Origin of the sequence: Thalassospira lucentensis MCCC 1A00383 = DSM 14000, assembly GCF_000421265.1 — a bacterium.
GTDB lineage: Bacteria > Pseudomonadota > Alphaproteobacteria > Rhodospirillales > Thalassospiraceae > Thalassospira > Thalassospira lucentensis.
In genome coordinates this window covers 57,672-288,357 of sequence record NZ_ATWN01000002.1, presented here as the reverse complement: position 1 = coordinate 288,357, position 230,686 = coordinate 57,672, and the positions used below count along the sequence as shown (strand labels likewise).

Genomic DNA, 230,686 nt, shown 5'->3' with positions numbered 1-230,686 from the left:
CAGCCGACAGCATATCGGCAAATCCAGCAGGCAGCTATAAAGGGCGCAGGCCCAAAGCGTAAAGACTTTTCCACCAAAAAACGCGCAGTCCTTTGGCGGAAACATCTTATAGCCATGCCATGTGAGGATTTCGAAAGTGTGTTTAAGCCCGGCTGGGCACCATGACCACGGCTTCGCCTGCGATCACGCAGCGATCCCCGACATAGCAATTGGTTTCAAGGATGGCGCGTTTTTTGGCTGCAATGATTTCGCGGACCTCGACCTTGGCCGTCACCGTATCGCCAATGCGTACCGGTGCCTTGAATTGCAGGCTTTGTGAAAGATAAATCGTTCCCGGACCGGGCAATCTGGTGCCAAGCACCGTGGAAATGAAACCGGCCGACAGCATACCGTGCGCAATACGCCCTTCGAACATGGTGGTTTCGGCGTATTCCTGATTAAGGTGAACCGGGTTGGTATCACCAGACATTCCAGCAAACATGACGATATCAGTTTCCGTTACCGTCTTGCCATAACTCGCGGACTGGCCCACCTCCAGATCTTCGAGATACAGCCCTTCCAGTCCGTTCATTTCTTTCATATCGTCAGTTTCCTTGCCTGTCACAGTCGGTATCGACCTTACGCTTTGCGCGCTTGTGGTTAATTTTGCATCGCAATATTTTGTAACTTTATTGCGCAAGTTCAAGATTGGGCAATGCCTATTTCGTCGAACATGCTGTTGGATGTATATTGCAATTGATAAAAAAGACGACACATCAAGGGCTTGGTAATTCGGATACAGGTCTTTATGCCTTCATAAAAATCACCGTGGCAGACTGACCCTATTTCAAGGAAACGCACGCTTATGAATTCGACCAGCGCAGATATCTATGAGATTGCCATGGGCCGCTGGAGCCGCCGTTTGTCGCGCAGCTTCCTTGATTTTGTCGCCGCGCCATCGTGTGGTTCCCTGATTGATGTCGGCTGTGGCACGGGCAGTTTGACGTTGGCTGCAGCCACCCGTTACCCCAAGGCAAACATCGTCGGCATCGACCTGATGACCGATTATCTGACCGAGGCGCTGCGCAATACCGCGACCAATGTCCGGTTTGAAACCGGCGATGCATCGGCCCTTCCGTTTGCCGATGACAGTTTTGACACGGCCTTTTCGCAATTGCTGTTGAACGATCTGGATGGTCCGGCCGGTGCAGTTGGGGAAATGGTCCGCGTCACCCGCGCCAAAGGCCGGATTGCCGCCACAGTATGGGACCGCGCGGGCGGGCTGACCTTTATCCGTTTGTTTCTTGATGCGGCCGCCATTCTGGTCGATGGACCCGGAGAAGACCTGCGCAAAAAGGTTTTTGATGTGCCCTATCAGAACGAGGATGCATTATTTGATCTGTGGGCAGACGCCGGACTTCATGATGTTGATACGACAACCATTGCGGTACGCATGGACTTTCTGGATTTTGATGATTACTGGCAGTCTCTTTTGGGCGCACACAGCCTGATCCGGGAATTTTTCGCCAACCTGTCGCCCGAACTTGCCCATGATGTGCAACAGGCAACGATGCGGGCTTTCCTTGGCGGCAAAGCCGATGGTCGGCGGTCTTTGGTGGCATCGGCCCTTGCTGTGCGCGGGATTGTGCCATCTTGACCAGTATCCTCATACGTATGAGGATACTATATCATGGCTGGCGGAACGGAAGCCACAGCACCCCAAGCAAACTTTGGCTTTTGGTATCACGAAATTCATCCAAACCAATCTGCATGTCATGATCATTGGTCTTTGTATGATCAATGTAACTGACAAACAGGCGATCCCACACTGACAGGATATTTCCATAGTTGCTGTTGGTTTCGGTCATCACGCTGGAATGATGAACCCGGTGCATATCAGGGGTGACAATTAGCGCCCGCAGGACACGATCAAATGGTGCGGGAAAATGGACATTGCCATGATTAAACAGGGCAAAGCCACTGAGCATGCTTTCATAGACAACCACCGCCCACGGATCGGCCCCGATCAATAAAACGAAGAACGATTTATAACCTGCCGATGCAATGATTTCGAGGGGGTGGAACCGTACGGCGGTTGAAACATCAAATTCAACATCGCAATGATGCACCCGATGAAACCGCCAGAACAGCGGGACAATATGGGTCAAACGGTGTTGCCAATAGACCGCACAATCAAGAACCACAATCGCGATCAGTCCTGCAAGAAAGGGCGGAACCCCGACCAGATTAAACACGCCCAAGCCGTTTTGCCCGGCCCAGATGGCGGTCGCAATCATCGCCGCCCCGACCGTAAAGCGGGTTACGGCCGCACTGATCAGCAACAAACCAAAATTGGTCAGCCACCGTACTGGCCGACGCACAGCTTCACGGGGACGATAAGGCGCAACGGCTTCCCACAGGGCCATGACGGCCAATATGGTGGCAAAGATGCCGAGCCGAAGCAATCCGTTCTGATCCATGCGTCCCACTGCCTTAAACTGTGCTGGAAACCTGACTGGCGTTCCCTAGCATTACAGTGTGATCATCCAAAAGGATCGATCAACTGTGTCACCTTGAATTGATAGCGGATAATCACACGTACAAACAATATCTTGCTGGTCGCGACGCGATCACCATTATGTTAGATAATAAGCGTTTCGTAATGCACCATATATTTAATCCGCTCGACCGAGCACCAAGGAGGGCCTGCATGCCAAACTCAACAGGACGTTTTCGGACACTTATGCTGTGTGTGTTCGCAACCCTGTCATTTGGTGGCATTGCCCACGCAGATGGTCCGCCGTTTGATTTACCCGTCGACTGCCTGAATGGCGAATGCGAGATCGTGCATTATGTCGATCATGATGCAGGCCCGGAAATTCGCGATTATGCGTGTGGTACGACAACCTATAACGGCCACCGCGGGACAGATTTTGCCATCCCGGATGAAGCCACCATGCTATCGGGTGTCGCGGTACGTGCGATTGCAGACGGCACCGTCACAGCCCTTCGCGAAGGGGTCGAGGACATTGATTCCGGTCGTCTGGATAAAGACAACCTTGAGGGCATCGAATGTGGCAATGGCATCCTGATTGACCATGCCAACGGCTGGCAAAGCCAATATTGCCATTTACGCCGTGGATCGGTCGCGGTGAAAAACGGTGACACGGTCAGTCGTGGGCAAGCGATCGCCCAAATCGGCATGTCCGGTCAGGCAACCTTTGCGCATCTGCATTTCAACCTGCGCAAAGACAAACAACTCGTTGATCCGTTCAGCGGCACCGTTATGGGCGCAAGTTCGACCAGTGACTGCACAGCCGAAAACGCAGTTCTTTGGTCGTCAACAGCGCGCCAACAAATGACTTACAATGATGTCACGCTGTATGGTCATGGTTTCTCAATGGCGCGGCCCAATGCATCGGATTTGAAACGGGGATACGGTAAGGAGCTTGAATTACCGCGTTCAGCCCCGGCTTTGTATTTTTGGGCATATCTGATTGGTGCCAATAATGGCGACGTCATCCGCCTTAGCCTGCAAAGTCCGAATGGCAAAGGTGGGCATCGCGATTTTACAATCGATCTGCCCAATGATCAGGGACCACGCGCAAAATGGTTCTTTATCAATATGGATCGCCCAGGCAACTTATGGCCTGCGGGATCCTATCACGGCGAAGTCACCTTTACCCGCCCGGGACAGGCACCGAAAACGATTGGCGTAACCGACATTACACTTCGTTAGGCGGTAGGGTCAGGACCTATCGATTGAGGCAACAAACGCCCGTCGTCGCAAGACGCGCCGCAAGGTGCGGCGGGAATGCACACGAATGTTTTATAAAGTTACATCCGGTTTGCCGTTTCTTACGTAGTGCAATAAAATGAGCTTGGTTGCGAGCGTCTTTGGGTAAAATAGAACTGCCGCACGATAAAGTGCAAAAACAACCCCATATTAAATCAGAAGCGGCAGTTGTGCAGAACCTTCGGGCTTCACAAAACAAATACGTTTGCTTTGCACCCGGGTTCAGAAATAAAATCATGCGCGTAAATTCGCTTACCACCTGGAAATAAAAGATATTTCCGAATTGATCGGCATGTAAATGTACAGAATATATGATTGCCTTACAACGCAACACGACATCGTTCTGGTGTTGGTTGCTGTTTTACTGGGGCTTGGTGGCATTCATACTGCCTTCAATCTGTATGCACGCGCCTGTATCGGACGTCTTCGCCAAAGGATCGCCTGGCTGTTCCTGACCGGTGTTGTGACTGGCAGTGCAATCTGGGCAACGCATTTCATTGCGATGCTCGCCTATGATCCGATTGTGCCCGTTGGCTACGATCCGGTTTTAACCGCGGTTTCGCTGGTGATTGCCATTGCCGCGACCAGTGTTGGCTTTGCGATTGCATCGTTCCGTGGCCCGCATCCGGTTTTGTCACGGGTGGTCGGCGGCTTGGTCGTCGGGCTTGGTATTTCGGCCATGCATTTCACCGGCATGTCGGCAATGAGCGTTCCGGGTATGATCAGCTGGCACATGGATATCGTGATTGCAGCCATTCTGTTGGGTGCTGTGTTTGGCATGATATCACTTTGGCTGGCCGGGTCGGCGCGCACTGCACGCGAGATGCTTTGGGGCAAGACCAACCTGACGATTGCCGTTGCCACCATGCATTTCAGTGCCATGGGGGCCTTGATCATTACGCCTGACCCGACAATGCGGGTGCCGGCACAGTTGATATCAAGCGAATATCTGTCTGTTGGTGTGGCCGTTATTGTCACAATCCTGATTGCCATCGGCTTTATCACCGCCATGGTCGACCGCCAACTGCGTGCTCATGTCAGCAACCGGATGCGTATTTTGGGTGACTCAGCCATCGAAGCACTTGTCCTGACCCAGGATGGTCGGGTGATTGAAACCAACGAGAGCTTTTTGCGGCTGGTAAATGCCAAGCAGGACGAGGTCAATGACAGCGAATTCCTGTCGCACTGGCTGACCGAGGTGCCGCAAGATTTTCGCAGTGGAAGCATCAGCTACGTTGAAACATCCCTTCGCACACGCGATCAGGTCGATGTTCCGGTTGAAGTCATACGCCGTGAAATCCCGGCCGATGATTTTTCCGACAACACGGTGATTTTTGGCCTGCGTGACCTGCGCGAACGTCATGCCGCAGAGAAGCATATCCGGTTCCTTGCAGAGCACGACTCACTCACACAACTTTTAAACCGTACAACCTTTAACGATCGTATTGCCGAAGCAATCATTGAAGCCGACGAGACCGGCGTGCCGATGACGGTGATGTGTCTTGATCTTGATCATTTCAAGGAACTCAATGACAGCTTTGGTCACATCGCAGGCGATCATGCGCTACGTGAACTGGGCGAACGGCTGAGCAAGCTTAACTCAGACAATATTACAATCGCACGGGTTGGCGGTGATGAATTCGTCATATTGCTTCATCATCAAAACCGACCCGACGTGGCACTTGCATCGGCAAATGCGCGCGCGGTTGCGCAAGACATTCTTGATTGCATCGCCATCCCGATCTTTATCAACAACAACCACCGGGCAAAACTGTCTGGCAGCATTGGCATTGCGCATTATCCATCCGATGGCGAGGATGCCGAGTCGATCCTGTTCCATGCCGACCTTGCCATGTATCGGGTCAAGCAGTCGGGCGGCAATGATACGGTATTTTATTCGTCGGAAATGGACGAGGAATACCGCTTCAAGCGTCAACTATCATCCAATCTGCGTCAGGCAATGGAAAACGATACGCTGGAAGTCCATTACCAGCCGCAATGCCACGCAGACAGTCATGAAATCATGGCATTTGAAGCCCTCTTGCGCTGGAACGATCCGCAAATGGGCAACATACCGCCCAGTCGTTTTATACCGGTCGCCGAAGAAACCGGTTTGATCAATCAGGTCGGCGAATGGGTTCTGCGCAAGGCATGTCAGGAAGCCGCCAGTTGGCGAAAACCGCTTGGCATTGGCGTCAACCTCTCGGCTGTTCAATTGCAGGACCTTGAACTTCCAAACATCGTTCGCAGAATTGTTGAACAAAGCGGTCTTGATCCGAAACGTCTTGAACTTGAAGTTACCGAGACAGCACTTATTCACAACCCGGCCAGATCAATGAAGATCCTGTCCGAGATCAAGAAACTTGGTGTCCGCATCGCAATGGACGATTTTGGGACGGGGTATTCATCGCTGGCGACGTTGCAAAACTTCCCGGTCGACCGGATCAAAATTGATCAGTCCTTTATCGCCAAACTGATCGGCAATGATCAGGCAGTTGCGATTGTGCGTGCGGTGATAAACCTGAGCCATGATCTTAACCTTTCTGTCATTGCAGAAGGCGTTGAAACTGATGATCAGGCAAGGTTCCTGACCGATAACGACTGCAATGAGGTTCAAGGGTACAAATACGGCTACCCCCGCCCGATCAACGAGTATTGGCATGTTGTCCATCCGAACAGCAACGATCAGGATATCGCAGCCGATCTGGCGAAACGCGCGAATCGGGTCTCCGGATCCGAGGCGCGTTAAACCATTTACCCGAAACTGTCGTCGCCTGATTTGGACAACACCCCATTTGTGACAAAAACAGCAGGAAAAAAGCGACCTTTTCCATCAGGTTGAAAGTTTTTTGACGTTTTTTGAGTCAGAGCCCTTGTATCGCGCCCTTTTGCCTGCCTATATTCGTTCTGTACCCTGAGGTACCCCGAAGCTACCTGTCAGAAGACGGAGTGACTATGATGAACAAGCGTAAAGCCGTTGCTATTGCCATTGCCCGCGAACAGCAGATTGCCCGTTCGATGGAAATCCTGTTTGCAGGAACCATTGTGGCCATTATCGCATCGCTACTGATCTTTTGATCGAATTCCCGCGTTCATCTTTTCCCGGTTAGCAATTTTGAACCGTGCGGTTCTGAAAATAAATGACTGCAAATTAGCTTCATGACCGATCACCGTATTTTCGTTGCCATCATTACGCGAATTATCAGCCCGGCAGTCTGAGGACGCCGGGACGTTCCTGTTCGCCTATTTGATACAATGAAAACATGTGTGCATCGTCATGACCAATCATGCTTATGCTGCGCTTGATCTAACTGCGCAGCCCAAGAAATCCGTCTATTGCTATTCTGTCCACGCCGCGGCCGAACCGGACGTCATGCCCCGCGTATTGGAACTGTTTGCCAAACGCAACCTGACACCGACCAGCTGGCATTCAACCGTTGCCAGCACCAATAGTGGTTACGACGAACTGCAAATCGACATTCAGGTTCAGCAGCTTGAATCCAAAGTGGCCGAGCATATCGCGCGCTGCCTGCGTCAAATCGTGCATGTAAATACGGTACTGACGTCGGAAAAAGGGTATTCAAATTCGGCGCTGAGCGCATAGGGCTGCCTGCCTCACCGCATCAAACCAGCGCCGTGCCGTAAAGAAAATGGTGCATGTTTCAAAGCCAATGAACTAGGGTGTCCGGGTCGTGGCACTGTCTTGATCATCTTGATCACAAGGCAGTGCGCCCCAACCGACGGAGTGCCCTTTGTCCTACCTTGACCATATCAAAGCCTGCAACAATGCCAACCTGTCACGCTATGCGCGCTTTCGCATTGGCAATGCACCACTTGGTGCCGTCCGGTCCGATTTTGCCAATGCGCTGATCGGGCTTGGCGGTGACTTCGTGCGCGATGAAAATGGTGAGTTTGGTTTTGCCCGTCATATTCAGACGCCAGCACAACGCAACGACACCTTGCATAGAGCAACGGTTCAGCTTTGCGGCACTGGCCATATAAGGCACCTGCACGGCGAAAGGTTTGACGTTCGGGCCTCTCTGTCAGAAGCGCCACTCTGTCAGCTGGACCGTTTTGCCATGCCCCATTTCGGGTTTCGATCCTGGGGTGTGCATATGAACGGTTATGTCCGAAAATCCGATGGTCTTCACATGTGGATTGCCAAAAGGTCACAAGACAAACCAACCTACCCCGGAATGCTCGACAATATGGTGGCTGGTGGACAGCCCGCAGGACTTGGCTTTCGTGAAAATATGATCAAGGAATGCGCTGAAGAAGCCGACATTCCGTCCTCACTTGCCGATGGCCTTCAGGCGGTCGGTACGGTTTCATATCTGTATGAGACTGATGAGGGCCTTAAGCCGGATGTCATGGTCAATTATGATTTGGAACTGCCCGAGACATTTGAACCAAGATGTGCCGATGGCGAGGTGGAGCGATTTGACCTTCTGCCAGTTGCCGAGGTGGCTGAGATTGTTCGTAGCGGGTTTGACTTTAAATTCAACTGTGCGCTGGTCATCATCGACTTTCTGATCCGGCACGGCTACCTCACCGCAGATAACGAACCAGATTACGGTGACCTGATCACGGGTCTTCATCGCGATATCAATCGCTAGAACCTGTTGTCTGTCGGGTCAATGAGGGTGCTGCGAAAGCAGACTACTGGCGGGTGTTTGGCCCGCCCAGCAATGCGCCAACGGCCATAACCGTCAGTTTAGCGCGCAGGTCTGGATCAAGTTTATCAAGATCAACCTGCTTTTTGCGCAAGGCTGACACGGCTTCTGCGATCAGTTCTTCGCGCCGCGCGTCTGCTTTGGTCGGCATTTTGCTTTTCTTTTTGCCCAGTTTGACGTCGGCGGCGTCCAATGCCTTGAGGATTGCCGCATGCGGCGCGTCGGCCTGCTCGGTCAAGGTTTCCGCCAAAGCAAGAGCACGGGCTTCTTCAAGCGACATGCCGTCTTCCTGATGCGCCATGGCGCGGTCTTCAATACGGCGCGCCTGTCGGGCATTGGTCGCCATCTGTTCGGCGGCTGCCGCATCACGGACTTCGAGGGATTGCGCTTTGTTGTAGGCGTTAATGGCCTCCCGGCCACTTTTGCCTACAAAGACGCGCATTAGCGTTTCCTTGAGCAATCCCATCAATACGTCCTTTGATTAAACATCCCGCTTCCGGGGGCAACTATAATGCACCCAAAAGGGTTTCGAAATCATTGCCTGTTTCATATTAGAAGATTAGACAGCACTTTAAATATGTTGTGCAACACGTCCTTCTTCAACGGCCAAAATATATTCAATCAAAGCTTCGCAGTCGGTGGTTTTGAGATGGTCAAGATCACACAGGAAATCGACATTGCTTTTCGCCGGGTCATCCGGGTTGCCGACAATGCCAAATTTCACATATTCCGCATCAAGTGCATCCAGCGACGAGATGATGTCTGCGACACTGACACGGTCATCAGCCGCCATCGAGGTTCTGATCAGGACGAGCATATCCGCATCACAATCAATGACCTGACGTGCAATGGATTGCGCATCTGAATGTGCGGGTGCGACGTCGACGTCAAAGCCACCATCGGCAAACAGGGTCGCGACCTTTTTATGATGACGTTCCTCATGCGAAGATGCTGTCGCCAACAGAAGTCGTGGATGACGGCCTTCCATTTCAGCGAATTTCGCCAAGCTTGTCGCGAGTTGGGAAGAAGTCATGGTACCTCGCTTTACGTAACCGGCAGCGGCACAGAATGCATGCTCGGTAAAGATAGTATCCTTATCAAAGGCCGGGCTTGCAAGCACCGTGGTCAAGAACGCATCGAAAGACGCATTCAAAACAAAGATCGCTTAGCCACCAAATGCGCCAAGCGCCCCAAGTGGACTGATGCCAATGACATATCGGTGGGCGATGAGCAGGCAGGCATAAATCATCACCCCCAAACCAATTTCACCCAGACCAATCGCACCATGAAGTATTGCACGCGGGGCAAACCGCCGAGTCCCGGCCAAAATCTCAGATATTTCGGCCTTTGACATCTCTTTCATGCGGATTTTTTCCATTCTGGCAAAACCGACCAGAGCAAAAACAGCACTTCCGCCAAAGAATATTACCGCGACCAGATCCCCATTGGGCAGCACATGTCCAAGCCCCCACAAGAATGCCCCAAGCAACAACGGATGCCGACAAAATGCGTTAATCCCGGGGCGATTTGGATCAAAACCATTTTTTCGCCCGATCGACAATGGACAGGGTTGAAGAATGGCCGCGGCCCACAAAATACATGCAGGCAACATCAGGCACAGCGCGACATAGACCTGCCATGGGGCAAACGACCAAAGGGGTATAAAATCAGCGACAAGAACTTCGTGAATGACCCATATCAGCAACACTAGCGAAAGCACTGAGAAGCAAAAAACATAGGCCCGTCGCCCCATCCATCCGACGATCTGATTTCGCATCAGACCGGGGATGATGTGGCCCGCCAAGAACACCACAACAGATATGAAAAACCAGATCAAATGACGATCTCCCCTTTACATTACGGCACCAACATGCAAATTGCGCTGTTCGCGCATCTTGGTCGTGGTGCGAATCTCCATGACACTTGCGTTGCGCGATATTAGTAGATACGTCTGTATCCCTGTTTGACATCGGACAATAAGCATCTGTCATCGGTAACATACCGTCGGGCAGACAACGGAACACGGAATATACTCGAAATGAGCTGGACGCCGGAAAAGATTGAATTGCTGACTTCGCTCTGGAATCAGGGCTGGACCACGGCACGCATCGGTGAAGAACTGGGCGTTGGCAAGAATGCTGTGGTTGGCAAGGCACACCGCCTGGGACTGCCCAAGCGCCCCTCCCCGATCCAGCGCCGCGCGGAAGAAGCCGAACAGAAAAAGGCTCCTGCGCCGAAACAGCAGAGCAAAGGCATCTCTATCTATGATCTCGGGCCGGGCATGTGCCGCTGGCCGTTTGGTGATCCGGATACGGATGATTTTTATTTCTGCGGTAAGAAAAACATTCCGACCAAACCTTATTGCGACGAACATTGCGCGCAGGCCTATTTGAACGGCAAAAACCCACGTGAAGACAATCCGCCTTCGCAGCAGGGCGGTCCGAACAGAGGCCCACAGCGCCCCGGTGCAAAGAAATAAGCTGATCGGCTTAGAACGACCTCCAGAATTCAAAAAGCCGCCCGGCACATCCGGGCGGCTTTTTTTAGTTTCATATTCTGAACCGGAACACACCAAGCATCGCGCAAGGCGGGTCCGGCCAGACATCAATCATTATTTGGTTTGCAGGACATATTTGGCAAAACCGTCCTTATCTTCACCAATAAAACTGATGTCGTCAGGGGCATTGACCGCCGATGATGCCTTTGGACTGGTGACGAACGTCACCTCGGACGCATCCCCAATCGGGGCAAAGCTCCAGTTACCATCAGCTTTCGGATCAATTGTCTTTTCCGATAGAATATAGTTGCCCAGAACGGTGCGGTTTTCATCGGGTGCCTCGACAATGACGGTCGATCCATCCAGCCCCGGGAAATTGCCACCACCGCCCGCGCGATAGTTGTTGGTCGCGACAACAAACTGCTGATCAGCGCTCACCGGCTTACCCTCAAATGCCAGATTGACGATGCGGTGACTGTCGGCATTCACCACCTCGCCCGCCTTGTTGTAGCGGACTGGTTTGGTAACATCGATCTGATAGGTCACCCCGTCAATCACGTCATAATTGTACGTTGGGAAATCCGGGTTAATAAGCGGCTGTTCTTCGCTACTATTAGGATCAATCTGATTGAACTGGCCGGCCGACATTTCCAGCCATTCGCGAACTTGATCGCCATTCAGCAGTACCGCACGGACTGTGTTGGGATAGATATAAAGGTCCGCAACGTTCTTAAGCGCGATTTTGCCTTCTGCAATATCGGTAAAGTAATCCGGGCCGCCACGACCACCGGCCTTGAACGGGGCCCCGGCTGACAGGATTGGAATGCCATCATATTCCGAACCGTTCAGTAGTTTTTCCAGATACCATTTCTGGGCATTGGTCACGATCTGGATCGACGGATCATCGGCCACCAAGGCAAAGAAGCTGTTGATAGGGGCAGCGGTCGTCCCGACACCTTCGCGCATATAGGCAATGGTGGCTTCGTGTTCTTCTTTTACTGCTGCGACCACATCGGGGTCGGCTTCGACAAGCGGGGTAACTTCACGACCTTCGCGCTGATAAATCGGGCGGGCTTCCGACAGGCTGTCGACCACGCTCCATGTGCCGTCATCTGACACATTCAGTTGCAGGTCAATCACGCCAAGGTGACTGCCCCAAAAGCCCGGCATGACGGCTGCAACACCATTAATCGTGCCCTTGGCAAGATCGACACCTTTGACATCGGCAAAGTCTTCTGAGGGGAACACCGTGTGGGCGTGGCCAAACAGGATGGCATCAATGCCTTCAACTTCGGACAGGTAATAGGTGGCGTTTTCTTCCATGCCATGGCGTTCCATGGTCGAAAAGCCGGAATGGGGCACCGCAATAACGATGTCCGCCCCCTTGGCACGCATTTCCGGCACGTATTTCTTTGCCATATCGACGATATCTTTGGAAATCACCTTACCGGCGAGGTTGACCTTGTCCCATTGCATGACTTGCGGCGGAACGAACCCAATCACACCAACTTTTGCCTTATGGGTTTTACCGTTGTCATCAACGAATTCGCGGTCCAGCAAGACATAAGGCTCGAAATACGGCTTATCGTTTTCTGCATTATCATCGCCGTCATCGACAAATATATTGGCACTGACATAGGGGAAATCGGCACCGGCGAGTGACGTGGCAAGGAAGTCGAGACCATAGTTAAACTCATGATTGCCAATATTGGCGGCGTCATACCCCAGAAGGTTCATTGCCTTATAGACCGGGTGTACTTCACCTTTTTTCAGGCCGCGTTCCTTGGCCATATAATCGCCCAGCGGGTTACCCTGAATAAGGTCGCCATTATCAACAAGGACCATGTTCTCGGCTTCGCCGCGTGCGGTTTTGAGCAATGTCGCGACCTTGGCCAGCCCGACTGTGTCAGACGCCCCATCACGGTAATAATCATAATTGACCAGATGCGTATGAATGTCGGTGGTTTCCAGAATGCGAAGCGAGACCGAACTGTCCGCCAAAGCCGTACCGCTGGCGAGTGCCAGCGACAGCCCGACGAGTACCGCCCCTGTGTTACGAATGTGCGCCATGTGTCTTTTCCCTGTTCACGTACTTAATCACGAAACATTATTCCCGTTCAGATGGTCAACATTTTGAAGATTTTGCGAAAAAGATGCGGCAAACACAAACAGAAACGCCTGCGTCATTGCGCAGGCGTTTCTAAAGTCACGTCAATCGACAGTTTAAAGCCTTCTGATCAGGCCGGATGCAGTTGCGCCGATTTATACCCCCGCACCACTTCATTTCCCGGTTCCGGGTCATGCGGCACGTTAAGGGCAAGGACCAGTGACACAGCCGCCATCGCAGCCCCCGCAAGGAAGACCGCACTTGGTGACAACAGCCAAATCAGGCCAAAGGCCGCGGGAATAAACACCGCAGCAATATGGTTGATCGTAAAGCTGACACCTGCAGTCGATGAGATATCAGCCGGATCGGCGATCTTCTGGAAATAGGTTTTGATCGCAATCGCCATCGCAAAGAACAGATGGTCAATCACATAAAGCCCACCGGCGATCTTGTCGTTCTCGACAAAGGCATAGGAGATAAAGACGATGAACAAACCGACATATTCAAACGTAAGTGCCCGTCTCTCACCCCATTTGGCAATCAGTTTTCCAATTTTTGGTGCCAGCACCATGTTGATCGCATGGTTGAAAAGGAACAACAGCGTGATGGTCGCGGCGTCATAGCCGAATTTCTCAACCATCAGGAAACCGGCAAAGACAGTAAATATCTGACGCCGCGCGCCGCTCATGAAGGTCAGGGCGTAATACAGCCAATAGCGTTTTCGCAGGATCAGCTTTTTGGTTTGCGGATGGGCATCGGAGAATTTGGGGAAAGCCCCCCAGACAAACAGGGCGGCAAGAACGGTCAGCGCACCACCCAGCAGATAGACATAGCGATACTCGACATTGAACACTTCAAGCATCACCCAGACGATGCCAAACATCACCAGCGACGACACGGACTTGGCTGAAAGCTGCCGGCCCATCACCATCGCAGTGCGTTCCTTTTTCACCCATTGCAGGGATAAGGCCTGCTGCATGGTTTCAAAGTAATGGAAGCCAATCGACATCAGGACCGTGGTGCAATACAGCCCGATCACTGTCGGGAAATAACCCGAAATCGCCACCCCGATCCCCAACACCAACAATGAAAGCAAGGCAAAGGTCTGTTCACGTAAAATCAGCAGAACAAATATCGCGCTAAAAGCCATAAAGCCGGGAATTTCCCGCAAAGACTGCAAAATTCCGATTTCACGTCCGGTAAAATCGGCCATCTCGACCGAAAAATTATTTAAAAGTGCCATCCAGGTTGAAAAGGACAGCGGCATGGCCGCAGCCATTACAATCAAAAGAACTTCGGGGTTGCGCCAGCCCTTATAGACCGGGCCACCGACATCACCATTTGCCACTTCACCGAGCGGGGCGGCGTGATTACTGGCTTCTGGTATGATTTGTTTGGACATTTTGTCTCCCCAGACAGGGCCGCGTTGGTGGCGGGTCCTTTGTCACAACAATGGTTGATTTGGAATGAGACCAAGTTAAACCTGTCGAGATCGTCTGTCTTACGATAATCTGCCAATATATACCGCAAATCAGACAGTTTTATTTGGACGAATGTCATGCCCCACATCATGAACACGTTTGAAGGCCGCCCCATTCATCACAACAACCGTCCCCGGCCAAAAGAATTGCCGCGTGCGGTCTATGTCCGGGTCAGTGACATGCCTGCGGGCTATCACGTTGCCGCCCATAGTCATGACTGGAACCAGCTACTGTACGCCATTGAAGGAACCATGACCGTCCTGACAGAGGCCGGCATGTGGATCGTTCCACCACAGCGGGCTGTCTGGGTGCCTCCCCATACCGATCATGCAGTAACCTGCAGCGGATTAACCCGTGCACGCCACCTTTATATCGGACGCGATGTTTCGGTGAACCTACCCAACCGATGCATGGTTCTTGACGTCAGCCCGCTGTTGCGTGAACTGATCCGTGCGGCGACCGAAATCCCGATTGAGTATGACGAAGACGGCGAAGAAGGGCGTCTGATCCGTGTTTTGCTCGATCAACTAAAGGCCCCGGATCAGGACAATTTGTATTTGCCTGCCCCCAAAGACCCCCGACTTTCAAGGATATGTGAACATCTGCAAGGGGATCCTGCAGACAACCGCACACTTAATGACTGGGCAAAGGTTTGTGGCGCGTCAAGCCGCACACTTGCCCGGCTGTTTCAACGTGAAACCGGCATGCCGTTTCGTGAGTGGCGGCAAAAGTTAAGGCTGCTGTATGCGTTGGAACGGCTGGCCAATGAACGGCCGGTCACAGAAGTTGCCCTTGATTTGGGATATGAAAACACGTCGGCCTTCATTGCCATGTTCCGCAAGGCAACGGGCAAAACACCCGGTGGCTATTTCCGATAAGCCGTTTGATACCAGCCCAAGGGACAAGAAGACCCGATGCCGGGTGCAGCACAGATCACAAAAAAGACCGCCGATCAGACAAAGTCACCTTCGTCTTTTCGGCGGCGCAATGATTGATCAAAGATCAACTATTTGGTCCGGACACTTTGGGTTTTGTAAAATGCCCCATCCGGATAGCCGTTAATTCGGTTTGTAATAATGCGGGCCGGGTGGGATCACATTATCCGTGCTGTCGTCTTTGTGTTCATACACACCGTTCAACCTCGGTTTCCCGGCAGGCTTTCGACGGCTTTCAGCACACATATTATGCATTTCGATCATGGCATCCGATGACCAGCCGCTGTTGTTTGTCAGCGGTCGCTTGGGCGAAAGCTTTTCCGATGTTCGATGCTGAATGGTTTTGGGATCTCGGTGCTTGGCTTCAAGCCCAGAATTTACTGAAATCAATCGTTCAAGGGCGGGCATGATATCGACAATGGACTTTAGGACCGCAACACTGTCGCCAATCGCACGGATCATTGCTGTGGCGTTTTCAGCGTTGGAATTGTCGAAGTAGGTCGAATCTTCCGCCTCTTGTGCGGAAAACAAGGTGCGCTTGGCTGCTGCAGTCAAACGCATCGAAATGAGATCTTTCCAAACCTCATGGTTTGGTTCCCCATGCCGACGGCCTGGGTCTAGATGGCAGTTTTCACCCAAATACCGCCCGGGGTCTGTGTGATAGACCTCTCCTTTGCGGCGTGCTGGGTGTAATTCGAATGAATTCATCTTCTCCCCCGGAGAAATATGACGGCTCTACCTGATCGCTCGAAGCGGATTGTGCTTTCGAGATTCTATTTTAGTTTTGTCTAGACGGGGATATCACACATTGCGTGAAACCAATGCGCAGAGCGTCCAAAACATTTTACATAATGTCCAGAAAAAGCCCGCTAACCCTTGCCATCCGCGCGTTACAGAAACACGGACCAATACTTTGGTGTAGAAATTGAAGAATTTACTATACTAAAGTATTTTAAAATATATAATTAATTGAATATATAAATATACGGTATGCGAAGTTCGATCTGACCCGTGGCTCGAACCTCAAAGCGCAAGACAAAAACAGTAAGAAATACAAGCACCTAAAATAAGAGACTCCCTCACAAGTAGTACGAAAACTGTTTCCCTGGCTCTTCGGGCTGACAACCAGCGTCGGCCTGCAGCACGTGGTCCTTGGCTCGGACATCATGGTCTATTCCGAGAGACATTGTACCGCACAACGTTGCATTACCATTTTCTCAGCATTCTAATTAACACTTTTAATGTGCCTATACATAAGTGATTTTGCACTAATAGTTAATTTAGATTATTTTACATTAGTGGATAGGCAAGTAAGCCTGACCCAATCCACATTTTAAATAATGCATCATCTGATGCGTGCCATGTAGGCCATTTGGGGAAGATAACAATGCAATCGGAACAGGCGTCAGCTGGTTGTTCCAGCTCTTTTTTTACGGTAGATAACCTTCCAATACATGAACGCTATGGCGTTTGGAAGGACTCAATCAATTGTCTTTTTGGGGTCGAAGCCGATAAAACGGTTCGCGACGAAAACTTTACGTCAAGTATTGAGTCACATCTTTTCGGCTCATTGATGTTGATGGATGTGAAATCGCGGCAACAAAGTTTTGAGCGTGCCTATAGTCAGATTGCTGGCAACGGTATGGACCACTATGGCGTTGGCCTGTACACCAACGGTACGGTTCATTGCGAAACCGGCAAGGGCGGCACGGAAATAAAACGTAATGGGCTTATTGTCTATGACCTGACACAACCATTTATAGCCCAGACAAGTGATTTGCAGACCTTAACACTGGTCATGCCACGTCCCCTTGTTGAAGAATTACTTCATCAACCGAACGATCACTGCATACGGTTTCTTGATCCAGGCGACCCGATGGTCCGAATGCTGCGTGATCAATTGATCTCATTGCACAAAAATGTCCGCACTCTCACTCATCAACAGTCAAGTACTGTCGAGAAAATATTCGCCTTGATGTTCGCAAACTGCATCAACACGGCAACCGGCCTCACCCGTGAAACAAGCCATCAGCGAAACGGCATCATGAACATGGTCCGCATGCGCCGTTACTTTCGCGACAATCTTGGCTCACCGGATCTGAACCCACGTCAGGCGGCACATGATCTTGGAGTCTCTCGGTCCAAGCTGTACAATTACTTTGCGCCTTATGGCGGTGTTTACAATTACATTCGCGACATGCGGTTACGTCAGGCAATATCGCTGTTGAACGATCCTTTAAGGGCGCGTTCTTCGATCTATGACATTGCTTTGGAGTGCGGCTTTTCCAGCGACGCCAGTTTTATCCGGGCATTCCGTGAAAAGTACGACACGACACCGGGCGAAGTCCGCAATGGGGCTGTGGTTAGCGAACGCCAAACAACAAACACCAATGACCTTGTCGACAAACGCTATGAAAGCTGGCTTTACGGGCTGACCTAATGGCAAAACGCCCAACCGACGTGGTACGGTTGGGCGTCCTTTTCAGGCTTTCGTTAGACGATCAGGGATATCTGTGGGTTACCGCCCAAAGCGTCATATCGCGCGCGGGATGAATGCCCACGACCGCCATAATTTCAATATTCTCGGCCTCGAACATCCTTATCATATGAAGGCCATGATACGGATTGGGCACAAGAATAATATCCCCAAGACCAAGGTATTGCGTAATCGCCTGATCAAGGTTTGCAAGGTTTTGTTCAATAATCACTACTGGACGCTGGTGAGGTCGCTGTCTACGCGCGATGACATCATCGCCGCTACAGCACGTCGCACTTAACATCATCAAAGGCCTTTCCCTACCTGGTTTTCGACCTGCACCATGGCCCGATGACATTTCATCGTATCTGGCAACGGCACCCTTTCTGATGAGCACAACTTTGAAGCAATCTGGCAATGTCACTATGCCGTTTGTCCATATCTATGCACCAAGCGTCCAGATATTTGCCGTAACCCCGAGAAACCTCGGCACCTGCGACCAAGTCGCAAATTTTCTTCAGCCCAGATATGAGAATTTGTCATTCATGCAAACCTGACGGGTTCCGGTATTGATAACGGAAGCATGTCGGAGGTTAGCAGGAATGAATACATTTTGGTCCGGTGTTGGCTTGCGGTTAGGGGCAACCGGCCTGTTTGCGATTATGAGCCTTTTTGTCCGGCTGGCGTCCTTTGAGGCACCGGTGGGCCAAATCATGTTTTGGCGAAGCTCCGTCGCGCTGATCCCGATTGTGATGTACTTGATGTGGCGGCGCCAGTTCCCGCGTGGACTTCGCACCGCGCGCCCGATGGGGCATCTTAAACGCAGCACATTTGGCGTCGTGTCGATGTTCTTTTCGTTCCTGTCTTTGGCCTATCTACCGCTTGCTCTTGCAACAGCACTTGGCTTTTTGGCACCGCTTCTGGTTTTACCGATTGCCATGGTCATGCTGCGGGAGAAGCCCGGCATTGCCGTGTTTACCGCCACCTTCGCCGGGTTTGGCGGCGTGTTCCTGATGCTGTGGCCGACACTTTCAACACCGGGGATCGATACTGGTGTTCTGCTCGGCATTGGGGCTGGGCTTGCCATGGCCGTCACCACCGCCTTTGCCAAGGTTCAGATCAAGGCCCTGACCAGCACAGAATCAGCTGGCACCATCGCGTTTTATTTTGCTGTGATCTGCTCGCTGGGTGGGTTGCTGACCCTGCCGTTTGGCTGGGCTGATCCATCCTTCAAAGTTCTGGCCTGCCTGATCGGAGCGGGGCTGACCGGTGGACTTGCCCATATTTTCATGACCGAAGCCTTGGCACGCGCCCCCGCATCGACACTGGCCGCGTTCGAATATACCGCGATGATCTGGGCACTGTTGCTAGATGTTACCGTGTTTGGCCTACTGCCTGCACCGGTCAGCTTGGTTGGGGCTTTCCTGATCGTGCTTGCCGCCGCGATTGTGATGTTTGGTGACAGAATAGGTGTTCCCATTCCAAAACCGGACAGCACAACGGCACCAGCCAAACAGGCGGAATAACACACCCCGGACGTCACATGTTGTCAGGCCCTGCGTTCCTGCAATTTCGTTATGGAATGCAACGCAAGGTTGGTCGGGGTCGCAATGCCAAATTCGCAGCCTTTGCGCACGATATAACCATTGAGATAGTCGATCTCTGTTGGCTTGCCGCGTGCCAAATCCTGTGCGGTCGATGAAAACTGCGCGGGCATGGTTTCGACAATCTTTTCAATTGCCCCCCAAACGTCACCCGGAATGGTAACGCCGCAGGCCGCCGCAACCGCAAGGCATTCATCCACCGCGTTGCGTATTACATCCCAAATACCGTCCTGCTTCACCAGTTCACCGTACGGGGTCTGGGTAATTGCAGACAATGCGTTATAGGCACAATTCAGGATCATTTTGGCCCACAATGCACCATCGGCATTTTCGGAAATTTCGACGGGAATGCGCGCCGGACGCAATGTATCTGCGACCACCTGACTTTGCGATGACATGCCAATGACGAGTTCACCGCGACCATGGTGTTTCACATGGCCAGCACCGCCCATGCTGGTTGCGACATACACCACCACAGGGATAACCGGCTGACCAAGAACCTGACCAAGGCGCTCAGCGTTATCAACACCGTTTTGCAGGCTCAGGATAATGGTGTCCTTGCCAATAAACGGTTTGATCTGCTGACCCGCATCTTCCGTATCCGTCGACTTTACACACAACAAAATCAGTTCGGCCCCGGCGACGGACGACGCCTCCGTACTACCGGTCACGGCGACATATTCCTGCGATGCTCCGAGGTCGAGAAGCAATCCATCACGGTTCATTACCTCAACATGGGTGGGACGTCCGATCAAGGTCACATCATGCCCGGCACGCGCCAGCATGGCACCGTAATAACACCCGACAGCACCTGCGCCCATAACTGCAATCTTCATGCGATTTTTGCTCCAAACTTATTTGTATCTTGGTCCATGTCACGCACACAGTTGCCCCGTGGCCAGATTACCCAACCAACATCATCCTTGTCATTTTGCCGCAAGGTTCAAGTCGTTATGACGTCTTACTGTTGATTTGCACGTGATTTGCCGTCCAACCACCGGGCCAGACTTCGGCATCGCCACCGCGCAACGCACGGACAAGGCCAACCGGGATGTCCTTGGCGATCAGCATTTCACCATCGCCGCCATCATCAAATGTTGGTTCGGTCTGGGCAAAAATACCCGTGTGGCCAAGCTGTGGCTCGCACGGGGTAAAGACCGAACAGCCGGAATAATTTGTCGGGTTCTGCGTTGTATTGATTGCCGTCCCCGTCGTGCCACATGCCCCAATCACGGTCATCAATTCAACCGCACGGGCTTTGGCACAGCCAAACACACGGTGATAGCCCGACGGGGTCATTGTCATCGAGGGCACCAAAAGAAGATCAATATCAAGCGGGGCGAGCAAACACGAAAGAGCAGGCATTTCAATATCAAGGCAGATCAGAACTGCTACGTTCAAACCCCGCCATTTAAAAACACCAAATTCCTTACCCGGTGTAAGGTTCCAATCATCGGGTTCCTGCTCACCGGGAGTTAGGGAAAGTTTATCCTGAATGATTGCATCGCCTTCTGGCGTAAAGATCATCGCACTGTTTGTTTGCCCCTTGGCCGCGTCCGCCGGATCAAGATGCCAGGGCATGCTTCCGGCGACTAACAGCATGTCATGCTTTTTTGACAGCCAGGCGGCATGTTCACGTGCGGCAGGTGCCTGATCTGCCATCCAGGAAATTTCCTGATTGGGCTGAAGACCTTCTGGCTTAAAGGCCATCCATTGTTCACTGTCATATTCAGGCATGACAAAAACCTTCGCCCCTTGTTTGGCGGCCTTCGCCATTTGTCCATCAACATGATCGGCCCAATCGGCCATGCTGTTGATCGGTTTCCCAAGGTTGGTGGCCCAAAGAGCAATCGTAACGTAATCAGGGAAAGAAGCGGGCGACGTCATGACATGGTCTTTCCTGTCGAATGGGGCGATAGTGGCTAAAATCATGAAAAAATGTTTCGGCCCGACAGCACATGCACCGGGCCGAAACAATCAGGTTTTAACAATCATGATCAGCTTTTGAGCTTGGTCCAAACGCGGTTACGCAGATCACGCGCCTTGACCGAGCAGTTCTGCCCCGGGATCAAAAGATCGGCATATTCTTCGGGCATATTCACCGCAGGATCATCATTCATGGACGGATCCATAAACGCGCCACTTCCTTTGATCGAATTCATATAACCGGCATAGTTAGATGCCTCAGCCGCATTTTCCGGCTTCATCATCCAGTTCAGGAAGGTTTTGGCATTTTCGAGGTTCGGCGCCCCGGTCGGAACAACGAAGTGATCCGACCAATATGTCAGGCCTTCTTTCGGATACACAAAGACGGCTTCTGGAATGGTTTCCTTGGTCCGGTGTGCGGCACCGTTCCATTGCATATGCATGGAAACTTCACGCGCCGACATCCGATCAATCGTACCTTCGGAGCTATACACCGCGATGTAAGGTTTCTGCTTTAACAGAACGTCGAGGACTTTTTGCGCCTCAGCCGGGTCTTCTGTGCATTTTTCCACACCGGCGTAGTAGGATGCTGCATTAAACATCTCGACTTCGTCATTTAGCGCGCCGATCTTGCCGCGGAATTCTTCACGTGGTTCAAAGAACTCTTTCCAGCTGCGTTCCATTTCAGCATCGGTTGCCGATGCGTCATAGGTAAAGCCGGTTGTCCCCCAAAGATAGGTCGCGGAGTATTTACGATCAGGATCGTATTTCATGGTGTCGTGTGGCTTGGCGACATTTTTGAAATTCTCAAAGTCTTTGGCATCAATCTCGGTTGCCAAACCTTCCTTGATCATCACATCGACCATGTAGTCGGACGCAACGGCAATGTCATAACCCGATGCGCCTGCCTGAAGCTTTGCCAGCATGGTTTCGTTGGAATCATAGACATCCAGCGTGACCTTAATACCGGTTTCCTTTTCGAACTTTTCCATCAGTTCCGGTGGAAAATAGTTCGACCAGTTATAGAAGAACAGTTCACCATCTGCTTTTGCCGACCCAACGGACAACAAGGCAAGGGCAGATGCTCCTAAAATTACGGAACGAAATTTCATCGTAAGTCTCCCTGTTATGGACGGTCATTTATTGTTTTATGCGTTCGGCCCGCCCAGAAACCGAACACCTGAAAAGTAAGTGTTAGTAGCGAATGCGATCTATCAGGAATGACACGCTGACAAAGATTATCGACACCAGCAACATCATCGCCGAAATGGCGTTGACCTCTGGCGTAATGCCAATGCGGATCATGCCAAAGATATAGATCGGAAGCGTGGTCGCCCCCGCCCCGCCGACGAAGTATGAAATCACAAAATCATCCAACGAGATGATAAAGGACAACATCGCACCAGACAAAATACCAGGCCACAACAACGGCAAGGTCACACGACGGAACGCCTTCCATTCATTGGCATAAAGATCATTTGCGGCCTCAGTCAAAGACGGGTCCATGCCCTCAAGCCGGGCTCTGATCGGCAAATAGGCAAACGGGATGCAAAATACCGTATGGGCAATAATGATGGTCAAAAGGCCAAGCTTGATCCCGATGGCAACAAAGAACAGCAAGGTTGCAATCGCGGTGACAACTTCGGGGACCAGCAACGGCAAAGCCAACATGGCCGATACACCGGTTTCCCCGCGAAACCGTCCGCGTGACATCCCCATTGCAGCAAGAGTTGCGGCAATTGTGGCAATGACAGTTGCGGAAACCGCCACGACCAGCGAGTTTTGTGCGGCACGTAACATGTCATCATTAGACAATGCCACAACATACCAATCAGTGGTAAAGCCCGTCCAGATGGTGGCCAGTCTGTTTTCGTTAAAGGACAGCGCAATCAGGATCACAATTGGCAGGTACAAATAGGCAAAGAATAGCATTGCCGTCGACGTGATCCCGCGAAAACGCCATAGCGGGTTGGAGGCATCGACCTTCATATCTTTTCCTCCGGCAATGATTTGAATTTCAGCGAATAGGCCAACATGGAAATCAAAACCAGCGCCAGCAAGACAAAGCCTAGCCCAGCGCCAAACGGCCAGTTACGCGCCGCGCCAAACTGACTGCCAATCAGGTTGGCAATCATCATGAACTTGCCCCCGCCCAGAAGTTCCGGCGTGACATAGGCACCAAGGCACGGAATGAAAACAAGGATACAACCCGCCGCAATGCCCGGTGCAGCAAGCGGCAAAATCACACGTTTCATGGCACGTCGTTTATCGGCACCAAGATCAAATGCGGCCTCAACCAACCTGTGATCAAGCTTTTCAAGGCTGGCATAAATTGGCAAGACCATGAACGGCAAATAGGTATAGGTCAGGCCGATGGAGACGGCATAGGGCGTATAGAGGATATCAAGCCCGCCGGTTTCAATCCCGGCCCAGTTCAGAACTCCATCAATCAGACCGCCATTGCGCAGCAACAGCATCCACGCATAGTTCCGAACCAGAATGTTGGTCCAGAACGGGATCGTCACCAGAAAGATCAGAAAATTGCGCCGCCCCTGCGACTGCATGGAAATGTAAAATGCCGTTGGAAAACCAAGCAACAGCGCAAAGACCATGGTCATGGCCGACAGACCAAAGGAACGGACAAAGATTTGGATATAATCGGTGTTCAGCACCAGATTATCCATAAGGTCACGTTCAAAGAGGAAATTGACATAGGCGTCAACCGAGAACGCCCCCCAATTGACCCCGCCGTAATCGCCGCGCTCCAGGACCGAGACATAGGCCATCTGCATCAACGGAAGGGCCATAAAGAAAGCGATATAAACGACAGCCGGTGCGATCAGCCAAAATCGTTTACTGCGAAACATATTACCCATGATCAATCCACCAAAACACGGATTGCTTCGGCGGGCATCACAACACCGACACGGTCGCCTTTGCCAAACTGTGCATTTGCCCCATCACCATTTTGCATGCGGACCGTCACCGGCCCCTGACCATCCAGATCAACGCGATAGGTGGTATCAGTTCCGAAATAGGTCACAAACGTCACCGTCCCGGTAAGCTGGTTACCGTTGGTGGCTTTTGCGTCTGTGATGCTGAGGCGCTCTGGGCGGATCGAAACGTTCACATCCTTGAGCTTGTCGGACTTAACATCTTGCGCCAGATTGATCACCTGACCTTCACCAAAGCTGATTGCGTGCCCGCCATTTGGCCCGTCAACCAAATCCCCCCGCAGGAAGTTGCTATCCCCGATAAAGTCAGCAACAAAGCGGTGGGTCGGTTGTTCGTAAATTTCACGCGGCGCGCCAACCTGCAAGATTTTACCAGACTGCATCACCGCGATGCGATCGGACATCGCAAGTGCTTCTTCCTGATCGTGGGTGACGAAGACAAAGGTAATGCCGGTTTCGGTTTGCAGACGTTTGAGTTCGATCTGCATTTCCTTACGCAATTTCAGATCAAGGGCCGAAAGCGGCTCATCAAGAAGCAACACTTTTGGTGCGGGGGCAAGGGCGCGCGCAAGGGCGATACGTTGCTGCTGCCCACCGGAGAGTTGGCTGGGCGAACGATCACCGTATTGGGCAAGTTGCACCAACTCCAACATTTCATCGGCCCGCGCATTTGCGTCAGCACGCGATATCGACTTCATTTCAAGGCCAAAGGTAATGTTCTGACGCACCGTCAAATGCGGGAAAAGCGCATAGGATTGAAACACCGTATTGATCGGGCGCTTGAATGGCGGCAAATCGTTTAACGCCTGCCCCTCGAGCAAAATCTGCCCGGCACTTGCCTGTTCAAACCCGCCGATCAGCCGCAGCAAAGTCGTTTTTCCACAGCCTGATGGGCCCAGCATTGTGAAGAATTCATTTTGAAAGATATCAACCGATACGTCGTCAAGGGCGGTAACCTTATCGGCTCCCGCGCCAAAGGTTTTACTGACCGACTGAGCAGAAATCACAACCTCTGACATGCACATCCCCGATTTGTATTTTTTAAAAGGATATAAAATATTCAGATAGTTGCAATTCACCTTGAGCAAAAACACGTAAAATTCAAGAAGTTCCGCAACATCCACGCACAATCTTTGATCAGAAAGGCTTTGGTTGCGTTAAATCAAGGGTTTTTAAAATTTTGTGCATCGCACAAATCGCCCATTTCCCATCTTTTCGACGTAAACCAATACGTACTTAAACCGAAACAGCCCTTCACAAGGGCCAATCAGATAATTCCGGCGCTGCGAAGTTTTTCGATTTGCTCGTCACTTAGATCGGCAACCTTACGCAGGATTTCATCACTATGTTGCCCCAACATCGGTGCGGCTGTTTCACCGGAAATTGGCGTTTTGGAAAACTTGATTGGATTTGCAACCGTTGGAACTTTACCAGCTACCGGGTGATCAAGATAGCGGATCATGCCGCGATGCTGAACTTGCGGGTTATCAAACACGCGGTCCAGCGTGTTAATTGGTCCGCACGGGACATTGGCCTTTTCAAGCACCGCAATCCATTCATCGGTGGTTTTGGTGACCATGGCCCGACGGATCATCGGCACCAGCGTTTCACGGTTTGCCACGCGCGATCGGTTGGTCGCATACCGCGTGTCAGCAGGAAGATCATTCAAGCCCGCCACTTCGCAGAAACTTTTAAACTGGCTGTCATTGCCCACCGCCAAAATCAAATAGCCATCAGCAGACGGAAACGCTTCATAGGGCACAATATTGGGATGGGCATTGCCAAGGCGGCCGGGTGCAACGCCGGTTGTCAGATAGTTCATCGCCTGATTGGCAAGCACAGCCGTCTGGACATCCAGCAATGCCAAATCGATATGCTGACCTTCACCCGTCGCATCACGATGGCGGAGCGCTGACAAAATACCGATGGTGGCGTAAAGGCCGGTAAAGATATCGGCCACCGCAACCCCGACTTTCATCGGTTGCCCGCCAGGAGCCTCATCCGGGGCACCGGTAATGCTCATCAACCCGCCCATACCCTGGATCATGAAATCATATCCCGGACGATCTTTATACGGCCCGTCCTGACCAAATCCGGTAATCGAGCAATAGACCAGCTTGGAATTTATTTTTGCGAGTGATGCGTAATCAAGGCCGTATTTCTCAAGCCCGCCAACCTTGAAGTTTTCCAGAACCACATCACTTTGCGCCGCAAGATTGCGGACAATCTCCTGACCTTCGGGCTTGGTAATATCGACCGTTAGTGACTTTTTGCCACGGTTTGCCGTCAGGTAATAGGCTGCTTCGGTGGTATCGTTTCCGGCTTTGTCCTTTGCAAAGGGCGGGCCCCAGCCACGGGTGTCATCCCCGGAACCGGGACGTTCGATCTTGATGACCTCGGCCCCCAGATCGGCAAGCGTCTGACTGGCCCAAGGTCCTGCCAGCACACGAGAAAGGTCGAGCACACGAATGCCAGAAAGCGCGCCTGTCATCTACTTATCCCGGAAATATCAAAAACAGAAAATACGATCAGGACTCAAAACGGGCGGAAGCTTAACGCAACCGCCCGCCGAGACCTTAACTTAGCCTTCGGACGAGAACGCCTGAATACCGGTCTGAGCACGGCCAAGGATCAGAGCATGAATATCATGCGTCCCCTCGTAGGTATTCACAGCCTCAAGGTTCATCGCGTGACGAATAACATGATATTCATCGGCGATACCGTTACCGCCGTGCATATCCCGCGACACACGGGCAATATCAAGAGCCTTGCCACAATTGTTACGCTTCATCAGCGAGATTGATTCAGGTGCCGCCGTCCCAGCATCGAGCATACGACCCAACTGCAAAGCCCCCTGAAGGCCCAGCGTGATTTCGGTCTGCATGTTCGCCAGTTTCAGCTGGATCAGCTGGTTTGCAGCCAATGGACGACCGAACTGTTTGCGGTCCAGCGTGTATTGACGTGCAGCATGCCAGCAGAATTCAGCTGCCCCCATGGCACCCCATGCAATACCGTAACGTGCCTTATTCAGACAACCAAACGGACCGCCAAGGCCCTTAACATTCGGCAGCATGTTTTCTTCGGGCACAAAGACATTGTCCATAACGATCTCACCCGTGATTGAGGCACGCAGCGAAAACTTGCCTTCGATCTTAGGTGCCGACAGGCCCTTCATACCTTTTTCAAGGATAAAGCCGCGAATGACACCGTCGTCATCTTTGCCCCAAACGACGAATACATCGGCGATCGGGCTGTTGGTGATCCACATTTTCGCACCCGACAGGGTAAAGCCACCATCGGCCTTGCGGGCACGGGTTTTCATACCACCCGGATCGGAACCGTGATCAGGCTCGGTCAGACCAAAACAGCCAACCCATTCGCCGGTTGCCAGTTTCGGAAGATATTTTTTGCGCTGTTCTTCGCTGCCATAGGCAAAGATCGGATGCATCACAAGCGAGCTTTGTACCGACATTGCCGACCGATAACCCGAGTCCACACGCTCAACTTCGCGCGCCACCAGACCATAGGCCACATGGTTGACACCCGGCCCGCCGTATTCTTCGGGGATCGTCGGGCCAAGCAGGCCAAGCTCGCCCATTTCGGTCATGATTTCGCGGTGGAAAATCTCGTGGCGGTTGGCTTCGAGAACACGGGTCTGAAGGTTTTCCTGACAATATGCGCGCGCCGCGTCGCGGATCATGCGCTCTTCTTCGCTCAACTGATCTTCAAGCAGGAGCGGATCTTCCCAGTGAAAAGGTGCGCGGCTGGCCATATGCCTGATCCTCTTATGAAATTAATGAAAACAAAACAGGGGTAACGTCATAGAAGGGCGAGACGACATTACCCCTGAAAGCTTATCGCTTATGGGGGTAAGCTAGGAATTGGCAGATCAAGTTGCAAATGATAAAAGTGATTTAGTTTATGCATAAAACTCATGAACTAGGTTAATCATATTAAAAACAGGACTAAATCGTGAGCCGTCGCATCCCCAGCCTGAAGGCCCTAAGCTGTTTTGAGCAAACAGCGCGTTTTGGCAGTGCATCGCGCGCAGCAGAAGAACTCTATCTGACGCAAAGTGCGATCAGTCGACAGATACAGGGACTTGAAGACTGGCTTGGCTGCAAACTGTTTAACCGTGAAAAGCAGCGACTTGTCCTGACCCCTGAGGGCGAAAACTATCTGCAATCCATCCGCCCGGCCCTTGATCACCTTGAAAGTGCAACATTGACGTTGCTGTCGGGCGGATCGGAAAGCGGTGTTTTGACCGTTGCCGCCCCACCAACATTTGGCTCGCGCTGTCTGATCCCTTTGCTACCAGCCTTCCGCGCCCAATTCCCCGATATCGTGATCAATTTCATTTCACGCATCGGCATGCCCGATTTTGACCGCGAACAAATCGACATCGCCGTTCTGTTTGGCGACAGTCAATGGTCCGGGCTAGATGCCCATATTTTGCACGGCGAGGAAATGGTACCAATCTGTGGACCACAACTGACCAGCAAGCTTGATCATACGCCAACCACCGATGATTTACGCCACTTCCCCCTGCTTCATATCGCAACCCGACCACGCGGCTGGGCTGATTGGCTTGCGGCAAGCGGGTTTAACGATATTGATGGGGAAAACGGGCCGAAGTTCGAGCATTTCACCATGGCCATGCAGGCGGCAGCAGCCGGTCTGGGCGTTGCACTCCTCCCGACATTTGCCATTGAAGACGAGCTCAAGAACGGCCGGATTATTGCCCCGTTCGGCCCGCCACAGGCAAGCCCGTTTCATTATTATGCGACCAGTCCCGCAAGCCGATCACGCCTTCCAAAAATTCGCGCGTTCATGGGGTGGCTGGATCAGCTTGAAGTCACAGCAAAACTCAAGCCTTAAGATCCAAAGTTCCAGCCATCACCCACATTCAAGATATCCGAAAACGGGTTCCTTAACCTGCCTTCTGCCCTTGAAGCGCGCGCAAGGCTGACATGCCGCGTCGACGTAAAACATCGGCATCTTCAGGGCCATCGACGATTTCAAGCAAACGTACCGTCGCCATAAGGTTTCGCTGGGCAACCGGGATTTCTTCCGGGGCCAGGCGGCCCATGCTGTCAACGCCTGCACGACCGATCTGATTGAGCTTTTTCTTAAGTTCTACGACCGCTTTGGCTGCCGAGCTTTGTGCGGCAAGCACATCGGAAATACGTGCTGTTTCGGCAATGGCTTCTGCCGATTTCTCAGCCGCCAGAACCTTCTCATCATCAAAATCCTGAGCAAAGATTGGCCGCGCCAATCCTTTTGCGCCAGAGCCCGGTCCTTGACGCATTTCAAGTTTTGGCAAGGCATCAATCACACGCTCGGGTGTTGCGCCAAACATTGTATTTGCCAACGCCTTTGACACGCGCCGACGCGTTTCAAGCAGCTTTTCCCCCCAGCGACCGTCCTTGCGGATTTTAAATTCTCGGGTGATGCGTGTAAATTCAGATGCATACCAACGTGCGAGCGACAGAATATGCGCCTCGTCCTTACCGGTGCCGACACCTTCTTCAATCTCGGTCACGGTTTCTGCCAACAGATCAATGATCAAGTCGCCGGTTTCCGCAAGATTGGTTTTTTCGATGGTACGGTCATCTGCCTTGTTTGACAGAACACGGATCAGCTTGAATAATTCACTTGGTCGCAGAAGCCGGGCCAGCACCGCAAGCAGGAACATAGGCTCCAGCCCCGGTTTGGCTTCGGAAATTTCAACAAACCGGTCTCGCAACCAGGAAACATCATTGGGATCAAGGGCACGTATCGGTGCGGACGGGAACCGGTCTCGAACTTGCGCGATCTCTTCGCCAACATTCAAAATCTGCCCCATCTCGATCAGGGCCTTAAGATGAAGGCGTGACCCAAGCCGGGTTGCAAGGGCACGTTCCTGCTTTACGCCGTTATGAGACGCTTCGACCTCATCTTCGATGCAACGTGCGCCCAGCTTCCAAAGCGTTCTTTCGGCAGCGGCAAGTTTATCAGCATTGCGCGCGGCGGCCGCGACCTCGATATCGCGCATCGCCTTTTGGAATTCGGGTCCGGCGGCACTGCTGACAAAGTTCCAGATCGGCATTAACGACGATCGGCTGATGCGAATGCTTTTGTCACTTGGCATTGCCGACGTCAAAAGATCTTCGATCGGGTCACAAAACTGGCGCATCGGTGTGGGATAACGTTCCGGTTTGAGAGACGCCAGACGCGGACGCAGGATTTGCAGAATCGTCTCATGCGGAAGGGGAAGCTTCGGATCAACACGGTCGCTTTCGATCGCACGGGTAAACCGGGCGATTTCAGAACCGCTGAGGGATTCAAACAATTGACCGAGCTGCGAAGCACCGAGTTTTCCGGCCTCTTCAATCTTCATGCAGACTGTCTCCTGAAGCGTTCGAGACGATCCACCATATCCGCATCAATTTCACCACTACCCAATTTACGCAATTCACCAGCCCACAACATCTGGTTCACGCGGACATCAATCCAGAATGGCTGTTCTTCAACTGAGATTTCATCGATTGGAAGAACCGGTGTGAAACTTGCGACCTCTTCGATGATTTCGCGTTGGCGCACACGGTCATTTACCGGGCGCTTTTGCCAAAGATCGATCAGTTCTTGCCAGCCATCAAGCAACCACCAAAGATGATCAATCATTTTCGCGATATCATTCTTGGCACGCTCCCAATTGGTCAGGACCTTGCCAAGTTCATTGTTCCACCCATCAACCTGACTGATCAGCTTCATCGCGTGGTCACAGGTTGCCTTGGTCGCGCTACTGATCCGCCCTGCCATAAATCGGAAATCAGCCTGTTCAGAATTGGACCATTCCTCAACATCTAATGCAAACTTTTTAAGATCCCTGACCAGAACACGCAACGGCCCCTGACACCCATCAAGTGCCAACCCGACCGGTGCCGACATTTTGCTCCACTCGCCAAGACTGTCGATGATAGTGTCATTAGCAACCTTGTGCTCCGAGGAAAAACGGTTCAGCGCTTTGCGGGCACGTATCTGCCCTTCCATCGTCAGCAGCTCTTCACGCTTCATGTCCTGAACGGCAGCACCACCGAGCTGAAGCAAGGCCTGATGCAAAACGGCAAGCTGGCCAAGTTCACGAGATGATTTTTCTTCCTGTCCGCGCGCATTGTTCACCCGCGCCAGTTCGATACCACCAACGCCGGTAATCGCAACAGCACGTGCCTGTTCAAGAACCGTGTTCGGGCGTAATGTTTCAAGTTCCAGCAGACGGTCAAACAACATCCTGTCATGAACCGAAAGATCAAAGACTTCACGCAGGGTATCAAGGGGCAACTCATATGTCCCGAGCCCGCCGGCAAGACCTGGCAAATTGACCATGGCGCGTCCACCCTTGCCCTCAGCCACGCGCGCATATCGCAGGCTTTTGCTGGTGAACGGTGTGCGTGCGCCGCGCGAAAGAAAACTTTGCGGCAGACATGCCAACGGATGTTCTGATGCCTGTGGCGCATCAGGAGTTTTATGACTTACGGATTGGACAATCTTCTGTTTGGTCATTATCGGCTTTGGTCAACCTGTTCCGGTAACAATAATTCTTGAGCCGCTTGCACGTTTTGCGAAACCACAACGACCATCTATCGGAACGTCTGGTGTTTGGACTATTTTGACACCATAGGGCCTGTGTCTTGATCAAATCATAAGTTACCGCGACAAGCTGACAAAATCATTAACGTTTTGGCCACCGCCGCGCTCAAATCTCGCGGCGATGACATTGCCACTGCCCAATGATCCCGATCAAGAGTTTATAGCGTTTCCTGAGCTTTTTCCCAAGTTTTCACATAAGCTTTCCATTCAGCACCATCGGGAATCGTTTCATCGACATTCAGGAAAGCTAGACTGTCGATCATAACCGCCACTTCGTCCGTTTCCACCGGGGCTTCTATCATTTTTTCCTGATAGGAACATGGATGCGGGCCATGCGGGAAACCGCTGGGGTGGAAGGTTGCCATACCGGCCTTGATGTCACCGCGACTGAAAAACTCGCCGCGATGGTAAAACACGAACTCATCAACATCCTCGTTGGAATGATAAAATGGTACGCGCAGCATGCCCGATTGCCCCTCACCAACCTTGGGCACAAAGGTGCTAACCGACATATTGCTGGTGACAAACGTGCAATGAGCGGCAGGCGGAACCTTTTGCCCGGGTGCCCGACGTTGCGCCAAATCACGCCAGTTCAGCTTCACAACACATAAATCCCCTTCCCAGCCTGCGGCATCAAGCGGGTTATAGGGATATGTCAGTGTTGAAATCGCCCCACGGCGTTTGATATGGATTTCCCAAAAAGCATCATCTTGCTGGGCGCGAAACGCATCATCAATACTGGGTAAGGTGAAGCGCATCGGATCCACAGAAACGCCGCCGGGCACATTGTTTGGGTCCGGCAGACCAAATGCATCTCCCGTTGCTTCTATCATCATAAATTCGCAAGTGCCTTCTGGCTCAACCCGCCATGCCGTTCCACGAGGCAACAGGATATAATCCCCATCGCGATAGGACAGATGTCCGTAATCACAAAACAGTTCCCCAGCGCCTTCGTGTACGAACAAAAGCATATCACCGTCAGCGTTGCGTGCTAACGCATGCATTCTGCTATCGGTTTTCCAGTACCGAACTTCCATCGCATCATTAAACAACACACGCCGCGCCTGAAGCGGGCACGCAGGCCCCGCGGCGAGCTTACCAAGCGTAAAGGCACGTGGGCGCAATGGCCCTTCAAAAGTCGACCAACCCGCAGGTGGATGCTTGTGGTAAATTTGGGCGGATGGTCCCCGAAAACCGGATCGGCCAACTTCTCGCTGATACAGTTTTTGTCCAGAGCCACCATCCGGTGTTGAAATGCAGTTTCCTTCGCTATTTGGAAGTCTGATCCAGTTCTTCACGATACCCTCCCGACCGATATGCAATGGCGGCCCTGTTTGGCGGTTTTATGCGTGCCGCACCTATTACGGATATGTGAAGAATGGACCTTATTTTCAAGCCGAGCAAAGTTTTATCCCCGCACACTCATAAGGTGTAGAGATTGCCGCCTCCCCTTACCTAAACACAAACCCATGTTTCGCGAGCCCGCAATGTGCCGACTTTAATGTGCTTTATGGGGACATATAGAAGAGAAAATAAGCATTTGGCGCGCCCGGCGGGATTCGAACCCACGGCCCCCAGATTAGGAATCTGGTGCTCTATCCTGCTGAGCTACGGGCGCACTGCACAAAGGCAGCCTTGACTTAGCAGCAAATGAAAGTGTGATCAATCAGCAGCTTTCCTGATTACGAGGCATCAGACTGTGTCGATTTCACTTGATCATTGCTCAGCGCAATAAAGTCATAAAATCAACGAGCTGTGACAGTATCAAAAAAATAACCGATTTGCCCTTCGATACCCTGTGACGTAACCCTATAATCGGGCTGGCCACATCATACACTTAGGCAAACCGGTCAAAGATGAATGTTTGATCGCTAAAAGCGACTATTCAAAAATGCGTTCAATCGGGAACGAATAGGTCAGAGACAGAATTTCTGTACCCGGATTTTCATCACCGATACTCGCATTCGAGATGTGCGAGATGCCAAGGCTCAGACGTTCGTGGCTGTCAAAGCGGAAACCAAGCTCAAGACCAGAGCGAAACTCGATCCAATGACCAAGGTCTTCACCGTTCCCCTGATGATATGCCCCGACAGAGGTATAGACACTCGAGACGAAGTGATCCCCCCAGAGCACATCAACAGCCAAACCACCATATCCGTGAACCGCACCTTCGGAGGTTACCATCACGCCGCCAATCGGGCGCGTCACATCAAACATTGCGTGCTGGGCGCGGTAATCAAGACGAAACTCGGCAGCTTCTTCATCCTGAGTGATATCGACCATACCGGTCGAGAACTCAAGCAGCCCCGAATCGTTGTTATTACCCAAAATCTGCTGCGCGTGCGCAGTACCCAAAAAACCAAAAAAGACGCAAACTGCAAGCAGTTTCCCCAAGCCCAGCTTCATCAATCAAGTCCCCATCAGATCAATCAATAAGATATTCTAGCCAAGGATTTACCAGACACAATCAAACATTGGAACGAAAATCCTATTTTCCCGCAAACCGAGAACCATCAAATCTGTCGGTTGCCCGAACCAGTTCATGGACAATCCCGGGTTCGCTTGCTGCATGACCAGCATCATCAACCACAAACATCTCGGCCCCGGGCCAAGCCGCATGCAATGAAAATGCTGAGGTCGGCGGACAAACAACGTCATAGCGCCCCTGCACAATGATCGCAGGCAAATGCGAAATGCGTCCTATATTGCGCAAAAGCTGATCTGGCTCAAAAAAGCCCCGATTTACAAAATAATGATGTTCAAGTTTTGCCAAGGCCAATGCGATCTGATCACCCTCGAAATCTTCGACCAAGCCATCATCGGGCAAAAGGGTACAGCAGGTTGCCTCGAATGCAGACCAGACTCGGGCTGCTTCAATTGCGATATCTTCGCCTTCTTTGCCTGCAAAAATATCGTCATAGCGATCAAGTAATTTCTGCCAACCCGGATTTTTCTGGAATCCAGCAATCTCGATAAATTTACGCTCTGCTTCCGGGAAGAAACGCCCCATGCCGTCCATAAACCAGGCAATTTCCGTTTCCCGGCACAGAAAAATCCCACGCAAAACGAACCCAAGAACATTTTCGGGATGGGACTGCCCATATGCCAGCGCCAATGTAGATCCCCATGACCCGCCAAACACCAGCCAACGGTCAATGCCACGATCTTCGCGCAGGGCTTCAATATCCCCAATCAAATGATCTGTGGTGTTGTTTTCAAGACGGCCAAACGGTTTTGATTTCCCGGAACCACGCTGATCAAACAAAATCACCCGGTATCTGGCAGGGTCAAAAAAGCGGCGGCTCTTGGCCGAAATCCCCCCCCCTGGTCCACCGTGCAGGAAAACAACCGGAATGCCGTCCGGATTACCTACTTCCTCCCAGTAGATTTCATGACCATCATCACGGGCAAGCCAGTCGGTTGCGTGGGGAGTAACGTCTGGATAAAGCACGTGGGGACCTCATTCATTGAGTTTGGTAAATGCCAGAAATTAGCTTTCTCATGATTTTGGCGATCAAAACAAGCACCTATTGTGCCTCAACACACAACCAATTGATGTTTCGAAGTGCAATATAAGGACCACCGCGGTTTTCTATGACACCTCGAACCCGAACTTTCCGACCGATCCAATCATCAAGAGCTTCTTTAGTGCCGACCAATACATCACGAAGATCAGAACCAATCGCGATGGTGAAGTCACGTCGCCAGTCCTGCCCGAAATTGAGGTAGCTGCGCCATTCCTGATGCTCGACACTGACAAGAACAGCATCAACCACGACAAACCGGCCAATCGCATCTTTTACATCCGCAAGGTTTGACCGCCCCCACAAGGTTTTGTCAGAGGCACCGGCAACGACATAAGGAGGCTCATCCATCGCATCATCACGCCACATACCCAGCCCATTGGAAATGGCGGCATCTTCTGCTGCAATCAATCGGCCCATATCATCGGAAGTTTCAGGCATCAGCAACGCCAACCCCTTTGACAACAGCGTTTCCTGCCAGATCAGAAACGAGTTTGGAGAACCACTGCGAATGCGGACAGGAAGACGATCAAGGTAATCTGCCTTTGCTGTTATCTTGGCAATTCCGACCGGTTCCTGACTGGCTTTTTTCAGCCAACTCAATGCAGCGGCCTCGAACTGCGGTACAAACGCAATATCAGATAATCGAAGCGGTTGTTTTGCAAAATCAGGCGCAAAAAGCTGGTCAACCGCAACAGGAGGCAACAACTGATACGTACTCCACGACAATGACCTGTCCCAGATAGCCATACTGTCAGCACCATCAGAATTTACCCCGGCACCACAGCGCCAGTCGCTTGATTGAGCCCTCCCGACTGGCATCAAAGAAACAAGTAAAACCAAGATCACTGTGAAAACGCGCACCACCTTGGCCGTAAAATTTCCCAATTTCACCACGTAGGATAAAGACTGCGAATGTGTTGATCGGTTCTGCAACACGCGTTACCAATTCTCATGAAATTCTGTCTGGCGTTTGGTTCAAACTTACGCGGCAAAGCGACAAGAGGAAAGACATCAATGGGTTGGCTGCATTCCATACACAAACGACACGTGGCGGCATTGTTTGCGGCGGCTACTCTTACGGTTGGCCTTGCCGGGTGTTCGACCAATCGTGCAACCGGCGAAGACAGCTTTACCGCCTTTATGTCGCCGGACGAAGAACGCAAGATCGGGGCACAAGAACACCCGAAAATGGTCAAGGAATTTGGCGGGAAATACGATGAGAAAGACCTGCCAGCCTATGTCACTAAAATCGGTGAGAAACTGGTCGCCGTGTCAGAAACGCCCGATGAGAAGTTTACATTCACAGTTCTTGATTCCCCTGTCATCAACGCCTTTGCGCTTCCGGGCGGATATGTCTACATCACGCGCGGACTTACCGCACTTGCCTCAAACGAGGCAGAACTTGCTGGCGTTCTTGCCCATGAAATCGGCCATGTGGTGGCCCGCCATTCAGCTCAGCGATATAGCCGCGGCATGATTACCCAGATTTTGGCTGGGGGGCTTTCGGTTGCCATCGGCAATGGCGCTGGGGAGATTATTGGCACCGGTGCGAACGCTTATTTGAAATCCTTCTCGCGTGAGCATGAACTGGAAGCCGACATGCTGGGTGTGCGCTATATCACGCGAGCCGGATACGATCCCGATGCCATGGCAACCTTCCTTGAAAAGCTGCGCGCGCATTCGCGCCTTCAGGCTGTGCTTGCGGGACGCTCACCCGATGATGTTGATCAGTTTGATTTCATGGCGACACACCCGCGCACACTTGACCGCATCCAACAAGCCCATGCGCAGGCCAATGTCACTCCGGTCGCCAACCCGGAACTTGGCACCGTGCGATATATGACTGCCATTGATGGCATCCTGTATGGCGATGGCCCGGACCAGGGTTATATTCATGGTCCAGAATTCGTTCATGTTCCGCTTAATTTCCGGTTTGAAGTTCCCGATGATTTTTCCATGATCAATCAGCCAACGGCCGTGGTCGCGCGCGACAAACAAGGGGCGCAAATCGTCTTTGAAGGAGCACCCCAAGCGCGAGACATGCGCCTCGATAATTATCTTAAAAGCGCATTTTCAAAACAGATAACACTTCAGAATATCGAAATGCTTGATATTAACGGTCAGGAAGCCGCGACCGGAAGTGCTGATGTTTCACTAAGCTCTGGCGCTGCGCGGTTGCGCGTGGTCGTTATCCGGCATGAAGACTCGACCTATCAGTTCTTGTTCATCATGCCTTTGGACAAGGCAGACTCATATAACGTCGCATTACGCCGCACGACATACAGCTTCCGTCCATTGACCCCTCAGGAACAACAGGTCAACACGCCGCTTCGCATTAAAGTGCGGGCAGCAAATCCGGAATATACCTTGCAGACGTTTATTGATGACATGCAGGTTGACCGCGAACCCGCCGCAACATTTGCGACCATTAACGGCCTGGCCGCAGGCGAGGCCCCTGCCCCCAATGCATTGGTCAAAGTCGTCAGGCATTAACAATGCGAAGACCATCAACAAACAAAACATCAAAAGGCAGCATAATCACATGCTGCCTTTTTCGTATTCCAATGACCGTCCCGACCAACCGGCGGCAAGGCCAAGGTATTTAAATGCTTTCGATGCGATCAGAAACTTTACCCTGACCATCAAGGGCCAGAGCCATAAGCGACCCACCACGACCCGCACCATGGTCAAGTGACAGGGTGAATTCACGTTCAATCAATCCGGTTTGGCTGCCTGATGCACCACGCACAATACGCGCACAATCGTAGTACCGGTCGGTGATGCTTTCGAACATCGACCCACCCCACCAGAACGTATCGGTCTGTCCGGTCAAGGGACGCGATCCGTCAAGGCCCGCGTGGACAAAGATCAGCCGACCGTCTGTGGTATAGGCCGCATGCTTAAGATCGGCCAAAAGAGCACTGTGACCGCTGTGACGACGCAGCGCATCGGCAAATTGTGAGGTCCATTGCGAAATAGCGTGCGCGCCTTGACGCATAATCGACTGCACATTGACCGGGTCAAAACCATAGGCCCGGATCGTACCAGCAACACCGCGCGTCAACATCCAGTCAAAAACTTCACCTGGGTTAGGAGCAAACTGGATTTGTTGCAACTTGGTGACCATTTCTTCTGATGCACCACGCAGAAAAACGATGTCAGCGATATCAATGCCGTCAATCGCAATAAAGTAGCGACGAAACAACAGAAGCTCGTTGATGGTGGCGATGACAGTTTCACCCGATCCATCGCCCCAGTAATTGCCAAGATAGACCAGCCGGTCGCCCGGGGTGATGCGCGGGGCAAGCTTTTGATGAACTGCCCGCAACGCGTCATGATCACCATTGATCGCGCCGACAACCCAGATTCTTTCTGCCGGCTTAATCGGCGCCAGAACTGCACTCATCGCTGTAACCTGCCTAAAACAAAAACAAAACCGGCCCCGAGGATATCAAGGATACCTTGTGGGCCGGTTTTTATAAATAGGTGTGTAAGGAGACGTCTGCAATCAGGCAGCTTTGTACAAAAGCTTTTCAAGCTTGCCAGATGCCTTGTCCTTATCGATTTTTTCAATCGCAGCCAGTTCGTCAACGAGGCGCTCAAAGGCTGCTTCGTAAATCTGACGTTCAGAGAACGACTGTTCCGGCTGGGTTGCGCTGCGATGAAGATCGCGCACGACTTCTGCGATGGAAACAGGGTCGCCTGAATTGATTTTTGCTTCGTATTCCTGTGCACGGCGCGACCACATGGTGCGTTTTACGCGTGCACGCCCCTTAAGGGTAATCAGTGCGGAGTCCATCTGCTTTTTAGAGGAAAGCTTACGGAGACCCGAGTTGCCCACCTTATTAACCGGCACACGCAAAGTCATGCGGCTGGATTCAAAGGTAATTACATAAAGGCGCAATTCCTGACCCGCGATTTCCTGAGTTTCCAGGCCGTCGACACAGCCAACACCGTGCGCGGGGTAAACAACGTAATCGCCAACAGTAAAGGGCAACTTATCCGACATCAAGCATCCTTCCGGCCGTATGAGACCTGGTCATTCAACTGTAACACTATAGACCCAGTGACGCGAAGAGCTGCACACGACCAAGCTTTTGGCAAAGTCGCGGTTTCAGACAGGGGATATTAAACGGGGATCCGGTAAATTCGGAACGAGCCTGTCGAGCCCTTAAACGCGAGTTGGAGACAATAACACAAAGAGCCGGTGTTTCACAGAATTTTTCCGTGTCACCAGCTCAATGCAGCCATGCAAAGGGCCAAATACCAACACTGGCCTGACCCAAATATGGTTTAATTCTTGATGGTTATGCGACCTGATCAGTCACCTTTACCAGGTGCTTCACTGAGCATTTCGGTTTTACCCGTTTTGCCATTCCACTCGTCCGCATCAGCCGGCGCATCCCCTTTACGGGTAATGTTCGGCCAGACTTCGGCGAATTTCCGGTTGATTTCCAACCAGTTATCCAAGTTCGGTTCCGTATCAGGAATAATAGCCTCTGCGGGGCATTCCGGCTCACAGACACCGCAATCAATGCATTCGTCAGGATGAATAACCAAAAAGTTATCACCTTCATAGAAGCAATCGACGGGGCAAACCTCGACGCAGTCCTGATACTTACACTTGATGCAGTTTTCCGTCACCACATAGGTCATGGTGTAACTCCGTACAGGTTGCTGGACCAGATTGCGGCTGCACCCGCGCTTGGCCTTGTTCTCTCTCGGGCATTGGGTTATCACGCACGGCCTTTGTGTGCAACTCCATTAAAACCCCATTTTTTTGCGTAGTATTGCCAGTTTGATGCAGTGCAGAAACATCGGCCAGCAAGATATAGGATATTTACCTTCGAAATTCTGCGCAGACCATACAGATTTCTTTGCTCTTTTCCAGTTCTTAGGGCCTTGGGACAATTGCTTTTAACAACACAACGCCATAGTGTGCTTTTAACTGATTGGGAAAAGTGAATATTTGGGGTTCGGGGTGTCTAACGAAAACCTTGATCAGCAACAACTTAAGTGGCTGGATCGCCTGTCTGTAAAACAGGCACGCATTGCGGTCGCCATTACCCTGCTTATTGGCCTGCTGCTCAGTGCTATTCAAATCACCCTTGATCTTCGCGAAGAACAAACCCTGATTGACCGTACTGTTAATCAGGTCCTTGCGACCTTGCGCGAATCCGCGACACAGGCGGCGTACGGTCTTGATGAAAATCTGGCCTCGCGCGTTATTGCCGGCTTGTTTGAATATGAGCCGGTCTATGAAGCGGTCTTGCGCGACAATTTCGATAATGTCCTTGCCCGCCATTCGGAGCCACCAAGCAGTTCCAGCCGTTCCCTGCTGACCAGACTAATGTTTGGTGACAATCAGGAATATGATGTTCGCCTTGAAACAGGTCCGACCAGAGAACTGGTCGGATATTTAAGTGTTCAAATCGATACCAATCTGATTGCCGAGGGTTTTATCAATCGTGCGACGCGCATCCTGGCATCAGGCATTTTACGAAATCTGCTTTTGGGGCTGGTATTGGTTGCGTTTTTCTATGCGACACTGACCAAACCGCTTTTGCGCATTTCGGCCACACTGCGCAAGATTAACCCGCAACATCCCGATCCCCAGAGCATCGTCGTCCCGGCCAAACATGACCGCGATGAGCTCGGTATGATTTTGCATACCACGCGCAATCTGATCGACAGCATTTCGACAAACCTTACCAAGCTGCGCCTTACCGAACAGCAAGTCCGAGACCGTGAATCGCAACTTAACGCCATTGTTCAGAATGTTGCTGACGGGATTCTGACAATCTCACCGACAGGTCGTATCGTTGAATACAATGCTGCCATCCGGCCCCTACTAGGGTTGATGCGTGATGAAACACCCCAAGGACGAACCTTGCAGGAATTTATCGCCCCGCGATCAATTCCGACACTTGAACACACCCTTGAAGAACTCGCCGCATATGATCCGAGCGTTGAGATAACAGAAAAACGCATCATCTTACCCATCATCCGGATAGACCAACGCGAAATTGACGTTTCTTTTGCCTTCCGACCGATCCCTGATGCGGCAACCCCGCTCATTACAGCCGTTCTAAACGACATTACCGTGCGCAAGCGCTATGAAGAGCAGCTGGTTTATATGGCCAACCACGACACGCTGACCAACCTGCCGAACCGCAGCATGCTTGAACACAGCCTGACAAATGCACTGGCGGTACACCAAGATGACAAAGACCGACGCCACGGCGCAACCGCAGTTGTCTTTATCGACCTTGATCGTTTCAAGGTGATCAATGACAGCTTGGGACATCATGTCGGGGACCTATTGCTCAAGGCTGTGGCGCTACGACTGCAAAAAGTCATTGGCCGTCAGGAAATAGTCGGGCGTCTTGGCGGGGATGAGTTCCTGATCATTATTCCCGATCTAAAGGAAATGCAGGATGCCGCCAATTTGTCGCAGGCTGTACTTGACGCACTGACACCAGCCTTCGATATCAAGGGACGCATTCTGTTTGTCACCCCATCCATTGGCATTGCGCTTTATCCATCCGATGGTGAAGATTTCCCAACATTGATGCGCAACGCCGATACTGCGATGTATAGCGCGAAATCAGGAGGTGGCGGCACCTATCACTTCTTTACCAAGACCATGAACGAAAGTGCGATGGCGCGTCTTGTGATCGAAAATGATCTCCGGGAAGCCCTCGCAAAAAATCAATTTGAACTGCATTACCAGCCCAAGGTCGACCTTAAAACCGACCAGATTTGCGGGCTTGAAGCACTTATCCGCTGGAAACATCCGGGGCGGGGCTATATCTCGCCGATGCAGTTCATCCCGGTGGCAGAAGAAACCGGACTGATCGGCAAGATCGGGGAGTGGGTTTTCGAGGAAGTCTGCCGTCAGATCGGGGAGTGGGGCGCCGCGAATGTCCCGCCGGTTCCGATTGCGATCAATGTGTCACCACGACAATTGATGGAAGGCCGGATCACGCAAACCATTGCGCGTATTCTTGAACAAACCAATACACCTGCTGCACGCATCGTGCTTGAAGTTACCGAAACCGTGATGATGCAGGAAATCAAGAAATCGGCTACAATCCTTGAAGAACTGCGCCACCTTGGGCTGCAAATCGCGGTTGATGACTTTGGCACGGGCTATTCATCCTTGGCGTATCTTAAACGCCTGCCGATCAACTCCATCAAGATTGACCGGTCGTTTGTCCGCGACATCACAGTCGATAGCGATGATGCCGCGATCACGCGCGCGATTATCATCATGGGCCACAATCTTGGCCTGCAGGTGGTTGCCGAAGGTGTTGAAACCATAGAACAAATGGACTTCCTGCGCGACAGCGGATGTGACGAAGTTCAGGGCTTCCTGATTGCGACACCGCTGCCTGCACATGAGGCTGTTCACCATATTATACGCCTGTCTGCCAAGGCCGATATTGAACCATAAGTAGCTAATGCGACCGAACAAGCGCAGCCTGCGCACCACATTCAACCGTCTGGTTACCCGAGAAGTAAAATGGCCCCACAAAAATCCGTCCTGCTCATAGATGACAGCAAATTCGCCCGGCTTCTGGTCAAGGCATTCATATCCAGCAATTTTGCGGGGTGGGAAATTAACGAAGCCGAAGATGCGGCAAAGGCCTTGGGGATGGTCGCGGAGAAATCCTACGATTATCTCCTTGTAGATTTTAATATGCCCGGCATGAATGGCCTTGAGCTTTGCGAGAAGTTGCGCGCGCAGTTCCCCGATACCGTGATTGCACTTCTGACGGCCAATATTCAAAAAGAAATCCAGAACAAGGCCGAAAGCATCGGCGTTGATTTTCTGGCAAAGCCACCGACCGAAGAAAAAATTCGTGACTACATCGCGTCCAAGGAAGCAGGTCGATGATTGATCTGACAGAACTTGAACATGATACCATCAGTGAACTGATCAACATCGGTGTTGGTCGGGCCGCATCATCCTTGTCCGAGATGGTCGAACAACCGGTTGAACTAACCGTTCCGCGCATCACTTTCGTCGAACGGTTTTCTGATACCGACCTTGCCAAGGCGCCAACTGAAATTGTTTCTGCCGTCAGTCAGACATTCGACGGGCCCTTTAAAGGCGAGGCCATGCTGGTCTTTCCCGAAGAACGCAGTCTGGAACTGGTACGCAGCCTTTTGAAAGTCGACGTTCCGCTTGAGGCCTTGACCGATCTTGAGCAAGAAGCCCTGATGGAAGTTGGCAATATCATTTTGAATGCCTGCCTTGGCAGCATTTCAAATGTGCTTGGTGAACCGATAAATTGCTCGATGCCATCATTTCGCAAACGCGAAAGTCGGTCGTTGCTGGATCAAGATGGCGCAAGTAGCCAAACTGGCAAAAAACCCGTTTTGATGATCTTGCATGTGCAATTCATGCTGCGTCAAAATGACATTGATGGATATGTCCTGTTTGTTATGGATCTTGATTCAATCCAGATGCTAAGGGAACTGGTCCGTCGTTTTCTGGCCAATTCACTTGGTTAACCGGGTCGAGGTGAATGAAAAAAACGACGTCAACATCGTTGGACTACAGAACGCTGTCGGGCAGTCTCGATAGATCAGACAATGCCGCCGAACTTTATAGCGCGTTGCTTGATACGGCAGACACCGGTTCGCTTGCGATTTCGCAGGATGGCGCGATTTGCCATTGGAACAAATGGATGCAAAACCGATCTGATCTGGCACCGCATCAAGTTCTTGGCAAACAGCTTATCGACGTTTTTCCTGAAACCCGATTGGGTCGGGTCAGTCAGGCGATTGAAGACTGCCTGAAATTTGGCATGCCCGCCGTTATCTCCCCATCGCTTAATCAAGGTGCCCTGCCGTTAAAGCCCCTGCCGCAATTTGCCGCAAGCTTTGATCGCATGGAGCAATCAATCCGCATCCATCCAATCAAGACTAGCAGCAATGGCACGCTGTGTTCGTTGACCATTCGCGATGTTACTCTTGCCGTTCAACGCGACCGACTACTTCGTCAGCAGGCTGCCGAATTGGCTGACCTTGTTACCCAAACCCGACGCAGCGAAGGCCGGACCCGGGCGATTTTGCAAAATACCATTGATGCCATTTTGGTGGCGTCAGATGATGGCAATATTGAACCCCTAAACGCACGTGCGCAGGAACTTTGCGGGCCCGAAGGCGACCCGGAACTACGCAACATCATTCGCTTTCTTTTGCCTGACAGCGAACACATCACCCCATCACCACCACCAAAGGATCGACTTTTGACTGACCTTGGAACCGGGGTGATCGAGGTTCTCGCCTGCACGTCGAGCGGGCGCAACATACCTCTGGAAGTCGCGATCAGTCATTTTTCCGCTGATGAACGCTATCACTACATTATTACTCTGCGCGATATTTCCCAACGCAAACGCCATGAGATGGAAATTCAGCGCACCATGGCTGAACTAGAACGTTCCAACAGCGAACTTGAACAGTTTGCCTATGCCGCGTCCCATGACTTGCAAGAACCACTGCGCATGGTGTCAAGCTATACCCAGCTCATCGCCCGACGGTATGAAGGCCAGCTTGACGATACAGCCGATGAATTCATTCATTATGCTGTTGATGGCACCCAACGCATGCAGCGCATGATTGACGACCTTCTGACCCTGTCGCGTGTTGGACGTCATGGGAAACCGTTCCACGCGGTTTCTTTACATGCCCTGTTTGATGCGCTTGTAACCAACTTCAAACGTGCCGGATCCGCCCCCGAAGGCAATATCATCCGCGAAGGAACCCTTCCCACCATCACCGGCGATGCAAGCCAGCTACTGCTGCTGTTCCAGAACCTGGTATCCAATGGCCTGAAATACAGTGACCCCGAAGATGGCAAGGTACGGGTATTCGCCAAGGAAACTCTGAACAACTACCGCATTTTTGTTGCCGATAACGGGATCGGAATTGAAGAGCAATATCACGAAACTATTTTTGAGGTTTTCAAACGCCTGCATGGCTATGGTGATTATGCCGGGACAGGAATTGGCCTGGCGATTTGCAAAAAGATCGTCGACCGGCACGGTGGATCGCTGGTCGTCACCAGCACGCCGGGCGAAGGCAGCACATTTTGCGTCGAGTTTCCAAAAGAATTGCCGATTGTCGTCACACAGGAAAGCATGTAGCTTTCAGTTTACGTAAGCGTAAACCTCAACAGCATTGAGCCCCCATGAGCGACAGCTACTCCATTACTGATCTTGCCCGCGAGTTTGACGTAACCACGCGGACCATCCGTTTTTACGAAGATCAGGAACTGATCGAGCCCGAACGTCAGGGACAAACCCGCATTTACAGCCAGCGTGACCGGGTGCGTTTGCGCCTGATCATGCGCGGCAAGCGGCTTGGTTTCTCATTAAAGGAAATACGTGATCTTCTTGATCTCTATGATGGCGACCGCAGCGAAATCACCCAATTGACCATCCTTGTGTCCAAAATCAACGAACGCCGTGATGCACTTCGCACACAGCGTGAGGACATTGACGCAACGCTTGATGAGCTTGATAAACTTGAAGAATCCTGTCAGGGCGAACTCAGCCGAAAGAAGACCGGCTAAGATCAAACACCCCAGATTGATCGGCTTTACGGATTGCCCGCCGTTGGATTTGTAACTTTCACAAGCTGGGGTTCTGATGGCCGCGACAGGATAAACAAACTGACCGGAACAGCGACCAGCACCTGAACCATCACGACCCAACGGCTTTCGACAAAAATCAGCGACACCGCAATCACAACAAAGAATGCCAACATCGCCATACATTTGGCCCGCCGACTGATGACACCATGATTGTTCCAATCACGAATTGGGCCGCCAAACCGGGGATGATTGCAAATCCAGTCGTGCAGCCTTGGCGATCCCTTGGCAAAAAGCCAAGCGGCCAACAACATAAACGGCGTCGTTGGTAAAAGCGGTAGGAAAATACCCACAACGCCCAATCCAATTGCAAGCCAGCCAAGACCAATATAAATATGCGAAAAGCGCACCGTCGATTTCCTGTTTACAGCTCGTCACGCCCCTGACAGGCTAGATCCACGTCAATGTAGGCGCAGTAATTGCGAAATTCAATTAATAGCCGACTACTACACTCAGTTATGTTAACCGCCCCGGTTACGCCCTGAAAATCTTTTACGGTTACCCATGCTTGAGATCGAAAAAGGCCTTTATCTGGATGAACGCCATCTGAATTTTCAGTTCGTGCGCGCATCGGGCCCCGGCGGACAAAACGTCAACAAGGTATCGAGTGCAGTTCACATGCGCGTGCGCATTGATGACCTGACCGAACTTCCTTTGCGCGTACGCAACCGCCTGCGTGAACTTGCTGGAAGCAAACTGACCAACGATGGCGAGATCATCTTTGACGCCCAGCGTCACCGCACACAGGAGCGTAACAAACAGGATGCGATAGAACGGCTTCTCGCCCTGTTGCGCAAAGCCGCCGAGCGCAAGAAATATCGCGTAAAAACACGTCCCAGCGTATCGGCAAAACGCAAACGCACTGATAACAAGAAAAAGCGCGGCGAAACAAAAAAAATGCGCCAGACTCCATCATATTGATGAACACGCCTGCTCTGCAAAGTTCGATCCACAATTAACTTAAGGGACTGTGCCGCACCCAGTCTTCCATCAGTGCCGCAATCTCGACCGTATCAAGTTCACTGGCCGCCAAGCTCTGCCAGGTTGAGAACTGTAAGCTGTGGCGAACAACGGCCCGGCAAAGGTCATTGCCGCTCCGTGCCGCAGGAAGATGACGCATGATGTCATCTTGGATAAGGGCAAGATGTTTGTCGGCAGGGCGTAATGCGTTGTCCAGATCCTCAAGCTTTCCACGATCTGACAGCAGGCCCGCCCATACATTGCTGGTTTCGCTGTAATAATAATACAGCATGCTCAAAATTGCGATGGGCCAGTCTTGCGGGTTAACGCGGTCGCGCCAGTCTGCCGGATCAGGCATCGGGCTGCTTTCAAACCACGCCTTTAGCGCGCCTGCCATCAAATCAGCTTCCTTGGGAAAGTGGCGATAGACTGTAAGGCGCTGCACAGATGCTTTGGTTGCAACCGCACTGATAGTTGTTGCGGCAGGACCAACCGAACCATAAAGCAACAAGGCCGCATCAATGATCTTTTGATGGGTATCTTGTTCCTTATCTGCGCGTTTGGTCTTGGTGTATGTCCGCGTCGCCATGATGCCCCCAGCGTGTATGCATGTCCGCCAGACCCCAAATCCGGCACAGAAAGCAAAAAGGTAACATGCCTTCACTTTTTCAATGAACGGTTTTGCTTACCGGGCATCGAGGATGCCCAAACAACTCACTTTATTTGCCAACAGGCGATCATCATCCATATAAAGGTCCATCGTATTAAAAGGACTGCCCGATGACGATTGACTGGAATCATATTGCCAATGCCCCCCTGCCCGAAAATTGCGGTTGGCGCGGGACATATCGGGTCCGCTATTCCGAGATTGGCGACAATGGCAAAGTCATGCTCCCTGCCCTTGCCGACTACATGCAAGATGCGGCGGGCTGGGGTGCCCGGATACTAAAACTGGCCTATGACGACACGATTGATCAGGGGATCGCATGGGTATTGGCGCGCATGGTCATCCATATCCGCGACTATCCCGGCAATGGCGAAGACATCACGGTTGAAACATGGCCATCAGGTGTATCGCGCCGGGTTGCCACCCGTGATTTTCGTCTTACCAATGCCAAAGGTGATGTGATTGGTGTCGCGCAAAGTTTCTGGGTGATGTTTGATTTGCGTGAACGCCGTGCTGCACAATGGCCCGACTGGATTTCCGACCGCCTGCCGAACCCGCCCGGCCCAAAATTGATTGATGCGCCGCTGCGCGCTCCCTTTACCACAGATTCGCTTTCCCCTTGCGACACCATCAAGGCACGTCCGTCGGACCTTGATCTGTATGGGCACGTCAATAATGTGCGGTTGATGCAGTGGGTTCTGGGGATCGCCGGACAAAACAGTCGACCGGACTTTCATCCCGAAAGCCTCGACATTCAGTTTCGAACCGAATGCCGCGTGCATGAACGGGTTGAAATCAGACATTGCGATGGATTTGCCGCCATTACCCGCGACGAAGACGGCACCGATTTGGTTCGTGCCCAAATCACGCCGCGTAATCGCATCGCACTGGCTTAGGAACGATCCGGATAGCCATCAGTGACGGCCATACTCTTAACGACCGTCCATCATTGCATCGAACAAATTGGCAATCGGTTTGAAACTGCGGCGATGGTGCGGGGTTGGCCCAACATCACCAAGACCTGCCATATGCTTTTTCACCCCGTAACCTGCATTGCCTTCCCAGCCAAAAAACGGATAGCGCACAGCAAGGCGCGCCATGGCACGGTCACGCACCACCTTGGCAACAATCGACGCCGCCGCAATCGAAAGCGATTTACTGTCGCCCTTAACCACGGTTTCAACCGCACAAGGCAACCCCGGGTCACGATTACCATCAACCAGTGCCTGATCGGGAAGGGCTGATAAATGGGTAACTGCGCGGCGCATCGCAACATAGGTTGCCTGCAAGATATTAATCTGGTCAATCTCCCGCACAGAGGCGGCACCGATGCCAACCTCGGCACAGCTCATGATGATGTCATGAAGGCGATCACGCTTTTTGACTGACAGCTTTTTGGAATCATTAAGTTCGTTCAAAAGAACAGCGGGCAACCGGTCATCACGTGGCAGGATAACCGCGGCGGCAACAACCGGTCCGGCCAGTGGCCCCCGACCAACTTCGTCAATCCCGGCAATGCGCCCGCAATACTGATCTTCAATGGAAAAATCAGGCATGATGATAAAGGCTCCCTCTTGCCTTTTGTCTAGCAGTCACGGCTCTGTCAGACAACTGATCACGCATCAGACCGTTGTGGGTTTTCGATCACATACACATCATATCGATCCGGTTTTGATCGGCACGTCATCCCGATTTTACGGGCAACACCAATGGACCCATGATTACGTTGATCAATCCCGGCCACAATACGCGGCAAGTTTAGCGTTTCAAACGCGTGTGGCACCAGTGCAAGGGCCGCCTCAGACGCAAAGCCGTTTCCCCAATAATCGGGATGCAGCCGCCACCCGATTTCAACATCCGGCCCAACGCCATCCTCGGGGATTAAAAGTACCCAGCCTATAAAGGTGTTTGGTGCAGATTTGGCAAAGACCGACCAGTATCCCAACCCGTCACTATAGTGCGCATTGATCCGGGTTCGGACAAACGCTCTGTGTTCGCCGTCCTCATCCCAAGGCCCGGGAATGAAATCGACAACACCGGGCGCCTTGTCCATGACAATACAGTCGTCAAAATCATCCATGGTTCGGGGACGTAAAATCAGGCGGTTGGTCTCAAAAATCATGGCGGATGTTCCACGCAATACTGTCATGGGGGTATCCTAACAAAAACGGCACCGAATGACGGTGCCGTTCTTTAAAATACGTCAGAAAGTCAGAAGCCGGAAAAATCAGTTTTCCTTTTCCTGATATTCCTCGCTGGGATCGTAGCCTTCAGGCCCGACCGGATCAAAAGTCGCCCAACCTTCATTCTGCTTACTGGGTGGCAAATCCGAATGTGGATCAACATTCAACAGCATGTAAGCCTTGGCAATCAGATTGGCTGTGATCGGGGCTGTCAGGAAGATGAACAGCGTGATCAGCAATTCATGAATGGTGAAATGCCCACGTTCAACCCAGAAATACAGCATAGAGGCAATCAAAACGCCCCCGACGCCAACGGTACTGGCCTTGGTCGGCGCATGCAGGCGCGGCAACAAATCACGCAGCTTGAGCATACCGAATGACCCGACCAGCAGGAACAATCCACCAATCACAATCAGAAGCGAGATAATGAGTTCGACGATAAATGGCATCACAACGCTCCCTTATTCGATGATGTCGCCACGCAAGATGAACTTGCAGTAGGCCACGGTTGAAACAAACCCGAACATGGCGAACAAAAGCGCGCCTTCGAAATACATCGCCGTGCCTTTTGCGATGCCATACATCACCAGAAGGGCAATGGCGTTAATCGCCATGGTATCGACCGCCAAAATGCGGTCTGCCGTTGTCGGCCCCATGGTCAGACGCCATAAATTCATCAGCAATGCCAATGACACACAGACGAAGCCGAAATTCAGTGCATATTCGATCATTCGAAAATCTCCTTCAGGCGGCGTTCGTAGCGGTCCTTGATCTCATCAATCACACCCTGTGCATCCGGGGCATGAAGACAATGCACCAGAAGGCTTTTGGCATCGGCACTCAGATCAATTGTGACCGTACCCGGCGTCATGGTGATGGTGCCAGCCAGTGTGGTGATTGCCTCGGGCGATGTCAGTTCTAACGGCACGACAACGCATTTTGTTTCAAGGCTTTCGGTTTTGCGAAACAGGATCAGCCCGGCGACAACCACATTGGCCACCAGAATATCCCATAGAACCACAAGACCATATTCACAGATCGCATACGCGTTGCGAATTTTCGGCCGGGCAGGCCAGAAACTTGCGGTGATCAAGGGGATAATCACCGCAAGGATTGCACCGAAAACAACAGCACCTGCCGAAACTTCGTTCGCCAGAAGCACCCAGACGACCAGCAAAGCCAGCGATAGCAGCGGGTGGGGAAGATAACGTTTCATCATCATGATCCTTTCAACACCACTTACTGGCCAAACTGCGCAAGGGCACCATCGCCCAGCACTGCTCGAATATATTGCGACGTATCAAATATCTGATCAGCAGTCCCGTTGAGGTAATGACTGATCGGACCGGCGAACACTGTTAAGGCAACCAAGCCACCAAGCATACCGCATGCAGAAATGATTGGCAGAACCGGCCATTTGGCACCTTCGACAACGATCTCGCCGTCAAGCGATGAACTTTTCCAGAACAGCACACTGCCTGCACGGCCAAAACCGATAATGCACATCAAAGACGTCACCAGAATAACCGACCAAATCCAGACCATGGCATCACTGTCGCGCGAAGCGTCGAGGATCTGTAATTTACCGATAAACCCGCTCAGCGGCGGCATACCGGCCATGCCAATCGCCCCGATAAAGAACAGAACGGCAAGGAACCCGGACTGATGGAAAACCGGGGCTGTGTTGAGACTGTCGCCAAACTGGCCCCGTCGGGACACGACAAGATCAGCAATCAGGAACAGGGCCGCGGCCGAAAACGTCGAATGCAGCAAATAGTAAAGGCCTGCTGAAATGCTTTCAGGGGTGAACAGCCCAATCGCTGTCAAAAGCGTCCCCATCGAGCCGATCACCGCAAAGGCAATCAGGTTGTTGAGGCGTTTTGCAGCCAAAACACCGATCATGCCAACGGCAATGGTAATCAGGGCGGCCGGCAGGATATAGGGTTGTGCGAGCCATGCCATATCACCGGCAGTGTCGCCAAAAGCCAGCGAATAGACACGCAGCACCGAATAGGCCCCGACCTTGGTCATGATCGCAAACAGGGCCGCGACCGGTGCAGGCGCATTGGCGTAGGTTCCCGGAAGCCAGAAATGGATCGGGACCATTGCCGCCTTCACACAGAAAACAAGCAATAGAACCAACGCCCCGGCGCGCAGCAACGCCGCATCTCCGGGTGCTATGTTTGCAACCTGAATGGCCAAGTCTGCCATATTCAGCGTTCCGGTCACCGAATAGATCATCCCAACCCCAACCAGGAACAAGGCTGATCCGGTCAGATTGACGACAACATATTGCATGCCTGCCTTAAGACGGTCGGCCCCAGCACCATGAAGCATAAGCCCATAAGACGCGATCAGCAGAACCTCAAAGAAGACAAAGAGGTTAAACAAGTCCCCCGTCAGGAACGCACCATTCACCCCCATCAGCTGGAACTGGAAAAGAGCATGGAAATGCTTGCCGCGCTGATCCCATTCACTTGAGGCAAACAGGACAACGCCAAGCCCCAGAAGCGATGTCAGGAAAATCATCATCGCCGACAACCGGTCCAGAACCAGCACAATCCCGAAGGGTGCTGGCCAATCGGACAGGGCATACATTTCCGGGCCATTGCCATTGGCGAAAATCAACAGCGACAAGGTCACTGCGACAAGTGCCACGGTTGCCGTTATCGAAAATACGCGCTGCAACAAAATATCGTGACGAACCGCCAAAACAATCAGGGCGGCCATCACAGCGGGCAGTACTATGGGAATAACAATCCAGTCACCCATCAGTTTTTATCTCCTGCTTCGGATGGCTCGCCAACCGGTTGACCGTCAACATGATCATTCCCGATTTCAAGAAAGGTCCGGATCGACAGCACAACGATCAATGCCGTCATCCCAAACGAAATCACAATCGCCGTTAGCACAAGTGCCTGTGGCAATGGATCGGTGTATTCCGTCACACCTTCACGCAGGATCGGCGGCATATTGATGGTAAGCCGTCCCATGGCGAACAGAAATACGTTCACCGCATAGGACAGAAGCGCCAAACCAATCACCACCGGGAACGTCCGCCCACGCAGCAAAAGATATGTTCCGCACGTTGTCAGAAGCCCAATACTGCTTGCTACAAGAAATTCCATATCAGGCCTCCTTCTCTGGCGTTGCTATCCGAACAGATGGATCGTGATCCATCGGATCAAGATTGACATCGATATGTTCTGCCATGCGTTCGACCTGTGACAGTTTGGCAAGAGCCAGCATCACCGCCCCAACCACCGTCAGGAACACACCAAGGTCAAAGCCCATGGCAGATGCCAGTTCAAATTCACCAACAATCGGCAGATGAACATGGACAAACCCACTGGTCAGGAACGGCAAGCCCGCGACCCAGGCCGAAGCCCCGGTAATCGCTGCTGCAATAACCCCCAAACCAATCATGCCGTGGTAATTGACTTTCATGCGGTTCTGGGTCCAGCCAAAGCCCGACGCCATATACTGCATGACCAAAGCGACCGAAACGACCAACCCGGCAATGAAGCCACCGCCCGGTTCGTTGTGACCGCGCAGGAAGATGTAAACACCGACCATCAGCGACAAGGGCAACATCACACGCGTCGCGACCACCATCATCATCGGATGGCGATCCGCCGACCGGCGATTGCTGACGACCCAGTTTGCCAGACGTTTAGCCGCTTCGCCCTGGGTCACGGTTTCGATCAAGGCAAAGATCGAAAGGGCCGCAATGCCCAGCACAATGATTTCACCAAAGGTATCAAACCCACGGAAGTCGACGAGGATGACGTTCACAACGTTTGTCCCGCCACCTTCGATCTTTGAGTTGGCCAGATGATAGGCCGAGATCGAGTTTGGCAGGTCACGCGTCATGATCGCCCAGATGGCCCCGCCAATGCCAAGGCCTGCCGCAATCGAAACCACCCCGTCACGCAATTTGCGCCCCGGAAGGCTTTCCTTTGGCGTTTCCTTTGGCAGGATATTAAGGGCCAGCAACATCAGGATAACAGTCACCACCTCAACCGAGATTTGCGTCAAGGCAAGATCAGGTGCCGACAGATAGATAAAGCCAAGCGAGACAATCAGACCAATCACACCGACCAATAACAAACTTAGAAGCCGGTTATGATGCATCACCACCGCAGCAATACTGGTTACAACCAGCAACACCCAGCCAATCGCCGCCGCAGGTGAAACATCCAGCAATTCCCGCGTGCCCGCAGTATGGTCCGGCTCGGCATAAAATCCAGAAACCCCGATCGCAACGGACGCAACAATCATCACCGAAAGGTAACGCTGCAACGATCCATTGTGCAGATTGTCCGAGATAACCCGACTTAGAGCGACAAGCTTGGCAATCGCACAATCAAACATCGCCTTGGCATCAGGCCGTGACAGGTTTGCGGTCGCCGAAATCAACGCCCCGTGGCGCATCAGCAACAGCGCACCAACAACAATCGCGATGACGCTCATGCCAAGGGCTGGTGTCAGCCCATGCCAAAGTGCCAGATGATACTCCGGCAGTTCCCCACCGATAACCGCACTGGACGTCGCAGCAACCAGCGGCCCGGCAATCACCGCCGGGAACAAGCCGATCAAAACCACCAGAACCGTCAGCAATGCAGGCGGGCCCCACATGCCAAAGGGTGGATCATGTGGATGATGCGGCAAGTTCTCATCGCGTGGCTTGCCCATCCAGACGTGGAAGATAAAGCGGAAGGAGTACGCCACCGAGAAGATTGCCCCAACGGTGGCCAGAAGCGGCACGACCCAGCCCTGATCCAGCCACATGGTGTGCCATGCTTCTTCGAGCATCATTTCCTTGGACAGGAACCCGTTAAGCGGAATAATCCCGGCCATTGATGCCGCCGAGATAATGCCAATCGTCCCGGCAATCGGCATCAGGTTGAGCAACCCACCCAGACGACGAATATCGCGGGTTCCGGTTTCATGATCGATAATCCCGGCGGTCATGAACAGGGCCGCCTTAAACGTTGCATGGTTGATGATATGAAACACACCAGCCACAGCGGCAATCGGCGTTCCAAACCCAAGCAGCATGGTAATAAGACCAAGGTGGCTGACCGTCGAATAGGCCAGAAGTCCCTTTAGGTCATGTTTGAAAATCGCAATCCATGCGCCGAGCACCATGGTTACAAGACCAGCGGTTGCAACGATATAGAACCATTCCGGTGTCCCCGACAAAACCGGCCACATGCGGGCCATCAGGAAGATACCGGCCTTCACCATGGTTGCCGAATGCAAATAGGCCGAAACTGGCGTTGGCGCGGCCATCGCATGGGGCAGCCAGAAATGGAACGGGAATTGAGCCGATTTGGTAAAGCACCCCAGCAGGATCAAAACCAGTGCCGGAACATACATCGGGGACGCTTGAATTAAATCTGCGTTCTGAAGGATCACGGTCAAATCATAGGACCCGACAATATCACCCAGAATCAACATCCCGGCAATCATTGCAAGCCCGCCTGCCCCGGTAACGGCCAGGGCCATACGCGCGCCCTGACGCCCTTCGGGCAGATGCTTCCAGTACCCGATCAGCAAGAACGACGACAGCGACGTCAGTTCCCAGAAAACCAGCAACAGCAGGATATTGTCCGACAGGACAATCCCGACCATAGCCCCCTGGAACAACAACAGGAACGCATAGAAGCGCCCCATCGGGTCGTCCTTGGACAGATAGAACCGCGCATAGATAATGATCAGTAACCCGATCCCAAGGATCAGGGTCGCAAAAAGCAAGCCCAGCCCATCAAGGAAGAAGGTCACATTCAGGCCCAGTTCCGGAAGCCAGCTATAACTGACCTGAAACACCTCGCCTGAAATCACGGCAGGTGCCTTTGCCATCAGCAAAATCAGGGCCAGCAGTGTGATAGAACCAGTCGCAGTCGCGCATGCGTTGCGCCCGGCCCTGATCATTATGGCGGGCAGTACCGCCCCAATGAAGGGAAGCAAAACAATGAGGGTGAGACTCATGAAAGACCCTTATTTTTGGAAGTCGCCGTATCGCCCCCAACGCGAGACAGCAAGAAAATCCCGCAGAAGGTAATATTTGTACAGAAAATGGTCAAGAAAACCCAACCCTTACCGTTTTTTACTTTCGGCCTGTCAAGTGATACCGATCACCAAAAAGTACAACCCTGACGTCGAAATACTTAACGTTTACCACCTGCAAGACGAATTGCCTCGGGCATCTGGCGCAAACGCACCATTGCAATAGTGCCCAAAACCGGCCCGATCGACAGCATGGCAAATGCTCCCCACCATCCAAAATGATCCGCGACAACCGGCACAAGATGGATCGACACAAGGGCAATGAGAAAACCAATCGCATTTTGTAAGGTCAGAGCCGTGCCGACCTGATGGGGATCAGCCAGTTCGATCACACAGGATGAGAACTGGGCAGAATCCGCAACCACTGAAATGCCCCAGATGATACAAACGGCAAGCAGGATCGCAAAAGGCGCGCTGCCGAAAGTCCCGACAACAAGCGCACATGCCCCACTGACGATCATTGCGGCAATGGTAACGGTGGTGCGTCCGATGCGGTCGGCGAAATACCCCCCGGCAAGGGATCCGAATGCACCCACCCCGACAATGGCAAATGTTGACAAAGCCGACCACACCCCGGGATTTTCAATCAAACGATCCGAAAAACTTCCATACAGGAACAAACCGATCCAGCCCCACATGGCATAAAGCTCCCACATGTGGCCGAAATAGCCATAACAGGCATGCCGCAGCGGTTTGTTGGCCCAGATTTGACCGACCATGCGCGGATCAAAGCGCGGTGATTTTCCCGGTGTCCCACCCAGTTGGACAAACAGAACCGCAATCCCCGCGACATAGGCCGACACACTGGCAGCAACAATCACCAGCCGCCAATCAAGCGGGACGGCCACGGAAAACAGATGCGGCAAGGCCGACCCCATGGTCAGCGCCCCAACCAGCAGCCCAACCAGAAATCCGGTATCCCCACGCGCCCATGTCGCGACCATTTTCATGCCAATCGGGTAAATTCCGGCCATGCAGACACCGGTAACCAGACGCAGGACAATGACCAAAACCCCGTCAACCGGAACCGTCAGGATCAGGATATTGGCCGTTGCGGCAATGATTGCCGATACGGCCCAGAACCGACGCGGTTCAATCCGGTCGGCCAGACCAAAAACCGCACTGGTAACCGTCCCCAAAACAAAGCCGAGCACAACCGAACTGGTAAAAAGGGACGACTGGACAGCACCAAGATCAAACTCTGCGCGCAACTGCGGCAGAACCGCCGTTGCCGAAAACCAAAGAGCAAGCGCCATCAACTGACACACCGTAATCATTGAAACGGCAAAGCTTTTTCCCGTGCGTGCCATGCCTTCTCCGACCGATTTGTACGCGTTCGGGCCATAATACACAGAAGGCCAAGAATGACTATCTTGGAACTGTTTGGGGTTTCAACCGTTCAGAAATACTAGGAAATGCAACCTTGCAATAGAACCGGAGCGCCCTATGCCCCTCCTGGATCAATATGCAAACGGTGTCATCACCGCCATTGGCTTCTTCTGGAACGCATTATGGGCCTTTGTCCTTGGTTACGCCATTAGTGCCGCCATTCAGGTTTTCGTCCCCAAGAAACGTCTGACCAACCAGATGGGAGATGCCAATCTTCGAAGTGTGTCTCTTGCGGGCCTGTTTGGTGCGGTTTCAAGTTCGTGCTCATTCGCAGCCCTTTCGGCAGCTCGGTCACTTTTCCAAAAAGGCGCGCATTTTATTGCCACCGTCGCATTCATGTTTGCATCAACCAATCTGGTGATTGAGCTTGGCGTTCTGATTTTCCTGTTTTTGGGGTGGGAATACCTTGCCGCCGAACTTGTCGGTGGCATTCTGATGATTGCCATCTCCGCCCTTTTGATCCGCTTGACGTACCCTGAGAAATTAATCAATGCGGCCAAAAAGCATGCCGACGATGCAGGCAATCAAGACGAAGAAGATTTTGACTGGAAAAAACGCATTAAGTCACTCAAGGGCTGGCAACAGGTTGGCACCCGGTTTGCCATGGAATGGCAGATGGTCTGGCGCGAAATCCTGATCGGTTTCACGATTGCGGGCTTTATTGCCGTATTCGTCCCAAATCAGGTTTGGCAAACATTGTTTATGGCCGACGCTGCTTCGGGTGATCAGGCAAATATGCCGTTTCTGGTCGTTCTGGAAAATGCCCTGATTGCTCCATTTGTCGCCGCAGCTACCTTTATCGGATCCATGGGCAACATCCCGCTTGCAACTGTACTGAGTGCCGGGGGTGTCAGTTTTGCCGGTATTATGGGCTTTATATACTCTGACCTGATGGTACCACCGCTGGTGAAGGTCAACGCACGCTACTATGGCTGGAAAGCAGCGCTTTATATCGCTGCGATCATGTATGCCAGTATCGTCGTAACCGCCCTGACCCTGCATTATGCCTATGCCGTGATTGGCATTATCCCCGAAGGCAGTCGCGACATCGCCGAGGTTAGCGCCTTTGGCATCAACTATACCTTTTTCCTCAACATTGCGGCATTCGCCTTGGGTGGTTTGTTGCTGTGGTTAAGGTATCGCGACCAACATGCAGCGTCTGAGACATCAGACCATAATGATCATGAGCACGGCCATCATTCGGGTCATCAGCATCACGACCATGGAAGCTCATCCCTATGGTCGTTTAAGAACATGCTGATTTTGGCCGTCCTGATTGCGCTGGCTGGCGGGTTGATCATTAAGGCCGCCTTAACCCTCTGAAAAAAAAGATGCCGCTGGTCGAAACCGGGCGGCATCAAGGTTCCCGAGCGGGAATGAAATAATATTTCAATGAGTTAGTTAACTTACTTATTAAAGCACCCGTTTATCGTCGATGACCTTACCATCATTGGGAAGGCTGCCGGTAGCAGCGCCTTCAACAATCCCGCGCAGCTTGCACACGCTGGCAAGAGTTTCACCAATGGCATCGATGTGACTGGCATCCGCGCCTTCACACAACAGGGTCATGACGTCATTATCGCTTTCACGCGTCACAACAAGGCGCGCCTTGCCAATTGCGTCATGGCGTTTGATGATTTCGGCAATTTGTTGCGGGTGAACAAACATGCCTTTGACCTTGGTCGTCTGATCGGCACGGCCCATCCATCCCTTAATCCGGTCATTGGTGCGGCCACATGGGCTTTGTCCCGCTGCAATCGCCGACAGATCGCCGGTTGCAAAGCGGATCAACGGATAATCCATGTTCAGCGACGTCACGACAACTTCACCAACGTCACCCTCGGCCACCGGATCGCCAGTGCCCGGACGGACGATTTCAAGAATGATGTCTTCGGCAACGATCATGCCGTCCTTGGCGTCACTTTCGTACGCAATCAAACCAAGGTCTGCACTGGCGTAACATTGCAACATCGCGATTCCGCGATCAGCAAACCAGTCGCGTAACGTTTCGGGCAATGCTTCGCCCGACACCAGTGCGCGCTTGATCGACGAAATGTCCGCCCCGAGCTCCTCAGCCTTTTCGATCAGGATTTTCAAAAACGACGGCGTGCCGCAATAGCCCGTCGGTTTCAAATCACTTATGGCCTTGACCTGAGCTTCGCTTTGCCCAACCCCAGCGGGGATCACAACACAACCACATGCGCGTGCACCACTGTCAAAGATGAAGCCACCCGGCGTCAGATGATAGGACAGGCAATTATGAACGATATCGCCCGGACGGAACCCGGCGGCAAAAAATGCGCGCCCCATACGCCACCAATCATCACCTTTGCCCTGTGGATCATAAATCGGCCCCGGGCTTTGGAAAATACGCGCAAGCGCTGGAACCGGCGTCGCAGTCAATCCGGCAAAAGGCGGTTCTTTCGCATGAGCATCGATCAAATCGGATTTGCGCGTGACCGGTAATGATGCCAGAGCCTCGCGGCTGGTGATGGCTTTTGGATCAACATCAACAAGAACCCGGCCAAACCCCACAGACTGCGATTTTGCATGGTGAATGATTCGCGGCAATGCTGCCATCAACCCGACTTCGCGATCAGCAGGTTTGCGCGTTTCTCTTCCGTCGTAAAAGGTCTTTAGCATTTTGCCCGTCTTTCATCCAATTTCGTCAACCATCATGATATGGTTGTTATAGCCAACGTTTGCGCCGTTTATATGACTTGATGTTCTTAAAGCTTTTGCGGTCTTCCGACCCACCGCCAAGATAGAACTCCTTAACGTCTTCATTATTGAGAAGTTCGTCACGTGTGCCATCAAGCACTACCTTGCCGCTTTCCATGATGTAGCCGTAATCGGCGACTTTCAGCGCAAAGTTGGCGTTCTGTTCAACGATCAACATAGTAATGCCTTGATCGCGATTGATCTTTTCGATAATTCCAAACACTTCCTTGACCAGAAGCGGTGACAAACCCATCGATGGTTCATCAAGCAGGATCATTTTCGGCCGTGCCATCAAGGACCGACCAATTGCGAGCATTTGCTGCTCACCACCCGAAAGATATCCGGCAAGACCAGTGCGTTCTCTCAGGCGCGGGAAGTAGTCAAAAACCATCTCGATGTCATCTTTGACCCCCTTGTCCTTGCGGGTATAGGCCCCAAGTCGCAGGTTTTCGATACAGGTCATATCTTCAATAATACGGCGACCTTCCATCACCTGAAATAGGCCGGACCGCACGATATCTTCGGGATTGCCATTGGCGATCTGTTTTCCCATGAAATTGATATCGCCACGGGTCACTTCGCCGTCTTCGGTTTTCAGCAAGCCCGAGATCGCCTTGAGTGTCGTCGATTTCCCCGCTCCGTTCGGACCGAGAAGGGTAACAATTTTGCCTTGCGGAACCTCGAGAGATACCCCGCGCAGGACAAGGATCACCTCGTCATAAACAACTTCGATATTGTTGACCGATAGCATCGGTTCGGCATTTTCGATTTTACGGGCGGGCTCTGCCATGGTGTCCCCTTCGATCACATCCGTGTTTCGTTCCCATGTATCGGGGACGGAGCATAAAGCCCGTCCCCGATCACCACGGGAGACATTCGTCTTCAGACCAACTCAGACGTAGGCCTTAGTAACCAAGCCAATCGTCACGGCGCGGCAAGGTCACAGTGGTCAGCTTCTCAACAGACGCTTCGCCACCTTTTGCCGAACCTTTATAGATATTAACGGTGTTGATGCCACGATGGTCTTCGGCGGTCCAGGTTGCTTCCATGCAAACGCCTTCAAGACCTTTTGGCACCCACATCTCGCGGGCATACATGCCTGCCTTGATGTTTTCACCGGTGATGCCGCCATTTGCCTTTGCCCATTCCATAGCTTCTTTCATGTAATAAGCAGAGCAAATGCCACGGATGTAATGGTGGGTGCGGAATTCCTCGCCCGAGTTGTCGGACATTTTCGAAATTTCGCGCACCAAATCCATCCCCGGAACACCTTCGTCGCTCCAGAAGCTGGTCATCGCCGGGAAAATGTAGTTATCAACATCCCCAATGGTTTTGAGCGTTTCGTAATCGCCTGCCCAGATATTGGCGAGCCATTTCGGGGTCGCGCCAACCGTGTCACAGGATTTCACCAGCGACACAACCGATGGGCCGAGGTTACCGAGATAGCCATAGTTGGTGCCAGCTTCCTTAAGCGTCAGGCACTGCGCTTTGAAATCGCCCGGCTTCATCGATACAACAATTGGCGACGTAACTTCAAAACCAAGTTCGGTTGCATATTCCGCACAGGCTTCTTTTGGTGCGTTCGGGTACGGATGGTTGTCCCCGATGTGCGAGAAGATTGGCTTGCCGCTGTTGCCCGATGACTTCCAGTCTTCGGCAGCCCACTGAACCATTGCACGGCAGGCATCGGAATAGGATGCACCGTAGAAGAAGTTATAAGGTGCCGGCTTGGCCGTTTTCGGGTTTTTCGCAGTCGGATCGGTCAGATGGCCTGAGTAGGACGCGGAATAAACCGGCACCTTATCCTTGGCGACAAAGCTGATCAGGGCTTCGGTATCACCCGTTCCCCAGCCTTGCATTGCAACCATGTCGTTACGTGAAAGCCATTTCTTATAGTTCGCAATCGCCTGCGGAACTTTATAAGCGTAATCAATAGATTCTGAATCCAGAACCGTGCCATCAATCCCACCATGGGTATTGATGTAGGACAGCGCGTCACGGACACCATCAGCATAAAACTTGCCGATAAAACCGGTCGGGCCGGTAATATCCATCAAATGACCAACAAACACCATATCGTCATCTGCCTTGGCTGCCGCCATCGACAAGCTGGTCGCAACCATCGCGGTTGCAGCAATCAATCGTTTCATCACGACGTCTCCCTTGGACGTTTTATTAAACAAAGTAGCCTCCCGGTCTTCACCGATTTTGATCCCGTTTCTTTTTTGGTTTTTAGCGAAACGGGCTTCGGCGGTATTTATCAGTACGAGAAGGGATAAAGCTTCCAGTACGCCCTGATCTGTTGCCAGCGATGGGCAAGCCCATCCGGCTCAAAGATCAGGAAAAGGATAATGGCCAGACCGATCGCCATCTCCTTGATATAAGCCAGCCCGTCGGTCACATCCGTCGAACTTGCCCAGTCGAAAACACTGAGTGCGCTGACACCGCTTTCCATCACTTCGGGCAACAACACCATAAAGACAGTGCCCATAAGCGTCCCCTTTACCGAGCCAAGACCACCGATAATGATCATGCCTAGGAACTGGATCGACAGCAGGATGGTGAAACCCTCGGCTGAGACAAAGCCAAGATAATGGCCATACATTGCCCCACCGATCCCGGCATAAAACGATGAAATCGCAAAACTCATCAGACGATATTTCGTCAGATTGATGCCCATGATTTCAGCAGACAGGTAATGGTCACGCACAGCCACAAACGCGCGGCCATCACGGGTCCGCATCAGGTTGGTGCCCAGAAGATACATCACCACCAAGAAGAACAAGCAGACGTAGAAGAAGCTGAAATCATCATAGATTTCATAACCAAACACATTCACCGGATTGGCCGCCGCCCCATAGGATCCACCGGTAAACCAGTTCGCACGGGCAAAGAAATCTTCGAGGATGAACTGGGCGGCAAGGGTGGCAATCGCCAGATACAGCCCCTTGATCCGCGCAGCAGGAAGACCAAACAGCAAACCAACCGCAGCCGTCATCAAACCGGCCAGCGGGATCGACAACAACACCGGAATGCCCGTGGTGTTATTGATCCAGGCCGACGCAAATGCCCCAAAGCCAAAGAATGCCGCGTGCCCCAATGAAATCTGGCCGGTGAAACCCACCAGAATATTCAGCCCCAATGCGGCAATGGCAAAATAGGAAATCTGAATGAACAAGTTGACGTAATAGCCATCCAGAACAAACGGGATCAGGGCCACGGCTATGATGCCAAGAATGGCGGCATTGCGCACAACAGTTGTATCAAAAATGCGGGTATCTTGCCGATATGTCGTTCGGAAATCACCGCAGGGACGCATCGAAAATCCAGCCATCGTTTATTTCCTCGTCCCTTAGATACGTTCGATATCTTTGGTGCCAAACAGGCCATAAGGCTTGATGCACAAAATTATGATCAACACATAGAACGGTGCGATCGAGAACAGGTTGCCCCAATGCAGGTACTGGCCATCGACAAACTCGGCCGTATTTTCAAGCAAACCAATAATCACCCCGCCAACAATCGCGCCGACAATCGAATCAAGTCCGCCCAGAATAACCGCCGGGAACACCTTGATCCCGATCACTGACAATGCCGATGACACACCATTGACCATCCCGATCACGATCCCGGCAACCCCAGATACAAGGGCGGAAATCGCCCATGACATGGCAAATACGGTTTTGACAGAAATCCCCAGACTTTGGGCAACCTGCTGATCAAACGCGGTGGCGCGCATCGCAAGGCCAAGCTTGGAATACTTAAAGAACCAATAGAACCCGGCCATGATGAACAATGAGATCACAAAGCTCATGATATAGGCCGTCTCGATCTGCATCCCGAGCACGTTCAAAGAACGGGTTTCAAACACCTGCGGATAGGTCGCGGTGGTTGCCCCGAATATCCATTTGGTTGCCGCCTGGAAAAAGATCGAAAGCCCGATGGTCACCATAATCACGGAAATGATCGGTTCGCCAATCATCGGGCGCAGCACAACCATCTGCAGAACAATGCCAAACACCATCATGAACAGCAGTGTAAACAGGAACCCCATCCAGAACGGCATGTGCATCTCGACAAGGAAGGCGTAACAAACCCACGCCCCGATCAAAAGGAACTCACCTTGGGCGAAATTGACGATCTGGGTCGATTTATAGATCAGCACGAAGCACATGGCGACGACGCCATACAGTGTCCCGACGATCAACCCATTCAGCAAAAGCTGGAACAGAAGTTCGAAATTCATGTTGCCATCCCTGTAATGGCGGCCCCGGTGCCTTTGGCGCGGAACCACAGTTTATTGGCGGCCTATTCGGCCGCTTTCGGGGCCATCTGTGCGGCCTTGTTTTCATCAAGATCGATCACCCGGACACTCGTCTGAATGCGAGTTTTTGACCCGTCCTGGAAGGTGATCATGGTGTCAATATCAACCTTGTCATTTCCGGCGTACACCGCGTCGATGATGTCGGCGTATTTCTCGGCAACGACACTGCGGCGCACCTTGCGGGTCCGGGTCAGTTCGCCGTCATCAGCATCAAGTTCCTTGTACAATAGCAAGAACCGCTTGATGCGCTGTGCTTCGGGCAAGGTTTCATTCACCTGACGCACTTCATCGACAATCATGTCGTAGACCTGCGGCTGGGCCGAAAGGTTGGTGTAGTTGGTAAAGGCAATGCCGCGCTGCTCGGCCCATTTGGCCATGATCGAATAGCGGATACAGATCATCGTCGACAGGAACGGCAGGTCCTTGCCCAGGATCACCGCCTCGGCAATAAACGGCGAGAATTTCAGTTTGTTTTCAATAAACTGCGGCGAGTACCGCACCCCGGTCGAGGTTTCCGCCAGATCCTTCATCCGGTCGATCACCACAAGGTGCTTGTTGGCGTCCTTGAAGTATCCGGCATCCCCGGTATGCATCCAGCCATCCCTGACATCCTCGTCATAGGCAGCCTGATTTTTATAGTAGCTGGTGAACATGCCCGATGTCCGGGCAACGATTTCGCCAACTCCGTTTTCATCGGTATTGATGACTTTGATTTCGGAATTATCAAAGGCAACACCGACCGTATCAAAATCAATGTCACCGGGCTGATGAATGGTATAGGCGCCGCACAGCTCGGTCTGACCATAAAGCTGGCGCAGCGGAACACCCATCGCGTGAAAGAACTTAAAGGTTTCCGGCCCAATCGCCGCACCACCGGTGGCGGCTGAGCGCAAATTGGTAAAGCCCAATCGGTCTTTCAGCGCACTCATCAGAATGATGTCAGCCAGTTTGGAATGACCACCATTGTCCAAGGCCGTGCGCGCCAGCGCCATGCCAACATCGTACATTTTCTGCTTGAACGGTGTTGAGTCCATCATGCGCGCCCGCACGTCAGCGGCAATGGTTTCCCAAACACGTGGCGCAAGCAGGACAAAATTCGGACCAATCTCACGCAGGTCCTCCATCATGGTTTCCTGCTCTTCGACGAAATTGACGATCTGACGGCTGATCAGCGACTGACCAACAACATAGACCTGCTCCATAATCCACGGCAGCGGAAGAACCGAAACATAGTCGTCACCGGGATATTTCGGATCGGCCCGCAGATATGCCGCACAATGATCAAGGAAATCGCCGGAGTTCAACATCGCCATTTTCGGCTTGGACGTCGTCCCTGAAGTGGTGCAAAGGATCGCGCATTCATCGCCGCGGGTATCGACAACCATCTTATCATATAAACCGGGGTCTTGCGCTTCGAGCGCGCGCCCCATTTCATAGAGATTTTCAACATCCAAAAGACGTGGATCGTCATATTTGCGCATGCCACGCGGGTCGCAATAGACAATATGATCAACTGTTGGGATGTCATCGCCAAGCTCAATCAGCTTGTCACATTGCTCTTCGTCTTCGGCAATCAGGATCCGCGCACCGGAATAGGTAATCAGGTAAGCGACTTCTTCATGCAGGCTGTCCTGATAAAGGCCTACAGACATGCCACGCAACGCGTGAGCTGAAATCTCGGCCCATACCCATTCGGGTCGGTTTTCACCGATAATACCAACAACGTCGCCCTGCCCAATGCCAAGAGCCCGCATGCCAAGTGTCATCCATTTGACGCGGTCGTTGTAATCTTTCCAGGTGAACTCCTGCCAGATGCCGAATTCTTTTTCGCGCATGGCAACGTCGCTGCCCCAGTTGCGCGCGTTATAGGCCAGCACCTTTGGAAAGGTATCCATTGCCTGGACATCTGCATAATCGGGAATATTGCTGCTCATGCTCAGGCCACCTGCTCGTCTTCGTCTGTGTCATCGTCTTCTTCGCCGAGATAGGCTTTCTTGACGTGCTTGTTGGCCATCACTTCGTCGGGTTCGCCTTCGGCAATCTTGCGACCAAAATCAAGAACCATCACGCGGTTGGAGATATCCATCACCACCCCCATGTCGTGTTCGATCATCACCACCGTCATCCCCCATTCTTCGTTGAGGTCGATGATGAAGCGTGCCATGTCCTCTTTTTCTTCGAGGTTCATGCCCGCCATCGGTTCATCCAAAAGGATCAAATCCGGGCGAAGAGCCACCGCACGTGCGAGCTCGACACGCTTGCGCAACCCATATGACAGGGTGCCAGCCGTGGCTTTTCGGATATGGGAAATCTCAAGAAAATCGATCACGTCTTCACAGAAGCGTCGATGTTCGAGCTCTTCTTTCTGGGCACCCCCCAACCAATACAGTGGGCCGTTCATGAAGTTGTTCTTCAGAAGGTGGTGCCGCCCGACCATGATATTATCAAGAACATTCATATGCCCAAAAAGAGCAAGGTTCTGGAAGGTTCGACCAATGCCAAGTTCGGCGCGATCATTTGGCTTAAGCCCGGTGACATCCTGCCCGTTAAAGGATACGGACCCTGTGGTCGGTGCATATCGCCCCGACACACAGTTAAGCATCGACGTCTTACCCGCACCATTTGGGCCGATAATTGAAAAAAGCTCGCCTGGCTGCACGGAAAAGCTGACATCACTCAGCGCACGCACACCGCCAAACACAAGCGACACGTCGCTAATCTGCAAAATGGGACCTTGTGACGTCATAACGTCGCTTACCCTCCCTGACTTGGGCCGCAAATTCCGCAGAACCGCATTTCCGGTTCATGTCGGTAAATATTGCTAACCGCTTTTCAGTTTCCCTGATGATGTGTCGGATTTTTATGTGACCCTTACCTTACGGAAACCGGGCCTGACACATTTAATAAGCATTTAAGTACCAATTTCAGCATATTGCGTCAATGCAATGATCCACAAGGGATTGAACCTTTTCTACAAATTCGCACCGCACAATTTAATTGCGTGTCGCATAGATGATCTTTCTACCCTTGATTACGTAACGTTATCTCAACGCTACTCGCTCCCGATGGGCCGAAAAATCACTGCAGTGCAAAAAATCTTCCCCATCGTGCAGCGCACAATTTTAGGGCGCATGTCGGGATAAAAGCTGCCGCAAGTCGATTACGTGAAAGATAATCCCCTTCCCGATTCGCATCGTTAAGCTGTGCGTCCGCCTCGTCGGTCTGGTCAAAAACCCGGCTTGAGATCGCGTCGCGATGACAAGGCCCGAGGGTAAAGTGAGCAGATAGACTCGAAGCCTCCTCATTCCACCATTGAAAGGCGAATGACCACCTCACATATCGACTATAGGTTTTTGAATACTTGTTGTGCTTTGCCAATATGCTGCGATCAGGGCGTTTTCCCGAATACCCCTTTTCCGGGTCTGGACTTTCATGGGGATTTGTGGTGTAACGCCGTTGCACATACATATGTAGCCGTGACCCGCGTCACGAGATACAGATAGCCCACCGCTCGGCGCACCGACGGTCGGGGTGTCTTGTCACGACAAGCCCTTTTAACCACCTTGAGGAGGGTCTGATGTCCATTTGTGGCAAAGACAACCTGAATACGCGCCGCACGCTTAAAGTCGGGGATAAGTCCTTCGACTATTACAGCCTGAAAGCTGCTTCCGAAAAATTCGGCGACGTTTCCAAACTTCCGTTCACGCTGAAGGTCGTTCTTGAGAACCTTCTGCGCTACGAAGACGATTTCACGGTTAAAACCGACGATGTCAAAGCTGTTGTCGACTGGCTGAAAGCCCGCAAAAGCAGCCATGAGATCAACTACCGCCCAGCCCGCGTCCTGATGCAGGACTTCACGGGTGTTCCGGCTGTTGTTGACCTTGCTGCGATGCGCGATGCCGTTGTCAACATGGGCGGCGACGCCCAGAAGGTGAACCCGCTTTCACCGGTTGACCTCGTCATTGACCACTCGGTCATGATCGATTTCTTTGGTACCGACGACGCGCTCGACAAAAACATGGAAGTCGAGTTCGAACGTAACGGCGAACGTTATGGCTTCCTGCGTTGGGGCCAGAATGCCTTCAACAACTTCCGCATCGTCCCACCCGGAGCAGGCATCTGCCACCAAGTGAACGTTGAGCATCTTGCCAAGGTCGTCTGGACCGGCGAAGACGCAGACGGCAAAACCGTTGCTTATCCTGATACACTGGTTGGCACAGACTCACACACCACCATGGTTAACGGCCTTGCCGTTCTGGGTTGGGGTGTTGGCGGCCTTGAAGCCGAAGCCGCGATGCTCGGTCAGCCGATCTCGATGCTGATCCCGGAAGTTGTCGGCTTTAAGCTGACCGGTTCCATGAAAGAAGGCATCACCGCAACTGACCTTGTTCTGCGTGTCGTTCAGATGCTGCGTGAAAAAGGCGTTGTAGGCAAATTCGTCGAGTTCTATGGCGATGCGCTGGCAAACATGAGCCTGCCGGACCGTGCGACCATTGGTAACATGGCTCCGGAATATGGTGCGACTTGTGGTTTCTTCCCGATCGATGACGAAACGCTGAACTACATGCGTTCGACCGGCCGTGACGAAGACCAGATTGCACTGGTTGAAGCATATGCCAAAGAACAGGGCATGTGGGGCGACCCGGCACATGAAGCTGAATACACCGCAACGCTTGAACTTGACATTTCAACTGTCGAGCCGGCCCTTTCAGGTCCAAAGCGTCCGCAGGATCGTGTTCTGCTCAAAGATGCCGTGACGAGCTTCAAAGATACCTTTGCCGACATGGCGCCGGGTGTTGATGCCGACCGCTCCGTTCCGGTTTCGAATGAAAACTTCGACATGAAAGACGGTAACGTCGTTATCGCTGCGATCACGTCCTGCACCAACACCTCGAACCCGAGTGTTTTGATTGCAGCTGGTCTTCTGGCGAAAAAAGCTGTCGAACTTGGCCTGACCAGCAAACCTTGGGTAAAAACCTCGCTCGCACCGGGCTCGCTGGTTGTTGCCGACTACCTCGAAAAAGCAGGCCTTCAGGATTATCTTGATCAACTTGGCTTTAACGTTGCTGGTTTTGGCTGCACCACCTGTATTGGTAACTCCGGTCCGCTTTCCGCACCGATTGCCGGTGCGATTGAAGACAAGGACATGCTGGTAACCGCAGTTCTGTCTGGCAACCGTAACTTCGAAGGCCGCATCAGCCCGCACGTCAAGGCAAACTACCTTGCCTCACCGCCGCTGGTTGTTGCCTATGCCCTTGCTGGTAACCTGAAGATCGATCTGAACAACGATCCGCTGGGCACCGACAAAAATGGCAAAGACGTCTATATGAAAGACATCTGGCCAACCAACAAAGAGATCGCAGACACCATTGCAACCTCGATCTCGGCTTCGATGTACAAAGATCGTTATGACAACATCTTTGCCGGTCCGAAGCCTTGGCAGGCAATCGAAGTCACCGAAGGCGAAACCTTCCTCTGGGACAACAATTCCACCTATGTCCAGAACCCGCCTTACTTCGTCAACATGGCGAAAGAACCGGGTGACTTTGCCGAAGTACACGGCGCACGTCCGCTCCTGATCCTCGGCGACTCTGTCACCACCGACCACATTTCTCCGGCCGGTTCGATCAAGGAAGAAAGCCCTGCAGGTGAATACCTCAAGGACAATGGCGTTGCCGTTCGCGACTTCAACTCTTACGGCGCACGTCGTGGTAACCACGAAGTCATGATGCGCGGCACCTTTGCCAACATTCGTATCCGTAACGAGATGGCACCGGGCACCGAAGGTGGTGTGTCGGTTCATTATCCATCCGGGGATCAAGGCTGGGTCTATGACGTTGCAATGCGTTATCAGGCCGAAGGCACCCCGCTGGTAGTTGTTGCTGGTAAAGAATACGGCACGGGTTCGTCACGTGACTGGGCCGCAAAAGGCACCAATCTTCTTGGCGTCAAAGCTGTGATCGCGGAAAGCTTCGAGCGTATCCACCGCACCAACCTGGTCTGCATGGGCGTTCTGCCGCTGCAGTTCAAAAACGGTGAAGGTCGTGAGACCTATAAACTGGATGGTTCGGAAACCTTCGACGTACTGGGCATTGCCGATGGCATTACCCCGCTTCAGGACGTCACGGTTCGCATCACGCGCAAAGATGGCAGCACCGAAGAGTGCATCGCCACCTGCCGTATCGATACAGAGAACGAAGTTCTCTACTACCAGAACGGCGGCATTCTGCAGTTCGTTCTGCGTAACATGATGAAAGCTGCCTGATTTCAATTTGAAATCAATAGCCTGATCGTCTTGCACCCCGCCGGTTTTCCGGCGGGGTGTTTTCGTTGAAATATCTTTTTTCTTTTCAGAACACTTCCACAGTGCGGCGTTGATCCAGAACAATTCTCAGAAGCACCTACTCTGATAGATAGTGACAATGGTTGAGTTGGCCACCACACCACAACCAAAGGTTCACAACGCACATTTGCAGGTTCAAATGACACGCCCCCACCTTGATGACAGTCAAAGTGATCCTTTGACCGTTGGAACGCTGTCGCCCGAAAAGGTCCTAAGCTGCGCCCCTGACCTGCCTCTGGGTCGGGCTGTTGCACTTATGAAAGACAACAACTGCAGTTCGATTGTGGTTGTAAGGTCGAACAAGCCCGTCGGGATCATCACCGAAAAAGACATCCTGTCGCTTCCCGCTGACAGCCACTCAGCCCTTATCGCCCCAATTGAAAACCGCATGTCGCGCCCGGCCCACACCATTTCCGTTCACGCCAGCCAGCAAACTGCAATTGTTCGGATGCGTGATCTTAATGTCCGTCACCTCATCACGGTCGATGAACAGGGTCATTTGGCAGGTATCATCAGCCAAACAGACCTTATCCGTCAGGTTGCGGTCAGTAAGGCTCTTAGTGCCAACGATGTCGAAACGGCTATTCGAAGTTCAACGCTTTTTGTCGATGCGCAGATCCCCGTTCAAGACTTGCGGCTAAAGATGCATGTGGAAAAATGCGACAATGCAATCGTCACGGGCTTCAACCCGGATATTCCGTCCGCGCAGCAAACCGGCATCATCACAGAACGCGATATCTTGCGTCATTTGGTTGAGGGGCGTGACGTACAAACAGCTGGTGACATTGCAACACGTCCCGTCAAAATGGTCACGCACGACGTTAACCTTAACGATGCACGTAACATCATGCTGCGTGACAAAATCCGCCATCTTGTCGTGCGCAATCGTCATAAGGAAGTGATCGGCGTTTTATCTTTTGCCGACTTGCTACAATTCATCGAACAGGACTATTTGTCACATCTGCGCACACTCACCGAAGACAGAAACAGTGACGGCGCCAAAGCCAGACGTTCGCTCTTGCTGGCGCGCAAACTTATCGAAACATCACCAGACTGTGTGATGGTGTGCAATGCGCTTGGCGCTATAGAGGCCATCAACCCGGCCTTTACCCGCGTCACCGGTTATCAGGCCGAAGAAGTTATCGGCCAAAATCCGCGTTTTTTGCAATCGGGGCGTCAAAACAAGGCCTTTTACAAAAAGCTTTGGACTGATGTTCTGCGCACGGGAAAATGGGAAGGCGAGATTTGGAACCGCCGAAAGTCGGGCGAAGTCTATCCCGAATGGTTATCGATCATGGCCATCCGCGATGCAGATGGCACCACAAGTCACTATGCATCAATCTTCACCGACATCAGTGGCCGGGAAAAAAATCGCGAAGATATCCTGCGTCTGGCACACACCGACGAACTAACCGGAATGCCAAACCGTCGGCGGTTTTCGGAACTCCTATCACATCATATCGGCCGTTCACGCCATCACGGCATGCGCCTGACCGTGATCATGCTTGATATCGACAACTTCCAACGGGTCAACAGTGCGCTTGGCCATACGGACGGCGACGATGTCCTGATTGAAGTTGCACGCCGTATCGGTCGCGAACTTGGTCCGGATGCTGTTGTCGCGCGGGTCGGCGCAGATGAATACGCCGCCATCTTACCTAATATCGATACAGCCAACGAAGCACGCATGCTGTCGGAACGTCTGCTTGGTCGGTTGGGCGAACCGCACCTGACCCGAAAGGGAACTGATCTTTATCTTTCAGCAAGCATCGGCATTGCCTGCTTCCCCGAAGACGCCAACGACACCAGTACTTTGCTGCGTAATGCAGAACTGGCAATGATGCAGGCCAAGGAACAGGGACGCAACCGTGTCAGCCGATACAGCCGTGGTCTGCACGCCCAAAAAGGCGAAGCCCTTGCCTTGGAAACGGCCTTGCGCCACGCACTCGACAATCAGGAATTTTATCTGGCCTATCAGCCACAATTTGATGCCTACTCCCAAGAACTTTGTGGCGTTGAAGCCCTGCTAAGATGGACGACGTCAGACAGCACAATCATTCCGCCCTCCACCTTCATTCCAATCGCCGAAGAGATCGGTGTCATCGGTGAATTGGGACGCTGGGTCATGCGAACAGCCTGCCGCCAACTGGTCAACTGGCGGAAACAAGGACTGCTGAATCTGCGGCTTGCCGTCAATGTATCGGTGCAGCAATTCTATGGCACAGTTGATTTTGCCGAACAGCTACGCGCCATCTTGCTTGATAAGGGGCTTGCGGCAAACCGTCTTGAAATAGAGATCACCGAAAGCCTGTTCATGCGCAACATCGACGATATGCGCGCCAAACTGCAACGCGTTCACGACCTTGGCGTCAAGATTTCGCTCGATGATTTCGGCACTGGATTTTCAAGTCTGAGCTATCTGCGAAGCCTGCCTTTTGACAGCATCAAACTTGATCGCAGCTTTGTCCTTGATATTGATGATGGCAAAGACGGTCAGGCACTGGCACTCACCATCATCAATATGGCCAAGAACCTTGATAAGACCTGCGTTGCAGAAGGTGTGGAAAACCATCACCAGTTGTCATTCCTGCGCAATGCAGGCTGCGACTTGATCCAGGGGTACCTTCTGGGCAAGCCGATGTCGGCGGAAGACATCAGTGCATTGGCCAAAAATCAGCACTCCTTGGCACCGTAGATCGAAAAGGGCGGGATTACCCCGCCCTTTTCAAAAAGATCACCGATATCCAGGTTTCTTTGGCTTAGAAAACACCAAGTCCCTTGAGCAGGATGAAGGCAATTGCAATCGGTGCGATGAATTTGACAATCACACCCCATGCGCCGACCCATATTGGAATGACGCCATTATGCGCCGCAATTTCTTCCTGTGCCTTGCCCCAGACAACCCAGCCGACAAACAGCGAAATAAACAGGCCGCCAATTGGCAGAAGCAGGCTTGAACTGATGAAGTCCATCAGATCAAAGAAGTTCTTGCCCGCAATGATTTTCACATCTCCCATCACACCCATCGACAGCGACGAAGGAATGCCCAGCAGGAAAATCACAAACCCGATGATGACGGCTGCTGATTTACGGCTGACCCCACGGTCATCAACAAAATAGGCAACGACCACTTCAAGGATCGAAACCGCTGATGTCAGTGCCGCGATTGCCAAAAGCAGGAAGAACAGGAAGGCAAAGAACGCGCCAAAAGGCATCTGCGCAAACACAGCCGGTAGCGTGATGAAGGTAAGCCCCGGACCGGCACTCGGATCAAAGCCAAATGCAAAAACAGCCGGCAGAATCAAAAGACCCGCCATCACCGCAACCGTAGAATCAAGCAGTGTTACCCACCCTGCCGATCCCGGCAGATTTTCCTTCTTTGACAGGTACGACCCATACGTGATCATCGCCCCCATACCAAGCGAGAGTGAGAAGAAGGCCTGCGACAATGCATCGGAAACCGTCGACCATGTAACTTTTGAGAAGTCCGGCGACAGCAAAAACGCAACACCTTCCATGCTACCCGGCAACGTCACCGAACGCACGATCAATACAATCAGCAACGCAAACAATGCCGGCATCAGGATTTTTGATGCACGTTCAATACCGCCGCCAACACCGGCCAAAACAACAAAGACGGTCAAGGCCATAAAGACCGCATGGAAAATCAGCGGTGAAGTCGTATCAGCAATAAAGGTACCAAAAATGTCGCCAAGTGCCGCCGGGTCTTCGACCGCTAGTGCGCCGGTCACAGATTTGATCATGTAGGAAATCGTCCAGCCAGCGACAACGCTGTAGAACGACAGAATGATAAAGGCCGCGGCCACACCAAACACACCAATGATCGGCCACAGCCCGCCCTTGAGTTTGGCAAATGCGCCAATTGCATTCTTTTCTGACATGCGGCCAATAACAAATTCAGCCAGCATGACCGAAAGGCCAATCGTAAAGACCAGCCCAAGATAGATCACCAGAAAGGCGCCGCCACCATTGGCACCTGCCATATACGGGAACTTCCAGATGTTCCCAAGTCCGACAGCTGACCCCGCAGCAGCCAGAATAAATCCAAGGCGAGAGCCCCAGTGTTCACGTTTAATCATGTACCTGCAAACCTTGTTTCGGACCGATCTTGCCGGAATGATGCTCCCGCCGACAGACCGATTCCTGATTTTTAACGTAAAGGCGATTTCCCCGCCTCACGACGTAACCATGCATCCGCAATGGTCCCGATTGATCCGCAGCTGATAGCATCAATCTTTGGAAATCTCCTTTCGAAATTCCACCCAAAAGCGCAAAAATCTGTCTCAAACCCCTTCAAACGGCTTTCAAGGTCTTGTGATTAGGGCTTGATGCCGCTTTTGGGGCATCATCAGGCTCATGAAACACACTCGCCCCCTCATATTTGCGCTTACACTTGCCATTGTCGGGTTTTCCACCCCCCTGATGGCCAGCGAAAGCATTACCCCGCGCGCCGTTGTCGAGCTTTACACCTCGGAAGGGTGCAGCTCCTGCCCGCCAGCCGACCGTGTTCTTTATGAGTTAAATCAGGAACGTAGCGATCTTCTGGTGCTGTCGTACCATGTCGATTACTGGAACTATCTTGGCTGGACCGACCCGTTTTCCGACAGCATGTTTAGCGAACGCCAACGTGAATATGCCCAGCATATGCGCGAAAGATACGTCTATACGCCGCAAGCTATCATCAATGGGGAACATGTCGTTCGCGCCACCCAAAAGCAGCGAATCGGTGACACCAGCAACAGCGCAGAACCACTGTACGATGTTGCCACCTTACTGGTCGAAAATCACGAACAACAGCAACCTGCAACCGGCACCATAACCCTGCAATCCTTGAGCACGTCTGAGCGCACATCAAGCCTCAAGCTGTGGTTGGTCGGGTTTGACCGTGAACATGCCCGTGATGTTCGATCTGGCGAAAATGCCGGCAAACGTTTGGTGCACGCCAATGTCGTACGTGAAATGATCGATCTGGGAACCTGGAACGGTTCGGCGGATGAACGCACCTTTGCCATGAAAACGGCTGGTGACGGCGGCGTTGCCCTTCTGGTGCAACAAGGGCTTGGTGGGCCCATCATCGCGGCCTCGATGGTGCGATTCTGACATCGCGCAATTTGGCGACCACACCCAACGCACCCTAAACACCGGTAAATTACCCAATCCCACGATTGGAATGTGCTTCCCCGTCTGTGGTACACCGCTTGATGTCCTGCTCAAGAGTCTCAATCCCCTCAAACACAACTGTCTTTTCGATTGATTTGAAACAATGTCATTGCCGTCAATGTCGGTTAAAGCATGAACATTACGCCCTAACGCGTTATAGAATGACGTGATGCGATGCGACTTCCGACAATAGAACGGGTTATATGGCAGTTTTTAGTGGTTCTGATCTGACCTGCCTTCGTGGTGAGCGACTGGTTTTTGGCAAGCTTTCCTTTGCCGCCAATCCCGGTGACGCGATCATGCTGCGCGGACGTAATGGTGCTGGAAAATCAAGCCTGTTGCGCCTGATGGCGGGGCTTCTTATACCACGTTCAGGCCAGATCACCTGGAATAATGAACCCATCCATAGTGACCGTATCGCCCATCATGCCCGCTTGCAGTATCTAGGCCATCAGGACGCGATTAAGCCCGTATTGTCCGTGCGCGACAACTTGCACCTTTGGGGGCAATTGCGCGGTGTGGATGATATTGACCGCGAGATCGACACCGCCCTGCATGCCCTTGATATTCATCATCTTTCACGTACGGCAGGCCGCTATCTTTCAAGTGGCCAGAAACGCCGCACAGCTCTTGCCCGTATTCTGATCGGCCACGCTGATTTATGGCTTCTTGATGAGCCAACCGTTGGCCTTGACCGCGAAAGCAGCAATGAACTTGCCCATCTGATTGCCGACTTCCGTGCCAAGGGTGGCATTGTGATTTATTCCACCCACATTGATCTGGCGGTCAAAGAACCGGTCCTCCTTGATATTGATGAATTTGCCATCCCGATGATTGAGTGGCTCAAAGATCACGATGCCCCGGCTGACGATGGTATGCGATCTGATCCCAAAAGGGCGGCGCAATGAACGGATTTACAGCAATATTGCGGCGTGATTTGCAGCTTGCCATGCGTCAGGGGGCGGATTCCGTTATGGTGGTCGCGTTTTTCATCGTCACCACCACGTTGTTTCCATTCGGTGTCGGCCCGGAAGCCAACATTCTTGCGCGCATTGCTTCGGGTGTCATTTGGGTTTCTGCCCTGTTGGCTGCGATGTTATCGCTCGAACGGGTTTTTCAAACCGATTATGAGGATGGCACATTAGAACTGCTGACATTGTCGCCGGTCTCGCTGGAGGTTGTTGTCTTGGGCAAGGTTGTTGCCCATTGGCTGACCACCGGACTGCCTTTGATTGTCGCAGCCCCCTTGATGGCAGTGATGTTGAACATGGACACAGACGGCTTTGTCGTCCTGATGATCGCAATGTTGCTGGGCACACCGGCCCTTAGTTTAATCGGCGCGATTGGCGCAGCCCTGATATTGGGCGCACGACGCGGCGGGGTCTTGGTATCCTTGCTGGTTTTACCGCTTTATATTCCCATCCTGATTTTTGGGGCCGGTGCGGTTGAGGCTGCTTTGCTTGGAATGTCGGCAACGGCACAGTTACAAATAATGGGCGCAATATTATTGCTTGCACTTGCAGCAACACCATTTGCCACCGCACATGCCCTGCGTCAGGCTATGGAATAACCGCAAAACCAAAAAAACGACTTCTGCGGTACACCCCGCACATCGGACAAGAGAAAATGCATCGCTTCGCCAAACCAAGTGTGTTCTTAAAACTAACAGCGCCAATCCTGCCGTGGTTGGCGGGTGCGACGGCAATTTTGATTGCTGCGGGGCTTTATTTTGCCCTGTTTGCATCACCCATTGATTATCAGCAGGGCGATACCGTCCGGATCATGTATCTGCATGTGCCGTCGGCATGGATGGGGCTTTTTTGCTATGTCGGGATGGCCATTTGTGGCGCGATGAGCCTGATCTGGAAACATCCGCTTGCCGATATTTGCGCGCGTGCCACCGCACCAATTGGCGCCACCTTTACCGCCTTGTGCCTGATCACCGGGTCGTTATGGGGGGAACCGATGTGGGGCACATGGTGGGTTTGGGATGCGCGTCTGACATCCATGCTGATCTTGTTGTTCCTGTATCTTGGCTATATCGCCCTTGTGAATGCCTTTGATGATCCTGATCGTGGCTCAAAGGCCGGATCGGCACTGGCATTGGTTGGGGCGGTCAATGTGCCAATTGTCAAATTTTCGGTCGATTGGTGGAACACCTTGCATCAACCAGCATCGATTGTGCGTATGGATGGACCGGCCGTTGATCCAAGCATGCAATTGCCACTGGCTTTGATGATCCTTGGGTTTACCGGATATTATTTCGTGGTTCTCATTTTACGTGTCCGGCTGGAGCTTAACGAGCGGCGCATTCGCGCCCTGCATCTAAGCGGCATGTTTGATGACAATGCCCAAGACGCAGAACCCTATGATCCGGGTCACAACGCGGAGACAAGCCAATGAGTGAGTTCTTCTCGATGGGGGGATATGGCAGCTATATCTGGTCAAGTTATGGTGTCACTGCGATTGCGATGATTGTGCTCCTGCTTGCCACCTTGCGTGGATTACGCAATAGCCGCCGTGAACTTGACCAACTTGAAACGGTGCTGCACACGAAACGCCAGCGTCGTAACAGAAAAAGCCGCAAGGCAACCTGATCGGAGATCAAACGTGTCCCTTTCCCGCGCTAAGTCCCGCAAACGCCAGCGGATGTATATCATCGGTGCCGTGCTGCTTGCCGTTGCCGGGGCAGCGGCCCTTGCGCTGACGGCGTTTGAAGATTCTGTTGTGTTCTTCTTCAGCCCGTCCGAAATTGTCGAAAAATCACCAATTGACCCGGATCAGCGTTTACGGATCGGTGGATTGGTCGAAGAAGGCACTGTCACCAAACTTCAGGATGGCAAAACCATTGCCTTTGTCGTCACCGATATGGCGCAGTCGGTAACCGTTGCCTATAGCGGCATCCTGCCCGATCTTTTCCGTGAAGGTCAGGGCATTGTTGCCGAAGGACACATGAACGCCAACGGAATGTTTGTCGCGTCAGAGGTCCTTGCAAAGCATGATGAAAACTATATGCCGCCAGAGGTTGCAGAATCCCTTAAAAAAAGCGGATACTGGGAAGAGATCGAAGCAAAGAACGCAAAGAAAATGCGCAATTAAGCCACATTCTGCCATCATAAAATCCTGCTTCGTGCATAAGGAAAACATTGCACCCATCATCACACCCGCAAATCAATTCATTGCGGGCGGGCAGAACCACGGTGGTTGCAAATCAAATTCGGGGAAGCCTTAACCGCAGATGCTTGCAGAGTTCGGACATTTTGCCCTGCTTCTGATTCTGGTGGCCGGCTTCAGCCAGGCCCTGCTGTTTAGCCCCCTTAGGCTGCACGCAGGCAGAATTGTTGCATCCTTGTCATTCGGGACCAAAACCGTCACAGCCGTTTCAGGAAATTCTGGGAACGAAGCACTGTCTGACGTCCACGAACCCGATACCACACCTCATTCGTCAGCACTTCCAACCCCGTTTCCCAACAATCTGATTGCCCTGCCGCTGATTATTCTGGCCTTGGGTATCCTGTCGCAGGCGGCACTGATCCATGCGTTTGTTGTCAGTGACTTCAGCCTGCCGATTGTTGCCGATGTCAGCCATTCTTCCACCCCCTTGCTGTTTCGGGTTGGTGCTGCCTTCACCCCCGATGGCGGGGCGATGTTGCTTTGGGTGCTGGCAACCGCACTGGCAAATAATGTCTTTGCCCTGCAGGTTTTTCGCCGGGCATCACACACGCTGACCACTGCCAGCAGCGATACTCTTTTTATCGCCAACGCGCTTTCAATCCTTGGGCTTGTCATAGCGCTCCTCGCCCTTGTGACCTTGATTGATGCTGATCCGTTTTTGCGGGTCGCTGTCGCACCGTTGGATGGCCGTGGTATGAGCCCGCAAAGTCAGGATGTTTTACGCATCTTGCGTGAACCGGTTCTTTATCTTGGTCTGGCCGGATTAACCGTTATTTTCACTGTGAGTATTGCCGGGCTTCTAACCCATAAAATTGATCGCAGCTTTGCCGAAACACTGCGCCCGTGGGTGATTGGCACATGGTTGTTTCTTGGCCTGGCAATCGCGATCAACGCCTACCGATCCTATAGCCAGCAGGCATGGGGGAATTGGTGGTATTGGGATACAGCTGAAAACAGTCTTCTGATCCCCTGGCTTCTGACCACCGCACTTGTCCATTGCCGGGCTGTGCTTGAAAAGACCGACACTTTAAAAAGCTGGACAGCCTTCCTTGGCGTGTCTGCGTTCGCTGTTGGATGGTTCGGGGTTTACCTGAGCCGCTCGGACCTTTTGGGTCCGTTGACCGAAACACTGTCGCAGTCAGCAGATAGTACCGCTTTGCTGGTTGGTTTCTGTCTATTGTTCAGTGCAGCCTATTTTCTGTTCTGGCGGCAAGCCGATCGCATGGCCGAGCAAAAGGCTTTTGGCTTTGTATCGCGCGAAAGTGGCATGTTCCTGAACAGCGTCACACTGTCGCTGATTGCTGCTGTCATTCTGATTGGGACGATCTATCCGCTCGTCCTGCGCTGGGTTGACGGTGAGAACATTACCGTCGGTGCGCCCTTCTACGTCGAAGCTCTTTTACCGGTTGTCTTACCGCTTATGTTCATCATGGGGTTTGCCCCCGTTTTGCGCTGGCGGCAGGATGAATTGTGGTTGATCGGACGACGGATGAAGCTCGCCGTCATGCTTTCGCTCATCATTGTGCTGTTTGTGTCGATCCGCTTTATCGATCTTTCACCTTTGCCGTTAATTGGCATCGGCCTTGCTGGCTGGATACTGGCTGCGGCCTTAAGTGACCTTTGGGCACGCCTGTGGCATCAACCCGATCACGGCGAAAGCAAATACCGCAATCTGCAGCTTCTTGGTCCGCGTTATATCAGCATGACACTGGCCCATATCGGCCTTGCCATTCTGATTGCCGGCGGGTCGGCCAGTGCCGTCTGGGAAGAACAGGTTGTGTTGTCAGCCCGTGCGGGGCAAAGCATTGAGGTTGGCCCCTATAACCTGCAATACGAAGGCGTTGCCCTGCTTGCGGGTGAAAACTATGCCACGCGTCAGGCAACCTTTATCCTCTATCGTCATTCCCTGCCGGTGGCCGAACTGTTTCCTGAAATCCGCTACTACCCGATCCGGGGAACGGAAACCCGCGAAGCCGACATTTTTCATGGACGTGACGGCGACGTCCATGTCTCGGTTGGCGACCGTTCCGAAGACGGCGGGCGCATTGTAACGGTACGCTTTTTGCCCATGATGCCGTGGGTTTGGACTGGCATGATTTTGATGTTGATTGGTGGCAGTATCAGCATCCTGACGCGCATGTTCCTGCGCATTCGGAAGAACGGAGTTCCCGCTTCATGAGATTCTCGCTTGCTGTGATCCCGCTGGTTTTGTTTGCGGCATTGGCCGGAATATTCCTGATCAATATCGACAAGGATTCTTCGGTTGTTCCGTCTGTCCTGATTGACAAACCAGCCCCTGATTTCTCGCTGCCGCCGTTACCGGGTGCCGATAAGGGCCTGTCACGCGCCGATCTTACCAAAGGCAAAGTTTCCGTGCTGAACGTCTTTGCCAGCTGGTGCATCCCGTGTCGGGCGGAACATCCAATGATCCAACGACTATCAAGCGAAGCAGACGTTCCGGTCTTTGGACTGAACTATAAGGAAAAAGACCCGCAGGACGGGGTTAAGTGGCTTGAAGAACTTGGCAATCCCTATCAGGCTGTCGGCATGGACTTATCGGGTCGCACCGGCATTGATTTTGGGGTTTACGGAGTTCCTGAGACCTTCATTATCGATGGGCAGGGACAAATCAAATACAAGCACATTGGCCCGGTCACCTCAGAAGTTCTTGAAAAAGTTCTGCTGCCGAAAATCGCGGAGTTAAAAGGATGAACAGACCTTTCCTGATATTACTCGGCGTCATCGGGCTTGTCGTTCCCTTGCTGCTCAGCAGCCCGGCTCATGCCGTCAATCCCGATGAGATGTTGTCTAACACTGTTCTCGAAGAACGGGCGCGCGACATCAGTCAGGAACTGCGGTGCCTTGTCTGTCAGAACCAGTCAATTGACGATTCCGACGCCGAACTGGCGCGCGATCTACGTGTTCTTGTCCGCGAACGATTGGTTGCCGGTGATACAGATCAGCAAGTCATCGATTACATCGTTGCAAGGTACGGCGACTATGTCTTGCTGAACCCGCCGCTTAAACCCGAAACATATGTTTTGTGGGCAAGTCCGGTTGTGCTGGCAATCCTTGCATTGATTGCGGTTGCCGCCTTCTATCGCCGTAAACAGCGCGAAGCCGGTGCCAAACCAGATAAACTGTCCAAGGACGAACAAACGCGCCTGAATGAAATCCTCGAAACAGCACAAAAAGACGGCTCGAAATGATGCGACCTTTCTGTCTGGTACATCCTAAAATGTCCATCGGAGGTCGTCTGTGATCTGGCTTGGCTTACTTGTTCTGGCATGTATGGTCAGCTTTGTGATCTATGTCAGCGTGCCCAAAACAGATGACCAACCCAAACGGTCGCTTGGACGCGTGGGCGTCGCGGTTGTGCCGGTGATTGGTGCCATGGGCCTATACATATTTTTGGGCAACCCGACCCTCCCCGCACAACCATATGCTGATCGCGACGGCGAACGCAATTTGGCTGCTGCTGCGGCCGCGGCAGGTAATGTAACCGATCCGAACTACAAAACCGATCAGCAAATTCGAAAACTGCTCAACCAGATCGTCCTCTCGTTAGAAGTTAATCCACGTAACTTGCAAGGCTGGATCGTTCTGGCACGTGGATCGCTGCGTCTGGGGAATGTCGAACGCGCAGTTGCAGCCTTTGCCCGGGCATATGCCCTTTCGGGGCATAATCCACTTCTGGCGATTGAATATGCCGACACCCGCATTACCGCGCAAAACGGCGAGATCGATAGCACATCACGCGATCTGGTACTGCATGCCCTTGGGCAGATGCCTAACCATCTTCTGGCGCGCTACTACTATGGCATGATGCTTAAACAGGATGACAAATCCGAACAGGCGCTACGCGTCCTAAGCGATCTTCATCGTGACATCCCCAAGGATGATCCGCTGGGCAATGCCACAGAGAGCGAGATCAAAGCGCTTCAGAAAAAAGTCGATCAAAAGGTTGAGGCTGAATAGCTTCATTCGGCAGGGTGTTGATGCAGCCCGTACGCCCCAACCGCTTTAGATCAAGCGCTTCTCAACGCCCAATCAGATACAAAACACCGATCAACACGCCGACTATCAATCCCAATGTGCCAATAAGCGCCAACAGACGCATGACGGGATGAAGTTGCGACAGCTCACTTTGAGGTGTCACGCGCGTGCCATATTCCTGATCAGAAGACCGTTGCTCATCAAACCGGCGAAGGGCTTCTTCACCGCTCATCGGCGGCATGGGAATCCGGTCAAGCACGGTTCCCCGATCCGTTCTATGCGAACCATCCGAACCAGGCTTGTTGGTGTTTTCAGGCATGATTTAAATTGATGCCGGTTAACGCTCTGCGGTGAGGCCGCTATCAGGTGCATTGTCCTGGGGCTGATAGGTTGGCCAGCTTCCTGCCGCCAACAGATCAAGTGACGGTGCTTCCTGACCGAATCGCGAACGATACATCCAGAAATTGGCCATAACCCGCTCAACAAACAGACGGGTTTCACGCGACGGGATGCTTTCGATGAAGTAAAGCGGATCGACGTTATCCTTAAGCGCCTTCTGCCAGCGACCAAGATTGCCGATGCCACCGTTATACGCCGCCATCAACTGCAAAACGCCATTATCAACGCCGTTCTGTTCAAGCAGATGGTCAACATATTTCTGCCCAAGCGACAGGTTGATTTCCGGCTGATACAGCTCCGCACGTTTGGCACCACGATAACGGGTGTTGCCGATATAGCTTGCCGTAGCGGGCATCAACTGCATCAATCCGCGTGCACCGGCATGACTGCGCGCATCGGTATTGAAACCCGATTCCTGACGCATGAACGCATAAATCAGCGCCCGGTCAACTTCATAGCCGCCTTCCGGTACCCATGGTGGAACCGGATACAGCGCGTTTACGATCACTTCGCCAGTTTTCTGGGCGATATAGCTGCCCAACCGCATGGTCAGGGATGCGAAATTCGCCGTATCGGTCAATGACAAAACCGCACGACGCAGCGCATCATCATCCGAGGCCGCGGCTTTACGCAATTCACGTTCGGCTTCATCACGCTGGTCAATCTGCAACAACGCAAGTGCACGACGCCCGTGCGGATCAAGCTTCAGCTTGTTCGCACGATTTTCATCAAGCTCAAGGCTATCCCAGTCAAACACATCGTCGCGTCCAAGGGCACGCATCGCAAGCAAGCCATAGAACGAGCGCGGATATTCCGCCGCCCGGTTTAGCATCGTGTCAGCTTCTTCAAAGCGCCCGGCGGCCAAATCAATACGTGCGGCCCAGAATGCACCAGCGGTACGGGTCCAGCTTGATGCGTATTCATTGGTGCTCAAAGCCACAAAGTGCTGATGGGATGTATCCATCTTGCCCAGACGCCATGCAGTCAGGCCCGCAGTCCAATGCGCCTGCGGCAGGTATTTTCCAGACCGCTTTGCGGCTTCACCGGCAAATTTCAATGCAAGGTCGGGCTTGCCAAAATAATAGTATCCCGACGCAATTGACGTCCGTGCCTGATCCTGTTCATAGGCATCAAACAGGCGCTTTGCTTCCTGGCTTTCAAGAACCTGCAACGCCCCGGTCGGCCAGCCACTGCCGATGCGATGACGGATACGACGCTTTAGCGTCGAAAGACGCGAACGCTGTTTGGACGACAGGCTTTTGGTGGACTTGTGATAATACGGGCGGATGTCTTCGTAATCGTATCCGGCTCCCGAAACATAGCCGCCAACCGGCTTTTTCGGATAGGTTGCCGAACCACGGCGGGTCAGGGCCAGCTTATAAATGCGTGGTGCCTGCGGAAGATCGGCATATTTCGCCAGCCAGTCCTTAAGTTCCTTGTAACGCGAACGGTAGGCCGTCGGATGCAGATATCGCTGCGCCATCACATGCCCCATCAGGACATCATCATTCAGGCGCGAAATCAGGCGGTCCGCATCTTTCCAGCGGCCCTGCTCTTGCACGGCAAAAATCTGTTCATAAAGTTCTGCGTCACGCTCGGAAAGTGGTTCTGGAAGCGAAACCGAAAGCGCATCACCAAGATCGGGATTGCCCAAGGCTGCCTGTTCCTGCGTCTCGGCGACAGCAGGTGACGGTGCAACCATGGCAAATGACACGGCACCGAAAACAGCGATGATAAGACCCCGTCCCAGTGCACGTTGCGCACCAAGCAGGTTCGTTCTTATTGCTTCGATCAAAATCAGTATCTTCCCCAACGCGGCTTTATCGTAAAGCCGCGTATTTATCCCGAAGCAGTTTGATGTCGCAACCCGTTGCTTGCGGTGTTCCCCCCGCGTGATGGGGCCTGTTATAGCAGGAAACACCAAAACAGCGAAATGATTTATCCAGAATCAATCACTTGGCGAGGAACCGCAAGGACACACCGTTAGCCTGCATATCTCCTATGCAGGGACGCCAAAACGCGAAATCATCAAAGCTTTTGCGCCGTCGCGCGCAAATCGCGCCATGCCAAACGTTTTTGTTCTGGCGTGCGCAACAGATAAGCGGGATGGAACATCGCCGTCAAATGTGCCTTGGCCCCATCAGCAAAGATCAATTCTTTCCACGTTCCGCGTAAACGGGTAATGCCGCGATCTTCTTCCATCAGGGCCTTTGCCGAACTTCCACCAAGGCAGATCACGACTTTGGGCGCGATCAGTTCAATATGGCGCCGAACAAACGGTTCGCACACGGCCGTTTCGGCTGTGGTGGGCTGGCGGTTTCCCGGTGGCCGCCACGGCAGGATATTGGTGATGTAAACCTCTTCACGCGACAGTCCGATAGACCGCAGCATCGCATCAAGAAGTTTGCCACTTGGTCCGACAAACGGAAGTCCCTGACGATCCTCTTCGGCACCGGGAGCTTCACCGACCAACACAAGCTTGGCTTCGGGGTTTCCCGTGCCAAATACCGTATTGCTAGCCGATTTCTTGAGCGCGCAGCCTTCAAACTTTTCAATCGCGTCCTTAAGCTCATCAAGTGTCTTGGCCGCCGCGGCCGCATCACGGGCGGACTGGCGTGCTTCATGGGGCGTATCGGATAAAAGGAACCCGCCATCAACCGGGGTGGATTGCGCACCAGCACCGCCTGCCCCAACACCACCCGACGGAACGTTTGCCGGTCGCGCTGCTGCGGGCGATGAACCACGCGCAGGTCGGCTGCCCGCCGCCGCAGGGGCAAAGCCCGGACGGTTTGCAGCATTGCGACTCAGGCTTTCCGACGCCTTGAAACGATCAAGCGGTTCGTCAGCAATCGCCTCGTCGACACCCATTTCATACTGCCAAATCAGCGCCTGAAATGGATCGAGATTATTTACATCAAAATCTGTAATTGGTTTGCTCATCTACACAAAGGCGGTGTATGTTGCGGCGCACTTAATATATGGCGCACTGATATTTGGACCGACTTTAACGATTTTGATCCACTTGCACCATATACAAACGCGCCTTAAATCGGTATAGCTTTACCGATTAAAAGGCTAAATGTGAGAAGTCAGGGCTTGGGCGAGACCCTGATCGGTGAATACCGGCTTGCAACCAAACGGACGGAAACAGTCTGATATGGTTGGCAACCAAAGGAGAGAGGCCAAATGGAACGCGAATCCATGGAATTTGACGTGGTTGTCGTCGGCGCTGGTGTATCCGGTCTGTCGGCTGCCATCAAGCTGATGCAACTCGCCCAGGAACAGGAAAAAGAAATCACCGTTTGTGTGGTGGAAAAAGGTTCCGAAGTTGGCGCACACACCCTTTCGGGTGCTGTGATGGAGCCCCGCTCCATGAATGAACTGTTCCCGGACTGGAAAGAACGCGGCGCGCCGCTGAACGTTCCGGCGGGCAAAGACCAGTTCATGATGTTGAGCGAGACGGGCGCACAAAAGATGCCGACCCCGCCCCAGATGCACAACAAGGGCAACTACATTGTCAGCCTTGGCAACGTCTGTCGCTGGATGGGCGAACAGGCCGAAGCCCTTGGTGTTGAAGTTTATCCCGGTTTTGCTGCTGCCGAAGTTCTGTTTAACGAAGACGGCTCGGTCAAGGGTATTGCGACTGGCGACATGGGCCTTCAGCGTGATGGCACACCGGGCCCGAACCACGAACCAGGCATGGAACTGCATGCCAAATACACCTTCTTTGCCGAAGGGTGCCGCGGGTCATTGTCCGAACAGTTGATCAAGAAGTTTGATCTGCGCAAAAATTCCGATCCGCAAACTTATGGCATTGGCATCAAGGAACTTTGGGAAGTTGATCCGGAAGTCCACAAGGAAGGCCTGATCCAGCATACGATCGGCTGGCCACTTGATAAGGACACCTATGGCGGGTCATTCCTCTATCATCTTGATAACAATCAGGTGGTTGTCGGCTTCGTCATTGGTCTGGACTATGAAAACCCGCACTTAAGCCCGTTTGACGAATTTCAGCGGTTCAAAACTCACCCGACCGTCCGCAAGATTTTCGAAAACGGCCGCCGTATTTCCTATGGCGCACGTGCGCTCAACGAAGGCGGCTTCCAGTCGATCCCGGATCTGGTTTTCCCGGGTGGATGCCTGATCGGTTGTTCGGCAGGTTTCATGAATGTGCCCAAGATCAAAGGGTCGCATACCGCAATGAAGACCGGCATGCTTGCCGCCGAAGCCGCATTTGAAGCATTGACCGCCGACGAAATCCCGGCATCGATGGAAAGCTATCCGGCGCGCCTGAAAGACAGCTGGGTGTATCCCGAGCTGCACAAAGTGCGCAACATCCGCCCAAGCTTCGCCAAATGGGGTTTCTGGGGTGGCATGGCCTATAGTGCGGTTGATACATATCTGTTTGGCGGCAAGGCCCCTTGGACCTTTAAAAACCATGCGGACCATTCTTGCCTCAAGCCAGCCAGTGAAATGCCAAAGATCGATTATCCGAAACCCGATGGCAAAATCACTTTTGACAAACTGTCGTCTGTCTTCCTGTCAAACACCAACCACAGCGAAGATCAGCCGATCCACCTGACATTGAAAGATGCCAGCGTTCCGGTCAACACCAACCTTGCGGTGTATGACGGACCAGAAGCCCGTTTCTGCCCGGCGGGTGTCTATGAGTTTGTCGAAGACGAAGAAAACGGCGGCAACCGCTTGCAGATCAATGCACAGAACTGTGTGCATTGTAAAACCTGCGACATTAAGGACCCCACCCAGAACATCGTCTGGGTCGTGCCCGAAGGTGGCGGCGGCCCGAACTATCCGAACATGTAAATAGAAGTCCTACCAGACTTCCTCATACAAATAAGGGCCGTATTATGCGGCCCTTATTATTTTGTCTGATGATTAGAAAATCTGGCTTATTCCGGCGCGTAGCCAAGCCCGGCTGGCGGGTTTTCCGCCGTTTCGGTCCAGACACTTTTGGGCTGCATATATTCCATCAACCCTTCCTTGCCGCTGGACCGGCCATAACCGCTGTGACCAAACCCACCAAAGGGCGACATGACATTGATCGTCTTGTAACTGTTGATCCAAAATGTTCCGGCACGGACATTCGCAGCAACCCGGTGCGCACGATCAACCCTATTGGTCCAAACCGCACCGGCCAGTCCGAATTTACTGTAATTGGCGATTGCAACTGCCTCTGCCTCGTCGTCAAACGGAATAACAGAAACAACCGGTCCGAAGATTTCCTCACGGGCGATCGACATATCGTTGTGCACATTGCCAAGAACGGTCGGGCGCAGGAAATACCCGTTGGCACAAACATCCCCTTCCGGACGTTCACCACCGGCCAGAATCTTGGCACCTTCTTTACAACCTGATGCGATCAACCCACGAATTGTCTGATATTGCGCCACATTGTTGATCGGCCCGATCTGGGTTGCCACATCCATCGGATCGCCTACCGGAATCCTGTTTGCGCCATCCACCAGCGTTTCAAGGAACCGGTCGATCACAGAACGCTGAACCAACAGCCGTGATCCAGCAACACAGCTTTGCCCGGCACCGCTAAAGATTGCCGCCTGTGCGCCAAGGACAGCACGTTTCAAATCGGCATCTTCAAACACAATATTGGCCGATTTACCACCAAGCTCCAGAACACACGGCACGATATTCGCTGCTGCCTGGGCTGCAATCGCTGCACCTGTTTTGGGCGATCCGACAAAAACAACCTTGCGGGTAACAGCGTGGGTGGTCGCAGCCATCCCTGTGGTCATGCCAAGCCCTGCCAAAATCGTGATCACCCCGTCGGGCAGGCCAGCTTTTTTGCTCAGAACACCAAGCGCAAGCGACGTCAAAGGCGTCATTTCAGACGGTTTAAGAACGGCAGCATTCCCGGCACACAGTGCTGGAGCAAGCTGCCAGCCCGCGGTAAAGACGGGTGCGTTCCATGGCGTAATCTGGGTGATAACCCCGTATGGCTCGGGACGGGTGTAATTTAGATGACTGGTTGGGACCGGGATGACATCGCCATGAAGCTTGTCCGCCCAACCAGCGTAATATTCAAACATTTCAGCAACTTTAAGCACCTCAACCCGCGTGTCGCGGATCGGCTTGCCTACCGAAACGGTCTCCAACAAAGCCAAAGTTTCAAGGTGTTCACGCACCTGCTGCCCAATCCGCCACAGGATGCGTCCCCGTTCTGCTGCGGCAAGCCCCCACCAGACACGCTGCCCCGAGGCTGCGGATTTCATTGCGGCATCAACAACCTCTGGCCCCGCATCGTTGAGTTCGAGAAATACCTTGCCGGTTGCCGGATCGGTTAACGCGAACGCATCGCCACGCCCGGGCATCATTGCACCATTCACCCAACTGCCGATTTCACCCTCACCAAAGAATGGCAACATCGCCGCCTTGTAATCGCGATCCATCAGGGTTTCGTTTACAACGGTCATGATTATTCTCCTGCCTTGATCGGATGCGTACCTGTTGCATCTGTTGTGATCTCAAATTCGGTAATCCGGTTGAAATCGGCGTCATCGGCAAAGGCATCGGCACTTTGGGCCCAAAGCACACCGGCCAGCTCGGAAACCGGCATCGCGACATCTTTTTGCGCTGCCAGCGCCATGGCAAGGCGCATGTCCTTGCGCATCAGCCCCATAGTAAATCCGCTATCAAAGGCGCCGTTCATCACCCATTTGGGATAATTGACCTCGCTAATCGCACTCCGGCCAGAACCGGCACTCAGCGCGCTGATCAGATGCTCGACCTCGACACCGGCGGCTGTACCAAGACGGATGGCCTCACTCATGGTCAAAAGATGGGCCGCCACCAGCATATTATTGACGATCTTAACCGCATGACCGGCCCCGACCGGCCCAACATGGGTGATCTTGCCGCCAAGTGCGGTCAGGACAGGCATTGCCTTTGCAAAGTCGGCATCCGATCCGCCAACCATCATGGTCAATTGGCCTGAATTTGCACCGGCAGGCCCACCGCTGACCGGCGCATCAATCAGAATATGGCCAAGCGGACGAAGGGTCTGATCAAGATTGCGCGTCACATCGGGTTCAGATGTCGTGGTATCAATCACCAGACGTGGCGTGCAGCCATATTCAACCACTCCCCCTTCTCCGGTCAGAACCGCGGTGACATGGGCGGCCGTTGGCAGCGACAAAATGATGGTGTCACACGCTGTAAAAAGCTCTTTCTGGCTGGCAACAATTGCTGCACCAGCACGTGCAACTTCGACCTGTCGCTCGTCAGACAGATCAAATCCAATCACGGCAAAACCTTCGCGCAACAAAGTACGCACCATGCCAAGCCCCATATTGCCCAAGCCAACCACACCAATAGCGCCGTTCACACCGGCATTCGAATTCGTCACGATAGATGCCTCTCTGTTCGTTCAGATGCACGCGTCCGTTCGGGGAAACACTTATTTCATCCCGTTAGTCACGCTCAAAAATCCGATCACATTTTTTGATTTACCAACCAACTTTCCGGTGGAACTCGACCACATTCAAGATCAATTGCCGGAACATGTTGTTGCCGAAACAGCAACAGATATGCTCTGATAAAGTCATCACCTTCCAAATTGATGTTTCGCACATGAAGATTGACGACAAACCGCTCCGCTATTTCCTCGCTGTGTTCGAAGCAGGCTCAATCCGCACAGCGGCCGAAACGTTGCGCATCGCACCTTCGGCCATCAGCCGTCAGATTTCGGGTCTCGAAGCTCATCTTGATACGCTTTTGATGGAACGCACCAAACGCGGGATCATCTTTACCGAGTCTGGACACATGGTCGCAGCCCATGCCCGCAGGCGTATCGAGCTTGACGAAAGTTTTGCCGTTGATTTGGCGACCGCACGCGGGGCCATTGCAGGAACCGTGCGCATTGCCACCGGCGAAGGCTTTGTTGTTGATCTGGTCAACCATGTGGTACGTCCACTGCGTGATGAATTCCCTGATATTCGACTTGAAATTGATGTCGCCGGTACGGAAAAGATCACCCACGGCATTTTGCGCGATGACTATGATATGGGGCTTGTTTTCAACCCACCGCGCACAGCTGACCTTGAATTGCTCGCCGAAGACCTCACCCCCCTCTGTGCGCTGGTCCCGCCACAATTCCCATTAGCGAAGAAGAAAGCCTGCAGTTTCTCAGAGACACTGGGTTACCCGCTTGCCCTTTTGAACCCACATTTCGGAGTTGCCAAATTATTGGCCAACACAGATCAAGGTGATCGGGCAGCAAGGGATGCCTTTCTGACCGCCGATTCGATCAATGTCGCAATTCACTTTGTTCTTTCTGGTGGGGGGATCACCTATCTCCCGGCCTTTGCTGTGTCGCGACAATTACGCCGCGGCGAGATCGTTGCCATTCCCATGACAGACGATTTTCTTAACCGTGTTCCGTCACATCTTTTGGTCCGCAAAGGTCGGCCCAAAACCGCAGCAGTTCGGGTCGTTACTGGGGTGATTCGCGACCGGATGGAAGCATTTGGCGCCGCTTGGTATCCCGACGAACATGACTGAGCCCCTGCACCTGTTGCCAAAACGGCAACAGCAAGATCCCAAAATGGCACTTGCCCCTTTTTCCGCAACTTTTCATTGTCGGATAAAATTCCGGCTTCGAAAAATGGCAAAACTGTGAAATTTGCTGCCGCCGGGAATTTTCAGGGATGACATGGCGCGTTTAGCTCAGACCTCTTGCGAATGCGCCCTACATCGTCGGTGCCACTGTTTGTCAAGGAGACAGGGAAATGAATGCGCTTCGGGGGCAAATGGAGCTATGGAAGCTTCATCTGGCCGTTATTATCATCGGCGTGATTGCCGAACTTATTGGTATTCGTAAAATTCCGCTTGGAATTGGTGCGATCCTTCTTCTGCCGCTGCTTTATGCCTTTGTCATGGCGGCTCTCATGAACCCGAATGTGATGCCGAAATTCGGCAAATTCATTCGCGAAAAAGAAGTAAAAGCAGCCTCTCCGCTGATCGTTGTTGCAATCATGCCGTTCATTGCAAAATTTGGCACAACGATTGGCCCGGCAATCGAAACCATCATAGAAGCTGGCCCCGCACTTCTGCTGCAGGAACTTGGCAATCTGGGCACAATCGTTCTGGCCTTCCCCCTTGCGGTTTGGGGCCTGAAAATGGGCCGTGAAGCAATTGGCGCGACTTTCTCGATTGCACGTGAGCCGAACCTTGCCATCATTGCCGATCGCTATACGCTAAAAAGCCCAGAGGGTACGGGCGTGATGGGCGTTTATGTCATCGGCACTCTGTTTGGCACGTTTATCTTTGCCATTCTGGCTTCGCTCTTTGCCAGCAGCGAATTGTTCGACCCCCGCGCCCTTGCCATGGCATGTGGTATCGGCAGTGGCTCCATGATGGCGGCCTGTACCGGCGCGCTGACCGAAGCTGTTCCGGCCATGAAAGATGAAATCCTGGCTCTTGCCGGTGCAAGTAACCTTCTGACCTATGCAACAGGGCTTTATGCCGGGCTGTTTATTGCCCTGCCCGTCGTTGAAAAACTCTATAACGCAACCGCGGGCAAACGTGATCATGCCGCTGCCCAAAACAAGGAGGCTTGATCATGGCCAATAGCGCCGTTGCAAAACAAAACACACGTCCGCAAATCAACCTTGTTGATCACGCCGTCACCCTTGTGATTGTCTGCCTTGTCGGCCTGATCATGAACACGGTTGGCCCGGCTATCCCGCTTGCGGATGGGTTTGTAGGCATGATCGTGATCTATCTGATTTCGATGGTCGGTCTGATCCTAACCCGGTTCTCACCGTTCTATCTGCCAAGCGTTGCTTGGATTTCTCTGGTTGGCATTGTCGCCACCCTGCCGTGGACGCCGGGTTCGGAATGGATTGTTGAACAAGCAAAATCAGTTAACTTCCTTGCCCTTGCAACCCCGGCCCTTGCCTATGCTGGCTTTGCAATTGCCAAGAAGGAAATTGAGGTTGCCAAGCATTCCGGCTGGAAGCTGGTCATTATTGCCTGCCTTGTTTTCTTTGGCACCTATGCCGGTTCCGTGCTGGTTGCCGAGGGCATCCTGCGCCTGCAAGGCATCTAATGCTGATCTGATCTAACCTATCCTTTCACCGGGGTGTTTCAGTCTCTTGGATGCCCCGGTGAAGATTGCCTTAGATTTTTCGTACCTGTTTCAACGATCGAGTATGCAGATGACTGTTACCTCGCCTGCCCTTCATCCTCGTGCCACCGAACTTGTCGATGAGTTTATTGCTTGGCGACATCATCTGCATGCCCACCCTGAGACGGCCTTTGAAGAAAATCTGACCAGCGCCTTTGTTGCCGATAAATTGAAATCCTTTGGATTGGGTGTCACCAGAGGTATCGCCAGAACCGGTGTTGTTGCAACACTTCATGGCAAGAAAGGTTCAGGCAAACGTATTGGTCTTCGTGCTGACATGGATGCGCTTAATATCCATGAAACCACCAACCTTCCCTATGCCTCAAAACACCCGGGTAAAATGCATGCCTGCGGCCATGACGGCCACATGACCATGTTGCTGGGTGCGGCAAAAATTCTGGCCGAAAACCCCAATTTTGCCGGCACGGTTGACTTCATTTTCCAACCCGCCGAAGAGAACGAAGGCGGCGGCCGCGAGATGGTCAATGAAGGCCTGTTTGATCGTTATCCGTGCGATGCGGTCTATGGCATGCATAACTGGCCGGGACGCGATGTCGGAGCCATGGCGATGAAGCCCGGCCCGATGATGGCAAGCTATGATGTGTTTGAAATTGTCGTCGAAGGCAAAGGCTGCCATGCCGCCATGCCCCATCTGGGGCGCGATCCGATCACAGCAGCGGGGCAGGTTTTGCTTGCCCTGCAAACCATCGTGGCGCGCAACGTCAATCCGTTGCAAAGTGCGGTCATTTCCCCGACCCAGATTTTTGGCGGTGATACATGGAATGTGATCCCTGATACCGCAACCATTCGCGGGACGGTACGCACGTTCGATCCGACAATTCAGGACATGATCGAAGAACGCCTTGCAACAATGGCTAAATCGACCGCAAACGCGTTTGACTGTCAGGCACGCGTCTCCTATCAACGACGTTACCCGGCAACCATTAACAGCGAAGCCCAAACCGGCATCGCGCAGGCCGCCGCAGCCAAGGTGATTGGTCTACAAAATATTGACACCAATCCCGAGCCATCAATGGCAAGCGAAGATTTTGCCTTTATGCTCAACACAAAGCCGGGCAGCTACGTCTGGTTGGGCAACGGCCCGACCGATGGTAACTGCCTGCTACACAATGCGGCCTATAACTTCAATGACGATGCTATTCCATATGGTGTGACTTTTTGGATTGCACTGACCGAAGAATATCTTTCGGCTTGACGCCAAAGAAGATTTCCCTTGCCCAAGACACAATCTGAGCGTTCAATACCTGCCCTTTTTTAGCAGCGGTCAGAACCCCATGAAGATTGCAATCGTTACACTCGATGGTTTTAACGAGCTTGACAGTTTTGTCGCCCTGTCGATTTTGAACCGGGCAAAGGCCGATGGTGTTTGTGCAGAAATCACCGGCACGGGCGAAACCGTTACGTCGATGAACGGTGTAACCGTTTGCGTTCAGCAGCCACTTTCTTTTGTTGCGGAGGCCGACGCTGTTTTGTTTGGCAGCGGCATTCACACCCGCGATCACATCAATACGCCTGAACTAATGGCAAAGCTTTCACTTGATCCGTCACGTCAATTGATCGGCGCGCAATGCTCCGGGGTTTTGTTTCTGCATCGTCTTGGAATTCTGCCCGCCACCATTACAACTGACACCAAAACCCGTCCTGTGCTGGCCCGCACCGACGCCGTCATAGAAGACCGCCCGCTTGTTGCACAGGGTAATATCGTGACCAGTGGCGGCTGTTTATCATCCAGCTATCTGGCCGGCTGGATGTTGGCCAAACACGTCGGGATCGATAAAGCCATCTCGATATTGGAATATGTCGCACCGGTTGGTCAGAAATCACAATTTGCCAAACAGGCGCGCGACATCATCAGCAAACAGCTTGATATCCCTGCAAAACGCCCGCTTTACTGCTAGTCACAGTATATCGGCACCGGCTATCGGTTAAGAACGTTGCCAAAGACAGCTTTACGTTGTTGCAAATGCTTTGCCTTATAATTGCCGACTGAGTAGGCTACCCCTGAGATTCAATATGGCACTTGTTAGAATGTAGCGATGCCAAACCCGAATTGCGGATGCAGGATAAGCCTTTGAAACGTCAATTGTTACACATCATCATTCCGATGACGGCCCTTGCACTGTCGGCCTGTGGCACCATGCCAAAGGATAGCGGGCAGGTAGAATTCGAATATCCGCAAAGCGATGGTTTCTCGGGTAACTTCCTTGCCGGGAAAGCCGCACAGATTGAAAACAGCACCGATTACGCCGCAAAATATCTTTTGCGCGCGCATGAGCTTAACACCGACAACAAGGAACTGCGTCGTCGTGCGTTCCTTGCGCTGATTTCAGATGGTCGCATTGCCGATGCCGAAGACATCGCACGTCAGCTTTACGCCGAAAATCCGGAAGACCTGTTTGCCGTCATGGCAGTCATGGATGCCGACATTCAAAATAATGACTTTCAGGCAGCACTGGATGTTGTATCGGGCTTGCCGCAACGTGGCATCAACGCCTTGATATCCCCGCTTGCCAAAGCATGGCTATATACCGGACTTGATGCCAAGGAGCCCGCACTTGCAGCGCTAAATGAAATAGAAGGCAATGGCGCGCTTAACCCGCTTTCGGAATACCACCGCGGCCTGATCTTGGCATATTTCGATGATCTCGACGGTGCCGAACGCGCGCTTGCCAGTGCATACGGTGATCCGGCCGACGCCCCTTTGCGCGCAGCCGAGGCACTTGGTGCTGTTTATGAACGCAAGGGCCAGACACAAAAAGCCGCCCTTCTGTATGCAAGCTATATGGACCGTCATCCACAATCACTGGCGATGCCCTATCACCTCAAACGTCTTGAACGCGGTGACCCACCGCTTGCAACCGTTCTGACACCGGCATCGGGTCTGGCAGAAGCTTACTTGGATATTGCAACCCTGCTCAGTCAGGAAAATGCCGTTGATCCATCGCTTTTGCTGGCACGCTATTCCCTGTCGTTGCGACCGGGGGATGACATAACCCGTTTGCTCGTCGGTGAGGTCATGGAAATTCAGGGACGCTTTGACGCCGCCGTTTCGGTCTACAGCTCAATCCCCGATACATCCCCGCATAGCTGGAACGCAAAGCTGCGTATCGCGTCCAGCCTCGAACAGATTGGTCAGGCCGATAAGGCTGTCGATCTGCTTAAAAACATGGTCAACGAACGCGATAGCCGCCCGGACGCCCTTATTCAGCTTGGCGATATCCTGCGCATTCAACAGGACTTTGCCGGTGCGGCTAGCGCCTATGACAAGGCGATTGCGCGACTTGGTGGTGACAGTCAGGTCGGCTGGCGCCTGTTGTATCGTCGCGGCATCGCACATGAACGTGCAGGCTTCTGGAAAAAGGCGGAGTATGATTTCCTGCTAGCCCTCGAACTTGAACCCGAACAGCCATACGTTTTGAATTATCTCGGCTATAGCTGGGTTGATATGGGCATGAATTTCGATCAGGCCGAAGACATGCTCAAACGCGCGGTCGAATTGCAGCCTGATGACGGCTACATCGTCGATAGCCTCGGCTGGGTTTACTATAAACTTGGCCGCTTTGATGATGCGGTGACGCAACTCGAAAAAGCAGTCGAACTTAAACCCGATGACCCAACCATCAATGATCACCTTGGCGACGCCTACTGGCAGGCAGGACGCTATCACGAAGCCCGCTTCCAATGGCATCGTGCGCTGTCGTTCAACCCGACAGAAGAACTGCGCACCACAGTAGAAGCCAAGCTCAACGGCCAGGTGCCAAGCACAGACCCGATTGTCGTAAACTGACCGTTTGGGAAGAAACACCCGATGTCCGCGACCTATAGCCAGCAGGCTCCAGCCAAGATCAATCTGTTCCTGCATGTCACCGGCAAAAGAAACGACGGCTATCACCTGCTGGAAAGCCTCGTCTGCTTTACAGCCGCCGGGGACGTTGTAAGCGGTGAGCTTCGTAATGACGGCAAGATTACCCTTGCCGTCACAGGCCCGATGGCAGACGCCCTTTCAAACGACCACACCAATGACAACCTTGTCGTTAGGGCTGCACGTCTTTTACAGGAAGAAGCCAATACCGAACTTGGTGCGGACTTGATCCTTGATAAACGCCTGCCCGTTGCATCTGGCATCGGGGGGGGCTCTGCCGATGCGGCAGCAGCCATACACCTTCTGTATGATATGTGGAACCTTGATCTGGATGGCGACAGGCTTTCTGCAATTGCCTTATCGCTTGGTGCGGATGTACCAGTTTGTCTTCATGGCAAAGCGACCTTGATGTCGGGGATTGGCGAAAAACTGACCGAACTTCCTGATTTACCCCCCTTGCCGATTGTCCTTATCAATCCGGGAAAGCCCGTTTCAACACCGGCTATTTTCAAAGCACGCGAAGAAGACGGATTTAGTGACGAAGGCCTGTGGAACATTCACACGCGTTATGAAAGTGGTGCCGCTCTTGCGGCGGACCTTCAGGAATGCGGAAATGACCTCACACTTGCCGCGACATCAATCCTGCCTGACATCTGTGATGTCTTAAATGCCATGGCCCGCGAAGAAGGCTGTTTACTGGCGCGCATGTCAGGATCGGGGGCAACCTGCTTTGCCATTTATGACACCGCTACACAGGCAGAAAAGGCGGCAAACGCCATCGCGTCGCAGCACGAAAACTGGTGGATTGTTCCCACCGAAATCCGTTGTGAACAGTCCCAGATTTTGTCAAATATCGGCGCATCCTTTCCAGACTGAGATATAGATAAAAAAACCTTCAAATAGAGGGTTGCGCTCTGGCGACGGGAACGCTATTTTCCGCGCCACACACGCTGATGGGGCGTGGCCAAGTGGTAAGGCATCGGTTTTTGGTATCGTGTACCGTAGGTTCGAATCCTACCGCCCCAGCCAAGACAAACCGCTTTGAGGAAAACCTCAAAGCGGTTTTCTTTTTGTCTGTTGGCCGAGCACCTGCGCACAAACTATCGAAATGCGCGTGACAGGCCCCATATCAACACTGTAGCGTTTAACATCCTACCTACTTGATCTGTCACCTCATGCAACCCGCGCGAGCCTTAAGCCTTTGCGCGAAATCGATATTTTCCAGGAAAACCGAATGACAAACGGGGAACAAGATACGCAAGCAGGTAGGCCCCCATTGCTGCGCCCGCGAGACGTAATTGTCCCTTTTCGTCACCGTATCATCGTTGCCACGGTTTTGATGCTTGCTGTGATCATTGGCGATGGCTTTGTTGAATATTACACGCAAAACACCCGCAATGAGGCAGCCCTTCAAATCAACATGAGCGGCCGCCAGCGGATGCTTAGTCAGCGCATTAGCGGGTTCACCCAATCACTGGCACGCTACGATTCGGTCCCGGCAACAGAAGAAAGCGAAATCCGATCGGCCTTGGCAGACGCCATTGATCTGATGGGGCGCTCCCATCTGGCTCTCACCCATGGCAGCGAAGAACTTGGTCTTGCCGCCCCATATGGTGAAATTCGACAGCATTACTTTGATGGAAATCCATCTCTGGATATGGAAATTCGGGATTTTCTGGATGCTGCTACCCGGGTCCTCACGCATACGGAAAATCAGCCGGGGATTTCAGACGACATCGAAGCAATCCGCAAAACCGCCTTCAAGCCGCTTTTAAGCAAACTCGACAAAGCCGTTCAAATTTATCAACGGGATGCGGAACGCCACTTAAAGATCAGCCAGCAGGTTTCACTTTTTATGGGATTCTTGTTGGTTGCCAGCATCCTTGTTGTGATGTTCGCAATCGTCTGGCCAATGATCGCCGTCATCCGCACAAGTCTGCATCAATTTGCTGACGAACGGAATCGTGCGAACGCCGCCAGTCAGGCGAAATCGGAATTTCTGGCAACGGTAAGCCACGAAATCCGAACCCCGATGAACAGCATCCTTGGCCTTTCGGACCTTCTGGCAAAAGGTAAAATGTCGGGCAACTTGCAACGGTATGCCGTGCTGGTGAATGAGTCGGCAAAATCGCTGATGGCTATCCTGAATGATGTTCTTGATTTCAGCAAAATCGAAGCGGGGCACCTTGGCGTTGAAACCATCACATTTTCCCCGCGTGACGTTGTCTGCGACACAGTTGGCAGCTTTGGCAGCACAGCAGCGGAAAATAAATTGTCGTTAAAAACCGTAATTGCCGACGACACCCCGCAGCTTATTCAGGGCGACCCGACAAGGTTGCGACAGATCCTGACAAACTTTATCGGCAACGCCCTTAAATTCACTCAGGAAGGATCCGTTACCGTCACCCTGCAACGCAGTGACCGTTTATCCGAAAACTGGGCCGAACGTGTTGTCTTAAGGTTTGAAGTTGCTGACACCGGCATTGGCTTCGCCCCCGAAAAGAAGCAATACCTGTTTGAAGCATTCAGCCAGGCCGATCAAAGCACGACACGGCAATTTGGCGGCACAGGATTGGGGCTTGCAATTGCCAAACGCCTGACAAACGCCATGGGTGGCGAAATCGATGCCACATCATCACCGGGCAAAGGGGCAACCTTTTGGGTGGATTTACCTTTCTCCCCTGTGGAAACCCCTCTTAAATCCGATCCTGACCTTAACGAGTTTGGTCCGGGGTTGGATAAAGCTGTGCATTCACAATCCAAGCCAGAACCTTCGTCAGACGACCTGATCAAGGTTCTTGTTGTCGATGACAAGGAACTCAACCGCATTGTGCTGGGCGCTTTTCTTGACGCCAGCCAGTATCAGGTCAGTTATGCCGCCAATGGCAAGGAGGCGGTTGATATGGCGATCAACAACGCCTTTCAACTGATCCTGATGGATGCACAGATGCCTGTGATGGACGGTACAGAGGCGATGAATGCCATCCGTCTGTCGGCTGGCCCATCCCAAAATGCGCGGATTATTGTTGTCACCGCCGATGCACTTGAACAGGCACGCGAACGCTATATCTCAGCAGGATTTGATGGCTACCTTGCCAAACCAATCACACAGGAAACTCTGGTAAAAACAATCAAGGATGCCGGTTAACGGCAATCCCTAACGATCATTTTGCAACTTGGATACGTTACGTCCGGCCTGTTTTGCCTCATACATCGCAATATCGGCGCGTGAAACAAGACTGTCCAACGTATCGTCAGCCTCGGCAATCCCCAACCCAATGCTCATCGTCAGCTCAACACGGGCATCTTCTGCCTGAAAATCACTTTCACGCACCCGGTCACTCAGACGCTGAAGGTATTTAAGCGCCCCGGCGGCACCGGTTTCGGGCATCAGGATCAGGAATTCTTCATCGCCCCAACGCGCAATAACGTCGGTTTCGCGCATCATGTCCGAGGATACCTTGGCAAACAGTCGGAGTGCCGCATCACCAGTGGTATGACCGTAATTATCATTGAGCTCTTTGAAGTCATCGAAATCCAACAATCCGATGATAAGCGACTTACCATATCGCTTAGCCCGTTCGAGTTCCTTGGTCAGGCAATTTTCCATATAACGACGGTTATAAAGTCCGGTCAGCGGATCGGTCGTGGCCAGACGTTCAAGCTCGGTGCGGGCGACTTCAAGTTCGCGAAGATCACGACGTCTTGCGATTTCATTGCCAACCCAGGCTGCGAACAACCGCACCAGTTCGATGTCCTGACCGCTAAATGGTCGGGTTGGCTCCGGGCTTGAAAAGTTCAATGTGCCAAAACGCACCCCGTCGGCAATGATCGGCGCGCCAAGATACGCTTCGAGTGCAAAGTTTTTATAACAGGGATGGGTTTGAACTTCGCTGTCGGCAACATGGTGAAAACCGCGCACGTCATTGGCTTTAACCACATGACTGCAATAGGTATTCTCAAGCTCAAAGCTCATACCGGGTTTAAGGGCATCTTCGGGGTGAATGGCCTGTTGAACTTCGTATGTTTCATCGTCGATCTTGCTAAAAATCGCAATCGGCAATCCGAAATGCTCAGCCCCAAGACGCAATATCGCATCCACACGCTGTTCAAAATCAAGCTCACCAGACGACGTAATACGATGCAACCGACTAAGTGCTTGTTCAGCAGCGACCTGACCGGCTGCATGTGTGTCGGTTGACATGACTATATCCACTCCAAAATAAGATGCCGTTTCCACCAAAAGCGCCTTACATGAAGGCAAACCCTATACGCTGTACCGGCAGTGTTTTGTTCATAATTTTTGCACGATCTATACCATAGCATAAACCAATACATTTCAATGCGAATAGCTTTATATCGACGCCATGACAAACTTGGTGCGCGGCTAACGCAGAGGACCGTCGGCGCGACCATTCATGACGTTGCGCAACGTGGAAACCCGTATAACATCCACACACGTTCGGCCATCATCTAGCATATCCGTTGTCACCGTCTTACAGGATGCGTGTAGCTCCGTCGCACCTGTAACTTCAAGGATTTCGGTGGCATTTGACGCACTGACACCAGCTCCCGGCAATATGACAATCCGTCCGGCGGCATCCTTGATCAACGCAGCGATCTGTTTTGCACCCGATTTTGCATCGGGTTTCCCGCCACTTGTCAAAATACGATCAAAGCCAATTTCAATCGCCTGCTCTAGGGCGTACCGCTGATCGGGCACATCGTCAAACACGCGGTGCAAGGTGGTTTGTAAACCTGCACATTCTGTCATCAAGTCGTAAAGAACCGACACATCAAGGTGCGCATTGCGATCACAGGCACCAAACACCACCCCCGCCGCCCCACTTTCACGCGCAATCGCAATTTCGCGCTTCATGATCGCCACGCCTTCGGGCTCGTACCAAAACCCGCCCGGCCGTGGCCGGATCATAACCATACAAGGTGCTGGAATGTCTTTAAGCCGTGCTAACGCACCCGGTGTTGGCGTTAACCCACCAAGAGCCAGTGCGGAACAATATTCGATCCGGTCTGCACCGGCCTCGACCGCGCGCATCGCATCGGTGAAGCTTTCAACACACACTTCAAGCAACGGCGCATGTGCCTGTTTTTCCTTGTTTGTCGAACGCATGCTATTGGCTGCCTTGCGCATTGGCGATCACGTGCAGCATTGCCGCCCCGCGAAGGCCCCCGTCGCGGCTGTAACGGCCCGGAACAACCAGCGGCGCATCATAGCGCCCCAGCACGCGCTGACGGACCATGGTATCGATATTGGCAATCAGGCTTTCTTCTGACGCGATCCCGCCCCCAACCGGCACGCAATCGGGATCAAGAACATTGACCATCAAAGCCAACTCACGCGAAACAAGATCGCAATAGATTTCAAGACTGCGCGTTGCATGATCGTCACCGGTTCGCCACGCATCGGTGATCTCGAAACTGGTGGTGCGGTTGCCGCTGATTTGTGCGTGGATGTTTTCCAGTCCCCGCGCCCCGCCCCATGCATCAAGACAACCGGTATTGCCGCAGCCACAGGCAACCGGCGCCAATCCATTGCGGATCAACCCACCGGTGACATCATTCCCGTGTCCCCACTCGCCGCGAATGCCGCTGCGCCCGCCAATAAAATGCCCATCAACGACAATGCCGCCACCAACCCCGGTGCCAAGGATGATGGCAAATACCGTTCGGGCATTCTTTGCCACCCCGGTTCGCGCTTCGGCCAATGCAAAACAATCGGCATCGTTTGCCACCAATACGTCGCGCTTAAGAATTGCCGAAAGCTCCACCGCCAGCAACCAGCCCTTGATCGCCGGGATATTGGCCGAAATCACAGCACCCGTTTGCGGATCAAGCCCGCCAGCAAAACTGATCCCGATGTTTGGGCGTTCGCCAAATTCGCGATCCGCCTCATCAATCAGCCCCGAAACAGCCGCAACGAATGCATCGCGGTCATGGGCCGGTGTCGGGGTTTTACTGTGCGACAGGATGTCCCCGGCATCATCAAAGACACCGAATTCAATCTTCGATCCGCCAATATCAAACGCGTACTGCATCATTTCGGTATCCCGTTGCCATGGTAATACCGGAATACACGACCCGGCACGGGGCCGCAAAAAGAAACGGCACCGGCCCATCAGGGCAAGTGCCGTTATCTTCAATATCAATTCCGATATGACTAGCTGCGAAGACGGGCCGTCAGCGTGTCATATTCCGGCATTTTATCGACAGGACCAAGGGCGGTGATGGTTGGTTTGCCCTCAAGCAAAACCTTACCCGCACGGCGAACACTTTCAAGGTCAACCGCATCGACCTTGGCAACAATTTCTTCCATACTTTGCGGACGACCGAAAATCTGGATCTGACGGGCAAGCGTTTCACAGCGACCGGAATTGCTTTCCATCGCCATGACCACAGATGCCTTAAGCTGCGCACGCGCACGCGTGACTTCTTCTTCGCTGAGGTCCTCGGTGGCGCGCACCAGTTCATCACACATCACCGGCATCAGTTCACCAATGTCATTGGCCCCGGTCCCGGCATAAATCGAAAACAGGCCGCCATCGACATAATGCGATGAGAAACTATAGACCGAATAAACCAAACCACGCTTTTCACGAATTTCCTGGAACAGGCGCGATGACATGCCCCCGCCCAGAAGCGTGTTAAACACCTGAAGGTCAAAGAAGCTGTCATGGGTGTACGACACCGTCGGCAGGCCCATGATCACATGCACCTGCTCAAGCTTACGGTTCTCGATCCGGCTGCCACCTTCGTATTTCAGCGGCTCGATCTCGTGTTCTTCATGTGCCGGAAGGCTGTCGAACTTTTCGGCAACCATATCGACAACACGTTGATGCTCAACCTTGCCAGATGCCGAAAACACCATGTTTTTCGGGCTATAGCGCCGTGACATGAAATCAAACAAATGATCGCGTGACAACGACGACACATTTTCCGGACTGCCAAGAATGGACCGGCCAAGCGACTGGTTTGGCAGGGCGGTTTCCTGAAAATGATCGAAAATGATGTCGTCTGGCGTGTCATTCGCCTGACCAATTTCCTGTAAGATCACCTGACGTTCGCGTTCCAGTTCCTTGGCATCAAGGGTGGAATGCTGAAGGATATCGGCAATCACATCGATCGCCAGTTCTTGGTCTTCGTGCAGGACCTTGCAGTAATAAGCGGTATTTTCGCGCGACGTATAGGCATTCATCTGTCCACCGACAGACTCGATTTCCTCGGAAATCTGCAATGCAGAACGACGACGGGTGCCTTTAAAGGCCATATGTTCAAGCATATGAGAGATGCCGTTAATGTCTGGCGTCTCGTGACGCGCGCCAACATCAACCCAACTTCCCAAGGCCACTGACTCAACGTGGTCAAGGCGGTCCGTTGCGACAATCATCCCATTGTCAAGCTGGGTAAGCTCGACTGTCATATAGCAGTACTCCTGTTTTTCATATCATGCCCCACACTGCTTAATGTTCAGGCCGCACGCCGATTACGACGGACATGCGCCATCAATGTTGCAACATCATTGGACATCGGTTCGACTTTTTCTGGTCGGTCATATAGATCAGAAAGACGCGATGGCAAGTCCGGGTAAATCCCCGACGCCTGCTTGACCGCATCCGGGAATTTCGCCGGGTGTGCTGTTGCCAGTGCCACCATCGGTACGGATTTATCACGGTTACACTCACGTCCCGAAACAATCCCGATCACGGAATGCGGATCAACCAACTCACCACTGGTCTCAAGCACATCCTTGATCGCCGCACGGGTTTGTGCGTCATCAAGACGATACCCGTCAAAATGTTCGCGTGCTCGGCCAAACTGCCCCTGCGACATTTCCATAACGCCGGTTTCGCGGAATTTGGTCAGCATCTCGGCCACGGCCAAACCATCGCAGTCATACAGATCAAACATCAAACGTTCAAAGTTTGAACTGACCTGAATGTCCATCGATGGGCTGAGCGACGGCTCAACACCTTCCATCTTCATCACGCCACTTTCGAAAAAGCGCGCAAGAATGTCATTGCGGTTGGCCCCAACCACAAACTGTTTGATCGGAAGCCCCATCTGCATCGCGGCATAACCGGCATACACATTGCCAAAGTTGCCCGACGGCACAGAGAAGGAAATTTCACGGTCCGGCGATCCAAGCTGCGCGCCCGCCCAGAAGTAATAGGCGATCTGGCACATGATCCGCGCCCAGTTGATCGAGTTCACCGCCGACAGCCCGACCTCATCACGGAACCCGTGATCATTAAACAGGGCCTTGACCAGATCCTGACAATCGTCAAACGAACCCTCAACGGCAAGGTTATGCACATTGTCCGACAAGACCGTGGTCATCTGACGACGTTGGACTTCCGAAACGCGCCCTTTGGGATGCAGGATAAAGATGTCGATGTTTTCACGATCACGACAGGCCTCAATGGCCGCAGACCCGGTATCACCCGACGTCGCACCCACAATCGTAATGCGCTCGCCGCGTTTGGCCAGAACATAGTCAAACAACCGGCCAACGACCTGAAGCGCATAATCCTTGAATGCCAGTGTCGGGCCGTGGAACAGCTCCATCACCCAGTCGTTCGCGCCAAGCTGTTTCAGCGGCGCGACCGCCGCGTGATCAAACCCGTTATAGGTATCTTCAAGGATCGCCATAAGCGCGTCATCCTCGACAGTGCCCGCGACAAACGGCTGGATCACTTTAAAGGCAACCTCGGCATATGTCAGAGTGCGCAGGCTACGAATGTCATCCTTGGAAAAAGTTGGCCAGGTTTCGGGGACATAAAGACCACCGTCACGGGCCAGACCTGCAAGAAGAACTTCATCAAACTGCAAAACGGGGGCGCTTCCCCGCGTACTGACATAGCGCACTATACCTGCTCCTGAATTGGGCAATTACCAGTTCCGTGTATCCTTGCATCCTTGACGCAAAAATACACTCCAACGCCTGAGTTAGTGAGGGGAAGTTAGGGTATAGTCAAGGGGCAATCAAGCAGATCAGCCGTGCTGTGCGTGTTAATGCGCAAAGCTCCGTAAATCATCGTCAATCACTCGATTGAGATGCCATGTTCCTTGAGCTTTGCCTCGGCAATTGCCGCCCGGCGGACGACCGCACGATAATTGCCCAGCAGGATTCGCAAGATCGCCCGGATAAAGCGATCTGACGACGACATTTTCTTTTCAAAGGTTTGCCGGCTGATGGCAATCAGAACAGTTCGTTCTGTCGCACGGGCCGATGCCATACGCGGCTGATTATCGACAAGGGCCAACTCCCCGAACAAACCGCCCTCCTCAATCGTGCCCAGAACGACTTCTTCATCCCCATTGATGGTTTTAAAGATTTCAACCTTGCCTTCCTGCACAACAAAGGCGGCACTGCCATGCTTTCCTTCGCGAAAGATGACCTGATCCATGGCAAAAACTTGCCGATCCATAACCTTCTTATTGCCGTCGGTTATTCCCATCTTGCGATCACATCCATGACATTGGCACCCTCGTAATATGAGGACACTCATCAAAGACCGGAACGGGGAAAGCTATTCTATCCGGTCTATCGAATATAGGCTGCTCTTGGTCAGCAAAGCATACGACACGAGGACATAACCCGCCGGTTCAATCGCTGTTACTGACCATAGCGATTAATTATATGCGATTTAAATGCATCAATACCAAGAACTTTTCCCGTTGCCGCGTGCAGAATGTCATCGGTTGAACGGCTTGACGCCTGACTATGGATGTTCTGGCCAAGCCAGCCCATCAACGGACCAAAGTTTCCTTGCGCAAGGGCACCGGGAATTTCCGGGCAAGCTTCCTTGGCAGCGGCGAAAATCTGTGCCGCGGCCATCGCACCCAGCGTATAGGTCGGGAAATACCCCCATGCCCCGGACGGCCAGTGAATATCCTGCAAACAGCCATTCCGGTCATCGGGCGGTGTGATCCCCAGAAGCTTCTGCATCATCTCGTTCCACGCCCCCGGCAAATCGGCAAGCTTCATATCCCCTTCGATCAGGGCACGCTCAAGACGATACCGCAAAATAACGTGCGCAGGATAGGTTACCTCGTCAGCATCAACGCGAATAAGGCCCGGCTCAACCCGGGTGTAAAGACGATGCAGATTGGCCGCGTCCCATGCTTTTGCATTACCGCCAAACGCCTTTTCAAACATTGGCCCCGCATAGGTCAGGAATTCCTCAGACCGACAGGCCTGCATTTCAACCAGCAAAGACTGGCTTTCATGCATGGTCATACCGCGCGCCTTGCCAACCAGTTGTCCGCGCCAATCAGACGGCAATCCGCGCTCATACATGGCATGGCCGGTTTCATGCAAAACGCCCATGATCGCCGATGTGAAATCGTTTTCGTCATACCGGGTCGTAATACGCACATCATCAGGAATGCCGCCACAGAACGGATGATGCGAAATATCAAGCCGTCCATGGTCGAAATCAAATCCGACCGCTTTCATCAAATCGAGACCGACACTGTTTTGAACGTCAACCGGGAAAGGACCAGTTGGGGCGACGGGGGCATCTTCGGATTTCTGACGTTCAATGACCTCGGCGGTATAGGACGGCAGGAAATCTTCAAGATCGGAAAACAGGCTATCAATGCGCTCTGAACGCATCATCGGATCATATTGATCGAGCAACGCATCATAGACCGAGGTCCCCAGTGCCGCTGCCTTGGCGTGACCTGCCTCAATCGACAGATCAAGCACTTCCTGTAATTTTGGCAGCAACCCCTTAAAGTCGTTATCTGCCCGCGCGCTGCGCCATGCGACTTCGCACCGCGTTTCCGCTAGTGACATTTTCTCGACCAGTTCGGCCGGAACCGCTGTGCCATGAACCCAGGCGCGTTTCATTTCGCCAAGGTTGGCCTGCTGCCATTCATCAAGCCCCTCGTTGCCAGCATCTTCGATCAGATCGCCAAGATCAGCCGCATTGATCAGCTCATTTTCCATGACATCTAGGGTCGCAAGCTGCTCAGATCGCGCGTTCGCCCCGCCATCTGGCATGATCGCCGCCATATCCCAATGCAACATACTGCCAATATCAGACAGTACATTCATCCGGCGAAAACGGGTTTCGAGGGTTTTATAGGCTTTGGTCATCACGGACTCCTGTGCGGCGGCACTTGGCAACCGCTGGCACAAAATGATGTTTGGGGCGATACCGCCAGCCGGGAAAGATAAGCAGTCTTATCCTTCTCGGCGGCTATATTCTAACGGCATGCTGACACAGAGGATCAGGCCGCGTCTTTGGGGTCTGTTGTGTCTTTGTCGTCTTCCGGGCGTCGATGGTAAATCACAAAAACCACAATCAGCGACAGCGCAAGGCTGTACCACGTGATGGCATACTGCAGGTGATTATTGGGCAACTGCACTTTTGCCTGCCCGCCAATCGGAAGACCGCCGGGCACCGGATTGTCATCAAGCTCAAGATAATACGGGCTGGCAAGATCAGCACCACTGTCTTCTGCCATATGGTCGACGTCGACATAGAACCACTGGTTTGCCAGCGCATCATTTTCCGGTTGCGCCCAATGTTTTTCTCTTGGCAGACGCAAGACACCCGTTACATGCACAGGTGTTTCGATCAGACTTTCCGGACGGGTTGCCGGATCGCGGTTATCGGTCGGCACCCAACCACGATTAACCAGAATGATCCGTCCGTCTTCCTGTTCAAGCGGTGTGATCAGCTGAAACCCGACATTCCCCCGAAGGGTCCGCGCCATCAGATACTTTTCCTGATCATTTAGGAAATGTCCCTCGGCAAAGGCGGCGCGAAATGCCATCGCAGGATCAAGTTCAACATCAACAGGCACGGCAATCGGCGGCAAGGTTGCCTGCGTTTCACGTTGTTCAATCAGGTTCTGCTTCCAGAACAATCGGTCAACCTGCCAACTGCCCAGTCCCACAAGAATGACCAGAGACAATCCGACACAAATTTTCATCGCCATACTGGGGCGCGTATTTAATAGGGGCATGAAGTGAAATCAGTCCTGTTCGGAAGTCGTTCGATGGCGATATTGCAATGCGACCATGAGACCTTTTAACGGTCGAAGCAAGGCCAGTGTCACACCAATGATGGTGGGGGCCCACATCACCGCATGCAGCCAAAGCGGCGGTCGATAGGTCATTTCAACCCATAACGCCACAGGCACGATGATAAAGCCAAGAATAAAAATAATGAAAACGGCCGGGCCGTCACCCGCATCATGACCACGCAGGTCAAGACCGCACACATCACAAGACGCACGAACGGTCAAATAGCCTTCAAAAAGTTTCCCCCTTCCGCAGCGGGGGCATTTACATGCCAGCCCGGCGCGAAAGGGGGAAAGATTTGGATAATACTCATCCATATTGCAGGACCCGTTTAATGGTCGGGTCGGCGCGGCTTATTCGCCGCCCCAGATGTATACGGCAAAGAACAGGAACAGCCAGACGACATCGACAAAATGCCAATACCATGCCGCAGCTTCCAGACCGAAATGCTGTTTGGCATCAAAGCCGTCCTTCATCGCGCGCACAAGGCATACCGCAAGGAACACCGTCCCGACGAACACATGGAAGCCGTGGAAACCGGTCGCCATATAGAAGGTCGAAGAATAGATGTTATCGGCAAAGCCAAATGCAGCGTGGCTGTACTCGTACATCTGCAAGGCAAGGAAGATAATGCCAAGCCCCACGGTAAGGGCAAGCCCCTGTACCAGGTCCTTCTTCTTGCCTTCAAGACAGCCGTGATGCGCCCACGTCAGGGTACAACCCGACAAAAGCAGGATCAGGGTGTTGAGGAACGGCAAGTCCCACGGATCAAGAACTTCGACACCAGCAGGCGGCCATTCGGTCACACCGGGGCTAAAGATCACAAACGCGTTGTGAAAGAAGGCCCAGAAGAAGGCGACAAAGAACATCACCTCGGATGCGATGAACAGCGACATGCCATAGCGCAGGCCGATCTGAACGACCTTGTTATGGTAAATCTTTGACTCGCTGATCACGTTGCCCCACCAGCGGAACATCACAAACAGGATGCCTGCAATCCCAAGCGCCGCCAGCCAGAAATCAGCCGGTGTACGATCCGAATGCATGAACATAACCATACCACCAGTAAACATACCGGCCGCAGTTGCCGCCACCAGCGGCCACGGGCTTGGGTCTACCAGATGGAATGGATGTTTCTGAGCATGATCACTCATTCCGTGCCCCCCTCAATCCTTACAAAAGAAACTCAATTTCAATTTGTTAAACAGAGACAACAGACCGCTTCACTGCGTTCTGTCAGCCCCCCTGATCTTCGTTCCCGTCCGGCGCTTCGACCGATGACTCGGCCTTATAGAAAGTGTAGGACAGGGTTATTGTCTTCACGTCTTGGGTATTAATGTCTTCAGCAATGGCTGGATCAACATAGAAGCTGACCGGCATGTCGACGCGCTGTCCCGGTTCAAGGGTCTGCTCATCAAAACAAAAACATGCGATCTTGCTAAAATATTGCCCCGCCTTAAGCGGTGTTACGTTGTAAACGGCCTGCCCGGTGATCGGGTGAACCGACATATTTTCAGCCGTATAATGGGCAAGATTATCCTGCCCAAGCTTAACCGTCATTTCGCGCTGGTCGGGTTTGAACTGCCAATGCAGCCCGGAATTCACATCCGCATTAAACCGGACTTTGATGGTTTTCTCGGACACGTCAGCCGGCGCTTCATGTGCGACCTGGGTCGTGCCTCCAAAACCGGTAACCCGGCAAAACAGCGCGTAAAGAGGAACAGAAGCATAGGTAAGACCAACCATGCCGCCGACAATAACAACACAGCCAAGCATTAAACGCTTGTTGCGGGCCTTTATCGTATCTGCATGTTTCTGATCAGCCATGGCGTCCTAGCTCATCTTCAAAATCGTTATGGCGAAAAACAAAACGGCCAACCCGCCCAGAATGGCAAGAAACGCCCAGTTCTTTTTCTTGCGCTTGGCAAGAAACGCATCAAGTTCGGCCTTGTTGGGATTTGGCTTCTCACTCATGCGATAAATCCATTCAGGAAGACATCTGCCACCATCGCCCCGAACAGGACGAAAAGATACAGGATAGAATAACCAAACATCTTGTGTGGCGCGCGTTCTTCGACATTGCGTAAAACACGAACCGCATGACGCAGGAACCACAGACCGGTCAGGGCCGCCGTCGCGCCGTAGATGACACCAAGCAATCCGGTCGCAACCGGGATAAAGGTCACCGGCAGAAGCAGGATGGTATAAATCAGCATCTGCTTTTTGGTGGCCGCTTCACCGGCAACAACCGGCATCATCGGTACGCCGACCTTGGCGTAATCGCCACAACGGAACAGGGCCAGCGCCCAGAAATGCGGTGGTGTCCACATAAAGATAATCAAGAACAGCGCGATTGAATTGATATCAATCCCGCCGGTCACCGACGCCCAGCCGATCATCGGGGGAAACGCCCCGGCGGCACCGCCAATAACAATATTCTGCGGTGTGCTGCGCTTAAGCCACATGGTGTAAATAAAAACGTAAAACGCAATCGACACCGCCAGCAAAGCCGCCGCCACAAGATTGATCGCAACCGCCATCACGGTGACAGAAACAATCGACAATGCGATGCCAAGTGACAGCGCCTCGTCGGCTTCAACACGCCCCGCCGGAATAGGCCGGTTCTGGGTGCGTTTCATGTGCTGATCAATATCGCGATCATACCACATGTTAATGGATGCCGCGGCACCACTGGCCACAGCAATACAGGCAATTGCGACAAGGCCGAGGAACGGATGAATTGATCCTGGCGCAATCAACAGTCCCACAGCACCGGTAAAGACCACAAGGGTCATTACACCGGGTTTGAGCAAAGCAATGTAGTCGCGCACCTCCGAAATGGGGAGCGGCACAGTACTAAGCGCAAGGGTCTGATCGGCAACCTGCTTGGTCATGAAACTCTGGTCTTCTCTTCTCTGGGCGGTAGGGTATCCCCCGCAAGACAGGCCTGCGGGGGACTTAAACCAGGATCACTTACTTGATACGTGGCAATTCGTCAAAGGTATGGAACGGCGGCGGTGAGCTGACGGTCCATTCCAGTGTATCGGCACCTTCGCCATATGGGTTGGCTTCGGCCTTCTTGCCACGGATGAAGGCATGCGCCACCACACCAAGGAAGAAGATCGTTGCCGCGAACGAAATATACGCACCATACGACGATACAAGGTTCCAGCCCGCAAACGCATCAGGATAGTCGGCATAACGACGCGGCATGCCAGCCAGCCCAAGGAAGTGCTGCGGGAAGAAGGTCAGGTTGACGCCGATAAAGAAGAGCCAGAAGTGGATCTTCGCGCCGAGATCGGAAATCTCGTACCCCGACATTTTGCTGAACCAGTAATAGAAACCAGCAAAGATCGAGAACAGCGCGCCAAGTGACAGCACATAGTGGAAGTGCGCCACAACAAAGTAGGTGTCATGCAACGGCAGATCCATGCCCGAGTTCGCCAAAATCACACCTGTCACACCGCCCACAGTGAACAGGAAGATAAAGCCGATTGCCCAAAGCATCGGAGCACGCAAGGAGATGGAACCACCCCACATGGTCGCAATCCATGAGAAAATCTTAACCCCGGTCGGCACCGCAATCACCATCGTCGCCGCGGTGAAATAGGCCCGGGTGTCAACATCCATCCCGACGGTATACATGTGGTGCGCCCACACGATAAAGCCGACAACACCGATTGCCACCATCGCATAGGCCATCCCGAGATAGCCAAACACCGGCTTGCGCGAGAAGGTCGAAATGATGTGACTGATAATGCCAAAGCCCGGCAGGATCATGATGTAAACTTCGGGATGACCAAAGAACCAGAACAGATGCTGATACAGGATCGGGTCACCGCCACCGGCCGGATTAAAGAAGTCCGTGCCAAAGTTACGGTCGGTCAAAAGCATGGTGATCGCACCACCAAGAACCGGCACAGCCAACAGTAGCAGGAACGCCGTTACCAGCATTGCCCAAGCAAACAGCGGCATCTTGTGCAGGGTCATGCCCGGCGCGCGCATGTTAAAGATCGTCGTGATGAAGTTTACCGCACCAAGGATCGAGCTGGCACCTGCAAGATGCAGAGCAAAGATCGCCATATCAACCGAAGCATCCGGATGACCCAGAACACTTGAAAGCGGCGGATAAACAGTCCAACCGGTACCTGCACCACTGCCAACAACTGCTGACAGCATCAACAGGGTGAAAGCCGGAACAAGCAGCCAGAACGAAATGTTGTTGAGCCGCGGAAACGCCATGTCGGGCGCGCCAATCATGATCGGCACGAACCAGTTGCCAAAACCGCCAATCATGGCGGGCATGACAACAAAGAAGACCATGATCATGCCGTGCGCGGTGATGAGCACGTTAAAGAACTGGTGATCTTCGATGATCTGGGTGCCCGGATGGGCCAGTTCCATACGGAACCAGACCGAAAAAGCACCACCGATCAAACCGGCAATCACTGAGAAAATAAGATAAAGCGTCCCGATATCTTTGTGGTTGGTCGACAGGAACCAACGGGTAAAGAAGCCGGGGGTATGATCGTGATCATGTGTGTCAGCGTGAGCCATCAATCTCTCCCTCACTCTGCCGATGCCACGGAAACCGAAGACGGCAAGTCAACAGATGCGAACTGTTCTTGCGCCTTGGCGACCCAGGCTTCGTATTCTTCCATGGTAACAGCTTTAACAGCAATCGGCATATAGGCGTGGTTCACACCACACAATTCCGAACACTGGCCATAGAAGGTTGTACCGGCATATTCACCTGGAATGCGGGTCCAGGTTTCATTCAGTCGGCCCGGCACTGCATCAAGCTTGATGAACAGCGATGGCATGGCCCAGTTATGGATCACATCATCGGACGTCATGATCAGGCGAATGTTCTGGTCAACCGGCAGGACAACGGGATTGTCCACATCCAGAAGACGTTTTTTGCCTTCGGCAACGGCTGTTTCCTCATCGATCATCAAAGAATCAAAGGTGAAATTGCCATTGTCTGGATATTCATATGTCCAGTACCACTGCTTGCCGATGATCTTAAGGGTAAGATCGGCATCCTCGACACGGTCTGCAAAATACAGCAGGCGGAACGACGGGATCGCAATAATAAGAAGAATAAGTACCGGAACAACCGTCCAGACCACTTCAAGAAGGGTATGGTGGGTCGTCTTCGACGGTACCGGGTTGCGTTTCGCGCTGAAGCGATACAGCACGTAAAGCAGCAACACCAAAACGATCACGGTGATGATCGTCATCAACCACGTCACTAGAACAAAGAAATTATGGCCTTCAACAGCCACAGGCGAAACCGGATCCTGCAGCCCAAGCTGCCAAGGTTCGGCCTGACCAACGGCAGCAACTGCCGCACTATCAAGCCCGGTAATTACCGCCAATCCCAACAAAAGAATGGGAAATAGCTTCTTGATCGACATGCGAATCTGCCCCCTCGCATTACATCTCAAGGCGATATGCCTCAATCGTCTCCGTCCCTGACCTTCGTCAACAGTTTCTCAGACAAGCTACGGGTCCACCTTTAAAGGGCGGTCTTGCCGTCTCAACCAAAGATTGGCTCAATCATCAGCCCGGAGTATTTCCTCTGACATATCTTATTCTTAATAACCCTGCACCCGAAAGTACATCGGTAACGCAGGCAAATAGCGTATCTTAGGCACCTGTTCCAGAAAAAACCTCGCTGCGATGCACAAAAAATGTAATTTTGCCTTTGCGACTTTGTCGCTTTGGTTTTGCGTGAAATGGCTCTAAATACCCACGTCCTGATAGAAATACCGCCATTCTGGTCAGCGTTCTTTGGTCTCCCACGCACTTATTGCCATGCAACATAACCACAGAATGATCTTCAAATCACTTCAACCAATGGATAAAGCCAGCCCCGCCGCATTTTTGCCCCGCCAGCATCCATTTCAGGAAAACGCCGTTACGGTATCCTGAGCCTTGCCATTCTCGACAACAGTGTGATCAAGAATCAGCCCCGCACAGCCAGCCCAAAATGGCGATTCGCACCTCGCCTGATATAATTTGTCCTATCCGATGATAAATTCCGGTCCCGAAGCCTTTAATTCTTCGGTATTTTCCCCAATATCACGGATAGGAATTCGGTTGGCGAGACGACGTTTGCAGATTACTCTATCCTAAAGTATGAATGCCACTGCCCTTCAGGGAAGTGACGCCAAGGTCTCTTGCGAGATACCGATTGTTAAATTCAGAGGTTCGTTAATGGCACGCCACGGAAGCAAAAAGCTCTTCACCGCAGAATTGCGGTTGCTTAACAAACTCGAAAACATGAGCGACATGGTCGCCTTGCCAACCGAGATGCCTACCGAACCACATCAAGCGGGTGTTGGCGGCCCGGATCTGTCGGCCGTTCATACCGCGATTGAAGACCTCAAGCTTGAGCTGCTGTCTGACATCCGCATCATGATAGAAGAGCAGAAGAAACTCACCGCACAGCCCGAAGAGGACGATGAGGAAGACGCACGTGCTGAACTGCGTCTGCTGAAAACCGAAATTCGGGCATTGGCAAATTCCATTCAGGAAACCAAAAAAGAAATCGCCGCCTTGTATACCGCCCCTGAAGATGACAGCGGCACGCGCATCAATATCGTCAAGGGCGAGTTGGACTCTGTCGTTGCCGCGACCGAGGATGCAACCGCAAGCATTCTCGACACTGTCGAAAAAATTGATGCTGTTGCCCACAACATCCGTTCGGCCGCCACAGATGACTACACTCAGGGGCTGGCCGACGATATTGTCGAACTTGTCGTCAAGGTCTTTGAAAGCTGCAACTTCCAGGATTTGACCGGTCAACGGATTACCAAAGTCGTTAACACCATGAAATATATCGAGGAACGCGTAAATCGCGTGATCGAGATCTGGGGTGATGATGACTTCGGTGACTTCGAAGTTCCAGCCGACCCCAAAGGGCTCGACAACCTTGATAAAACTGTCACCAAGGCGCCACAAAATGCGCAACGTGTCGATCAGGATGAAGTCGATCAGATCTTCTCACAGGCCGAAATCGACGCCTTGTTTGATTAATGCCGGTGTAGCCCGCATGAAACGCAAAAGCCTGCCAATCGGCAGGCTTTTTCAATTCCAGCAATGCAATAACCTTCTGATCAGGCGTGACCAGCTTCCCCCGATAGCAATTCCGGGGCAAAACCAAGCTTGGTAAACGCCTGTTCCCATTTGTCTTCGCAATCAATGTCGAACAACAAATCGGCATCCGCATCAAGATGCAGCCAGCCATTGGCCAGAATTTCGTTCTCCAGCTGCCCGCTGCGCCATCCGGCATAGCCAAGCGCCAGAATGCTGTTTTCCGGCCCCTCACCCAACGCAATCTGTTCGAGGATATCAACCGTGGCCGTCACCGAAACGCCGGTATCAACGTGCAGGGTTGCCTCGTTGGAAAAGTCGGTGGAATGCAATACGAACCCGCGACTGCTTTCGACCGGGCCGCCAAAATGTACCTGAATGTCCTGAATGGTCGGTGCCGGGCGCGCAATACCAAGCTGCTCAAGAAGCTCGGGGAAGGTGATGCTGTCAATCACACGATTGATCACAAGCCCCATTGCACCATCTTCATTATGGGCACAGACATAGACAACACTTTGTGAAAAGCGCGGATCACGCATGCCCGGCATTGCGATCAACAACTTTCCACCAAGATATTCGCCTGTGTCTCCACGCACGCCCATTTTACGTCTCTTTCTGTCTCTGTTTGACCAAGCCTAGCGCGATTACCGGTCTATTTCCATCAAGAACCCGGAAAACCCGACAAAACATCGCCCCGCAACGATCAAAACTTGATATTCTAAATGTAGGGTCAACCTCTGCTCAGTGCCACGGTTTTCAGCGATTATTTACCGATAGTGGCTCAAAAAGCGCTCTGACGGAGACCCCGGTCACACAGTCGTGGCTTGATTTGATCGCGGTTGGGGACTACGCCTTCGATAGATGAAAAACTGCCTGAATTGTGCCATACCTCAATGGCATGAGCGCCCCACTGCCAGATGCCATGATGCACACCGTTTTAAGGACATTGACGTGCTCCGCTACCTGATCGCCCGTTTTGTTTTTTTGCTTGCTGCCATTTGCGCCCCGGTTTTAGCCACACCGGCGACGGCTGCCACCGATGTATCCACCCCATGGACAGACGAAGATTTCGCGTCTCTGCGGCTCATCAGTGCGCAAACCCAGACCGGTTCATCGGACACGCTGCGTCTTGGCCTTGAATTCGAACTTCAGCCTGATTGGAAAATCTATTGGCGCAGCGCAGGCGACGCCGGTTTTCCCCCGCAACTAGATTGGGCGGGGTCACAAAATGTCGGGGATGCCAATATCCTGTGGCCTGCCCCGCACCGGTTCTCGATCTTTGGTCTGGAAACATTTGGCTACAAGAACCATGTCATCCTGCCGATTGACGTCGCGATCCCCGATCGCACACAGTCCGTCGCAATCAATTTGGACGTCGACTACCTTGTCTGTAGCGACATCTGCATTCCTGCGGCCGCGACCTTCGCCCTTGATATCCCGGCAAACGGAAACCCCGACACCTCAACATCCGGCGCATCAATAGCCAGCACCCACGCACACGAAATTGAAAAGTTCGTCTCAAAGGTTCCGCTAACTGGCGACAACCTGCCAATACAGGTCAGCAACGTTTTTGCCACCAAGGACGGTGACGCGACGCAATTGCACCTATCGGTCGACGGGCTGTCTAATGCCGGTGTGACTGTGGATGATATTCTGGTCGAAAGCCCGCTTCGCATTGGCTTTGGTGCACCTGTTGCGGTGAACAAAGATGTCGAAAGCAATAACCGACAATTCACTGTCCCGGTTTTTGGCCTCAACGCCGATCAGGATATTGCATCTGAAACAATGACCGTCACTGTCATTGCAGGACCATTGGCCATTGAACAAAGCCGGACCGTCGCAAATGGCCCAACTGATGCTTCCGCCCAAGGCGAACCTCTTGGCGCAGATACCATGGCGCCTGCAACCGGGGCCGGTGCAAACATCTTGCTTATCGGCCTTTTTGCACTGCTTGGCGGCCTGATCCTCAATGTCATGCCCTGTGTCTTGCCGGTCTTGTCGATCAAGGTCATGTCGGCGATCAACGCCCGCGAAGGCGAAATCAACCGGGTCCGCAGTGGTTTTCTCGCCAGTGCGGCAGGCATCATCACATCGTTCTGGCTGATTGCAGCAGTTCTGATCGCGATCAAGCTGACCGGGGGATCGATTGGCTGGGGCATACAGTTCCAGCAACCTCTTTTCCTGACCGTGATGACCATCATTCTTGCGCTGTTTGCCCTCAATATGTGGGGCCTGTTTGAAATTAACGGCTCCGACAATCTGGGGACCGCCGCCAATGACGTGATCAACCAGCAGGAAAAAGGTGGCCGTCACATCAGCAGCCATTTCATGACCGGCATGTTCGCGACCTTGCTCGCAACGCCCTGTTCTGCCCCGTTCCTTGGAACGGCGGTTGGCTTTGCCTTGGCAGGCAGCAGCTTTGACATCATCTGGATTTTCACGTTGCTGGGTGTTGGCCTTGCCATTCCGTATCTGGCAATCGCCCTTCAGCCAAGACTGGCCCATGCCCTGCCCAAACCCGGGCGCTGGATGAGTGTTGTGAAGGCCGTTCTTGGTCTGGCACTGGTTGGCACCGCAATATGGCTTCTGAGCATTCTGGCAGTTCAAATCGGCCTTGGCGGGGCGATTGCCGTTGGGGTCGGCCTTGTCCTTGGCGCGGTATTTGTCTGGGCCCGCAAGCGTAGTCAAAACCTGCGCCCACGATTTGTCTTTACCGCCCTTGCCGTAACCGGTTTTCTGGTCGCCCTGTTTGCGCCGGGTTTCTCGAAGCCGCCCGCACCGTCAAGCGTATCAACTGCGGCCACCGGCCCCCTTGATTGGCAGACGTTTGCACCTGAGACCATTCCGGCATTGATTGCAGATGGCAAGACCGTCTTTGTCGACGTTACGGCGGAATGGTGTGTCAGTTGTCAGGTCAATAAAAAACTGGTGATTGAAACCGCCGAGCTTGCAGAATTTTTTGCCAATGACGACATTATTCTGATGCAAGCTGACTGGACCCGCCCGGACCCGGAAATTGCCGATTATCTGGCATCCTATGGACGGTATGGCATCCCATTTAACGCGGTGTTTGGCCCGAATGCACCCAAGGGGGTTTTGCTGTCTGAATTGCTCAGCCGTGATGCTGTTCTTGATGCCATCAAGGATGCAAGATCGACGGCCGGGCTTGCCAGCAACTAATTTCACCCACATCTGAGCCTAACCGGAACAATTCCAGAATAATCGCGTACAAATAATGACACTTGGTAAAACGGATGCGGATACCATTGAACATCCAGTGATTTTGTAGTTTGCTTCCAAGCCATGCGATCCATGACGTAATCAACGGGATTACGTAACCAAACGGAGATATCCATGACCATTTCAGTCGGCACCGAAGTCCCGGATGTAACCCTGTTCCGCGCAACGAGCGACGGTCCGGAAGCTGTGAATACCAAAGAATTCTTTGCGGGCCGCAAAATCGTTCTTTTCGCTGTTCCGGGTGCTTTCACCCCGACCTGTTCAGCCAAACATCTCCCGGGCTTCATCGCCAAGGCTGATGAAATCAAGGCAAAGGGCGTTGATGAAATCGCCTGCCTCGCCTCCAATGACGCATTTGTCATGCAGGAATGGGCCAAAAGCCAGAATGCCGATGGCATCACCATGCTGTCTGACGGCGATCTTGCCTTTGTCGATGCAACCGGTCTTGAGCTTGATCTTACCGGTCGTGGCCTTGGCAAACGCGCCAACCGCTTTGCCATGGTTGTTGAAAACGGCAAGGTCACCCATCTCGCCGTCGAAGAACCCGGCGCATTTGAAGTGTCCAGTGCTGAATCCGTGCTGACAAAGCTCTAAGCTGACATCCCGGCTTTTACGCAAAAAACAAAGCTCCGCAGGAACCTGCGGAGCTTTTGTTCTTTAAGAGCCATCAAGCCATATAGTTAGCGCGGCAGCAAAACCGGAATAGGGTCTTCACGACTGTCGTAATCGCATTCAAAGGTCGGATTGGTGTGCTTTGCAATGAAATGCACCACACCCTCACGGAAGCTGCCTTTGATCGGCGACCAGCTCATGTAAACGCCACCCCGGCCATCGTATTCACGAATGTCGGGATCCCGCATCAGTTCTGCAAAACTATGGCCAAGATCTTCGGTTGCACCCGCAACCAGCCATGATGGTTTTAAACCGCCATGCCACAAAAGATATACGCCACCGACACCATTCAGCTTGAGTTCCGCAATGTCGTCAATCATGAACAGACGATAGTATTCACCACGCGGACTCTTGCGCCACTTAATGTCTTGTGCCTTTGGCTGGCGAATACCACCAAGAGACCAAAATCCCATCTTATCCTCCAAGCACGGCAAAACACGTGCAAACGCATGTTACACGCATCCCAACATCGCTTCTTATTCTTATAGGTATGAACCTACCCCAGCATATGTAAATGATTAGTTGACAAAAAACGCCGCATAGGCGGATTGCCACCTTATTTCAAGCCAGATTTCAAAGCCTTCTAGCCTAAATATAGGAAAAACCGCAACATTTAGAACACCTAATCGAACAATTTGTCGATGTCATCCTGGCTGATACCTTCGCCTTGCAGCTGGGGACCATTCAGAAGTTCGGAGTCTTCCGGCTTCTCTTCGGTGTCGTCCTTGTCTGAAACTGGCAGGTCGGAAAATGCGTCCTCACCCCAGATCGAAATCATGTTGTGAACCCGTTCCTCAACGAATGCGAGGGTGCTCACAACCTTGTTGATCCGCTGGCCGGTAATGTCCTGAAAGTTACAGGATTCAAATATTTTCGTGACGATAAAGGCAATCTGCTCAACGTGATCGGCGACAAAATCACTCGGCGCCGAATTTTTCAACGTCATTGCCAGATCGTCGATCTGCTCCGCAGACTCAAGGATCGTATGAGTTGCCATCTCCGTATCCTTGACAATGGCGTCAAGCTCGGTTGCGGCACTCATGAACCGGTCATCCTGCGCCTTTGGATGGCGAAGTGACGCAATCTGAACCTTGGCCTTGTGGATGTGCTCGTTCATTTCCTCGATCTGGGTCCGGATCAGTTCCAGATCGTCACTATCGGGTTCAGATGCACCGGGCCGGCTTGAATGGCTGAAGTTACTTGAAACCGGCTCAGGCAATACATCCATCGGCGCATCGTTTGAGGCAACCGGTGCTGCCATGCCGCCTGCATCCGCGGCGCCAGCCAACTGCCCGCCATTTCCAACAGCATCGCGCAACTGCCCGACTTCCGCGCGCAACGCCCGGATTTCATCAAGAATGGCCTGATTGATCCCCGACGTATCCTCAGAGACATGTGATGGTGATGGCGACGGCAAGGCTTCCCCCGCCCCCATACCAGTTTCAAGAGTAGGGTCAAAAAACGAATCCGACCAGTCTTCGACACCCCCACCCGAGCGTTCTTTTAACCGACGTTCGGCGGTAAACACTTTTTGTACGCGACGCGACATGATTGAATTCAAACCTCCGGCAATGGGCATTCGCCCTATCGCACTATCCCCAAACTTAACCCACCGGGCTCCGTTCATTACAATTCGAACAAGTATAAGGGTTGAGATTGCGACAAGTCCAATGAGTTTCAAGAACAAGTCCTTGAAAAAGAACACCCCGACCATCTGGCCGGGGTGCTTTTAACTGCCGCTTTGCGTTGTGTATCAAGCCGTTTCCGGCATCCAGCGCAAAACAGGTTTTCTTGCTGCTGCCGTTTCGTCAAGACGACGACGCGGCGTCAAATACGGCGCATTCTTGAAGAATTCCGCATCTCCGGCCTGTGCTTTGGCCGTCAAAGACAGAACAGCATCACAGAACTGATCAATCGATTCTTTGGTTTCCGTTTCGGTCGGTTCGACCAAAAGTGCACCATGCACCACCAATGGGAAATACATCGTCATCGGGTGGAAACCCTCGTCGATGATTGCCTTGGCAAGATCAAGGGTCGAAACCCCGGTATCCTTGAGGAACCCATCGTCAAACAGCGCTTCGTGCATGCAATACCCCGGGTATGCGACGCTGAGCTTGTCTTTCAGACGGGCCAGCAGATAGTTCGCATTGAGAACCGCATCACCAGATGCCTGACGCAGGCCATCAGAACCATGGCTTTTCATATAGGCCAGTGCCCGGATGAACATGCCCATCTGACCGTGGAAGCCCTTCAGGCGCCCAAACGGCTTGGTGCCGTCATTTTCGTCTGCAGTTTCCACCAGACGGAACCCGTCCTCGGTACGCACAACATAGGGGATCGGGGCAAAGGGTGCGAGTGCATCCGAAAATACAACCGGCCCTGAACCCGGACCACCACCGCCATGCGGGGTCGAGAAGGTTTTATGCAGATTGATATGCATCGCATCAATGCCAAGATCAGCCGGGCGGACCCGACCAACAATGGCGTTGAAATTCGCACCATCGCAATAGAAATAGCCACCCGCGGCATGGACCAGATCGGCAATCTTGCGCACATCACGCTCAAACAACCCACAGGTATTCGGGTTGGTCAGCATGATGCCGGCCACATCATCACCAAGCTTGGCTTCGAATGCGGCCAGATCAACACGGCCGTCTTCGGTTGCCGGAATGGAATCAACCGTAAAGCCACAGGCCGCAGCCGTCGCCGGGTTGGTCCCATGTGCGGATTCGGGCACAAGAACACGACGGCGGTTTTCCCCGCGTGCATCAAGGGCGGCACGAATAGCCATCATGCCACACAGCTCCCCTTGCGCACCGGCAGCCGGTGACATGGCAACCGCAGGCATTCCGGTCAGAACCAGCAACCAATGCGCACATTGGTCAATCAGCTCAAGCGCGCCTTGCACCGTGCTTTCAGGCTGCATCGGGTGCAGATCGGCAAGGCCCGGCAGACGGGCAACTTTTTCGTTGATGCGCGGGTTATGCTTCATGGTGCATGAACCCAGCGGGAAGAACCCGGAATCAATCCCGAAATTCTTCTGCGACAATCGGGTAAAGTGACGCACCACTTGCGGTTCCGACAGGCCCGGAAGACCGACATTGCTGTCGCGGTCCAAACCGCCAAGACGCGATTTGGTTCCTTTTGGTTCGGGCAGATCAACGCCGGTACGACCCGCTTGGCCCTGTTCAAAAATCAGTTTTTCTTCAAGAACAAGTCCACGGTTACCGGTATGAGTTGTGAAGGTCATGCCAGCGCCTCCTTCAATGCGTCCGCAAGGTCCGCGATGTCTTCGTCTGTGTTGGTTTCCGTCACCGCCACCAGAAGGTAGTTGTCCAGATCCGAACGGTTCGGATACAGACGCGACAGCGGAACGCCGCCAAGAACGCCCTTATCAACCAGAACCTCAAGCACGTCTGCAGCTGGCTTGCTCAGCTTCACGGAGAACTCGTTAAAGAAGCTGTCATTAACCACCGTAACACCGTCAACCGCATCAAGTGCATCGGCGGCTTTGCAGGCATTTTCGTGGTTCAGGGTCGCCAAACGGCGATAACCATCTTCACCCAGAAGGCTCATATGCACCGTAAAGGCCAACGAACACAGACCCGCATTGGTACAAATGTTCGATGTCGCCTTTTCACGACGGATATGCTGTTCACGGGTCGAAAGGGTCAGAACAAAACCGCGCTTGCCGTCCTGATCGACCGTTTCACCACACAGACGACCGGGCATCTGGCGCACCAGTTTCTGGGTTGTGGCAAACAGACCAACATAAGGACCACCATAGCTCAGCGCATTGCCGATCGACTGGCCTTCGCCGCACACGATGTCCGCCCCAAAGCTGCCCGGTGATTTGATCGCACCAAAGGCAACCGCCTCGGTAAAGACAACCACCAGAAGCGCACCCTTGGCATGGCATACTTCGGCAAGCTTGGTATGGTCCTGAACCCGTCCGAACACATCGGGGTACTGAACCACAACGCAGGCCGTCTGATCATCAATCAGGTCGTCGAGTTCTTCGACCGTTGCCTGCTGTTCGGGATTGCCATCGCGTCCGGCAACTTCGGTGTCACTGAACTGGCAATAGGTTTCCGTCACTTCGCGGTAATGCGGATGCACCCCGCCCGACAGCACGGCCTTTTTGCGACGTGTCGCACGGCATGCCATCAAGACCGCCTCGGCACAGGACGTTGCCCCATCCCACATTGATGCGTTGGCCACATCCATGCCGGTGATCGAGGCCACCTGTGTCTGGAATTCAAACAGATACTGCAATGTACCTTGGGCGATTTCAGGCTGATACGGGGTATAGGCCGTCAGAAACTCGCCACGCTGGATCACGTAATCAACAGTCGCCGGCACGTGATGGCGATAGGCACCTGCACCCAAGAAGCTTGGCACACTCGACGCACCAGTATTCTTGGCCGCCAAAGCCATCATGTCGCGTTCGACCTGCATTTCGCCAAGATGGCTTGGCAGATCAACCGGGGCATCAAGCAACGCACCGTCAGGAACGTCATGATAAAGTTCATCGACGGACGCTGCCCCGATGGTTTCAAGCATCGACGCGCGGTCAGCGCGGGTTAAGGGAAGATAACGCATGCTTACAGACCTTCAACGAAGTCTTTATAGGCCGCTTCATCCATCAGCTCATCAAGCTGGGACTCGTCAGTCAGCGACATTCTGAAAAACCAGCCATCCGTTTCCGGGGCTTCGTTGACCAGTGCCGGATTAACATCAAGGTCTTCATTAATCTCGACAACCTCGCCATCAAGCGGCGCATAAACGTCACTGGCAGCTTTCACAGACTCAACCACTGCCGCATCGCCATCTTTGGTCAGTTTCTTACCAATTTCCGGCAGTTCGACATAAACAATGTCACCAAGCGACTGTTGCGCATAATCGGTAATCCCGATCGTTGCGATGCCGTCTTCAAGTTCAATCCACTCATGTTCCTGCGAGAATTTCTTAGCCATTTTAATTTGTCCCTGTTGATCGATTGTCTGCCAACGCGGCGATCAGCCGCACATTCAAGAAAGAGTACGACACTTAGCCGCGGAAATAACGATGTGGCGCGAACGGAAGTTCAACAACCTCGGCCGGGCGGGCCTTGCCGCGCACCATAAGATCGACCTTGGTACCCGGTGCGGCAAATTCAATTGCCACATACCCCATGGCAATCGGAGCATCGACCGTCGGACCAAACCCGCCACTGGTGATTTCACCGATTTCTTCCCCGTCCGTATTCAGGATGGAAGTATGTTCGCGTGCAGGTGCCTTGCCTTCGGGTTTGATGCCAACGCGTTTACGATCCGCACCATGTTCAAGCTGATCAAGGATGACATCCGCCCCCTTGAACCCGCCTTCGGCCCGGCGGCGTTTGTTAATGATCCAGTTCAGATCACCCTCGACCGGGGTCGTGGTGGTGTCGATGTCATTGCCATACAGGCAAAGACCGGCCTCAAGACGGAGCGAATCACGCGCGCCAAGACCAATGGCCTCAACCTCATCTTCACCCAGAAGCTTGCGCGCAAGTTCTTCGGCGCGATCATTGGGTACGGAAATTTCATAGCCATCTTCGCCGGTATAGCCCGACCGGGTGACAAAGCAGGCAATACCCGCAATATCAAGTTCGGCAAAACTCATGAATTTAAGCTCGGTCACGGCCGGGGCAAAACGCGCCAATACGTTTGCGGCTTCTGGTCCCTGCAACGCCATAAGCGCCCGGTCATCAATTTCTTCAAGCGACACGCCATCGCCAAGGTTGGCGCGCATGTGCACGATATCGTCATCCTTGCACGCCGCATTGATCACCAAAAACAGGCTGTCGCCCGCATTGGTAATCATAAGGTCATCAAGGATAGTGCCATCATCATTGGTAAAGGCGGAATAGCGGGTACGACCGGGTTTAAGGATCGCAATATCACCGGGCACAAGCTTTTCAAGCTCGGCCACGCGGTGTTCACCAGTCAAGCGAACCTGCCCCATGTGTGAAACGTCAAAAAGTCCGGCTTTGGCACGGGTATGAAGATGTTCGCCTTTCACACCCAGCGGGAATTGAACAGGCATGTCATAGCCCGCAAACGGCACCATTTTGCCGCCAAGCTCTACATGCAGGTCATGAAGGGCAGTTTTAAGCAGTTCGGTCTGATCATCGGCCATCAAGGTCTCCGGAACAGTGGTTGTGAAACATAGCCGACCAAAGGCCAACCACATTCCCCCTCTGTCTTGGAGCCTGAAAGAATCACAGCCGATTTAGATCATCGGTCTGCTTACATCTTCGGCGAGGCACACATCATAAGATGCCACCTACTTTCCAGAGTCCCATCTCCCCGCGGTCCGTTTGCCTGAGAGTTTCCGGGGTGGTTGCTCCTTCGGCGTCCGCGCAATCCGTTATGGACCGTGGCACTCTCCCACGGGGATCACTTGGGTATGCGTTCTTATACGGATTTCATCCCAAACCGACCAGCCCCTAATTTCGGGCAATCACGGACGGAGGTTTTCAACCCTGATCGGTTATTCGGACCCGAAACGACGGTTATAGTCGAGCTGATCTGAATTGAGCTGGAAGCCCAGGTAAATTTCATATTCCGGCCCGGCCCACACATCAGAAAGCGGCACCGTCAGGGTCACCTGCTCGTCGCGATAGCGCGCAAGATTGAGGTTTTCGGAGAACGGCATGTTCACATCGAAAACCGACTTCTCAACAAAATTTCCGTCCGGATCGCGCAAGGCAACGAAATACTGGAATGTTGCGCCACGGCTCTGGGCTGCGGGTCCAAGTTCGGCGGTGATGATCGGGCTGATGATCACATCAAGCGTCTTGTCATCAAGGTCATAGCCGCAATCGCCCAGATACCCGTTAAACTCGGCTTCGAACATGACATCAGTCAAATCCTTGCCTGCACCATTAAACTGGGTCAGCTTTGCCGTATCCTTTGGCAAATAGGCCGATGGACATACCGGAACCGGAACTTCTTCGAACGGATTACTCCCGCACGCGGCCAAAAGCCCCGCAAGCGAGACCATTCCAAATGCACATGTACGTCGCAATCCGTTACCGATTGTCATCCAAGCCTCTATTATACCGTCTGTTTTATGACCATACCCGGTTTCGGGCGGCCCGCGCGCAGTCTATTCTTTCGCCGTGCCGCACACAACCCGCTTCGAACACAGGTCGACAAACAAAACAGGAAACCCGCACGTCGAAAGCTATACTCTAATCGTTGCTCAGACATTGCACCGCAAGATCAGGCGGGTTATGTAACGAGGACGTTTAAACAACTGTGCTGAGCGTATCAGCACACATGGAAACTCGGACAGTATCATGTCAGACAAAGCCGAACTTCGGATCGTTCTTGCCAACCCGCGCGGATTTTGTGCCGGGGTTGATCGCGCGATTGAGATTGTGGAAAAGGCGCTCGTAAAATATGGCGCGCCTGTCTATGTTCGACATGAAATCGTTCACAACAAATTCGTCGTAGATCGCCTGCGCGACATGGGCGCTGTTTTCGTTGATGAACTTGATGCGGTTCCCGACGGTGTTCCCGTCATCTTTTCGGCGCACGGCGTTCCCAAATCGGTTCCCGAAGCCGCCGAAAGCCGCAAACTGGAATATCTCGATGCGACCTGTCCGCTGGTCTCAAAAGTCCACCGTGGCGCTGAACGTCATCATGCGGATGGCAAACATATTCTTTTGATCGGTCACGCGGGCCACCCGGAAGTTATCGGCACCATGGGTCAATTACCACCGGGTAGCATGACCTTGATCGAAACCGAGGAAGACGCCGAAAATCTGGAATATCACACCCCGGAAGACCTTGCCTTTGTCACCCAGACCACGCTGTCGCTCGATGACACCGCGAAAATCATCGAAATTCTTCAACGGCGTTTCCCGTCCATTTCAGTGCCGAAAAAAGAAGACATCTGCTATGCGACGACCAATCGTCAGCATGCTGTCAAACTGATCGCGGAAAAGACCGAAGCCATTCTGGTACTTGGCGCCCCGAACTCGTCAAACTCCAACCGTCTGGTCGAAGTTGCCAAACGCGAAGGATGTGACAAATCGGTTCTGGTTGAACGGGCCAAAGATATCGACTGGTCAACCCTTGAAGGCATCACATCCCTTGGCATCACAGCCGGGGCATCCGCACCGGAAATCCTGGTCGAGGAAGTCATTGATGCTTGTCGTGAACGCTATAACGTCACAATTGAAACCATCACATTGACCGACGAAAATGTGACCTTCAAACTGCCCCGTCAGCTCGCAAGCTGATCTGGTTTCAAACCTAATTCAGGAATATTAAAGACCCAATGGCCGTCTATACCGACGTTTCAGACGAAGATATCTTTCGTTTTGTCGCCGAATACGATATCGGTGATGTCGTTTCGTTCAAGGGCATCGCAGAAGGCGTGGAAAATACCAATTTCCTGCTTCAGACGACCAAGGCACCTTTTATCCTGACCCTGTATGAAAAACGGGTAAACCCGGATGACCTGCCGTTCTATCTGGGACTGATGGATCACCTGTCGGCCACCGGTCTTAATTGCCCGACCCCGATCCATGGTAAGGATGGTGTTGCGCTGCGTCGCCTGTGCGGTCGCCCGGCTGCGATTACATCCTTCTTGCAGGGCATGTCACCGCGCCGCATCCAGCCACACCATTGCGCCGGACTTGGCACCGCACTCGCACAGCTCCATACTGCCGGTCTGGGCTTTGAAATGCACTTGCCCAACGCGCTGAGCGTCAAAGGCTGGCGACCGCTGTTTGAAAGCTGCCAGGAACACGCCGATGATGTTGAACCCGGTTTGGGCAAAATGATCGGTGATGAGCTTGATTATCTTGAAGCCAACTGGCCGCATGCCCTGCCCAAAGGCGTCATTCATGCCGACCTTTTTCCTGACAACGTGTTTTTCTTCCCCGGCAAGGAAGATGTGTCGGGCCTGATTGATTTCTATTTCGCCTGCAATGACCTTCTGGCCTATGACATCGCGATCTGCATGAATGCGTGGTGCTTTGAACCGGACAGCAGCTTTAACGTCACCAAGGCAAAAAACCTTCTGTCGTATTATGGCAAGGTACGCGGGCTTTCCGATGCGGAATTGGCCGCCCTTCCCGTTCTGGCACGTGGGGCCAGCTTGCGGTTCTTGCTGACCCGTCTTTATGACTGGGTCAACACCCCCAAGGACGCATTGGTCACGCCCAAAAATCCCCGCGAATACATCACCAAACTGCGGTTCCATCAACGGGTGGAAAATGCATCGGCCTATGGTCTTGATTAAGGACGTGACGAGATGACTTCAGACGCAACAGACGACAACCACGTCGAGATATATACCGATGGTGCATGTAGTGGAAACCCCGGCCCCGGTGGCTGGGGGGCGATCTTGCGCTTTAAGGGTGTCGAAAAAGAACTGTCGGGTGGTGATCCGGAAACCACCAACAACCGCATGGAAATGATGGCCGCGATCAGCGCGCTTGAAGCCCTGAAACGTCCTTGCATCATCAATGTCTATACCGACAGCAGCTATGTCCGTGATGGCATTACCAAATGGATTTTTGGCTGGCAGAAACGCGGTTGGAAAACGGCTGACAAGAAGCCGGTCAAGAACGTCGAACTGTGGCAACGCATGCTCGAAGCCTTAAAACCCCATCAGGTCGAATGGCACTGGGTTAAAGGCCACGCTGGCCACCCGGAAAACGAACGCTGCGATGAACTCGCCCGGCTGGCTGTGCCTAAGGTCTGAACCCTAAATAGTGACAAATCCTTACAATTGATGACAAATACTTGAAGCTGAACCACGTCGCTCCAAAATAGATGGGGTTGGAGAACTTAAGACGTTTATTTATAAGAAAATCAAAATCAAACTTGCGTTTCGACAAGCTTCCGGGTTCATTCAACCCTGACGTAAGGGGTATTGGCCCCCATACAAAGGTCGAGTATTGTAGAGCTTGGCTAGTCGAAAGTGGGTGCCTAGGAGAATACGTTTGTCGCGCGGATCGTACGGCTTTTTACAAAGCAAGTCGCTTAGCAGCCGGTTGCTATTCATAGCATTGCCGCTGGTTTCGATGTTTTCGCTCGCGCTGTTTGTCGTGTTCGGGTACGTCAGCTACAAGGTTCTGCGCGATGATTTGAACGGCAAAGTCGAACAAACCGCCGACATCAACGCGCGCGTTCTTGCCACCCCGTTCTGGTATCTTGACGTCGATAATATCGAATCCGCACTGAACGCTATGGCGCGTGATAGCGACATCGTAGCTGTGCAGGCCCTTGGCGCCGACGGAACCGAATTTGCCCATACTGGCATTTCCCAATCCGAACTGGCCGATACGCTCCGCCTGTCGCGCCGAGTCTACTTTGAACGCAATAATGTTCGCCACGACATTGGCGAACTGGTGATCTACTTCACAGAAGAACGTGTCCAGAACCTTCTTCTCCGACGCATCGCGATTGACATGGTCCTGTTTGGCCTGCTGATCGCTGTCGTGGCCGCCAGTTTGCTGATTGCCAACAAACGCTCGATCAAGGAACCGCTTAACCGCCTGTTGCATTCCATCCGGATGACCAAGCATGGCCGTTTGCGCCGCCCGGTTGAATGGAACAGTGCCGACGAACTTGGTCTTTTGATCCGCGAATATAACGAAATGGTCGCCCTGCAAGGGCAATCGCAGGAAGAAGCCCAGCGTAAGCAGGCCCTGCTTGAAGCAACCCTTCATAATATTGGTCAGGGCATCTGCCTGTTCGATCAGGACCTTAATCTGATGGTCTGGAACGAACGCTACATCGAATTGCTCAACCTGCCGCGTGATCTGGTCAAGGAAGGCACTCCGCTTTCCGATATCCTGCGTTTTAACGGTGAACGCGGCGAATATGGCGATGTCAGTATTCAAGCTCTGATTTCCGACCGTGTGGCGATTGCGCGTCGTCGCGAACCCTATCGCATGGAACGTACCCGCCCGAACGGCCGTGTTATTCAGGTCGATCACAACCCGATGCCGGGCGGCGGCTATGTTGCGACCTATACCGACATTACCGAACGTAAACAGACCGAAGCCCGCATGCGCCATCTTGCCGTGCATGATGTGCTGACCAGCCTGCCAAACCGCACCCTGTTCCTTGACCGTCTGCGACAGGCCTTACTTTCGGCACGCCGGTTCCAACGCGGAGTTACGGTTCTGTTTGTCGACCTTGACCGGTTCAAGGACATCAATGACCACTTTGGCCATGATGTCGGCGATCTGATGATTCAGGAAATGGGACAACGTCTATCCCGGATCATTCGCGATTCCGATACAGCCGCCCGTCTTGGCGGTGATGAATTCGCAATTATTCAGACCGACGTTCAAAACATCGAAGACACCATTGTCCTTGCCCAGCGCATCATCGATGAACTGTGCCAACCATTTGATTGCCGTGGCATCCGCCTGCATTCCACCGCCAGTGTCGGCATCACCCTGTTCCCCGAGGACGGTGAAAATCCCGAACAGCTGGTCAAAAATGCCGATATGGCGATGTATGCCGCCAAGGCCGAAGGCCGCAACAATTACCGCTTCTTCCTGCCCTCCATGCACGAACGGGTCAAAGAACGCAAAACCATTGAAGAAGATCTGCGCAACGCGCTTGAGCACGATCAGCTTGAACTTTATTACCAGCCCAAAATCGACTGCCGGACCGAACGGGTCGTGGGCGCCGAAGCTCTTGTGCGCTGGCACCATCCTGATCGCGGCCTCATCATGCCGGGCGAATTCATCTCGGTGGCTGAAGAATGCGGTCTGATCAACCGTCTCGGCGCATGGGTTCTTGAAAAAGCCTGCAAACAAACGCAGATCTGGCGCGACACCACCTTGCCGGGTCTCCGCATTGCCGTAAACCTGTCGCCCGCACAGTTCCAGGATGCTGAACTGGTATCGAGTGTCACCCGGATCGTCAAAGATACAGCAATGCCAGAAGGCACGCTCGAACTCGAAATTACCGAGTCGATCCTGATGAACAATCCGGAAAAAGCCGTCTCGACGCTAAAAGAACTCAAGGCACTTGGCGTGATGATCGCCATTGACGACTTTGGTACCGGCTATTCGTCGCTCAACTACCTCAAACGGTTCCCCGTCAGCTCAATCAAGATCGACCAGTCCTTTGTTAATGACATCCACGTTGATGTTGATGACAAGGCCATTGTTGATGCGGTGATTGGCTTGGGCCACAGCCTCAATCTCGAAGTCGTTGCCGAGGGTGTGGAAGAAGTCGAACAGCTCAATTATCTGCGTGAAAAGGGCTGCGACTTCATTCAGGGCTACCTCTATTCCAAACCGCTGCCGGCCGACACATTCGTCACCTGGGTCACCGAACGTCAGGCTCAGGAACCCAAACGGATTTCCGCCAAAACCTGATTGAAGAAAAACAGCCCAAGCGCGGGCTTGGGCTGTTTTTTTAGTTTGGCAGAAACTCATTCGAAAATCATCTGTGGACGGTAAAACCGCCCGCCTAACGATCTGGTTCCGTCAGATACTGCCGTTATCGGCGGGCTGAAGACCAACCCACCGAAGATACATTTAACGTGCGCGTAACTGCGCCTGTATTACGCGTTCATGCCGCTATCGACGATAAATTCCGAACCGGTGACGACCTTTGCCTCTGGCCCGGCAAGCCACGCGACAAGACCGGCTGTATCATTGGCATCACTGTAATCTGGGATGGCCATGATGCGGCGCGCTGCATCGGCGATGTCGCCCTCTGACGGGTTCATGTCGGTTTCGGTTGGCCCCGGGTGAATAACATTGACGGTGATTTTGCGCGGGCCCAAATCCCGGGCCACCCCACGAGTAAAGCCGATAAGCGCCGATTTTGACAGGGCATAAAGGCTAAGCCCCGGCCATGGCACCTGACGTGCCAGATTACTGCCTGTCGTAATGATCCGACCACCATCGGGCATATGGGCAAGTGCGGCCTTGGTCGCGACGAAAACCGCACGCACATTGACATCAACCGTGCGGTCAAACTGCTCGATACTCAATTCGTCAATCGGTGCGAATTCGATAATCCCGGCATTATTCACCAGAATATCGATCTGCCCAAGTTGCGCCGCTGCCTGATGAATTGCGGCTTCGATCTCGTTAGCATTGCGGTTATCGGCCTTTATCGCCAAGGCCGTACCGCCGGCCGCCTCAATCTCGCCGACGACATCGCGTGCCCGGTCCGGACTACTGACATAGGTAAGCACAACTGTGGCCCCGTCGCGGGCCAGACGTTTTGCGATGGCGGCCCCAATGCCACGGCTTGCGCCAGTGACGAAGGCAACTTTTCCAGTAAGGTTCTGCATAGGAAACTCCAATTATGTAATGATCACTACATAATTGATCGCAGCCTTGCATTTTGACGTCAAGTAATTTATTTAGTGATCATTACATAATTAGGAAATCAGACCATGGCGACACGCGGCAGACCACCCGCATTTGACCGGGACGATGCATTGGATAAGGCCCTTGGCCTGTTCTGGGAACGGGGCTATGACAATACATCCATGGCCGATCTCAGCACGGCAATGGAACTCCGCCCGCCCAGCATCTATGCCGCCTTTGGCAGTAAGGAATCGCTGTTTGATGAGGTTATCATCCATTACAGCAAACTTCACGGCACAGAAATCTGGGGCAATCTAGAACGGTTCAAACACCCCAAAGCCGCCACCCACCACGTACTGGTCGCCTCGGCCAACGCCTTTACCCGTGATGATACACCGCATGGCTGTCTAGTTGTGCTGGCCGCACCACAGGCGGAGTCAAACCACGCAACCGTCAATCAAACCCTGCGCGGTTATCGCCGTAAAGTGACTGAAATCTTACGAAATCTGTATGTCGAAGGACAACGTCGCGGTCACATTCCAAGCATCGCCAACATCGACACCATGGCGACCTATTACGCGACTGTGCAGCATGGCATGTCCATACAGGCACGCGATGGCGCAACACGCGCCGAGATGATCGCCGTCGCCGATGCCGCCATGACGACATGGCCCAACCTGATCAGTTCATCGCAAACCAGACGCTAGGGGGCCAGAACGCGTCTCCGCGCCCCCAATCAATAAATCGCCGTTCCCGCCCCGTCCGCTTTGCGATTACCTGGCTGGGCGACAGATGGTTCTGACGATGTGCGATCCACCAGATCGACAATTTCGGAAATCACCCGCACCAGTTGGTAATCCTTGGGCGTATAAACCGCCGCCACCCCCATCTGGCGCAAGATCAGCATATCGGCCTCGGGGATGATGCCGCCGACCACCACGGGAATATGCCCCGCTCCGCGCGCCCGCAATCCATTGACCACCTCGCGCACCAGCGGCACATGCGACCCCGACAGGATCGAAAGCCCGATCACATGCGCCCCCTCGTCAATCGCATTGCGCACTAGCTCATCCGGTGTCCAGCGAATGCCGTCATATAAAACCTCAATCCCGGCTTCACCGGCCTTGACCGCAATTTGTTCGGCCCCGTTGGAATGCCCATCAAGCCCCGGCTTGCCAACCAGCATCTTCATGCGTTCACCAAGCTTTTCCGAAACCTCATCGACCCGTGTGCGCAAGGTCTGAAGGTTTTCCGCATCCCCGGTCACGATCATAGATGTAATGCCGGTTGGCGCACGATATTCGCCAAATACTTCGCGCAGGGTTTCCGACCATTCGCCGGTCGTCACCCCGGCATGGGCACAGGCAATCGAACTTTCCATAATATTGCGGCCTTCACGGGCGGCCTGTTCCAGGGTCGATAATGTGTCCCTAACCTTGGCCTGATCACGATCAGATCGCCAGGCTTTCAGTTTTTCAATCTGTTCCTGCTCGGCCATCTCATCAACCGTCATGATCGATTTCTCCCCTGACGTCAGGGGCGATGGCTCGGTTTCGGTGAAGGCATTGACCCCAATAACCTTGGTCACCCCGTTTTCAATATCGGCCAAGCGCATGGCGTTGGATTTGACCAGTTCCTGTTTCATATATCCGGCATCCACCGCCGCAATCGCCCCACCCATGGCATCAAGCCGGGCCAGTTCGGCCCGTGCGCCTTCCTTAAGGGCACCGACCTTGCGGTCAATCGCCGGGTTGCCATCAAACAGGTCCTCATATTCCAGAAGATCGGTTTCATAGGCCATGATTTGCTGAAGCCGCAGCGACCATTGCTGATCCCAGGGTCGTGGCAGACCAAGCGCCTCATTCCACGCTGGAAGCTGCACCGCACGTGCCCGGGCATTTTTCGATAAAACCACCGACAGCATTTCGATCAGGATGCGATAGACGTTGTTTTCCGGCTGCTGTTCGGTAAGCCCCAGTGAATTGACCTGAACCCCATAGCGGAACCGCCGGTATTTGGCGTCTTCGATGCCATATCGGTCGCGGGTGATTTCATCCCACAGTTCGCAAAATGCCCGCATCTTGCAGATTTCTGTGACAAAGCGGATACCGGCATTGACGAAAAATGAAATCCGCCCGACCACCTTGGCAAAGTCTTCTTCGGGCACCTGCCCCGAATCGCGCACCGCATCCAGAACCGCAATCGCCGTGCCCAGCGCATAGGCCAGTTCCTGTTCGGCCGTCGCACCGGCTTCTTGCAAATGGTACGAACAGACATTCATCGGGTTCCATTTTGGCACCTCGCGGTAGGTAAATGCCGCAACATCGGTAATCAGTTTCAAACTCGGTGCCGGGGGAAAGATATATGTCCCGCGTGACAGATATTCCTTGATGATGTCGTTCTGGGTCGTGCCCTGAAGGCTGGCACGTGGCGTTCCCTGCTTTTCCGCCACCGCGATATAAAGCGATAACAACCATGCGGCGGGCGCATTGATCGTCATCGATGTGTTCATCTGATCAAGGGGAATGCCGTCAAACAAGGTCATCATGTCGCCGATATGCCCAACCGGCACCCCGACCTTGCCGACTTCACCGCGTGCCAGAACATGATCCGAATCGTAGCCGGTCTGGGTTGGCAGGTCGAAGGCCACCGAAAGCCCGGTCTGCCCTTTTGCCAGATTCTGACGATACAGCGCGTTCGACGCCGCCGCCGAACTGTGCCCGGCATAGGTCCGGATCAACCATGGGCGATCCCGTTCCGCATTTACTGCGCTGCGCTGGTTTTCCATCGGCATCACGACCTCGCGTACTTTTATTACTGAAACGCTTACGTTTTATTACACGAAAACGTTATTAAATTATCCACTAGACATCATTTGGATAATTATATAACAATTTGTGCAACGCGATAAAAGCGAAAACAAACTAATCCCGGAACCCCGCCGCGCAATATCGGCTGAAAACCGGGGAATTGTCAGGGAAATAAAAACAAATTCCGTGGCTTGGAGGTTTCGTCGACCGCAGCGCAACACAGGGTAATTTTATTACAAGACACCCCGGCGCGATTCGGATCGACCCCGAACAAGGAGTGAAGGCCATGAATACCACTGCCGAAGTATTGCCTTTCCGCGGCGGTCAGGAAGTAAAAGACTTATATGAAATTGGCGAAATCCCGCCATTGGGTCATGTGCCCAAAAACATGTATGGCTGGGCCATTCGCCGTGAACGCCACGGCGAACCTGATACCGCCATGCAATGCGAAATCCTGCCGGTGACACAGCCTGACAGCCACGAAGTCCTCGTACTCGTGATGGCGGCGGGCGTGAATTACAACGGCGTCTGGGCGTCCCTCGGCCAACCGATCTCGGTCTTTGATGTTCATGACCTGCCCTATCATATCGCCGGGTCCGATGCGTCGGGCATCGTCTGGGCGGTTGGGTCAAAAGTCACCCGCTGGAAAGTCGGCGATGAAGTCGTCATTCACTGTAATCAGGATGATGGCGATGACGAGGAATGCAACGGCGGTGATCCGATGTTGTCCCCGACCCAGCGTATTTGGGGCTATGAGACCCCAGACGGGTCGTTTGCCCAGTTCACCTGTGTCCAGTCACAGCAACTCATGCCCCGTCCCAAACACCTGACGTGGGAAGAAAGTGCGTGTTACACCCTGACCCTTGCCACCGCCTATCGCATGCTGTTTGGCCATCGTCCGCACATCCTGCGTCCGGGGCATAATGTTCTGGTCTGGGGTGCATCGGGTGGTTTGGGATCGATGGCGATCCAGTTGATCACCACCGCCGGGGCCAATGCCATCGGGGTGATTTCCGATGAATCCAAACGTGAATTTGTGCTTGGCCTTGGGGCCAAGGCGGTCATCAACCGTAAGGATTTCAATTGCTGGGGCCAGTTGCCCACGGTCAATGGCCCGGAATTTGGCGATTACATGAAAGAAGTCCGCAAATTCGGCAAGGCGATCTGGGACATCACCGGCAAGGGCAATGACGTTGATATCGTCTTTGAACATCCCGGCGAACAAACCTTCCCGGTATCGTGCAACGTGGTGAAACGCGGCGGCATGGTGGTGTTCTGTGCTGGGACCACCGGCTTTAACCTGACGTTTGATGCGCGTTTCGTCTGGATGCGCCAGAAACGCATTCAGGGCAGCCACTTTGCCAACCTGAAACAGGCAGCACAGGCCAACAAGCTGATGATCGAACGCCGTATTGATCCCAGCATGTCCGAAGTGTTCAGTTGGGATGACATCCCGCGCTCGCATATGAAAATGATGCGCAACGAACACAAACCGGGAAATATGGCTGTACTGGTGCAGGCAAAACGCCCTGGCATGCGCACACTTGAAGAAGCAGTCGAAAGCTGAACCCACATAACGCTTTCGACTGACCGTTGGCACCCCGCGCGCGTTCTCGCCCGATCAGCGTACGGGGTGCCACCACCCTTTTCGGGCAGTTAGCTCCGATACCTAATTATGTTGTGCAATCGCCCCACATGATTGCCGATCCGAGGACCAGAACCATGACCGATACCGCCCTGCTTGCTGATTTGAACCGTCTGTGTGACGACGCCGTGTCGGCACTGGCACCTGTGTATGATGCAGCCGAAAATGCCCTGCGTGCGGCGGTTACCATCGATGGCAAGGTTGATGCCGCCGCCTTTGATGAACATCAGTTTGCCGCCCATGGTTTTGCCTGGTTCACAACCTATGTCACCGCCCTTCAGCAAATGAAGGCATGGTCAGAACGGCTGAATACACAGGGCAAATACGGCACACTTGAACAGCTTATCCTGCAAGCCGCCTTTGGCGAATATCTGGCCCAGATTTCAGGCGGCATTGCCATGTCGCAGGGCGAATTTATCCGCCTTTCGACCCTTGGCGTTCCCGCCGATGTCATTACGGCATTCACCTCCAACCCATCGGTTAAGATGTTGGCGACACATGGCAACTCGGATGCCACGCGGCGCGCTATTGCCCATGAAATTCAAGACAGCCTTGATACCGGCCAGTTCGGTGAAACCGGCCTTGAAGACGAAACGCTTGATATGGTGCGCAACCAGTTCCGCCGCTTTGTCGATGAAAAGGTCACCCCCCATGCCCACGGCTGGCACGAACGCGATGAGTTGATCCCGATTGAGATCGTCAATGAGATGTCCGAACTCGGCGTGTTTGGCCTGACCATCCCCGAAGAATTCGGCGGACTTGGCATGGGCAAAACCGCCATGTGCGTCGTGACCGAGGAACTGTCGCGTGGCTATATCGGGGTCGGATCGCTCGGCACCCGGTCGGAAATTGCCGCCGAACTGATCCGCCTTGGCGGGACGGACGCACAAAAACAACATTACCTGCCCAAACTGGCATCGGGTGAAATCCTGCCCACCGCTGTTTTCACCGAACCAAACAATGGTTCCGATCTGGCCCATCTGCGCACCCGTGCCGTCAAGGATGGCGACACATACAAGGTCACCGGCAACAAAACCTGGATCACCCATGCTGCCCGGTCTGACCTGATGACGCTTTTGGCGCGCACCAACCCGGATGAAGCTGGCTATCGCGGGCTTTCGATGCTTTTGGCGGAAAAACCACGCGGTACGGACAATGATCCCTTCCCAGCCAACGGCATGTCCGGCGGCGAGATTGAGGTTCTTGGCTATCGCGGGATGAAAGAATACGAACTGTCGTTTGACGGGTTCGAGGTACCCAGTGAAAACCTTCTGGGCGGCGACGAAGGACAGGGGTTCAAGCAACTGATGGCAACGTTCGAGTCTGCGCGCATTCAAACCGCCGCCCGTGCGGTTGGTGTTGCCCAGAACGCGCTTGAAATCGGCATGCGCTATGCCAAGGACCGGGTGCAGTTTTCCAAACCGCTTTATGCCTTCCCGCGTGTGTATGGCAAGGTCGCATGGATGGTCGTGGAAACCATGATTGCCCGTCAGTTGACCTATTTCTCGGCCCTTGAAAAGGATCAGGATATCCGCTGCGACATTGAGGCGGGCATGGCAAAGCTTCTGGGCGCACGCGTCGCGTGGTCAAATGCCGACAATGCGCTTCAGATTCACGGCGGCAACGGCTATGCGCTGGAATATCAGATCAGCCGGGTTCTCTGTGATGCCCGTATTTTGAATATTTTCGAAGGCGCTGCTGAAATTCAGGCACAGGTCGTGACCCGCGGCATTCTGGGCCGCTGACCCGCTAACAGATTGAAACCTGACACAAATTTACATCTCGAACCGTGGCCCCTGTAACCAACGAGGGCAAACTTGGCCCGTCAGTCTTGACGGGCCACTTTTTCGTATCAACCTAAAGTATGATATCTCGTCCCCCGACGGGTAGTGGTAGACTTCAAAGACATGAACGCAGAGTATCAAGAATCTGCGCAAAACCGGCCAATGCGCCGCTAGGGGAAAAGGGAGAGACGTAAAAATGAATCACGCCTCTGCAACGTCTAAAAACACAATCTATGCGCGCATAGGTGAAACAAAGGACCTTTTTGAGCAACATGCCACCCAACTGGCAGAAGGCTTGATTGGCCAATTGTTTGGCACCGGCCAAAGCAGCGCCGATCCCGGCGATCCGCGAAGCTTTGTTGACGGTCTTGCCAATCGTTTCCGCGCCATGGCCAATGCCACTTCTGCCAGCGCGTTTAACCAGTGTTTCGATGAGCACCTGCTCGCCGACGCCGCAACCGATATTTCGCCCGACCGTCTGGTGCAGGCCTATCACACCACAGCGGCAAGCTGTGCGTCACTGGCCTCGGGCACAAAACGCACACGCAACACCCCTGCCTTCATCGATGCGGCCCAATGCCTTTTGATGGCCGATATGGCAAGCCTGATGTCCGCCATTCAGGCAAAGAAAATGCAGCGCCGTTCGGCATCCGAAGTCCAGTCGATGTCCGAAATCATCGAACGTGAAACCGACAATATCATTTCCGAAGTCGGTTTTCAGGCAGGCCGAACCAACGACGTGGCGCAAGCCATGGAAAACGATGCCAACGACCTTTCCAATCTGGTCGAACGGATCACCTCAACCACCGCAATCGCCAGCAACAATGTCTCAACCGTGGCATCCGCGACCGAAGAACTTCAGGCATCCAGCCATGAAATCGCCGACCGCATTCACAAAACCAATGACATTGCCGGTCAGGCCGTAACCCGCGCGCGCGAAACATCGCAGACGATGAACAGCCTGTCAGACACCGCAAGCGAGATCGGCAAGGTTGTTGATATCGTCAAACGCATTTCCGATCAGACCAAGATGCTGGCCCTGAACGCCACCATCGAGGCCGCGCGTGCCGGCGATGCTGGCAAGGGTTTTGCCGTGGTTGCCAACGAGGTGAAAAACCTCGCAACCCAGACCGAAAAAGCCATCCTCGACATCAATTCGCAAATCACCGCCATTCAGGGGGCAACGTCTGAGGCCGTGACCGCGATTGAGGGCATCGGTGGCGCGATTGACGAAGTCAGCCAGCTTTCATCAGATATTTCCGCATCGGTTGAACAACAAACTGCCGCGATTGCCGAGATTTCATCGAGCGCGCAGGAAGTCTCGACCCACATGCAGGGGATTTCAAGCGACATCGCACTGGCCAGTGACAAATCCCAAAATGCCAGTGAAACCGCCGAAAACCTGCGCATTCTGGCCTCCAACATCCGCAACGACATCAACGAAATGGAAAGCCGTTTCCGCGGTGTCTTGCGCAGTGCCGATAACACCAACCGCCGCAACGAAGAACGCGCCCCGATTGCCGTCGACATCAAGGTTGATTTTGGTGGCGGCGATGTCCGAAGCGGGGTGACGGCGGACATGTCACCTTCCGGACTGCTGGCACGTATTGACGCCAGTGAAAAGGACCGGGCCAAACCAATCATCATCACCATGGTCGATGGCACGGTTCTGCATGGGATTGTCAAGGCCGTCTCAAACCTTGGGACCCATGTTCAGTTCACCGAAGTCGACGATCAGGCCTATGAGGTCATTCTCGACCATCTGCGTAAGACCCACGAACATGACGGCAAGATCGCCGATATCGGGATGAAACTGGCCGGTGAACTCGGCAAGGTTCTTGAAACAGGACTTCGCAACAAGGAAGTCGAGCACGACGATCTGTTCAGTCCGCGTTACGAATCAATTGCGGGCAGCGACCCCAAACAGTTCATGACGCCCTATATCGCGTTTACCGACCACAACTTCACCCCGCTTCAGGAAGCCGTCCTTGAAAAGGACAAGCACATCGTCTTTGCCGCCGGGGTCGATTTCAACGGCTATCTTCCGACCCACAACAAGATTTACAGTCAGCCCCAACGTCCCGGCGAACCGGCCTGGAACATGGGCAACTGTCGCAACCGGCGCATCTTTGATGACCGGGCCGGTTTGATGGCGGCGCGCAATACCAAACCCCATCTTCTGCAAACCTATTTCCGCGATATGGGCGACAGCGTCGTCTTCATGAAGGAATGCGACGTGCCGATCATGGTAAACGGCGAACAATGGGGCAATCTGCGCATTGGCTATCGCGCCTGACCGGATCGTCAAAATCCGCACAAAAAAACACCCCGGTCATCGCCGGGGTGTTGTGCGTTCTGCTGTCATCGGAACTTAGCTGTGTGAATGCAGGATCGCCTCGGCGATTTCACGTTCGATTTCGCCCGGATACGCATAGAACCCCGGCTTGAACGATGCCGCCCCACCCGATGCCAGCCAGTCAATGCCGCGAATAAGGATGGCGGAAAACGGATCAAACAGATCCTTGCCCGATCCGCCCATGCCCGGTGCAAGATTCAACAAACTGCCGCGATTAAGAAGATAAACCTCGCGGCTGTTATCAAGCTCGAACCGCTCGATATAGCGGCGCATTTTGGTCTGTTTCTGGGTATCGAGCCACGCGACATCAATCTCGGTGTTGGAATGCCCGACATTGACCAGAACCGCCCCACGGCGGGCCATTTTGATCTGTTTTTCGCCCAGAATGCCCGAAAGCCCCGTCGCGGTAACAATGATCGCACTTTCTTTTAAGCCGTCTTCAAGCGCCACAACCCGGCATCCGTGATGCTGGGCCTCAAGCGCACGGACCGGATCACGTTCGGCAACCGATACCACAGCACCCAGATTACGCGCACGCTCGGCAACACCGCGCCCCACCGGACCAAACCCGATCACCAGAACCGACCGACCATACAGCGCCAATCCCGTCACATTGGAAAACACCGGCCACATTTCCTGTGCCACATGATGGCGGTTATGCAGGCGGTCCTTGATCGCGATATCGTTCCAGTTAAACACCGGGAAGGCATACTCAAGTTTCTCCACCCGGTGAACGCCGGTGGTGGTCGCCTCAAGCGCGCCATCGACCTTCTGGCCCTTTTGAACAAACGCCTCGATCAACTCCCCGCCCATATCCGCAACAATGTCGGCGGGCTCGGACGACAGGATATCGATGCTTTTGGCATATTCATCTGGCGTCATGCCCGAAAACGCATGCACCTCAACCCCGTTGGCCGCCAAATAGGCCGCGGCGACATCATCGGTACTATCGGGATTGCACGCCCCGACCTTGACCTTGGCCCCGGCTTTGACAAACGGCAAAAGTGTCGGGATGGTATCTTCCAGAACATGCTGGAAACTGACGATGGTTTTGTCGCGCAAATCACGTTTGGCGACATAATTTCCGTATTTTGCCGTTACCGGGCAGATAACTTCCCGCCAGGCAAGGGTTTCGTCGGTGATCTGCGTGGCAAGGGCCGGGTCTTTAATGCGACTGGTCATATGGGCTGGTCTCTTAACGTCGTGGGGCGAATCATCTCGCCGGACGTTAATGCCAGCCTGACCGAATGGAAAGCATTTCTGACCATTCGGTCAAACTTCAATTTAAACCACGATTGGCATAGGCCGCTGATCTATGGGCGTGGCGGGATATCAAGCCCGCGCTGAACCGCAGGCCGCGCCAATCCGCGTTCCAGCCAGATCGGGACATTGACCAATTTATCAAATTCCACCAGTTCCCCGGCGCCATAAAATCCGATCAGGTTCCGCACCCAGCCAAGTGTTGCGATGTCGGCAATGGTATAGTCATCGCCCATGATCCAGTCACGCCCGGCAAGGCGGGTTTCAAGCACGCCCAGCAACCGTTTCGACTCATTCACATAGCGGTCGCGCGGGCGTTTATCCTCAAAATCCTTACCGGCAAATTTATGGAAGAACCCAAGTTGACCAAAGATCGGGCCAAGCCCGGCCATCTGGAAATAAACCCATTGCAGGGTCTCAATCCGCTTTGCCGGATCGGCGGGCAAAAACTTGCCGGTTTTCTCGGCCAGATATTGCAAAATCGCCCCGGATTCAAACAGGCCAAGCGGCTTGCCGCCCGGACCATCGGGATCAACAATTGCCGGAATTTTGCCGTTCGGGTTCAAGGACAGAAATTCCGGCGTCCAGGTTTCATCCTCACCGATCTTGATGGTATGGGCTTCATAGGCAAGGCCGGTCTCCTCAAGCATGATCGAAACCTTGACCCCATTGGGCGTCGGAAACGAATAAAGCTGCAAGATATCGGGATTTTTGGCGGGCCAGCGTTTGGTAATATCGAATGCGGAAAGGTCGGACATTGGAACGTCATCCTTTTCATAGCGGTGTGATCTAACAAAAAAATTCGGCTTTCAGGCTCCTTCTGCAAGCAAGGCCGAACATCATATCCCTGTGATTTAGGCAGAATGTTTCCAAATGCCAGACGTTTTGCCAGAACCTTTTGGTCCACTTTCGTGTTTCTGGCTCTTGCCCCGGCGGGCGGTTTGGCGCAGCATGTCGCCGCCTTTAAGATAACTGTGATGATGTAACGTCGGGTCACGCCGCCGCCAAGGTCATTGCACAACAAGGTTTTCGACACACATCACAGTTGGAAACGAGGGAGAAACAACAATGGCTGCATTTCTTCAGATTGGCGCGTTGCTCGCGATGGCGGCTGTGGCGGTCGTGCTGGTTTTGGGCATCATTTCCATGGCACGCGGCAACGATGCGCGAAAATCCAATAAATTGATGCAGCTGCGCGTATTGCTTCAGGCCGGCGCCCTTTTGCTTTTGTTTATTCTGTCTTTCATGGCGCTTGGAAAATAGCGCAGCCTCACGTCTTATTCCTTCTTCCATCCCCTGCATAAAATGGACGGCACATGGTTCAACTGACACGCATCTACACGAAATCGGGTGACAAGGGCAAAACCGCACTTGGCAACGGGTCGCGCGTTGCCAAAAACGATATTCGCGTCACCGCCTATGGCACGGTGGATGAAACCAATGCCGTGATCGGGGTTGCCCGGCTGCATTGCTCGGACAATGCCAATGTGGATGCCATGCTGGCGCGCATTCAGAACGATCTGTTTGATCTGGGGGCGGATCTGTGCACGCCGGGCGACGGCAGCAACGAAAACCCTGAACAACCCGCCCTTCGCATCACCGCCAAACAGACCGAACGCCTGGAAGCCGAGATTGATCAGATCAATGAAAACCTTGATCCGTTAAAATCGTTTGTGTTGCCCGGCGGATCGGCACTTTCCGCACAGCTTCATGTGGCGCGCACGGTATCGCGCCGCGCCGAACGGCTGATTGTTGAACTGGCGGGAATCGAGTCTATCAATCCCGAAGCCGTGCGCTATATCAACCGCCTGTCGGACCATATGTTTGTTCTGGCCCGCCACGCCAACAATGGCGGCAAGGATGATATTCTGTGGCAGCCCGGCCTGACGCGGTAACGAAAAAGCAAACACCCCCTGTTCAAGCCGGGCTCAGTCCCGTATCAAGACAGTCAAGGGCGAGAAAAATTCAGTAAAGAAGTTGTCGTTAACGTTAACCTCTTTACGTAAATTGACAACCCGTAATGCACTGCCTATTGTGCATCGCGGGGAAAACATTACCATGCGGGGTTCGCCGCAATCTGCCATGGCAGAGCGCAGCAAACCCATAGTTTTGACAACAAAAACGAACAGGTCTGTCATGAAGGTTCTTGTCGCCGTTAAGCGCGTTGTGGATTACAACGTCAAGATCCGTGTCAAACAGGACCAGTCTGGCGTTGAATTGAACAACGTCAAAATGTCCATGAACCCGTTTGACGAAATCGCCGTTGAAGAGGCTGTCCGCCTCAAGGAAGCTGGCACTGCCACCGAAGTGGTTGCGGTGTCGCTTGGCGTAAAACAGTGTCAGGAAACAATCCGCACTGCTCTTGCCATGGGTGCCGATCGCGGCATTCTGGTCGAAACCGATGATGAGCTGCAGCCGCTTGCCGTTGCCAAACTGCTCAAGGAAGTCGTCGCCAAAGAAAGCCCGGATCTGGTGATCCTTGGCAAACAGGCGATTGACGATGATGCCAATCAGACAGGTCAGATGCTGGCCGCTCTTCTGGATTGGTCGCAGGGCACGTTTGCGTCCAAGGTTGTCGTTGCCGATGGCAAACTTGATGTCACGCGTGAGATTGATGGTGGTCTTGAGACCATCAAAATTGATCTTCCGGCAATTGTCACCACCGACTTGCGCCTCAATGAGCCGCGCTATGCGTCACTGCCAAACATCATGAAAGCCAAGAAAAAGCCGCTTGATACGCTCACCCCGGCTGATCTTGGTGTGGATACGGCACCCCGCCTGAAAACCCTGAAAGTGTCGGAACCGCCGTCACGTCAGGCAGGCGTCAAAGTTGCTGACGTTGCCGAGCTTGTCGACAAGCTGCGCAACGAAGCAAAAGTCATATAAGCGGGGGTCATCCAAATGAGCATTCTTGTTATTGCCGAACACGACAATACCGAACTGAAGGGTGGCACGCTGAATGCGGTTGCCGCCGCACAGAAAATCGGTGGCGACATCACCATTCTCGTCGCTGGCGAAAACTGCCGTTCTGTTGCCGATGCGAGCGCCAAGGTTGACGGTGTGGCCAAGGTTCTGGTGGCTGACAATGCCGCCTATGGCCACTTCCTGGCAGAAAACATTGCCGGTCTTGTCAACGGACTGGCGGGCGATTACGGCCACATTCTGGTGTCGTCCTCAACCTCGGGCAAAAACTTCATGCCCCGCGTTGCGGCCCTGCAGGACGTGGCACAGATTTCCGACATCACCGATGTCGAAAGTGCCGATACCTTTGTCCGTCCGATTTATGCCGGTAATGCCATGGCAACCGTGCAGTCATCCGATGCGCTGAAACTGATCACGGTTCGCACCACGGGCTTTGATCCGGTTGCTGCCGAAGGCGGTTCTGCCACCATCGAAGACGTCACCACGGTTTCCGATGCCGGTAAATCAAGCTTCGTCGGTCAGGAACTGACCGAGTCGGAACGTCCCGAACTGTCGGCTGCCAGTGTGGTTATTTCCGGTGGTCGCGGTATGGGGTCGGGTGAAAACTTCCACCTGATCGAACCGATTGCCGACAAACTGGGCGCTGCCATTGGCGCATCACGCGCTGCAGTTGATGCCGGATACGCTCCCAATGACTGGCAGGTTGGCCAAACCGGCAAAGTTGTTGCACCGCAGCTATACATTGCTGTAGGCATTTCTGGTGCTATTCAGCACCTTGCCGGCATGAAGGACAGTAAGGTCATTGTAGCGATCAATAAGGACGAAGAAGCACCGATCTTCTCGGTCGCCGATTACGGCCTTGTCGCTGACCTGTTCGAGGCCCTTCCCGCTCTGGCGAGTGAACTCGACAAATAAACTGATCCCATTTAGGGTCAAAACAGTCGATTGTATTGTTTTGACCCTAAGGGGACGAGTGGGGAACAAATGGCTTCGTTGGAAGATATTAAAACCATTGGCGTAATCGGCGCCGGACAAATGGGCAATGGCATTGCCCATGTTGTCGCACTTGCCGGTTACGACGTCCGACTTCTCGACATCTCGCAAGACGCCCTCGAAAAGGCGTTTGTCGCGATGGGCAAGAACATGGATCGTCAGGTCAAGAAAGAGCTGATTACCGCAGCGCAAAAAGACGACGCGCTCAAGCGCGTCTCAACCGGAACGGAATATACGTTCCTGTCTGACTGCGATCTGGTAATCGAAGCAGCAACCGAAAATGAAGAGACCAAAAAACAGATATTCAAGGCACTTTGCCCGGTTCTTGGCCCCGAAGCGATCATCGCGACCAACACATCTTCGATCTCTGTAACGCGTCTGGCGTCCTACACAGACCGCCCGTCGAAGTTCATGGGCATGCATTTCATGAACCCGGTGCCGCTGATGAAGCTGGTCGAACTGATCCGTGGCATTGCCACCGATGAGGTCACCTATCGCACCATTCATGAACTGACCAAAAAACTGGGCAAAGACACGGCAAGTGCCGAAGATTTCCCGGCGTTCATCGTCAACCGCATCCTGCTGCCGATGATCAACGAAGCCATCTACACCCTCTATGAAGGTGTCGGGAACGTTCAATCGATCGATACCGCTTTGCGCCTTGGTGCAAACCATCCGATGGGCCCGCTGCAACTGGCCGATTTCATCGGTCTGGATACCTGTCTTTCGATCATGCATGTCCTCCATGATGGTTTGGCCGATACCAAGTATCGCCCCTGCCCGCTTCTGGTTAAATATGTCGAAGCTGGCTGGCTCGGTCGCAAGGCCGGACGTGGTTTCTACGATTACAGCGGTGACGAACCCGTCCCAACCCGATAAGGGTCTTAATCGTCACAAGATTAAAGCCGCTGCACATTTGCAGCGGCTTTTTTGTTGCATTACAACTAGCAAACGTCTCGAATGCAGTCAAAGCATACCCGCGCTGGTAAAAGAGTCGGGCAAAGAGAAAAAGACGTCTGGAGGCAGTCCGAAAATGTTTCTCGGTATTGATGTCGGTACATCTGCGGTCAAGGCACTGCTGATTGATGACAACTCGGTCACGATTGCCGAGGCTGATGTCCCATTGTCGGTGTCCAACCCGCACCCGTTCTGGAGCGAGCAAAACCCGACCGACTGGTGGGATGCCACATGCCAGTCGATTGATAAGCTCAAATCCGAAAATCCGGTCGCCCTTGCCGCGACCCGTGCCATTGGCCTTTCCGGTCAGATGCATGGTGCGACCCTGCTGGATGCCAATGACGCCCCGTTGCGCCCGGCCATCCTGTGGAACGACGGACGGGCAAAGCGTGAATGTGACGAGCTTGATGCTGCCCTGCCCGACCTTGGACAAACTGCCGGGGTTGCGACCATGCCGGGCATGACCGCCCCCAAACTGATCTGGCTGCAAAAGCACGAACCGGATGTTTTTGCCAAAATCAAAACCGTTCTTCTGCCCAAGGATTTCATCCGCCTGTGCCTGACCGGGGAAAAAGTCACCGAAATGTCAGATGCCGCAGGCACCTTGTGGCTCGACGAAGAAAGTCGCTGCTGGAACCCCGCTGCGGTTGCCGCAAGCGGCCTTTCAATGGATCAATTGCCCAAACTGGTCGAAGGCAGTGACGTCACAGGAAATATCCGCCGTGAACTCGCGGCACGCTGGAACATGAAACCCGATGTGATTGTGGCCGGTGGTGGTGGCGATGCCGCAACCGGGGGCATCGGTGTCGGGGCCGTGCGCCATGGGGACGGCTTTATCTCGCTGGGCACATCATCACAGATTTTCGTCGCATCAGACAAATACCGCCCGCGCCCCGAAGAACTGCTGCACAGCTTTGCCCACGCCATCCCCGCCCAGTGGTTTCAGATGGCGGTCCTTCTCAATGGGGCAAGTTGCCTGTCGTGGGCGGCCAATCTTCTGGGTGAAAAGGATATCTCGGCCCTTTTATCACGCACGGAACATCAGCACCGTGCACCATCAGATGTGATTTTCCTGCCCTATCTCAACGGCGAACGCACCCCGCATAATGATCCCTATGCACGCGGCGTGTTCTTTGGCCTTGGCAGTGACACCACCCGTGAAATGATGGTTCAGTCCGTTCTCGAAGGTGTCGCCTTCGCGCTCAGCGATGCGCAATCGCGTCTGCATGCCGCGGGCACTCATTGTGACCTTCCCGGTGTGATTGGCGGCGGCGCACGCAGCCGATACTGGATACAGCTGATTGCCAATATCATGGGAACACCGCTTGCCCGTTACGAAGGTGCGGCAAAGGGACCTGCATTTGGCGCGGCACGTCTGGGGCGACTGGCCCTAACCAAGGAGGCGGTAGAGGACGTCTGTCAGAAACCGGCAATCGACGAAGTCATTGAGCCCGACATGGCCCATCATGACGCCTATCAGCCCCGATTTGCCAAATTTAAACGCATTTATTCCGCCCTGCGTGAGGAATTCAGTCCCGCGTAACGCCCGCCACCACAGTCAAAACATTCCCGCATACTATTTGGCGCATGCCCCATCGCCTGCAAAAACACAGAATTCGCATACGGGTTCTTTAAAGCACTGAAATGCGCCCAATATTAAAAGAATGAATTGATATTTTTCTATTTGGATAGAACATGACCATTGCAGTTGTTGGAAGTTCCAATGTCGATTTTTCCGCCCGTGTAACCACCCTGCCCGTGCCCGGCCAAACCGTCCTTGCCAAGGCATACACAACCGGCCCCGGTGGCAAAGGCTGTAATCAGGCGATGGCCGTCTCACGCCTTGGAGTTCCGCCGATCTTCATTTCCAAAATTGGTGATGATCTTCTGGGACGTGACCTTCTGGAAACGCTCAAGGCCGAAGGTCTTGATACCAACAATCTGATCGTCGCCTCAGACGCACAAACCGGAACGGCGCTGATTTCAATCGAAGACAGCGGTGAAAACATGATCACGGTCGCAGGCGGTGCGAACATGATGATGACCCGTGCTGACCTTCACGACAAACGCCATGTCTTGCGTGACAGCAAATATTTGCTGTTGCAGCTTGAATGTCCGGTGGTCGCGGTTGATTGCGCCATGAAATACGCCCGCGAAGGCAACGCCAAAATCATGCTTGATCCGGCTCCGGTGCCAGATCGCGTGGTGCTGCGCGATCTGATGGTTCTGACTGATATCGTCACGCCGAACACCACAGAATGCCATGCCATGACCGGGATTATGCCCGACGACATGGCAACCGCCCGCGAAGCGGCCAAAATACTGCACGACATGGGTCCGGAAACCGTGATCATTAAAATGGGCGGCAAGGGTGCGTTTTATTCCGCCAACGGTCAAACCGGGCTGGTGCCGCCATTTGATGTGTCACCGGTTGATACCGTGGCGGCCGGGGATTGCTTTAACGCTGGTCTGGCCGTTGCGCTTCACGGTGGGCAAAGCCTGCCAGATGCGGTTCGGTTTGCCTGTGCGACCGGGGCTCTGGCAACAACCCGCCCCGGTGCCGCCGATGCCGCCCCGACACTTAGCCAAGTCATGTCACTGATTGAAGAAAACAGTTAGCAGCACGGCCTTATGGGTTTTGCGTTCGTGATGATCTGAACCTGACCCGGCGACACTGGCGTTATGATACGTTTGTTTTTTCGTATCATAACGCTCTTCCATATGTTGGGAATACTGGTTGTGCGGGATTGATCAAACCTTACGACGCCTGATCGATCAGGCGGTTGAAATACGCGACAACCTCTGGCGCGTCCCATTGGGCGATGCCTTCGAGTTTACCCACCAGATTTCCATCTGCATCAATGACAAAACTTGTCGGTAAACCGCGTGCGCCCATGGTGCGCGCGGTAGCACCGCGCGGGTCGAGCAACACCTCAAGATGATCGATTCTATTGTTTTCAAAAAATTTGGAAACGTCGTCCGCCCCGCCACGGTCCTGACTAAGCGCCAAAATCCGCATTGGCCTATCCGCCATTTCCGCCGCCAGACCATCCAGTTCCGGCATTTCCTTGACACACGGCACGCACCAAGTCGCCCACAGATTAACCAAAACAACCTTTCCCTTCAGGCTGTTAAGGGTCGCGACCTCGCCGTTTTCATCGACAAATGTCGCGTTTTCAAGCAGCGCGCTGCCATTTTCCGGAACGGTCATTTTTGAAAGTTCTTGCGGGAATTGCGGTTCTGCAAAGGCAGGGGTTGCATAAATGCCCGATATGGCGACAATCACGCCAAGTTTTACGAATTGAAGCAAAGCCTTCACAATTCCCACCTTTTCCAAATACTGCGGATCACGATGACCGACCAAAACGCCACCGACCAGAAAAACGCCAATTCCCTATGGGGCGGCCGCTTCGAAGCAGGCCCGTCTGCCATTATGGAAGAAATCAATGCCTCCATCGGCTTTGACAAACGCCTTTATGCCCAGGATATACAGGGCTCAAAGGCCCATTGTGCGATGCTGGTCAAGCAGAACATCATCCCTGCCGAAGATGGCGAGAAAATCACCAATGGTCTAGACCAGATTCTTCAAGAAATCGAGAGCGGGAATTTCAAATTCTCCGCCGCCCTTGAAGACATCCACATGAATGTCGAAAGCCGCCTGCGTGAATTGATCGGCCCAGCCGCAGGGCGCCTGCATACTGCGCGCTCGCGCAATGATCAGGTCGCAACGGATTTCAAATTGTGGGTCCGTGATGTTGCCTTGGCCGATCTTGAAGTCGGCCTTAAAGGCCTTCAAGAAGCCTTGATCACGCAGGCTGGCACGCACGCCGAAACCATCATGCCGGGCTTCACCCACCTTCAGGCGGCCCAGCCGGTGACGTTTGGCCACCATCTTTTGGCCTATGTCGAAATGTTTGGTCGTGACCGTGGACGTGTTGCTGATTGCCGCACTCGGGTCAATGAAAACCCGTTGGGCTCAGCCGCCCTTGCGGGCACGCCTTACCCGATTGACCGCCACTTAACCGCAAGCACACTTGGCTTTGACCGCCCGACGGCGAACTCGCTTGATGCGGTATCGGATCGTGATTTCGCGCTGGAATATCTCAATGCTGCGTCGATCACCGCCATGCATCTGTCGCGTCTGGCCGAGGAAATGGTCATCTGGTGTTCGGCACAGTTCAAATTTATCGGCATGTCCGACAAATTTTCGACCGGCTCCTCGATCATGCCGCAAAAACGCAACCCGGATGCCGCCGAACTGATCCGATCCAAAATCGGGCGTATTGTTGGCTGCTATAATTCGCTGATGCTGTCGATGAAGGGCCTGCCGCTGGCCTATTCCAAGGACATGCAGGAAGACAAGGAACCGGTGTTTGAGGCCCACGACCATCTTGGTCTGTGTGTGGCCGCCATGACCGGTATGATTGCCGACATGAAAGTCTTTACCGACAACATGCGTGCGGCTGCCGGTGCGGGTTACACCACCGCAACCGATCTGGCCGATTGGCTGGTTGCCGAACTTGGCATGCCGTTCCGCGATGCCCACCATGTGGTCGGGGCCACCGTCAAACTGGCCGAAACCAAGGGCTGTGACCTTGATCAGTTGTCGCTTGACGAATTGCAGGGGATCGAACCCAAAATCACCAATGCGGTGTATGATGTGCTGACGGTCGAAGCATCGGTCGCCGCGCGTCAAAGCTTTGGCGGCACGGCCCCGGTTCGTGTGACCGAATCCGTTGCTGCGGCAAAGGAAAGGTTCCTCAAATGAACAACGCCTTGCTTAAACGCGGCACCATTGTCGCACTTGCTGTAATGCTCGGACTGTCGGTTGCGGCCTGTGGTAAAAAAGGCCCGCTTGAACCGCCAACCGACAAAGGTCAAGAATATCCAAGGGACTATCCGGCCAAATGAACCATTTTGAATATATCGACGGCGTCCTTCACGCAGAAGGTGTCGCCCTCCCGGAGCTGGCTGAAAAAGTCGGCACCCCGTTCTTTTGCTATTCCACAGCAACGCTTGAACGCCACTACAAGGTTTATGCTGACGCATTTTCCGGTCTGGATGCGACCGTTTGCTATGCGATCAAGGCAAACTCCAATCAGGCTGTCTTAAAAACGCTTGGCAAGCTTGGTGCGGGTGCCGACGTTGTATCTGTTGGCGAAATGCGTCGCGCCCTTCGGGCCGGTATCGCACCGGGCAAAGTCATCTTTTCGGGTGTCGGCAAGGCCGAAGACGAAATGCGCGAAGCCCTTGAGGCCGACATTGCCCAGATCAATGTCGAAAGCATTCCCGAACTGATCGAACTGAACCGGGTTGCCCTTGATATGGGTAAAAAGGCCCGCATTGCATTGCGCATCAATCCGCATGTCGATGCAAAAACCCATGAAAAGATCGCCACCGGAAAAGCCGAAAACAAATTCGGTATCGACTGGACCCGCGCGATTGAGGTTTACCGCGATGCGGCCGCCATGGACGGCATTGAGGTGACCGGCATTGCCATGCATATCGGATCGCAACTGACCGACCTGACCCCCTTCCGCGAGGCCTTTACCCGCCTTGCCAGTCTGGTCGAACAACTGCGCGCCGAAGGCATTGAAATCCGCAATCTGGATCTTGGCGGCGGTCTTGGCATTGCCTATCAGGGCGAAACACCGCCCCTGCCCGATGCTTATGGCCAGATGGTGCGTGAAACTGTCTCGCACCTTGGCTGTCACATCACGCTTGAGCCGGGCCGTTTGATTGCCGGCAATGCTGGCATCATGGTGTCGCGCGTCATGTACATCAAAGACGGCGAAGCCAAACGCTTTGTCATTCTTGATGCGGCGATGAACGATTTGATCCGCCCGACGCTGTATAACGCCTATCACGAAATCATCCCGGTCGATGAACAGGGTGAAAACGACAAACAGGCAACGGTTGATATTGTCGGCCCGATTTGTGAAACCGGCGATACCTTTGGCAAGGACCGCAAACTGCCCGATAACCTCAAGGCCGGTGATCTTGTCGCCGTGATGTCGGCGGGTGCATATGGTGCGGTGATGTCATCGACGTACAACACCCGTGCGCTGACCCCCGAAGTGCTGGTCAAGGGCGATGAATTTGCCATTGTCCGCCCGCGTCAGGAAATCGACGAACTGATCAATATGGACCGCATTCCGGGCTGGCTTGATTAAGTAAACGCGACCATCCAATGTAATTTTAAAGGCGGCCCTCATCTCAGGGCCGCCTTTTTATTTACCGCCACAACCGCGCAATAACTTGACCAAAGTCCGCAAAGCCCCAAACTCTAGAGGTAGTGAACTCGCGGTACACCATAGCCACTGACTGGCACAAAGGACCCTTCGTCGCATGTCGCTGATACCGCCGCATCCTGCAATGGAAACTCATGTGCGCCGAACGCGCATGGTTTTGTTGTGGGAAAAGGTATGGCCCTGCGTGATCCCGGCCGTTGGCCTAATCGTCCTTGTCGTCGGCCTGACCTTAACCGGCACGTTTGAATTTTTGCCCCCGACGGCGCACATCATTTTACTGTCGATATTGTCTGTTGCCATGATGGTCGCCGTCATTGTGCCGTGGCGGAACTTTCGCTGGCCAACCCGACGCGACATCCTGCACCGGCTGGAACGCGAAAACGGGCTTGAAAACAATCCGCTGCAAAGTCTTGAAGACCACATATCCGAAACCGAAGATCCGCTCACAAGCTATCTCTGGCAAAAGCAACTCGGCCTGCACGAAGCTGCCATCGTAAAATTGCGTTTGCCGCGCCCGATCCCCGCCATCAGCCGGATTGACCGTTACGGCATCGTCGCCATTCCGGTTTTGCTGCTGTTTGTTGGCATCATGGCCGGACACAACACCGTTTCCGAACGGTTTTCCAAGGCCTTTAGCCCCCTGCAACGCTTGGGTACGGCTGATTTCACGGCAACTTTGTGGGTCACCCCGCCCCCCTATACCGGGCAAGTCCCACGGGTCTTGCAGATTTCCGAAACCGGGGCAAACGCCGCCAATCAATCCGCAACAGGAACCGGAACAGATGGCCCACAAGACCAGACCACCGGGGGGCCGTCCAACGGGGAGGTGATTAATTTTCAGGTCCCCGCCGGATCGACCCTTGATGGCACGATCTCAAGCATCTGGGAACCAACCCTGACTGCCCCCGATGGGGAACGCCCGATCGCCGAAAGCAACGACAACAGCTATGTCCTATCGACCGCGATCAATCAGTCTGGCACATGGCGCATTTCGGTCTGGGGCAATGACCGCATGACGCTGAACATCAATCTGGTGGCCGACACCGCCCCGACACTTGGCTTTGTCAGCCCGCCATCGGTCACCCGGCGCGATCATCTGCGCCTTGATTACGTTGCCAATGATGATTACGGCATGGCGGAACTTGATCTTGTCATCACCCCTGCCCCCACCGACGGTATGGATGACCAATTCGGTCCGATTGATGCCATCACACGCGACCTCAAGGGCGAAGAACCCACCCATAGCAGCACACCAACCCGCATCGAAGGCCCGCGCTTCATTGATCTGGTTGCCCACCCGTGGGCCGGATTGCCGGTCAATATTCAAATGCACGCACGCGACAATGCCGGACAACCCGCCCAAAGCGACATGCGATCAATTGTGCTGCCCGAACGCGAATTTAGCCATCCGGTTGCGCAAAAGCTGATTGCGATCCGGCGAACTCTGTTGCGCCATCCCGACCGCGCACTTGAAATGCAGCAGGCCCTGTTGCCTGTCCTCTATGCGCCGCAGGCCTTTAATGGTCAGATCGGCGTCTTTTTGGCTATGTCGGTGGCTGAAAGCCGGTTATCGGCCAACCTTGACGACCGCACCGTGCATCAGAATGTCGCCGGGCTTTTGTGGCACATCGCCGAGGAAATCGAACGCGGCAGCTATGGCATTGCCGAACGCAACCTGATGGAAGCCGAAGAACGTCTGTTGCAGGCGCTGGCTGATCCTGACGTCACCGAAACCGAAATCGCCCGCCTGATCGAAGAATACCGCAATGCCTTGAATGAATATCTTGCCGCACTGACCCGCGAAGCAACACCGGCCTCGGACGATCAATCCCAGGCAAGTGCCCCCCTCGAACAACAAGACTTATCGCGGATCATTGATCAGATTGATGCCCTGATGCGCGCAGGCGCACGTGATGATGCCCGCCAGTTGATTGACCGGCTGCGCGAACTTGTCGAAAACATGCAAGTTACCACCGGCGAAGGCGGCATGGACATCACCTCGTCTTTGCGAGAAATGCTTGATGGCATGCGCGATCTGTCCCGCCGCCAGCAAGACATCATGAACGAAGGCGACAACCCGGCCAACGCCAACGGCCCCGGCCCGCGCGCCAATGAACAACAAGGCCTTGCCGATGACGCCGGTGATATCATGAACAGTCCGGGCATCGGGCAGTTTGGCGACATCAGCGGCATGAATTCAGTGATTGAGGCCATGCGCCGTGCTGCCGAGGCCCTTGGCCGCAACCGGTCGCACGAAGCCCTGCAATATCAGCGCGAAGCCATGGAAAACCTGCAACAGGGCATTGGCGAAATCAGCCGTGCGCTCGAAGGGCTCAGCCAAATTGCCCCGATGCTCGAAGATCTGCAAGGGAATGGCCGTCGCGATCCGCTGGGGCGCCCGGTCGGCGGGGATGGCACAACCACCATTCCCAATGTCGATACCCTCGAACGGGCATGGCGCATTATGCAGGAACTGCGTCGGCGGTCGGGCGACCCTGACCGTCCGCAGATCGAACAGGAATACATCGACCGCCTGCTCAAGCGGTTCTAAGAAACGCCCATCAACCGTTGCGTACACCTGACGCGCCTCATGGCACGCCTTTAAACGGCCCTGACGGCATTTTAACAACATCTATGCCGCCGCACATCCTGCGAAACCCAAACCAGCCCTGCGTGCCGATATGGCGCAATGACGCGCCGTCGCGTTTTCCCACAAAAACAAAAGGCAGCGCATGAACGCTGCCTTTTGCATCAACTGGTTTTACCACCCCGAAAGGCTTAAGGTTCGGCGGCCTCACGCGGGTCAAGGAACGTGACCTGCAAACGGGTTGCCGTCGGGTTCGGACGCCGGATCTTGGTTTCAACCGTAATGCTTTCACCCGCAGGCAGCATTTGCTGCTCCATCGGCATATCCGCACTGGCCTGAGCCTTGGTTTCATCATAGATCAGCGGCATCTTCTTGCGCTGAACCACCCGATCAAGCGGATCAAGAAGCTCAATCAGAAGATACGGCAACACAACCGGCTCTTCGACGATATTCACAATCTCGGCACGCACGACCAAAACATCGACGCCGTCTTCGTCTTCGCGGGTCGGTGGCAATTCACGAATATCAAGACCGTCGCCAACATGGGGCACATCAAACCCAACCATGTCATAGACCTTGGCAATCGGCGGCCAAAGGTTGATCAGGATGTCCTTGGCAAAGTAACCACCCGCACCAATCCCACCAATCAGCAGCAAAAACACGATCCAGCCAACAATCCCTTTTTTCTTTTTGGGGGCCGGTTTCGGATTGTTGCGAATCAGCTGTTCGGGGATAGGGGGCGGATCGGGAATCTTGTCCGCATCTTCAAATCCGGGGTCAACACCCCCACCGCCCATTCGATCAGCATTGAAATCAGCGCCCAGCGCCCCTTCCTGATTAAATGGTGCAGGCAAATCATTGTCGGCTTGTGCTTCTGGTGCAGGTGCGGGTTCCGGCTTCTTGGCCCCCGGAGGGTCCTGATGCCAGCTATTGCCGCAGCTCTTACAGCGCACAGTTCGGCCCTTTGGGCCGATGGCCTCCGTTTTAACGGAGTATTTCTTGGAACAATCTGGGCAAGTTATGATCATTGCAAACCTGGCATCTCGATGTCAGCGGAACCAAACACGGGGATGGCCTTTAACATACTCATGGCCAACGGTCCCCCGATATCGTCGGCAGAGAATAACACTATATGTAAATAGCGGCGATTTAACAGACTGTTAAGCAGAGATAACAGAAGCTGCCTCAATTTGGGTGTCTAAACATTGCGTAAAGCCACTGATCGTGGCATCCGAAACAGACAGAAAATTGTGCGTCGCGGGTAGGTATGGTGTCGATATTGGAATGCCAAGGCATTTCGCCAACCCCAACGACGTTAAGAGAAATTCTTGTGATTTGCCATGGCAATCGCCTGTGCAAACCGTCATTCGATCAAGTGGAGCGCCGATTTTGACCGAAGTTGTCAGTTTCAGGAACGTCGGAGTCCGGTACGAATCCGGACCGGAAATTTTGCGCGACCTGAACTTTAGCCTCCAACGCGGCAGCTTTCATTTTTTGACCGGCGCGTCGGGTGCCGGCAAATCGACCTTGATGCGTCTTTTGTATCTGGCACTGCGTCAGACTCGGGGCGAAATAAATATTTTTGGCCGCGACAATATCCGCATTCCGCGCGATGAACTGCCCGCGATCCGGCGAAGAATCGGCGTGGTGTTTCAGGATTTCCGCCTGATCAATCACCTCAGCACCTTTGAAAATGTAGCCCTGCCCTTGCGCGTTGCCGGTGTCGAATACCTGCAAATTCGCAAAAACGTCACCGAACTTCTCGAATGGGTCGGTCTGGGCGATCATATCAATGCGCAGCCATCACGCCTGTCGGGTGGGCAGCAACAGCGCGTGGCAATTGCGCGCGCCGTCATCGGGCGCCCGGCCCTTCTTCTGGCTGATGAGCCGACCGGCAACGTCGATGACCGCATTGCCATGCGGTTGCTCTATTTGTTTGAAGAACTCAACAAACTGGGTACCACCGTGCTGATCGCCACCCATAACCGGCAACTCGTGCGGCGCTTTGGCCATACCCAATGGCTGCTCGAAGGTGCGACACTGCACGACGTGACCCAATCGGGTTAAGCTACATCTAAAATACAGGCTAAGATATCGACGCCACCTCGATCAACAGGACCAACAGACGATTATGGCTTTTCGCTCACATCCGTCACATCTGCCGCTCGAAGCCGATTCTTCATCACGCTTCCTGCCCTGCATCGTCGCCCTGATGGTGGCCCTGCTGACCTTTTCGATGGTCGGCCTTGGTGCTCTGCACGATAGCGTTGGCCAATGGTCCGGGCAGATCGAAGGCAGCCTGTCGATACAGGTCCCACCAACCGAACTGGCAAAACGCAGCCCCGAACAACGCGAAGCCGCCCTGCAAAAAACCGTCGACACCATCATTGATGAATTGGCAAGCCTGCCCGGCATCGCCCGGATCGAAGAACTCAGCCCCGAAACCATGGCCGCCCTTCTTGAACCCTGGCTTGGCCCTGATGAGGTTGTTAGCGAACTTCCCATTCCGCGCATCATCGAAATCACCCCGGAAACCGGCTTTAATTTTGATGCCCTCGAACGCCAGCTTGGCGAAATTGCGCCTGAGGCCGTGCTGGATGATCACCGCATCTGGATTGAACGCATTGCCGATGTCGCCTTTTCGGTCGAACTTGCCCTGACCGTTCTAATCATTGTTCTGTTTGGTGCGACGATGCTGTCGATTGTCTTTGCCACCAAATCAGGGTTTTCGATCCATCATAAAATCATCGAACTTTTGCACCTGATTGGTGCACAGGATGATTATATCGCCCGACAATTTGGCCGCCATAGCCAACGGCTGGCGTTTTTTGGCGCCCTGGTCGGGCTTTTGATATCACTGGCGGTCTCTGCTTTTATTGCCTGGCTTGGCCTGCGCGCTGGCTGGCCGATCCCGTCGCTGGTTTTCAGTCCAGTATTCATTGCCCTTATCGTTGCCATTCCGTTTATTGTCGCATTGGTTGCCTATCTTACCGCAACCCGCACTGTGCTGCGTGTCTTACGCCAAATGTTATAATTCTGCGCGTAAGCCATGTTGTCACCAGACGCGCTCCTTCGTATAGTCTGATCACGCTTCCCTTTTGGGATCATGGCCTTAGGAGATCCGCACTCATGTCCGCACGCCCCACATCAGGCACGCCCAAATGAACAAACCACCGCTTAGTGTGCAACTCCGGCGCCGGTCTCGAAGGTTCCGTTTTTTGCTCTCCACCCTGATCGTGCTCGGTCTGGTGTGGCTTGCCGGATTTGTCTGGTATGTCGAGTCCATCCCCACCACGGTCGACAACCCCGATCAGCGCACCGATGCCATTGTCGTTCTAACCGGCGGCAGTGAACGCCTATCGGAAGGGCGCCGCCTGCTGGCACGCGGATTGGCAAAAAAACTGTTCATTTCCGGGGTTTATCGCGGCGTTGAAGTCGATGAGTTGCTGTCGGTCGGTAAATCCGACCCGCGTTTGATTGCCTGTTGCGTTGTGCTGGGCCATGTCGCGGAAAACACCCGTGGCAACGCCATGGAAACCGCTGTCTGGGTCAACGAACAAGGCTACAAAAGCCTGCGGATTGTCACTGCGAACTACCACATGCGCCGATCCCTTCTGGAATTCAAAAGCCTGATGCCCGGTGTCGATATCATCGCCAACCCCGTCTTCCCCGATACGGTCCGCATCGAAGACTGGTGGCGGTATCCCGGCAGCACGGCCCTGATCGCCAGCGAATTTAACAAGTACCTTTTCGCCAGCCTGCGCAATTCGATTTTACACTGGCTGCCCGGGGGCAATCACCCGTCGTTGCAAACACCAGGTGCCACCGAACCCGATCAGAACGACTATTCCGCATCGAACAACAAAACCGGCTAAGACGTATCAACAATCGCCATTTTACGATTGCCGTAATACTGTTACAAAGCACCAGATACATAAGCGTTTGAAGGATTTTTCTGAATGAGAGCCCTGCGCGCGTTACTTTTTAACGTGTTGTTTTTTGGCGGAACAGCCCTGCTGTGCATCAGCATGATCCCCTTGATGGTCTGTGGCCGCAAGGCCAGCCAGTTTGTCGGCCATGCATGGTGTGTGCTGACCCAGTTTGCCCTGAACCATTCAGTAGGTATGTACAAACGCATCACCGGGCGTGAAAACCTGCCCGATGGCCCCTGCATTCTGGTCGCAAAGCATCAATCGGCGTGGGAAACTCTGACCTTTCACACTGTGGTGCCCGATCCGGCCTATATCCTCAAAAAGGAACTGATCAAAATCCCGCTGGTCGGGCAGTTTCTGCACCTCTCAGGTCAGATCGCGGTTGATCGTTCCGCCGGGGGATCTGCGCTTAAGGATATGATCAAGGGGGCGTCACAGGCGCTCAAGGAAAACCGTCAGGTGATCATTTTCCCCGAAGGCACACGCACCCCACCCGGATCAAGCCGCCCCTATCATCCGGGCGTTTACGCGCTGTATAAGGCCTTCCCGGACATCAAGGTTATTCCGGTTGCCGTCAATTCCGGCATGTTCTGGGGCAAGGATAGCTTCATGAAGTATGGTGGCCGGGTCACCATGGAACTGATGACCCCGATTGAACATGGTCTGGACCGCAAGACCTTCATGAAAGAAATCAAAACCCGCATCGACACCCGCACCCGCGAACTTGAAACCGAGGCACAGCGCGAATTTAACCTGCCGATGCTGACCTCTGCCGACATCGCCGCCGAAGAAGAGGCCAATCAGGAAAAAACCTCCTGATCCGCAAGGTCGGTTCTAAGGTCGATGAAATAACAAAGGCCGGGCTGCACAGCGCATCCCGGCCTTTTGTATGTCTTTTTGCCTTAGGATACGGCGCGTTTTTTCTTGGTGGCCTGCCAGATACCAAAGGCAATCAAGGCAATCCCGCCCAGATGATAAAGGTGCAATTCTTCCCCCAGAAAGACAATCGCAAGCCCACTGGCAAACACCGGGATCAGATACATAAAGACACCCGCCGTCGCCGGACCAACAATCGACACCCCCCTGTTCCAGAAAAGATATCCAAAGAACGCTGGCCCCGCACCGATATAGAAAATCTTCATCATGTCGGGCCACGCCGGATCAAGATGGGTAAAGAACGGCTCGCCGTTCACCACAAGCGACCAGACATAAAGCGGGGTTAAAAACACCAGACCAATCAGGGCAGACACAAACACAAGGCTCAGCGGATGAACCCCCTTTGGGGCACGTTTAAGCAACATGGAATAGGCCGCCCAAACCATGGCCGATACCATTGCAAACACATCGCCAGACACGAAACTCATCTCGGTAAACACCGAAAAATCTGCCTTTGCAATGATCGTTGCCGTGCCGACACCCGCCACCAGCACCCCGAGCCACTGACTTAACGTGGGCTTGTTTGCGGTTAATACGGCGGCAAATATCAGAACCCACACAGGGGCCGTTGCATTGAGCAAACCGGTATTGACCGCCGTTGTATTATAGGCCGCAAGATAGATGATGATCGAAAACAGGAAGACACCGGTAAAGCCGATCAGAAACATCGACATCTTGTGCTGCGCCATCAGGCGCAAATCGCGCCCAAGGTATCTGGCACAGAACGGAAACAGCATCACAGCCGCCACAACCCAGCGCCAGAATGCCAATGCTTCAAACGGCACTGTCGCATTCACCCCGCGCGCCACAACGTGGTTTGATCCCCACATCATCGCACAGATCACCAGCATCAAATAGGCCAGCGGCAGCGGGGTTTGATCCCCCTGTGTCACACTCGGCGCGTTCGATACATTCGACGCATTCGCGTGGCTCATCAGATGCCCGCCCCCATATTAATCTCGCCGTATTCGCGCCGCACCAGATCCATCAAATCATGCAACGGCGGATCGACAATCCCCATTTGATCCAGATGCAACACGGTATTTTCCAGATATTCCAGATTGGGACCCACATTGCCATGGGCCGCCACAATGATCTCAACCGCGGTGCGCACCGGCAGGTTCCCGGCATATTGTTCATGGGTCGGATCGGCAACATAGGTATGTGCGATCACTGTGCGCCCATCAGAAAGTTCGACTTCGACATCGGCGGGAATATAGGTGTTGGTCACAAGCTCGCGCTCGTCCAGATACCCTTTCACGATCCCCCAGTTTTCCGGTGTGATGCGAAAGGCATTGCCAACGCATTCCCCGCCCTTGTTCAGGCCAAGAACAAGCCCCGGATTTTCCGGCGTGCCACGATAGTGATGGGAATAGATACAGAACGACCGATGGTAACCGGGCAGCTTGGCACGCGCTTTTTCCGCGAACTCAAACCCCGGCCGCCATAACAGCGAACCATATCCAAAGACCCATCTATCCTGGGCGTCCGTCACGATATCCTCCAAAAGTCTTCTATGTTCGGGTTCGCGCATGCCATGAAGCGCGGATCAGGACCCTAACGCTTGATCATCACCAATGCCACCCCGAGTGCGGCAACCCCGAAACCGACAAATCCCAAAAGACCAAGCTGTTCATCAAACAGAAGCCACGCAAACATCGCAGCCGTCGGCGGGACAAGGTAAAACATGCTGGCAACACGGGTGGCCTCGCCCTGTTTGATCAAAACCATCAACAACATGATGGCCCCAATCGACAACACCAGAACAAGCCACGCCATCGCCAGAATGAAGTCCATGCTCCATTCAACCGTCAACGGCTCCTTGATCAGGGCAATCACCCCGACAACAAGACTGGCCGCAACATATTGAACGACTGTGCCACTCAAAAGATCCATACCAGTGCAAAAGCGCTTTTGATAAAGGGTGCCCGCTGTCATGGCGAGCAGGGCAACCAGCGCCAGCCCAATGCCAAATGCGGTAATGCCAACCCCGTCACCAATTTTGGGCACCAGCACAAGCGCCACCCCGACAAGGCCAAGCACCAGACCGCCCCACTGGCGCAGCGACACCCGTTCACCCAAAATCGCCCCGACGACCGATGCGGTGACAACCGGCTGTAACCCGACAATCAAGGCCGCCAGCCCGGCTGGAAGGCCGGTATCAATCGCCCAGAACACCCCGCCAAGATACAGCCCGTGAACCAGCGCGCCCGTGGTCCCGATATGGACCGCCTCGCGCCAGGTTTTCGGCCATTTTGCCCCCATAAGGATGACAACCGGCACCATCAAAACCAGCACGATGACAAATCGGATAAACAGGAAAACGAACGGATCGGCATAGGGCAGGCCAAATTTGGCGCCGACAAAGCCCGTGCTCCACAGGAACACAAACACAAACGGCATGAACCGTGCGAATGCCGGGTGGCTGGTGGCAGACATGACTATCCCCTTGGTCCGGTTCATGATGCAGTTTGGGGCGCATCATCAAACCGACTGGTGACCTGCACAACACAGGTCATCCATTGATTATTCGCCAATTAGGGTCAGGACCCTAGTTATTCATCCGTCTTTTTCTTGCCCGTCTCGTCGCTTTGCCGCGCTTCACCTTCGGCCGAGAAATTAGCAAAATACTGCCCGGCATCAACAATGCCGCGCCGGATTTCACGGGTGCGCGAAAACAGCTCAAACAGCTTGTCGCCCTCGCCCCAGCGAATGGCACGTTGCAACGCCATCAGGTCTTCCTGAAAACGCCCAAGAACATCCAGAACCGCCTCGCGATTGTTCAAAAACACATCGCGCCACATGGTCGGATCGGACGCGGCAATACGGGTAAAGTCCCGAAAACCAGTCGCCGAAAACTTGATCACTTCCTGACGCAGCGCATCTTCAAGATCGGTCGCGGTTCCAACAATCGTGTAAGCAATCAAATGCGGCAGATGCGACGTAATCCCCAGAATGCGATCATGATGGTCCGCATCCATGCGTTCCACATACATTCCGCACGCTTCCCAAAGGGCAGTGACCTTGGCAACGGCATCTTCGCTTTCACCCGGAATCGGCGTTAAGATGCACCAGCGTTCTTCAAACAGTTCCGGAAAACCGGAATCCGGGCCGGAATGTTCGGTCCCGGCCAACGGGTGACCGGGAACAAAATGCACGCCTTCGTCAAGTTGCGGGGCAATGTCACGGATCACAGATTGTTTGACCGAACCGACGTCCGAAACAATCGCCCCCTTTTTCAAGGCCCCTGAAAGCTGTGCGCCAATCGCCTCGTTGGCGCCAAGCGGTGCGCACAGCATCACCAGATCAGCATCGCCAACCGCGTCCTTGATGTCGCAATAGGCTTCATCGGCAAGACCAAGTTCAAGCACCCGGTCGCGGGTCGCCTCGGACCGCACAGCACAGGTAATCTTGTTGGCAAGGCCATCACGCTTGATACGGCGTGCCATGGACGAGCCGATCAGGCCCATACCGACAAAGGCGACAGTGTTAAACAACGGTTGGGATGCAGTTTTGGTCATTTTAAGCGTTCACAAAATCCTTGATGGTCTGAAGGCAGATGTCCATTTCTTCCTTCGTGCCAATTGAAACACGCAACATCTGCGGCAGGCCATAAGCACCGATTTTGCGCGGGATCACACCGCGCGCCATCATGAAATCATTGGCGGCATCTGTATTTTTGCCATCCTCTGTCGGGAATTCGATCATGACAAAGTTGCCATAGCTCGGATGTGCCGTAAGGCCACTAATTGCGTTGATCTCGTCACGGAACCACGCCAGCGTCTCGGCATTGTGGCGCACGCAATCATTGACGAAGTCATCATCGTCAAGGGCGGCAACACCGGCTTCCTGCGTTGGCAGGGAAACGTTGAACGGGTTGCGCAAACGCTGCAAGACATCGGCAATCTCGACCGGGGCATAGCACCAGCCAAGGCGAATACCACCAAGACCATAAATCTTGGAAAATGTCCGGGTCATCACCGTGTTGTTGCCAGAACGGACAAGTTCTTCACCGGCTGAATAATCTTCCTGACCGGTCATAAACTCGGCATAGGCCGCATCCACCACCAGAACGATGTCTTCGCGCAAACCATCGCGCAGACGCTTCATTTCCGCGTCCGTGATGTAGGTTCCCGTCGGGTTGTTCGGATTGGCAACAAAGACAATCTTGGTCTTTTCCGTCACCGCAGCCAGCAACGAATCAACACTGGTGGTCATGTTGGTTTCAGCTGCCGCGACCGGCACAGCACCAACCCCCTTGGCGGTAATCGGATACATCAGGAAACCATGCTGGGAATACAGCACTTCGTCGCCCGGTCCGGCATAGGCCCGGATCAAAAGAGTCAAAAGCTCGTCTGACCCGGCACCACAGACCAGCTGATCCATTTCAAGATCATATTTCTCAGCCAGCTTTTTGCGCAGCAAGTCACATCCGCCGTCCGGATAACGATGCAGGCGGTTGGCGGTATTACGAAGCGCTTCCATGGCTTTGGGGCTCGGGCCAAGCGCGCCTTCGTTTGACGACAGCTTGATCACGCGCTGCGTGCTGTTGGCACTGGATTTACCACCCTGATAGGGCGCAATTTCAAGAATACCGGGGCGTGGGGTGGGCGCAGACATTATGTATATTCTCCCAACGGACGTGGTGGCTTATCCAAACCACCACTGAATTTTAACTCAGTGCGTCTTCCGAAATCGGCACGGCATAGGCGCCGACCACACGCAGGCTTTCGGGATTAAGTCCCTGCTGTGCCAGTGTGGCTTGAAACGCATCGGCGCGATTACAAAAGAATCCCGGCACATCAACAAGAACAAAACGCCGATCCGACGCCATTTCGTCAGAAAAGCCAAGGATTGCTGAACCGTCGATCCCATCCGCAATTTTTTTGCGCACCGTATCCATCGAAATCTCTTTTGACAGGCTTACCACGAACAGCGTTCGGTCATCACCACTGTCTTCAAGATCAATTGCCGCCAGAACAAAACCCTCGGTCTGCTCCCCGCGGCCAACCGGGCATCCGCCAAACGGCAGCTTGGAGACAACCCTGACTGCACTTTGTTCGGTCAAAAGCGTCCACCACGGCATCGGCTCACCAAATTCGGGTTTGGGGAACACACCGACTGCCGCCCGACCGTCTTCAAGTGCGCCATATGCTTCGCGTGGGGTCTCAAATTCGACAATCTCGTTGAGGCATCCGAAATTCAGCCGTGCCAGTTCCCAGCAATCCTGACCTTCTGCATTGCGGCAAAGTGCAACGGTATAAGGTGCTTCAAGCCGCGTACCGGCCGCGATCATTTCGCGCCAGATTTGAATAAGCGCTGTTTTGGGAAAGGCACCGTCATGACGTTCGACAAGGGTGCGCATAATACGCGCTTCGCGCGCCGGACGATAAGGCACCTTTACCTTGCCACCCGCCGCAATCACACGGTCCTTATAGGCGCCAACCGCCTGCACAACCTTGGTCCGGCGAATGATCAACGCTTGCAGCGCCTGATCAATATCATCGATCTCGCCACGCAGCCCATCAAGGTCAAGATTTGCCAAATTTTCGTTGTCTAACGCCATAATCCACTCATCTTTTGAACGGCGCACAGTATTAGGACAGGGCCGCAGAAATGCAAAGAAAAGATTGACTAAACCTTGGCGTATTCCTAGCTAGAACAGACTGATTTCCTTCATCGTAAGGATTAAAGTCATACCTTGCCGACAAGGATGACACCAACCAAAGGAAAATCGACGTCCATGCCAACCACCGCCAGCAAAGATAAGCGCGCACCGCTTCCCGGCCATCACATGGTGTTGGGGGAAACCGATAAGTTGCGCCTTGATAGCGGTGTTGAATTTGGGCCCTTCACAATTGCCTATCAGACCTATGGTGAACTGAACGCCGATAAATCCAACGCCATTCTGGTCTGCCATGCCCTGACCGGCGATCAATATGTTGCCGATGAAGTTCACCCGATTACGGGTAAGGACGGCTGGTGGCTTGAAATCGTTGGTCCCGGCAAAATCATTGATACCGAGAAATATTTCGTCATTTGCTCCAACGTCATTGGCGGTTGCCTTGGCAGTACCGGGCCAAAGGACACCAATCCGGAAACCAGCAAGCCGTGGGGCCTTGATTTCCCGGTGATCACCATTGCCGATATGGTGCGCGCCCAGACCATGCTGATTGACGCACTTGGCATCGACAGCCTGTTTGCCGTCATTGGCGGCTCAATGGGCGGCATGCAGGTGCTCGAATGGTGCAAAAGCTACCCCGAGCGGGTGTTTGCCGCCGCCCCGATTGCGACATCCTTCCGCCATAGCGCACAAAACATCGCCTTTCACGAAGTGGGTCGTCAGGCGGTCATGGCCGATCCCGACTGGTGCGGGGGCAATTATTTGCTTGAAGACAAAAAACCCGCCCGCGGTTTGGCCGTGGCGCGCATGACCGCGCACATCACCTATTTGTCGCAGCCTGCCCTGCACCGTAAATTTGGCCGCAAACTACAAAATCGCGGGTCGATCACCTATAGCTTCGATCATGATTTTCAGGTCGAAAGCTATTTGCGCCATCAGGGCAAAAGCTTCGTCGACCGGTTTGACGCCAACAGTTATCTCTATATCACGCGTGCGATGGATTACTTTGACCTGTCGATTGACTACGACGGGCGGCTGGCCGATGCCTTTAAGGGCAGTAAAACACGGTTCTGCATTGTGTCGTTTTCAAGCGACTGGTGCTTTACCACCGCCGAAAGCCGCCAGTTGGCCCACGCGCTCAATGCCGCGTCCTGCAATGTCAGCTGTGTCGAAATCGAAAGTGACAAAGGCCATGACGCCTTCCTACTCGATGAACCTGATTTCCACATGGTTCTCGGCGGTTTCATCGACGGTGCCGCCGAAATCCGGGGGCTGAAATAACGCCATGAACAATCCTCATACAAATATAAATAGCACCTCAATCCCGCTGCACAGCGACCGCATCCGTGTTGATCTGCAACTGATTGCCGACATGGTCGAACCCGGAACGCGGGTTCTTGATATCGGGTGCAGCGACGGTGAACTTCTGGGCTATCTGACGCGAACCAAAAAAGTTGATGGCCGTGGCCTGGAACTGTCCAATGAAGGGGTGCGCAATTGCGTCGCCCAAGGATTGCCGGTGATGCAGGGCGATGCGGACCGAGATCTTGGCGATTATCCCGACGGGGCCTTTGATTACGCCATTCTCAGCCAGACGCTACAGGCCACCCACCGCCCCAAAGAAGTGCTGTCGGAACTGCTGCGCATTGGCAACAAGGCGATTGTCTCCTTCCCCAATTTCGGTCATTGGCGTGCGCGGTTTGACCTGATGTTTCGCGGGCGGATGCCGCAAAATCCCAACTTGCCGATCATGTGGTACGAAACCCCCAACATCCATTTTTGCACCGTGCGCGACTTTGTCGGCATGTGTGATGACATGGGGGTCAAGATCGAACGCTCCATGGTGCTCAATGAAAGCGGCTCGAAAGTCAGCATCGATAGCCATTCGCGTTTCGCCAATTTCTTTGGCAATCAGGCATTATTCATGCTGAGCAAATAATACGGACGATTAATCACTTTTTTTGACTAATCAGTTTTGTGTTTCTGGCTGTCACAAACTGCCCATTTCCCCGTCTGAGTCCTGTCGCCGCCAACGGCACATTTTTCAGACGGGGCCCACATGACAGCTTCAAAATTCTCCCAGATCTGCCGCACGACATTGATCGTCGCCACCCTCAGCTTCCTGGCCGCCTGTTCGCAAAAGGCGGAAACCCTGAAACTGTCGGTCACCCAGTTTGGCACCGCCACCCAAGCCGCCTTTGACAGCTATGGCACGGCCTATGATGCGCAGTTTTCCTCGTTTTCCAGGGCCCCATCGGCACAGCGCGATGAATTCGTTACCAACATGTCCGACTTCACCGGCACGGTATCGGCATCGAACATTGATGTCCTGATCGACCCGGACGGGGCCAAAATTGATCCAAGTGTTGCACGACAATGGCAAGACACCCTGTCGGGTTTACGCACGCAATATCAGCAGTTTGTCGCGATTTTCGATAATATCGAAGCCGGCTCGGCACTCGGCGCATCCGCCGTCACACAATCAGGCCCGATCCTTGAAAAACTGCGCGGGCAACTTGCCACCATCACCGGCGATTTCACCAAAAACCCGCCGCAGTTGCTGGCCAAGCGCAGCACACTGATTGCAAAGCTCAATGAGATACGTACTAATACGAATGACGATCAGGACGCCAGAACGCTGCGCTATCAGTTGTGGTGGCAGGATTGGCAGGCTTTGACCGAGGCCGAAAAACAGATGCAAACCGATACGTTGCGCAAATTTGTTAGCGCTAACACCCTTGGAAACCGCCTGCAAAACCAGATCGACACTTACGCAAAACTCGATGTCGCATCGCTTTTAAGTGCGGTTGAACAGGGCATTTCGCTGGCCGGTGACATCAACAAAATGAGCCCGCAGGAATTGATCACGCAGGGCACAGCCTTGGCCCAAACCGCCACCAATTAGGGGGAAATCAACCATGTCGAACCTCGACAAACTGATCGAACAATCCAAAAAGGCCTACGTCGAAATCGCAACCGCCTATGACGCGGCCGATATCAATCAGAAAATCGTGCTGTCAGACAGTGTCCAAAAGGCGCAATCGGCACTGGTGGCCTTACAAACCGCCAACCTTGCGCAATCTGTGACCGTCACTGACGCCGATCTGGCGGAAATGAGCAGACTGCGGGCAAAGATCAACAATGCCGCCGAACTGCAATCAGCCATCACGGGGATCATCGGTCTGGTCAGCAAATTTTTGCTGTGAGGACTTAAAAAGGTTCTTAGGGTTTCCAGCGATCGGCATCGGCATCGTCTGATGCCTTTGCGCTGACCCATTTTTCACCGTTCTGGGTTTCTTCGCGTTTCCAGAACGGTGCCCGGGTTTTAAGGAAATCCATCACGAAATCGCAGGCCTCAAACGCGTCCCTGCGATGTGCCGACAGGGCGATCACCAGAACAATGCGTTCGCCGGGTTCCATCCGGCCAAACCGGTGCACGATGCGAATACCATCAAGTTTCCAGCGATGACCGGCTTCATCGGCGATCTTTTCAAGTTCGCGTTCGGTCATGCCGGGATAATGATCAAGGGTGAGTGCGGACACGGTGTCACCCCCATGAATGTCACGCACCAGCCCGACGAAGCTGACCGCCGCCCCGATGTCTGTACGACCATCGGTCAGGGCCGCAAGTTCGGCGCCCGGATCAAAATCATCTTGCTGAACGGAAACACGCGTCATGGCGACCTGCCTTTAATCCAGTCTCGTGTTAGTCGAGATGCTTAAGCCCGGTCCGCAGATACAGATACCCGGTCTGAACCGTCACAATACCGGCAATCCACAGCAGGATATCTCCAATCAGGACCGACGGGATCATGTCAGGCGATGCGTCGCCGACCAGAAGAAACCCGATGGCCAGAATCTGGGCGGTGGTTTTCCATTTGGCCAGAACCGTGACCGGCAGCGGCACCTTGAGTTCGGCCAGATGTTCGCGCAGGCCCGATACCATGATTTCGCGGCACATGATGATCACGGCCGGCAGCACAGAAAACCCGGCAATCCGTTCAAACGACACCATCATCATCAAGGCCGCGGCCACCAGCAACTTATCGGCAATCGGATCAAGGAACCGCCCCAGCGGCGACACGACATTCATGCTGCGCGCCAGATACCCGTCGAAGAAATCGGTGATACCGGCAAAGGCAAACAACACAAAACCCAACCAGTTACCCAACGGGCCATCAATGTAAAATGATGCCACCAATGCCGGGATCACAACGATGCGCGACAAAGTCAGCAGATTGGGGATCTGGTTTTTCATGAACAGGCCTGTTTGCAGGTATTTATGGCGATGACTTCCGGTTCTAAGGCGTCTGCACTCCCCGAAGCCGGGCAATTATTAAAGGCTTGGCGCCGGGATCACAAGGGGCGTCTTAAATTGCAATAAAACAGAAGCACTACGGCCTGCCCAATCACGTGTATTTGAAGCGTTACAGAATTCAGTCATGGACCAAAATGACAATATTTGGCATATTTTGCCATCCGCTAAAAATGGAGTGTCCGATGGCAACGATGAATGTCTCCCTGCCCGATCCCATGCGCGAATGGGTCGAAACCCAGATTGAAAGTGGTGAGTACGCCAGTTCCAGCGACTATGTCCGCGATCTGATCCGGCAGGACCAACGTAAACAGAAGCTGCTTCAACGCGCCCTGACAGAAGGCCTGAACAGCGGACAAAGCCCACGCACGGTTGAAGACATCATGGACGCTGCCCACAAGAATCTGACGGATGGCTGAATACGTCCTGTCCAACAAGGCCGACGCCGACCTTGAAGGAATTTATATCTATTCCTATGAAACATTCGGAGCGCAACAGGCAGAGGGTTATTTCCTGTCATTGCGTGATTGTCTGAACAATCTTGCCACATCCCCTTACATCGGACGTGATGCAGGGGTGCTTCATCCTGGCATGCACAGCCATCATCATGGACGCCATATGATCTATTATCTGATTGAAGAGAGCGGCATTTTCGTTGTCCGCGTCCTACATGATGCTATGGATTCATCGCGCCATATCGCCGCAACGAACCGCAAATAAAGCGCAAACCCGCTTTATCAATTTTCCCCATGAAAATGATCATAAATCTTTCGGGCCAAGGCGGCACTGATGCCGCCGACCGCTTCAAGGTCTGAAAGGCCCGCATCGGCGACACCGCGTGCAGACCCGAAATGGTGGAGCAGTGCCTTTTTGCGTGCCCCGCCAACACCGGGCACCGAATCGAGAACGCTTTTGCCGATTTGTTTGGCGCGTTTCGCACGGTGGGTGCCAATGGCCCAGCGGTGGGCTTCGTCGCGCAGGCGCTGGATGAAGTACAAAACCGGGTCTTTCATATCAAGGCGCACAGGGGCCTTGCCCGGAATGTGCAGCACTTCCTTACCGGCATTGCGGTCCACACCCTTGGCGACACCGACCAGCATGACGTCTTCGATACCGAGGTCTTCAAGCACGGCCTTGGCAACGCCTAGCTGCCCTAAGCCGCCATCGATCAGACACAGGTCCGGCCATGTGCCGTTTTCGCGGTCCGGGTCATCCTTTTGTGCACGCGCAAAGCGGCGGGTCAGGACTTCGCGCATCATGGCAAAGTCATCGCCCGGCGCAATGTCGCCCTTGATGTTGAATTTGCGATAGGCGTTTTTAATGAAGCCTTCTGGCCCGGCCGCAATCATGCCGCCAACCATATTGGTGCCCTGGATATGGCTGTTATCGTACACTTCGATCCGTTCGGGCGTATTTTCCAGATCCAGTTTATCGGCCAAATCTTCAAGCAATTTGCGCTGGGTCGCACTTTCGGCCATGCGCCGCCCCAAGGCATCCTTGGCATTGGTCATGGCATGTTCGACCAGCTTGCGCTTACCGCCGCGCTTGGGCACGAGCAGTTCAATCTTGCGGTCATTATTGACGCCAAGGGCGGTTTGCACCAATTCCTGACCTTCGATCTCGTGCGACAGGAAAATCTGTTTGGGGGCAGGTTTATCGGCATAGAACTGCCCGACAAAGGCCGACAGGATTTCAGGAACTTCAGCCGACTGTTCATGGCGCGGGAAGTACGACCGGTTGCCATAGTTCGAGCCGGATCGGAAAAAGAACACCTGAACGCAGCTTTGCCCGCCTTCGTGATGCAGAGCAATGACGTCGGCCTCTTCGACACCTTCGAGGTTGATGTCCTGATGCGATCTGATTTGGCTGAGCGCACGGATACGGTCGCGGTACATGGCCGCCTGTTCAAAATCCATCTTTTCCGACGCGGCAAGCATGTCAGATTCAAGCTGCTTGACGATATTCTGGCTGCGGCCCGTCAGAAAGTCGCGGCAGATATCAACAAGCCCGTCATAGTCCGGCTTGGAAATCCGGTCCACACACGGCGCCGAGCAGCGTTTGATTTGATAGAGTAAACAGGGGCGCGACCGATTGGAAAACACCGCATCAGTGCAGGAGCGCAGCAAAAAGGCGCGCTGCAAATGGTTGATGGTGTTGTTAACCGCCCATGCGGAGGCAAACGGGCCAAAGCAACTGCCGTCCTTGGCACGTGCGCCACGGTGTTTCACGATGCGCGGATAGTCATGGAGCTCGGTGATCAGGATATAGGGGAAGCTTTTGTCGTCGCGCAAAAGGATGTTGTAGCGCGGTTTGAGTTTCTTGATCAGGTTGGATTCAAGAAGAAGGGCTTCGGCCTCGGTATGGGTGGTGATGATTTCCATCCGCACCGTCTGGGCAATCATCCGGGCGATGCGCAGCGGCACCTGCATGATGCGGGTATAGGACACCACCCGTTTTTTAAGGTTCTTGGCCTTGCCGACGTAAAGAACGCGATCCTTGTCATCAAGCATGCGGTAAACGCCCGCCGATCCCGGCATGGTTTTAAGCGCATTCTTGATCGCCTCCACACCCCGTGCGGCCCCACCTTCGAGCGTGTCACCATCAAGCGACAATCCGATTTCCCGTTTCGGGGCGTCATCCCCGCCGGGCATGTCGGAGGAAACAGGTGGCTTCATCAAGGGTCTCCGAAGTCAGGAAAATACATCCAAAGTTGTGACGGCTGTCACAGTTCGTCAGGCGTTTCGAACATAGCCGAAAAGATTAACATCGCAACAGGCACAGAGGGAATCGCGCCGGAAAAAAGATGTCCACCAAGACTGTGGATAACTATGTGGGTAATGCGGGGGCTATTGTCTGCACCCCTTGAGAGTCTTAACGTTCTATGAAGTGCCCAAATATTGGGCAAATCAACTAAGTATTTGTTTTAAAACAATAAAAAAACTGTCAACCTGAAATCATTCGGTAATAGAGTCGTAAAAAATGAATATTTCCCTTTGATTCCAACCTGCCAAATGCTTGTGCATAAGGACAAACACGATTCGCCCTAGAGGAATCACAGAGTCCCATGGTCGCAGTTTGTGAAAAAGTAAATTTTTTGCCTGATCGGGGCTGTTATCAGCGGGCGATATTATGGCGTTCGATTTCGACACCGACCGCGCTTACGTCTTCAAAGACGTCGAGCTTTTCAACCCGAACGATCACCTTGCGCACGCGTCTGTCGGCAAGGCACATGTCGGCCAGCTTTTCCCCAAGTGTTTCCACAAGGTTCACATGACCATCCTGACAAATACGTCGGGTGCCAACGACAAGATCTTCGTAGCTCAGAACGGTGGAAATATCATCATTCTGCACCCCGTCGCCTTCGAGCACAGCCAGATCAAGGTTGATCCGCACACGTTGGGGGGCTTCCTTTTCGTGATCATAGACCCCGATCGAGGTATGCATCACCATATCGCGCACAAAAACGCGGCGCAGGCTGACAGCCAAGTCTGTATCGGGCACGTCTGTGCCCGGCAAGTCCGTTTGGCGGAGGTCCGTATGGGACAAATCCGCAAAGGGCAACGTGGTAATCTTGGCGTCCTGTTTGAGGCCTGCGGTCATATTTCCGGTCTTCCTTGTGCTGCTATCTGCGGCCAGATGTCAGATCCGCATCCGACATCATTCTTCTGGCGTGTCATCGTCGCCACTGGGCGCCCAATCAAGATGCTGCCCGCCGTCAAGGGCTAACATTTGCCCGGTGATGGCCGGCGCGGCAAGGAAAAATCGAACCGCGTCGCAAATCTCTTGCGGGTTTGTCCCAACTTTCAGGGGTGTTTTCGCACATTGCTGATCGAAAACTTCCTGTGTTTGTCGGGTACTAGGCAATGCCGGGCCCGGTCCGATGGCATTGACACGTATTTTTGGCGCCAAAGCCAGTGCCATGGTCTGGGTCAAGGTCCAAAGACCTGCTTTAGACAGGGTATAGGTCATGAAATGCGGATTAAGATTCCACACCCGTTGATCAATCATATTGATGATCAGCCCCTGACAATCGTCTGGCAGGCGTTTGGCAAATTGCTGACTTAGGACAAAGGGTGCACGCAGGTTGGCTTCCATATGAAGGTCCCATCCTTCGCGCGTTGCACTTTTGACGTCGTCATATTCAAAGGTCGATGCGTTATTGATCAGAATGCCAATCGGTCCAAGGGCGGCCTTGGCTTCGCGCAGGATGCGATGGGTATCATCCTCGTTGGAAAGATCAGCAGAGATCACGCAGGCGCGTTGCCCAAGGGAGCGGATTTCATCGGCCAGATGTTCGGCATCTTTACGCGAATGATGGCAATGCAGCGCAATGTCATAGCCGTTGTTCGCCAGATCAAGTGCGAGTGCGCGGCCAATGCGTTTGGCGGCACCGGTAATCAATACAGTTTTTGGCACATGATCCGTCATTCTGGCATCGCCCCGTTATGGCACATCAAACTTCATGGCATCGTTATTTTGCATCGCATGTTTTTGGGGGCCAATACCGCACCCCACCCATCTTTTACGCCGCGACCAGCTGGAAGACATAGACAAAATAGGCGATCACGAAAACCACACCGGCACTGCGCGACAGTTTGCGGAACGCAAAAGTCACCAGCAAAAGCGCAACCGTCACCGCCAGCATGATCCAAAGGTCAGACGACAGGATTTGAGCCGGAACCGGTATCGGCGTGATCAGCGAAACGCCGCCAATGATCACCAGAAGGTTCAACAGGTTTGAGCCAAACACATTGCCAAGCGCAACATCGGAATGCCCGCGGAATGCGGCAACCATCGATGCGGCAAGTTCGGGCAAGGATGTGCCAAAAGCCACAAGCGTCAGGCCAATTACCGCCTCGGAGACACCAAACTCACGGGCGACTGTCACACCACCATCGACCAGCCATTCCGCGCCAAACATCAAGGCGACAATCCCGATCACGGTTGCAATGATCGGCTTAAACCAGCCTGAGGGCACCTCGCCGACTTCATCAACCTCTTCTTCGTGCAGGTTACTGGCGTGGCTGGGCATGTTTTTGTCGTGCTTATAGGTGAAGTACCAGATCGCGACCAACACACACAGCATCACCGCCCCGGCCCAGCGTTCAATCACGCCAAACATGCACAGCCCGATAAACAAGAGCGTGCCCAGCAACATCGCCCCACCATCGCGCACAACCGTTACACGGCCTGCTGCAATAGGTTTAAGCAAGGCCACGGCCCCCAGGATCAGCAATATATTGGCGATATTTGATCCAACCACATTCCCCATCGCGATATCGGCAGTACCTTTGAGCGATGCGTTCAGCGATACAACAAATTCCGGCGCGGACGTGCCCGCCGCCACGATAGTCAAACCGACAATAACCTTGGACACCCCCATCAAAAGGGCAAGGCCAACCGCGCCCCGAACGATGAATTCGCCACCCGCGGTCAAAAGGACAAGACCGGCGACAATCTGAAGATAAGGGATCAACTGTTCCAAGATGTGTTTGCTCGTATTGATTATATCGTTAATTCGGGCCCATCTGGTAATTGAGGCCCATCCAATTCAGGCCCATCTGGGCCCGCGGAACATGGCATTCCGCAAGATGAATGGCAAGTCATCAGGGCATGACAATTGTCACAACAATCACGCCCCCATGCATCAAAGCCATCAATGTCACGCATTCTGCTGTTGTGCGGGGCCCGCCACCTGTCGATCAGATTTCCATGAGACGTGCGGGGTTATTTTCGCTATTCTGGTATTCTTGGTAATTTCATATATTTAACCGCGTGTTGGACCCAATCAAACCATGCATCACGGCGTTCTGTTCGAGCTTTTCCTGATTCTGACGGCGGCGGTGATCGCCGTGCCGCTTGCCCATCGGTTGCGGGCAAATTCCATCATCGGATTTCTGATTGGCGGTTTTTGCATCGGCCCGTTCGGGTTCGGACTGATCAATGAGCGTCAGGACATTGCGACGGTCGCCGAACTTGGCGTTGTGTTTTTGTTGTTCATGATCGGGCTTGAGCTGTCGCGCGAACGTCTGCGCGTGATTGGCGGGCGGTTTGCCGTGCTTGGCCTGTTTCAAATTGGCGTCTCGATGGCGGTGCTGTTTGCCGGGTTGGCCGTCCTTGGCTTTAGCGTGCCCAGTGCGGTGGTGATTGCCGGCGCGCTGGCCTTATCATCGACCGCGATCATTTTAAAACAGCTTTCTGATGACAGGCAGCTCCATACAAAGTTTGGCCGGGCGGCCCTTGCCATTTTGCTGATACAGGATGTGGCGGTTGGCCCGTTCCTGATCATGGTGCAGGCCGCAGGGGATGCTGGAACCGAAACCAGCCCGTGGGTCAGCATTCTGACCGGGATTGGGGCGGTTTGTGTTTTATTGCTGGTCGGGCGCTATTTGTTGCCGCGCCTGTTTCGCTATATCGCGCTTCTTAAGAACCCGGAACTGTTTGCCATTGGCACATTGTTTGTTGTTCTGGCCGCCAGCACGCTCACCGAAGTTGCCGGACTTTCGATGGCGCTTGGCGCGTTTATCGCCGGTGTGATGCTGGCTGAGACCGAATTTCGCCATCAGATCGAGGCCGACATCACCCCGTTTCGCGGTGTTTTCCTGTCGCTATTTTTCATGTCGGTGGGCATGTCGGTCAATGCCGATATTGTGTTTACCCAGTTTGGCACCATTGTCATTTGGCTGATTGCGCTGATTGGGACAAAGACCGCGCTTTTATTCGTTCTGGCATTGATGGCACGCTTTGAAAAAGGGTCGGCGTTGCGTGTTGGCATGAGTTTGGCCGCAGGCGGCGAGTTTGCCTTTGTCATGTTGGCACTGGCGGCACAAAATGGCGCGATTGCCCCCGACCTTGTCGCGGTGATGATCCCGGTGGTGGCGCTTTCGATGGCGCTGACCCCGACATTAATGACCGTCGGGCAACGCATTGAAGAAAAACTTCATCCCAAAGAAGACGACCAACTTGGCCCGATTGAAACCGAAACCGAGGGTTTCCAGCAGCATGTTCTGGTCATCGGGTGCGGACGTGTCGGGCGGGTTTTGGCGAGATTGTTAAAAACCCGCAACATTCCCTATGTGGTTATTGATAGCGACGCCTTGCAGGTTTCACGCGGGCGGGCCGAAGGATTGCCGGTGTATTTTGCCGATGGGTCACGACCGGAAACATTCCGGGCTGCGCACACAGACGAAGCAAAAATTGCGGTCGTTGCCCTGGGGAACCCGCATGCGACCGAAAAAGCCGTTGCCCTGCTCCGTCATTACTATCCGCATTTGAAAATATTTGCCCGCGCACAGGACATTACCCATATCGGGCCACTGTCGCGCAGTGGGGCGGATGCCGCCATTCCAGAGGTGCTTGAAACCGGGTTGCGACTTTCAGATCATGTGTTGGCGGCCTGTGATGTGCCGCAAGAAGAAATTGATGCCGAAATCGCCAAGTTCCGGCGTGCAGACATGTTGCTGATGAATGAGCTGGCACCCCGTACGCAGCGCCGCAAGGCCGAAGCGGCAGGCTCGGCTAAGCCTGCGTCTGGATCTGGCCCCAAGACACCAAAAGCCAAAAAAGACGGCAAATAAACCAAAACCCCCACGCAAAACGCGATGGGGGTTTCTATCTTCAGGTCGCAAAAACAGGTTTGGGTGAACTACGCAGCGGTTTCTGAATCCAGTGCATAGCCCGCTGCACGCACGGTGCGGATGATGTCGCGGGTCCCTTTGACGTCATTAAGCGCCTTACGCAGACGGCGGATATGGACATCAACTGTGCGGGTTTCGACATAAATGTTCGGGCCCCAGACAGCGTTAAGCAGTTGTTCGCGTGAGAAAACCCGGCCCGGATGCTCAAGGAAATAGCGCAGCAAACGGAATTCCGTCGGACCCAGATGGATGGCCTTGCCATTGCGGCTGACACGGTGGGCGGCAAGATCCATTTCGATATCGGAATAGATCAACTGCCCTTGTGGTTGCGCCGGACCGGACCGGCGCAACAGCGCACGAATACGGGCCAGCAATTCACCAATGGCAAACGGTTTGGTGACATAGTCATCAGCCCCGGTATCAAGGCCGCGAATGCGATCGCCTTCTTCACCGCGCGCGGTCACCATGATCACCGGCACATCGCGGCTTTCAGGTTTACGGCGGATCTGACGGCAGACCTCGATCCCCGACATGACCGGCAACATCCAGTCCAGCAGAACCAGATCAACATGGGTTTCGGCCATGATTTTCAACGCTTCGTCACCGTCCCCGGCTTCGACAACCTGCATCCCCTCGCGTTCGAGGTTGTAGCGCAACATGGTCACGATTGCGGCTTCGTCCTCGACGATTAGAACCGTTGGGTCCATCTTCCTATGCTCCAGTGTCACTCATTCGGTTCGACAACAGCAAAGTTTGCTGCATCGTTTTTTGGCCGACCATCTGTCGGCAGGTCTTCGCCTTTGATCCGATAGTAAATCGTCTCGGCGATATTGGTCGCATGGTCGCCAATACGTTCGATGTTTTTGGCAATGAACAGCATGTGCGTCGATGCGGTAATATTGCGCGGGTCTTCCATCATGTAGGTCAGCAATTCGCGGAACAGCGAATTGTACATGTCATCGACTTCCTGATCGCGGGCCCAGACACGCTGTGCCTTTTCCGCATCGCCTTCGATATAGGCGTCGAGAACGTCCTTGATGATTTCCTGTGCCAGACGGGCCATGTTCGGGATGACCTGAACCGGGCGGATCGGCGGGATCTGATTAAGGACCTGAGCGCGCTTGGCGATGTTTTTCGCAAGATCGCCAATCCGTTCCAGATCGTTTGACAGTTTCAATGTCGTTACGACCTGACGCAGGTCGTCTGCCATCGGCTGACGCAGGGCCAGAAGACGGACAGCAAAATCCTGAACTTCCTGTTCAAGTGCATCAATACGGTGATCGGAAATAATGACCTTTTCAGCCAGTTCGGAATCACGTTTGACGATGGATCGGATCGCAGAAATCAGCTGGCTTTCCGCAAGCCCGCCCATCTGCGAGATGATGTTGTTCAGACGGGTCAGTTCCTCGTCGAACGAACTCACGATATGTGTTTTTTCGTCAGCCATTTAAATCACTCTCCTGCGGGCGCTTAACCGAAGCGGCCGGTGATGTAACCCTTGGTGCGTTCGTCTTTGGGGTTGGTGAAAATCTGATCGGTTTCCCCAACTTCAACCAACTTTCCAAGATGGAAGAAAGCCGTGCGTTGCGACACACGTGCAGCCTGCTGCATGGAGTGGGTCACAATCACGATCGTGTAGTTCGAACGCAATTCATCAATCAATTCTTCGACCTTGGCGGTCGCAATCGGATCAAGTGCCGAGCACGGCTCATCCATCAGGATGACTTCCGGGCTGACGGCAACCGCGCGTGCAATGCACAGGCGCTGTTGCTGACCACCGGAAAGTCCGGTTGCCGGCGACTGAAGACGATCTTTGACTTCCTTAAGCAAGCCCGCACGTTCGAGCGAGGTCATGACGATTTGATCAAGCTCATCGCGCGAATTGACCAACCCATGGATCCGCGGGCCATAGGCCACATTGTCATAGATGGTTTTCGGAAACGGGTTTGGCTTCTGAAACACCATCCCGATGCGCGCACGCAACTGAACAACGTCGATGCGTTTGTCATAGATGTCGCGACCATCAAGGGTAACTTCGCCTTTGATGGTAACACCGTCAATCGTATCGTTCATGCGGTTCATGCAGCGCAGGAACGTTGATTTACCACAGCCCGACGGGCCGATCAGAGCGGTGACCTGACGTTCGACGATGTCAAGATTGACATCAAACAGCGCCTGATTGTCGCCATAGGAAAGATTAAGGTCACGTGCCGTCATTTTTGGGCTTGCGACGGACGGCTGTGCCGTCATTGCGCTTTGAGATACAACAGCCATTTTACCACTTCCGTTCAAATTTCTTGCGCAGATACACGGCAAATCCGTTCATCAGAACCAGGAAAGCCAGCAACACCATAATCGCCGCCGAGGTTTTCTCGACAAAGGCACGTTCCGGGCTATCGGCCCAGAGATAGATTTGCACCGGCAGAACCGTTGCCGGGTCCAGCGCCCCGCCCGGGATATCGACAATAAAGGCAACCATGCCAATCATCAAAAGCGGTGCGGTTTCACCAAGAGCCTGCGCCATGCCAATGATCGTCCCGGTCAGGATGCCCGGCATTGCCAATGGCAACACATGATGGGTGACAGTCTGAACCGGGGATGCCCCAAGGCCAAGGGCGGCCTGACGGATCGACGGCGGCACCGCCTTGATCGCGGCACGCGAGGCAATAATAATTGTCGGCAATGTCATCAGCGCCAACGTCAAGCCACCGACAACCGGGGCGGAACGCGGCAGATGCATGACATTGAGATAGACCTCAAGACCAAGCAGACCAAACACAATCGACGGCACGGCTGCAAGGTTGTTGATATTGACTTCAACAATCGTGGTGAAGCGGTTTTTCGGTGCGAATTCTTCCAAATAAACCGCCGCAAACACCCCGATCGGGAAGGAAAGAGCCAAGGTCACCATCAGGGTATAGAGCGAGCCAACAGCCGCCCCCCAGATGCCTGCCAGTTCCGGTTCACGGGAATCGCCATTGGTAAAGAAGCGGGTGTGGAACTGTTTTTCCACCGCACCGTCCGATTTCAAGCTGTCGTACCAGGCGATTTCCTCGTCATTGAGACGACGGCTGCCTTCGTCAACATCGGCACTGATGTAGCCTTTGTTGAGCATGTCAAAATCATCGCCCGAAATCAGCCAGACCTTACGGGTTTGGCCGATCAGGCCGGGGTTTTCCATCACACGTTCGCGCAGGTCATAGGATGCCCCGCCCGAAACAATTGCGTATAGATCCCGTTTTGCCTGACGCGATGTGACGTCGGGGAACCGGTCACGCAGGGCCTGTTTGATCAGGCCGTCAAAGTTGGCCTTGCCGATCACCGCAGGATCACCGGTGCCGTCAGGATCAATCTCGGCGGCGTCAAAGGTCACTTCAAGCTGGACATAGGTCTGGAAAAAGGCGGTGTAGCCTTTTGACCCGATCGACCCGGCCAGAACAAACAATGCCAGAAGCGCAAGCGCGATTGCGCTCAGGCCATACATTTTAAAGCGGCGTTCTGCGGCGTAACGTTTTTTGATGTTACGGGCAATTTTCGGGCTGTCCCAGTCAACCGGCTTGTGCAGATTGTCCGAGATTACCTTGGCCGCGGCTCTATCTTCCATAAGAGATGCCATATCAGTCATATTTCTCGCGATACTTCTGAACAACCTTAAGGGCAAATACGTTCAAGCCCAAGGTGACAAGGAAAAGAACCAGCCCCAACGCAAAGGCCGACAGGGTTTTTGCACTGTCAAACTCCTGATCGCCGACCAGAAGCGTTACGATCTGCACGGTCACAGTTGTCACCGCCTGCAGCGGATTGACCGTCATGTTCGCGGCAAGCCCGGCCGCCATCACCACAATCATGGTTTCACCAATCGCACGCGACACCGCCAGAAGAACCGCACCAACAATACCGGGCAAGGCTGCGGGGAAAATCACGTGACGGATGGTTTCCGATTTTGTCGCACCAAGCCCATATGACCCATCGCGAAGCGATTGTGGCACCTGCGACATCACGTCATCAGACAGCGAGGAGACGAACGGAATGATCATGACGCCCATCACAAGACCGGCAGCAAGCGCACTTTCCGAACTGACATCAAGACCAAGAATCGCGCCATTGTCGCGCAGGAACGGGGCAACAGTCAGGGCAGCAAAGAAGCCATAGACAACCGTCGGAACGCCTGCGAGGATTTCAAGGGCCGGTTTGGCAACCGCACGGAATTTCGAGGAAGCATATTCCCCCATGTAGATGGCTGAAAACAGACCAACCGGCACTGCCACCGCCATCGCAATCAGGGTAATCAGCAACGTCCCGACAAACAGCGGGATGGCGCCAAAGGCCCCGTCCGATGCAACCTGATCTGCACGGATCGCGGTTTGCGGGCTCCATTCAAGGCCGAACAGAAACTCAAGCGGGCTGACTTTGCTAAAGAAATGTATCGCTTCGAACATAAGCGAAAAGACAATTCCCACCGTTGAGAGGATCGCAATCGCCGAACAGGTGATCATGATCCAGCGTGAAATACGCTCAACGTTGTTACGCGCACGCATGTCGGGATCAATCTTGCGATAGGACAGCGCAATCCCGGTCGTGGCAACCGCAAGCATCACAACAACCAGTGCCGCATTGGCAATGGTTTGCAAATTTGCCAGACGCCGCCCGGCGTCAATGATTTCGGGCGAGACGGACAAATGTTGTCCGTTGCCCTCTGCAATCAGTGAAATGCTGTTAAGGGCAAGCGAAAGCTGCCCGGTGTTGCTCGTGATTTCGGCTGGTAGATCCGAGACAATCATCGCTTCGATGATCGACCCCTGAAAAACGTACCAGACAACCACCAGCAACAATGCAGGAAGACCACACCACAAAGCGACATACATGCCGTAATGGGCGGGCAAGGAATGAAGGTTACTGTACCGACCGCCCGAAAGGGCAATCGCCCGCTGACGCCCGAAATAAAAGGACAGCGCACAAAGTGCGGCAACCGCGAGCAACAGGAAAGACAGGGACATTACTTTAAATCCGTTTGCCAGGTGGGCCTGCAGAAATCACATCGAAAGGCCAATAGGACAAAAACAATAAATTAATCAAGCCTGGAAACAAAGAAACCGATGGCGACCCATGCCGCCACCGGTTGAAGTATCACGTTACATGCTCAGCGGCGAAAGATTCATCGCAGCGTTACGAACTGTTTCACGCTCTTTTGCATCCATCGGGATCAGACCACGATCAGCAAGGTAACCTTCGTCACCCCAAGCTTTGTCCGCGGTGAACTCAGCCAGGTATTCTTCGATACCCGGGATGGTGCCGACGTGTGCGTTCTTTACGTAGAAGTAAAGCGAACGCGAAACCGGGTAATCACCAGCAGAGATTGCTTCGAAGGTCGGCGATACGCCATTGATCATCGAACCCTGAAGTTTGTCGCCATTCTGGTCGAGGAAGGAGAAACCAAAGATGCCAAGTGCGTCTTTGTTGGCTTCAAGCTTCTGAACGATCAGGTTGTCGTTTTCGCCAGCTTCAACGTAGGCACCGTCTTCACGAACGCCAGCGCAAACAGCTTTGTGCTGATCAGAGTTGCTCTCTTTCAGAGCAGCAATGGCTGGGAATTCGTCGCAAGCTTCTTCAAGTACCAGCTCGGTGAAAGCATCACGGGTACCGGAGGTCGGCGGCGGGCCGAGAACTTCGATTTTAACGTCCGGCAGGCTCGGATCGATTTCCGACCAAGTGGTGTAGAAGTTATCTACAAGCGACTTGCCGTCTTTGGACGGAACGATTTTAGCAAGAGCAAGGAAGATCTGCTCTTTGGTCAGGTCAAGTTCAGGTGCTTCGTTGGAGTTCGACAGAACAATACCGTCATAGCCAACTTTAACTTCGGTGATTTCCGAAATGCCGTTAGCAGCACATTTTTCAACTTCGGACTTCTTGATGCGACGCGAAGCATTGGTAATGTCGGGATGCTGTTCGCCAACACCGGCACAGAACAGCTTCAGACCACCGCCAGAACCGGTTGATTCAATAACCGGAGTCTTGAAAGAGGTGGTTTTACCGAATTCTTCTGCAACTGCGGTTGCGAAAGGAAAAACGGTGGACGAACCAACGATACGAATCTGGTCACGTGCCTGGGCAGCGCCAGCAAAGGCAACGCTCATCAGCGCCGCAACAGCAAGAGTCTTCTTCATGGTATATTCCCCAATGGTTGTTCCACTTCGGAACGGTGCAACGATCTGCGAGGCGGACTCTAACGCTGGGTGCTTACGGTATTGTGTCGCTTTTATTAAGCTTATGTGACAACGCATTTTGGATGCAAAAATACTGAATTTTATATAATTAAATCAATTGATTAGACTGATCTCGATTTGGATTTTCGCCGCGTTGATTCCACGTTTTCACGCCCCAAGCGAGCCAAACACGGATTTTCGTTACAAAAACTGTAACAGAGCAATCGCAGCCCGATGGTTTTCCATCCCCTGTCGCGGCAACGCGGGCGTTAATTCCGAGCTATGACTTTACATATTGCGCATTCCACGCAAGTCTTGGGGCAGGAAAACATTCTTGCCGCATGGCGTATGCCAGCGCGACACCACAGGAGAAAGACATGAGCAATTCTTCAATCGATGAAATTCAGGAACTGATCCAGAAGGTGTCGGGCGAACTGGGCGACATGTCACAAGCTGCTTCTCATCATATCGATGAATTGCATATGGCCGTGAACAATGTCGCATCCCATGTTCTGGCGATGGAGGCAATCCTCAGCCTGGTCGTCCAGAAAATCGATATCGAGGAGGCGGAGGTGTTGCAGTGGATTCGTGACAAGACCGCCGCATTCGCCGAAGACAGCTCCGAAGGGTCGGCGGCCGAAGGCATCGCGCAAAGTTTGCTGGGTAAAGAATCCTGATACAACCGTGCTTTTAAGCCGGTCAGGCTAATGGCCTGTGGTGACAGCCCCCCTAAAAAGAAAGTCGGCTCCCTGTTAAGGGTGAGCCGACTTTCTTTATGTGTGCATCAGGAAAGACCGAAGCTAGTTGGCACCTTGAAGCGAAGGTGCTTTTAACTTCGACGGTCTTGGGCCACCTGCCGCCCAATCAAGCAACTGGACGGTATGAACGACTTTCAGATCGTCTGTTTCGATCTGGATCATGCAGCCAATATTGCCGGTTGCGACAAGGTCCGGGGTGGTGTTGCGGATATTTGCCCGTTTACGTTCCTGCAACTGACCGGCAATTTCGGGCTGCAGCAGGTTATAAACCCCGGCCGAGCCACAGCACAGGTGCCCTTCGGCAATCTCGGCCACGTCAAATCCGGCCATTTTCAAAAGGTCGCGCGGCGGGCGGGTAATTTTCTGACCATGTTGCATCGAACAGGCGGAATGATAGGCAACCCGCGGATTGCCATGATCGGCCCTGGCAAAGACATCTGCATCAACATCAAGCTCGGCAAGATATTCGGTGATATCACGCGCAAGGGACGAGATCGTTTTGGCCTTTTGGGCATATGCCGGATCATTTGCAAGCATATGGCCATAATCCTTAACCGTCGTGCCACAGCCAGATGCGGTAATCACCACCGCATCAAGTCCGTCACCCGCCAGCTCATTGGTCCATGCATCAATATTGCCCTTGGCCTGATGATGGGATTTTTCTTCCTTGCCCATGTGATGGACAAGTGAGCCGCAACAGCCAGCACCCTTGGCAACCACGACCTCAATCCCAAGGCGGGTGAGGAGACGCACCGTCGCCTCGTTGATTTCGGTTTCAAGAACCTGTTGCGCACATCCGGTCAGGATTGCAACCCGGCCTTTGCGTTTGCCAATGGCCGGGATGATTTGCGGTTTATCCACCCAGCTTGGTGTCGGCAGTGAACGCGCGCCCATCTTGACCATGCCCTTAAGACGGCCGGGCATCAGTTTGGCAAACGGGGCGGCAAATTTTGCGCCGATCATCGACAGACGGAAAAGGGTCGGGCTGGGCACGACAATCGCCAACATTTTACGCAGAAGCTTATCACCCAAGGGCCGGTCATAGGTTTCTTCGATGTGGGCACGGGCATTATCGATCAAGTGCATATAATCGACACCTGACGGACAGGTTGTCGTGCACGACAGGCACGACAAACAGCGATCAAGGTGCTTTACCACCCGGTCGGTCGCCGGTTTGTCGTTTTCGAGCATATCCTTAATCAGATAAATGCGGCCACGCGGGCTATCAAGTTCATCACCAAGGGTGACAAATGTCGGACAGGTCGCCGTGCAGAACCCGCAATGCACGCATTTACGCAAGATCTGTTCGCTTTCGGCGATCATCGGGTTTTCAAGCTGGGCTGCGGTAAAATTGGTTTGCATTACGCGCCCTCCCCGATTGCGCTCGGCGGGGAAAGTCGTCCCGGATTAAGGATACCTTCCGGGTCAAAATTCTGTCTGAGCTTTGCATTGATCCGCCCCAATGCCGGGTTTTCCGGATGGAAAACGGCGATACCTTCGCGCATTTTGGCCGGGGCACGCACAAGAACCGCCTGCCCGTCAGAAGCCCCGGCAATATCGCGCACCTGCTGTGCCATCGCATCTGATCCTGTGATCTGCAGCCAGATCAGGCCACCGGCCCAATCCATCATGACCCGGCCCCCGGTGACATCCATCAAACGTTCGGCGACCGCACCGCCCGACGCGGGCGGAACTGATACCCGCCACAGCATGTTTGGTTTATCTGATGCGCAGACAAACGGCTTAACATCGGCAACAAATTGCCAAAGCCGCTGACTGTAACTTCCGGCCAGCTCATAGGTTTCGCCATACTGCCCAAGTGCGGTGCAAAGCGCCTCGCTCCGCCAGGAGACCGATGGTTTTGGTCCTTCGACCCGCAAGGCCACCAGCCCGCCGCCAAATTCCGAGGCAACCGGAATATCAAGCAATCGCACATCAGCTGATGAAATCCATGCTGCCGCCGATACTTCGTTTTCGCTGCCCATGGCCGCAGTCATGATCGTATTGGCAACCTTGGGGTCGTCGCAAGTGACGAGGATGCTGGCCGATTGTTCATCGCACGGCATGACTTTCAAGTTCACCGTATGCATGACGCCCAATGTGCCAAACGATCCCGACATCAGTTTTGACAAATCAAACCCGGTGACATTTTTCATCACCCGGCCCCCGGATTTAAAATCCTCGGCCCGGCCCGAAACGGCTTCGAACCCCAACAGATGATCGCGCGCCGCCCCGACCTTAATCCGGCGTGATCCAGCCATATTGGTTGCGACAAGGCCACCAATGGTTCCGGCGTCGGGTACAACATCATCGCCCAATAGGGCCGGGAAATTTCCGGGCTCAAAATGGAATTGCTGATTTTTCTCGGCCAAGGCGGCCTTTATTTCGGCCAATGGCGTACCAACACGCGCAGAAATCACCAATTCTTCCGGCTCATAGAACAGAATGCCCGACAGTTTGGAGCAATCGAGAACCGTGTCGGCCAAAACAGCATGGCCAAAGGCGCGCTTGCTGCCTGATCCGATGACCTCAAGCGGGGTCTTGGACCCAAGCGCCCAGCCAACCGCGTCACGCAGTTGATCAGGCGTGGTGGGGGAAAGTACATCCACCATAATATCTCTCTTCCTCTCCTGAGCTGTGCCAATCGGGGTTGCGGGAACCGGTTGGCCAACCTTTGTTTTGTCGTTGGTCTTGTTTTGCCGCGTCTAAAAGCGCGGGATGGTCGGGAATTTGTCGGCAACCGCCTTGGCATGCAGGGTTTTAAGCTCCCCGCAGCCATGCAAGGTCGGGAAGACCTTGCCGGGGTTGAGCAACTGGTCCTCATCGAACGCCATTTTGATGCGTTCCTGATGTTTCATGTCGTCGGCTGTGAACATTTCGCCCATCAGGTCGCGCTTTTCAACGCCGATGCCATGTTCCCCGGATAAAACGCCGCCGACCTCGACACAGAGTTTCAGGATGTCACCGCCAAAGGCCTCTGCGCGTTCAAGGTCACCCGGTTTGTTGGCATCAAACATGATCAGGGGGTGCAAATTGCCGTCACCCGCATGAAACACGTTTGCCACGCCAAGCCCGTGACGCTGCGAGAGAACCTGCATGCCGGCCAAAACCTCGGCCAGACGGACACGCGGGATGGTGCCATCCATACACATATAATCAGGCGAAATCCGGCCAATCGCCGGGAAGGCATTTTTACGCCCCGACCAGAATAACAGGCGTTCTTCCTCTGTCTCGGAAATCCGCGAATAAACCGCACCGAAATCCTTGGCAATATTGCCAACCCGTTCGATCAGATAATCGACCTCGACCTGCGGGCCATCAAGTTCGACCAGAAGCAAGGCTTCGACATCGAGCGGATATCCGGCATGGACAAAATCCTCGGTCGCCTTGATCGCCGGGGCATCCATCATTTCAAGTCCACCGGGAATAATCCCGGCGGCAATAATCGCGGCAACGCATTTTCCGCCTTCTTCTGATGAATTAAAGCCCAGAAGCAAGGCGCGCGCCGTTTCGGGTTTGCGCAAAATGCGTACCGTTACCTCGGTCACAATACCCAGCAACCCTTCGGATCCGGTGATAATGCCCAAAAGGTCGTAGCCGGTCTGGTCAAGCCCCTTACCCCCGACACGAAGGATTTCACCTTCGATCGTAACCATTTCAACGCCAAGCACGTTATTGGTCGTAAGCCCGTATTTAAGCGAATGCACCCCGCCGGAATTTTCGGCAATGTTGCCACCAATCGAACAGGCGATCTGGCTGGACGGGTCAGGCGCGTAATAGAACCCCTTGTGTTCGACCGCGCGCGTGATGCCAAGGTTGGTGACACCGGGCTGCACCACTGCCGCCCGGTTGTCCCAATCGATATCGAGCACGCGGTTGAATTTCATCATACTAATCGTAATCGCATCGGCCATCGGCAAGGCCCCGCCCGAAAGACCGGTGCCCGCACCGCGTGGCACAACGCGGATTTTATGTGTATGACAATATTTCAGGATGGCTGCGACCTGCCCGGTATTTTCGGGCAGGACCACAATCATCGGCAATTGCCGATAGGCCATCAAACCATCGCATTCATAGGGCCTGAGCTGATCCTCATCGACAATCACACCACCGGGCGAGGGAATAACATCCTTCATGGCGGCAATGATATCCTTGCGACGAGCAAGCGTGTGTTGATCAGGCTCAGGCATCCTAAGCATCGGTGGTTTACTCCGTTAGTTCGATCAGCAAGTCCTTGCTGTCGACCTGTGTACCGGCAGGCGCGTGGATGGTTACCACCGTGCCGTCCTTTTCCGCGTGAACTGCGGTTTCCATTTTCATGGCTTCGAGCGAGCACATCACATCACCGGCCTTGACCTTCTGGCCTTCGGCGACATGCACCTCGACCACAAGTCCCGGCATCGGGGCTGCGATGTGAAGTTTGTTGCCGTCTTCGGCCTTGGGTCGAACCTTGCCCGTGGCGGCAAGGGTCTTGTCGGCGACCTTGACCGTTCGGGGTTGACCGTTGAGTTCGAAGAACACTGTGCGTTGACCTTCGTCGTCACCGCCCTCGGACGTTGTCAGATAGCGAATGACAAGCGTCTTGCCCTTTTCCAGATCAACCGAGATTTCATCGTTCTGGTTCATCCCATAGAAAAAGACCGGGGTTGGCAGCACCGACACATCGGCGTTGTGGCTGCGGTGTTCGGCGTAATCAAGGAACACCTTGGGATACATCACATAGGATGCAACCTCCGCATCGCTGATGTTGCGATGGGTTTTCTTTTCGATCTCCTTGCGGGTCGCTTCGAAATCAATCGGTGGCAAAGACTTGCCCGGACGATCCGAAAGGGCTTCGCCGCCTTTGAGCACCTTGCGCTGCAAGGCGGGCGGGAAGCCGCCGACCGGCTGACCGATTTCACCGCGGAAGAAGGAAATCACGCTATCGGGGAATGTAATGTCCTTTTTCGGATCAAGAACGTCTTCCTCGCTTAAGCCCGATGTCACCATCATCAACGCCATATCGCCGACGACCTTGGAGCTTGGCGTGACCTTAACAACATCGCCAAACATCTTGTTGACCGCCGCATAGGCCTTGGAAACTTCGGGCCAGCGATCATCAAGGCCCAGGGCACGTGCCTGTTGGCGCAGGTTGGTGTATTGGCCACCCGGCATTTCATGGACATAGACGTCCGACGTGCCGCTTCGAATGTCACTTTCAAATCCGGCGTAGTAGCGACGGATTTGTTCCCAATAGGTCGAAACTTCCTTGAGCGCCTCGGTATTGAGGCCCGGATCACGGGGCTGACCAATATAGTTGTTGGCGATGGAGCCAAGGTTGGGCTGGGACGTCAGACCCGACATCGAATCCATGGCGGCATCAACCGCATCGACCCCGGCATCAATGGCGGCAATCACGGTGGCGGCTGAAATACCGCTGGTGTCATGGGTGTGAAAATGGATCGGGATATTGACCGTGTCTTTAAGTGCTTTGACCAGTTCGGTCGCCGCGGCCGGACGCAGCACACCGGCCATGTCCTTAAGCCCCAGAATATGGGCACCGGATTTCTCCAGCTCGCGCGCCATACTGACATAGTAATCAAGGTTATATTTCGGGCGGCTTTTGTCGTAGATGTCACCCGTGTAACAAATGGTCGCTTCGCAGAGTTTATCGGTTTTAAGCACCGATTCCATCGCGACCTTCATGTTTTCAACCCAGTTCAGGCTGTCAAACACCCGGAAGACATCCATGCCGTGGTCTGCGGCCTGCTTAACGAAATAATCCACCGCATTATCGGGATAGTTCGTATAGCCGACCGCGTTTGAGGCACGCAAAAGCATTTGTGTGAGGATATTGGGCACCCGTTCACGCAGCTTGACCAGACGGTCCCACGGATCTTCGTTGAGGAACCGCATGGCAACATCAAACGTCGCCCCGCCCCAACATTCGAGCGAAAATAGTTCAGGCAGGCCATGCGCATAATAGGGTGCGATTGCCAGCATGTCATAGGTCCGCATGCGGGTCGCCAACAGTGACTGATGGGCATCACGCATGGTGGTATCGGTGATCAGGACGCGGTCCTGATCCTTCATCCAGCGGGAGAAACCTTCTGGTCCCAATTGATCAAGTTTTTGCTTCGTGCCGGGACGAATTTCATCCAGATCAATTGATTTTGGCATCACCGGATCATGCAGATTGGTCGGGACAACGCGGCCTTCGACCTCTGGATTGCCATTGACCGCGACTTCGCCGATGAAACGCAGAAGACGCGTTGCACGGTCGCGACGGCGCACGAATTTAAACAGGTCGGGCGTTTCATCAATGAAGCGCGTGGTATATTCACCAGCCCGGAATTTCGGGTGATTGATCAGGTTTTCAAGGAACGCCAGATTGGTCGCAACACCGCGAATACGGAATTCACGCAATGCGCGGTCCATACGGTCCACAGCTTCCCGCGGGGTACTGCCCCATGCGGTGACTTTTTCAAGCATGCTGTCATAGAACGGCGTAATCACCGCACCGGAATAGGCCGTGCCACCATCCAGACGAATACCAAAGCCGTTAGCACCGCGATACACCTTGATGATCCCGTAATCGGGGACAAAGTTGTTTTCGGGGTTTTCGGTGGTGATGCGGCACTGAAGCGCATGATCACGCAGCTTGATTTTATCCTGCCACGGAATGCCGGTTTCCGATGGGAAGCCGATCCGACCGCCTTGCGCAATCAGGATTTGCGCCTTTACCAGATCAAAGCCGGTGACACATTCGGTCACGGTGTGTTCGACCTGAATGCGGGGATTGACCTCGATAAAATAGAATTTGGATGTATCGACATCCATCAGGAATTCGACCGTGCCGGCATTTACATAGTTGGCGGCCTTGCCCAACCGGATGGCAGCATCACAGATTTCCTTGCGCTGCGCGTCATCCAGATATGGTGCCGGCGCGCGTTCGACGACTTTTTGATTGCGGCGCTGCACCGAACAATCACGTTCATACAGATGAACAAGTGTGCCGTGGTTATCGCCCAGAAGCTGCACCTCAACATGGCGGGCCCGGCGGATCAGTTTTTCAAAATACACCTCGCCATTGCCAAAGGCGGCCTCGGCCTCGCGCCGGGCACCGAGCACCTGATTGGACAGATCCTTGCCATTTTCAATGACGCGCATACCGCGTCCACCGCCGCCCCAGCTTGCCTTGAGCATCAGCGGGTAGCCGAGTTTTTCGGCAATCTTGCTGACTTCGGCCATGTCTTCGGGCAAGGCCGCGGATGCAGGCATTACCGGCACATCGGCGGTTTCGGCCAGATTACGCGCCGATACCTTGTTGCCCAGAAGGCGCATCACATCAGAATCAGGGCCGATAAACTGAATGCCGGCCTCGGCACAGGCATCAGCGAATTCGGGGTTTTCCGACAGGAAACCATAGCCCGGATGGATGGCATCAACATCGGCATCGCGCGCAACGCGCAGGATATCCTCGATATCGAGATAGGCGCGAATGGGCTTGTTGCCCTTGCCCACGGTATAGCTTTCATCCGCCTTGAAACGGTGAAGGGCAAAACGGTCTTCGTCGGAAAAAATCGCAACCGTACGAATACCAAGTTCGTTTGCAGCGCGCAAAACACGAATGGCGATTTCGCCGCGATTGGCGACGAGAAGTTTACGGATACGTTTTGGTGCTGAACGGTTCATATACACCGGGCTCCTACCAGATTTTTATGGCAGGAACGGCCTGTGCGCGCCTGCCAAAACCAAGTGAACGCCACGATATGGTCCCGGAATGCGTTGCGGTGCGGGATGCCTGCAACGCCAGACCTAATGTGGCGGATCAGGATGCGTGCACCGATAAAACGCGTGCAGTGCATCCAAAGTTTTTGGCGCCCGGTGGGCAGGCGACGTTTATGATATATGCGCATTGCCCACCCCCTGTCAAAGCTTGATCCGTGAAATTGGTAATACCAATTTTGATAAATACAGGCCAGCAGGTTTTCACCATGTGGAAAATGCGCTGTAGTCCGCGCATATCCTCATAGTTGAGAACCCGTGATCTTGCAGGGACTTTTGTAACAAATATGCTATTGTCCGACCTTCGAAACCTTCCCCGCTGCCAAAACGGTCACGCCCATGCCGAAGCTTAATCTTCGACTAAAGTTTCTTTTGCTGTCCATTCTGCCGCTTGTCCTGGCCGCCAGTGCGATTTCATGGCTGGTGTTTGCCCAGGCCGAACGACTGGCCGAAGCCGAAATCAGGACGTTTGAGCGCAACATCCTCAAAGCCCGCAAAGACGAGCTTAAAAGCTATCTTGAGCTGGCCTTAGCATCGATTGACCATATCTATTCGGTGGCAAGCCCGCTTGATGCGGTATCCAAGGAACGGGTCAAGGCGATCATTGAAGATCTGTCTTATGGCGAGGACGGCTATTTCTTTATTTATGACCGCGATGGCACCGCCCTTGTCGATCCGCCGCAACCCTGGCGGCTGGGTCGGACGTACTGGAACTTGCGTGATATCAACGGCAATTCGGTCATTCAGGGATTGATTTTCAATGCCGAAAAGGGTGGCGACTTCATGCGCCACGTTTGGGAAAAGCCATCGACAGGCGAACCGACGGAAAAAATATCCTACTCGCTGATGCTTGAAAAATGGGGCTGGATGATCGGCACGGGAATTTATATCGACGATATTTCCGAACAGGTCGCCGAAATTGAATCCGAGGTTTCCACCCACATTCGCGAAACCACCATTTCCATCATCGGGGTTACCATCCTTGCGGTGTTGCTGGTCGGCATATCGGGCACGGTTGTCACCCTTTCAGAACGCAAACTGGCCGATTCCAAGCTTAAGGAACTGACCCACCGGGTTGTTGATGTTCAGGAACAGGAACGCCTGCGCGTTTCACGTGAGTTGCATGACGGGATCAGCCAAATTCTGGTGTCGGTGAAATATTCGGTCGAAACCGCAATTGCGCGCATTGGGTCCCAATCAAGCCCGGCGGTCGAACCAATGGAAAAGGCGGCCAAGCGCCTTCAGGATGCCATTCACGAAGTGCGGCGTATATCACGTGACTTGCGCCCGGCTGTTTTGGATGACCTTGGCCTGAAACCCGCGATTGAAAGCATGTGTGCCGAACTTCAAGACCGGTCGGGCATGCGGATTGAAGTCAAATGCGACACCATCGATAATCAACTCGACATCGCCAAGAAAACCACGCTGTACCGTGTTTTGCAGGAAACGCTTACCAACATTGTCCGCCACGCCGATGCAACGGTTGTGACAATTTCGATCAAGCGTGAGGGCCAAAGCGTTGTGATGCGGATTGGCGATAACGGGGTCGGGTTTGAGACCAACCGATATATCCGCAACCGCGACCCGCGGGCTGGCATTGGTTTGCGTAACATGCGCGAACGCATGGAATTTCATGGTGGCGGGCTCAGCGTGCGTTCTGAAGTCGATGACGGCACAAGGATAACTGCATTTATTCCGGCAAGTGCGCATAATGAGCTACCCGACAAGACAATCAGCAGTTAATCTTATAATTACTTCGCCAGAACACCTCAGCGACAGGAAGCAAGTTTCGACCGATGAACAATGCCAACCTTACCTATTCAGCCAACCGTCCGATGCGCGTTCTTTTGTGCGATGACCACGCGCTTGTCATGGATGGCATCCGGTCGCGACTGGAATGCTTTGAGCATATCAACATCGTTGGCGAAGCAAGCAACGGTGTCGAGGCGCTAGCACTGGCACGTGAACTGCAACCCGACATCGTTTTGATGGACATTTCGATGCCGGTGATGAACGGTCTGGAAGCCGCCGAAAAGTTCCGTGAAACCATGCCGGACACCAAGGTCGTCATTCTATCGATGCACGAAAATCCGGAATATCTGCGCACAGCACAGGAAGCCGGAGCACGGGGCTTTATCCTTAAAGACGTGTCGTCAAACGACATGGTGCGCGCGATTGAAACCATCGCCAATGGTGGGGAAGCCTATAGTTCGACCTTTGAACGGATCACGTCGGGCGAAGGCAGTAACAGCGATGGCGTGCCGTTAACAACCCGCGAACGTACGGTTTTGCGGCTTCTGGCGAAGGGTGCGAGCAACAAGCATGTCGCGCGTGAACTTGATATCAGCGTGCGTACGGTTGAAACCCACCGCCGGAACATCAAACGCAAACTTGATATCGACAGTTCTGCCGGGTTGGTCCGCTATGCGATTGAAAAAGGTCTGGTGACGCTCGAAGGTTGAGCCTAGCGTGCTGCGCGGGGCAGAACCGTATCGAATGCCGAATTCGGTCCGCATGCCCGTGACAGTTTGTCATATTGTTCGGGGGTATCGATGCGTTTGTGATCTTCGCGGCGGCTACGATCAATATCGTTAAGGCGCCGTTTGAATTCACGGCCATATTCCGACAGCAACCTTTTGATCGACCGTGCGACATTTTCACCCGACATCGGCGGCATTGCGGCAACCGTGCGGGTGATATCGCCCACCATGTCGTCAAGAGAGGCCTGAATGTCGGCTTCCATCCCCTGATTGATTTTAACGTGTTCGCCTTCGTGGGCGTAAACGACATTATATTCGCAGCTTCCGCGTTCAAGTTCGGACGCGACATAGACAAGATGTTTGACGACCTCGACCCGCGGATTAACCGTTACAGGGGTTAAGCAATACCGCCCAAAGCGGGCTTCGCGGGGTTCAAGACGCATGTTAAACGACGCGCGCATTTCATATTCGGTGAGCCCCGTCACAAGATAGCGCGGACTGCCGCCTGCCCGACTGTTGAGCCAGCGCACGGAGCGATGCCGGTCCAGCATCGGGTCCATCTGAATAAACTCAAGGGTCGTTGACGGCGTCTGCACCGGCCCGCAGCCATTGGTTTGGGCGACCGTGCTTTTGGGAAGAGCCAAAAGTGCAAACATCACACTTGCCACGACCAATACGGCAAGCACGTTCAGTCGGTTATGTTGCCCAAAAGCCGGCAAATGGCTTCTCCCGTTTCACTTATTTTAGGGGAAGGCCCCATTGTGCCAATCATATCTTCCTATCAGACATGGCTGACCCGATCCGCACACTCAACACACAATGGCGTGGTCGGGTCAAATTCCAGACGTTTGAGTTCAATATCGTCGCCGCAGTTATGACAATGGCCGTATTGATCCTGATCCATCCGGGTCAGTGTTTTTTCAATCCGGGTCAGTTCGGCAGCGCGACGGCGTTCCTGTTCAAGATGCATTTGCTGATTTTGTAGTGCATCCATACGTGACAGACGCCCGACCGCCTGTTGATCAAGCTCGACGGGCTTACGGTAATCTTCTGAATGGCTGGAATGTGCCAACAGCTCTGCGCGTCGGGTTTCAAGCCGTGTGCGCAGTTCAGCAAGATCAATGTCTTTACGATCTGTCATCGCGAACCTCGTAATGTGTTGTTGTTCTTCTTTTCTTATATGGGGTGGGTCATCGGTCTTTCGCCAACCCCTTTGTGCAGATTTAAAGTCGCGACCGGGGGGCACACATATTCAGGTGCAATTTCCGCAGGCATCGACAAGCTTTTCCAATGCGGCCTTGGCTTCGGCATCATCCAGGCCTTCGGATTTGATTTTCTTCTGGATTTTGCAACAAAGCGCGGGTCCATCGGCAAACGATTTGTCCGTCCAGAATGGCTTGGTTGTTGCAAAATATCCCGCCTGATCAAGGAATGAGACACCGTAATAATAGGCCGCCCCGACGGAATTATAGAAGGTCGGATCATCAATGAAACCGCCATCTGGCGTCATGGATTTGGTCAGACACCAGTCAAGAATCAGACCGATGTCATCTGATGCCGCCTTTTGCGATGCGTCATCGACCTGAGACCAGCCAAGATCAAAGATTTTCGTCACATCGTAATTGTTGTGATTGTTGAAATCATCGTTGTGCTTCCAGCCAAAAGGATAAGCCTGATCGCGGATCGCAAGCGTGGTTGCAAAAATCTCCACCCATAAATCGACCTTGCCGTGCTGGTAGGAAATATTATGGAACGTCAGGCTGAGGTCGGGGCTTTTCAACACACCATCCGACGCAGTTGCGAACCATCCGCCCCAATAGCCACTTTGCCCATCCTGCCAGTCATCGAGCCATTTTTTATAGGCCGCGACATAGTCATCACTAAGGTCAAAACCCTTCACATGGGTTTGGAAATAATCGCGAATTTCGCTTTTGAAACACATCTGCGACAAGGTTGCGGTGACAGCCCCCAAGGCATCACGACGATCCAGCCCATCGGCAAAGATGTGTGACGTTTTCTGGCTTTCCAGCCACGCGACCATCTTTTGCGGTGTCGCAATCGGGGCGAGGAACAGAAACGGATATTGCGGTGCTTGCTCCTGATCGGCCAACGTATTGACCGCATCAATCATCGCATCAACCTTGAGGAACCATTGATCATAGCAAGGCCCCCAGGAACCATCGATTGCGACCTGCTGACTGGCCCAATCCTGATCAGGGTTATCAAGGGATTTTTCAAATGCCGCCAGTTTCCCCGCCAGCATTTTCCAGTCGGCGGTATAGGACAGCAACCATTTGCATTCGATCATTTGCTGATCGGATGCGGCCATGCTGTTTCCGGTTTTCTGGATCGCAATCAGCTTGTTCTGAAGCGGAGCAAGCTGTGCTTCAAATGTCGCCTGTTGCGACAGGTAGTTGGCATCAAACGCACAAAACTGATCTGAAATAAGTTGCTCGAAGTTGGTCATTCATCCCCCCCTTGGCACCGTTGCACGATCCCCATCCATCACATAAACGAATAGGGATCACGGTTGCTAAGGGATCAGAATGTCAAAGCCGTTGATAAATCCCAAGAAGTATCGAAAACAAACACGCTGTATTGAGCAGTCAAGGCCAAACACCAACAGGCTTTTATTCCTGCATCAGCCAGTTTCGGATCACACGAAGCGCCTGATCAGGGTCTGTATCCACCAGTTTTCCAGCAACATTGGCTTTCCTGCGATCAATACGTCCTTCAACCCCGGCGACGGTAAAACCATCGTCTTCGACGGTCGATGGCACCGACTGTACCGGAGTCACCGATGACGTATTGCGCAACCGGTCCTTTAAGACCAGGTCTGTACCGGGTTCATATTTTGGGATTGGCGCAGCAGGTTTTGGCCCATCCATAAATGAACCTGTTGAAGTATTATTATCCTGCTCTTTCGACGGTGCCATGAACCTGATATTCTCCGTTGAGCTTGCACAATAGCACACTATGCGACTCGTTTCCTGCTTGACGGATCCAATACATGTTACTTGCCGTTTACCCGCAATTTTACTAATTTAGGCGCCATTAAACTTTAGTTTAACATCCTATTTATGGCGCAGCGCCACATGAGCGCAGCGAAAAGTTGCAAATAAACTCATCCTGCTTTAGCGCATCTTTTAAGGTGTCCCGTCACCACCAGTTTCTGTGGCTTTAACAGCCTGTTGCGTGAAGCCACCGCCGAAGAAAACTATGTGCAGCGCAGTTATACTGCAGATTTTCCGAACGATTTTTGTGCGAAAGAATCCTACCAGAGTCATTTTAGGGTTTAATTCACCGACTGCTCTATTTACCTTTTAGCTCCCACGCAGTATCCACCACCTTTGGATAGCGTAATAGATACGTTCGGACAGAAAGTACGACGATAGGGGTAACGGGAATTGGTCAGACACTACACATACATCTTGTTTGGCATCTTGTTTGGCGTTTTGACGGTCATGCTGATTGACCTGCCAAAGTCAGATGCTGCTGATTTTGGCGAAGCCCCGATGCTTGAAACCCAAGTCAAGGACGGCACGCTGCCGCCGGTTGATCAGCGTCTTCCAACGACACCGATGATCGTAACCCCGAATGACAAAGTGGGCGTTTATGGCGGCACATGGAAGATGGCCCAGCGCGACCAGCGCGACCATGCACTTCTGATCCGCAACATTGGCTATGAGCCGCTTCTGCGCTGGACACCGCAATGGACGACAACAGTGCCCAATGTCGCGTTGTCCTTTCAACCCAGCAGCGATGCGACGGAGTTTTTCTTTCGTCTGCGTCCGGGCATGCGGTGGTCTGACGGCGCGCCGTTTGGCGTTGATGACATTATTTTCTGGTACGAAGACATCCTGAACAACCCGGCCTTTACCGAAAACGTGCCCGAATGGCTTAATTCCGATGGCAATCCAGTAACAGTCGATAAAATCGATGAATCGACTGTCGCTTTCCGGTTTAGTACCCCTTATGGCCTTTTCCCGACCGCCCTTGCCCGCCCCGAAGGGGTTGAGCCGGTGAGTTATCCCGCCCATTTTCTAAAACCGCTGTTGCCGAAATATAATGCCAACGCGGATGAAGAAGCACGCGCGCAAGGCTTTGCAGGTTGGAAAGAACGTTTTATCGCTGTTTTTGGCGCCCCCGGAACGATTGACGACCCGAGCCGCTGGCAAAATCCGGACGTTCCAACACTGAATGCATGGGTTTTGACCGGTATCTACGGCGAAGATGATCCACTGATTGCCAAACGCAATCCGTTTTACTGGAAAATCGATCCTACCGGACGTCAACTGCCCTATATTGATCAGGTCTCATTCACGTTGGTGTCGTCAAAAAGTGCTGCAGGTGATGCGGCAATTGCCGGACAGGTCAATATGCAAGAGCGTCATGTCAGCACACGTGCAGACGAAGTTCTGGCAGCCAATGATGACTTGCTGCCGTTCACCCTGATTGAAAGCGACATGAATGCCTTGACCTTGTCTTTGAACCTCAATGACAAGGACGCTGTTCTGCGCAAGATTTTCCAGAACAAGAACTTCCGCATAGCCCTGTCCCACGCCATCGACCGCGAAGCCATCATTGGACGCTTCACCCCCGGAGCCCTGCCGCATCAAGCGGCACCACGTCCCGAAAGCCCGCTGTATCATACGGTTCTTGCCCGGCAATTCATCAATCATGATCCCGAGCTTGCGACAGACTATCTGGCAAAGGCAAACCTGACACATAGAGACGACGAAGGTTTCCTTCTGCGCCCCGATGGCAAGCGTCTGTCGTTTACGATTGATACAGAAGGGTCCGACCGCTTTGATATGCTCAATGCCGTTGTCCAATACTGGCGCGATATTGGCATTGATGTCACTGCACGCAATCTTGCCCGAGATGTTTTTGTCGCAAACCGTCAAAACAACAATCATCACGCCAGTGCATGGGGTGGTGATGGCGGCCTTGATGCCATGGTGATCCCGATCAATTACCTTCCGGTGTCTGCGGAATCTTCGTGGTTCGCAACCGGCTGGTCCAATTGGTATGCCAACCCCGAAAGCCCCAGTGCAATCACCCCGCCAGAAGCCGTTCAGAAGCAACTTGCGCTTTATGATCAGCTAAAGGCCACGGCAAATGCAGAAAAACAAGCGCAACTCATGCGCGATATTCTCGACATCAGCGTCGATCAGTTTTACGTTATGGGAATTGCGCTTCCGCTTAATCGCAAAGGCGTGGTTGCCAAGAACTTTCATAACGTTCCCAAGATCATGCCTGCTGCCTGGAGCTATGCAACGCCGGCACCTACAAATCCTAGTCAGTACTACATAGATTAGGAAGATAAGATGTGTCACTCTTCGGAGTGAGGACAGGGGGAAAATAACCGCGTGAAGAAGCTGTTGGACCGGATGATCGGCAGTCTGGTTTTCAAGATCGCACTTTCGATTGTGATCGTTGAGACCATTCTGCTCGGGCTTTTTGGCGGGTATTATGTTCAGTATTTTGGCGCGGAAATTGATCGACGCATTGCCGAACAAATCAGCGCACCCGGTCGATTAATTCAGGACGAGCAGCTTAAAATCTCGGTCATCAGCGATCCAGATCAGATGGAACTTCTGCTGGGCCCCCATGTGCAGGAGGCAATGGCGATCGGTTTTGATGGGACCATCTATCACACGATGGATCCTATGATGATCGGCCGTTCGGTCAAGGAGCTGCCCGATTTCCCCAAGGATGAATTGCGCGCCGACATGACCGAGGAGGTCCTGTTTACCAGCGATGACAGCAGTGGCCGCAACATGGTCAGTATCACCCCGCTGTTTACGCTTAATGCCAATCAGCCGTTTATGTATGCCTATTTCAAGGTATCGACCCAAGGCCTTGAAGCAAGCCAACGACAGATGCAATCGGTTTTGCTGATTGGTTCTGCCATGTGCATCTTGCTGACATCGGCACTGATTTTTCTGTTCACCCAGCAAACCGTGCTTAAGCGCCTGATTACGGCCGCCCAGTTTGTTAATAACATCCAGATTGGCAAGCTAAGTTCGCGGCTGACGCCGATGGGACGGGACGAAATCGGCACGTTGGAACGTGGCCTTAATGCCATGGCCGAAAGCCTTGAGCGGCGAACCCTCCAGCATCAGATCGCACAGGATGCCTTACGTGACAGCGAAGAACGGTTTCGCGATTTCACCCTGTCATCGGCCGACTGGTATTGGGAAATGGGCGCGGACCTTAAAATCGCTTTTGCGTCCTATAAATTCTATCAGCTGATCGAAGAAATCAACGGATCGCCGCAGGGCCAGTCTTTTGACAAACTGGGACTTCATTCCGAAGATCAGGATGGATGGCGGTATCTTAATTCACGTTTGTCGGCCCATATGGCGTTCCAGAACATCGAATTTTCATGGACATCGCGCCAAGGCGAAAAGCATTTCGGGCGCATCAATGGTGTTCCCGTCTTTGAACTTGATGGCACGTTCAAAGGGTATCGCGGTACGGGCAGTGACATTACGTCACAACGCCGGGCAACCGAGGAACAACAGGCACTGCAACGCCAATTGGCAACGTCGCAGAAGCTTGAGGCTGTTGGGCAAATGGCCGGTGGGGTTGCGCATGAATTTAACAACTGCCTTGCGGGTATTTTGAGTTTTGCCGAAGTTGCACGTGCCAAGATCGACAACCCGGATCGCGTAAAAGAATACCTTGATCACGTGATTTCACTGGGTGAACGCGCCACCAGTGTTGCCGATCAGCTTTTGATGTTCTCGCGCCGTCGCATTGATCAGCCAACCAATGTCCGTGTGTACAGCGTTTTTTCCGAGATGGAAAAGCTGCTGATCACGTTGCTTGAACACCGGATTGAACTTCAGATCTGGTCGAACGAGCCGGAGCTTCACACCCGCGTTGACCCGACACAGCTTTCAGCCTGCCTGTTGAACCTTGCGATCAATGCCCGCGATGCCATGCCTGACGGTGGCACACTGCAAATTTCTTCGCGCAGTGTTGAGATTGCGCCGTTGGCACAACGCACCGGCGATGATGACGAAGAAACCTATCCCGATAATGCTTCTGGAAAGTTTGTTGTCATCACGGTGCAGGATACCGGCATCGGCATCCCTGATGATATTCTGGAAAACATTTTCGAGCCGTTCTTTTCCACCAAGGAACCGGGTAAAGGCACGGGGCTTGGACTTTCGATTGTTCATAGCTGGGTTGAAGAAGCCCATGGCTTTATCAATGTAGAAACCGTCGAAGGCGAAGGAACAACCTTCTCGGTCTATCTACCGCGCGTCGAAGCCACCGAGGAAGCCACCCAGTCGAAAGACATCATCGACAGCATTCCGGGCAATGGCGAACGCATTCTGGTGGTTGATGATGAGCAGTCGTTACGCACAACTGCCGGCATCATCCTTGAGGATGCCGGATTTAAGGCCGTTTCGGCCAAAAGCACAGAAGAGGCGCTTGAAATCCTTAAGGCCACCGATGACACCAACAAGATCGACGTGATCCTGACCGATGTTGTCATGTCAGGGCGCAGTGGCCCGCAATTGATCATCGAAGCATTGCGCCAAAACCCGCAATACGCCGTTGTCTTCATGTCCGGCTTCCCTGCACGGTCACGCAAGGAGCTTGATAAGCTTCTGGGCAATTATGTGTTTATCAAAAAGCCCTTCCGCCCGGCACAACTTCAAAAAGCCATCCACGATGCCCTAGCACTTCGCGCGGAACGCCAAAGCAGCTAAGGAAAATCGACGGAAACCGGTCTTGCAATGATTTTTGGGGTCGAGTCTTGGGGCTTTTCCACACCTTTTGGGCCGATATCTTGGCAAAAGGTTAAAAAATTCTTTCCATTTTGACCGGGCGAAATCGTTGTATTGCATGTGGTTACACACCCCCATTTGCACGGGGCTTGCCCAAGTGTGACAGCCATCACATTTTTTGACATACTGAACCCATACTCTAGGAGCTAGAGATTTAATCACCTCCTGCGATGGGTAAATGTCCCCTCCCGGTAATGTAATGAGGTCAGAATGGTTGGTTCAGTTCAGGGTTCAGGATTAAGTGCCGCAGCACAGGCTGTTAACGAGGCGATTACGCCGCAGGGTGGCGCAAGCCCGTCACTGCCGTTTGCCGCCGCTGAAGGCGCGATTAACAAGGCAACCAGCCTTGCCAAAACCATTGGTTCTATTGTGACAGAACACCAGCCGCTCGAAACACGCGGCGCACGCGGTACGAATGTTAATATCCTAACGTGATTTTCCCTCTCGTTAGCTTCCTCCAGGGTGGCAGTCGCCACCCTTTTTTCTGTCTGCGTGGCAAGCTGCCATCGCAAGCGTCCTGTTCATGACAAACCACGACGCCCATGGTAGGATTAGGCAGTTTAGAACCTGAACCACATTGTCAGCGGTAAGATGCCCACCAATAGAATTGGTACTGGAACATCCCAAACAGGCCTGCAGGATGCGCGCACGACCCGACAGGATGGCGCGTTGCGCGCCCGTGGGCGCATGCCATCACTTCCCGATCAGCCATCGCCTGACAGCTTTATCGCCGCCCAGCTTGCGCGCCTGCGCAACCTGATCGCCACCGATCAGATCGACCACAATGCCCGGCGCGGCACATATCTCAACATCCTGCTTTAGAGCGCGGGTTTCTTTTACACTGCACCATATAAAAAGGCGGGCCATTTCTGACCCGCCTTTTTGCATCCCTGACCGTTGCGGGCAAAGAAAAGAGCCCCGTACCGAAGTACGGGGCCAGTTTATTTGTCCAGGTGTGTTGGACAAGGGAGCTTGCGCAAAAGCGTGATCAGATCACGCAGTTGCCTGGTCTTCGCTCATCGAGCGAATAGGGTGTTCCAGCTTATCAACGATTTCCTTTGGCACGATCTGCCAGAAGTGACCGCGTTCACGATCCCAGTTATCAAGGATGGTGCGTGCATAACCGCTTTCGGTTTCTGCAACATGTTCCTCGATCAGGGCCCGGCACTGTTCGTCCCAATGCTGGGTTTCAATGCGCTGGTAAAGAATGGAGCCGTCATTGACGACATCGGCGAATGTGCCATTGACGTCATAGATGAAAGCCATGCCACCGGTCATGCCGGCACCAAAGTTTTCACCGACCGAGCCAAGGATCACAGCCGTACCGCCGGTCATATATTCACAACCGTTCGAACCACAGCCCTCAACAACAACCGTTGCACCGGAGTTGCGCACACAGAAACGTTCCCCGGCCTGACCGGCTGCAAACAGTTTCCCGGCCGACGCCCCATACAAAATGGTGTTGCCGATGATGGTGTTTTCGTTGGTCTTAAGCGGGCTGCTTGGGCGCGGACGCAGAACAATTGTTCCGCCCGAAAGCCCCTTACCAACGTAATCGTTGGCATCGCCCTGAACTTCGATTTTAAGCCCCTGCACGGCAAAGGCACCAAGCGACTGACCAGCCGACCCACGCAGACGCACATGCAGGTGACCCGGTTTCAGGCCGGTCATGCCGTATTTCTGCGTGATCAGGGACGACATCCGCGTACCGATGGCACGCTGGGTATTCTGGATGTTGTACTGCAACTGCATCTTTTCGCCGTCTTCAAGTAGCGGACGGGCATCCTTGATCATCTGGGCATCAAGGGTGTCAGGCACTTCGTTCCGGCCAACCGTCGTGCAGAAACGTGCATGACCGCCAGCATCGGCCTGTGCCAGAAGCGGGTTCAAATCAAGGTCAACGAGGTCTTTTGCACCACGATGAACCTGCTGAAGCAGCTCGGAGCGACCAATCACATCTTCAAGCTTGTCATAGCCAAGTTCGGCCAGAACGTCTTTGACTTCCTCAGCCATGAAGGTGAACAGATTGACCAGCTTATCTGGCGTACCGACGAATTTCGCCCGCAGTGCCGGGTCCTGCGTACAGACACCCACCGGGCAGGTATTTGAATGGCACTGACGCACCATAATACAGCCAAGTGCGATCAGAGACGCGGTACCGATACCGAATTCCTCAGCCCCCAGCATCGCGCCAATCACCACGTCACGGCCGGTTTTAAACCCGCCATCGACGCGCAGTTTGACCTTGCTGCGCAGGTTATTGAGTGTCAGGACCTGGTTGACTTCCGACAGGCCCATTTCCCAAGGAATACCGGCATATTTGATCGAGGTCTGCGGGCTCGCACCCGTACCACCGTCATAACCGGAAATCAGGATCACGTCGGCTTTGGCTTTGGCTACACCGGCCGCAATCGTGCCAACGCCAGACCGCGATACCAGCTTGACGCAAACCTTACAGCGCGGGTTGATCTGTTTGAGGTCATAGATCAACTGTGCAAGATCTTCGATCGAGTAAATATCATGGTGCGGCGGCGGCGAAATCAGGGTCACACCCGGCGTTGCATTACGCAGTTGTGCGATTTCGACGGTAACCTTAAAGCCCGGAAGCTGACCACCTTCGCCCGGTTTTGCACCCTGGGCAACCTTGATCTGAATTTCTTCGCAGTTATTAAGGTACTCCGCCGTCACGCCAAAGCGGCCCGAGGCAACCTGTTTGATCGAGGAGCGCGCATTATCGCCGTTCGCACGGGGGCGGAAACGTTCACGCGATTCACCACCTTCGCCGGAGTTCGATTTTGCACCGATCCGGTTCATGGCAATCGCAAGGGCCTCGTGGGCCTCGGTCGATAGTGCGCCATGGGACATGCCCGGGGTGACGAACCGCTTGCGGATTTCGGTGATGCTTTCGACCTTGTCCTGATGGACGGCCTTGCGGTCACTGCGGAAATCAAGCAAATCACGAAGATGCAGCGGTTCACGCGACCTCAAACCTTCGGAGAATTTGCGGAACGTGTTGTAGCTGCCGGTGGTAACGGCCGACTGCAACGTATGGATCAGCGGACCGGTCCAGACATGGCGCTCGCCTGAACGGCGGTATTTATACAAACCACCGACCGGCAAGGTCACAACATTACCGTTAAAGGCTTCTTTGTGCTGGGCGATGCAGCGACGCTGAATCCCTTGCAGGCCAATACCAGAAATGCGCGACGGCATACCCGGGAAGAATTCCGCCACCAAGGACCGTGACAGACCAATACTTTCGAAGTTATAGCCCCCGCGATAGGAACTGATGATCGAAATGCCCATTTTCGACATGATCTTGAGCAAACCGGCATCAATCGCGGCCTTGAAACGCTGCATAACTTCGACGCTGCCCGCGACATTCGGGAACAGGCCACGTGCATAGCGATCAAGCAAACCTTCCTGCGCAAGATACGCATTGACCGTGGTCGCGCCAACACCGATCAGAACGGCAAAGTAATGCACATCCATGCATTCCGCCGAGCGAATATTGAGCGAGATGTATGTCCGAAGCGACGTTTTCACCAGATGACTATGAACGCCACCGGTCGCCAGAACCATCGGGATGGCCGCACGGGTTTCAGAAATACCTTCGTCGGTCAGAATAACGTGCAATGCCCCGCCGCGCACAGCCTCTTCGGCTTCGCGCTGAATGCGTGAAATTGCTTCGCGCAAGGCAAGCTTGCCACCATTGATATCAAAGGTGGTGTCAATTTCGACCGCCGTGTCGCCCATATAACCGCGCATCGCGTCATATTCGGCATTGGTCAGAACCGGACTTTCGAGCTGCAGCAGATCACACTGGCTTTCATCCTCATCAAGGATGTTTCCAAGGTTGCCCAAACGGGTTTTCAGACTCATGACGCGGGCTTCACGAAGGGAATCGATCGGCGGATTGGTCACCTGCGAGAAGTTCTGACGGAAGAAATGATGCAAACCACGATACCGATCCGACAGGATCGCAAGCGGGGTATCATCACCCATCGAACCGATGGCTTCCTTACCGTCTTCACCCATCGGATGAAGGATCAGTTCGAGGTCTTCGTGGGTCAGGCCCATTGATTTCTGCAACCGCAGAAGATGTTCTTTTTTAATGTGTGCCGGTTCGATGCGATCAGGTGAAATCAGGTCATCAAGGACCTTGGTCCGACCGACCCATTTCGACCAGTCGCGACGATTTGCCAGACGGTCTTTGAGCTCACCATCGTGGAACAGTTTGCCTTCTTCAAGGTTGACCGCAATCATCTGTCCCGGGCCGAGGCGGCCTTTTTCAATGCAGCTTTCTTCGTCGATATGCACCATTCCCGCTTCGGAACCGGCAATCAGAAGACCATTGCCCGTTACCGCATAGCGCAGCGGACGCAAACCGTTACGGTCCGTGCCCCCCATCAGCCATTTGCCGCCATAGGCAGCCAAGGCTGCCGGGCCGTCCCACGGCTCCATCACGGCGTTGCAATAGGCATAGAGGTTTTTATAGCTGTCTGGTGTGGAGGCCTTTTTCGACCAGGCTTCCGGCACCATCATGGTTTTCACCATCGGCAGGTCACGGCCCGCACGCACCATCAATTCAAACACCGCATCCAAAGCCGCGGAGTCAGATGACCCCGGCTGAATGACCGGCTTGAGGTCATCGATGCTTTCGGCGAACGCATCATGGGCCATGCGTGCTTCGTGGCTTTTCATCCAGTTGACGTTACCGCGCAGCGTGTTGATCTCGCCGTTGTGGGCCAGAACGCGGAACGGCTGTGCCAACGGCCAGCTTGGGAAAGTGTTGGTCGAATAGCGCTGATGATAAACACAGAAGTTTGAAACGAACCGCTCATCGCGCAGATCCGGATAGAAGGTATCGACGTCTTCGGCCAGGAACATGCCTTTGTAGATGACCGAACGGCACGACATCGAACAGATATAGAAGTCCTTGATCGCTTCGGACAGGACGGCTTTTTCGATGCGGCGACGGATGGCATACAGATCGATTTCGAACTGTTCTTCATCAACATCATCACGCACGCCAATCAGGACCTGCTCGATCTCCGGGCGGGTCTGATTGGCTTTTTCACCGATGACCGAAACATCAACCGGAACCTGACGCCAGCCAAGAATACCATAGCCCTGTTTGAGGATTTCGGTTTCGACAATCGCACGGCAACGTTCCTGTGCGGCCATATCGATACGCGGCAAGAAGACCTGACCAACCGCGATCAGGCTTTCCGGGGCTTCCTGATTGATAACTTTAAGATATGCCTTAAAGAAATCCTGCGGAATCTGAAGGTGGATGCCTGCGCCATCGCCGGTTTTACCGTCGGCATCAACAGCACCACGGTGCCAGATGGCTTTGAGCGCCTCAATCCCGGCTTCGACAACTTCGCGACGCGGTTTGCCGTCAATCGCCCCGACAAGACCCACGCCACAGTTGGCGTGTTCTTCTGCCGGATCATACATGCCGCTTGCCTCAAGATAGGCAGCGTTCTTTTCAAAGCGGGCGATCTCAACAGCACCCGTGCCTTGCAATACTTTGTCCTGAACGATTTTGTTCATAACGTCTCTCTCCTCATGCGGCAGCGGGCTTAAGCAGCAGCTTCTTTGCGCGCCAGCAAATATTCATCGATCCGGTCTGCCGCATCACGGCCATCACGGATTGCCCAAACAACAAGCGATGCGCCGCGTGCGATGTCACCAGCAGCAAACACCCCATCAAGATTGGTCATCATCGAGCGGAAATCGATTTTGACGGTTCCCCAACGCGACACGCCAAGTTCCGGTGCATCAAACAGGGTCGGCAAGTCTTCCGGTTCAAACCCAAGAGCGGTAATCACCATGTCGGCATCCATGGTGTAGTTTGATCCCTCGATGATTTCCGGGCTCTGACGTCCGCCAGCATCCGGGGCACCAAGGCGCATTTTAATCGCACGAACACCGGTTACCTTGTCGTCACCAACGAATGCTTCGGGGTTGGTCAACCAGACGAATTCAACGCCTTCTTCTTCGGCATTGGCAACTTCGCGCTGGGAGCCCGGCATATTGGCACGGTCACGGCGATACAGACATTTGACCGATTTCGCCCCCTGACGGATCGCGGTACGGACACAGTCCATGGCGGTATCCCCGCCACCAATCACGACAACATTCTTGTCCTTGGCGTTGAGTGTTCCGTCTTCATAGGCCGGGACACTGTCCCCCAGTCCATGACGGTTCGATGTGGTCAGATATTCCAGTGCCGGATAGATGTTGGACAAACCAACGCCCGGTAATTTGAGGTCACGCGCCTTGTAAACACCGGTTGCGATCAAAACGCTGTCATGTTTGCGGCGGAGGTCTTCAAGCGATGCGTCACGACCTACTTCGAATTCGGTGTGCATGACAACACCACCTTCTTCGAGCAGTTTCACACGGCGCTCAACAACATCTTTTTCAAGCTTGAAGCCCGGAATACCATAAACCAGAAGACCACCAATGCGGTCATAACGGTCATAGATATGGACTTCATATCCTTTAAGGCGCAGCTGTTCAGCCGCAGCCATCCCACCGGGACCCCCGCCAATGATCCCGACAGACATGCCGTTTTCAGTGGCCGGTTTGGGCGGTTTGACCCAACCGTTGGCAAAGGCGGTATCGGTGATGTATTTTTCAACAGACCCGATGGTCACTGCCCCATGCGTTGACTGTTCGATCACGCAATTACCTTCGCACAGGCGATCCTGCGGGCAAATACGACCCGTGACTTCCGGCATATTGTTGGTCGCCGCCGAAATGGCATAGGCTTCTTCAAGGCGCCCAGCGGTCGTCAGGCTCAGCCAGTCGGGGATGTTATTGTACAACGGACAATGCGCCTGACAGAACGGCACACCGCACTGCGAACAACGCGACGCTTGATCGGCGGCCGAGCTGTCCTCGAAAGGCTCATAAATCTCATCAAAGTCCGTCCGACGCGCGGAGGCATCTCTTTTGTGCGGATATTTTTGTTCTAAATGAACAAATGTCAGCATCTTCTCTGTCATGGCGGCCCTCTGGAAGGGTTTTATGTTGCGGGTTTCGCTTTATATACGTGGCAAATACCCAAGAATCCAGCATTAAATGCACATTAGGTCACCAATGCTGACATATATCATACTGCGACGATTCTAAATACCCAGAGAACCCCAGAGAACTCCCCCGTAATAAAGTTTCATTAGTACCAAAATGGTACTATTAATGCATTTCGCCAAATCGGGCTAAACTGCTATAAGCGATGAGTTTTTGCCGAGAACAGCCATAGAGGCCGGAGTGACGTTACAACATATAATTCTTCTGGCAGTCGTCCAGGGGATCACGGAATTCCTGCCCATCAGTTCTTCGGGACACCTGATCCTTGCCCCTGCCCTGACGGGTGCAGCAGATCAGGGTTTATTGGTAGATGTATCGGTTCATGTCGGCACACTTGCCGCTGTGTTGATCTATTTCTGGCGTGATGTTTTCGCCATGATCGGCGGAGTCTTTGTTCTTTTGTCCGGTCGGATCAATTCTGGCGCGCGACTCGCACTGCACATCATCCTCGCCACCATTCCGGTTGTCGCGATTGGCTTCTATTTCAAGGTTTCGGGCATCGAGGAACAGATGCGTTCTGTGGCAGTCATTGCCTGGACGACACTTGGCTTCGGGCTTGTGCTTTGGATTGCCGATAAGATCGGCATGACCATCAACCGTCTTGAGCACATGCGCTGGGGCGGTGCCTTGTTTATCGGCATGGCGCAGGTTCTTGCCCTTGTTCCAGGGACAAGCCGGTCGGGCATCACCATGACAGCGGCGCGCTTCATGGGCTATGAACGATCTGACGCAGCGCAGTTTTCCATGCTGTTGTCGATCCCGGTAATTCTGGGTGCTGGCCTTCTGGCAGGTATCGATGTGCAGCAATCAGGTGACATGGCCCTGACCAGAGACGTGTTTTTGGCGGCGGGCCTATCGTTCATCACTGCCCTGATTGCCATTGCAGTTCTGATGAACTGGTTGAAACGGTCGACTTTCACGCCGTTTGCCATTTATCGAATTCTTCTGGGCGGCGGTTTGCTTGTCTGGGTTTACGTGTATGACCAAGCCCCGATCAGCCTTGGCTTTCTGAACTAATCACGACAAAGCCCTTACCAATGTATATGCGTCCGCTTAATCCGATTGCCGATGGTCCGGCACTACATGCGATTTTTGGAAACCCAGATTGCTGCACGTGGCTGCCTGACCCGGCCTTTCCAGATGTCAAAACGACTATTGCCAAACTGAAATCCTGGACCGACGGTTTCGAGGCAACATCATGGACCATCGCACCGACCAAAGATGGTCCGGCTGTTGGGCGGATATCGCTTTATAATATCGGTCGTGATCCAAATGTTTGGGAAGCGGCCTGCATGGTTGCACCGGCGGCACGCGGACAAAACTTTGCCGCACGCGGATTGTCTTATGCGATTGGGTTCTTGTTTGCGACGACAACTGCACGGCGTGTGTATGCCGATATTGACCCGGACAATCACGCGTCCCTAAAGACATTTGAAAAACTGGGATTTACGCGCGAAGGGCAACTTCGCGGTGAATGGGAAACCCATATTGGTATACGTGACTCGGTTATTTACGGGTTACTGCGAACCGATCCGCGCCCCGACATCACGCCACATCCATCCATCATTGCCTGACACCGGCCTCAAGGCCGATCAGTCCTGCCAGATCGGCCCACCAGACAGGACCAGTTGCGCACGGGCCGGGTCTTCGGGGGCATAATCAGACAAATCAACAAAGCGCATCAGAAATGGCTCGTGCGACAGTAAAAAGTCAAGCACGCCAAGCTGCACTTCGTTTGTCGCAATGCCCTTACGCAGGTCATCAAGCCCCATGCCGGTTTGCGCCAAAAGCCCCTGCAACAGTTCTTCATCACCGGCGATATGCGCCACGGCCTGAATGGCGAGTGTTTCAGCTGCGTCCTTATTCATCGTGTTTCCCACCCAACAGGGTCATTTAAACCAGTTTGCCTTGGCCATCGCCCGCCAGATCACAAGCCCGGCGATAACAATCACGCCTGCGGCAATACCACCAAGACCGTTTCCCGCCAATAAAACAAGTCCCCAAAAGCCAACCGTGCCAAAACCAATCGCCAGACTAAGGAATGCCGATTTGGTCAGAGTGTCCTGATTTTTCTGGGCCGCTTCGGCGCGCTTGATTTCATCGACAACTTCATACCAAGCCAGTTGCTGCCAACGGGAATATTTAAGTCCCTTACTGGGTCCTTTACGCAAGAACTCATCGAGCTGTTTGACGATATTGGCCGCACGCTCCTCGGGAACGACATATTTGCCGATCCGCTCTTTCTTGCGTGGTCCTTCGTCTTCTTTATCGATCATGTTCAATGGGTCACTTCCATCATTGCGCCACCTGCAGCTTTCCCTTGTTCATATGCCCAACCGATTTAAATCCGGTAAACCAAATCAAACTGTGCATCTCGTCACAGCTTACCGCGCATTTTCCAATCAAAGAGCCCATGCGGCATCTGATAAAATTTTTCGAACTCATGCCATTTGCATTCCGGGCGCAAAAACAATTACTTGGCAACAAAGGCGCAGATCAGCCCACTTTTTTAGATACCTTGCGCCTAAAAACTTCTGCTGATCGGGCATACATACAGTTCTTCTCACATTTTCATGGACCAGCAGATGATCCGCCTTCTTCACCGATTACGGTTTCTGCTATTTGCCTTGCCGATGGCCCCTGTTAGCGCATTTGCGGATGGCGAAAACATCATTGCGGCCTGCAGCCCGTGGCCGCCCTATGTCGTTGATGGGGAAAAGCCCGGTGGTATTCTTGTTGATTATGTCGAGGACCTATTGCAGGGCTTTGGCTATTCGGTTCGCATCGACGTCTTTCCCTGGAAACGCGCCATAGAAGCCGCACGCAGTGGCAATGTCGACGTCATATTTTGCGCCGAAGAGGGGCAGGCAAAGACATACGGCCTGGAATACGAGTTTCCCATCCTGATCAGCGACACAGTTCTGCTGTCACACCGCGACGCTCCATTGGAAGCATCGCAGGTTTGGCACCATCGCATCGCACTTGGTGCAGGATACTGGTATGGAGATCTGTTTGAGAGCCGTCGTCAAGATGTCGACACCATTGAGGTTGTCGATGATTTGACGATCCTGCGGATGGTCGCAAGCAACCGTGCGGATGGTGGGTTGATGGAGAAGGCTGTCTTAGACAGCCTGCTTCACACCTACCCGGAACTTGCCGAGATGATACACGTCAGTTCCGAGCCGGTTACGACGCAAACCTTCTATTTTGCAATGTCACCGGCAACGCAAATAGACATGCGCCACCTTCGCCAGCACATCACAAAAAGCCGTCCAAAACCGATCATTCAACAGGTCAATTCGAACGCGCTTTAACTGTGCAGTAAATGCTTTGATGTGTTGAGCATACAAGATGCCAACAATCAGATCAGGATGCGAACAATGCCGTCGCGGCAATAATGCCAAAAGCAACCAGATGAATCATCTTAGTCTCCTGTTTCAACCAAGGTTGAAGCCCCAATACCGACAGTCGGCATTGGACTCACAATTCAATCTATGGGTTAAAACGGGTTATTTCGTGGCAGTGCCGCATCGGCCACATCGCCCATGGCCGAGGAACCCAGAAATTTGTTTATTCGTAATTTGGGATGATGGTGCGGGCGGCCGGACTTGAACCGGCAAAGTCTTTAGGACCGGCGGATTTTAAGTCCGCTGCGTTTACCAATTTCGCCACGCCCGCAACGCGCGACATCCGGCTTTGGCACCGGCAGATCAGGGTTCTAGCGCGGCTTTGACGTTGGTGCAACATCCTATTGCCGCTTTTGGTGATGGTTGGTGAATTTGATCCTTTTCCATCCTTGCGCCTGATGTCAATGCGGCATGATTGCCTGCCTTTCTCCATATTAGGTGCACATTTCATCGCCAGCATGCAGCGTACCGGTAATTACAACGCGCTGACACATATGCACAGGCCCTTGCCAACTGTCCTGATTGCTTCGGTGTGCATGGCTTCAACGGCCTTGTATTTGCACCGTAGTGGCATAGCTGAATTTGTTCCTCTGGCTTTGGCCGGAAACAGTGGCGCGCGCCCCGACACCCCCATTTTACGCAGTGAAACCTTGAACCGGGCCAATAACCGGCGACGTCATATGAACCGGCTTTACGATAAAATGGACGAGGACCTTTATGACAGCACGCTTGGACCGTTGATGCTCGACGATTCGATCCCGGCCGAGGCCCAACCGGCAACAGCACTTGAACTTGGTACAGGAGATGAGACTACTCTAGAAGCATTCGGAGGCCGGGCGGCTTTACGGTCGCTGGCCCAAAAAATTGATTTTGACAGTGCTGCAGGAACCTTCCCAACACAATCACGCTCCGCAAGTGTGCCGCTGAGCATATGGGTTGTCGGCAATCAGGCCGATATTGAAAACCGGATCGCCGGCACAGGATATGACCCCGGATTGAGCGGCGACACCGTTTCGATTGATAGCGGGGTCGACTATCTGGTGGCCGATGGTTTGGTGCTGGGTCTTGGCGTTGGCTGGGGCAGTACGGCTGGCGAGTCTGGCGCACGGCAGTTGGAATATCGCGAAAGCAATCTGGCAGTTTCACCCTATTTCGTGGCGCGCATGACCGATTGGCTTAATCTGCGCGGCAGTGTCAGCTTTGGCGAAAGCACCATCAGCCAGTCTGCTATCGGCACAGGGCCCGATACTCTTCGCTATGCCGAAGCACTTGAAAGCACCACAATTTCAAACTCCATCGGGTTTGGCTCGGAATATGAATTTGGCAGCCTGCCACTTACAGTTCAGCTTGACGGCGACATGATCACCGCACGCGAAAATGTCAAATCTGCGCGCGCGACCGACGGCAGCATGATCCCGGAAAACACCGCCTACACCCAGCTATTTGATGCGGTCGCCGAAGCCCGCTATCGCATATCTATGGGAAACCATCGGATTATTCCCTTTGCCGGGCAGGAAGAAACCATTGCGATGATGAATCAGGATTATGGTCGCAGTGGATCAACCCGATATTTTGCCGGCAGCGAATATATCTATGACCCGATGAACTTTGGCATGAGCATTCAGGGCTTCCGCGAACGGGCAACAGATAGCGAAATGCTGGAAGGAATTCGTTCTGAATTCTCCATGACCGAAGAATTGCCCCGTGGCTATGGCACGTTAAGCCCCTATATCAACACGGAAAGTACCAACATTTATCTTGAAACAGGGGGCGGCATGACCCACGAATGGGGTAAATTCCCCGGTCAGGTCAGTTTTGAAATGCGTCGGAAATTCACATATGAGATCCAGCACAGTGACTATTCGGGCCTCGTCACCGTCGATTTCAAATTCTAGGTTCTGAACTCAATTGAGTGTTTAGAGAATGGCTGATTGCGGCTGTGACAGGCATCTAGCTATTGGCGCGGATCAATCTGACAGGTAGGGTGCACACCTGAGTATACAAACGCCAATTCCAGCAGGTTTGCGCATGACCACGCCCGATATCAAAACCCCTGACGACACGGGTACAGATGCCCTGACGCCGCCGGTCTTTGATCGAGAATTTCAAAGGCAGTTTATCGATCTTTTGCTGTGGCGGCGGGACGTGCGGCGGTTTCGCACCGACCCGATCCCAAAAGACGATATTGACGGATTGATCAAGGAAGCCTGCCTTGCCCCGTCGGTTGGCAATTGTCAGCCGTGGCGCTTTGTAAAGGTCAATGACACAACGCGTCGCAAAGCCATCCGCGACAGTTTTGAGCGCGCCAATCAGGAAGCGCTTAACGAGTATCACGGTGAACGCGCCAAGCTTTATGCATCCCTTAAACTACAGGGCATGGATCAGGCACCGGTGCAGCTTGCGGTTTTTGCCGACGAACAAACCGAGGCCGGCATGGGACTGGGGCGCAAAACCATGCCCGAGATGCTTGATTATTCGGCAGTGGCCGCCGTACAGCTTTTGTGGCTGGCAGCACGGGTCAAAGGGATCGGCGTTGGCTGGGTGTCCATCCTTGAACCCAAAACCGTTCAAGAAACGCTTGAAGTGCCCGAACACTGGCGCCTGATTGCCTATCTTTGCATCGGCTATCCGGAAGAAGACCATGTTGTCCCTGAACTGGTCCGCGAAGGTTGGCAGGACCGCATTGACCCCAGCGCCCTCACCCTCGAACGATAAAGCCAACGTGCATACCCACGCACAGCCGCACACAACACAATAACCACGCACAAGGAATATCAGGATGTCTGCCGACAAAGGCCAACCACAAAACCCCGAGCAGCCCGAAAAGAAAACGCTGTCCAATGCGATCTATTTCAAGATTATGGGCTATTTGCTTACGGCAGGCTGGGTTGGTTTCATCCTTGCAATAACCGGCGGCGACACAACACATCCAATGTTTGATTATATCTTTGTCGTGCCATTGGCCGGTTGGATCATCGGCATGATCGTCGCGCGTGTTATTCGGTCAAAAACCGGTGCGGATCGTCCCTGATCAATCCCTATGCCCCAAGAACAAAGGCGCCATCATCTGGCGCCTTTTTCATGTCCGGAAAATATCGCGCCGCAGGCCTTAGTCATCGTCACGTTGGCGGGTGCGTTCATCGCGGTATCGATCATCATCGGAAAAACTCCCCAGCCCCATAATTCCCATACCCATGCTGATCCCGCCAAAGGTGATGAACAGGCCAAAGAACAGCAGAAAGATGAAGATCGGCGCGTCACGTGATGCCATCGCAAGACTGTAAATCCCGCCGACATCGAAAAACAGCACCAGACAGCCAAACGCCACCGCCCCAAATCCGCCATAGGCGGTATGCTCGATCAGAAATTTAATGATCAAACGGCCTTCACGCGCAGCTTTGCTGTTGCGTGGGTCATCTTGCGGAGAGTTTCTGTCGTCTGACGGCGTCATTGGCACGAACCCCTAAGCGGAAATCAAACCAAGCTTACCCGTTCTGAACCCTTGGAGCCTTGATGAAAAACAATCAGGCCGTCACTTCGCCGGTATCTTCGATGACATCACGTCCCTGATCAGTAATCGTCGTTCGGATCCGTTCAGAAGCCTGATTGACCTCATCAGCATTTTCACCGCGCACAACCAAGGTTGTCCCAAGCTTGCCTTCACGCAGGAACGGATAGGAACCGATATCGGTGTTGGGAAAGTCGCCCTGAATTTCACCCAGAACCTTGGCAATTGTGCCTTCGGGGATATAACCGCCAACCGAGCGCGACACCATCGGACGTCCGCCGACCAGTTGGTGCTTAATGCCCTGGAACATCGCCTGCATGATCATGGGAACCCCCGCCATGACATAGACGTTTTCCATGCGAAAACCGGGTGCCTTTGAAATCGGATTATCAATCAGTTCCGCCCCGACGGGCACATGCGCCATGCGCAAACGGGCCGCGTTCAAATCTTCGGGGTTCTCGTAATGGCTTTTCAACAACGCGTGCGCATCGGCATTGAGTTCAATCGGAACCCCAAATGCCTTGGCAACACATTCGGATGTGATGTCGTCATGGGTCGGGCCAATGCCACCGGTGGTAAAGACGTAATCAAACGCGGCGCGACATTCATTGACGGTATTGATGATGGTTTGTTCGATATCGGGGATAACCCGCGTTTCGGCCAGTCGCACGCCAAGGATATTAAGCTCTTCGGCCAGATACGGCAGGTTCTTGTCATGGGTTCGACCCGACAGGATTTCATTGCCGATAATGATCAAACAGGCGCGCACCGGATCAGACATGATATCCCCACAACTTCATTCATATTTGTTCGTATCAAGCGATACGTATTCAAGCCGCAAACGGCTCAGAGAAAATCGCGTAACATCGCCACAAGCGGTACATCGGCAGGCGGCATCGGGTAATCCCCCAAACGCACCGGGCGCACCCATTTGACCTGCTGATTTTCCATCGGTGTGATGTCGCCTTTCCACACCCGACACAGATAAAGCGGCATCATCAGATGAAAATCATCATAGGTGAAGGACGCGAATGTAAACGGCGCTAGGCAGCTTTCGGTGATATCGATGCCAAGCTCTTCTTTAAGTTCACGCACAAGCGCCATTTCCGGCGTTTCGCCCGCTTCGACCTTGCCACCGGGAAATTCCCAAAGCCCCGCCATGGATTTACCTTTGGGGCGCTGGGCGATCAAAACGCGGTGGTCCGCGTCCACCAATGCCACCGCACTGACAAACAATGTTTTTTCGGGGGTTTTCCCCTGGCGCAGGTCAACAGACATGCAGCCCTTATCTTGTTGTTGTATGCTCATGATCCTGTTTTATCGCGCAAGTCCGATTTCGCCAAGGGGCGCATGGTCTTATTTACCGTCAGGATCAAGGATTTGCAAAAGGGCGGCCTGATCTGCGGCTGAAATTGTTGCATTTCCCGGTAAATCGTCGCGCCCCAGAAGGTAATCACGCCCCGAAAACCCTAAATCATCGGTCGCACTACGTTCGGCCCCGGCCTTGATCAGAACTTTCACAATCTCAATCGCCCCGGATGCGGCGGCGTAATGAAGGGCGGTACGTTGACCATGCCGGGGATAAAGCCATTCATCGCCGGGGTCGGTACGCGCGGCAACATCGGCACCATGATCTAGCAACCATTTAACCGCCGTCAAACTGCCGCGCTGTGCGGCCGCCATCAATGCAGTTTTGCCAAATCCGTTACGGGCTTCAACATCGTCGAAATACCCGTTTGCGCGTAACACATCGAGGCTTTCCGGGCGGGCGACCCCGATATGAAGCAACGGATCAATCCCGGCATAGGCCGCACAGTTTTCAAACAGATCACCGTCCTGCCCTGTGTTCTGTTGGGCAACTTTCTCAATGTCGGTAAGCGGGCGATCATCGACCAACATCACCCGCAAGGAATTTAGTGGAACCGCCGTATCGCAATCAGCACCATAGACGACGCTAAACAATGTGTTGCGCGCAATTTCCGTTGCTGTTTCACGATCTTTCCCGTTTGACTGCCAATAGGAAATCAGTGCTTTACGGGTCGTGGAAAGCTCGCGGGTAATGGCGTTGAAAACATCGCGGTTCGCCCACGAAAGATAAGACCAGACTTCAAATGGTTTACGGGATCCGGGAGGGGCCGGTAATAGAGCATCCGGATCAAGCATGGCGATTTGCATACCCCATTGCTGAGCAGCGGCCTGCGCGAAGCGAATGCTTCCCTGATTGGGGCCAAACATATCGCCCGTAGCACCGTCGGCGACATACATATAGCTGCTTAAGGCGTCGATCGGATAATCGGCAACTTCACCCCGCCCCCAAACGCAGCCTGATCGCGGCATGAAATTGTCACGATTGCCGCCAAACATCGGGGCCGTCACATCCAGCAATTCCGGCTTTTTCTGTAGAACCACGCAAGGTATGGCGTAAAAGGCAGAATGCGTATTGGCGTAGCCCGTGCTCGACGCCAATACGATGGTTGGCTCCAAACTCAGTGCAGTGCCATCGAAGACCACGGTTGGCCCGACCACCGCGCGCATGTATCCATCGGTTAGGGGTGCGACAGCCTGATCAATTTTGATTTGCAATGCCTGAATATCGCTGGTTCGCGCCGGGCTATCGTCCTTAAAGGCAAATAGAAACAACATCCGGTCCAGCAGCCCGACAGCATCATCGCGCTTGTTGACCATACGTTCGGCAACATCGGGGTGTTCGCCCATATTGGCAATGGCTGCCTCATAGGCCGCATCATTTGCACTTTCACCGGCACTTTCAGTGGCGAATACGACCGATGACGACGTAACTGCAAACAGCGTCGAAAACACTGCCGATATCACCCGTGATGTCTTAATCAAGCCTTGCGCGTCCTGCACAGCCTATTCCCTTGAAAATGAAAGCAATCCCTATGAGCAATATCTACGTATAGGGTATTACATTTCAGTCAACAGCATCTGCTTTATGGTGACAATGCGTATACTCAAACTAACCGCGAATGCCCTGATTGCCGCCCTGTTCCTAGCAGGTTGCGACAAACTTTCAGCCTTTAATCAGCTTCAGGCAGGTGATTATCAACCGACCTTCGCCGATCTGGCCTATGGTGATACACTGCGCCATAAGCTTGATCTGTATCTGCCAAACGATATCAGTGCGCCCGCACCACTGATTGTCTGGTTTTATGGTGGGTCGTGGGATGCTGGAAACAAGGCGCAATACGCCTTTGTCGCCAAACGTTTCACCGAGATGGGCTATGCGGTTGCCATTCCCGACTACCGACTCGTACCCGATGTGCATTTTCCAAAATTCATCGAAGATTGCGCACGGGCCGTGGCCTTCATGAAAGATTTTGGCGAACAGAACCCCAGCAAGATCGTTGCTGGCCCGATGATCCTTGCCGGTCACTCGGCCGGTGCATACAACGCTGTTCAGCTCGTCGCGGATCCCGATTATCTGCGCGCGGTTGAGATGAATGCCAGTGACATTGCCGGGATCATCGGCCTGTCTGGTCCGTATGATTTTTATCCCTATGACGTCAAAGCAACCCAGATTGCCTTTGGCGACACGCCAGCAGTTAAAAGTCAGCCGGTCGAGATGGACCTGACACACATGCCGCCACTGCTACTGATCACAGGAACCCGCGATCATACGGTTTATCCGCGCAATTCACGTAACCTGGCCAAATTGGCCCCGGACACCAAACTGGTTGAAATCCCCGAGGCAGGTCATGCCGGAACATTGATCGCACTGGGGTTCTATCTGACAACCAATGATGATGTGCTTGAACCGGTCACATCGTTCCTGCGCGTCCATTTACCAACCGCTTCGGACAAACCGTTGGTCGCACAAGACAAAGCTTCCTGATTGAAACCATCATGCTGTCCGCCAACAAAAAAAAAACGCGCTTCCTTTCAGAAGCGCGTTTTCTTTTTCACAGCCAATCCAATCAGCCGAGCTGACCGTGGCAATGTTTGTATTTTTTGCCCGAACCACATGGGCAGAGCTGATTACGGGCAACACGGCCCCATGTCGCTGGATTGTTGGGGTCAACATTTCCGGCAGCCTGACGTGACTGCACCGTGGCACCGTCATCACCGCCTTCGGTATGATCGGTAAGATTTTCGTGCATTTCTTGCTGTGTGCTGCGCGGTTCAAGGTCTTCTTCACGCGGCGTGCTTTGCAATTCAACATGCGACAGCATCTGTGTCACACGTTCACGCAAGGTTACCAGCATGCCTTCGAACATGTTAAACGCTTCGCGCTTGAACTCATTGAGCGGATCACGTTGACCATAGGCGCGCAGACCAATGCCCTGACGCAGATGATCAAGCGCCAGAAGATGATCTTTCCAAGTCTGATCCAGAAGCTGAAGTATCAGACTTTTTTCGACCTGACGCATGATATCGGCACCATAATTGGCAACCTTTGCCGCCATTTTATCGTCCGCAGCCTTACTAATCCGTTCGCGCATGACTTCAGGATCGATGCCTTCTTCCTTAACCCAATCAGAAATCGGCAGATTGAGGCCCAGAAGACGGGTGACTTCTTCGTGCAGGCTGGCAACTTCCCACTGCTCGGGATAGACTTTTACCGGACAGAATTTTTCGACCATGTCTTCGATGACTTCTGCACGCATATCGGCAACGTCTTCGGCGACATGTTTGGCCTGCATCAAATCACGGCGCTGTTCGTAAACGACCTTACGCTGGTCATTCATGACATCATCGAATTTCAGCACGTTTTTACGAATGTCAAAGTTACGGCCTTCAACTTTCTGCTGTGCCTTTTCGAGCGCCTTGTTGATCCATGGGTGATAGATCGCCTCACCTTCCTGCAGACCAAGTTTCTGAAGCATGCCGTCCATACGTTCAGACCCGAAAATGCGCATCAGGTCATCTTCAAGCGACAGGAAGAATTTCGACCCGCCCGGATCACCCTGACGGCCTGAACGACCACGCAACTGGTTATCCACACGACGCGATTCATGGCGTTCAGTCCCAATGACGAACAAGCCACCAGCATCAAGAACTTTTTGCTGATCGGTTTTGACTTCGGCTTTGATCTTTTCAATCGCAGCAGCCCGTTTGGCTTCGTCAGTGACATCGGCCAATTCATGCTCGACGCGCATCTCAACGTTACCACCAAGCTTAATGTCGGTCCCACGACCGGCCATGTTGGTTGCAATCGTAATGGCACCCGGCGCACCTGCCTGGGCAACAATAAGGGCTTCGCGTTCATGCTGCTTGGCATTGAGAACTTCGTGCGGAATTTTCTTTTCCTTGAGAAGCGCGCCCAGAATTTCGGACTTCTCAATCGATACCGTACCAACAAGGGCCGGTTGGCCACGTTGATGGCAGTCGGCTAGAAGTTCGGAAATCGCAATCCACTTTTCATTTGCGGTGCGATAAATCTCGTCATCGGCGTCTTTACGCGCAATCGGGCGATGGGTCGGGATTTCCACGACCTTAAGTTCGTAGATTTCCTCGAATTCCTCAGCCTCGGTAATGGCCGTACCGGTCATGCCCGCAAGGGTCGGATACAGACGGAAATAGTTCTGGAACGTGATCGACGCCAAAGTCTGGTTTTCGTTCTGGATCTTGACCTGTTCCTTGGCCTCAAGTGCCTGATGCAAGCCATCGGAATACCGACGGCCTTCCATCATACGACCGGTAAATTCGTCAATGATGACAACCTTGTCGTCCTTGACGATGTAGTCGGTGTCTTTCTGGAACAGCTTGTGCGCACGCAGGGCCTGATTGACGTGATGGACAAGGTGAACGTTGGCAACGTCATACAGCGTGCCCTCGGTCAGGATTCCCATTTCACCCAGAAGACGTTCGGCATTTTCCGTGCCGTCTTCTGTCAGGGTAACAGCGCGGGCTTTTTCGTCTTTCTCATAATCTTCTTCGGTCAGCTTCGGGATCAGCGCGTCAATGGCGCGATACAACTCCGAACTGTCCTCGGCGGGACCGGAAATAATCAACGGGGTGCGGGCTTCGTCAATCAGGATGCTGTCGACTTCATCGACGATCGCAAAGTTGAACGGACGTTGCACCATGTCTTCGAGGCGGAATTTCATATTATCGCGCAGATAATCGAAACCGAGCTCGTTGTTGGTCGCATAGGTAATGTCACAGGCATATGCCGAACGGCGCATATCATCGGTCATGCCATGCATGACCACGCCGACCGTCAAACCAAGGAAGCCATAAACTTCGCCCATCCATTCCGCATCGCGACGGGCCAGATAGTCGTTCACCGTGACAACATGAACGCCCTTGCCTTCGATGGCATTCAGATAAACCGGCAAAGTCGAAACGAGCGTTTTACCCTCACCGGTTTTCATCTCTGCGATTTTACCGGATGTCAAAACCATGCCGCCAAGCAGCTGAACATCATAGTGACGTTCACCGCGCACACGTTTGGCAGCTTCGCGAACCGTCGCAAAGCTGTCGGGCAAAATGTCCTTGAGAGTCTCGCCATTCTTCAGACGTTCGCGCAGCCAGTCGGTGCGGGCGCGCAGTTCATCGTCTGAGAGTTTCTCGACTTCGGGTTCCAGGGCATTGATTTGCTCGACCGTGGCATGCAGGACTTTGACTTCACGATCGTTAGCAGAACCGAAAATTTTCCGGGCGATGGAGCCGAGCATTAATACGTTCCTGAACAAATGAATAAACAGATATAGAGCAGCGACCACAGGCCGGGGCTCGATCACAGATAGAACCCTGCCCGCCATCTGTCAACGGAACGAACCAATATCGCTAATGTTATGGCTGGTTTTAGCCAGTTCTGGGCGAAAATTTCGCCCTTTCACCCCAAAATCAGGCCTGACTTTTGCCTTTGGAGCCCCTGCAATCTGTTGCAAAACAACGTCTGACGGCTTGCTGCTTGAGAATCTAAAAAAAACAACGTATAATTTCAGTTCAATTTCAATCTGCATGAGCAAGTAGCTCATTTTCGACGCGCCGGTTCAGTACGCCCTGTCTTTTTGGACTTGTCACCTGCACCTGACCGTCAAGAAATCCTCAGGAGGAGGAAATGGTCGATTTTTCCGCGCTTAATCCATTTCGACAAGGGCAATCTGCCCTTCAGGACGCGCGTCAGCAGTTTACAAAACCCGGCACCGAAACCCAGCAGGATGCAGCGCAGACCAATACCAACGCGCGACAGCGGGTCGATCCGGTTGCTCTTTCTGATGATGCGCTGGCCGCGCATAACAATTCGGCACAGTTGGCCCCGGCCAGTGGTAAGGGGCTTTCAACCAAGCCGCTGACCACCGACGAGCTGTTTGAACGCGCACTCGACGTATCGCTTGAGCTTGTCCGCGGCAGCGTCGAAGAAATGTTTCAGCTTTCGGGTATGACCGAAGACGACGCCATTGCCGCCACCGATGCCATGTTTAACGGCATTCGCGATGCGGCAAAAGGCGAAGACCAATTTGAATTTTCCTTTGATCAAGCCATCGCAAGCCATAGCCGTACAGCAATTTCATACGCCGGTGCCAATGGTTCGGCCGTTGGTACGTCCGAGTCTGCGATGATGGCAGTGCAGTCGCTTGATATCAGCATCAATAACGAAACCGGCGAGTTTTCGTTTAACTATCAGGCCTCCAAGATTGAAGTCGTCCGCACCGAAGCCATTGCCATTGGCAACAGCATGGGGGCAGCTCTTGGCGCCCTTGGTGCGGTGATGGATGGTCTTGGCGGTGGTTCGCTGGTCGATGTCCTTGGCAATCCAGCCAATGCCGAAAATGGCGGACTTCTGTTTGACATGTCAGATAACGGCGTTGCTGATTTTATCCGCGAGCTGATGAACGCAACTGTCGGCACGGATGGCAATGGTCAAGACAGTGAAAACGCTGATGGGACTTCCGGCGAAGCGGCGTCTGGTCAGGCACTGGCAGCCGAACGCATGGCCGCACTCAACGCGCAGATCACCGAACAGTTCATGGAACAGGCAACCCTGATTGTCCGTGGCATTAACCAGTCCGCACCAGACGATGGTACGGGTAAGCCGCAGCTTAACCTGACGGTTGATATGTTGATGCCGATGGGCCGTTTTGGTCAGGACGATAATGGTGCGACCTTCTCGTTCCCGACCGGTGAAACCGTTCCCGTTCTTGATCCAACCCAACAACAAGACGTTCAGGCCTAAAGAACAGGAAGTTCTCAGTTAATCAATCGTTCGGGATGCCGCATATGTCGGCATCCCCAGCCCTTCAGGAAGGAGGCGCTGAATGTTCGAGCACACCACTTTTAACACTCCGTCGACATCGCAAACGGCGACACTGAATGCCGCGGCACAAAGTGCTGTTGGTGCAAACGCGCCAGATATGTCAAATCCAGATATGTCGAACTCGGCAAATGGCGGCAGCAGGAATGATCGGGCGCGTGAACGCGCAATTGCCGATCAAATTGATTTGAGCATCGAGGCCAGCAAGCGCCTCGAAGAAGCCATTTCCACGTTCCGACAGCCCGTATTTCAGGTCGAGACAAACCCACTTGATGCGTTTAACGCCTTAAAACCGGCCTTGAGCGAAGCACAAACACGCCTGAACCGTGATGCATTTATCGTTCTTGCCATGATGGGCATCCCACCCGAAAAGGCCCGCGAAATTGCCAATGCCATGACCGGCGGGTCGCTCGAAGATGTTGCTCTTTCGGGCGCGAATGGATCGGGGGCAACCATCACTGCCAAGGAACTTGCCCTAAATGTTTCGGGCAGTACTACCCAGATTGATGTCAGCGCGTTTCGTGTTATGACGCAAAGAATCGAGATTGATCTCACACAAATTGAAAGCCGGTTTTCAAGCATTGGCAGCAAAGCCAATATTTCTATTTCCGAATTCCGTGCACAGATTGATCTCATCCGTATCGACATCGCACAGGCTTTTCAGCAAGACCCACTTATCCTTGATCTTGACGGCAATGGCATCGACATCACCAGTCTGCAGGACGGTCGACAGTTTGACATTGATGGCGATGGCAACATTGATCAAACCGCATGGATCCGCCGCAATGACGCACTTCTTGCCCTTGATCGCAATAAAGACGGCAAAATCAATAACGGCACCGAATTGTTTGGTGATCAAAACGGGGCCGCAGACGGCTTTGCCGAACTGGCCAAATTTGATGACAATCAGGACGGAAAGATTGATGCCAATGACGCCGTTTTCAGCGCATTAATTTTGCTGCGCGCCAATGGTGAACAGGCAACCCTGATGGACGAAGGCATCACATCAATTTCACTTTCCATGATCACGCCAATTGATCAGCGCCTTATTGGGGGCGATCTGGTCGCAACGTCGCACTTCACCCGCGATGACGGAAGCATTGCCACCGTTGGCGAAGTTCTTTTTGACGTAAAAGCCTGATACCCCCCTTGGTCACCTCGTCCACTCGTGACACCAGGCGGGTCGACTTAGCCTGTTTGAAATTTCATACAACAGCCGCACGATGCTGCGTTCATCGCCCAAAACGGCTATCTGATTTGGCAGCGACTGGCTAGGCTTGACCTTTCTATAGCCCCCTTCTGCTCCACATAATGAAACGCAAAGATAAGCGTTTCATATTTTGGACAGAATGCTTTGCGAAAAATCGCAGTCGCCACGGGGAAGCCTTGTGCAATAAAGCCTTATGTGATTTACCCGTGGGGAGAGGCGATGGGGGTATCCCCCCTTTGAAATCAAAGTCTGGAGAAACTATGCTGCGCAGAACCCTTTTTGCCGCGTCACTGGCATCCGTTATTTTTGCTTCCCCTGTCATGGCACAGGACGCTGCACCGGCCGAAGATCCGGTCCTTGCGACTGTCAATGGTGAGGACATCCTGGAATCTGAAGTTCGCGCGACCCAGGCGGGTCTGCCGCAACAGTATCAACAGCTTCCGTTTGAAATGCTTAAACCGACACTCGTTGATCGTGAAATCAATCAGCGTTTGCTGATGATCGCAGGCCGTGATGCCGGTCTTGCCGATGACGAAGAAGTCAAAGCCCGCGTTGATGCACTTGAACGCCGTGTCATCGCCGAAACGTTCCTTGATCGTGAAATCGCAAAATCGGCAAGCGAAGACGCTATCAAAGAACAATACGAAGAATTCCTGAAAACCAACGAGCCGGAACCGCAGGTTCACGCCCGTCACATCCTGCTTGAGAACGAAGAAGACGCCAAAGCCATCATCACCGAACTTGATGACGGTGCGGATTTCGCCGAACTCGCCAAGGAAAAATCGACCGGCCCATCCGGCCCGAACGGCGGTGATCTTGGTTTCTTTGGCAGTGCCGACATGGTCGCACCATTTGCCGAAGCAGCCTTTGCCATGGAGCCAGGCACCTACAGCAAAGAACCGGTTCAGACCCAGTTTGGCTGGCATGTGATCATGGTTGAAGAGAAAAAAGAAGGCACCCAGCCGTCGCTTGAAGAAGTTCGTCAGCAGATGGTTGGTGAACTGACCCGCAAGGCAATTGATGATCTTGTTGAAAACCTGCGTGCGGATGCAGACATCGTCAACAATGCTCCGATGCCAACCGAAGGCGATGCGCCAGCAAAAGAAACCAAAGAATAAACTGATACGGGCTTTGCCCATCAGGTTTCTGATGCAAACAGGTTCCAAACGGGGCGAGGCACGTTGCTTCGCCCCGTTTTTTTTTTCAAGATAACGTCCTGTTCTGTCGCTTGCTTTTCGCCACCATTGCGGCAGGATGGACAGATGTCTCTTTGACCAACGCCATTTGAAGGAAATGATACAAATGGGTGCGACTTCAGTTTCTCCGCTTGCCCCCGCGGCCTTTCCCGAACTGCCGGCCATTGCCGGTGTCAAACTGCACACCGCAACGCTTGGTATTCGTTACAAAGGCCGGCCGGATGTGTTGCTGGCAGAACTTGATCCGGGCACGCAGGTTGCCGCAGTGTTCACCACATCGACCACCGCATCAGCAGCAGTACGTTGGGGTCGCGAAGCCCTTAAGGGTGGCACCGCACGGGCATTTTTTGTCAACGCGGGCAATTCTGTTGCCTTTACCGGCAAGGCTGGCGAGAAATTTGTCGCAGACAAGGTCGAAACTGCGTCAAAAGCACTGGGGTGTGACAAAGCGGAAATCTTTACCGCGTCAACCGGTGTAATTGGCGAACCAACCACGGCCAACCGCATCACCGATGCCATGGGCGACTTGCTTGCCAATGATGCCAGTTGGCTTGATGCTGCCAAGGCCATCATGACGACTGACACCTTCCCAAAGGGCGCCTCGGCAACGACAACGATCAACGGCACATCGGTTTCGATTTCCGGCTTTGCCAAGGGATCGGGGATGATCGAACCAAACATGGCGACCATGCTTGGTTTCATTTTCACCGATGCCGCCATCCCGCATGCGGTTCTTCAGGCGATTTTGGCCGATTGCAACAACCGCAGCTTCAATGCCATCACGGTTGATAGCGACACATCAACATCCGATACGGTCCTTCTGGCCGCAACCGGCAAGGCGGGTAACGATGCCGTTTCAGGAATAGATGACCCGGCATTGACCGAGTTTAAAGACGCCCTTGAAGGCGTGC

206 protein-coding genes, 3 tRNA genes and 2 riboswitches (1 of these 211 running past the window's edge) are annotated in these 230,686 nt (G+C 53.4%); of the genes, 92 read left to right on the top strand and 117 right to left on the bottom strand.

Translation table 11 applies throughout. The features are described 5' to 3' along the window. Positions 1–142: 142 nt before the first annotated feature. Positions 143–580, bottom strand: coding sequence for a MaoC family dehydratase (locus K355_RS0105450; protein ID WP_022731103.1), 438 nt, complete (start codon positions 578–580; stop codon positions 143–145). A gap of 264 nt (positions 581–844) precedes the next feature. Here K355_RS0105450 and K355_RS0105445 point away from each other — a divergent pair, with 264 nt between their 5' ends. Next, positions 845–1,636, top strand: coding sequence for a class I SAM-dependent methyltransferase (locus tag K355_RS0105445; RefSeq protein WP_022731102.1), 792 nt, complete (start codon positions 845–847; stop codon positions 1,634–1,636). Positions 1,637–1,667: 31 nt separating this feature from the next. Here the strand turns inward: K355_RS0105445 and K355_RS0105440 are convergent, their stop codons facing one another. After that, a complete protein-coding gene (locus K355_RS0105440; RefSeq protein WP_022731101.1) occupies positions 1,668–2,459 on the bottom strand; it encodes a sterol desaturase family protein in 792 nt (263 codons plus the stop codon). Positions 2,460–2,689: 230 nt separating this feature from the next. On the opposite strand from K355_RS0105440, the gene K355_RS0105435 reads away from it, so the two are divergent. The 4 genes from K355_RS0105435 (at position 2,690) to K355_RS0105415 (ending at position 8,391) form a co-directional block, all read left to right on the top strand. Then, the gene (locus K355_RS0105435; protein ID WP_022731100.1) at positions 2,690–3,718 is read left to right on the top strand and encodes a M23 family metallopeptidase; all 1,029 of its coding nucleotides are present in this window, start codon (positions 2,690–2,692) and stop codon (positions 3,716–3,718) included. Between the two features lie 355 nt (positions 3,719–4,073). Then, on the top strand, positions 4,074–6,524 hold the full coding sequence (locus K355_RS0105430; RefSeq protein ID WP_022731099.1) for a bifunctional diguanylate cyclase/phosphodiesterase: 2,451 nt from the start codon (positions 4,074–4,076) through the stop codon (positions 6,522–6,524). A 528-nt stretch (positions 6,525–7,052) separates the two neighbouring features. After that, positions 7,053–7,379, top strand: coding sequence for a hypothetical protein (locus K355_RS0105420; protein WP_022731097.1), 327 nt, complete (start codon positions 7,053–7,055; stop codon positions 7,377–7,379). Between the two features lie 148 nt (positions 7,380–7,527). Continuing rightward, a complete protein-coding gene (locus K355_RS0105415; RefSeq protein ID WP_022731096.1) occupies positions 7,528–8,391 on the top strand; it encodes an NUDIX hydrolase in 864 nt (287 codons plus the stop codon). Positions 8,392–8,434: 43 nt separating this feature from the next. Here K355_RS0105415 and K355_RS0105410 read toward each other — a convergent pair whose 3' ends face one another. From K355_RS0105410 to K355_RS0105400, 3 genes are all read right to left on the bottom strand, one after another. Continuing rightward, positions 8,435–8,914 (bottom strand): hypothetical protein, encoded by a 480-nt coding sequence (locus K355_RS0105410; protein WP_022731095.1) that lies wholly within the window; start codon positions 8,912–8,914, stop codon positions 8,435–8,437. A gap of 105 nt (positions 8,915–9,019) precedes the next feature. Next, positions 9,020–9,481, bottom strand: a complete 462-nt coding sequence (locus tag K355_RS0105405) for a methylmalonyl-CoA mutase (RefSeq protein ID WP_028791356.1) — start codon at positions 9,479–9,481, stop codon at positions 9,020–9,022. A gap of 132 nt (positions 9,482–9,613) precedes the next feature. Continuing rightward, positions 9,614–10,258, bottom strand: a complete 645-nt coding sequence (locus tag K355_RS0105400) for an NnrU family protein (protein ID WP_483855290.1) — start codon at positions 10,256–10,258, stop codon at positions 9,614–9,616. Positions 10,259–10,486: 228 nt separating this feature from the next. Here K355_RS0105400 and K355_RS0105395 point away from each other — a divergent pair, with 228 nt between their 5' ends. Further along, positions 10,487–10,927: a GcrA family cell cycle regulator gene (locus K355_RS0105395; RefSeq protein WP_022731092.1), complete on the top strand. Its 441-nt coding sequence runs from the start codon at positions 10,487–10,489 to the stop codon at positions 10,925–10,927. A 132-nt stretch (positions 10,928–11,059) separates the two neighbouring features. Here the strand turns inward: K355_RS0105395 and K355_RS0105390 are convergent, their stop codons facing one another. After that, on the bottom strand, positions 11,060–13,015 hold the full coding sequence (locus K355_RS0105390; protein ID WP_022731091.1) for a bifunctional 2',3'-cyclic-nucleotide 2'-phosphodiesterase/3'-nucleotidase: 1,956 nt from the start codon (positions 13,013–13,015) through the stop codon (positions 11,060–11,062). Between the two features lie 167 nt (positions 13,016–13,182). Further along, positions 13,183–14,454 carry an MFS transporter gene (locus K355_RS0105380; protein WP_022731089.1) on the bottom strand — a complete coding sequence of 424 codons (1,272 nt, stop codon included), beginning with the start codon at positions 14,452–14,454 and terminating at the stop codon, positions 13,183–13,185. A gap of 156 nt (positions 14,455–14,610) precedes the next feature. On the opposite strand from K355_RS0105380, the gene K355_RS0105375 reads away from it, so the two are divergent. Further along, the gene (locus K355_RS0105375; protein WP_022731088.1) at positions 14,611–15,411 is read left to right on the top strand and encodes an AraC family transcriptional regulator; all 801 of its coding nucleotides are present in this window, start codon (positions 14,611–14,613) and stop codon (positions 15,409–15,411) included. A gap of 180 nt (positions 15,412–15,591) precedes the next feature. Here K355_RS0105375 and K355_RS0105370 read toward each other — a convergent pair whose 3' ends face one another. Next, complete coding sequence (locus tag K355_RS0105370) at positions 15,592–16,029, bottom strand: hypothetical protein (RefSeq protein ID WP_022731087.1); 438 nt, start codon at positions 16,027–16,029, stop codon at positions 15,592–15,594. A gap of 826 nt (positions 16,030–16,855) precedes the next feature. On the opposite strand from K355_RS0105370, the gene K355_RS0105365 reads away from it, so the two are divergent. Then, the gene (locus K355_RS0105365) at positions 16,856–17,908 is read left to right on the top strand and encodes a helix-turn-helix domain-containing protein (RefSeq protein ID WP_022731086.1); all 1,053 of its coding nucleotides are present in this window, start codon (positions 16,856–16,858) and stop codon (positions 17,906–17,908) included. Between the two features lie 61 nt (positions 17,909–17,969). Here K355_RS0105365 and K355_RS25520 read toward each other — a convergent pair whose 3' ends face one another. Beyond that, positions 17,970–18,368 (bottom strand): hypothetical protein, encoded by a 399-nt coding sequence (locus K355_RS25520; protein WP_147250359.1) that lies wholly within the window; start codon positions 18,366–18,368, stop codon positions 17,970–17,972. Positions 18,369–18,546: 178 nt separating this feature from the next. Between K355_RS25520 and K355_RS0105355 the strand changes: the two genes are divergently transcribed. Continuing rightward, positions 18,547–19,470, top strand: a complete 924-nt coding sequence (locus K355_RS0105355) for a DMT family transporter (RefSeq protein ID WP_022731084.1) — start codon at positions 18,547–18,549, stop codon at positions 19,468–19,470. A gap of 23 nt (positions 19,471–19,493) precedes the next feature. Here the strand turns inward: K355_RS0105355 and K355_RS0105350 are convergent, their stop codons facing one another. From K355_RS0105350 to K355_RS0105315, 8 genes are all read right to left on the bottom strand, one after another. Next, entirely contained in the window at positions 19,494–20,384 is an 891-nt protein-coding gene (locus tag K355_RS0105350) for a ketopantoate reductase family protein (protein WP_022731083.1), read from the bottom strand. Positions 20,385–20,499: 115 nt separating this feature from the next. Next, positions 20,500–21,435 carry a nitrilase-related carbon-nitrogen hydrolase gene (locus K355_RS0105345; RefSeq protein ID WP_022731082.1) on the bottom strand — a complete coding sequence of 312 codons (936 nt, stop codon included), beginning with the start codon at positions 21,433–21,435 and terminating at the stop codon, positions 20,500–20,502. Between the two features lie 110 nt (positions 21,436–21,545). Then, complete coding sequence (locus tag K355_RS0105340; RefSeq protein ID WP_022731081.1) at positions 21,546–22,586, bottom strand: extracellular solute-binding protein; 1,041 nt, start codon at positions 22,584–22,586, stop codon at positions 21,546–21,548. Between the two features lie 82 nt (positions 22,587–22,668). After that, complete coding sequence (locus K355_RS0105335; protein WP_022731080.1) at positions 22,669–23,463, bottom strand: ABC transporter permease; 795 nt, start codon at positions 23,461–23,463, stop codon at positions 22,669–22,671. Next, on the bottom strand, positions 23,460–24,350 hold the full coding sequence (locus tag K355_RS0105330) for an ABC transporter permease (protein ID WP_022731079.1): 891 nt from the start codon (positions 24,348–24,350) through the stop codon (positions 23,460–23,462). The genes K355_RS0105335 and K355_RS0105330 overlap by 4 nt, the downstream gene beginning before the upstream one ends. Before the next feature lie 2 nt (positions 24,351–24,352). Continuing rightward, the gene (locus K355_RS0105325) at positions 24,353–25,447 is read right to left on the bottom strand and encodes an ABC transporter ATP-binding protein (RefSeq protein WP_028791353.1); all 1,095 of its coding nucleotides are present in this window, start codon (positions 25,445–25,447) and stop codon (positions 24,353–24,355) included. Between the two features lie 248 nt (positions 25,448–25,695). Further along, the gene (locus K355_RS0105320) at positions 25,696–26,919 is read right to left on the bottom strand and encodes a CaiB/BaiF CoA transferase family protein (protein WP_022731077.1); all 1,224 of its coding nucleotides are present in this window, start codon (positions 26,917–26,919) and stop codon (positions 25,696–25,698) included. A gap of 90 nt (positions 26,920–27,009) precedes the next feature. Next, complete coding sequence (locus K355_RS0105315) at positions 27,010–28,200, bottom strand: acyl-CoA dehydrogenase (protein ID WP_022731076.1); 1,191 nt, start codon at positions 28,198–28,200, stop codon at positions 27,010–27,012. A 200-nt stretch (positions 28,201–28,400) separates the two neighbouring features. On the opposite strand from K355_RS0105315, the gene K355_RS0105310 reads away from it, so the two are divergent. Beyond that, the gene (locus K355_RS0105310; protein ID WP_022731075.1) at positions 28,401–29,306 is read left to right on the top strand and encodes a LysR substrate-binding domain-containing protein; all 906 of its coding nucleotides are present in this window, start codon (positions 28,401–28,403) and stop codon (positions 29,304–29,306) included. Positions 29,307–29,358: 52 nt separating this feature from the next. Here K355_RS0105310 and K355_RS0105305 read toward each other — a convergent pair whose 3' ends face one another. The 7 genes from K355_RS0105305 to K355_RS0105275 all read right to left on the bottom strand — a co-directional run bounded on the left by K355_RS0105305 (position 29,359) and on the right by K355_RS0105275 (position 36,310). Further along, complete coding sequence (locus K355_RS0105305; RefSeq protein WP_022731074.1) at positions 29,359–30,807, bottom strand: hypothetical protein; 1,449 nt, start codon at positions 30,805–30,807, stop codon at positions 29,359–29,361. Continuing rightward, the gene (locus K355_RS0105300; RefSeq protein ID WP_022731073.1) at positions 30,804–31,970 is read right to left on the bottom strand and encodes a hypothetical protein; all 1,167 of its coding nucleotides are present in this window, start codon (positions 31,968–31,970) and stop codon (positions 30,804–30,806) included. The genes K355_RS0105305 and K355_RS0105300 overlap by 4 nt, the downstream gene beginning before the upstream one ends. Positions 31,971–32,215: 245 nt before the next feature. Further along, positions 32,216–33,355: a homogentisate 1,2-dioxygenase gene (locus K355_RS0105295; protein WP_022731072.1), complete on the bottom strand. Its 1,140-nt coding sequence runs from the start codon at positions 33,353–33,355 to the stop codon at positions 32,216–32,218. A 243-nt stretch (positions 33,356–33,598) separates the two neighbouring features. Next, positions 33,599–33,675: transfer RNA gene (locus K355_RS0105290), tRNA-Arg, on the bottom strand. Positions 33,676–33,938: 263 nt separating this feature from the next. Next, positions 33,939–34,463 (bottom strand): acyloxyacyl hydrolase, encoded by a 525-nt coding sequence (locus K355_RS0105285; protein WP_022731071.1) that lies wholly within the window; start codon positions 34,461–34,463, stop codon positions 33,939–33,941. A gap of 82 nt (positions 34,464–34,545) precedes the next feature. Continuing rightward, entirely contained in the window at positions 34,546–35,508 is a 963-nt protein-coding gene (pip, locus tag K355_RS0105280; RefSeq protein ID WP_022731070.1) for a prolyl aminopeptidase, read from the bottom strand. Positions 35,509–35,584: 76 nt separating this feature from the next. Beyond that, positions 35,585–36,310: a hypothetical protein gene (locus tag K355_RS0105275; protein ID WP_147250360.1), complete on the bottom strand. Its 726-nt coding sequence runs from the start codon at positions 36,308–36,310 to the stop codon at positions 35,585–35,587. 288 nt (positions 36,311–36,598) lie between these two features. Here K355_RS0105275 and K355_RS0105270 point away from each other — a divergent pair, with 288 nt between their 5' ends. Further along, a complete protein-coding gene (locus K355_RS0105270) occupies positions 36,599–38,077 on the top strand; it encodes a M48 family metalloprotease (protein WP_022731068.1) in 1,479 nt (492 codons plus the stop codon). Positions 38,078–38,186: 109 nt separating this feature from the next. On the opposite strand, the gene K355_RS0105265 is transcribed toward K355_RS0105270, so the two are convergent. The 3 genes from K355_RS0105265 to fdxA form a co-directional block, all read right to left on the bottom strand. After that, positions 38,187–38,990 (bottom strand): hypothetical protein, encoded by an 804-nt coding sequence (locus K355_RS0105265; protein WP_022731067.1) that lies wholly within the window; start codon positions 38,988–38,990, stop codon positions 38,187–38,189. A gap of 102 nt (positions 38,991–39,092) precedes the next feature. Continuing rightward, positions 39,093–39,593: a CarD family transcriptional regulator gene (locus tag K355_RS0105260; RefSeq protein ID WP_022731066.1), complete on the bottom strand. Its 501-nt coding sequence runs from the start codon at positions 39,591–39,593 to the stop codon at positions 39,093–39,095. Positions 39,594–39,904: 311 nt separating this feature from the next. Next, complete coding sequence (gene fdxA / locus K355_RS0105255; protein ID WP_022731065.1) at positions 39,905–40,240, bottom strand: ferredoxin FdxA; 336 nt, start codon at positions 40,238–40,240, stop codon at positions 39,905–39,907. A 325-nt stretch (positions 40,241–40,565) separates the two neighbouring features. Here fdxA and K355_RS0105250 point away from each other — a divergent pair, with 325 nt between their 5' ends. The 5 genes from K355_RS0105250 to K355_RS0105230 all read left to right on the top strand — a co-directional run bounded on the left by K355_RS0105250 (position 40,566) and on the right by K355_RS0105230 (position 46,169). Further along, the gene (locus K355_RS0105250; protein WP_245562912.1) at positions 40,566–43,040 is read left to right on the top strand and encodes an EAL domain-containing protein; all 2,475 of its coding nucleotides are present in this window, start codon (positions 40,566–40,568) and stop codon (positions 43,038–43,040) included. 69 nt (positions 43,041–43,109) lie between these two features. Then, entirely contained in the window at positions 43,110–43,484 is a 375-nt protein-coding gene (locus K355_RS0105245; RefSeq protein ID WP_022731063.1) for a response regulator transcription factor, read from the top strand. After that, on the top strand, positions 43,481–44,104 hold the full coding sequence (locus tag K355_RS0105240; RefSeq protein WP_022731062.1) for a chemotaxis protein CheC: 624 nt from the start codon (positions 43,481–43,483) through the stop codon (positions 44,102–44,104). Before K355_RS0105245 ends, K355_RS0105240 begins: the two co-directional genes overlap by 4 nt. A gap of 14 nt (positions 44,105–44,118) precedes the next feature. Next, a complete protein-coding gene (locus K355_RS0105235; RefSeq protein ID WP_022731061.1) occupies positions 44,119–45,741 on the top strand; it encodes an ATP-binding protein in 1,623 nt (540 codons plus the stop codon). Positions 45,742–45,785: 44 nt separating this feature from the next. Beyond that, the gene (locus K355_RS0105230) at positions 45,786–46,169 is read left to right on the top strand and encodes a MerR family transcriptional regulator (protein WP_022731060.1); all 384 of its coding nucleotides are present in this window, start codon (positions 45,786–45,788) and stop codon (positions 46,167–46,169) included. A gap of 26 nt (positions 46,170–46,195) precedes the next feature. Here K355_RS0105230 and K355_RS23165 read toward each other — a convergent pair whose 3' ends face one another. Further along, on the bottom strand, positions 46,196–46,597 hold the full coding sequence (locus K355_RS23165) for a YbaN family protein (protein ID WP_022731059.1): 402 nt from the start codon (positions 46,595–46,597) through the stop codon (positions 46,196–46,198). Positions 46,598–46,751: 154 nt separating this feature from the next. Here K355_RS23165 and arfB point away from each other — a divergent pair, with 154 nt between their 5' ends. After that, a complete protein-coding gene (gene arfB, locus K355_RS0105220; RefSeq protein ID WP_022731058.1) occupies positions 46,752–47,168 on the top strand; it encodes an alternative ribosome rescue aminoacyl-tRNA hydrolase ArfB in 417 nt (138 codons plus the stop codon). Between the two features lie 34 nt (positions 47,169–47,202). Here the strand turns inward: arfB and K355_RS24985 are convergent, their stop codons facing one another. Continuing rightward, a complete protein-coding gene (locus K355_RS24985) occupies positions 47,203–47,796 on the bottom strand; it encodes a TetR/AcrR family transcriptional regulator (protein WP_022731057.1) in 594 nt (197 codons plus the stop codon). 191 nt (positions 47,797–47,987) lie between these two features. Here K355_RS24985 and K355_RS0105210 point away from each other — a divergent pair, with 191 nt between their 5' ends. Further along, complete coding sequence (locus K355_RS0105210; protein WP_022731056.1) at positions 47,988–48,770, top strand: acyl-[acyl-carrier-protein] thioesterase; 783 nt, start codon at positions 47,988–47,990, stop codon at positions 48,768–48,770. 36 nt (positions 48,771–48,806) lie between these two features. On the opposite strand, the gene K355_RS0105205 is transcribed toward K355_RS0105210, so the two are convergent. The 9 genes from K355_RS0105205 to K355_RS0105165 all read right to left on the bottom strand — a co-directional run bounded on the left by K355_RS0105205 (position 48,807) and on the right by K355_RS0105165 (position 57,439). Continuing rightward, positions 48,807–49,430, bottom strand: a complete 624-nt coding sequence (locus K355_RS0105205) for a ribonuclease HII (RefSeq protein ID WP_022731055.1) — start codon at positions 49,428–49,430, stop codon at positions 48,807–48,809. 59 nt (positions 49,431–49,489) lie between these two features. After that, positions 49,490–50,023 (bottom strand): GNAT family N-acetyltransferase, encoded by a 534-nt coding sequence (locus K355_RS23155; RefSeq protein ID WP_022731054.1) that lies wholly within the window; start codon positions 50,021–50,023, stop codon positions 49,490–49,492. Between the two features lie 78 nt (positions 50,024–50,101). Then, complete coding sequence (locus K355_RS23150) at positions 50,102–50,506, bottom strand: Na+/H+ antiporter subunit G (protein ID WP_022731053.1); 405 nt, start codon at positions 50,504–50,506, stop codon at positions 50,102–50,104. A 12-nt stretch (positions 50,507–50,518) separates the two neighbouring features. After that, positions 50,519–50,788: a K+/H+ antiporter subunit F gene (locus tag K355_RS0105190; protein ID WP_022731052.1), complete on the bottom strand. Its 270-nt coding sequence runs from the start codon at positions 50,786–50,788 to the stop codon at positions 50,519–50,521. Then, positions 50,785–51,273 carry a Na+/H+ antiporter subunit E gene (locus tag K355_RS0105185; RefSeq protein WP_245562911.1) on the bottom strand — a complete coding sequence of 163 codons (489 nt, stop codon included), beginning with the start codon at positions 51,271–51,273 and terminating at the stop codon, positions 50,785–50,787. Before K355_RS0105185 ends, K355_RS0105190 begins: the two co-directional genes overlap by 4 nt. Before the next feature lie 23 nt (positions 51,274–51,296). Continuing rightward, the gene (locus K355_RS0105180) at positions 51,297–52,829 is read right to left on the bottom strand and encodes a monovalent cation/H+ antiporter subunit D (RefSeq protein ID WP_022731050.1); all 1,533 of its coding nucleotides are present in this window, start codon (positions 52,827–52,829) and stop codon (positions 51,297–51,299) included. Continuing rightward, positions 52,829–53,185, bottom strand: a complete 357-nt coding sequence (locus tag K355_RS0105175) for a Na+/H+ antiporter subunit C (protein ID WP_022731049.1) — start codon at positions 53,183–53,185, stop codon at positions 52,829–52,831. Before K355_RS0105175 ends, K355_RS0105180 begins: the two co-directional genes overlap by 1 nt. 1 nt (position 53,186) lies before the next feature. Then, complete coding sequence (locus K355_RS0105170) at positions 53,187–56,051, bottom strand: monovalent cation/H+ antiporter subunit A (RefSeq protein WP_022731048.1); 2,865 nt, start codon at positions 56,049–56,051, stop codon at positions 53,187–53,189. 179 nt (positions 56,052–56,230) lie between these two features. Then, complete coding sequence (locus tag K355_RS0105165; RefSeq protein WP_022731047.1) at positions 56,231–57,439, bottom strand: MFS transporter; 1,209 nt, start codon at positions 57,437–57,439, stop codon at positions 56,231–56,233. A gap of 136 nt (positions 57,440–57,575) precedes the next feature. On the opposite strand from K355_RS0105165, the gene K355_RS0105160 reads away from it, so the two are divergent. Then, positions 57,576–58,841 carry a permease gene (locus K355_RS0105160; protein ID WP_022731046.1) on the top strand — a complete coding sequence of 422 codons (1,266 nt, stop codon included), beginning with the start codon at positions 57,576–57,578 and terminating at the stop codon, positions 58,839–58,841. A 90-nt stretch (positions 58,842–58,931) separates the two neighbouring features. Here K355_RS0105160 and K355_RS0105155 read toward each other — a convergent pair whose 3' ends face one another. The 7 genes from K355_RS0105155 to K355_RS0105125 form a co-directional block, all read right to left on the bottom strand. Then, positions 58,932–60,161 (bottom strand): phenylacetate--CoA ligase family protein, encoded by a 1,230-nt coding sequence (locus tag K355_RS0105155; RefSeq protein ID WP_022731045.1) that lies wholly within the window; start codon positions 60,159–60,161, stop codon positions 58,932–58,934. A 46-nt stretch (positions 60,162–60,207) separates the two neighbouring features. Beyond that, the gene (locus K355_RS0105150; RefSeq protein ID WP_033368604.1) at positions 60,208–60,990 is read right to left on the bottom strand and encodes an ABC transporter ATP-binding protein; all 783 of its coding nucleotides are present in this window, start codon (positions 60,988–60,990) and stop codon (positions 60,208–60,210) included. 154 nt (positions 60,991–61,144) lie between these two features. Further along, positions 61,145–62,389 (bottom strand): ABC transporter substrate-binding protein, encoded by a 1,245-nt coding sequence (locus tag K355_RS0105145; RefSeq protein WP_022731043.1) that lies wholly within the window; start codon positions 62,387–62,389, stop codon positions 61,145–61,147. Between the two features lie 110 nt (positions 62,390–62,499). Next, complete coding sequence (locus tag K355_RS0105140; protein ID WP_022731042.1) at positions 62,500–63,573, bottom strand: branched-chain amino acid ABC transporter permease; 1,074 nt, start codon at positions 63,571–63,573, stop codon at positions 62,500–62,502. A gap of 18 nt (positions 63,574–63,591) precedes the next feature. Continuing rightward, positions 63,592–64,485, bottom strand: a complete 894-nt coding sequence (locus K355_RS0105135) for a branched-chain amino acid ABC transporter permease (protein ID WP_022731041.1) — start codon at positions 64,483–64,485, stop codon at positions 63,592–63,594. 62 nt (positions 64,486–64,547) lie between these two features. Beyond that, positions 64,548–66,497 carry a long-chain fatty acid--CoA ligase gene (locus K355_RS0105130; protein WP_022731040.1) on the bottom strand — a complete coding sequence of 650 codons (1,950 nt, stop codon included), beginning with the start codon at positions 66,495–66,497 and terminating at the stop codon, positions 64,548–64,550. A gap of 2 nt (positions 66,498–66,499) precedes the next feature. After that, positions 66,500–67,309, bottom strand: coding sequence for an ABC transporter ATP-binding protein (locus K355_RS0105125; protein WP_022731039.1), 810 nt, complete (start codon positions 67,307–67,309; stop codon positions 66,500–66,502). 831 nt (positions 67,310–68,140) lie between these two features. Here K355_RS0105125 and acnA point away from each other — a divergent pair. After that, entirely contained in the window at positions 68,141–70,828 is a 2,688-nt protein-coding gene (gene acnA / locus K355_RS0105120) for an aconitate hydratase AcnA (protein WP_022731038.1), read from the top strand. 217 nt (positions 70,829–71,045) lie between these two features. Next, positions 71,046–73,601 carry an EAL domain-containing protein gene (locus K355_RS0105115; RefSeq protein WP_028791348.1) on the top strand — a complete coding sequence of 852 codons (2,556 nt, stop codon included), beginning with the start codon at positions 71,046–71,048 and terminating at the stop codon, positions 73,599–73,601. 64 nt (positions 73,602–73,665) lie between these two features. Here K355_RS0105115 and K355_RS0105110 read toward each other — a convergent pair whose 3' ends face one another. After that, positions 73,666–75,006: a sodium-dependent transporter gene (locus tag K355_RS0105110; RefSeq protein ID WP_022731036.1), complete on the bottom strand. Its 1,341-nt coding sequence runs from the start codon at positions 75,004–75,006 to the stop codon at positions 73,666–73,668. A 277-nt stretch (positions 75,007–75,283) separates the two neighbouring features. On the opposite strand from K355_RS0105110, the gene K355_RS0105100 reads away from it, so the two are divergent. The 10 genes from K355_RS0105100 to K355_RS0105055 all read left to right on the top strand — a co-directional run bounded on the left by K355_RS0105100 (position 75,284) and on the right by K355_RS0105055 (position 83,239). Further along, positions 75,284–76,027 (top strand): DUF1223 domain-containing protein, encoded by a 744-nt coding sequence (locus K355_RS0105100; RefSeq protein ID WP_022731035.1) that lies wholly within the window; start codon positions 75,284–75,286, stop codon positions 76,025–76,027. 263 nt (positions 76,028–76,290) lie between these two features. Beyond that, positions 76,291–76,995, top strand: coding sequence for a heme ABC exporter ATP-binding protein CcmA (gene ccmA / locus K355_RS0105095; protein ID WP_022731034.1), 705 nt, complete (start codon positions 76,291–76,293; stop codon positions 76,993–76,995). Beyond that, positions 76,992–77,657 carry a heme exporter protein CcmB gene (gene ccmB / locus K355_RS0105090; RefSeq protein WP_022731033.1) on the top strand — a complete coding sequence of 222 codons (666 nt, stop codon included), beginning with the start codon at positions 76,992–76,994 and terminating at the stop codon, positions 77,655–77,657. Before ccmA ends, ccmB begins: the two co-directional genes overlap by 4 nt. Before the next feature lie 56 nt (positions 77,658–77,713). Further along, positions 77,714–78,490 (top strand): heme ABC transporter permease, encoded by a 777-nt coding sequence (locus tag K355_RS0105085; protein ID WP_022731032.1) that lies wholly within the window; start codon positions 77,714–77,716, stop codon positions 78,488–78,490. Further along, positions 78,487–78,684, top strand: coding sequence for a heme exporter protein CcmD (ccmD, locus tag K355_RS0105080; RefSeq protein ID WP_022731031.1), 198 nt, complete (start codon positions 78,487–78,489; stop codon positions 78,682–78,684). The genes K355_RS0105085 and ccmD overlap by 4 nt, the downstream gene beginning before the upstream one ends. Before the next feature lie 13 nt (positions 78,685–78,697). After that, positions 78,698–79,186 (top strand): cytochrome c maturation protein CcmE, encoded by a 489-nt coding sequence (gene ccmE, locus K355_RS0105075; protein ID WP_022731030.1) that lies wholly within the window; start codon positions 78,698–78,700, stop codon positions 79,184–79,186. Positions 79,187–79,325: 139 nt separating this feature from the next. Beyond that, positions 79,326–81,440, top strand: a complete 2,115-nt coding sequence (locus tag K355_RS0105070; protein WP_022731029.1) for a heme lyase CcmF/NrfE family subunit — start codon at positions 79,326–79,328, stop codon at positions 81,438–81,440. Next, a complete protein-coding gene (locus K355_RS0105065; RefSeq protein ID WP_022731028.1) occupies positions 81,437–81,973 on the top strand; it encodes a DsbE family thiol:disulfide interchange protein in 537 nt (178 codons plus the stop codon). Before K355_RS0105070 ends, K355_RS0105065 begins: the two co-directional genes overlap by 4 nt. Then, positions 81,970–82,470: a cytochrome c-type biogenesis protein gene (locus tag K355_RS0105060; protein WP_022731027.1), complete on the top strand. Its 501-nt coding sequence runs from the start codon at positions 81,970–81,972 to the stop codon at positions 82,468–82,470. Before K355_RS0105065 ends, K355_RS0105060 begins: the two co-directional genes overlap by 4 nt. A gap of 49 nt (positions 82,471–82,519) precedes the next feature. Continuing rightward, complete coding sequence (locus K355_RS0105055; protein ID WP_022731026.1) at positions 82,520–83,239, top strand: tetratricopeptide repeat protein; 720 nt, start codon at positions 82,520–82,522, stop codon at positions 83,237–83,239. Positions 83,240–83,300: 61 nt separating this feature from the next. Here K355_RS0105055 and K355_RS0105050 read toward each other — a convergent pair whose 3' ends face one another. From K355_RS0105050 to K355_RS0105040, 3 genes are all read right to left on the bottom strand, one after another. Next, the gene (locus K355_RS0105050) at positions 83,301–83,516 is read right to left on the bottom strand and encodes a hypothetical protein (protein WP_147250361.1); all 216 of its coding nucleotides are present in this window, start codon (positions 83,514–83,516) and stop codon (positions 83,301–83,303) included. A 78-nt stretch (positions 83,517–83,594) separates the two neighbouring features. Continuing rightward, positions 83,595–85,451 (bottom strand): lytic transglycosylase domain-containing protein, encoded by a 1,857-nt coding sequence (locus K355_RS0105045; RefSeq protein ID WP_022731024.1) that lies wholly within the window; start codon positions 85,449–85,451, stop codon positions 83,595–83,597. A gap of 233 nt (positions 85,452–85,684) precedes the next feature. Beyond that, entirely contained in the window at positions 85,685–86,596 is a 912-nt protein-coding gene (locus tag K355_RS0105040) for a uracil-DNA glycosylase (protein WP_022731023.1), read from the bottom strand. A 246-nt stretch (positions 86,597–86,842) separates the two neighbouring features. Between K355_RS0105040 and K355_RS0105035 the strand changes: the two genes are divergently transcribed. Further along, a complete protein-coding gene (locus tag K355_RS0105035) occupies positions 86,843–88,480 on the top strand; it encodes an electron transfer flavoprotein-ubiquinone oxidoreductase (protein ID WP_022731022.1) in 1,638 nt (545 codons plus the stop codon). 86 nt (positions 88,481–88,566) lie between these two features. Here the strand turns inward: K355_RS0105035 and K355_RS0105030 are convergent, their stop codons facing one another. Beyond that, on the bottom strand, positions 88,567–90,105 hold the full coding sequence (locus K355_RS0105030) for an aldehyde dehydrogenase family protein (protein WP_022731021.1): 1,539 nt from the start codon (positions 90,103–90,105) through the stop codon (positions 88,567–88,569). A 2-nt stretch (positions 90,106–90,107) separates the two neighbouring features. Beyond that, positions 90,108–91,037 carry an NAD(P)-dependent oxidoreductase gene (locus K355_RS23145; RefSeq protein WP_081649460.1) on the bottom strand — a complete coding sequence of 310 codons (930 nt, stop codon included), beginning with the start codon at positions 91,035–91,037 and terminating at the stop codon, positions 90,108–90,110. A 224-nt stretch (positions 91,038–91,261) separates the two neighbouring features. Here K355_RS23145 and K355_RS0105020 point away from each other — a divergent pair, with 224 nt between their 5' ends. The 9 genes from K355_RS0105020 to K355_RS24980 all read left to right on the top strand — a co-directional run bounded on the left by K355_RS0105020 (position 91,262) and on the right by K355_RS24980 (position 100,849). Further along, positions 91,262–92,191 (top strand): LysR family transcriptional regulator, encoded by a 930-nt coding sequence (locus K355_RS0105020; protein ID WP_022731020.1) that lies wholly within the window; start codon positions 91,262–91,264, stop codon positions 92,189–92,191. Positions 92,192–92,418: 227 nt separating this feature from the next. Then, the gene (locus tag K355_RS0105015) at positions 92,419–93,249 is read left to right on the top strand and encodes a DUF3100 domain-containing protein (protein ID WP_022731019.1); all 831 of its coding nucleotides are present in this window, start codon (positions 92,419–92,421) and stop codon (positions 93,247–93,249) included. Positions 93,250–93,251: 2 nt separating this feature from the next. After that, positions 93,252–93,740, top strand: a complete 489-nt coding sequence (locus K355_RS0105010; protein WP_022731018.1) for a hypothetical protein — start codon at positions 93,252–93,254, stop codon at positions 93,738–93,740. A 109-nt stretch (positions 93,741–93,849) separates the two neighbouring features. Next, positions 93,850–95,034, top strand: a complete 1,185-nt coding sequence (locus K355_RS0105005; RefSeq protein ID WP_028791346.1) for a M20 aminoacylase family protein — start codon at positions 93,850–93,852, stop codon at positions 95,032–95,034. A gap of 79 nt (positions 95,035–95,113) precedes the next feature. Next, complete coding sequence (locus K355_RS0105000; RefSeq protein ID WP_022731016.1) at positions 95,114–95,737, top strand: DJ-1/PfpI family protein; 624 nt, start codon at positions 95,114–95,116, stop codon at positions 95,735–95,737. Between the two features lie 173 nt (positions 95,738–95,910). Beyond that, positions 95,911–97,626: a tetratricopeptide repeat protein gene (locus tag K355_RS0104995; protein WP_022731015.1), complete on the top strand. Its 1,716-nt coding sequence runs from the start codon at positions 95,911–95,913 to the stop codon at positions 97,624–97,626. A 21-nt stretch (positions 97,627–97,647) separates the two neighbouring features. Then, positions 97,648–98,577, top strand: a complete 930-nt coding sequence (locus tag K355_RS0104990; RefSeq protein WP_022731014.1) for a 4-(cytidine 5'-diphospho)-2-C-methyl-D-erythritol kinase — start codon at positions 97,648–97,650, stop codon at positions 98,575–98,577. A 78-nt stretch (positions 98,578–98,655) separates the two neighbouring features. Beyond that, positions 98,656–98,730 (top strand) — tRNA-Gln (locus K355_RS0104985). A 205-nt stretch (positions 98,731–98,935) separates the two neighbouring features. Then, the gene (locus K355_RS24980) at positions 98,936–100,849 is read left to right on the top strand and encodes an ATP-binding protein (RefSeq protein ID WP_022731013.1); all 1,914 of its coding nucleotides are present in this window, start codon (positions 98,936–98,938) and stop codon (positions 100,847–100,849) included. Positions 100,850–100,858: 9 nt separating this feature from the next. Here the strand turns inward: K355_RS24980 and K355_RS23135 are convergent, their stop codons facing one another. From K355_RS23135 to coxB, 15 genes are all read right to left on the bottom strand, one after another. Continuing rightward, positions 100,859–101,905 (bottom strand): sensor domain-containing diguanylate cyclase, encoded by a 1,047-nt coding sequence (locus K355_RS23135; protein ID WP_022731012.1) that lies wholly within the window; start codon positions 101,903–101,905, stop codon positions 100,859–100,861. Positions 101,906–102,088: 183 nt separating this feature from the next. Further along, positions 102,089–102,832, bottom strand: coding sequence for a copper homeostasis protein CutC (locus K355_RS23130; protein ID WP_051145939.1), 744 nt, complete (start codon positions 102,830–102,832; stop codon positions 102,089–102,091). Between the two features lies 1 nt (position 102,833). Next, entirely contained in the window at positions 102,834–103,760 is a 927-nt protein-coding gene (locus K355_RS0104965; RefSeq protein ID WP_022731010.1) for an ROK family protein, read from the bottom strand. A gap of 119 nt (positions 103,761–103,879) precedes the next feature. Continuing rightward, positions 103,880–105,139 (bottom strand): M16 family metallopeptidase, encoded by a 1,260-nt coding sequence (locus K355_RS0104960; protein ID WP_022731009.1) that lies wholly within the window; start codon positions 105,137–105,139, stop codon positions 103,880–103,882. Positions 105,140–105,186: 47 nt separating this feature from the next. After that, complete coding sequence (gene thrC, locus K355_RS0104955; RefSeq protein WP_022731008.1) at positions 105,187–106,584, bottom strand: threonine synthase; 1,398 nt, start codon at positions 106,582–106,584, stop codon at positions 105,187–105,189. A 176-nt stretch (positions 106,585–106,760) separates the two neighbouring features. Beyond that, positions 106,761–107,177, bottom strand: a complete 417-nt coding sequence (locus tag K355_RS0104950; protein WP_022731007.1) for a cyclic nucleotide-binding domain-containing protein — start codon at positions 107,175–107,177, stop codon at positions 106,761–106,763. Between the two features lie 158 nt (positions 107,178–107,335). Further along, positions 107,336–108,823 carry a carboxypeptidase M32 gene (locus tag K355_RS0104945; protein ID WP_022731006.1) on the bottom strand — a complete coding sequence of 496 codons (1,488 nt, stop codon included), beginning with the start codon at positions 108,821–108,823 and terminating at the stop codon, positions 107,336–107,338. A 134-nt stretch (positions 108,824–108,957) separates the two neighbouring features. Beyond that, a complete protein-coding gene (locus K355_RS0104940; protein WP_245562910.1) occupies positions 108,958–109,671 on the bottom strand; it encodes an SURF1 family protein in 714 nt (237 codons plus the stop codon). A gap of 36 nt (positions 109,672–109,707) precedes the next feature. Next, positions 109,708–109,980 (bottom strand): DUF983 domain-containing protein, encoded by a 273-nt coding sequence (locus tag K355_RS0104935; RefSeq protein WP_309471161.1) that lies wholly within the window; start codon positions 109,978–109,980, stop codon positions 109,708–109,710. Positions 109,981–110,109: 129 nt separating this feature from the next. Continuing rightward, entirely contained in the window at positions 110,110–110,910 is an 801-nt protein-coding gene (locus K355_RS0104930; protein ID WP_022731003.1) for a cytochrome c oxidase subunit 3, read from the bottom strand. Between the two features lie 82 nt (positions 110,911–110,992). Next, entirely contained in the window at positions 110,993–111,583 is a 591-nt protein-coding gene (locus K355_RS0104925) for a cytochrome c oxidase assembly protein (protein ID WP_022731002.1), read from the bottom strand. A gap of 6 nt (positions 111,584–111,589) precedes the next feature. After that, a complete protein-coding gene (locus K355_RS25695) occupies positions 111,590–111,730 on the bottom strand; it encodes a hypothetical protein (protein ID WP_022731001.1) in 141 nt (46 codons plus the stop codon). Then, on the bottom strand, positions 111,727–112,650 hold the full coding sequence (locus tag K355_RS0104915; protein WP_022731000.1) for a heme o synthase: 924 nt from the start codon (positions 112,648–112,650) through the stop codon (positions 111,727–111,729). The genes K355_RS25695 and K355_RS0104915 overlap by 4 nt, the downstream gene beginning before the upstream one ends. Positions 112,651–112,729: 79 nt before the next feature. Next, on the bottom strand, positions 112,730–114,313 hold the full coding sequence (gene ctaD, locus K355_RS0104910) for a cytochrome c oxidase subunit I (protein ID WP_022730999.1): 1,584 nt from the start codon (positions 114,311–114,313) through the stop codon (positions 112,730–112,732). Between the two features lie 11 nt (positions 114,314–114,324). Then, entirely contained in the window at positions 114,325–115,176 is an 852-nt protein-coding gene (coxB, locus tag K355_RS0104905) for a cytochrome c oxidase subunit II (RefSeq protein ID WP_022730998.1), read from the bottom strand. Positions 115,177–115,978: 802 nt separating this feature from the next. On the opposite strand from coxB, the gene K355_RS0104900 reads away from it, so the two are divergent. Continuing rightward, the gene (locus K355_RS0104900) at positions 115,979–116,800 is read left to right on the top strand and encodes a hypothetical protein (RefSeq protein ID WP_022730997.1); all 822 of its coding nucleotides are present in this window, start codon (positions 115,979–115,981) and stop codon (positions 116,798–116,800) included. An 80-nt stretch (positions 116,801–116,880) separates the two neighbouring features. Here the strand turns inward: K355_RS0104900 and K355_RS0104895 are convergent, their stop codons facing one another. Beyond that, positions 116,881–117,459 carry a YqgE/AlgH family protein gene (locus K355_RS0104895; RefSeq protein ID WP_022730996.1) on the bottom strand — a complete coding sequence of 193 codons (579 nt, stop codon included), beginning with the start codon at positions 117,457–117,459 and terminating at the stop codon, positions 116,881–116,883. A gap of 349 nt (positions 117,460–117,808) precedes the next feature. Here K355_RS0104895 and K355_RS0104890 point away from each other — a divergent pair, with 349 nt between their 5' ends. Then, entirely contained in the window at positions 117,809–120,037 is a 2,229-nt protein-coding gene (locus tag K355_RS0104890) for a protein-disulfide reductase DsbD family protein (protein ID WP_022730995.1), read from the top strand. Positions 120,038–120,211: 174 nt separating this feature from the next. Then, a complete protein-coding gene (locus tag K355_RS0104885) occupies positions 120,212–120,691 on the top strand; it encodes a peroxiredoxin (protein WP_022730994.1) in 480 nt (159 codons plus the stop codon). Between the two features lie 86 nt (positions 120,692–120,777). Here K355_RS0104885 and K355_RS0104880 read toward each other — a convergent pair whose 3' ends face one another. From K355_RS0104880 to K355_RS0104850, 7 genes are all read right to left on the bottom strand, one after another. Continuing rightward, positions 120,778–121,182, bottom strand: a complete 405-nt coding sequence (locus tag K355_RS0104880) for a hypothetical protein (RefSeq protein WP_022730993.1) — start codon at positions 121,180–121,182, stop codon at positions 120,778–120,780. Positions 121,183–121,391: 209 nt separating this feature from the next. Next, positions 121,392–122,318, bottom strand: coding sequence for a protein phosphatase CheZ (locus tag K355_RS24975; RefSeq protein WP_028791343.1), 927 nt, complete (start codon positions 122,316–122,318; stop codon positions 121,392–121,394). A gap of 204 nt (positions 122,319–122,522) precedes the next feature. Beyond that, positions 122,523–124,019: an aminomethyl-transferring glycine dehydrogenase subunit GcvPB gene (gene gcvPB, locus K355_RS0104870; protein ID WP_022730991.1), complete on the bottom strand. Its 1,497-nt coding sequence runs from the start codon at positions 124,017–124,019 to the stop codon at positions 122,523–122,525. Next, positions 124,016–125,371 carry an aminomethyl-transferring glycine dehydrogenase subunit GcvPA gene (gene gcvPA, locus K355_RS0104865; protein ID WP_022730990.1) on the bottom strand — a complete coding sequence of 452 codons (1,356 nt, stop codon included), beginning with the start codon at positions 125,369–125,371 and terminating at the stop codon, positions 124,016–124,018. Before gcvPA ends, gcvPB begins: the two co-directional genes overlap by 4 nt. Before the next feature lie 2 nt (positions 125,372–125,373). Further along, positions 125,374–125,745 (bottom strand): glycine cleavage system protein GcvH, encoded by a 372-nt coding sequence (gene gcvH, locus K355_RS0104860; RefSeq protein ID WP_022730989.1) that lies wholly within the window; start codon positions 125,743–125,745, stop codon positions 125,374–125,376. A 73-nt stretch (positions 125,746–125,818) separates the two neighbouring features. After that, positions 125,819–126,931, bottom strand: a complete 1,113-nt coding sequence (gene gcvT / locus K355_RS0104855) for a glycine cleavage system aminomethyltransferase GcvT (protein ID WP_022730988.1) — start codon at positions 126,929–126,931, stop codon at positions 125,819–125,821. Positions 126,932–126,990: 59 nt separating this feature from the next. Continuing rightward, positions 126,991–127,091, bottom strand: a riboswitch (glycine riboswitch). A 3-nt stretch (positions 127,092–127,094) separates the two neighbouring features. Next, a riboswitch (glycine riboswitch) is annotated at positions 127,095–127,195 on the bottom strand. A gap of 90 nt (positions 127,196–127,285) precedes the next feature. Beyond that, positions 127,286–127,840, bottom strand: a complete 555-nt coding sequence (locus K355_RS0104850) for a hypothetical protein (protein WP_022730987.1) — start codon at positions 127,838–127,840, stop codon at positions 127,286–127,288. Between the two features lie 256 nt (positions 127,841–128,096). On the opposite strand from K355_RS0104850, the gene ispH reads away from it, so the two are divergent. The 4 genes from ispH to K355_RS0104830 all read left to right on the top strand — a co-directional run bounded on the left by ispH (position 128,097) and on the right by K355_RS0104830 (position 133,157). Further along, entirely contained in the window at positions 128,097–129,044 is a 948-nt protein-coding gene (gene ispH / locus K355_RS0104845; protein WP_022730986.1) for a 4-hydroxy-3-methylbut-2-enyl diphosphate reductase, read from the top strand. Positions 129,045–129,082: 38 nt separating this feature from the next. Then, complete coding sequence (locus K355_RS0104840) at positions 129,083–130,051, top strand: homoserine kinase (RefSeq protein WP_022730985.1); 969 nt, start codon at positions 129,083–129,085, stop codon at positions 130,049–130,051. A gap of 12 nt (positions 130,052–130,063) precedes the next feature. After that, positions 130,064–130,516, top strand: a complete 453-nt coding sequence (rnhA, locus tag K355_RS0104835) for a ribonuclease HI (RefSeq protein ID WP_022730984.1) — start codon at positions 130,064–130,066, stop codon at positions 130,514–130,516. Between the two features lie 241 nt (positions 130,517–130,757). Beyond that, positions 130,758–133,157, top strand: a complete 2,400-nt coding sequence (locus tag K355_RS0104830; RefSeq protein ID WP_022730983.1) for a putative bifunctional diguanylate cyclase/phosphodiesterase — start codon at positions 130,758–130,760, stop codon at positions 133,155–133,157. A gap of 188 nt (positions 133,158–133,345) precedes the next feature. Here the strand turns inward: K355_RS0104830 and K355_RS0104825 are convergent, their stop codons facing one another. Then, entirely contained in the window at positions 133,346–134,086 is a 741-nt protein-coding gene (locus K355_RS0104825; protein WP_022730982.1) for an SDR family NAD(P)-dependent oxidoreductase, read from the bottom strand. Between the two features lie 105 nt (positions 134,087–134,191). Between K355_RS0104825 and K355_RS0104820 the strand changes: the two genes are divergently transcribed. Beyond that, a complete protein-coding gene (locus K355_RS0104820; protein ID WP_022730981.1) occupies positions 134,192–134,812 on the top strand; it encodes a TetR/AcrR family transcriptional regulator in 621 nt (206 codons plus the stop codon). Between the two features lie 29 nt (positions 134,813–134,841). Here K355_RS0104820 and K355_RS0104815 read toward each other — a convergent pair whose 3' ends face one another. Further along, positions 134,842–136,899, bottom strand: coding sequence for a protein meaA (locus tag K355_RS0104815; RefSeq protein WP_022730980.1), 2,058 nt, complete (start codon positions 136,897–136,899; stop codon positions 134,842–134,844). A gap of 302 nt (positions 136,900–137,201) precedes the next feature. On the opposite strand from K355_RS0104815, the gene ccrA reads away from it, so the two are divergent. From ccrA to K355_RS0104800, 3 genes are all read left to right on the top strand, one after another. Continuing rightward, positions 137,202–138,482 (top strand): crotonyl-CoA carboxylase/reductase, encoded by a 1,281-nt coding sequence (gene ccrA, locus K355_RS0104810; RefSeq protein ID WP_022730979.1) that lies wholly within the window; start codon positions 137,202–137,204, stop codon positions 138,480–138,482. A gap of 155 nt (positions 138,483–138,637) precedes the next feature. Continuing rightward, positions 138,638–140,305, top strand: a complete 1,668-nt coding sequence (locus K355_RS0104805; protein ID WP_022730978.1) for an acyl-CoA dehydrogenase family protein — start codon at positions 138,638–138,640, stop codon at positions 140,303–140,305. 235 nt (positions 140,306–140,540) lie between these two features. Next, positions 140,541–142,640 (top strand): methyl-accepting chemotaxis protein, encoded by a 2,100-nt coding sequence (locus K355_RS0104800; protein WP_022730977.1) that lies wholly within the window; start codon positions 140,541–140,543, stop codon positions 142,638–142,640. A gap of 75 nt (positions 142,641–142,715) precedes the next feature. Here K355_RS0104800 and K355_RS0104795 read toward each other — a convergent pair whose 3' ends face one another. After that, positions 142,716–143,882 (bottom strand): adenosylhomocysteinase, encoded by a 1,167-nt coding sequence (locus K355_RS0104795; RefSeq protein ID WP_022730976.1) that lies wholly within the window; start codon positions 143,880–143,882, stop codon positions 142,716–142,718. Positions 143,883–144,013: 131 nt separating this feature from the next. After that, positions 144,014–144,718 carry a glutathione S-transferase N-terminal domain-containing protein gene (locus K355_RS0104790; protein WP_022730975.1) on the bottom strand — a complete coding sequence of 235 codons (705 nt, stop codon included), beginning with the start codon at positions 144,716–144,718 and terminating at the stop codon, positions 144,014–144,016. 310 nt (positions 144,719–145,028) lie between these two features. Here K355_RS0104790 and K355_RS0104785 point away from each other — a divergent pair, with 310 nt between their 5' ends. From K355_RS0104785 to rbsK, 7 genes are all read left to right on the top strand, one after another. After that, complete coding sequence (locus K355_RS0104785) at positions 145,029–145,223, top strand: twin transmembrane helix small protein (protein ID WP_022730974.1); 195 nt, start codon at positions 145,029–145,031, stop codon at positions 145,221–145,223. 53 nt (positions 145,224–145,276) lie between these two features. Next, positions 145,277–145,855, top strand: a complete 579-nt coding sequence (locus K355_RS0104780; protein ID WP_022730973.1) for a cob(I)yrinic acid a,c-diamide adenosyltransferase — start codon at positions 145,277–145,279, stop codon at positions 145,853–145,855. Positions 145,856–146,096: 241 nt separating this feature from the next. Further along, positions 146,097–146,846 (top strand): electron transfer flavoprotein subunit beta/FixA family protein, encoded by a 750-nt coding sequence (locus tag K355_RS0104775; RefSeq protein ID WP_028791341.1) that lies wholly within the window; start codon positions 146,097–146,099, stop codon positions 146,844–146,846. 15 nt (positions 146,847–146,861) lie between these two features. Then, on the top strand, positions 146,862–147,797 hold the full coding sequence (locus K355_RS0104770; protein WP_022730971.1) for an electron transfer flavoprotein subunit alpha/FixB family protein: 936 nt from the start codon (positions 146,862–146,864) through the stop codon (positions 147,795–147,797). 69 nt (positions 147,798–147,866) lie between these two features. Next, on the top strand, positions 147,867–148,754 hold the full coding sequence (locus K355_RS0104765) for a 3-hydroxybutyryl-CoA dehydrogenase (RefSeq protein WP_022730970.1): 888 nt from the start codon (positions 147,867–147,869) through the stop codon (positions 148,752–148,754). Between the two features lie 154 nt (positions 148,755–148,908). Next, positions 148,909–150,375: a xylulokinase gene (gene xylB, locus K355_RS0104760; protein ID WP_022730969.1), complete on the top strand. Its 1,467-nt coding sequence runs from the start codon at positions 148,909–148,911 to the stop codon at positions 150,373–150,375. Positions 150,376–150,527: 152 nt separating this feature from the next. Beyond that, positions 150,528–151,451, top strand: a complete 924-nt coding sequence (rbsK, locus tag K355_RS0104755; RefSeq protein ID WP_022730968.1) for a ribokinase — start codon at positions 150,528–150,530, stop codon at positions 151,449–151,451. A gap of 139 nt (positions 151,452–151,590) precedes the next feature. On the opposite strand, the gene K355_RS0104750 is transcribed toward rbsK, so the two are convergent. Then, positions 151,591–152,151, bottom strand: a complete 561-nt coding sequence (locus tag K355_RS0104750) for a TlpA disulfide reductase family protein (RefSeq protein ID WP_022730967.1) — start codon at positions 152,149–152,151, stop codon at positions 151,591–151,593. 33 nt (positions 152,152–152,184) lie between these two features. On the opposite strand from K355_RS0104750, the gene argH reads away from it, so the two are divergent. The 4 genes from argH (at position 152,185) to K355_RS0104730 (ending at position 157,634) form a co-directional block, all read left to right on the top strand. Then, positions 152,185–153,600: an argininosuccinate lyase gene (argH, locus tag K355_RS0104745; protein WP_022730966.1), complete on the top strand. Its 1,416-nt coding sequence runs from the start codon at positions 152,185–152,187 to the stop codon at positions 153,598–153,600. Continuing rightward, positions 153,597–153,743 (top strand): LPS translocon maturation chaperone LptM, encoded by a 147-nt coding sequence (gene lptM, locus K355_RS25670; protein WP_022730965.1) that lies wholly within the window; start codon positions 153,597–153,599, stop codon positions 153,741–153,743. Before argH ends, lptM begins: the two co-directional genes overlap by 4 nt. After that, complete coding sequence (gene lysA / locus K355_RS0104735; protein ID WP_022730964.1) at positions 153,740–155,005, top strand: diaminopimelate decarboxylase; 1,266 nt, start codon at positions 153,740–153,742, stop codon at positions 155,003–155,005. Before lptM ends, lysA begins: the two co-directional genes overlap by 4 nt. 175 nt (positions 155,006–155,180) lie before the next feature. Next, positions 155,181–157,634, top strand: a complete 2,454-nt coding sequence (locus tag K355_RS0104730; RefSeq protein ID WP_022730963.1) for a DUF4175 domain-containing protein — start codon at positions 155,181–155,183, stop codon at positions 157,632–157,634. A gap of 227 nt (positions 157,635–157,861) precedes the next feature. Here K355_RS0104730 and K355_RS0104725 read toward each other — a convergent pair whose 3' ends face one another. Further along, complete coding sequence (locus K355_RS0104725; RefSeq protein ID WP_081649459.1) at positions 157,862–158,698, bottom strand: DUF3426 domain-containing protein; 837 nt, start codon at positions 158,696–158,698, stop codon at positions 157,862–157,864. A 361-nt stretch (positions 158,699–159,059) separates the two neighbouring features. Between K355_RS0104725 and ftsE the strand changes: the two genes are divergently transcribed. The 4 genes from ftsE to K355_RS0104705 all read left to right on the top strand — a co-directional run bounded on the left by ftsE (position 159,060) and on the right by K355_RS0104705 (position 162,421). Further along, complete coding sequence (ftsE, locus tag K355_RS0104720; RefSeq protein ID WP_028791339.1) at positions 159,060–159,737, top strand: cell division ATP-binding protein FtsE; 678 nt, start codon at positions 159,060–159,062, stop codon at positions 159,735–159,737. Between the two features lie 64 nt (positions 159,738–159,801). Then, positions 159,802–160,704: a cell division protein FtsX gene (locus K355_RS0104715; protein ID WP_022730960.1), complete on the top strand. Its 903-nt coding sequence runs from the start codon at positions 159,802–159,804 to the stop codon at positions 160,702–160,704. Between the two features lie 184 nt (positions 160,705–160,888). Further along, complete coding sequence (locus K355_RS0104710) at positions 160,889–161,545, top strand: YdcF family protein (RefSeq protein WP_028791338.1); 657 nt, start codon at positions 160,889–160,891, stop codon at positions 161,543–161,545. An 84-nt stretch (positions 161,546–161,629) separates the two neighbouring features. Further along, positions 161,630–162,421, top strand: a complete 792-nt coding sequence (locus tag K355_RS0104705) for a lysophospholipid acyltransferase family protein (protein ID WP_022730958.1) — start codon at positions 161,630–161,632, stop codon at positions 162,419–162,421. Between the two features lie 83 nt (positions 162,422–162,504). Here the strand turns inward: K355_RS0104705 and K355_RS0104700 are convergent, their stop codons facing one another. The 6 genes from K355_RS0104700 to K355_RS0104675 all read right to left on the bottom strand — a co-directional run bounded on the left by K355_RS0104700 (position 162,505) and on the right by K355_RS0104675 (position 168,104). Continuing rightward, complete coding sequence (locus K355_RS0104700; RefSeq protein WP_022730957.1) at positions 162,505–163,473, bottom strand: DMT family transporter; 969 nt, start codon at positions 163,471–163,473, stop codon at positions 162,505–162,507. Continuing rightward, positions 163,473–164,033 (bottom strand): gamma-glutamylcyclotransferase, encoded by a 561-nt coding sequence (locus K355_RS0104695; RefSeq protein WP_022730956.1) that lies wholly within the window; start codon positions 164,031–164,033, stop codon positions 163,473–163,475. The genes K355_RS0104700 and K355_RS0104695 overlap by 1 nt, the downstream gene beginning before the upstream one ends. Positions 164,034–164,095: 62 nt before the next feature. Continuing rightward, on the bottom strand, positions 164,096–164,977 hold the full coding sequence (locus tag K355_RS0104690) for a DMT family transporter (protein WP_022730955.1): 882 nt from the start codon (positions 164,975–164,977) through the stop codon (positions 164,096–164,098). 116 nt (positions 164,978–165,093) lie between these two features. Continuing rightward, positions 165,094–166,059, bottom strand: coding sequence for a prephenate/arogenate dehydrogenase family protein (locus tag K355_RS0104685; RefSeq protein ID WP_022730954.1), 966 nt, complete (start codon positions 166,057–166,059; stop codon positions 165,094–165,096). Position 166,060: 1 nt separating this feature from the next. After that, on the bottom strand, positions 166,061–167,158 hold the full coding sequence (hisC, locus tag K355_RS0104680) for a histidinol-phosphate transaminase (protein WP_022730953.1): 1,098 nt from the start codon (positions 167,156–167,158) through the stop codon (positions 166,061–166,063). Between the two features lie 52 nt (positions 167,159–167,210). Continuing rightward, complete coding sequence (locus tag K355_RS0104675) at positions 167,211–168,104, bottom strand: chorismate mutase (RefSeq protein ID WP_022730952.1); 894 nt, start codon at positions 168,102–168,104, stop codon at positions 167,211–167,213. Positions 168,105–168,281: 177 nt separating this feature from the next. On the opposite strand from K355_RS0104675, the gene metX reads away from it, so the two are divergent. From metX to K355_RS0104655, 4 genes are all read left to right on the top strand, one after another. Next, a complete protein-coding gene (metX, locus tag K355_RS0104670; protein WP_022730951.1) occupies positions 168,282–169,442 on the top strand; it encodes a homoserine O-acetyltransferase MetX in 1,161 nt (386 codons plus the stop codon). A gap of 4 nt (positions 169,443–169,446) precedes the next feature. Further along, positions 169,447–170,100: a methionine biosynthesis protein MetW gene (metW, locus tag K355_RS0104665; RefSeq protein ID WP_022730950.1), complete on the top strand. Its 654-nt coding sequence runs from the start codon at positions 169,447–169,449 to the stop codon at positions 170,098–170,100. 120 nt (positions 170,101–170,220) lie between these two features. Further along, complete coding sequence (locus K355_RS0104660) at positions 170,221–171,066, top strand: hypothetical protein (RefSeq protein ID WP_022730949.1); 846 nt, start codon at positions 170,221–170,223, stop codon at positions 171,064–171,066. A 13-nt stretch (positions 171,067–171,079) separates the two neighbouring features. Then, positions 171,080–171,367, top strand: coding sequence for a hypothetical protein (locus K355_RS0104655; RefSeq protein ID WP_022730948.1), 288 nt, complete (start codon positions 171,080–171,082; stop codon positions 171,365–171,367). A gap of 16 nt (positions 171,368–171,383) precedes the next feature. Here K355_RS0104655 and K355_RS0104650 read toward each other — a convergent pair whose 3' ends face one another. Both K355_RS0104650 and pgsA read right to left on the bottom strand, forming a co-directional pair. After that, positions 171,384–171,839, bottom strand: coding sequence for a molybdenum cofactor biosynthesis protein MoaE (locus K355_RS0104650; protein ID WP_022730947.1), 456 nt, complete (start codon positions 171,837–171,839; stop codon positions 171,384–171,386). Between the two features lie 28 nt (positions 171,840–171,867). After that, entirely contained in the window at positions 171,868–172,419 is a 552-nt protein-coding gene (gene pgsA, locus K355_RS0104645; RefSeq protein ID WP_022730946.1) for a CDP-diacylglycerol--glycerol-3-phosphate 3-phosphatidyltransferase, read from the bottom strand. 242 nt (positions 172,420–172,661) lie between these two features. Between pgsA and K355_RS0104640 the strand changes: the two genes are divergently transcribed. Together K355_RS0104640 and K355_RS0104635 are read left to right on the top strand one after the other, a co-directional pair. Beyond that, entirely contained in the window at positions 172,662–172,895 is a 234-nt protein-coding gene (locus tag K355_RS0104640) for a type II toxin-antitoxin system ParD family antitoxin (RefSeq protein WP_022730945.1), read from the top strand. Then, the gene (locus K355_RS0104635) at positions 172,888–173,196 is read left to right on the top strand and encodes a type II toxin-antitoxin system RelE/ParE family toxin (protein WP_022730944.1); all 309 of its coding nucleotides are present in this window, start codon (positions 172,888–172,890) and stop codon (positions 173,194–173,196) included. The genes K355_RS0104640 and K355_RS0104635 overlap by 8 nt, the downstream gene beginning before the upstream one ends. A 17-nt stretch (positions 173,197–173,213) precedes the next feature. Here K355_RS0104635 and uvrC read toward each other — a convergent pair whose 3' ends face one another. The 4 genes from uvrC to K355_RS0104615 all read right to left on the bottom strand — a co-directional run bounded on the left by uvrC (position 173,214) and on the right by K355_RS0104615 (position 177,961). After that, on the bottom strand, positions 173,214–175,127 hold the full coding sequence (gene uvrC, locus K355_RS0104630; RefSeq protein ID WP_373964426.1) for an excinuclease ABC subunit UvrC: 1,914 nt from the start codon (positions 175,125–175,127) through the stop codon (positions 173,214–173,216). A gap of 463 nt (positions 175,128–175,590) precedes the next feature. Further along, on the bottom strand, positions 175,591–176,076 hold the full coding sequence (folB, locus tag K355_RS0104625) for a dihydroneopterin aldolase (protein WP_022730942.1): 486 nt from the start codon (positions 176,074–176,076) through the stop codon (positions 175,591–175,593). 57 nt (positions 176,077–176,133) lie between these two features. Beyond that, complete coding sequence (locus K355_RS0104620; protein ID WP_022730941.1) at positions 176,134–176,904, bottom strand: SDR family oxidoreductase; 771 nt, start codon at positions 176,902–176,904, stop codon at positions 176,134–176,136. A 94-nt stretch (positions 176,905–176,998) separates the two neighbouring features. After that, entirely contained in the window at positions 176,999–177,961 is a 963-nt protein-coding gene (locus tag K355_RS0104615; protein WP_022730940.1) for a calcium/sodium antiporter, read from the bottom strand. Positions 177,962–178,271: 310 nt separating this feature from the next. Here K355_RS0104615 and K355_RS23115 point away from each other — a divergent pair, with 310 nt between their 5' ends. Further along, a complete protein-coding gene (locus K355_RS23115) occupies positions 178,272–180,053 on the top strand; it encodes a cation:proton antiporter domain-containing protein (RefSeq protein ID WP_022730939.1) in 1,782 nt (593 codons plus the stop codon). A 68-nt stretch (positions 180,054–180,121) separates the two neighbouring features. Here the strand turns inward: K355_RS23115 and phoB are convergent, their stop codons facing one another. The 6 genes from phoB to K355_RS0104580 form a co-directional block, all read right to left on the bottom strand. Further along, positions 180,122–180,820 carry a phosphate regulon transcriptional regulator PhoB gene (gene phoB, locus K355_RS0104605; protein WP_022730938.1) on the bottom strand — a complete coding sequence of 233 codons (699 nt, stop codon included), beginning with the start codon at positions 180,818–180,820 and terminating at the stop codon, positions 180,122–180,124. A 17-nt stretch (positions 180,821–180,837) separates the two neighbouring features. Then, entirely contained in the window at positions 180,838–181,560 is a 723-nt protein-coding gene (gene phoU, locus K355_RS0104600; protein WP_022730937.1) for a phosphate signaling complex protein PhoU, read from the bottom strand. 23 nt (positions 181,561–181,583) lie between these two features. Continuing rightward, positions 181,584–182,387 (bottom strand): phosphate ABC transporter ATP-binding protein PstB, encoded by an 804-nt coding sequence (gene pstB / locus K355_RS0104595; protein WP_028791331.1) that lies wholly within the window; start codon positions 182,385–182,387, stop codon positions 181,584–181,586. 1 nt (position 182,388) lies between these two features. Further along, positions 182,389–183,738 (bottom strand): phosphate ABC transporter permease PstA, encoded by a 1,350-nt coding sequence (pstA, locus tag K355_RS0104590; RefSeq protein WP_022730935.1) that lies wholly within the window; start codon positions 183,736–183,738, stop codon positions 182,389–182,391. Next, a complete protein-coding gene (pstC, locus tag K355_RS0104585; protein WP_022730934.1) occupies positions 183,731–185,110 on the bottom strand; it encodes a phosphate ABC transporter permease subunit PstC in 1,380 nt (459 codons plus the stop codon). The genes pstA and pstC overlap by 8 nt, the downstream gene beginning before the upstream one ends. A gap of 135 nt (positions 185,111–185,245) precedes the next feature. Continuing rightward, positions 185,246–186,277 carry a PstS family phosphate ABC transporter substrate-binding protein gene (locus tag K355_RS0104580; RefSeq protein ID WP_022730933.1) on the bottom strand — a complete coding sequence of 344 codons (1,032 nt, stop codon included), beginning with the start codon at positions 186,275–186,277 and terminating at the stop codon, positions 185,246–185,248. A gap of 416 nt (positions 186,278–186,693) precedes the next feature. Between K355_RS0104580 and K355_RS0104575 the strand changes: the two genes are divergently transcribed. Next, a complete protein-coding gene (locus tag K355_RS0104575; protein WP_022730932.1) occupies positions 186,694–186,993 on the top strand; it encodes a hypothetical protein in 300 nt (99 codons plus the stop codon). Between the two features lie 123 nt (positions 186,994–187,116). Here the strand turns inward: K355_RS0104575 and glcF are convergent, their stop codons facing one another. The 4 genes from glcF to pyc form a co-directional block, all read right to left on the bottom strand. Next, positions 187,117–188,436 carry a glycolate oxidase subunit GlcF gene (glcF, locus tag K355_RS0104570; RefSeq protein ID WP_022730931.1) on the bottom strand — a complete coding sequence of 440 codons (1,320 nt, stop codon included), beginning with the start codon at positions 188,434–188,436 and terminating at the stop codon, positions 187,117–187,119. Continuing rightward, positions 188,436–189,686: a glycolate oxidase subunit GlcE gene (glcE, locus tag K355_RS0104565; protein ID WP_022730930.1), complete on the bottom strand. Its 1,251-nt coding sequence runs from the start codon at positions 189,684–189,686 to the stop codon at positions 188,436–188,438. Before glcE ends, glcF begins: the two co-directional genes overlap by 1 nt. A gap of 93 nt (positions 189,687–189,779) precedes the next feature. Further along, positions 189,780–191,264, bottom strand: a complete 1,485-nt coding sequence (locus K355_RS0104560; RefSeq protein ID WP_022730929.1) for an FAD-linked oxidase C-terminal domain-containing protein — start codon at positions 191,262–191,264, stop codon at positions 189,780–189,782. A 16-nt stretch (positions 191,265–191,280) separates the two neighbouring features. Further along, positions 191,281–194,748, bottom strand: a complete 3,468-nt coding sequence (pyc, locus tag K355_RS0104555; RefSeq protein WP_022730928.1) for a pyruvate carboxylase — start codon at positions 194,746–194,748, stop codon at positions 191,281–191,283. 432 nt (positions 194,749–195,180) lie between these two features. Between pyc and K355_RS0104545 the strand changes: the two genes are divergently transcribed. Together K355_RS0104545 and K355_RS0104540 are read left to right on the top strand one after the other, a co-directional pair. Next, a complete protein-coding gene (locus tag K355_RS0104545; RefSeq protein WP_022730926.1) occupies positions 195,181–196,584 on the top strand; it encodes a cache domain-containing protein in 1,404 nt (467 codons plus the stop codon). A gap of 53 nt (positions 196,585–196,637) precedes the next feature. Beyond that, positions 196,638–197,303: a response regulator transcription factor gene (locus tag K355_RS0104540; RefSeq protein ID WP_022730925.1), complete on the top strand. Its 666-nt coding sequence runs from the start codon at positions 196,638–196,640 to the stop codon at positions 197,301–197,303. A 2-nt stretch (positions 197,304–197,305) separates the two neighbouring features. Here K355_RS0104540 and K355_RS0104535 read toward each other — a convergent pair whose 3' ends face one another. From K355_RS0104535 to K355_RS0104520, 4 genes are all read right to left on the bottom strand, one after another. Then, positions 197,306–198,040, bottom strand: coding sequence for a hypothetical protein (locus K355_RS0104535; protein ID WP_022730924.1), 735 nt, complete (start codon positions 198,038–198,040; stop codon positions 197,306–197,308). A 62-nt stretch (positions 198,041–198,102) separates the two neighbouring features. Next, positions 198,103–198,462, bottom strand: a complete 360-nt coding sequence (locus K355_RS0104530) for a TraR/DksA family transcriptional regulator (protein ID WP_022730923.1) — start codon at positions 198,460–198,462, stop codon at positions 198,103–198,105. A 111-nt stretch (positions 198,463–198,573) separates the two neighbouring features. After that, positions 198,574–199,788 carry a hypothetical protein gene (locus K355_RS0104525; RefSeq protein WP_022730922.1) on the bottom strand — a complete coding sequence of 405 codons (1,215 nt, stop codon included), beginning with the start codon at positions 199,786–199,788 and terminating at the stop codon, positions 198,574–198,576. A gap of 163 nt (positions 199,789–199,951) precedes the next feature. Then, positions 199,952–200,257: a hypothetical protein gene (locus tag K355_RS0104520; protein ID WP_028791327.1), complete on the bottom strand. Its 306-nt coding sequence runs from the start codon at positions 200,255–200,257 to the stop codon at positions 199,952–199,954. Between the two features lie 471 nt (positions 200,258–200,728). Between K355_RS0104520 and K355_RS0104515 the strand changes: the two genes are divergently transcribed. The 4 genes from K355_RS0104515 to K355_RS0104500 all read left to right on the top strand — a co-directional run bounded on the left by K355_RS0104515 (position 200,729) and on the right by K355_RS0104500 (position 205,951). Continuing rightward, positions 200,729–202,642, top strand: coding sequence for an ABC transporter substrate-binding protein (locus K355_RS0104515; protein ID WP_022730920.1), 1,914 nt, complete (start codon positions 200,729–200,731; stop codon positions 202,640–202,642). 51 nt (positions 202,643–202,693) lie between these two features. Further along, positions 202,694–205,051, top strand: coding sequence for an ATP-binding protein (locus tag K355_RS0104510; protein ID WP_022730919.1), 2,358 nt, complete (start codon positions 202,694–202,696; stop codon positions 205,049–205,051). A gap of 288 nt (positions 205,052–205,339) precedes the next feature. Further along, positions 205,340–205,564, top strand: a complete 225-nt coding sequence (locus K355_RS0104505) for a hypothetical protein (RefSeq protein WP_022730918.1) — start codon at positions 205,340–205,342, stop codon at positions 205,562–205,564. A 156-nt stretch (positions 205,565–205,720) separates the two neighbouring features. After that, positions 205,721–205,951: a hypothetical protein gene (locus K355_RS0104500; protein ID WP_022730917.1), complete on the top strand. Its 231-nt coding sequence runs from the start codon at positions 205,721–205,723 to the stop codon at positions 205,949–205,951. A gap of 171 nt (positions 205,952–206,122) precedes the next feature. Here K355_RS0104500 and gltB read toward each other — a convergent pair whose 3' ends face one another. Further along, the gene (gene gltB / locus K355_RS0104495; protein ID WP_022730916.1) at positions 206,123–210,688 is read right to left on the bottom strand and encodes a glutamate synthase large subunit; all 4,566 of its coding nucleotides are present in this window, start codon (positions 210,686–210,688) and stop codon (positions 206,123–206,125) included. A gap of 29 nt (positions 210,689–210,717) precedes the next feature. Beyond that, positions 210,718–212,148, bottom strand: coding sequence for an NAD(P)-dependent oxidoreductase (locus tag K355_RS0104490; protein WP_022730915.1), 1,431 nt, complete (start codon positions 212,146–212,148; stop codon positions 210,718–210,720). 265 nt (positions 212,149–212,413) lie between these two features. Here K355_RS0104490 and K355_RS0104485 point away from each other — a divergent pair, with 265 nt between their 5' ends. Both K355_RS0104485 and K355_RS0104480 read left to right on the top strand, forming a co-directional pair. Next, on the top strand, positions 212,414–213,250 hold the full coding sequence (locus K355_RS0104485) for an undecaprenyl-diphosphate phosphatase (RefSeq protein WP_022730914.1): 837 nt from the start codon (positions 212,414–212,416) through the stop codon (positions 213,248–213,250). A 20-nt stretch (positions 213,251–213,270) separates the two neighbouring features. Then, complete coding sequence (locus tag K355_RS0104480) at positions 213,271–213,807, top strand: GNAT family N-acetyltransferase (RefSeq protein WP_022730913.1); 537 nt, start codon at positions 213,271–213,273, stop codon at positions 213,805–213,807. Between the two features lie 18 nt (positions 213,808–213,825). Here K355_RS0104480 and K355_RS0104475 read toward each other — a convergent pair whose 3' ends face one another. Both K355_RS0104475 and K355_RS0104470 read right to left on the bottom strand, forming a co-directional pair. Then, positions 213,826–214,101 carry a DUF3572 domain-containing protein gene (locus tag K355_RS0104475; RefSeq protein WP_022730912.1) on the bottom strand — a complete coding sequence of 92 codons (276 nt, stop codon included), beginning with the start codon at positions 214,099–214,101 and terminating at the stop codon, positions 213,826–213,828. Between the two features lie 21 nt (positions 214,102–214,122). Further along, the gene (locus K355_RS0104470) at positions 214,123–214,509 is read right to left on the bottom strand and encodes a hypothetical protein (RefSeq protein WP_240626263.1); all 387 of its coding nucleotides are present in this window, start codon (positions 214,507–214,509) and stop codon (positions 214,123–214,125) included. 309 nt (positions 214,510–214,818) lie between these two features. On the opposite strand from K355_RS0104470, the gene K355_RS0104465 reads away from it, so the two are divergent. Further along, positions 214,819–215,547: a substrate-binding periplasmic protein gene (locus K355_RS0104465; protein ID WP_033368549.1), complete on the top strand. Its 729-nt coding sequence runs from the start codon at positions 214,819–214,821 to the stop codon at positions 215,545–215,547. A 276-nt stretch (positions 215,548–215,823) separates the two neighbouring features. Here K355_RS0104465 and K355_RS0104460 read toward each other — a convergent pair. Further along, positions 215,824–215,911 (bottom strand) — tRNA-Leu (locus K355_RS0104460). 409 nt (positions 215,912–216,320) lie between these two features. Here K355_RS0104460 and K355_RS0104455 point away from each other — a divergent pair. From K355_RS0104455 to K355_RS0104445, 3 genes are all read left to right on the top strand, one after another. Further along, entirely contained in the window at positions 216,321–217,535 is a 1,215-nt protein-coding gene (locus K355_RS0104455) for an autotransporter domain-containing protein (protein WP_245562909.1), read from the top strand. A 133-nt stretch (positions 217,536–217,668) separates the two neighbouring features. Further along, positions 217,669–218,355 carry a 5,6-dimethylbenzimidazole synthase gene (bluB, locus tag K355_RS0104450; RefSeq protein WP_022730907.1) on the top strand — a complete coding sequence of 229 codons (687 nt, stop codon included), beginning with the start codon at positions 217,669–217,671 and terminating at the stop codon, positions 218,353–218,355. A gap of 64 nt (positions 218,356–218,419) precedes the next feature. Beyond that, positions 218,420–218,671: a hypothetical protein gene (locus K355_RS0104445; RefSeq protein WP_022730906.1), complete on the top strand. Its 252-nt coding sequence runs from the start codon at positions 218,420–218,422 to the stop codon at positions 218,669–218,671. A 78-nt stretch (positions 218,672–218,749) separates the two neighbouring features. On the opposite strand, the gene K355_RS23110 is transcribed toward K355_RS0104445, so the two are convergent. The 4 genes from K355_RS23110 to K355_RS24970 form a co-directional block, all read right to left on the bottom strand. Then, on the bottom strand, positions 218,750–219,091 hold the full coding sequence (locus tag K355_RS23110) for a hypothetical protein (RefSeq protein ID WP_022730905.1): 342 nt from the start codon (positions 219,089–219,091) through the stop codon (positions 218,750–218,752). Positions 219,092–219,164: 73 nt separating this feature from the next. Next, positions 219,165–219,929, bottom strand: a complete 765-nt coding sequence (locus K355_RS0104435) for a competence/damage-inducible protein A (RefSeq protein WP_022730904.1) — start codon at positions 219,927–219,929, stop codon at positions 219,165–219,167. Positions 219,930–219,994: 65 nt separating this feature from the next. Continuing rightward, entirely contained in the window at positions 219,995–220,426 is a 432-nt protein-coding gene (gene mutT / locus K355_RS0104430; protein ID WP_022730903.1) for an 8-oxo-dGTP diphosphatase MutT, read from the bottom strand. 78 nt (positions 220,427–220,504) lie between these two features. Beyond that, positions 220,505–221,998: an ankyrin repeat domain-containing protein gene (locus tag K355_RS24970; RefSeq protein WP_147250362.1), complete on the bottom strand. Its 1,494-nt coding sequence runs from the start codon at positions 221,996–221,998 to the stop codon at positions 220,505–220,507. 103 nt (positions 221,999–222,101) lie between these two features. On the opposite strand from K355_RS24970, the gene K355_RS0104420 reads away from it, so the two are divergent. Next, positions 222,102–223,001 carry an alpha/beta hydrolase gene (locus K355_RS0104420; RefSeq protein ID WP_022730901.1) on the top strand — a complete coding sequence of 300 codons (900 nt, stop codon included), beginning with the start codon at positions 222,102–222,104 and terminating at the stop codon, positions 222,999–223,001. Positions 223,002–223,083: 82 nt separating this feature from the next. Here the strand turns inward: K355_RS0104420 and secA are convergent, their stop codons facing one another. Together secA and K355_RS0104405 are read right to left on the bottom strand one after the other, a co-directional pair. After that, complete coding sequence (gene secA, locus K355_RS0104410; RefSeq protein ID WP_022730900.1) at positions 223,084–225,786, bottom strand: preprotein translocase subunit SecA; 2,703 nt, start codon at positions 225,784–225,786, stop codon at positions 223,084–223,086. Between the two features lie 90 nt (positions 225,787–225,876). Beyond that, positions 225,877–226,092 carry a hypothetical protein gene (locus K355_RS0104405; protein ID WP_147250363.1) on the bottom strand — a complete coding sequence of 72 codons (216 nt, stop codon included), beginning with the start codon at positions 226,090–226,092 and terminating at the stop codon, positions 225,877–225,879. 83 nt (positions 226,093–226,175) lie between these two features. Between K355_RS0104405 and K355_RS0104400 the strand changes: the two genes are divergently transcribed. From K355_RS0104400 to argJ, 4 genes are all read left to right on the top strand, one after another. Continuing rightward, complete coding sequence (locus K355_RS0104400) at positions 226,176–227,291, top strand: hypothetical protein (protein WP_022730898.1); 1,116 nt, start codon at positions 226,176–226,178, stop codon at positions 227,289–227,291. An 82-nt stretch (positions 227,292–227,373) separates the two neighbouring features. Next, a complete protein-coding gene (locus K355_RS24965; protein ID WP_022730897.1) occupies positions 227,374–228,510 on the top strand; it encodes a hypothetical protein in 1,137 nt (378 codons plus the stop codon). Between the two features lie 329 nt (positions 228,511–228,839). After that, on the top strand, positions 228,840–229,697 hold the full coding sequence (locus K355_RS23095; protein ID WP_022730896.1) for a peptidylprolyl isomerase: 858 nt from the start codon (positions 228,840–228,842) through the stop codon (positions 229,695–229,697). Between the two features lie 184 nt (positions 229,698–229,881). After that, positions 229,882–230,686, top strand: the 5' portion of a protein-coding gene (gene argJ / locus K355_RS0104385) for a bifunctional glutamate N-acetyltransferase/amino-acid acetyltransferase ArgJ (protein ID WP_022730895.1). The gene runs 425 nt beyond the window's last position; only the first 805 of its 1,230 coding nucleotides appear in the window; its start codon is at positions 229,882–229,884; the stop codon falls past the right edge of the window.

Bases quoted from the DNA above. Each gene is read 5' to 3' on its own strand.
- K355_RS0105285 (WP_022731071.1), bottom strand. From the start codon at position 34,463: ATGAAGCTGGGCTTGGGGAAACTGCTTGCAGTTTGCGTCTTTTTTGGT.
- K355_RS0104945 (WP_022731006.1), bottom strand. From the start codon at position 108,823: ATGACCAAAGCCTATAAAACCCTCGAAACCCGTTTTCGCCGGATGAAT.
- K355_RS0104730 (WP_022730963.1), top strand. From the start codon at position 155,181: ATGTCGCTGATACCGCCGCATCCTGCAATGGAAACTCATGTGCGCCGA.
- K355_RS0105060 (WP_022731027.1), top strand. From the start codon at position 81,970: ATGAACAGACCTTTCCTGATATTACTCGGCGTCATCGGGCTTGTCGTT.
- K355_RS0105210 (WP_022731056.1), top strand. From the start codon at position 47,988: ATGACGATTGACTGGAATCATATTGCCAATGCCCCCCTGCCCGAAAAT.
- K355_RS0105155 (WP_022731045.1), bottom strand. From the start codon at position 60,161: ATGCTAAAGACCTTTTACGACGGAAGAGAAACGCGCAAACCTGCTGAT.
- K355_RS0105065 (WP_022731028.1), top strand. From the start codon at position 81,437: ATGAGATTCTCGCTTGCTGTGATCCCGCTGGTTTTGTTTGCGGCATTG.
- K355_RS0105020 (WP_022731020.1), top strand. From the start codon at position 91,262: ATGAAGATTGACGACAAACCGCTCCGCTATTTCCTCGCTGTGTTCGAA.
- K355_RS0105245 (WP_022731063.1), top strand. From the start codon at position 43,110: ATGGCCCCACAAAAATCCGTCCTGCTCATAGATGACAGCAAATTCGCC.
- K355_RS0104915 (WP_022731000.1), bottom strand. From the start codon at position 112,650: ATGACCAAGCAGGTTGCCGATCAGACCCTTGCGCTTAGTACTGTGCCG.
- K355_RS0104895 (WP_022730996.1), bottom strand. From the start codon at position 117,459: ATGGGCGTGCGTGGAGACACAGGCGAATATCTTGGTGGAAAGTTGTTG.
- K355_RS0104400 (WP_022730898.1), top strand. From the start codon at position 226,176: ATGGTCGATTTTTCCGCGCTTAATCCATTTCGACAAGGGCAATCTGCC.
- K355_RS0105300 (WP_022731073.1), bottom strand. From the start codon at position 31,970: ATGACCAAACAGAAGATTGTCCAATCCGTAAGTCATAAAACTCCTGAT.
- K355_RS0105365 (WP_022731086.1), top strand. From the start codon at position 16,856: ATGCAATCGGAACAGGCGTCAGCTGGTTGTTCCAGCTCTTTTTTTACG.
- K355_RS0104675 (WP_022730952.1), bottom strand. From the start codon at position 168,104: ATGGCGTTAGACAACGAAAATTTGGCAAATCTTGACCTTGATGGGCTG.
- K355_RS0104705 (WP_022730958.1), top strand. From the start codon at position 161,630: ATGAGAGCCCTGCGCGCGTTACTTTTTAACGTGTTGTTTTTTGGCGGA.
- K355_RS0104470 (WP_240626263.1), bottom strand. From the start codon at position 214,509: ATGATCGATAAAGAAGACGAAGGACCACGCAAGAAAGAGCGGATCGGC.
- K355_RS0105190 (WP_022731052.1), bottom strand. From the start codon at position 50,788: ATGATCGAATATGCACTGAATTTCGGCTTCGTCTGTGTGTCATTGGCA.
- K355_RS0105410 (WP_022731095.1), bottom strand. From the start codon at position 8,914: ATGGGATTGCTCAAGGAAACGCTAATGCGCGTCTTTGTAGGCAAAAGT.
- K355_RS24985 (WP_022731057.1), bottom strand. From the start codon at position 47,796: ATGGCGACGCGGACATACACCAAGACCAAACGCGCAGATAAGGAACAA.
- ccmD (WP_022731031.1), top strand. From the start codon at position 78,487: ATGAGTGAGTTCTTCTCGATGGGGGGATATGGCAGCTATATCTGGTCA.
- K355_RS0105010 (WP_022731018.1), top strand. From the start codon at position 93,252: ATGGCCAATAGCGCCGTTGCAAAACAAAACACACGTCCGCAAATCAAC.
- K355_RS0105435 (WP_022731100.1), top strand. From the start codon at position 2,690: ATGCCAAACTCAACAGGACGTTTTCGGACACTTATGCTGTGTGTGTTC.
- gcvT (WP_022730988.1), bottom strand. From the start codon at position 126,931: ATGGCCGATGATCAGACCGAACTGCTTAAAACTGCCCTTCATGACCTG.
- K355_RS0105440 (WP_022731101.1), bottom strand. From the start codon at position 2,459: ATGGATCAGAACGGATTGCTTCGGCTCGGCATCTTTGCCACCATATTG.
- pstC (WP_022730934.1), bottom strand. From the start codon at position 185,110: ATGTCCCTGTCTTTCCTGTTGCTCGCGGTTGCCGCACTTTGTGCGCTG.
- K355_RS0104490 (WP_022730915.1), bottom strand. From the start codon at position 212,148: ATGACAGAGAAGATGCTGACATTTGTTCATTTAGAACAAAAATATCCG.
- folB (WP_022730942.1), bottom strand. From the start codon at position 176,076: ATGACCGCAGGCCTCAAACAGGACGCCAAGATTACCACGTTGCCCTTT.
- K355_RS0104635 (WP_022730944.1), top strand. From the start codon at position 172,888: ATGGCTGAATACGTCCTGTCCAACAAGGCCGACGCCGACCTTGAAGGA.
- K355_RS0105370 (WP_022731087.1), bottom strand. From the start codon at position 16,029: ATGCGTTTGACTGCAGCAGCCAAGCGCACCTTGTTTTCCGCACAAGAG.
- K355_RS0105015 (WP_022731019.1), top strand. From the start codon at position 92,419: ATGAATGCGCTTCGGGGGCAAATGGAGCTATGGAAGCTTCATCTGGCC.
- K355_RS0104900 (WP_022730997.1), top strand. From the start codon at position 115,979: ATGGCACGCCACGGAAGCAAAAAGCTCTTCACCGCAGAATTGCGGTTG.
- K355_RS0105040 (WP_022731023.1), bottom strand. From the start codon at position 86,596: ATGAGCAAACCAATTACAGATTTTGATGTAAATAATCTCGATCCATTT.
- K355_RS0105375 (WP_022731088.1), top strand. From the start codon at position 14,611: ATGCCCCACATCATGAACACGTTTGAAGGCCGCCCCATTCATCACAAC.
- K355_RS0105070 (WP_022731029.1), top strand. From the start codon at position 79,326: ATGCTTGCAGAGTTCGGACATTTTGCCCTGCTTCTGATTCTGGTGGCC.
- bluB (WP_022730907.1), top strand. From the start codon at position 217,669: ATGACCACGCCCGATATCAAAACCCCTGACGACACGGGTACAGATGCC.
- K355_RS0105160 (WP_022731046.1), top strand. From the start codon at position 57,576: ATGCCCCTCCTGGATCAATATGCAAACGGTGTCATCACCGCCATTGGC.
- K355_RS0105335 (WP_022731080.1), bottom strand. From the start codon at position 23,463: ATGAAGGTCGATGCCTCCAACCCGCTATGGCGTTTTCGCGGGATCACG.
- K355_RS0105130 (WP_022731040.1), bottom strand. From the start codon at position 66,497: ATGAGCAGCAATATTCCCGATTATGCAGATGTCCAGGCAATGGATACC.
- K355_RS0104770 (WP_022730971.1), top strand. From the start codon at position 146,862: ATGAGCATTCTTGTTATTGCCGAACACGACAATACCGAACTGAAGGGT.
- K355_RS25695 (WP_022731001.1), bottom strand. From the start codon at position 111,730: ATGAGTGAGAAGCCAAATCCCAACAAGGCCGAACTTGATGCGTTTCTT.
- ctaD (WP_022730999.1), bottom strand. From the start codon at position 114,313: ATGGCTCACGCTGACACACATGATCACGATCATACCCCCGGCTTCTTT.
- K355_RS0105180 (WP_022731050.1), bottom strand. From the start codon at position 52,829: ATGGGTGACTGGATTGTTATTCCCATAGTACTGCCCGCTGTGATGGCC.
- pstA (WP_022730935.1), bottom strand. From the start codon at position 183,738: ATGACTGATATGGCATCTCTTATGGAAGATAGAGCCGCGGCCAAGGTA.
- gcvPB (WP_022730991.1), bottom strand. From the start codon at position 124,019: ATGACCTTCACAACTCATACCGGTAACCGTGGACTTGTTCTTGAAGAA.
- fdxA (WP_022731065.1), bottom strand. From the start codon at position 40,240: ATGACCTATGTGGTGACGGAAAACTGCATCAAGTGTAAGTATCAGGAC.
- gcvPA (WP_022730990.1), bottom strand. From the start codon at position 125,371: ATGCGTTATCTTCCCTTAACCCGCGCTGACCGCGCGTCGATGCTTGAA.
- K355_RS0105430 (WP_022731099.1), top strand. From the start codon at position 4,074: ATGTACAGAATATATGATTGCCTTACAACGCAACACGACATCGTTCTG.
- K355_RS0104930 (WP_022731003.1), bottom strand. From the start codon at position 110,910: ATGAGTGATCATGCTCAGAAACATCCATTCCATCTGGTAGACCCAAGC.
- pgsA (WP_022730946.1), bottom strand. From the start codon at position 172,419: ATGAAAAACCAGATCCCCAATCTGCTGACTTTGTCGCGCATCGTTGTG.
- K355_RS0104465 (WP_033368549.1), top strand. From the start codon at position 214,819: ATGATCCGCCTTCTTCACCGATTACGGTTTCTGCTATTTGCCTTGCCG.
- K355_RS0104820 (WP_022730981.1), top strand. From the start codon at position 134,192: ATGGCGACACGCGGCAGACCACCCGCATTTGACCGGGACGATGCATTG.
- K355_RS0105135 (WP_022731041.1), bottom strand. From the start codon at position 64,485: ATGAATTTCGAACTTCTGTTCCAGCTTTTGCTGAATGGGTTGATCGTC.
- K355_RS0105420 (WP_022731097.1), top strand. From the start codon at position 7,053: ATGACCAATCATGCTTATGCTGCGCTTGATCTAACTGCGCAGCCCAAG.
- K355_RS0105395 (WP_022731092.1), top strand. From the start codon at position 10,487: ATGAGCTGGACGCCGGAAAAGATTGAATTGCTGACTTCGCTCTGGAAT.
- K355_RS0105175 (WP_022731049.1), bottom strand. From the start codon at position 53,185: ATGGAATTTCTTGTAGCAAGCAGTATTGGGCTTCTGACAACGTGCGGA.
- K355_RS23155 (WP_022731054.1), bottom strand. From the start codon at position 50,023: ATGACAGTATTGCGTGGAACATCCGCCATGATTTTTGAGACCAACCGC.
- K355_RS0104475 (WP_022730912.1), bottom strand. From the start codon at position 214,101: ATGAATAAGGACGCAGCTGAAACACTCGCCATTCAGGCCGTGGCGCAT.
- K355_RS0105035 (WP_022731022.1), top strand. From the start codon at position 86,843: ATGGAACGCGAATCCATGGAATTTGACGTGGTTGTCGTCGGCGCTGGT.
- K355_RS0104445 (WP_022730906.1), top strand. From the start codon at position 218,420: ATGTCTGCCGACAAAGGCCAACCACAAAACCCCGAGCAGCCCGAAAAG.
- K355_RS0104840 (WP_022730985.1), top strand. From the start codon at position 129,083: ATGGCCGTCTATACCGACGTTTCAGACGAAGATATCTTTCGTTTTGTC.
- K355_RS0104580 (WP_022730933.1), bottom strand. From the start codon at position 186,277: ATGAAGAAGACTCTTGCTGTTGCGGCGCTGATGAGCGTTGCCTTTGCT.
- xylB (WP_022730969.1), top strand. From the start codon at position 148,909: ATGTTTCTCGGTATTGATGTCGGTACATCTGCGGTCAAGGCACTGCTG.
- K355_RS0105390 (WP_022731091.1), bottom strand. From the start codon at position 13,015: ATGGCGCACATTCGTAACACAGGGGCGGTACTCGTCGGGCTGTCGCTG.
- K355_RS23150 (WP_022731053.1), bottom strand. From the start codon at position 50,506: ATGCCATTTATCGTCGAACTCATTATCTCGCTTCTGATTGTGATTGGT.
- rnhA (WP_022730984.1), top strand. From the start codon at position 130,064: ATGACTTCAGACGCAACAGACGACAACCACGTCGAGATATATACCGAT.
- K355_RS0105240 (WP_022731062.1), top strand. From the start codon at position 43,481: ATGATTGATCTGACAGAACTTGAACATGATACCATCAGTGAACTGATC.
- pyc (WP_022730928.1), bottom strand. From the start codon at position 194,748: ATGAACCGTTCAGCACCAAAACGTATCCGTAAACTTCTCGTCGCCAAT.
- K355_RS0105260 (WP_022731066.1), bottom strand. From the start codon at position 39,593: ATGTCGGATAAGTTGCCCTTTACTGTTGGCGATTACGTTGTTTACCCC.
- K355_RS0104805 (WP_022730978.1), top strand. From the start codon at position 138,638: ATGACCGATACCGCCCTGCTTGCTGATTTGAACCGTCTGTGTGACGAC.
- K355_RS0105100 (WP_022731035.1), top strand. From the start codon at position 75,284: ATGAAACACACTCGCCCCCTCATATTTGCGCTTACACTTGCCATTGTC.
- K355_RS0105340 (WP_022731081.1), bottom strand. From the start codon at position 22,586: ATGAAATTTCGTTCCGTAATTTTAGGAGCATCTGCCCTTGCCTTGTTG.
- K355_RS0105115 (WP_028791348.1), top strand. From the start codon at position 71,046: ATGACACGCCCCCACCTTGATGACAGTCAAAGTGATCCTTTGACCGTT.
- K355_RS0104950 (WP_022731007.1), bottom strand. From the start codon at position 107,177: ATGGGAATAACCGACGGCAATAAGAAGGTTATGGATCGGCAAGTTTTT.
- ccmA (WP_022731034.1), top strand. From the start codon at position 76,291: ATGGCAGTTTTTAGTGGTTCTGATCTGACCTGCCTTCGTGGTGAGCGA.
- K355_RS0104455 (WP_245562909.1), top strand. From the start codon at position 216,321: ATGAACCGGCTTTACGATAAAATGGACGAGGACCTTTATGACAGCACG.
- secA (WP_022730900.1), bottom strand. From the start codon at position 225,786: ATGCTCGGCTCCATCGCCCGGAAAATTTTCGGTTCTGCTAACGATCGT.
- K355_RS0104620 (WP_022730941.1), bottom strand. From the start codon at position 176,904: ATGACGGATCATGTGCCAAAAACTGTATTGATTACCGGTGCCGCCAAA.
- K355_RS0104825 (WP_022730982.1), bottom strand. From the start codon at position 134,086: ATGCAGAACCTTACTGGAAAAGTTGCCTTCGTCACTGGCGCAAGCCGT.
- ccmB (WP_022731033.1), top strand. From the start codon at position 76,992: ATGAACGGATTTACAGCAATATTGCGGCGTGATTTGCAGCTTGCCATG.
- mutT (WP_022730903.1), bottom strand. From the start codon at position 220,426: ATGTCTGTTGACCTGCGCCAGGGGAAAACCCCCGAAAAAACATTGTTT.
- K355_RS23130 (WP_051145939.1), bottom strand. From the start codon at position 102,832: ATGCGTTCGACAAACAAGGAAAAACAGGCACATGCGCCGTTGCTTGAA.
- K355_RS0104540 (WP_022730925.1), top strand. From the start codon at position 196,638: ATGAACAATGCCAACCTTACCTATTCAGCCAACCGTCCGATGCGCGTT.
- K355_RS0104715 (WP_022730960.1), top strand. From the start codon at position 159,802: ATGGCTTTTCGCTCACATCCGTCACATCTGCCGCTCGAAGCCGATTCT.
- K355_RS0105150 (WP_033368604.1), bottom strand. From the start codon at position 60,990: ATGCTATCGGTCAACAATATCGAAGTTGTTTATGACGAGGTGATCCTT.
- K355_RS0105330 (WP_022731079.1), bottom strand. From the start codon at position 24,350: ATGGGTAATATGTTTCGCAGTAAACGATTTTGGCTGATCGCACCGGCT.
- K355_RS0105380 (WP_022731089.1), bottom strand. From the start codon at position 14,454: ATGTCCAAACAAATCATACCAGAAGCCAGTAATCACGCCGCCCCGCTC.
- K355_RS0104790 (WP_022730975.1), bottom strand. From the start codon at position 144,718: ATGTCCGACCTTTCCGCATTCGATATTACCAAACGCTGGCCCGCCAAA.
- gcvH (WP_022730989.1), bottom strand. From the start codon at position 125,745: ATGGCTAAGAAATTCTCGCAGGAACATGAGTGGATTGAACTTGAAGAC.
- K355_RS0104500 (WP_022730917.1), top strand. From the start codon at position 205,721: ATGCCCACCAATAGAATTGGTACTGGAACATCCCAAACAGGCCTGCAG.
- K355_RS0104435 (WP_022730904.1), bottom strand. From the start codon at position 219,929: ATGTCTGATCCGGTGCGCGCCTGTTTGATCATTATCGGCAATGAAATC.
- K355_RS0105085 (WP_022731032.1), top strand. From the start codon at position 77,714: ATGCATCGCTTCGCCAAACCAAGTGTGTTCTTAAAACTAACAGCGCCA.
- K355_RS0104660 (WP_022730949.1), top strand. From the start codon at position 170,221: ATGACAGCTTCAAAATTCTCCCAGATCTGCCGCACGACATTGATCGTC.
- K355_RS0104650 (WP_022730947.1), bottom strand. From the start codon at position 171,839: ATGACGCGTGTTTCCGTTCAGCAAGATGATTTTGATCCGGGCGCCGAA.
- K355_RS0105450 (WP_022731103.1), bottom strand. From the start codon at position 580: ATGAAAGAAATGAACGGACTGGAAGGGCTGTATCTCGAAGATCTGGAG.
- K355_RS0104765 (WP_022730970.1), top strand. From the start codon at position 147,867: ATGGCTTCGTTGGAAGATATTAAAACCATTGGCGTAATCGGCGCCGGA.
- K355_RS0105350 (WP_022731083.1), bottom strand. From the start codon at position 20,384: ATGAAGATTGCAGTTATGGGCGCAGGTGCTGTCGGGTGTTATTACGGT.
- K355_RS0105140 (WP_022731042.1), bottom strand. From the start codon at position 63,573: ATGGCTGGATTTTCGATGCGTCCCTGCGGTGATTTCCGAACGACATAT.
- K355_RS23110 (WP_022730905.1), bottom strand. From the start codon at position 219,091: ATGACGCCGTCAGACGACAGAAACTCTCCGCAAGATGACCCACGCAAC.
- K355_RS0105445 (WP_022731102.1), top strand. From the start codon at position 845: ATGAATTCGACCAGCGCAGATATCTATGAGATTGCCATGGGCCGCTGG.
- ccrA (WP_022730979.1), top strand. From the start codon at position 137,202: ATGAATACCACTGCCGAAGTATTGCCTTTCCGCGGCGGTCAGGAAGTA.
- K355_RS0104640 (WP_022730945.1), top strand. From the start codon at position 172,662: ATGGCAACGATGAATGTCTCCCTGCCCGATCCCATGCGCGAATGGGTC.
- K355_RS0105000 (WP_022731016.1), top strand. From the start codon at position 95,114: ATGAAGATTGCAATCGTTACACTCGATGGTTTTAACGAGCTTGACAGT.
- K355_RS0105110 (WP_022731036.1), bottom strand. From the start codon at position 75,006: ATGATTAAACGTGAACACTGGGGCTCTCGCCTTGGATTTATTCTGGCT.
- K355_RS23095 (WP_022730896.1), top strand. From the start codon at position 228,840: ATGCTGCGCAGAACCCTTTTTGCCGCGTCACTGGCATCCGTTATTTTT.
- K355_RS0104850 (WP_022730987.1), bottom strand. From the start codon at position 127,840: ATGACAATCGGTAACGGATTGCGACGTACATGTGCATTTGGAATGGTC.
- phoU (WP_022730937.1), bottom strand. From the start codon at position 181,560: ATGGCTGACGAAAAAACACATATCGTGAGTTCGTTCGACGAGGAACTG.
- K355_RS0105185 (WP_245562911.1), bottom strand. From the start codon at position 51,273: ATGAAACGTTATCTTCCCCACCCGCTGCTATCGCTGGCTTTGCTGGTC.
- K355_RS0105405 (WP_028791356.1), bottom strand. From the start codon at position 9,481: ATGACTTCTTCCCAACTCGCGACAAGCTTGGCGAAATTCGCTGAAATG.
- K355_RS0105315 (WP_022731076.1), bottom strand. From the start codon at position 28,200: ATGGCCAGCCGCGCACCTTTTCACTGGGAAGATCCGCTCCTGCTTGAA.
- K355_RS0104800 (WP_022730977.1), top strand. From the start codon at position 140,541: ATGAATCACGCCTCTGCAACGTCTAAAAACACAATCTATGCGCGCATA.
- K355_RS24980 (WP_022731013.1), top strand. From the start codon at position 98,936: ATGACAAACGGGGAACAAGATACGCAAGCAGGTAGGCCCCCATTGCTG.
- argH (WP_022730966.1), top strand. From the start codon at position 152,185: ATGACCGACCAAAACGCCACCGACCAGAAAAACGCCAATTCCCTATGG.
- lysA (WP_022730964.1), top strand. From the start codon at position 153,740: ATGAACCATTTTGAATATATCGACGGCGTCCTTCACGCAGAAGGTGTC.
- K355_RS23135 (WP_022731012.1), bottom strand. From the start codon at position 101,905: ATGTCAACCGACACACATGCAGCCGGTCAGGTCGCTGCTGAACAAGCA.
- K355_RS0104530 (WP_022730923.1), bottom strand. From the start codon at position 198,462: ATGACAGATCGTAAAGACATTGATCTTGCTGAACTGCGCACACGGCTT.
- K355_RS24975 (WP_028791343.1), bottom strand. From the start codon at position 122,318: ATGTCGCGTCGCGTACAAAAAGTGTTTACCGCCGAACGTCGGTTAAAA.
- K355_RS0104685 (WP_022730954.1), bottom strand. From the start codon at position 166,059: ATGACCAAAACTGCATCCCAACCGTTGTTTAACACTGTCGCCTTTGTC.
- K355_RS23115 (WP_022730939.1), top strand. From the start codon at position 178,272: ATGCATCACGGCGTTCTGTTCGAGCTTTTCCTGATTCTGACGGCGGCG.
- K355_RS0105355 (WP_022731084.1), top strand. From the start codon at position 18,547: ATGAATACATTTTGGTCCGGTGTTGGCTTGCGGTTAGGGGCAACCGGC.
- K355_RS0104960 (WP_022731009.1), bottom strand. From the start codon at position 105,139: ATGACAGTCGAGCTTACCCAGCTTGACAATGGGATGATTGTCGCAACG.
- coxB (WP_022730998.1), bottom strand. From the start codon at position 115,176: ATGTCGATCAAGAAGCTATTTCCCATTCTTTTGTTGGGATTGGCGGTA.
- gltB (WP_022730916.1), bottom strand. From the start codon at position 210,688: ATGAACAAAATCGTTCAGGACAAAGTATTGCAAGGCACGGGTGCTGTT.
- acnA (WP_022731038.1), top strand. From the start codon at position 68,141: ATGTCCATTTGTGGCAAAGACAACCTGAATACGCGCCGCACGCTTAAA.
- K355_RS0105165 (WP_022731047.1), bottom strand. From the start codon at position 57,439: ATGGCACGCACGGGAAAAAGCTTTGCCGTTTCAATGATTACGGTGTGT.
- ispH (WP_022730986.1), top strand. From the start codon at position 128,097: ATGTCAGACAAAGCCGAACTTCGGATCGTTCTTGCCAACCCGCGCGGA.
- K355_RS0104785 (WP_022730974.1), top strand. From the start codon at position 145,029: ATGGCTGCATTTCTTCAGATTGGCGCGTTGCTCGCGATGGCGGCTGTG.
- K355_RS24965 (WP_022730897.1), top strand. From the start codon at position 227,374: ATGTTCGAGCACACCACTTTTAACACTCCGTCGACATCGCAAACGGCG.
- K355_RS0104940 (WP_245562910.1), bottom strand. From the start codon at position 109,671: ATGGCGATGAAAATTTGTGTCGGATTGTCTCTGGTCATTCTTGTGGGA.
- K355_RS0104520 (WP_028791327.1), bottom strand. From the start codon at position 200,257: ATGGCACCGTCGAAAGAGCAGGATAATAATACTTCAACAGGTTCATTT.
- K355_RS0104885 (WP_022730994.1), top strand. From the start codon at position 120,212: ATGACCATTTCAGTCGGCACCGAAGTCCCGGATGTAACCCTGTTCCGC.
- K355_RS0105265 (WP_022731067.1), bottom strand. From the start codon at position 38,990: ATGAGTGCAGTTCTGGCGCCGATTAAGCCGGCAGAAAGAATCTGGGTT.
- K355_RS0105345 (WP_022731082.1), bottom strand. From the start codon at position 21,435: ATGACGTCGCCCGCTTCTTTCCCTGATTACGTTACGATTGCTCTTTGG.
- phoB (WP_022730938.1), bottom strand. From the start codon at position 180,820: ATGGACCCAACGGTTCTAATCGTCGAGGACGAAGCCGCAATCGTGACC.
- K355_RS0105005 (WP_028791346.1), top strand. From the start codon at position 93,850: ATGACTGTTACCTCGCCTGCCCTTCATCCTCGTGCCACCGAACTTGTC.
- K355_RS0104480 (WP_022730913.1), top strand. From the start codon at position 213,271: ATGTATATGCGTCCGCTTAATCCGATTGCCGATGGTCCGGCACTACAT.
- K355_RS0104780 (WP_022730973.1), top strand. From the start codon at position 145,277: ATGGTTCAACTGACACGCATCTACACGAAATCGGGTGACAAGGGCAAA.
- K355_RS0105305 (WP_022731074.1), bottom strand. From the start codon at position 30,807: ATGAAGATTGAAGAGGCCGGAAAACTCGGTGCTTCGCAGCTCGGTCAA.
- K355_RS0105170 (WP_022731048.1), bottom strand. From the start codon at position 56,051: ATGAGTCTCACCCTCATTGTTTTGCTTCCCTTCATTGGGGCGGTACTG.
- K355_RS0104795 (WP_022730976.1), bottom strand. From the start codon at position 143,882: ATGACCAGTCGCATTAAAGACCCGGCCCTTGCCACGCAGATCACCGAC.
- uvrC (WP_373964426.1), bottom strand. From the start codon at position 175,127: ATGCCCGGCGGGGATGACGCCCCGAAACGGGAAATCGGATTGTCGCTT.
- pstB (WP_028791331.1), bottom strand. From the start codon at position 182,387: ATGGCTGTTGTATCTCAAAGCGCAATGACGGCACAGCCGTCCGTCGCA.
- rbsK (WP_022730968.1), top strand. From the start codon at position 150,528: ATGACCATTGCAGTTGTTGGAAGTTCCAATGTCGATTTTTCCGCCCGT.
- K355_RS0105145 (WP_022731043.1), bottom strand. From the start codon at position 62,389: ATGAAACGATTGATTGCTGCAACCGCGATGGTTGCGACCAGCTTGTCG.
- K355_RS0105205 (WP_022731055.1), bottom strand. From the start codon at position 49,430: ATGCCTGATTTTTCCATTGAAGATCAGTATTGCGGGCGCATTGCCGGG.
- K355_RS0104925 (WP_022731002.1), bottom strand. From the start codon at position 111,583: ATGGCTGATCAGAAACATGCAGATACGATAAAGGCCCGCAACAAGCGT.
- K355_RS0104405 (WP_147250363.1), bottom strand. From the start codon at position 226,092: ATGAGCTACTTGCTCATGCAGATTGAAATTGAACTGAAATTATACGTT.
- K355_RS0104575 (WP_022730932.1), top strand. From the start codon at position 186,694: ATGAGCAATTCTTCAATCGATGAAATTCAGGAACTGATCCAGAAGGTG.
- K355_RS0104990 (WP_022731014.1), top strand. From the start codon at position 97,648: ATGTCCGCGACCTATAGCCAGCAGGCTCCAGCCAAGATCAATCTGTTC.
- K355_RS0105320 (WP_022731077.1), bottom strand. From the start codon at position 26,919: ATGACAGGCGCGCTTTCTGGCATTCGTGTGCTCGACCTTTCTCGTGTG.
- K355_RS0104420 (WP_022730901.1), top strand. From the start codon at position 222,102: ATGGTGACAATGCGTATACTCAAACTAACCGCGAATGCCCTGATTGCC.
- glcF (WP_022730931.1), bottom strand. From the start codon at position 188,436: ATGCAAACCAATTTTACCGCAGCCCAGCTTGAAAACCCGATGATCGCC.
- K355_RS0104505 (WP_022730918.1), top strand. From the start codon at position 205,340: ATGGTTGGTTCAGTTCAGGGTTCAGGATTAAGTGCCGCAGCACAGGCT.
- K355_RS0104545 (WP_022730926.1), top strand. From the start codon at position 195,181: ATGCCGAAGCTTAATCTTCGACTAAAGTTTCTTTTGCTGTCCATTCTG.
- metW (WP_022730950.1), top strand. From the start codon at position 169,447: ATGAACAATCCTCATACAAATATAAATAGCACCTCAATCCCGCTGCAC.
- K355_RS0105270 (WP_022731068.1), top strand. From the start codon at position 36,599: ATGGGTTGGCTGCATTCCATACACAAACGACACGTGGCGGCATTGTTT.
- K355_RS0104560 (WP_022730929.1), bottom strand. From the start codon at position 191,264: ATGCCTGAGCCTGATCAACACACGCTTGCTCGTCGCAAGGATATCATT.
- K355_RS0104775 (WP_028791341.1), top strand. From the start codon at position 146,097: ATGAAGGTTCTTGTCGCCGTTAAGCGCGTTGTGGATTACAACGTCAAG.
- K355_RS0104700 (WP_022730957.1), bottom strand. From the start codon at position 163,473: ATGAGCCACGCGAATGCGTCGAATGTATCGAACGCGCCGAGTGTGACA.
- glcE (WP_022730930.1), bottom strand. From the start codon at position 189,686: ATGGTGGATGTACTTTCCCCCACCACGCCTGATCAACTGCGTGACGCG.
- K355_RS0104965 (WP_022731010.1), bottom strand. From the start codon at position 103,760: ATGATGCAGTACGCGTTTGATATTGGCGGATCGAAGATTGAATTCGGT.
- hisC (WP_022730953.1), bottom strand. From the start codon at position 167,158: ATGTCTGCGCCCACCCCACGCCCCGGTATTCTTGAAATTGCGCCCTAT.
- arfB (WP_022731058.1), top strand. From the start codon at position 46,752: ATGCTTGAGATCGAAAAAGGCCTTTATCTGGATGAACGCCATCTGAAT.
- K355_RS0104690 (WP_022730955.1), bottom strand. From the start codon at position 164,977: ATGTCTGCCACCAGCCACCCGGCATTCGCACGGTTCATGCCGTTTGTG.
- K355_RS0104815 (WP_022730980.1), bottom strand. From the start codon at position 136,899: ATGCCGATGGAAAACCAGCGCAGCGCAGTAAATGCGGAACGGGATCGC.
- metX (WP_022730951.1), top strand. From the start codon at position 168,282: ATGCCAACCACCGCCAGCAAAGATAAGCGCGCACCGCTTCCCGGCCAT.
- K355_RS0105325 (WP_028791353.1), bottom strand. From the start codon at position 25,447: ATGTCAGAGGTTGTGATTTCTGCTCAGTCGGTCAGTAAAACCTTTGGC.
- K355_RS0104880 (WP_022730993.1), bottom strand. From the start codon at position 121,182: ATGGGATTTTGGTCTCTTGGTGGTATTCGCCAGCCAAAGGCACAAGAC.
- K355_RS0104655 (WP_022730948.1), top strand. From the start codon at position 171,080: ATGTCGAACCTCGACAAACTGATCGAACAATCCAAAAAGGCCTACGTC.
- K355_RS0105125 (WP_022731039.1), bottom strand. From the start codon at position 67,309: ATGACGTCACAAGGTCCCATTTTGCAGATTAGCGACGTGTCGCTTGTG.
- K355_RS0105030 (WP_022731021.1), bottom strand. From the start codon at position 90,105: ATGACCGTTGTAAACGAAACCCTGATGGATCGCGATTACAAGGCGGCG.
- K355_RS0105235 (WP_022731061.1), top strand. From the start codon at position 44,119: ATGAAAAAAACGACGTCAACATCGTTGGACTACAGAACGCTGTCGGGC.
- K355_RS0104725 (WP_081649459.1), bottom strand. From the start codon at position 158,698: ATGATCATAACTTGCCCAGATTGTTCCAAGAAATACTCCGTTAAAACG.
- lptM (WP_022730965.1), top strand. From the start codon at position 153,597: ATGAACAACGCCTTGCTTAAACGCGGCACCATTGTCGCACTTGCTGTA.
- K355_RS0105230 (WP_022731060.1), top strand. From the start codon at position 45,786: ATGAGCGACAGCTACTCCATTACTGATCTTGCCCGCGAGTTTGACGTA.
- K355_RS0104525 (WP_022730922.1), bottom strand. From the start codon at position 199,788: ATGACCAACTTCGAGCAACTTATTTCAGATCAGTTTTGTGCGTTTGAT.